The sequence below is a fragment of the Haloplanus sp. GCM10025708 genome (assembly GCF_042663985.1).
GTDB classification, from domain to species: Archaea; Halobacteriota; Halobacteria; order Halobacteriales; family Haloferacaceae; genus Salinirarus; species Salinirarus marinus.
In genome coordinates this window covers 1,619,023-1,841,787 of record NZ_JBHSZA010000011.1, presented here as the reverse complement: position 1 = coordinate 1,841,787, position 222,765 = coordinate 1,619,023, and the positions used below count along the sequence as shown (strand labels likewise).

The 222,765-nt window shown below is 67.5% G+C and carries 191 protein-coding genes, 4 tRNA genes and 74 pseudogenes (2 of these 269 cut by a window edge); 159 read left to right on the top strand and 110 right to left on the bottom strand.

Annotated features, from left to right (window positions below):
* The 4 genes and pseudogenes from ACFQJD_RS13435 to ACFQJD_RS13420 all read right to left on the bottom strand — a co-directional run.
* Window positions 1-615: pseudogene (locus tag ACFQJD_RS13435) on the bottom strand (dihydrodipicolinate synthase family protein) (it extends 281 nt beyond the left edge of the window).
* Between the two features lie 162 nt (window positions 616-777).
* On the bottom strand, window positions 778-3,015 hold the full coding sequence (locus ACFQJD_RS13430) for an efflux RND transporter permease subunit (RefSeq protein ID WP_379800520.1): 2,238 nt from the start codon (window positions 3,013-3,015) through the stop codon (window positions 778-780).
* A gap of 26 nt (window positions 3,016-3,041) precedes the next feature.
* Complete coding sequence (locus ACFQJD_RS13425) at window positions 3,042-4,616, bottom strand: CARDB domain-containing protein (RefSeq protein ID WP_379798878.1); 1,575 nt, start codon at window positions 4,614-4,616, stop codon at window positions 3,042-3,044.
* Between the two features lie 252 nt (window positions 4,617-4,868).
* A complete protein-coding gene (locus ACFQJD_RS13420; RefSeq protein ID WP_379798874.1) occupies window positions 4,869-5,387 on the bottom strand; it encodes a hypothetical protein in 519 nt (172 codons plus the stop codon).
* 188 nt (window positions 5,388-5,575) lie between these two features.
* Between ACFQJD_RS13420 and ACFQJD_RS13415 the strand changes: the two genes are divergently transcribed.
* Window positions 5,576-5,815, top strand: coding sequence for a hypothetical protein (locus tag ACFQJD_RS13415; RefSeq protein WP_379798872.1), 240 nt, complete (start codon window positions 5,576-5,578; stop codon window positions 5,813-5,815).
* A gap of 155 nt (window positions 5,816-5,970) precedes the next feature.
* On the opposite strand, the gene ACFQJD_RS13410 is transcribed toward ACFQJD_RS13415, so the two are convergent.
* From ACFQJD_RS13410 to ACFQJD_RS13400, 3 genes are all read right to left on the bottom strand, one after another.
* On the bottom strand, window positions 5,971-7,161 hold the full coding sequence (locus tag ACFQJD_RS13410; RefSeq protein WP_379798870.1) for a hypothetical protein: 1,191 nt from the start codon (window positions 7,159-7,161) through the stop codon (window positions 5,971-5,973).
* On the bottom strand, window positions 7,052-7,588 hold the full coding sequence (locus ACFQJD_RS13405) for a hypothetical protein (protein ID WP_379798868.1): 537 nt from the start codon (window positions 7,586-7,588) through the stop codon (window positions 7,052-7,054). The genes ACFQJD_RS13410 and ACFQJD_RS13405 overlap by 110 nt, the downstream gene beginning before the upstream one ends.
* A gap of 178 nt (window positions 7,589-7,766) precedes the next feature.
* Window positions 7,767-8,321 carry a hypothetical protein gene (locus ACFQJD_RS13400; protein ID WP_379798866.1) on the bottom strand — a complete coding sequence of 185 codons (555 nt, stop codon included), beginning with the start codon at window positions 8,319-8,321 and terminating at the stop codon, window positions 7,767-7,769.
* 78 nt (window positions 8,322-8,399) lie between these two features.
* Here ACFQJD_RS13400 and ACFQJD_RS13395 point away from each other — a divergent pair, with 78 nt between their 5' ends.
* Window positions 8,400-9,071 carry an HAD family hydrolase gene (locus tag ACFQJD_RS13395; protein WP_379798864.1) on the top strand — a complete coding sequence of 224 codons (672 nt, stop codon included), beginning with the start codon at window positions 8,400-8,402 and terminating at the stop codon, window positions 9,069-9,071.
* Between the two features lie 40 nt (window positions 9,072-9,111).
* Window positions 9,112-9,519 (top strand): peptide-methionine (R)-S-oxide reductase MsrB, encoded by a 408-nt coding sequence (msrB, locus tag ACFQJD_RS13390; protein ID WP_379798862.1) that lies wholly within the window; start codon window positions 9,112-9,114, stop codon window positions 9,517-9,519.
* A 6-nt stretch (window positions 9,520-9,525) separates the two neighbouring features.
* On the opposite strand, the pseudogene ACFQJD_RS13385 reads toward msrB, so the two are convergent.
* The 8 genes and pseudogenes from ACFQJD_RS13385 to ACFQJD_RS13350 form a co-directional block, all read right to left on the bottom strand.
* Window positions 9,526-9,950 (bottom strand): annotated as a pseudogene (locus ACFQJD_RS13385) (universal stress protein); the annotation flags it as partial.
* Window positions 9,951-10,109: 159 nt separating this feature from the next.
* Window positions 10,110-10,644 (bottom strand): annotated as a pseudogene (locus ACFQJD_RS13380) (fumarylacetoacetate hydrolase family protein).
* Window positions 10,645-10,848: 204 nt separating this feature from the next.
* Complete coding sequence (locus ACFQJD_RS13375; protein ID WP_379798860.1) at window positions 10,849-11,037, bottom strand: hypothetical protein; 189 nt, start codon at window positions 11,035-11,037, stop codon at window positions 10,849-10,851.
* A gap of 127 nt (window positions 11,038-11,164) precedes the next feature.
* A pseudogene (locus tag ACFQJD_RS13370) lies at window positions 11,165-11,961 on the bottom strand (beta-ketoacyl-ACP reductase).
* Between the two features lie 6 nt (window positions 11,962-11,967).
* Window positions 11,968-12,480 (bottom strand): HTH domain-containing protein, encoded by a 513-nt coding sequence (locus ACFQJD_RS13365; protein WP_379798858.1) that lies wholly within the window; start codon window positions 12,478-12,480, stop codon window positions 11,968-11,970.
* A 112-nt stretch (window positions 12,481-12,592) separates the two neighbouring features.
* On the bottom strand, window positions 12,593-12,838 hold the full coding sequence (locus ACFQJD_RS13360; protein ID WP_379798856.1) for a DUF7385 family protein: 246 nt from the start codon (window positions 12,836-12,838) through the stop codon (window positions 12,593-12,595).
* A gap of 39 nt (window positions 12,839-12,877) precedes the next feature.
* On the bottom strand, window positions 12,878-13,486 hold the full coding sequence (locus ACFQJD_RS13355) for a translation initiation factor IF-2 subunit beta (protein WP_379798854.1): 609 nt from the start codon (window positions 13,484-13,486) through the stop codon (window positions 12,878-12,880).
* A gap of 89 nt (window positions 13,487-13,575) precedes the next feature.
* On the bottom strand, window positions 13,576-13,770 hold the full coding sequence (locus ACFQJD_RS13350; protein ID WP_379798852.1) for a DUF2196 domain-containing protein: 195 nt from the start codon (window positions 13,768-13,770) through the stop codon (window positions 13,576-13,578).
* Between the two features lie 702 nt (window positions 13,771-14,472).
* Between ACFQJD_RS13350 and ACFQJD_RS13345 the strand changes: the two genes are divergently transcribed.
* Complete coding sequence (locus tag ACFQJD_RS13345; protein ID WP_379798850.1) at window positions 14,473-15,066, top strand: flavin reductase family protein; 594 nt, start codon at window positions 14,473-14,475, stop codon at window positions 15,064-15,066.
* Between the two features lie 120 nt (window positions 15,067-15,186).
* On the opposite strand, the gene ACFQJD_RS13340 is transcribed toward ACFQJD_RS13345, so the two are convergent.
* Window positions 15,187-16,377, bottom strand: coding sequence for a CaiB/BaiF CoA transferase family protein (locus ACFQJD_RS13340; protein ID WP_379798848.1), 1,191 nt, complete (start codon window positions 16,375-16,377; stop codon window positions 15,187-15,189).
* A gap of 90 nt (window positions 16,378-16,467) precedes the next feature.
* Between ACFQJD_RS13340 and rdfA the strand changes: the two genes are divergently transcribed.
* The 9 genes and pseudogenes from rdfA (at window position 16,468) to ACFQJD_RS13295 (ending at window position 26,260) form a co-directional block, all read left to right on the top strand.
* Window positions 16,468-17,127 (top strand): rod-determining factor RdfA, encoded by a 660-nt coding sequence (gene rdfA, locus ACFQJD_RS13335; protein WP_379798846.1) that lies wholly within the window; start codon window positions 16,468-16,470, stop codon window positions 17,125-17,127.
* 64 nt (window positions 17,128-17,191) lie between these two features.
* A pseudogene (locus tag ACFQJD_RS13330) lies at window positions 17,192-19,151 on the top strand (archaea-specific SMC-related protein).
* Between the two features lie 525 nt (window positions 19,152-19,676).
* Window positions 19,677-20,600 carry a DNA methyltransferase gene (locus tag ACFQJD_RS13325; protein WP_379798845.1) on the top strand — a complete coding sequence of 308 codons (924 nt, stop codon included), beginning with the start codon at window positions 19,677-19,679 and terminating at the stop codon, window positions 20,598-20,600.
* A 51-nt stretch (window positions 20,601-20,651) separates the two neighbouring features.
* On the top strand, window positions 20,652-21,758 hold the full coding sequence (locus ACFQJD_RS13320; protein ID WP_379798843.1) for a hypothetical protein: 1,107 nt from the start codon (window positions 20,652-20,654) through the stop codon (window positions 21,756-21,758).
* Window positions 21,661-22,815, top strand: coding sequence for a hypothetical protein (locus ACFQJD_RS13315; RefSeq protein WP_379798842.1), 1,155 nt, complete (start codon window positions 21,661-21,663; stop codon window positions 22,813-22,815). The genes ACFQJD_RS13320 and ACFQJD_RS13315 overlap by 98 nt, the downstream gene beginning before the upstream one ends.
* 85 nt (window positions 22,816-22,900) lie before the next feature.
* Entirely contained in the window at window positions 22,901-23,695 is a 795-nt protein-coding gene (locus tag ACFQJD_RS13310; RefSeq protein ID WP_379798840.1) for an MOSC domain-containing protein, read from the top strand.
* Window positions 23,696-23,763: 68 nt separating this feature from the next.
* On the top strand, window positions 23,764-24,555 hold the full coding sequence (locus ACFQJD_RS13305) for a cytochrome P450 (protein ID WP_379798838.1): 792 nt from the start codon (window positions 23,764-23,766) through the stop codon (window positions 24,553-24,555).
* Window positions 24,477-25,085: a cytochrome P450 gene (locus ACFQJD_RS13300; RefSeq protein WP_379798836.1), complete on the top strand. Its 609-nt coding sequence runs from the start codon at window positions 24,477-24,479 to the stop codon at window positions 25,083-25,085. Before ACFQJD_RS13305 ends, ACFQJD_RS13300 begins: the two co-directional genes overlap by 79 nt.
* Window positions 25,086-25,252: 167 nt before the next feature.
* Window positions 25,253-26,260 (top strand): hypothetical protein, encoded by a 1,008-nt coding sequence (locus ACFQJD_RS13295; RefSeq protein ID WP_379798834.1) that lies wholly within the window; start codon window positions 25,253-25,255, stop codon window positions 26,258-26,260.
* Between the two features lie 100 nt (window positions 26,261-26,360).
* On the opposite strand, the gene ACFQJD_RS13290 is transcribed toward ACFQJD_RS13295, so the two are convergent.
* Window positions 26,361-26,555, bottom strand: a complete 195-nt coding sequence (locus ACFQJD_RS13290) for a cold-shock protein (protein ID WP_379798832.1) — start codon at window positions 26,553-26,555, stop codon at window positions 26,361-26,363.
* A 261-nt stretch (window positions 26,556-26,816) separates the two neighbouring features.
* On the opposite strand from ACFQJD_RS13290, the pseudogene ACFQJD_RS13285 reads away from it, so the two are divergent.
* Both ACFQJD_RS13285 and ACFQJD_RS13280 read left to right on the top strand, forming a co-directional pair.
* Window positions 26,817-27,430, top strand: a pseudogene (locus ACFQJD_RS13285) (class I SAM-dependent methyltransferase).
* Between the two features lie 306 nt (window positions 27,431-27,736).
* Window positions 27,737-29,008, top strand: coding sequence for an MFS transporter (locus ACFQJD_RS13280; protein ID WP_379798830.1), 1,272 nt, complete (start codon window positions 27,737-27,739; stop codon window positions 29,006-29,008).
* A 4-nt stretch (window positions 29,009-29,012) separates the two neighbouring features.
* On the opposite strand, the gene ACFQJD_RS13275 is transcribed toward ACFQJD_RS13280, so the two are convergent.
* Window positions 29,013-29,459, bottom strand: coding sequence for a universal stress protein (locus tag ACFQJD_RS13275; protein ID WP_379798828.1), 447 nt, complete (start codon window positions 29,457-29,459; stop codon window positions 29,013-29,015).
* Between the two features lie 273 nt (window positions 29,460-29,732).
* Window positions 29,733-30,291 (bottom strand): annotated as a pseudogene (locus tag ACFQJD_RS13270) (helix-turn-helix domain-containing protein).
* Between the two features lie 343 nt (window positions 30,292-30,634).
* On the opposite strand from ACFQJD_RS13270, the gene ACFQJD_RS13265 reads away from it, so the two are divergent.
* Both ACFQJD_RS13265 and ACFQJD_RS13260 read left to right on the top strand, forming a co-directional pair.
* On the top strand, window positions 30,635-30,784 hold the full coding sequence (locus ACFQJD_RS13265; protein ID WP_379798826.1) for a hypothetical protein: 150 nt from the start codon (window positions 30,635-30,637) through the stop codon (window positions 30,782-30,784).
* Between the two features lie 157 nt (window positions 30,785-30,941).
* The gene (locus ACFQJD_RS13260) at window positions 30,942-31,283 is read left to right on the top strand and encodes a response regulator transcription factor (protein ID WP_379800518.1); all 342 of its coding nucleotides are present in this window, start codon (window positions 30,942-30,944) and stop codon (window positions 31,281-31,283) included.
* 413 nt (window positions 31,284-31,696) lie between these two features.
* On the opposite strand, the pseudogene ACFQJD_RS13255 reads toward ACFQJD_RS13260, so the two are convergent.
* The 5 genes and pseudogenes from ACFQJD_RS13255 to ACFQJD_RS13235 form a co-directional block, all read right to left on the bottom strand.
* Window positions 31,697-32,688, bottom strand: a pseudogene (locus ACFQJD_RS13255) (deoxyhypusine synthase).
* 60 nt (window positions 32,689-32,748) lie between these two features.
* Entirely contained in the window at window positions 32,749-33,516 is a 768-nt protein-coding gene (locus ACFQJD_RS13250; protein ID WP_379798824.1) for a Nif3-like dinuclear metal center hexameric protein, read from the bottom strand.
* Window positions 33,517-33,567: 51 nt separating this feature from the next.
* Window positions 33,568-34,373 (bottom strand): annotated as a pseudogene (gene speB, locus ACFQJD_RS13245) (agmatinase).
* Window positions 34,374-34,754, bottom strand: coding sequence for a translation initiation factor IF-5A (locus ACFQJD_RS13240; RefSeq protein WP_379798822.1), 381 nt, complete (start codon window positions 34,752-34,754; stop codon window positions 34,374-34,376).
* Between the two features lie 9 nt (window positions 34,755-34,763).
* Complete coding sequence (locus ACFQJD_RS13235) at window positions 34,764-35,018, bottom strand: hypothetical protein (RefSeq protein ID WP_379798820.1); 255 nt, start codon at window positions 35,016-35,018, stop codon at window positions 34,764-34,766.
* 49 nt (window positions 35,019-35,067) lie between these two features.
* Between ACFQJD_RS13235 and ACFQJD_RS13230 the strand changes: the two genes are divergently transcribed.
* Window positions 35,068-35,868 carry a DUF502 domain-containing protein gene (locus tag ACFQJD_RS13230; RefSeq protein ID WP_379798818.1) on the top strand — a complete coding sequence of 267 codons (801 nt, stop codon included), beginning with the start codon at window positions 35,068-35,070 and terminating at the stop codon, window positions 35,866-35,868.
* A gap of 63 nt (window positions 35,869-35,931) precedes the next feature.
* Here the strand turns inward: ACFQJD_RS13230 and ACFQJD_RS13225 are convergent, their stop codons facing one another.
* Together ACFQJD_RS13225 and ACFQJD_RS13220 are read right to left on the bottom strand one after the other, a co-directional pair.
* The gene (locus ACFQJD_RS13225; RefSeq protein WP_379798817.1) at window positions 35,932-37,635 is read right to left on the bottom strand and encodes an ABC1 kinase family protein; all 1,704 of its coding nucleotides are present in this window, start codon (window positions 37,633-37,635) and stop codon (window positions 35,932-35,934) included.
* Window positions 37,636-37,641: 6 nt separating this feature from the next.
* Window positions 37,642-37,996: pseudogene (locus tag ACFQJD_RS13220) on the bottom strand (Hsp20/alpha crystallin family protein).
* Between the two features lie 174 nt (window positions 37,997-38,170).
* Between ACFQJD_RS13220 and glp the strand changes: the two are divergent.
* The 3 genes from glp (at window position 38,171) to ACFQJD_RS13205 (ending at window position 42,130) form a co-directional block, all read left to right on the top strand.
* Window positions 38,171-39,391: a gephyrin-like molybdotransferase Glp gene (gene glp / locus ACFQJD_RS13215; protein ID WP_379798816.1), complete on the top strand. Its 1,221-nt coding sequence runs from the start codon at window positions 38,171-38,173 to the stop codon at window positions 39,389-39,391.
* Window positions 39,392-39,470: 79 nt separating this feature from the next.
* Entirely contained in the window at window positions 39,471-41,396 is a 1,926-nt protein-coding gene (locus ACFQJD_RS13210) for a molybdopterin biosynthesis protein (protein WP_379798815.1), read from the top strand.
* Between the two features lie 29 nt (window positions 41,397-41,425).
* Entirely contained in the window at window positions 41,426-42,130 is a 705-nt protein-coding gene (locus ACFQJD_RS13205) for a HalOD1 output domain-containing protein (protein WP_379798813.1), read from the top strand.
* Here the strand turns inward: ACFQJD_RS13205 and ACFQJD_RS13200 are convergent.
* From ACFQJD_RS13200 to ACFQJD_RS13190, 3 genes are all read right to left on the bottom strand, one after another.
* On the bottom strand, window positions 42,087-42,749 hold the full coding sequence (locus ACFQJD_RS13200) for an HAD family hydrolase (protein ID WP_379798812.1): 663 nt from the start codon (window positions 42,747-42,749) through the stop codon (window positions 42,087-42,089). The genes ACFQJD_RS13205 and ACFQJD_RS13200 overlap by 44 nt on opposite strands.
* A 96-nt stretch (window positions 42,750-42,845) precedes the next feature.
* Complete coding sequence (gene lwrS, locus ACFQJD_RS13195; RefSeq protein ID WP_379798810.1) at window positions 42,846-43,208, bottom strand: LWR-salt protein; 363 nt, start codon at window positions 43,206-43,208, stop codon at window positions 42,846-42,848.
* Window positions 43,208-43,483, bottom strand: coding sequence for a 4a-hydroxytetrahydrobiopterin dehydratase (locus ACFQJD_RS13190; RefSeq protein ID WP_379798808.1), 276 nt, complete (start codon window positions 43,481-43,483; stop codon window positions 43,208-43,210). The genes lwrS and ACFQJD_RS13190 overlap by 1 nt, the downstream gene beginning before the upstream one ends.
* A gap of 117 nt (window positions 43,484-43,600) precedes the next feature.
* Here ACFQJD_RS13190 and ACFQJD_RS13185 point away from each other — a divergent pair, with 117 nt between their 5' ends.
* Together ACFQJD_RS13185 and ACFQJD_RS13180 are read left to right on the top strand one after the other, a co-directional pair.
* Entirely contained in the window at window positions 43,601-44,179 is a 579-nt protein-coding gene (locus tag ACFQJD_RS13185) for an NUDIX hydrolase (protein ID WP_379798806.1), read from the top strand.
* On the top strand, window positions 44,166-44,582 hold the full coding sequence (locus ACFQJD_RS13180) for a desampylase (RefSeq protein WP_379798804.1): 417 nt from the start codon (window positions 44,166-44,168) through the stop codon (window positions 44,580-44,582). Before ACFQJD_RS13185 ends, ACFQJD_RS13180 begins: the two co-directional genes overlap by 14 nt.
* A gap of 4 nt (window positions 44,583-44,586) precedes the next feature.
* Here the strand turns inward: ACFQJD_RS13180 and ACFQJD_RS13175 are convergent.
* From ACFQJD_RS13175 to ACFQJD_RS13160, 4 genes and pseudogenes are all read right to left on the bottom strand, one after another.
* A pseudogene (locus tag ACFQJD_RS13175) lies at window positions 44,587-45,604 on the bottom strand (AIR synthase family protein).
* A gap of 43 nt (window positions 45,605-45,647) precedes the next feature.
* The gene (locus ACFQJD_RS13170; RefSeq protein ID WP_379800516.1) at window positions 45,648-46,838 is read right to left on the bottom strand and encodes an MFS transporter; all 1,191 of its coding nucleotides are present in this window, start codon (window positions 46,836-46,838) and stop codon (window positions 45,648-45,650) included.
* Window positions 46,839-46,938: 100 nt separating this feature from the next.
* Window positions 46,939-47,828 (bottom strand): annotated as a pseudogene (locus ACFQJD_RS13165) (alpha/beta fold hydrolase).
* Window positions 47,829-47,837: 9 nt separating this feature from the next.
* Complete coding sequence (locus ACFQJD_RS13160) at window positions 47,838-48,224, bottom strand: hypothetical protein (protein ID WP_379798802.1); 387 nt, start codon at window positions 48,222-48,224, stop codon at window positions 47,838-47,840.
* A 103-nt stretch (window positions 48,225-48,327) separates the two neighbouring features.
* Between ACFQJD_RS13160 and ACFQJD_RS13155 the strand changes: the two genes are divergently transcribed.
* The 7 genes and pseudogenes from ACFQJD_RS13155 to ACFQJD_RS13125 all read left to right on the top strand — a co-directional run bounded on the left by ACFQJD_RS13155 (window position 48,328) and on the right by ACFQJD_RS13125 (window position 52,655).
* A complete protein-coding gene (locus ACFQJD_RS13155; RefSeq protein WP_379798800.1) occupies window positions 48,328-48,963 on the top strand; it encodes an adenylate kinase in 636 nt (211 codons plus the stop codon).
* Window positions 48,964-48,999: 36 nt separating this feature from the next.
* Window positions 49,000-49,914, top strand: coding sequence for a DUF106 domain-containing protein (locus tag ACFQJD_RS13150; RefSeq protein ID WP_379798798.1), 915 nt, complete (start codon window positions 49,000-49,002; stop codon window positions 49,912-49,914).
* Between the two features lie 68 nt (window positions 49,915-49,982).
* Window positions 49,983-50,561: a (d)CMP kinase gene (cmk, locus tag ACFQJD_RS13145; protein WP_379798795.1), complete on the top strand. Its 579-nt coding sequence runs from the start codon at window positions 49,983-49,985 to the stop codon at window positions 50,559-50,561.
* A gap of 2 nt (window positions 50,562-50,563) precedes the next feature.
* Window positions 50,564-51,432: pseudogene (locus ACFQJD_RS13140) on the top strand (RNA-guided pseudouridylation complex pseudouridine synthase subunit Cbf5).
* Between the two features lie 55 nt (window positions 51,433-51,487).
* Window positions 51,488-51,558, top strand: a tRNA-Pro gene (locus tag ACFQJD_RS13135).
* A gap of 263 nt (window positions 51,559-51,821) precedes the next feature.
* Window positions 51,822-51,971, top strand: a pseudogene (locus ACFQJD_RS13130) (IS6 family transposase); the annotation flags it as partial.
* 168 nt (window positions 51,972-52,139) lie between these two features.
* Window positions 52,140-52,655, top strand: a complete 516-nt coding sequence (locus tag ACFQJD_RS13125; protein ID WP_379798793.1) for a hypothetical protein — start codon at window positions 52,140-52,142, stop codon at window positions 52,653-52,655.
* Window positions 52,656-52,704: 49 nt separating this feature from the next.
* Here ACFQJD_RS13125 and ACFQJD_RS13120 read toward each other — a convergent pair whose 3' ends face one another.
* Together ACFQJD_RS13120 and ACFQJD_RS13115 are read right to left on the bottom strand one after the other, a co-directional pair.
* Window positions 52,705-53,196, bottom strand: coding sequence for a hypothetical protein (locus ACFQJD_RS13120; RefSeq protein WP_379798790.1), 492 nt, complete (start codon window positions 53,194-53,196; stop codon window positions 52,705-52,707).
* A 24-nt stretch (window positions 53,197-53,220) separates the two neighbouring features.
* Complete coding sequence (locus ACFQJD_RS13115; protein WP_379798788.1) at window positions 53,221-54,345, bottom strand: glycosyltransferase; 1,125 nt, start codon at window positions 54,343-54,345, stop codon at window positions 53,221-53,223.
* 175 nt (window positions 54,346-54,520) lie between these two features.
* Between ACFQJD_RS13115 and ACFQJD_RS13110 the strand changes: the two are divergent.
* The 8 genes and pseudogenes from ACFQJD_RS13110 to ACFQJD_RS13075 all read left to right on the top strand — a co-directional run.
* Window positions 54,521-55,216, top strand: a pseudogene (locus ACFQJD_RS13110) (Gfo/Idh/MocA family protein); the annotation flags it as partial.
* A 139-nt stretch (window positions 55,217-55,355) separates the two neighbouring features.
* A pseudogene (locus tag ACFQJD_RS13105) lies at window positions 55,356-56,218 on the top strand (aldo/keto reductase).
* 130 nt (window positions 56,219-56,348) lie between these two features.
* Entirely contained in the window at window positions 56,349-56,495 is a 147-nt protein-coding gene (locus ACFQJD_RS13100) for a hypothetical protein (RefSeq protein ID WP_379798786.1), read from the top strand.
* Between the two features lie 339 nt (window positions 56,496-56,834).
* A complete protein-coding gene (locus tag ACFQJD_RS13095) occupies window positions 56,835-57,257 on the top strand; it encodes a CDP-alcohol phosphatidyltransferase family protein (protein ID WP_379798784.1) in 423 nt (140 codons plus the stop codon).
* A 26-nt stretch (window positions 57,258-57,283) separates the two neighbouring features.
* Complete coding sequence (locus tag ACFQJD_RS13090; RefSeq protein ID WP_379798782.1) at window positions 57,284-57,421, top strand: hypothetical protein; 138 nt, start codon at window positions 57,284-57,286, stop codon at window positions 57,419-57,421.
* Complete coding sequence (locus ACFQJD_RS13085; protein WP_379798780.1) at window positions 57,421-58,434, top strand: hypothetical protein; 1,014 nt, start codon at window positions 57,421-57,423, stop codon at window positions 58,432-58,434. Before ACFQJD_RS13090 ends, ACFQJD_RS13085 begins: the two co-directional genes overlap by 1 nt.
* 30 nt (window positions 58,435-58,464) lie before the next feature.
* Complete coding sequence (locus ACFQJD_RS13080; RefSeq protein WP_379798778.1) at window positions 58,465-58,842, top strand: 6-pyruvoyl trahydropterin synthase family protein; 378 nt, start codon at window positions 58,465-58,467, stop codon at window positions 58,840-58,842.
* An 84-nt stretch (window positions 58,843-58,926) separates the two neighbouring features.
* Window positions 58,927-59,709 carry a class I SAM-dependent methyltransferase gene (locus tag ACFQJD_RS13075; RefSeq protein WP_379798776.1) on the top strand — a complete coding sequence of 261 codons (783 nt, stop codon included), beginning with the start codon at window positions 58,927-58,929 and terminating at the stop codon, window positions 59,707-59,709.
* Window positions 59,710-60,253: 544 nt separating this feature from the next.
* On the opposite strand, the gene ACFQJD_RS13070 is transcribed toward ACFQJD_RS13075, so the two are convergent.
* A complete protein-coding gene (locus ACFQJD_RS13070) occupies window positions 60,254-60,613 on the bottom strand; it encodes a winged helix-turn-helix transcriptional regulator (RefSeq protein ID WP_379798774.1) in 360 nt (119 codons plus the stop codon).
* Window positions 60,614-60,749: 136 nt separating this feature from the next.
* Between ACFQJD_RS13070 and ACFQJD_RS13065 the strand changes: the two genes are divergently transcribed.
* The 3 genes and pseudogenes from ACFQJD_RS13065 to ACFQJD_RS13055 all read left to right on the top strand — a co-directional run bounded on the left by ACFQJD_RS13065 (window position 60,750) and on the right by ACFQJD_RS13055 (window position 62,387).
* On the top strand, window positions 60,750-61,157 hold the full coding sequence (locus ACFQJD_RS13065) for a DoxX family protein (RefSeq protein ID WP_379798772.1): 408 nt from the start codon (window positions 60,750-60,752) through the stop codon (window positions 61,155-61,157).
* 76 nt (window positions 61,158-61,233) lie between these two features.
* Window positions 61,234-61,926 (top strand): annotated as a pseudogene (locus tag ACFQJD_RS13060) (UbiA family prenyltransferase); the annotation flags it as partial.
* A gap of 129 nt (window positions 61,927-62,055) precedes the next feature.
* Window positions 62,056-62,387: pseudogene (locus ACFQJD_RS13055) on the top strand (lycopene cyclase domain-containing protein).
* On the opposite strand, the pseudogene ilvD reads toward ACFQJD_RS13055, so the two are convergent.
* Both ilvD and ACFQJD_RS13045 read right to left on the bottom strand, forming a co-directional pair.
* Window positions 62,384-64,121: pseudogene (ilvD, locus tag ACFQJD_RS13050) on the bottom strand (dihydroxy-acid dehydratase). The pseudogenes ACFQJD_RS13055 and ilvD sit on opposite strands and share 4 nt — an antisense overlap.
* Window positions 64,122-64,182: 61 nt before the next feature.
* On the bottom strand, window positions 64,183-64,767 hold the full coding sequence (locus ACFQJD_RS13045; protein WP_379798770.1) for a MogA/MoaB family molybdenum cofactor biosynthesis protein: 585 nt from the start codon (window positions 64,765-64,767) through the stop codon (window positions 64,183-64,185).
* Window positions 64,768-64,881: 114 nt separating this feature from the next.
* On the opposite strand from ACFQJD_RS13045, the gene ACFQJD_RS13040 reads away from it, so the two are divergent.
* From ACFQJD_RS13040 to ACFQJD_RS12990, 11 genes and pseudogenes are all read left to right on the top strand, one after another.
* Window positions 64,882-65,235 (top strand): hypothetical protein, encoded by a 354-nt coding sequence (locus ACFQJD_RS13040; protein ID WP_379798768.1) that lies wholly within the window; start codon window positions 64,882-64,884, stop codon window positions 65,233-65,235.
* Window positions 65,236-65,334: 99 nt separating this feature from the next.
* The gene (locus ACFQJD_RS13035; protein WP_379798766.1) at window positions 65,335-66,375 is read left to right on the top strand and encodes a zinc-binding dehydrogenase; all 1,041 of its coding nucleotides are present in this window, start codon (window positions 65,335-65,337) and stop codon (window positions 66,373-66,375) included.
* The gene (locus tag ACFQJD_RS13030) at window positions 66,365-66,676 is read left to right on the top strand and encodes a hypothetical protein (protein ID WP_379798763.1); all 312 of its coding nucleotides are present in this window, start codon (window positions 66,365-66,367) and stop codon (window positions 66,674-66,676) included. The genes ACFQJD_RS13035 and ACFQJD_RS13030 overlap by 11 nt, the downstream gene beginning before the upstream one ends.
* A gap of 54 nt (window positions 66,677-66,730) precedes the next feature.
* On the top strand, window positions 66,731-67,051 hold the full coding sequence (locus ACFQJD_RS13025) for a hypothetical protein (protein WP_379798761.1): 321 nt from the start codon (window positions 66,731-66,733) through the stop codon (window positions 67,049-67,051).
* Window positions 67,052-67,139: 88 nt separating this feature from the next.
* Window positions 67,140-67,502, top strand: coding sequence for a DUF5802 family protein (locus ACFQJD_RS13020; RefSeq protein ID WP_379800514.1), 363 nt, complete (start codon window positions 67,140-67,142; stop codon window positions 67,500-67,502).
* 73 nt (window positions 67,503-67,575) lie between these two features.
* Window positions 67,576-68,460 (top strand): Vms1/Ankzf1 family peptidyl-tRNA hydrolase, encoded by an 885-nt coding sequence (locus tag ACFQJD_RS13015; RefSeq protein ID WP_379798759.1) that lies wholly within the window; start codon window positions 67,576-67,578, stop codon window positions 68,458-68,460.
* Window positions 68,461-68,574: 114 nt separating this feature from the next.
* Window positions 68,575-69,615, top strand: a complete 1,041-nt coding sequence (locus tag ACFQJD_RS13010) for a DUF1611 domain-containing protein (protein ID WP_379798757.1) — start codon at window positions 68,575-68,577, stop codon at window positions 69,613-69,615.
* Window positions 69,612-70,641, top strand: a pseudogene (locus tag ACFQJD_RS13005) (dipeptide epimerase). The gene ACFQJD_RS13010 and the pseudogene ACFQJD_RS13005 overlap by 4 nt, the downstream one beginning before the upstream one ends.
* A 43-nt stretch (window positions 70,642-70,684) precedes the next feature.
* A complete protein-coding gene (locus tag ACFQJD_RS13000; protein ID WP_379798755.1) occupies window positions 70,685-71,452 on the top strand; it encodes a hypothetical protein in 768 nt (255 codons plus the stop codon).
* A pseudogene (locus tag ACFQJD_RS12995) lies at window positions 71,449-71,628 on the top strand (hypothetical protein); the annotation flags it as partial. The gene ACFQJD_RS13000 and the pseudogene ACFQJD_RS12995, both read left to right, overlap by 4 nt.
* A gap of 116 nt (window positions 71,629-71,744) precedes the next feature.
* A complete protein-coding gene (locus tag ACFQJD_RS12990; RefSeq protein ID WP_379798753.1) occupies window positions 71,745-72,254 on the top strand; it encodes a hypothetical protein in 510 nt (169 codons plus the stop codon).
* Between the two features lie 6 nt (window positions 72,255-72,260).
* Here ACFQJD_RS12990 and ACFQJD_RS12985 read toward each other — a convergent pair.
* A pseudogene (locus ACFQJD_RS12985) lies at window positions 72,261-73,079 on the bottom strand (PspA/IM30 family protein).
* 83 nt (window positions 73,080-73,162) lie between these two features.
* Between ACFQJD_RS12985 and ACFQJD_RS12980 the strand changes: the two are divergent.
* Window positions 73,163-73,752: pseudogene (locus tag ACFQJD_RS12980) on the top strand (dienelactone hydrolase family protein).
* Here ACFQJD_RS12980 and ACFQJD_RS12975 read toward each other — a convergent pair.
* From ACFQJD_RS12975 to ACFQJD_RS12940, 8 genes and pseudogenes are all read right to left on the bottom strand, one after another.
* Window positions 73,753-73,920, bottom strand: a complete 168-nt coding sequence (locus tag ACFQJD_RS12975; protein ID WP_379798751.1) for a hypothetical protein — start codon at window positions 73,918-73,920, stop codon at window positions 73,753-73,755. It lies immediately after the preceding pseudogene.
* 55 nt (window positions 73,921-73,975) lie between these two features.
* On the bottom strand, window positions 73,976-74,380 hold the full coding sequence (locus ACFQJD_RS12970) for a hypothetical protein (RefSeq protein ID WP_379798749.1): 405 nt from the start codon (window positions 74,378-74,380) through the stop codon (window positions 73,976-73,978).
* Between the two features lie 42 nt (window positions 74,381-74,422).
* Window positions 74,423-74,751 (bottom strand): annotated as a pseudogene (locus ACFQJD_RS12965) (transcription factor S).
* A complete protein-coding gene (locus tag ACFQJD_RS12960; RefSeq protein WP_379798747.1) occupies window positions 74,738-75,247 on the bottom strand; it encodes a hypothetical protein in 510 nt (169 codons plus the stop codon). Before ACFQJD_RS12960 ends, ACFQJD_RS12965 begins: the two are co-directional and overlap by 14 nt.
* Window positions 75,240-76,037 (bottom strand): CopG family transcriptional regulator, encoded by a 798-nt coding sequence (locus ACFQJD_RS12955; protein WP_379798745.1) that lies wholly within the window; start codon window positions 76,035-76,037, stop codon window positions 75,240-75,242. Before ACFQJD_RS12955 ends, ACFQJD_RS12960 begins: the two co-directional genes overlap by 8 nt.
* A 71-nt stretch (window positions 76,038-76,108) precedes the next feature.
* Window positions 76,109-76,945 carry an RAD55 family ATPase gene (locus ACFQJD_RS12950; RefSeq protein ID WP_379798743.1) on the bottom strand — a complete coding sequence of 279 codons (837 nt, stop codon included), beginning with the start codon at window positions 76,943-76,945 and terminating at the stop codon, window positions 76,109-76,111.
* 24 nt (window positions 76,946-76,969) lie between these two features.
* Window positions 76,970-77,953: a beta-ribofuranosylaminobenzene 5'-phosphate synthase family protein gene (locus ACFQJD_RS12945; RefSeq protein ID WP_379798741.1), complete on the bottom strand. Its 984-nt coding sequence runs from the start codon at window positions 77,951-77,953 to the stop codon at window positions 76,970-76,972.
* A gap of 64 nt (window positions 77,954-78,017) precedes the next feature.
* On the bottom strand, window positions 78,018-78,338 hold the full coding sequence (locus ACFQJD_RS12940) for a cupin domain-containing protein (RefSeq protein WP_379798739.1): 321 nt from the start codon (window positions 78,336-78,338) through the stop codon (window positions 78,018-78,020).
* Window positions 78,339-78,450: 112 nt separating this feature from the next.
* Here ACFQJD_RS12940 and ACFQJD_RS12935 point away from each other — a divergent pair, with 112 nt between their 5' ends.
* The 6 genes and pseudogenes from ACFQJD_RS12935 (at window position 78,451) to ACFQJD_RS12910 (ending at window position 84,393) form a co-directional block, all read left to right on the top strand.
* Window positions 78,451-79,254 carry a DUF63 family protein gene (locus ACFQJD_RS12935; protein ID WP_379798738.1) on the top strand — a complete coding sequence of 268 codons (804 nt, stop codon included), beginning with the start codon at window positions 78,451-78,453 and terminating at the stop codon, window positions 79,252-79,254.
* A 50-nt stretch (window positions 79,255-79,304) separates the two neighbouring features.
* Window positions 79,305-80,173 (top strand): annotated as a pseudogene (locus tag ACFQJD_RS12930) (carbohydrate kinase family protein).
* Between the two features lie 333 nt (window positions 80,174-80,506).
* Window positions 80,507-80,944, top strand: a complete 438-nt coding sequence (locus ACFQJD_RS12925; RefSeq protein ID WP_379798737.1) for a hypothetical protein — start codon at window positions 80,507-80,509, stop codon at window positions 80,942-80,944.
* 44 nt (window positions 80,945-80,988) lie between these two features.
* The gene (locus ACFQJD_RS12920) at window positions 80,989-81,714 is read left to right on the top strand and encodes a nucleoside phosphorylase (protein WP_379798736.1); all 726 of its coding nucleotides are present in this window, start codon (window positions 80,989-80,991) and stop codon (window positions 81,712-81,714) included.
* 2 nt (window positions 81,715-81,716) lie between these two features.
* Window positions 81,717-83,111, top strand: coding sequence for a universal stress protein (locus tag ACFQJD_RS12915; RefSeq protein ID WP_379798734.1), 1,395 nt, complete (start codon window positions 81,717-81,719; stop codon window positions 83,109-83,111).
* 78 nt (window positions 83,112-83,189) lie between these two features.
* A pseudogene (locus ACFQJD_RS12910) lies at window positions 83,190-84,393 on the top strand (potassium channel family protein).
* A gap of 5 nt (window positions 84,394-84,398) precedes the next feature.
* On the opposite strand, the gene ACFQJD_RS12905 reads toward ACFQJD_RS12910, so the two are convergent.
* Complete coding sequence (locus tag ACFQJD_RS12905; RefSeq protein WP_379798732.1) at window positions 84,399-85,478, bottom strand: hypothetical protein; 1,080 nt, start codon at window positions 85,476-85,478, stop codon at window positions 84,399-84,401.
* A gap of 48 nt (window positions 85,479-85,526) precedes the next feature.
* Window positions 85,527-86,806: pseudogene (locus tag ACFQJD_RS12900) on the bottom strand (sodium:calcium antiporter).
* 125 nt (window positions 86,807-86,931) lie between these two features.
* Between ACFQJD_RS12900 and ACFQJD_RS12895 the strand changes: the two are divergent.
* Entirely contained in the window at window positions 86,932-87,207 is a 276-nt protein-coding gene (locus ACFQJD_RS12895; protein ID WP_379798730.1) for a ubiquitin-like small modifier protein 1, read from the top strand.
* A 36-nt stretch (window positions 87,208-87,243) separates the two neighbouring features.
* Here the strand turns inward: ACFQJD_RS12895 and ACFQJD_RS12890 are convergent, their stop codons facing one another.
* Entirely contained in the window at window positions 87,244-88,080 is an 837-nt protein-coding gene (locus tag ACFQJD_RS12890; protein ID WP_379798728.1) for a ubiquinol-cytochrome c reductase iron-sulfur subunit, read from the bottom strand.
* Window positions 88,081-88,180: 100 nt separating this feature from the next.
* Window positions 88,181-88,973, bottom strand: a pseudogene (locus ACFQJD_RS12885) (aldo/keto reductase).
* Between the two features lie 140 nt (window positions 88,974-89,113).
* Between ACFQJD_RS12885 and pyrG the strand changes: the two are divergent.
* From pyrG to ACFQJD_RS12855, 6 genes and pseudogenes are all read left to right on the top strand, one after another.
* A pseudogene (gene pyrG / locus ACFQJD_RS12880) lies at window positions 89,114-90,723 on the top strand (glutamine hydrolyzing CTP synthase); the annotation flags it as partial.
* 34 nt (window positions 90,724-90,757) lie between these two features.
* Window positions 90,758-91,675: a glutamine-hydrolyzing GMP synthase gene (gene guaA / locus ACFQJD_RS12875; protein WP_379798726.1), complete on the top strand. Its 918-nt coding sequence runs from the start codon at window positions 90,758-90,760 to the stop codon at window positions 91,673-91,675.
* Window positions 91,672-91,990 (top strand): annotated as a pseudogene (locus ACFQJD_RS12870) (CTP synthetase). Before guaA ends, ACFQJD_RS12870 begins: the two are co-directional and overlap by 4 nt.
* A 119-nt stretch (window positions 91,991-92,109) precedes the next feature.
* The gene (locus ACFQJD_RS12865) at window positions 92,110-92,763 is read left to right on the top strand and encodes a hypothetical protein (protein ID WP_379798724.1); all 654 of its coding nucleotides are present in this window, start codon (window positions 92,110-92,112) and stop codon (window positions 92,761-92,763) included.
* A gap of 357 nt (window positions 92,764-93,120) precedes the next feature.
* Window positions 93,121-93,755, top strand: a pseudogene (gene deoC, locus ACFQJD_RS12860) (deoxyribose-phosphate aldolase).
* Window positions 93,756-93,875: 120 nt separating this feature from the next.
* Window positions 93,876-95,126: a tRNA (N(6)-L-threonylcarbamoyladenosine(37)-C(2))-methylthiotransferase gene (locus ACFQJD_RS12855; protein ID WP_379798722.1), complete on the top strand. Its 1,251-nt coding sequence runs from the start codon at window positions 93,876-93,878 to the stop codon at window positions 95,124-95,126.
* 602 nt (window positions 95,127-95,728) lie between these two features.
* On the opposite strand, the gene ACFQJD_RS12850 is transcribed toward ACFQJD_RS12855, so the two are convergent.
* A complete protein-coding gene (locus ACFQJD_RS12850; protein ID WP_379798720.1) occupies window positions 95,729-96,685 on the bottom strand; it encodes a cation diffusion facilitator family transporter in 957 nt (318 codons plus the stop codon).
* A gap of 89 nt (window positions 96,686-96,774) precedes the next feature.
* Here ACFQJD_RS12850 and ACFQJD_RS12845 point away from each other — a divergent pair.
* Window positions 96,775-97,871 (top strand): annotated as a pseudogene (locus ACFQJD_RS12845) (AI-2E family transporter).
* Here ACFQJD_RS12845 and ACFQJD_RS12840 read toward each other — a convergent pair.
* Both ACFQJD_RS12840 and map read right to left on the bottom strand, forming a co-directional pair.
* A complete protein-coding gene (locus tag ACFQJD_RS12840; protein WP_379798718.1) occupies window positions 97,868-98,404 on the bottom strand; it encodes an HIT family protein in 537 nt (178 codons plus the stop codon). The pseudogene ACFQJD_RS12845 and the gene ACFQJD_RS12840 sit on opposite strands and share 4 nt — an antisense overlap.
* Before the next feature lie 340 nt (window positions 98,405-98,744).
* Complete coding sequence (gene map, locus ACFQJD_RS12835; protein ID WP_379798716.1) at window positions 98,745-99,650, bottom strand: type II methionyl aminopeptidase; 906 nt, start codon at window positions 99,648-99,650, stop codon at window positions 98,745-98,747.
* A 192-nt stretch (window positions 99,651-99,842) separates the two neighbouring features.
* Here map and icd point away from each other — a divergent pair.
* Together icd and ACFQJD_RS12825 are read left to right on the top strand one after the other, a co-directional pair.
* Window positions 99,843-101,097 (top strand): annotated as a pseudogene (gene icd / locus ACFQJD_RS12830) (isocitrate dehydrogenase (NADP(+))).
* A gap of 91 nt (window positions 101,098-101,188) precedes the next feature.
* Entirely contained in the window at window positions 101,189-101,542 is a 354-nt protein-coding gene (locus ACFQJD_RS12825) for an Appr-1-p processing protein (protein WP_379798714.1), read from the top strand.
* On the opposite strand, the gene ACFQJD_RS12820 is transcribed toward ACFQJD_RS12825, so the two are convergent.
* On the bottom strand, window positions 101,539-101,880 hold the full coding sequence (locus ACFQJD_RS12820) for a cupin domain-containing protein (protein WP_379798712.1): 342 nt from the start codon (window positions 101,878-101,880) through the stop codon (window positions 101,539-101,541). The genes ACFQJD_RS12825 and ACFQJD_RS12820 overlap by 4 nt on opposite strands.
* 117 nt (window positions 101,881-101,997) lie before the next feature.
* Between ACFQJD_RS12820 and ACFQJD_RS12815 the strand changes: the two genes are divergently transcribed.
* Both ACFQJD_RS12815 and ACFQJD_RS12810 read left to right on the top strand, forming a co-directional pair.
* Complete coding sequence (locus ACFQJD_RS12815) at window positions 101,998-102,738, top strand: response regulator (protein ID WP_379798710.1); 741 nt, start codon at window positions 101,998-102,000, stop codon at window positions 102,736-102,738.
* 50 nt (window positions 102,739-102,788) lie between these two features.
* On the top strand, window positions 102,789-103,310 hold the full coding sequence (locus tag ACFQJD_RS12810) for a DUF5817 domain-containing protein (RefSeq protein WP_379800512.1): 522 nt from the start codon (window positions 102,789-102,791) through the stop codon (window positions 103,308-103,310).
* 222 nt (window positions 103,311-103,532) lie between these two features.
* On the opposite strand, the pseudogene hmgA reads toward ACFQJD_RS12810, so the two are convergent.
* Window positions 103,533-104,743 (bottom strand): annotated as a pseudogene (hmgA, locus tag ACFQJD_RS12805) (hydroxymethylglutaryl-CoA reductase (NADPH)).
* Between the two features lie 81 nt (window positions 104,744-104,824).
* On the opposite strand from hmgA, the pseudogene ACFQJD_RS12800 reads away from it, so the two are divergent.
* Window positions 104,825-106,350 (top strand): annotated as a pseudogene (locus ACFQJD_RS12800) (amidohydrolase).
* A gap of 74 nt (window positions 106,351-106,424) precedes the next feature.
* Window positions 106,425-107,248, top strand: a pseudogene (gene pyrF / locus ACFQJD_RS12795) (orotidine-5'-phosphate decarboxylase).
* A gap of 11 nt (window positions 107,249-107,259) precedes the next feature.
* On the opposite strand, the gene ACFQJD_RS12790 reads toward pyrF, so the two are convergent.
* Window positions 107,260-107,397, bottom strand: a complete 138-nt coding sequence (locus ACFQJD_RS12790) for a zinc finger HIT domain-containing protein (protein ID WP_379798708.1) — start codon at window positions 107,395-107,397, stop codon at window positions 107,260-107,262.
* Window positions 107,398-107,511: 114 nt separating this feature from the next.
* Between ACFQJD_RS12790 and ACFQJD_RS12785 the strand changes: the two genes are divergently transcribed.
* The 3 genes and pseudogenes from ACFQJD_RS12785 (at window position 107,512) to ACFQJD_RS12775 (ending at window position 110,754) form a co-directional block, all read left to right on the top strand.
* Window positions 107,512-107,994: a J domain-containing protein gene (locus ACFQJD_RS12785; protein WP_379798706.1), complete on the top strand. Its 483-nt coding sequence runs from the start codon at window positions 107,512-107,514 to the stop codon at window positions 107,992-107,994.
* A gap of 101 nt (window positions 107,995-108,095) precedes the next feature.
* Window positions 108,096-109,720 (top strand): annotated as a pseudogene (locus ACFQJD_RS12780) (GTPBP1 family GTP-binding protein).
* Window positions 109,721-109,803: 83 nt separating this feature from the next.
* Window positions 109,804-110,754: a M48 family metallopeptidase gene (locus ACFQJD_RS12775; protein ID WP_379798704.1), complete on the top strand. Its 951-nt coding sequence runs from the start codon at window positions 109,804-109,806 to the stop codon at window positions 110,752-110,754.
* Window positions 110,755-110,757: 3 nt separating this feature from the next.
* Here ACFQJD_RS12775 and ACFQJD_RS12770 read toward each other — a convergent pair.
* The 3 genes and pseudogenes from ACFQJD_RS12770 to ACFQJD_RS12760 all read right to left on the bottom strand — a co-directional run bounded on the left by ACFQJD_RS12770 (window position 110,758) and on the right by ACFQJD_RS12760 (window position 112,523).
* A pseudogene (locus ACFQJD_RS12770) lies at window positions 110,758-111,245 on the bottom strand (hypothetical protein).
* A pseudogene (gene mch, locus ACFQJD_RS12765) lies at window positions 111,242-112,172 on the bottom strand (methenyltetrahydromethanopterin cyclohydrolase). Before mch ends, ACFQJD_RS12770 begins: the two co-directional pseudogenes overlap by 4 nt.
* A gap of 42 nt (window positions 112,173-112,214) precedes the next feature.
* A complete protein-coding gene (locus ACFQJD_RS12760; protein WP_379798702.1) occupies window positions 112,215-112,523 on the bottom strand; it encodes an MTH1187 family thiamine-binding protein in 309 nt (102 codons plus the stop codon).
* A gap of 56 nt (window positions 112,524-112,579) precedes the next feature.
* Between ACFQJD_RS12760 and ACFQJD_RS12755 the strand changes: the two genes are divergently transcribed.
* A complete protein-coding gene (locus ACFQJD_RS12755) occupies window positions 112,580-113,236 on the top strand; it encodes an MBL fold metallo-hydrolase (RefSeq protein WP_379798700.1) in 657 nt (218 codons plus the stop codon).
* A 1-nt stretch (window position 113,237) separates the two neighbouring features.
* On the opposite strand, the gene ACFQJD_RS12750 is transcribed toward ACFQJD_RS12755, so the two are convergent.
* A complete protein-coding gene (locus ACFQJD_RS12750; protein WP_379798698.1) occupies window positions 113,238-114,137 on the bottom strand; it encodes a winged helix-turn-helix domain-containing protein in 900 nt (299 codons plus the stop codon).
* A gap of 123 nt (window positions 114,138-114,260) precedes the next feature.
* Between ACFQJD_RS12750 and ACFQJD_RS12745 the strand changes: the two genes are divergently transcribed.
* Together ACFQJD_RS12745 and ACFQJD_RS12740 are read left to right on the top strand one after the other, a co-directional pair.
* On the top strand, window positions 114,261-115,043 hold the full coding sequence (locus ACFQJD_RS12745) for a helix-turn-helix transcriptional regulator (protein ID WP_379798696.1): 783 nt from the start codon (window positions 114,261-114,263) through the stop codon (window positions 115,041-115,043).
* 131 nt (window positions 115,044-115,174) lie between these two features.
* Window positions 115,175-115,318 (top strand): DUF1289 domain-containing protein, encoded by a 144-nt coding sequence (locus tag ACFQJD_RS12740; protein ID WP_379798694.1) that lies wholly within the window; start codon window positions 115,175-115,177, stop codon window positions 115,316-115,318.
* Window positions 115,319-115,503: 185 nt separating this feature from the next.
* On the opposite strand, the gene ACFQJD_RS12735 is transcribed toward ACFQJD_RS12740, so the two are convergent.
* Complete coding sequence (locus tag ACFQJD_RS12735) at window positions 115,504-115,758, bottom strand: hypothetical protein (protein WP_379798692.1); 255 nt, start codon at window positions 115,756-115,758, stop codon at window positions 115,504-115,506.
* 254 nt (window positions 115,759-116,012) lie between these two features.
* Here ACFQJD_RS12735 and ACFQJD_RS12730 point away from each other — a divergent pair, with 254 nt between their 5' ends.
* A complete protein-coding gene (locus tag ACFQJD_RS12730; RefSeq protein ID WP_379798690.1) occupies window positions 116,013-116,174 on the top strand; it encodes a hypothetical protein in 162 nt (53 codons plus the stop codon).
* On the opposite strand, the gene ACFQJD_RS12725 is transcribed toward ACFQJD_RS12730, so the two are convergent.
* A tRNA-Gly gene (locus tag ACFQJD_RS12725) sits at window positions 116,143-116,213 on the bottom strand. The two genes, ACFQJD_RS12730 and ACFQJD_RS12725, sit on opposite strands and share 32 nt — an antisense overlap.
* A 224-nt stretch (window positions 116,214-116,437) precedes the next feature.
* On the opposite strand from ACFQJD_RS12725, the pseudogene ACFQJD_RS12720 reads away from it, so the two are divergent.
* The 27 genes and pseudogenes from ACFQJD_RS12720 to ACFQJD_RS12590 all read left to right on the top strand — a co-directional run.
* Window positions 116,438-117,288, top strand: a pseudogene (locus ACFQJD_RS12720) (putative RNA uridine N3 methyltransferase).
* 4 nt (window positions 117,289-117,292) lie between these two features.
* Window positions 117,293-118,308, top strand: a pseudogene (locus tag ACFQJD_RS12715) (50S ribosomal protein L3).
* 3 nt (window positions 118,309-118,311) lie between these two features.
* Window positions 118,312-119,054 (top strand): annotated as a pseudogene (rpl4p, locus tag ACFQJD_RS12710) (50S ribosomal protein L4).
* Window positions 119,051-119,305, top strand: coding sequence for a 50S ribosomal protein L23 (locus tag ACFQJD_RS12705; RefSeq protein ID WP_379798688.1), 255 nt, complete (start codon window positions 119,051-119,053; stop codon window positions 119,303-119,305). Before rpl4p ends, ACFQJD_RS12705 begins: the two are co-directional and overlap by 4 nt.
* Before the next feature lie 3 nt (window positions 119,306-119,308).
* Window positions 119,309-120,031 (top strand): 50S ribosomal protein L2, encoded by a 723-nt coding sequence (locus tag ACFQJD_RS12700; RefSeq protein ID WP_379798686.1) that lies wholly within the window; start codon window positions 119,309-119,311, stop codon window positions 120,029-120,031.
* Window positions 120,028-120,450 (top strand): 30S ribosomal protein S19, encoded by a 423-nt coding sequence (locus ACFQJD_RS12695; RefSeq protein WP_379798684.1) that lies wholly within the window; start codon window positions 120,028-120,030, stop codon window positions 120,448-120,450. The genes ACFQJD_RS12700 and ACFQJD_RS12695 overlap by 4 nt, the downstream gene beginning before the upstream one ends.
* Before the next feature lie 3 nt (window positions 120,451-120,453).
* Window positions 120,454-120,915 (top strand): 50S ribosomal protein L22, encoded by a 462-nt coding sequence (locus ACFQJD_RS12690; RefSeq protein ID WP_379798682.1) that lies wholly within the window; start codon window positions 120,454-120,456, stop codon window positions 120,913-120,915.
* Window positions 120,915-121,904 carry a 30S ribosomal protein S3 gene (locus ACFQJD_RS12685; RefSeq protein WP_379798680.1) on the top strand — a complete coding sequence of 330 codons (990 nt, stop codon included), beginning with the start codon at window positions 120,915-120,917 and terminating at the stop codon, window positions 121,902-121,904. Before ACFQJD_RS12690 ends, ACFQJD_RS12685 begins: the two co-directional genes overlap by 1 nt.
* A 3-nt stretch (window positions 121,905-121,907) precedes the next feature.
* Entirely contained in the window at window positions 121,908-122,114 is a 207-nt protein-coding gene (gene rpmC / locus ACFQJD_RS12680; protein WP_379798678.1) for a 50S ribosomal protein L29, read from the top strand.
* Window positions 122,114-122,506 carry a ribonuclease P protein component 1 gene (locus ACFQJD_RS12675; RefSeq protein WP_379798676.1) on the top strand — a complete coding sequence of 131 codons (393 nt, stop codon included), beginning with the start codon at window positions 122,114-122,116 and terminating at the stop codon, window positions 122,504-122,506. Before rpmC ends, ACFQJD_RS12675 begins: the two co-directional genes overlap by 1 nt.
* The gene (locus ACFQJD_RS12670; RefSeq protein ID WP_379798674.1) at window positions 122,497-122,823 is read left to right on the top strand and encodes a 30S ribosomal protein S17; all 327 of its coding nucleotides are present in this window, start codon (window positions 122,497-122,499) and stop codon (window positions 122,821-122,823) included. The genes ACFQJD_RS12675 and ACFQJD_RS12670 overlap by 10 nt, the downstream gene beginning before the upstream one ends.
* Entirely contained in the window at window positions 122,823-123,221 is a 399-nt protein-coding gene (locus ACFQJD_RS12665; protein WP_379798672.1) for a 50S ribosomal protein L14, read from the top strand. Before ACFQJD_RS12670 ends, ACFQJD_RS12665 begins: the two co-directional genes overlap by 1 nt.
* Complete coding sequence (gene rplX / locus ACFQJD_RS12660) at window positions 123,218-123,574, top strand: 50S ribosomal protein L24 (protein ID WP_379798670.1); 357 nt, start codon at window positions 123,218-123,220, stop codon at window positions 123,572-123,574. The genes ACFQJD_RS12665 and rplX overlap by 4 nt, the downstream gene beginning before the upstream one ends.
* Window positions 123,571-124,322, top strand: a pseudogene (locus tag ACFQJD_RS12655) (30S ribosomal protein S4e). The gene rplX and the pseudogene ACFQJD_RS12655 overlap by 4 nt, the downstream one beginning before the upstream one ends.
* On the top strand, window positions 124,319-124,849 hold the full coding sequence (locus ACFQJD_RS12650) for a 50S ribosomal protein L5 (RefSeq protein WP_379798668.1): 531 nt from the start codon (window positions 124,319-124,321) through the stop codon (window positions 124,847-124,849). Before ACFQJD_RS12655 ends, ACFQJD_RS12650 begins: the two are co-directional and overlap by 4 nt.
* On the top strand, window positions 124,846-125,040 hold the full coding sequence (locus tag ACFQJD_RS12645) for a 30S ribosomal protein S14 (protein WP_379798666.1): 195 nt from the start codon (window positions 124,846-124,848) through the stop codon (window positions 125,038-125,040). The genes ACFQJD_RS12650 and ACFQJD_RS12645 overlap by 4 nt, the downstream gene beginning before the upstream one ends.
* Before the next feature lie 2 nt (window positions 125,041-125,042).
* Window positions 125,043-125,435: a 30S ribosomal protein S8 gene (locus tag ACFQJD_RS12640; protein ID WP_379798664.1), complete on the top strand. Its 393-nt coding sequence runs from the start codon at window positions 125,043-125,045 to the stop codon at window positions 125,433-125,435.
* Between the two features lie 2 nt (window positions 125,436-125,437).
* The gene (locus ACFQJD_RS12635; RefSeq protein ID WP_379798663.1) at window positions 125,438-125,974 is read left to right on the top strand and encodes a 50S ribosomal protein L6; all 537 of its coding nucleotides are present in this window, start codon (window positions 125,438-125,440) and stop codon (window positions 125,972-125,974) included.
* Window positions 125,975-126,679 (top strand): 50S ribosomal protein L32e, encoded by a 705-nt coding sequence (locus ACFQJD_RS12630; RefSeq protein WP_379798661.1) that lies wholly within the window; start codon window positions 125,975-125,977, stop codon window positions 126,677-126,679.
* 65 nt (window positions 126,680-126,744) lie between these two features.
* Window positions 126,745-127,133 (top strand): annotated as a pseudogene (locus ACFQJD_RS12625) (50S ribosomal protein L19e).
* Window positions 127,133-127,687 carry a 50S ribosomal protein L18 gene (locus ACFQJD_RS12620; RefSeq protein ID WP_379798659.1) on the top strand — a complete coding sequence of 185 codons (555 nt, stop codon included), beginning with the start codon at window positions 127,133-127,135 and terminating at the stop codon, window positions 127,685-127,687. Before ACFQJD_RS12625 ends, ACFQJD_RS12620 begins: the two are co-directional and overlap by 1 nt.
* Window positions 127,684-128,340, top strand: a complete 657-nt coding sequence (locus ACFQJD_RS12615; RefSeq protein ID WP_379798656.1) for a 30S ribosomal protein S5 — start codon at window positions 127,684-127,686, stop codon at window positions 128,338-128,340. Before ACFQJD_RS12620 ends, ACFQJD_RS12615 begins: the two co-directional genes overlap by 4 nt.
* Window positions 128,340-128,801: pseudogene (gene rpmD, locus ACFQJD_RS12610) on the top strand (50S ribosomal protein L30). The gene ACFQJD_RS12615 and the pseudogene rpmD overlap by 1 nt, the downstream one beginning before the upstream one ends.
* Window positions 128,798-129,280, top strand: a complete 483-nt coding sequence (locus tag ACFQJD_RS12605) for an uL15m family ribosomal protein (RefSeq protein WP_379798654.1) — start codon at window positions 128,798-128,800, stop codon at window positions 129,278-129,280. The pseudogene rpmD and the gene ACFQJD_RS12605 overlap by 4 nt, the downstream one beginning before the upstream one ends.
* A gap of 112 nt (window positions 129,281-129,392) precedes the next feature.
* A pseudogene (gene secY / locus ACFQJD_RS12600) lies at window positions 129,393-130,749 on the top strand (preprotein translocase subunit SecY).
* Window positions 130,750-130,915: 166 nt separating this feature from the next.
* Window positions 130,916-132,307 (top strand): sodium:solute symporter family transporter, encoded by a 1,392-nt coding sequence (locus tag ACFQJD_RS12595; RefSeq protein ID WP_379798652.1) that lies wholly within the window; start codon window positions 130,916-130,918, stop codon window positions 132,305-132,307.
* 216 nt (window positions 132,308-132,523) lie between these two features.
* Window positions 132,524-133,102, top strand: a pseudogene (locus ACFQJD_RS12590) (5-formyltetrahydrofolate cyclo-ligase); the annotation flags it as partial.
* A gap of 44 nt (window positions 133,103-133,146) precedes the next feature.
* Here the strand turns inward: ACFQJD_RS12590 and ACFQJD_RS12585 are convergent.
* The gene (locus ACFQJD_RS12585) at window positions 133,147-134,775 is read right to left on the bottom strand and encodes a sodium-dependent transporter (RefSeq protein ID WP_379798650.1); all 1,629 of its coding nucleotides are present in this window, start codon (window positions 134,773-134,775) and stop codon (window positions 133,147-133,149) included.
* Between the two features lie 88 nt (window positions 134,776-134,863).
* Between ACFQJD_RS12585 and ACFQJD_RS12580 the strand changes: the two genes are divergently transcribed.
* Window positions 134,864-135,160: a hypothetical protein gene (locus ACFQJD_RS12580; protein WP_379798648.1), complete on the top strand. Its 297-nt coding sequence runs from the start codon at window positions 134,864-134,866 to the stop codon at window positions 135,158-135,160.
* On the opposite strand, the gene ACFQJD_RS12575 is transcribed toward ACFQJD_RS12580, so the two are convergent.
* Window positions 135,139-137,418, bottom strand: a complete 2,280-nt coding sequence (locus tag ACFQJD_RS12575; RefSeq protein WP_379798645.1) for a helix-hairpin-helix domain-containing protein — start codon at window positions 137,416-137,418, stop codon at window positions 135,139-135,141. The two genes, ACFQJD_RS12580 and ACFQJD_RS12575, sit on opposite strands and share 22 nt — an antisense overlap.
* Window positions 137,419-137,642: 224 nt before the next feature.
* Between ACFQJD_RS12575 and ACFQJD_RS12570 the strand changes: the two genes are divergently transcribed.
* The 4 genes and pseudogenes from ACFQJD_RS12570 (at window position 137,643) to ACFQJD_RS12555 (ending at window position 140,721) form a co-directional block, all read left to right on the top strand.
* A complete protein-coding gene (locus ACFQJD_RS12570) occupies window positions 137,643-137,981 on the top strand; it encodes a hypothetical protein (RefSeq protein WP_379798643.1) in 339 nt (112 codons plus the stop codon).
* Window positions 137,978-138,900 (top strand): annotated as a pseudogene (locus ACFQJD_RS12565) (alpha/beta hydrolase). Before ACFQJD_RS12570 ends, ACFQJD_RS12565 begins: the two are co-directional and overlap by 4 nt.
* A 43-nt stretch (window positions 138,901-138,943) precedes the next feature.
* On the top strand, window positions 138,944-139,450 hold the full coding sequence (locus ACFQJD_RS12560; protein ID WP_379798641.1) for a hypothetical protein: 507 nt from the start codon (window positions 138,944-138,946) through the stop codon (window positions 139,448-139,450).
* 46 nt (window positions 139,451-139,496) lie between these two features.
* Window positions 139,497-140,721, top strand: a pseudogene (locus ACFQJD_RS12555) (TIGR00300 family protein).
* Between the two features lie 7 nt (window positions 140,722-140,728).
* Here the strand turns inward: ACFQJD_RS12555 and ACFQJD_RS12550 are convergent.
* Complete coding sequence (locus tag ACFQJD_RS12550) at window positions 140,729-141,127, bottom strand: universal stress protein (RefSeq protein ID WP_379798640.1); 399 nt, start codon at window positions 141,125-141,127, stop codon at window positions 140,729-140,731.
* A 74-nt stretch (window positions 141,128-141,201) separates the two neighbouring features.
* Here ACFQJD_RS12550 and ACFQJD_RS12545 point away from each other — a divergent pair.
* Together ACFQJD_RS12545 and ACFQJD_RS12540 are read left to right on the top strand one after the other, a co-directional pair.
* Window positions 141,202-142,209: pseudogene (locus ACFQJD_RS12545) on the top strand (PGF-CTERM sorting domain-containing protein).
* Entirely contained in the window at window positions 142,206-142,535 is a 330-nt protein-coding gene (locus ACFQJD_RS12540; protein ID WP_379798638.1) for a hypothetical protein, read from the top strand. Before ACFQJD_RS12545 ends, ACFQJD_RS12540 begins: the two are co-directional and overlap by 4 nt.
* Here the strand turns inward: ACFQJD_RS12540 and ACFQJD_RS12535 are convergent.
* A complete protein-coding gene (locus ACFQJD_RS12535; protein WP_379800510.1) occupies window positions 142,488-143,213 on the bottom strand; it encodes a ZIP family metal transporter in 726 nt (241 codons plus the stop codon). The genes ACFQJD_RS12540 and ACFQJD_RS12535 overlap by 48 nt on opposite strands.
* On the opposite strand from ACFQJD_RS12535, the gene ACFQJD_RS12530 reads away from it, so the two are divergent.
* The gene (locus ACFQJD_RS12530; RefSeq protein WP_379800508.1) at window positions 143,101-143,394 is read left to right on the top strand and encodes a DUF2275 domain-containing protein; all 294 of its coding nucleotides are present in this window, start codon (window positions 143,101-143,103) and stop codon (window positions 143,392-143,394) included. The genes ACFQJD_RS12535 and ACFQJD_RS12530 overlap by 113 nt on opposite strands.
* Here the strand turns inward: ACFQJD_RS12530 and ACFQJD_RS12525 are convergent.
* The 4 genes and pseudogenes from ACFQJD_RS12525 to ACFQJD_RS12510 form a co-directional block, all read right to left on the bottom strand.
* Window positions 143,367-143,483: an HVO_2523 family zinc finger protein gene (locus tag ACFQJD_RS12525; protein ID WP_379798636.1), complete on the bottom strand. Its 117-nt coding sequence runs from the start codon at window positions 143,481-143,483 to the stop codon at window positions 143,367-143,369. The genes ACFQJD_RS12530 and ACFQJD_RS12525 overlap by 28 nt on opposite strands.
* 722 nt (window positions 143,484-144,205) lie before the next feature.
* Window positions 144,206-147,065: pseudogene (locus ACFQJD_RS12520) on the bottom strand (LAGLIDADG family homing endonuclease); the annotation flags it as partial.
* A 27-nt stretch (window positions 147,066-147,092) separates the two neighbouring features.
* A pseudogene (locus ACFQJD_RS12515) lies at window positions 147,093-147,431 on the bottom strand (hypothetical protein); the annotation flags it as partial.
* Between the two features lie 488 nt (window positions 147,432-147,919).
* Window positions 147,920-148,936: pseudogene (locus ACFQJD_RS12510) on the bottom strand (ribonucleotide reductase N-terminal alpha domain-containing protein); the annotation flags it as partial.
* 514 nt (window positions 148,937-149,450) lie between these two features.
* On the opposite strand from ACFQJD_RS12510, the gene ACFQJD_RS12505 reads away from it, so the two are divergent.
* A complete protein-coding gene (locus tag ACFQJD_RS12505) occupies window positions 149,451-149,663 on the top strand; it encodes a hypothetical protein (protein WP_379798634.1) in 213 nt (70 codons plus the stop codon).
* Here the strand turns inward: ACFQJD_RS12505 and trpG are convergent.
* The 4 genes and pseudogenes from trpG to trpD form a co-directional block, all read right to left on the bottom strand.
* Window positions 149,614-150,270 carry an anthranilate synthase component II gene (gene trpG, locus ACFQJD_RS12500; protein ID WP_379798632.1) on the bottom strand — a complete coding sequence of 219 codons (657 nt, stop codon included), beginning with the start codon at window positions 150,268-150,270 and terminating at the stop codon, window positions 149,614-149,616. The two genes, ACFQJD_RS12505 and trpG, sit on opposite strands and share 50 nt — an antisense overlap.
* On the bottom strand, window positions 150,267-151,901 hold the full coding sequence (gene trpE / locus ACFQJD_RS12495; RefSeq protein ID WP_379798630.1) for an anthranilate synthase component I: 1,635 nt from the start codon (window positions 151,899-151,901) through the stop codon (window positions 150,267-150,269). The genes trpG and trpE overlap by 4 nt, the downstream gene beginning before the upstream one ends.
* Window positions 151,898-152,539: pseudogene (locus ACFQJD_RS12490) on the bottom strand (phosphoribosylanthranilate isomerase). Before ACFQJD_RS12490 ends, trpE begins: the two are co-directional and overlap by 4 nt.
* Window positions 152,539-153,531, bottom strand: coding sequence for an anthranilate phosphoribosyltransferase (gene trpD / locus ACFQJD_RS12485; protein ID WP_379798628.1), 993 nt, complete (start codon window positions 153,529-153,531; stop codon window positions 152,539-152,541). Before trpD ends, ACFQJD_RS12490 begins: the two are co-directional and overlap by 1 nt.
* Before the next feature lie 207 nt (window positions 153,532-153,738).
* Here trpD and ACFQJD_RS12480 point away from each other — a divergent pair.
* Together ACFQJD_RS12480 and ACFQJD_RS12475 are read left to right on the top strand one after the other, a co-directional pair.
* A tRNA-Val gene (locus tag ACFQJD_RS12480) sits at window positions 153,739-153,813 on the top strand.
* 500 nt (window positions 153,814-154,313) lie between these two features.
* On the top strand, window positions 154,314-154,649 hold the full coding sequence (locus tag ACFQJD_RS12475) for a hypothetical protein (protein ID WP_379798626.1): 336 nt from the start codon (window positions 154,314-154,316) through the stop codon (window positions 154,647-154,649).
* 45 nt (window positions 154,650-154,694) lie between these two features.
* Here ACFQJD_RS12475 and ACFQJD_RS12470 read toward each other — a convergent pair whose 3' ends face one another.
* Both ACFQJD_RS12470 and ACFQJD_RS12465 read right to left on the bottom strand, forming a co-directional pair.
* Window positions 154,695-154,865, bottom strand: a complete 171-nt coding sequence (locus ACFQJD_RS12470) for a hypothetical protein (protein ID WP_379798624.1) — start codon at window positions 154,863-154,865, stop codon at window positions 154,695-154,697.
* Between the two features lie 121 nt (window positions 154,866-154,986).
* Complete coding sequence (locus ACFQJD_RS12465; protein ID WP_379798622.1) at window positions 154,987-156,402, bottom strand: response regulator; 1,416 nt, start codon at window positions 156,400-156,402, stop codon at window positions 154,987-154,989.
* Between the two features lie 131 nt (window positions 156,403-156,533).
* On the opposite strand from ACFQJD_RS12465, the gene hemH reads away from it, so the two are divergent.
* The 3 genes and pseudogenes from hemH to ACFQJD_RS12450 all read left to right on the top strand — a co-directional run.
* Complete coding sequence (gene hemH / locus ACFQJD_RS12460; protein WP_379798620.1) at window positions 156,534-157,583, top strand: ferrochelatase; 1,050 nt, start codon at window positions 156,534-156,536, stop codon at window positions 157,581-157,583.
* Window positions 157,556-158,128 carry a protoporphyrinogen oxidase gene (hemG, locus tag ACFQJD_RS12455; RefSeq protein ID WP_379798618.1) on the top strand — a complete coding sequence of 191 codons (573 nt, stop codon included), beginning with the start codon at window positions 157,556-157,558 and terminating at the stop codon, window positions 158,126-158,128. Before hemH ends, hemG begins: the two co-directional genes overlap by 28 nt.
* Before the next feature lie 109 nt (window positions 158,129-158,237).
* Window positions 158,238-158,723: pseudogene (locus ACFQJD_RS12450) on the top strand (FAD-dependent oxidoreductase); the annotation flags it as partial.
* Between the two features lie 126 nt (window positions 158,724-158,849).
* On the opposite strand, the pseudogene hemE reads toward ACFQJD_RS12450, so the two are convergent.
* Together hemE and ACFQJD_RS12440 are read right to left on the bottom strand one after the other, a co-directional pair.
* A pseudogene (gene hemE / locus ACFQJD_RS12445) lies at window positions 158,850-159,856 on the bottom strand (uroporphyrinogen decarboxylase).
* A gap of 49 nt (window positions 159,857-159,905) precedes the next feature.
* Window positions 159,906-160,499 carry a winged helix-turn-helix transcriptional regulator gene (locus ACFQJD_RS12440; protein WP_379798616.1) on the bottom strand — a complete coding sequence of 198 codons (594 nt, stop codon included), beginning with the start codon at window positions 160,497-160,499 and terminating at the stop codon, window positions 159,906-159,908.
* Between the two features lie 321 nt (window positions 160,500-160,820).
* On the opposite strand from ACFQJD_RS12440, the gene ACFQJD_RS12435 reads away from it, so the two are divergent.
* From ACFQJD_RS12435 to ACFQJD_RS12385, 11 genes and pseudogenes are all read left to right on the top strand, one after another.
* On the top strand, window positions 160,821-161,246 hold the full coding sequence (locus ACFQJD_RS12435; protein ID WP_379798614.1) for a type IV pilin: 426 nt from the start codon (window positions 160,821-160,823) through the stop codon (window positions 161,244-161,246).
* Window position 161,247: 1 nt separating this feature from the next.
* Window positions 161,248-161,727, top strand: coding sequence for a type IV pilin (locus ACFQJD_RS12430; protein WP_379798612.1), 480 nt, complete (start codon window positions 161,248-161,250; stop codon window positions 161,725-161,727).
* 180 nt (window positions 161,728-161,907) lie between these two features.
* On the top strand, window positions 161,908-162,354 hold the full coding sequence (locus ACFQJD_RS12425; protein ID WP_379798610.1) for a type IV pilin: 447 nt from the start codon (window positions 161,908-161,910) through the stop codon (window positions 162,352-162,354).
* A gap of 114 nt (window positions 162,355-162,468) precedes the next feature.
* Complete coding sequence (locus tag ACFQJD_RS12420) at window positions 162,469-162,645, top strand: hypothetical protein (protein ID WP_379798608.1); 177 nt, start codon at window positions 162,469-162,471, stop codon at window positions 162,643-162,645.
* A gap of 30 nt (window positions 162,646-162,675) precedes the next feature.
* Window positions 162,676-162,927, top strand: a complete 252-nt coding sequence (locus ACFQJD_RS12415; RefSeq protein ID WP_379798606.1) for a hypothetical protein — start codon at window positions 162,676-162,678, stop codon at window positions 162,925-162,927.
* Between the two features lie 50 nt (window positions 162,928-162,977).
* Window positions 162,978-163,511 carry a DUF5815 family protein gene (locus ACFQJD_RS12410; protein ID WP_379798604.1) on the top strand — a complete coding sequence of 178 codons (534 nt, stop codon included), beginning with the start codon at window positions 162,978-162,980 and terminating at the stop codon, window positions 163,509-163,511.
* 58 nt (window positions 163,512-163,569) lie between these two features.
* Window positions 163,570-163,781, top strand: a pseudogene (locus tag ACFQJD_RS12405) (hypothetical protein).
* Between the two features lie 192 nt (window positions 163,782-163,973).
* Window positions 163,974-167,166, top strand: a pseudogene (gene carB / locus ACFQJD_RS12400) (carbamoyl-phosphate synthase large subunit).
* 206 nt (window positions 167,167-167,372) lie between these two features.
* The gene (gene gatD / locus ACFQJD_RS12395) at window positions 167,373-168,617 is read left to right on the top strand and encodes a Glu-tRNA(Gln) amidotransferase subunit GatD (protein WP_379798602.1); all 1,245 of its coding nucleotides are present in this window, start codon (window positions 167,373-167,375) and stop codon (window positions 168,615-168,617) included.
* A complete protein-coding gene (locus ACFQJD_RS12390; protein WP_379798600.1) occupies window positions 168,608-169,513 on the top strand; it encodes a GNAT family N-acetyltransferase in 906 nt (301 codons plus the stop codon). The genes gatD and ACFQJD_RS12390 overlap by 10 nt, the downstream gene beginning before the upstream one ends.
* Window positions 169,514-169,587: 74 nt before the next feature.
* Window positions 169,588-170,901 (top strand): NAD(P)/FAD-dependent oxidoreductase, encoded by a 1,314-nt coding sequence (locus ACFQJD_RS12385; RefSeq protein ID WP_379798598.1) that lies wholly within the window; start codon window positions 169,588-169,590, stop codon window positions 170,899-170,901.
* A gap of 42 nt (window positions 170,902-170,943) precedes the next feature.
* Here ACFQJD_RS12385 and ACFQJD_RS12380 read toward each other — a convergent pair whose 3' ends face one another.
* The 4 genes from ACFQJD_RS12380 to ACFQJD_RS12365 form a co-directional block, all read right to left on the bottom strand.
* Complete coding sequence (locus tag ACFQJD_RS12380) at window positions 170,944-171,741, bottom strand: sensor histidine kinase (RefSeq protein ID WP_379798596.1); 798 nt, start codon at window positions 171,739-171,741, stop codon at window positions 170,944-170,946.
* Window positions 171,738-172,199 carry a hypothetical protein gene (locus tag ACFQJD_RS12375; RefSeq protein WP_379798595.1) on the bottom strand — a complete coding sequence of 154 codons (462 nt, stop codon included), beginning with the start codon at window positions 172,197-172,199 and terminating at the stop codon, window positions 171,738-171,740. The genes ACFQJD_RS12380 and ACFQJD_RS12375 overlap by 4 nt, the downstream gene beginning before the upstream one ends.
* Window positions 172,175-172,393 (bottom strand): hypothetical protein, encoded by a 219-nt coding sequence (locus tag ACFQJD_RS12370; protein ID WP_379798593.1) that lies wholly within the window; start codon window positions 172,391-172,393, stop codon window positions 172,175-172,177. Before ACFQJD_RS12370 ends, ACFQJD_RS12375 begins: the two co-directional genes overlap by 25 nt.
* A gap of 115 nt (window positions 172,394-172,508) precedes the next feature.
* Complete coding sequence (locus ACFQJD_RS12365; RefSeq protein ID WP_379798591.1) at window positions 172,509-173,102, bottom strand: DUF6149 family protein; 594 nt, start codon at window positions 173,100-173,102, stop codon at window positions 172,509-172,511.
* 106 nt (window positions 173,103-173,208) lie between these two features.
* On the opposite strand from ACFQJD_RS12365, the gene ACFQJD_RS12360 reads away from it, so the two are divergent.
* The 5 genes and pseudogenes from ACFQJD_RS12360 to mptA form a co-directional block, all read left to right on the top strand.
* Window positions 173,209-174,447, top strand: coding sequence for an NAD(P)/FAD-dependent oxidoreductase (locus ACFQJD_RS12360; RefSeq protein ID WP_379798589.1), 1,239 nt, complete (start codon window positions 173,209-173,211; stop codon window positions 174,445-174,447).
* A 126-nt stretch (window positions 174,448-174,573) separates the two neighbouring features.
* A pseudogene (locus ACFQJD_RS12355) lies at window positions 174,574-176,863 on the top strand (nitric-oxide reductase large subunit).
* 190 nt (window positions 176,864-177,053) lie between these two features.
* Entirely contained in the window at window positions 177,054-177,254 is a 201-nt protein-coding gene (locus ACFQJD_RS12350) for a hypothetical protein (RefSeq protein WP_379798587.1), read from the top strand.
* Window positions 177,255-177,376: 122 nt separating this feature from the next.
* Window positions 177,377-177,784: pseudogene (locus ACFQJD_RS12345) on the top strand (hypothetical protein); the annotation flags it as partial.
* 46 nt (window positions 177,785-177,830) lie between these two features.
* A pseudogene (mptA, locus tag ACFQJD_RS12340) lies at window positions 177,831-178,748 on the top strand (GTP cyclohydrolase MptA); the annotation flags it as partial.
* 4 nt (window positions 178,749-178,752) lie between these two features.
* On the opposite strand, the pseudogene ACFQJD_RS12335 reads toward mptA, so the two are convergent.
* Both ACFQJD_RS12335 and ACFQJD_RS12330 read right to left on the bottom strand, forming a co-directional pair.
* A pseudogene (locus tag ACFQJD_RS12335) lies at window positions 178,753-179,550 on the bottom strand (TrmB family transcriptional regulator); the annotation flags it as partial.
* Window positions 179,551-179,590: 40 nt separating this feature from the next.
* A complete protein-coding gene (locus tag ACFQJD_RS12330; RefSeq protein WP_379798586.1) occupies window positions 179,591-181,216 on the bottom strand; it encodes a DUF255 domain-containing protein in 1,626 nt (541 codons plus the stop codon).
* A 90-nt stretch (window positions 181,217-181,306) separates the two neighbouring features.
* Between ACFQJD_RS12330 and ACFQJD_RS12325 the strand changes: the two genes are divergently transcribed.
* From ACFQJD_RS12325 to ACFQJD_RS12315, 3 genes are all read left to right on the top strand, one after another.
* Window positions 181,307-181,798, top strand: a complete 492-nt coding sequence (locus tag ACFQJD_RS12325; RefSeq protein ID WP_379798585.1) for an FxsA family protein — start codon at window positions 181,307-181,309, stop codon at window positions 181,796-181,798.
* 73 nt (window positions 181,799-181,871) lie between these two features.
* Window positions 181,872-181,945 (top strand) — tRNA-Ile (locus ACFQJD_RS12320).
* A 432-nt stretch (window positions 181,946-182,377) separates the two neighbouring features.
* Entirely contained in the window at window positions 182,378-183,007 is a 630-nt protein-coding gene (locus tag ACFQJD_RS12315; RefSeq protein ID WP_379798583.1) for a hypothetical protein, read from the top strand.
* A gap of 279 nt (window positions 183,008-183,286) precedes the next feature.
* Here ACFQJD_RS12315 and ACFQJD_RS12310 read toward each other — a convergent pair whose 3' ends face one another.
* Window positions 183,287-183,538: a type II toxin-antitoxin system HicA family toxin gene (locus tag ACFQJD_RS12310; protein ID WP_379798581.1), complete on the bottom strand. Its 252-nt coding sequence runs from the start codon at window positions 183,536-183,538 to the stop codon at window positions 183,287-183,289.
* Window positions 183,535-183,738, bottom strand: coding sequence for a type II toxin-antitoxin system HicB family antitoxin (locus ACFQJD_RS12305; protein WP_379798579.1), 204 nt, complete (start codon window positions 183,736-183,738; stop codon window positions 183,535-183,537). Before ACFQJD_RS12305 ends, ACFQJD_RS12310 begins: the two co-directional genes overlap by 4 nt.
* A gap of 66 nt (window positions 183,739-183,804) precedes the next feature.
* Between ACFQJD_RS12305 and ACFQJD_RS12300 the strand changes: the two genes are divergently transcribed.
* Window positions 183,805-184,113, top strand: coding sequence for a GNAT family N-acetyltransferase (locus ACFQJD_RS12300; protein WP_379798577.1), 309 nt, complete (start codon window positions 183,805-183,807; stop codon window positions 184,111-184,113).
* A 104-nt stretch (window positions 184,114-184,217) separates the two neighbouring features.
* Here ACFQJD_RS12300 and ACFQJD_RS12295 read toward each other — a convergent pair whose 3' ends face one another.
* The 3 genes and pseudogenes from ACFQJD_RS12295 to ilvB all read right to left on the bottom strand — a co-directional run bounded on the left by ACFQJD_RS12295 (window position 184,218) and on the right by ilvB (window position 188,093).
* On the bottom strand, window positions 184,218-184,667 hold the full coding sequence (locus tag ACFQJD_RS12295) for a GNAT family N-acetyltransferase (protein WP_379798574.1): 450 nt from the start codon (window positions 184,665-184,667) through the stop codon (window positions 184,218-184,220).
* Between the two features lie 419 nt (window positions 184,668-185,086).
* Window positions 185,087-185,653, bottom strand: a complete 567-nt coding sequence (locus ACFQJD_RS12290) for a peroxiredoxin (RefSeq protein ID WP_379798573.1) — start codon at window positions 185,651-185,653, stop codon at window positions 185,087-185,089.
* Between the two features lie 701 nt (window positions 185,654-186,354).
* Window positions 186,355-188,093, bottom strand: a pseudogene (gene ilvB / locus ACFQJD_RS12285) (biosynthetic-type acetolactate synthase large subunit).
* Between the two features lie 477 nt (window positions 188,094-188,570).
* Here ilvB and ACFQJD_RS12280 point away from each other — a divergent pair.
* The 3 genes from ACFQJD_RS12280 (at window position 188,571) to csa3 (ending at window position 189,897) form a co-directional block, all read left to right on the top strand.
* Window positions 188,571-188,711, top strand: coding sequence for a hypothetical protein (locus tag ACFQJD_RS12280; RefSeq protein ID WP_379798571.1), 141 nt, complete (start codon window positions 188,571-188,573; stop codon window positions 188,709-188,711).
* Window positions 188,712-188,785: 74 nt separating this feature from the next.
* Window positions 188,786-189,133, top strand: coding sequence for a nuclear transport factor 2 family protein (locus ACFQJD_RS12275; protein WP_379798569.1), 348 nt, complete (start codon window positions 188,786-188,788; stop codon window positions 189,131-189,133).
* Window positions 189,134-189,246: 113 nt separating this feature from the next.
* Window positions 189,247-189,897, top strand: coding sequence for a CRISPR-associated CARF protein Csa3 (gene csa3, locus ACFQJD_RS12270; RefSeq protein ID WP_379798567.1), 651 nt, complete (start codon window positions 189,247-189,249; stop codon window positions 189,895-189,897).
* Between the two features lie 287 nt (window positions 189,898-190,184).
* On the opposite strand, the gene ACFQJD_RS12265 is transcribed toward csa3, so the two are convergent.
* From ACFQJD_RS12265 to ACFQJD_RS12255, 3 genes are all read right to left on the bottom strand, one after another.
* The gene (locus ACFQJD_RS12265; protein WP_379798565.1) at window positions 190,185-190,547 is read right to left on the bottom strand and encodes a hypothetical protein; all 363 of its coding nucleotides are present in this window, start codon (window positions 190,545-190,547) and stop codon (window positions 190,185-190,187) included.
* Window positions 190,548-190,654: 107 nt separating this feature from the next.
* Complete coding sequence (locus ACFQJD_RS12260; RefSeq protein ID WP_379798563.1) at window positions 190,655-191,923, bottom strand: alkaline phosphatase family protein; 1,269 nt, start codon at window positions 191,921-191,923, stop codon at window positions 190,655-190,657.
* Window positions 191,924-192,113: 190 nt separating this feature from the next.
* Window positions 192,114-192,497 (bottom strand): PaaI family thioesterase, encoded by a 384-nt coding sequence (locus ACFQJD_RS12255; protein WP_379798561.1) that lies wholly within the window; start codon window positions 192,495-192,497, stop codon window positions 192,114-192,116.
* A gap of 53 nt (window positions 192,498-192,550) precedes the next feature.
* Between ACFQJD_RS12255 and ACFQJD_RS12250 the strand changes: the two genes are divergently transcribed.
* Window positions 192,551-193,477, top strand: coding sequence for a DUF1152 domain-containing protein (locus tag ACFQJD_RS12250; RefSeq protein WP_379798559.1), 927 nt, complete (start codon window positions 192,551-192,553; stop codon window positions 193,475-193,477).
* A gap of 122 nt (window positions 193,478-193,599) precedes the next feature.
* Window positions 193,600-194,740, top strand: a pseudogene (locus ACFQJD_RS12245) (CBS domain-containing protein).
* Between the two features lie 9 nt (window positions 194,741-194,749).
* Here ACFQJD_RS12245 and radB read toward each other — a convergent pair.
* A complete protein-coding gene (gene radB / locus ACFQJD_RS12240) occupies window positions 194,750-195,439 on the bottom strand; it encodes a DNA repair and recombination protein RadB (protein ID WP_379798557.1) in 690 nt (229 codons plus the stop codon).
* Between the two features lie 82 nt (window positions 195,440-195,521).
* Between radB and ACFQJD_RS12235 the strand changes: the two genes are divergently transcribed.
* Window positions 195,522-196,247 (top strand): hypothetical protein, encoded by a 726-nt coding sequence (locus ACFQJD_RS12235; protein ID WP_379798555.1) that lies wholly within the window; start codon window positions 195,522-195,524, stop codon window positions 196,245-196,247.
* Between the two features lie 216 nt (window positions 196,248-196,463).
* Here the strand turns inward: ACFQJD_RS12235 and larC are convergent.
* A pseudogene (gene larC, locus ACFQJD_RS12230) lies at window positions 196,464-197,880 on the bottom strand (nickel pincer cofactor biosynthesis protein LarC).
* 235 nt (window positions 197,881-198,115) lie between these two features.
* On the opposite strand from larC, the pseudogene ACFQJD_RS12225 reads away from it, so the two are divergent.
* A pseudogene (locus ACFQJD_RS12225) lies at window positions 198,116-200,343 on the top strand (CDC48 family AAA ATPase).
* Window positions 200,344-201,043: 700 nt separating this feature from the next.
* On the opposite strand, the pseudogene phoU reads toward ACFQJD_RS12225, so the two are convergent.
* The 5 genes and pseudogenes from phoU to ACFQJD_RS12200 all read right to left on the bottom strand — a co-directional run bounded on the left by phoU (window position 201,044) and on the right by ACFQJD_RS12200 (window position 206,362).
* Window positions 201,044-201,717, bottom strand: a pseudogene (phoU, locus tag ACFQJD_RS12220) (phosphate signaling complex protein PhoU).
* A 113-nt stretch (window positions 201,718-201,830) separates the two neighbouring features.
* Entirely contained in the window at window positions 201,831-202,715 is an 885-nt protein-coding gene (gene pstB / locus ACFQJD_RS12215) for a phosphate ABC transporter ATP-binding protein PstB (protein WP_379798553.1), read from the bottom strand.
* A 2-nt stretch (window positions 202,716-202,717) separates the two neighbouring features.
* Window positions 202,718-204,317, bottom strand: a pseudogene (pstA, locus tag ACFQJD_RS12210) (phosphate ABC transporter permease PstA).
* Window positions 204,317-205,284, bottom strand: a pseudogene (gene pstC / locus ACFQJD_RS12205) (phosphate ABC transporter permease subunit PstC). The pseudogenes pstA and pstC overlap by 1 nt, the downstream one beginning before the upstream one ends.
* 61 nt (window positions 205,285-205,345) lie before the next feature.
* Window positions 205,346-206,362, bottom strand: coding sequence for a substrate-binding domain-containing protein (locus ACFQJD_RS12200; RefSeq protein ID WP_379798551.1), 1,017 nt, complete (start codon window positions 206,360-206,362; stop codon window positions 205,346-205,348).
* A 250-nt stretch (window positions 206,363-206,612) separates the two neighbouring features.
* Between ACFQJD_RS12200 and ACFQJD_RS12195 the strand changes: the two are divergent.
* Window positions 206,613-207,613 (top strand): annotated as a pseudogene (locus ACFQJD_RS12195) (PhoU domain-containing protein).
* A 2-nt stretch (window positions 207,614-207,615) separates the two neighbouring features.
* Here the strand turns inward: ACFQJD_RS12195 and ACFQJD_RS12190 are convergent.
* Complete coding sequence (locus ACFQJD_RS12190; RefSeq protein ID WP_379798549.1) at window positions 207,616-207,987, bottom strand: 30S ribosomal protein S8e; 372 nt, start codon at window positions 207,985-207,987, stop codon at window positions 207,616-207,618.
* Between the two features lie 101 nt (window positions 207,988-208,088).
* Here ACFQJD_RS12190 and ACFQJD_RS12185 point away from each other — a divergent pair, with 101 nt between their 5' ends.
* Both ACFQJD_RS12185 and ACFQJD_RS12180 read left to right on the top strand, forming a co-directional pair.
* On the top strand, window positions 208,089-208,538 hold the full coding sequence (locus ACFQJD_RS12185; RefSeq protein WP_379798547.1) for a DUF2240 family protein: 450 nt from the start codon (window positions 208,089-208,091) through the stop codon (window positions 208,536-208,538).
* A 22-nt stretch (window positions 208,539-208,560) separates the two neighbouring features.
* Window positions 208,561-208,923, top strand: a complete 363-nt coding sequence (locus tag ACFQJD_RS12180; RefSeq protein ID WP_379798545.1) for a hypothetical protein — start codon at window positions 208,561-208,563, stop codon at window positions 208,921-208,923.
* A gap of 23 nt (window positions 208,924-208,946) precedes the next feature.
* Here ACFQJD_RS12180 and ACFQJD_RS12175 read toward each other — a convergent pair whose 3' ends face one another.
* Entirely contained in the window at window positions 208,947-209,606 is a 660-nt protein-coding gene (locus ACFQJD_RS12175) for an HAD family hydrolase (protein WP_379798543.1), read from the bottom strand.
* Between the two features lie 90 nt (window positions 209,607-209,696).
* Here ACFQJD_RS12175 and ACFQJD_RS12170 point away from each other — a divergent pair.
* Window positions 209,697-210,937, top strand: a pseudogene (locus ACFQJD_RS12170) (DNA double-strand break repair nuclease NurA).
* On the opposite strand, the gene ACFQJD_RS12165 reads toward ACFQJD_RS12170, so the two are convergent.
* Genes ACFQJD_RS12165 through ACFQJD_RS12155 form a run of 3 tightly spaced genes read right to left on the bottom strand, consistent with a single transcriptional unit; the run spans window position 210,934 to window position 212,413 of the window.
* Window positions 210,934-211,275, bottom strand: coding sequence for a DUF7113 family protein (locus ACFQJD_RS12165; protein WP_379798541.1), 342 nt, complete (start codon window positions 211,273-211,275; stop codon window positions 210,934-210,936). The pseudogene ACFQJD_RS12170 and the gene ACFQJD_RS12165 overlap by 4 nt on opposite strands.
* On the bottom strand, window positions 211,236-211,880 hold the full coding sequence (locus tag ACFQJD_RS12160) for a hypothetical protein (protein ID WP_379798539.1): 645 nt from the start codon (window positions 211,878-211,880) through the stop codon (window positions 211,236-211,238). Before ACFQJD_RS12160 ends, ACFQJD_RS12165 begins: the two co-directional genes overlap by 40 nt.
* Entirely contained in the window at window positions 211,880-212,413 is a 534-nt protein-coding gene (locus ACFQJD_RS12155; RefSeq protein ID WP_379798537.1) for a DUF7344 domain-containing protein, read from the bottom strand. Before ACFQJD_RS12155 ends, ACFQJD_RS12160 begins: the two co-directional genes overlap by 1 nt.
* Before the next feature lie 228 nt (window positions 212,414-212,641).
* On the opposite strand from ACFQJD_RS12155, the gene ACFQJD_RS12150 reads away from it, so the two are divergent.
* From ACFQJD_RS12150 to ACFQJD_RS12135, 4 genes and pseudogenes are all read left to right on the top strand, one after another.
* Window positions 212,642-213,382: a hypothetical protein gene (locus tag ACFQJD_RS12150; RefSeq protein WP_379798535.1), complete on the top strand. Its 741-nt coding sequence runs from the start codon at window positions 212,642-212,644 to the stop codon at window positions 213,380-213,382.
* 181 nt (window positions 213,383-213,563) lie between these two features.
* Window positions 213,564-215,356: pseudogene (locus ACFQJD_RS12145) on the top strand (ATP-binding protein).
* A 42-nt stretch (window positions 215,357-215,398) separates the two neighbouring features.
* Entirely contained in the window at window positions 215,399-215,815 is a 417-nt protein-coding gene (locus tag ACFQJD_RS12140; RefSeq protein ID WP_379798533.1) for a universal stress protein, read from the top strand.
* A gap of 71 nt (window positions 215,816-215,886) precedes the next feature.
* The gene (locus ACFQJD_RS12135; protein ID WP_379798531.1) at window positions 215,887-216,555 is read left to right on the top strand and encodes a nitroreductase family protein; all 669 of its coding nucleotides are present in this window, start codon (window positions 215,887-215,889) and stop codon (window positions 216,553-216,555) included.
* Here the strand turns inward: ACFQJD_RS12135 and ACFQJD_RS12130 are convergent.
* On the bottom strand, window positions 216,552-217,712 hold the full coding sequence (locus ACFQJD_RS12130) for a KaiC domain-containing protein (protein ID WP_379798529.1): 1,161 nt from the start codon (window positions 217,710-217,712) through the stop codon (window positions 216,552-216,554). The genes ACFQJD_RS12135 and ACFQJD_RS12130 overlap by 4 nt on opposite strands.
* A gap of 138 nt (window positions 217,713-217,850) precedes the next feature.
* On the opposite strand from ACFQJD_RS12130, the pseudogene ACFQJD_RS12125 reads away from it, so the two are divergent.
* A pseudogene (locus tag ACFQJD_RS12125) lies at window positions 217,851-218,671 on the top strand (NAD(+)/NADH kinase).
* Window positions 218,672-218,685: 14 nt separating this feature from the next.
* Here ACFQJD_RS12125 and ACFQJD_RS12120 read toward each other — a convergent pair.
* Window positions 218,686-219,234 carry an HD domain-containing protein gene (locus ACFQJD_RS12120; protein WP_379798527.1) on the bottom strand — a complete coding sequence of 183 codons (549 nt, stop codon included), beginning with the start codon at window positions 219,232-219,234 and terminating at the stop codon, window positions 218,686-218,688.
* A gap of 77 nt (window positions 219,235-219,311) precedes the next feature.
* Between ACFQJD_RS12120 and ACFQJD_RS12115 the strand changes: the two genes are divergently transcribed.
* A complete protein-coding gene (locus ACFQJD_RS12115; protein WP_379798525.1) occupies window positions 219,312-219,719 on the top strand; it encodes a hypothetical protein in 408 nt (135 codons plus the stop codon).
* Here ACFQJD_RS12115 and ACFQJD_RS12110 read toward each other — a convergent pair.
* Together ACFQJD_RS12110 and ACFQJD_RS12105 are read right to left on the bottom strand one after the other, a co-directional pair.
* Entirely contained in the window at window positions 219,712-220,365 is a 654-nt protein-coding gene (locus tag ACFQJD_RS12110) for an ArsR/SmtB family transcription factor (protein ID WP_379798523.1), read from the bottom strand. The genes ACFQJD_RS12115 and ACFQJD_RS12110 overlap by 8 nt on opposite strands.
* Window positions 220,366-220,398: 33 nt before the next feature.
* A complete protein-coding gene (locus ACFQJD_RS12105) occupies window positions 220,399-221,064 on the bottom strand; it encodes a DUF1405 domain-containing protein (protein ID WP_379798521.1) in 666 nt (221 codons plus the stop codon).
* 80 nt (window positions 221,065-221,144) lie between these two features.
* On the opposite strand from ACFQJD_RS12105, the pseudogene gpmI reads away from it, so the two are divergent.
* A pseudogene (gpmI, locus tag ACFQJD_RS12100) lies at window positions 221,145-222,657 on the top strand (2,3-bisphosphoglycerate-independent phosphoglycerate mutase).
* Here the strand turns inward: gpmI and ACFQJD_RS12095 are convergent.
* Window positions 222,646-222,765 carry the end of a TVP38/TMEM64 family protein gene (locus ACFQJD_RS12095; RefSeq protein ID WP_379798519.1) on the bottom strand. It continues 516 nt past the right edge of the window, so 120 of the gene's 636 nt are visible here — the last part of the coding sequence; its start codon lies beyond the right edge, outside the window; the stop codon is at window positions 222,646-222,648. The pseudogene gpmI and the gene ACFQJD_RS12095 sit on opposite strands and share 12 nt — an antisense overlap.

Here is a 222,765-nt window from a genome sequence, read left to right as displayed (position 1 = left end):
TACCGCCCGTCGCGCCCATGCCGACGCCGGGGACGAGTTGGCTGTCGAAGCCCTGATACAGCGCGAAGTCGTCGGGCGTCCGGCGTAGGCACTCGACGAAGTACGTCATGTCGCCGCTGGAGTCTTTCATGCCGACGGCGTCGGGGTGGTCGGCGACGGCTTCGAGCGTCGAGGGGTCGATCTCCTGTCCGACGCAGGCGGGGATGTTGTAGAGGACGACCGGGAGCGACGCGGCGTCGAGCACCTCGCGGAGGAACTGCTCGTTGCCCGCCGGGTCGTTGGCGGCGTGGAAGTACGGGAGGACGACGAGGGCGGCGTCGGCCCCGCAGGCCGCGGCCGCCTCGATGCGGGAGACGGTGCCGGCGACGCTCGGATTCGCCGTGCCGGCGAGGACCGGGGCGTCGCCCGCTGCCTCGACCGTCGTCTCGACGACCGTGGCGTACTCCTCGTCGTCGAGGCAGCGAACTCGCCTGTCGTCCCGCAAGGGACGAACCCCTCGACGCCCGCCTCCCGCTGGAAGGCGACGAGGTCCGCGAGCGCTTCCGCGTCGACGTCGCCGTCCGCGAACGGCGTCACGACGGGTGCAAGAACAGTTCCGAAGTCATCTGTGGACATATGACGTCACTCAGCGGTGCCTGGTTAGTGGTTTCGTCGGCGATCCTCCGCGTCGGCGTCGCGGTGATCCCGAACACCCGCGTTCGCTCCGGGTTGCCCACGTCCCCGAGGCCCGCGAATGGCACGGACGCGAGCGTTCGAAGGGCGGAAACGGACCCCGAGTCAGGCGTCAGCGACGCCGCGTCGCGCGTTCAGGAACGCCGAAATCCGCTCGTCCAGCGTGTCGAGAACGACCAGCGTCGGCGGGAGCGTCGCCAGCGCGGCGACGAGCGTCAGGAAGATGACGCCGACGGTCAGATAGCCGAAGTCGCCGAGGATGGGGAACGGCGAGAGCGTCAGCGCGGAGAAGCCGAAGACGGTGGTCATCCCGGAGATGGAGATGGCCTTGCCGACGCGGGTCGCCGCCGTCTCGACGGCGGCGAGGCGACTCACGCCGCCGCGTTGCTTCTCCTCGTAGTAGCGCTCCATCACGATGATGGTGTACTCGGCACCGATGCCGACGCTCATCGCGCCGAGACTCGCTCCGAGCGGCGAGACGGGGATGTCGAGCGCGACCATGTAGAGGTTCTGCCACCCGAGGACGAACCCCATCGGCACCAGCGGGGCGATAGCCTTCACGAGATCGCGGTAGTAGATGAACAGCGCCCCGAAGACGAAGCCCACGCCAAGCAGGGTCGTCGTGTTGCGCGACTCGATCTGCGAGACGATGCTGGGCGGCGAGACGGCCGACGTCCCGGTGAGTTTCGGTTCGACGCCCGGCGGCGGATTGCTGAACTCGATGGCCTCGCGAGCGTTGTTGATGAACGAGATCGTCTGTGCGGTGGTCATGTCCTGTGGCGCGACGACGGTGATGTGGGCGTAGCCGTCGGCGTAATACTGCGCGCGCTGTTGTGCGGGAATCCGATCGAGGACCCGATCGACGCCCGCTCTGGTCTGTGGAATCTCGCCGCCGTTGTACTGCTGGACGAGCGACGCCGGCGTGTCGACGGCCTCGATGAGCGGTGTGCCGACGGCGACGTCCTCGAAGCGTTCCATCCAGCGTAACACGCTCGGATGCTTGAGGTGATCGCCCGTCACGAGCACGTCGTGCTGGACGCTCGTCCCGCCGCCGGTGACCGACCGGAACTGCTGTAAGTCGACGTACGCCGGGAGGTCCTGCGGGATGAACTCCTCGGTGTCTGCCATCGTTTCGAGCGACGACGACGCCTGGAAGCCGGCTCCAGCGATGACGAGGGCGATCGTGAGCACGAGCAAGGGGTGACTGGCGAGGAATCGCGACGACTGTCCGAGGACGCGGCCGAGGAGGCCGATCTCGCCGGCTTCGACCGCCGCGTCGGCCGCCCGGTCCGACGACCCGTCACCCCGCCACCGAGCGTAGAGCGTGAGAACGGGCAGGAGGACGAGGATGCCCGCGAGGAACGTCAGGATGACGCCGAAGATAGACGTCTGAGCGAACCAGACGAACGCCGGCGTCCCGGCGGTCGAGATCCACGTCGCGCCGAACCCGAGCGCTGCCGAGAGCATCGCGACGAAGACGGGCGGGCCGATGCCGCTCATCGCGCGTGGCAGTGCCTCCCTCGGCGGATGTGACTCGAGTTCCTCCTCGTAGCGTTCGTGGAACTGCACGGAGTAGTCGATGCCGAGGCCGATGAGGATGGGGAAGACGGCGCTGGTCAGCGTCGAATTCGGTACGCCGGCGTAGCCGATCGCGCCGAAGGTGTAGATGACGCCGATGAAGACGGCAACGATGGGGAGCAAGCGGAGTCTGACGCCCCGGAAGAGGAAAAAGAGGGCGACGATCATCAAGCCGACTGCGAGGCCGAGTAGCTGCTGGGTGCTCTGCTGGATGAGCACCGAGAGCTGGGCGGAGAAGGCCGCGCTCCCGGTGATGGTTACGGTGACGGCGGCGGGGAAACGCGCCCACTCGCTCGCCGTCTCGGCCTGCGAGAAGATGGGCCGCTCCTCCGTCTGTGTGAGCCCGGGGGTGAAGATTACCTGAACGATGGTGTAGTCGGGCGACCCGACGACGGACGCGATTTTCGCCTGCGAGTCGGGGATGCGGCCGTACCGCTGGCGCACCCGGTCGGCGGGGCTGACGACGGTGGCGACGTTCTCGACTTCCGACATCCGTCGGTCGAACCGGTCGATTGCTCGGATCGTCGCCGGTTCCGTGACGTCGCCGCGGACGAGGACGGCGATGCTCCCGCGGTCGAACGTCTCCGAGAACGTCTCCAGCGTCGGGTTCTCGCCGACGAACGCCCTGTCGCCGGTGACGCTCGTAATCTGGGTGGCACCGCCGAAGGCCGCGAATATCAACACCAGGGCGACGATGAGCGTCGCGACGGGATGGCGCTGGATTCCGTCGCCGACGGCACCGAAGACGTCTCTCATCCCGGCCATCTCACCACGCTCCGCGAGGGTGGGGGTCATCGGCGGCGATAGAGGTACGCCCCGGCACCGAGGACGACGAGGCCGACGACGACGGCGATGGGGAGGACGGGCGGTCCGCTCTCGGATTCGCTCACCGGAACGCCGAGCGAGAGGCCGTCGGTGAACTTGGTGTCGCCGTCGGGTTCGTCGTACCGCACCTCGACCGAGGCGGCGTACGATTTGACGAGCGCCCCGGAGGCGGCGCTGACGCGGAAGGTGGCCGTCGTCGTCTCGTTCGGTTCGACTGTCCCGAGATACGCCCCGTCGTCGGACGAGGAGAGCGGGTCGCTCACGAACAGTTTCGCGTTCGTCGCCGAGACGGGGTCGTCACCGAGGTACTGCAACCGCACGCGCAGGTCGGCCGTCCCGCCCGGCGTCACCGACGTGTTCACGCCGACGACGCGGAAGGGGTCGCGCTCTTCCCCGATGCTGATCGACTTGCGAACCGGATTTCCGGCCGTCCGCACGTCGCCCTCGGCGTTCTCGTACTCGACGGTGAAGGCGAAGGAGTTGGTTCCCGGCTGGGCGTCCTCGGAGATGGCGGTGGTGAAGGACACCCGCTTCGACTCGCCGGGTTCGAGGTCGCCGACCGCGCTTTCGCCGTTCGTCGGCGTCATGGGGCCGTTCGTCCGGAGGCGGACGACGACGTTCCGTGCGACCCCCTCACCGGCGTTGACGACGTCGCCCGTTATCCGCGCCTCGCTCTCGCCGACCCGGAAGTTCTGCGTCCGGAGGTCGTCGATGGCGAACGTGCGTTCCGGGCGGACGGTCACGCCGGTCGTCAGCGCGTCCGACCGTTCCGTGACGTCGTTCTGGTTCTGGTAGGCGACGACCGTCTCGATGGGGTACTCGCCGGGCGAGACGTCGCCCGTCGCGCCCACCTGTACCGAGAGATTCGTCGTCTCGCCGGGCGCGAGCGACGGGACGTAGAGGCTGGTCGTCCGCTGCTGGTTCGAGGGATTACCGAAGAAGACCTCGGGCGCTTTCGAGGAGAGTCGCACCGACGCCGCCCGCGCCTCCCTCGTCCCCGTGTTTTTCAGCGAGAACGAGAGCGTGCCGGTGTCGCCCGCGAACAGGGAGTTGCTCCCCTCGGAGACGACCTCGAACTGCGGGCGGTCCTCGACGCGGATCGTCACGTACTTTCGCTCGTCGTTTTCGAGCCAGACGTACTCCGGTTGCTCCGTGTCGCTGTAGGTGACCGCGCGGACGTGCTTGTACGACACCTCCACCGGGATGCGGTAGGTCCCGGGCTGGACCTGGCCCAGTTCGAGGGCGAACTCGAACGGAGCCGTACTCGCCTCGGGGATCGACCCGATCGCCACCGTCCCCGTCTTCACGTCGATGGGGGCGTCGATGCGATCCTCCAGGATCTTCATCTGGACGTTACGAGCCGTCTGCACCTGCTGTTCGTACTTCGCCGGACCGCCCTGATAGATCTGCCCGTCGTTCGTGACGTCGATGGAGAGCGTCGCCGTCTCGCTCGCCCTGAACGTGTCGTCGGCCACGGACAGCGAGAGGTCCGGTTCGCCGTAGACCGAATCGTCGGCCAGCACCGGCACGGCCGGCGTCACAGTAACAGCCCGACTACGAGTAGTATCGTCACCCGTCGCATGTGCGTTCGCTACTGTGAGAGACGCGGGTTAACGATGACGGTTTACTAAAAGAAACGGAAATAAAGTTTAATTCTCTGTGTGAGAAATATCGGTTAGCTCCCGCCGAGCGCCGATTCAGGCCGACGTCGACACGCGGAGTCAGAAAGAACGCGGAGGAGTTGAAACCTGTCGAGGTAGCGCCGGACCGCCACTCGGCAGTGCGGTCGGAGATCAGTACGATACGGTGACGTTCCGAACGTTGTCGCCGTCGCGGAGGACGATCGTGGCGTGGTCGTTGTCGAGAAGCGGCGCGTTCGCACCGAGGTAGCGGTCGGGCGGCGTGTCCCGGCCGCTCCCCGTGTGGACCCGCATCGCCTGCCCCGGGAGGAGTTCCCGGGGGCCGAAAAACTGGTATCGGCGGTCGTCGACTACGAGATACCAGTTGCCCGGATGGACGGTCTCCGTACCGACGTTCTCGACGACGAAGTACTCGCCGTTGAGATTCTCGGCGTCGTCACCGTCTGGATTCGGGTGGACTTTCGTGATCGCGAGGCCGTCGTCGTCGGTCGGCGGCACGGAGACGACGCCACACGACCAGAGGCCGATGTCGCCGGACCGGGCGCGGGCCTCGAGTCGCGCGTAGCCGCCGTCGGCCCGTGCGTAGCCCCGCGCGACGAGGCGGCGATTGAGCGACGTCCCGTCGACCGAGACGTGCGCTCGCTTCCGGGGGCCGTCGGAGACGACCGACATCTCGACCGGCCGGTCGAGGTAGTTCGTCCGCAGGAAGACGGTGGCGCGTCGGCCGAACTCGGCGAGACACGCCGCGCCGCGCGAGCCGGTGAGGACGCCTCCGAACGCCCGCGGATCGTTCCCCCGTCTCGGGGGCGTCGACGCCGGCCAGCGCGTACGTCTCCAGTCGGCCGTCGGCGCGCCGAACGGTGAGCGTGTCGCCGTCGGCGACGTGGACGATCGTCGGCGACGCGTCGGTGGACGCCTCGGCGGTCGGCGTCGACCGCTGGAGCGTCGTCGCTGCCTCGGCGGTCGGCGTCGACTGCTGGAGCGTCGACGCCCCGTCGGGCGGGGTCGCGGGCGACGGTCCGCCGACTCCCAGTGCGACGCCACCGACGGCCGCGAGAACGCAGATGCCGACGAGGGCGACGGCGGATGTCGAGCGGTAGCGGCCGGACGGATCCGAGCGGGTGCGGGAGATGACGGAGTGGACGAACAGCACGAGCGCGCCCGCGAGAACGAGCGAGAGCAGCCACATCATTCGCTCACCCGCAAAGCCCACGGCATACCCGACACTGTGACGGCGATCGACTTAAAATGGGGGTCAGGCGCGCGCCCAGCTGAAGACGGTCGTGTCGGCCGCCCCGGCCGCGGAGTCGTTCCGGACGACGCCGTCGTACGGCCCGCCGACGACCTCGTCGCCGTCCTCGACGGTGAGTTCGAACGACTGCTCGTCGCTGTAGTTGGGGACCGTCATGCTCGCCTCGACGGACCGGCCGGCGTCGACGGTACTCACCGTCCGCAGGAGGAAGCCGTTGCTGCCGCCGCTCGATAGCCGGACGACGACGGTGCTCTCGGGCGCGAGCGTCGTCGTCGCCTCGAAGGTCACGTTACCGGGGGAGACGACGATCGGGTCCGTCTCCGTGGGGGAGACAAGCGTCACGCGCCGATCCGTGATCGTGAACGCCGCGCCGAGCGTGCCCGTGCCGTCGTCCGATTCGACGACGGGGTTGCTCGCCGACCGGGAGAGCGTCATCTCGAACTCGCGCGAATCGCCGTCGTAGAGGGCGGCGGTGTCGACGAGGGCGTACAGCGTGTCCGACTCGGGCGCGAAGCGGTAGTCGACCGGAAGCGGTGCCACGACGTCGTCGCCGTCGGTGGCGGTGAGACGGAGGTCGAGCCCGTAGCCGAGCGTCCCCTGCCCGGCGGGGCCGTAGACGATCTGACCGCTCTCCCGGTAGGCGTCATCGAGCGAGACCGCGACCGAATCCGTCCCGGTCCGGTCGGGGTTGGTCACGGCGTACTGGACCAGCAGCGTCTCGCCGGCAGCCACCTCGACCGCGTCCGAGAACGTGAGCGCGATCTGGCCGGCGGTGTTGCTCCGGAACTCGGAGACCGACGAGGTGAGGTCGGTCTCGACGACGCCGTCACCGTCGCGGTCGACGCCGACGTGGGCGATGTTCTCCGAACCGAACTGCGAGAGCCCCGACGGCGGACCGCCGTCGATGCCGGCGTAGTTCACGGTCACCGTCTCGAACGAAACGGGCCGATCGGGGGCGACCTGTACCGTGTGGGTCGTGTCCGCGCCGGGCGAACTGTTGTGGGGGTAGACGAGATTTCGACCCGGAGCCACCCCCGCGAGTTGGCCCCCGACGCCGCTGGCGTCGAACGCCACGACGGCGTAATCACCCTCGGCGACGGCGTCCGCCTCGAACGCCTTCGCGGCCGTGACGTTCCCGACGGCACCCGACGGCAGTCGTTCGTCCGCGACGGCGTTCGCGGTGGCGGCGTCCATCGACCCCGGCGTCAGTTCGAGAACGGCGGACGTACTCGACCCCGGCGTGGAGGCGACGAGGTTGTACCGCCCGGTGGCGACGGGGGTCGACCGTCGCGGCGACGTCCGCTCGACCGACGTTATCCAGCCCCTCGCCGGCCGCCGAGAAGGCGGCCCGCTCGCCGCTACGCCATCCCGCGCGGAACGTGTTGAACCGAACCGTGACGTTGCCGTCGCCGTCGCCGTCGCGGACCCCGACGCGCGACCGGTACGCGCCGTCGGCGGCCCGGATGCTCAGCGTCGCTTCCGACACGCCGTGTAGCCGAAGCGGCACGGCGACGACGTCGCCGCGCTGGTCGGTCGTCACCGCCTCGCCGAAGCCGACGCTGGGCGACCCCGAATCGGCGTTCGAGGAGGCCGCGGCGACGGGCGCGACGGCGACCGACAACAGAAGGAGGCCGGAGAGCAGGAGCGCGCCGAGGCTCCCCGTCCCCCCTCCCTCGCAGCTGAATTCCGAAGCATCTGAAACACTACTCGTGATCACCCTACTCTATCTGTGTGCTGGGTAAGTACTTTGTGGGGTAGCGTCGCCGCCGCGGGGGAGCGACGCTCCCGAACGGGGCGCGTCACCTGAAATCGACTTCGCGAAACGCGAACTCGAGAGCGAAGTCGTCTTCGTCGGTCGAGCGCTCGGCCCGGCCGTCGCGGACGAACTTCGCCGTCCCGGTGAGCCGGGCCGTTTCCCCCGCTTCGAGCCCCTCCGGGAAGCGCCGCGAGAAGTAGTCGGTGGCGACGGTTCGAGACAGTTCCGGGGCGTCGTACCGGACGTCGACCCGGTACTCGACGAACTCGAGGACCCGCCGGCTGACGTTCTCGATTCGCACCTCGAAGTCGACGTAGACGGCAGACTCGAACCGATCGAGACGGAGGAGAAGGCGGACCGACGGATTTCGAGCCGGTTGCTCGGGAGCGCCGCCGTCGGCGTCGGCGCTGGCGTCGGCGTGTCGGCGGGCGTGGGTGCCGGCGTCTGCGTCGGCGCTGGCGTCGGTCCCCGCTCGTCGGGCGTCGGCGTCGGCTCTTCGATGAAGACGTTCCCACAGCCCGGCAGCACCGAGAGCAGGGCGACCGCCCCTGAAGTACCCGTCGTCGTCCGATGGGCTCGTCGGCCATCGGTCCGTCAATCGGCACCGCGCGAATTAAAGGGCGGGGCAGCGCCGCCGCGCTGAAACGCTTTTATCCGTCGTCCGCCTGCTGCTCCCGTGACCTACGACGCCGTACTCTTCGACAACGACGGCGTGCTCGTCGAACTCGTCGAGCTCGACGTCCTCCACGCCGCGGCACGCCGGGCGTTCGACGCCGTCGGTGTGAGCGACCCCGACCCCGACGACGTCGCGGAGGTGGCCATCCACGTCACGCCCGACGCCGTCGCGAGCGTCGCCGGCCGGTACGACGTCGACCCGGACGCCTTCTGGCGCGCCCGAGAGCGACACGCGTCGCTGGCCCAGCAGACCGAACTCCGGGAGCGCCGCGTCGGCCTCTACGACGACTTCGACGCCGTCCGGTCGCTGGCGACGCCGCGGGGCATCGTCAGTTCGAACCAGCAGGAGACGGTCGATTTCCACCACGACTTCCTCGGGACGCACGACCTGTTCGAGACGGCCTACGGCCGGGAGCCGACCGTGGAGAGCCTCGACCTGAAAAAGCCCGACCCGCACTACCTCGAACGGGCGCTGTCGGACCTCGGCGCGGAGTCGGCGCTGTTCGTCGGCGACAGCGACGCGGACCTGCTGGCCGCCGCGAACGCCGGCCTCGACTCCGCGTTCGTCCGCCGCCCGCATCGCCGCGACCACACGCCGGCCGTCGAACCCACACACGAACTCGGCGGGCTGGATGACCTCCTCGAACTGGACCGCGTTCCGGTCGCGGAGTGAGAGGCGACAGTATATCCGTCTCGCTCGCGTAGCAGCACCCATGAGCGAACCCGAATCGGACGACCTGCCGACGACCGAGGAGGAGTGGCGGGAACGACTCACCGACGAGGAGTATCACGTCCTGCGGGAGCGCGGGACCGAACCGAAGTTCAGCGGCGAGTACCTCGACCAGAAGGCGGACGGCACCTACGTCTGCGGGGCCTGTGGCGCGGCCCTGTTCGACGCCGAGACGAAGTTCGACTCGGGGTGCGGGTGGCCGAGCTTCTACGACGCCGTCGAGGGGAACGTCGAGCGGGAGGTCGACACCCGCCACGGCATGCGCCGCATCGAGGTGACGTGTGCCAACTGCGGGGGTCACCTCGGCCACGTCTTCGAGGACGGCCCGGAGCCGACGGGGGAGCGCTACTGCATCAACTCGGCCGCGCTGGACTTCGACACCGAGGAGTGACGCCTGGTCGGCGATGTTGACGGTCAGAACGGGGATGGACGACACCGTGACCACTTTCTGCGAGACGCTGCCGAGCATGTTCCGTTCGTACTCCGTACCGTGGGTCCCCATGGTGACGAGGTCGACGTCCGCCTCCTGGGTGTAGTCGAGGATCACGTCGGCGGGGTCGCCCTTCCGGAGTTCGGTGCGGACGTCGACGCCGGCCTCGCGGAGGCGGTCGGCCATCGTCGCCGTCGCCGCCTCCCCTCCGCCTCGAGTTCCTTGAGGACGTCCGTCTTCACCTCGTCCTGGAGCGTCAGAAATGCCCGGTCGTCGACGACGTACAACACGTGGACCGTCGCGTCGCGCCGGGTAGCGATGTCGATCGTATGCTCGACGACGGCGTCCATCGACTCGCTACCGTCCGTCGGGAGGAGGATGTCCTCGTACATTGTCTGTTCGTAGGTCGCCCGGGACGGATACACCCTTTTCGGTTCGCTGACGGCCCGCGTCGAACGCCGCGGGGACGGCGAATCGGCGCGGGTGTCGCGGCGCACAGCCCGAAGCGGACGACCCCCGCGGCAACGCGCTCGTCCGAAACGCCGCGACACTCACCGGACGGTGTTTCGGAGGGTGCCGACGCCCTCGTAGCGGATTTCGATCTCGTCACCCGGTTCGAGGACGCCCGGATTCGGCGGACTGCCGAACGAGACGACGTCGCCGGCTTTCAGCGTGCATCGCTCCGAGAGGAAGGCGACGATCTCCGTCGGCGAGAAGAGCATCCGCTCGGTGTTGGCCTCCTGTCGCCGTTCGCCGTTGACGTCGGTGTACATGTCGATCGCCGTCGGGTCGACGTCCGTCTCGATCCACGGCCCGAGGGGGCGGATCCGTCGAACGCCTTGCGCGCCGTCCGGCGGTCCTGGTCGAGGAGTCCAGGTCGTTGAGGACGGTGTACCCCCGGATGGCGTCCTCGGCCTCCGCCGGGGTGAGGTCTGAACACGCTTCGTCGACGACGGCCGCGAGTTCGCCCGCGTAGGTGAATTCGGAACACCACTCGGGGTAGTCGATGGGCGTCTCGGGGTGGTGGAGCGAGACGGGCGGCTTGACGAAGAAGTCCGGTCGGTCGGGGTGGTCGGACTCGCCCATCTGGTCGATTTTGCCGCCGAAATTCCGCCCGGCGCAGTAGAAGACCGACGGTTCGCAGGGCGCGAGCAGGTCGGCGTCCTCGCCGACGACGTACGTTCCGTCCTCGGCGCGGACGGTGCCGTCGTCGTATTCGCCGGTCGTGACTCCATCGGGCGTGCGGATACGTGCGAGTCGCATCGGTCGTCGAACGGACGCCAGACTGGATTATCGTTTCGTCTCGACGACGGCCCGATTCTCGCGGTCGAACAGGTTGGGCAGGCGCGCCGTCGAGGCGGCGTCGAACAGGCGCGGCGCGCCCGCGGCCGCGCGGTCAGCAGGGTCGGTAGCAGGCCGGTCGGTCGGTGTTCGGTCGGTCGAATCGGCGTCGGTGGCGTCGGTGGTGCGTGTACTCATTTCGATGGTCGGCGGCGGGCGGTCGGCGGGCGACGCTCCGTCGGGGGAGAATCAGCGTACGGATACGACCATCATCGATGTACGCCCCTGGACGACGGACGATAATAAACGTTCCTGAAAGATTCCGCTACGCGTACATCCCGCCGTTGACGTTGACGACTTCGCCGGTGAGGTAATCGGCGGCGTCGCTGGCGAGGAACCGAACAACGGGAGCGATCTCCTCGGCGTCGGCGAACCGCCGGAGCGGGATCCTCTCGCGGATGCGCTCCTGGATGTCCTCGCGCACGTCGTCGACCATGTCGGTCCGGGTGTACCCCGGTGCGACGGCGTTGGCGGTCGCGCCGTGGGGGGCGAGCTCGTGTGCGAGCGCCCGGGTGAACCCGACCAGCCCGCTCTTGGCGGCGGCGTAGTTCGACTGGCCGTAGTTGCCGGTGAAGCCGACGACGCTGGCGACGTTGACGAGGCGGCCGTGGTCGGCTTCCTGATGTCGTCGTAGAAGGCCTTGGTCGCGTTGAACGCGCCGCCGAGGTTGGTGTCGACGACGCGGTCCCACTCCTCGCGGGACATCTCGTCGAAGCGCCGGTCGGCGGTGATGCCGGCGTTGTTCACGAGGACGTCCACCGACCCGAACGACTCGCGGACGCGGGCGGCCAGGTCGTCGACGTCCGAGCGGTCGGTGACGTCGGCCTGTGCGACGACGGCTTCGCCGGCTCCCGCGTCGATCCGGTCCACCACCTCGTGGGCGGCGTCGGCCGACGAAAGGTAGTTGACGGCGACGGACGCGCCGTGCCGGCCGAGTTCGAGGGCGATTTCGCGGCCGATACCGCGCGACGACCCGGTCACGACGCACGTCTTACCGTCGAGTGGGTTCGCTCGCTGCTGTGCCTCGGTCGTTGCCGCGTGTTGGACGATTTTCGAGTTCATGGTCGTTCACCTCGCGAACGGTCGCCGGTCAGCGGCCGGCCAGGAGCGAGGACCCCTCGGGGAGGCCCGTCGCGTCCGCGTCGTGGATTCGAGCGTCGAGAGGGCGTCGTCGACGGTGTGGACGGTGTCACCGTCGACGCAGGGGAACACGCCGACGAGTTCGAAGCCGTCGTAGACGGCGAGACACGCCGTCGGCGTCCGCAACACGGCGTACTCGTCGCCGACGAGGGTCCGCGTCCCCGTCCGCACGACGAACGGCGGGTTGATGGAGACGCCGCGTTCGGACGCCCACGACTGGAAGTGTTCGTAGGCGTCGACGACGTCGACGCCGGGGCGATCCGGCGAGAGCGTCGCTCGTTCGGGCCACGTCGAGACATCGAAGCCGTCGATGCGGCCGTCCGCGTCGAGTTCGCGTAACGTCTCGACGACGTCCGAGTGGTGACCCGGGGCGGGGTCGTCCGCTCGAACGTGGAGTTCGATACGCCTGTCTGCCGTTTCTGTGAGTTCGTTGAGTATCATCTGTACACCTTACCGCGGACACGCCGTATCAGGTATCCTCGCTCTACCCTAATGTAGCTTTACCAACATTCTCGAAATCCGAGAGAGACACTGGCGGCGGTCTCCCGCCCGGTCAGTGGGTCAACAACAGGAGGCGGTCCGGCGTGCGGACGAGACAGAACGGGGCGTCGGGTGGGTTCGCGAAGGTAACCTCCCGCGCCGACGAGACGAACAGCCTGTCGAACGGCCGTTCGCAGGCGGGACAGGCGAAGTCCGCACGGTTGACGAGATACATCGACTCGCCGTCCTGCCTGTGGAGTTTGAGTCCGTGTCGATACTCGTGGACGTCGAAGCCGTCGGATACGTCCAGCGTCTCCATAGCGGCGTCACGAGGGCGGCGCGTATGTAGCTTGAGCCGTTACACTCGCCGAGCGAACGCGAGGGTGCCGCTGATGTTCTCGATGTAGACGTCGGCGACGTCGCCTTCGCGCGCTCCCGGAACGAAAATCGTGTACTTGCCGCGTTCGGCGACGCCGTCGCCTTTCCGGCCCGTACCGGTGATCTCGACGCGGTAGGTCTGTCCCTCCGCGAGCGTGGACGCCTGCGTCGTCGAAGCCGACGACTGCTTCTCGACGGGGCGGAACGCACCGCAGGCCTCACACCGGAGCATGTCGACGCCGTCCTCGCGGACGAGATTGGTGTCGGGCAGGCCACACTCCGAACAGGTGACGTATTCGGCGACGTACTCGGCGACGGCCGCCTCGAAGTCGGCGACGGTGAACGACCCGTTGTAGCGGGCGCGGCCGTCGTCGAGCTGGCCGGCCGTTCCGAGTTCGCGCTGGATGGAGCGGTGGACGTGTTCGGCGTCCCGCGACAGCGCCGTCGCGATGGCGTTCAGGTTCGTCAGACGGGTGAACGCGCCGTCCGTCTCCCCGGCGGGATCTGGAACCGACAGGCGCGTCCCGGCCTCCCGTGGCTGATCCGGGAGGGCGTCGAACGCCCGGTCGAGCGCAACAGTGTAATCCATACCGACCCGAAGCGCCTCCGGTGTAAAGGTGTTCCGTGGGTCGACGTGACAGCCGGTCGGGGCCGTAGCGCCCTCACGCGGCGGGGCGTTCACTCGTCGCCGACCACGCGCTTGACGCGCCCCTGGGCCCCGGATTTGAGTTTGACGAGGATGCCCTCCGGATGGGTCCGTTCGTCGGTCTTGATGACGCCGACGTCACCGAGGATGCGGTCGCCGTCGGGCTGCTCGATCTCGACTGTCATCCCCTGCCGGAGTTCGCGTCTGGTCGGGAGGTCTGCGGACATGAACGAGGATGTGGAGACGAACGCCGGTAAGCGTTGGCCCAAATCCGACCTCGTTCGCCGACGGTGCGACGGCGAATCCGCGCGGCTACGGGCGGTACGAGGCAATTATATTCTCATTCTGTCTATTATCTATATCTGATGTATCTTGAGACCGAATATCAAGGAGGCGAAAGCGCTCCGCGTCGTGTGTTCGACCGACGATCTCTCGGTAGCGACGTCGTAGCAGCGTATATCTCTTCTACCGAGATTTTATCGCCTCTCGTTCTCGTATCACGTCTCAGAAGGATCGGATGCGATCTGACGTCGATGGTCGGCGTGTATACGCGATAGAGACCGTATCTACGCTGTTTATCCGGGACCCGCTTCGCTTACTCGACGATCGACGTAGATCAGGTGACTCCACGAGGAAGGCCGCTCACGACATATATTAAATCTGCCTTTAAGATAGAAAAGATAGAATAGTTATTATTTACGACGGCTGCCAATACGGCCTCGTCGACGCCGGGCGACCGAGTCGCCGGTAGCCCGCTGCCGGACTAATGCTAGCCGCCATCTGGAAACGCCACCCGTCATCTCGTGTCTCGGTCGGCGCGGCGGCGCATCTGTCGTCCCGGTGTATGAACCCGATCCCGACGCGCCGAAAAGGGGTAAGCGCCGGCACCAGCACAACAGATTTGGTCGTCGGGGGAGCACCGGCGATCGATGGTAGAACACGAGCGCGCGGCGCTGACCGAGCGGGAGCGTGCCCGCATCGTCAAATCCGCAGTCAGCCCCCGGCCGATCGCGTGGATCAGCACGAGGAGCGTGGACGGGGTCGACAACCTCGCTCCCTACAGTTCGTACAACTACGTGTCGTCGAGCGAGCCGGTGGTGTTGTTCAACTCGCCGAACGAGGACCACGGCGGACTCAAAGACACCGCCCGGAACGCGGTAGAGACCGGCGAGTTCGCCGTGAACGTCGTGACTGAGGAGTTGCTCGAACGGATGGACCGCACCTCCGCGAGCGCGCCGCCCGGGGAGAGCGAGTTCGACCTCGCGGACGTGGACCGGGCCGAGTGCGAGCGGATCGACGCGCCGCGCGTGGCCGCGGCCGTCGTCACGATGGAGTGTTCGTTCTTCGACTCCATGAGGATCCACGACCGACTCGTCGTCTTCGGCGAGGTCGAACACTTCCACGTCTCGGACGACGTGTTGACGGAGGGGAAAATCGACATGCGGAAGATGCCGACCGTGGGGCGGCTGGGCGGGCCGTATTACACCGTCTCCGACCCCGTCGAATTCGAACGGCAGCACTGACTGTCGGCGGTCGTCGACGCCGTCGGAAACCGCCGTCACTGAACGGAGCGTGCACGTCCCCGACCGCGTCGAGGAGGGGGACCACGCCCGCACGAGCGGCTATCCGATAGCGGGACGGGGCTATTCGGCCGACGGCGGCTCGATGGCCGCGACGACGGCCTCGATGCGTTCCTCGTCGACGCCCGCCGCTCGGAGCGCCTCTCGCGTCTGTTCACCGAGGTCCGGGACGCCGCCCGTGATCTCTCCGTCGGCGTCGCCGACCGACACCGGATACCGGATGGCCGGCAGTTCGGTCCCGTCGGCCTCGACGCTGGTCCGCAGGTCGCGCGCCCGGACGTGTTCGTCGCGCCACACTTCCTGCGTGTCGAGGACCGGTGCTGCCGGCACGCGGTGCTCCCGGAATCGGTCGAACCATTTGTCGGCCGGCGCGCGGGCCAACGCCGACTCCAGCAGGTCGTCGACCGCCTCGCGGTTCTCGATGCGAGCCGGCGCGGTGGCGAACCGCTCGTCGTCGGCGAGATCCTCGCGGTCGATCGCGGTACAGAGCTTCTCCCAGTGGTGGTCGGCGACGACGACCACCGCGAGATAGCCGTCGGCCGTCTCGTAGATGCCGTACGGGACGAACTCCTCGAGCGAATTCCCCATCCGCGGGTACGGTTCGCCGGTCCCCCACGAGTAGCCCGCCCGAACCGTGAGCCACTGTATCAGGCAGTCGAGCATCGACACGTCGAGGTAGTCGCCCTCGCCGGTGCGTTCGCTCTCGTACAGCGCGAGTACGATGCTCTGGACGGCGTACATCGACGCCGCGATGTCGCCGATGGGGACGCCCGCGCGATGCGGTTTTCCGTCCGCCGGCCCGGTCATGCTCATCACGCCGCTCATCGCCTGCGCGACGATGTCCAGCGCCGGGAGTTCGCGGTACGGCCCCGTCTGCCCGAAGCCGGTGATCGAGCAGTAGACGATCCCCGGGTTCCGCTCGCTGACGGCGTCGTAGCCGACGCCGAATCGCTCCAGTCGGCCAGGGGGATGGTTCTCGACCACGACGTCGGCCTTCTCGGCGAGCGAGAGGAACGCCTCGCGACCGCGGTCCGACTGGAGGTCGAGCGCGACCGAGCCCTTGTTGCGATTGACGGCGGCGAAGTAGGCGCTCTGCCCGTCGACGAACGGCGGATTCGACCGGCCGAGTTCGCCCCCGTCCGGTCGTTCGACCTTGTAGACGTCCGCACCGAGGTCCGCGAGCTGCATCGACGCGAACGGGCCGGCGACCATCTGCGTCACGTCGAGAACGGTCACGTCGCTGAGTGGTGGCATACCACGGGCGACGCCCGGAACCGTTATTAAACCTCTTTTTCGGCGGACCGGAACGCGTCGCGGGGGACGCCACCACGAGAACAAGTATTAATGCGGTCGCTCGGCAATGGACGCCATGGCTTCCCCGAAAACCGATCCGAACGGACGTCGGGACGGCGTCCGAAGGTCGCTCGGCTCCTCGACGAGTACGGGCTCGACGCGCTCGGAACGGAGTTAGAGCGGCTCTGGACGACCGACACCGACGAGCGCCGGAGCCTCCGTGATCTGGCGGACTACTTCAATCAGCAGTTGCTCGCGACGGCGATGGACGAGGCCGGAATACAGACCCTCGACGGGGAGTCGGAGAACGTCTACCGACTCCTGACCGCGACCGACGTGAGCGACGCCGACCGCCAGCGAACCCGCCGACAGCTGGAACGCGAGGGCGTCGACGTCGACGCCCTTCTCGAGGACTTCGTGACGTACCAGGCGATTCGGACGTATCTCCGGGAGTATCGCGGTGCCGAGTACTCACAGAGTACAGGTGATCGAACGGCGATCGAGAAGCAGAACGTCCAGCAGCTCCGGGGACGCATCGCGGCGGTGACCGAAGGCAAGTTCGAGCAGCTGCGAGACGGCGAACACGTCGACCTCGGCGACTTCCGCGTCCTCGTCGACGTCGCCGTCGTCTGCGAGGACTGCGGTGTGCAGTACGAGGCGTCGGAACTCCTCGATCGCGGCGCGTGCGACTGTCGATCCGCGTCAGGATAACGAACGTACTGTCGTTATCCTCGTCGGCAGCGTCGCCGGGTCTCGGCCGCGGGAACAGCGGGTAATGCTTATTACACTGTCCGAACAACGTCGCCCCGTGAAACTGGACGACTATTCTACCGCGGACGCGACCGTCCACGTCGAGAACGTCGGGGGCATCAACGAGACGGCCGCCGAGTTCTCGCCCGGCGTCACGGTCCTCGTGGGGCGAAACGCGACGAACCGAACGTCGCTCCTGCGTGCGCTCATGGCCGCCCTCGGTAGCGACGACGTCAGTCTCAAGGGCGACACCGACGAGGGCCGCGTCGAGTTGACGCTCGGCGACGAGACCTACACGCGGCGGTTGAGTCGGCGGTCGGACACCGTCGTCACCGACGGGGAGCCGTATCTCGACGACGCGGAACTCGCCGACCTGTTCGCGTTCCTGCTCGAATCGAACGAGGCGCGTCGGGCCGTGGCACGCGGCGACGACCTCCGGAAACTCATCATGCGCCCCGTCGATACCGAGGCGATTCAGGCCCGCATCGAGAGCCTCGTCGACGAGCGGGAGCAACTCGAACGGGAACTGGAGGAAATCGAGGAGCTGAAACGCGACCTGCCGGGGCAGAGGAGAAACGGAGCCGGATCAGAAACCGAATCGAGGAGAAAAAGACGAGCTGACGGCCAAAGAGGAACAACTCGAGTCGGCCGACGTAGACGTCGAGGAGAAAGCCGAACTGGAGGAGCGACTCGACGAACTCCGGTCGAAGCGCTCGGAACTCGACGACGTCCGTTACGACCTCGAAACCGAACGCAAGAGCCTCGAAGCGCTGAAACGGGAGCGGCGCGAACTCGAAGCCGACCGAGAGGAACGATCGGAGACGGTCGCCGACGACCTCGACGAACTCGAATCGGAGCTCAGCCGCCTCCGCGACCGCAAGCAGACGCTCGAAACCGAGGCGAACGAGCTACAGAGCGTCATCCGGTTCAACGAGGAGATGCTCGCGGATTCGGACTCCGACGTGTTCACCGCGCTCACCGACGAAGACGACGAAGCCGTCACCGATCGACTGCTCGACGATACGGTGACGTGCTGGACCTGTGGAAGCGACGTCGACCGCGAGCAGATCGAGTCAACGCTCGACCGACTGCGCGAGTTCAGCCAGCGGAAGATCGGCGAGATCGACGACCTCGACGAGCGGATCGACGACTTGACCGAGGAGCGCCGCTCCCTCGAACGCGCGCGGAACGAACGGAACCGCATCGAACGCCGACTCCGTGAGACCGAGGCCGAAATCGAGGAGAGCGAGGACGCCATCGACCGCCTCCAGGAGCGCCGCGAGCGCCTGACCGATCAGATCGAGGACGTCGAGGCGGCCGTCGACGAACTGGAAAACGAGGATTACAGCACCGTCCTCGAACTCCACAAGGAGGCGAACGAGATCGAATACGAACTCGGCCGCCTCGAGACGGATCTCGAACAGGTCGAAGACGAGATCGACACGGTCGAGACGCGCATCGAACGGCGCGACGACGTCGACACGGAGCTGTCGGCCGTCACGGACGAACTCACGGAGCTCCGGACGCGCATCGACCGCATCGAGGAGGACGCCGTCGAGACGTTCAACGAGCACATGGACACGGTGCTGGAACGGCTGGCCTACGCGAACCTCGAACGGATCTGGATCGAGCGTCGCGAACGCGAAGTCCGCGACGGACGCCGGACGGTCGAGGAGAAAGTCTTCCGGCTACACGTTGTCCGGATGACCGAGTCCGGGACGGCCTACGAGGACACGGTCGACCACCTCTCCGAGTCAGAACGGGAAGTGACCGGCCTCGTGTTCGCGCTCGCGGGGTATCTCGCCCACGAGGTCTACGAGGACCTCCCGTTCATGCTGCTCGACTCCCTGGAGGCCATCGACTCGGATCGCATCGCAGGACTGGTCGAGTATCTCCAGGAGTACACCGGTTATCTGGTGGTCGCGCTCCTCCCCGAAGACGCCGGCGCTCTCGACGACGAGTACCAGCGGATAACGGACGTCTGAGAACCCCCGATGGACCGAATCCCGTTCGTGGTCGGACGTGCTCCGTGACTGGCCGACGCCCTCGGCGCTGGCAACACGACCGACCGGATACGCTCCCGTCCGCTACACTAATTTGATGCTACCTATAATATATAATTACATAACTGAATGTAATCATATTCTAAGAGGTATACCGCCGGCCGAACAATCGTCGACGTCGGATGTAACTCGATTTTAGGCGGTGATACGGCCGAAAACGGCGATTGACCACGAACCGATACTCGTCTGTCCGATCGTCTCATCTCTTCACGCGAATTCTGTGAAAAGCACCGAGAAGGGCAATAAAACCGATCTATACAACGATATGGACAGTATGAACTACTGAACGATCGCAGCCCGTCAAAATAGAATTAAATCTTATACTTCTACGGAGAATAATATTTTCTTATATTTTGACGACCGGTTCGATTCGGGCTGGACCGTGGACACCGCGGATCGGACGGCCACGACAAAGCGTATTGGCGTCGGTCGTATACGTCCGGACAGATGGACGACGACCCACCCGAAGAGACGCTCGCGCGGTTCGGCGTCGATCCGGAGGAGGCGACGTCGGAGAGCGCGGCCGCCCAGCGCGAACGCTCGTTCAACGGGCTGACGGCCGCGGAGTGGACCGAGCGGAGTCGGAGCGTCTGGCGGGGGCTGAGTTCCGCTCGTCAGGAGTACCACAAGGAACACGGCGCGACGTTTCCCGAGGCGCTGGCGCGTCGCCTCGTCGAAATCTACTCCGGAGAGGGCGACCTCGTCTTCGATCCGTTCGTCGGCACCGGAACGACGGTCATCGCTGCGATGAAAGCGGATCGGCGGGGACTCGGCATCGAACTCGTCGAGGAGTTCGCCGAAATCGGCCGTGAGCAACTCGCCCAGTCGTCGCTGTCGCGATTCACCGACGGCGAGGAGTACGACCAGCGAATCGTCCGGGACGACTGCCGCAACCTCGATCAGTACCTCGACCCCGAGAGCGTGCAGGCGACGGTGACCTCGCCCCCGTACGCGAATCTCATCCACCTCGCGCGCGAGGATCGCGACGACCGGTCGTACTCGATCATCGACGCGGAGAACAACTCCACCTCGTCGGCCTACAGCGACGCCGAGAACGACCTCGGGAACCTGGAGTACGACGAGTATCTCGACAGCGTGGGCGAGATCATGGACGAGATCTACGCGGCGACGACGCCCGGCGGCTACAACGTCTGGGTCGTCAAGGACTTCCGCGACGTCGACGGCGACCGGCCGTACGTCCCCCTCCACAGCGACGTCGCCGAGGCGGGACAGGCCGCCGGCTTCGACTACCACGACCTCGTCGTCTGGGATCAGAATCAACACCGCCGTCTCGTGTTGAACGGCTACCCGTCGGTCTTCTACACCAACCTCAACTCCTCGTTCATCGTCGTCCTGCGCAAACCGGAGTGACGGAGCGTTTTGGCCGACCGATTTTGTGGGTCGGCGTCTCACACCAAACCGATGCCAGCGTATCACGTCCCGAAGGGAGTCAGCCTCGATACCCTCAAGGAGATACTCGTCGGCTGGTCAGCAGTCGGCGCTGCGGCCGAACCGCGGTACACCTCGGCGGTCGAAGACGAGACTGGGGTGTCCGACGCCGTCGGCCGGCAAAACCGGTTTCTCGAACAGGTCGACATCCTCGAATCCGAGGGCCAGAAACACCGACTGACCGGCATCGGGCAGGCGCTCGCCGGTGCCCTCGCGGCAGGCGACGAGGAGCGAGCGAAGGCCCGCGCTCGCGAGCTACTCGAAGACTGGCCGCCGACGGAGGAGATACGCGGACTCGTCCGAGAGAACCCGACCGCGGAGGAGACGCTCGTCCCTCTCGTGGCCGCGGTCACGGGACAGGACGTAGACGCCAGTCGCATCCGGAGCGGGATCACCACCCTGCTCGACCTCTACGAGTGGGCGGGGCTTCTCGAACGCGACGAGCGGGAGCGCTACGTCCTTCCGAGCGGCGAGGCCGAGGAACCTCCCGAAGCGGAGACGGGTGAAGAGCCCGACAAAACGCCCACGGAAGAGACGGAAACGGTCGAAGAAGTGGGGATGGGCGTCGAGGAAGTCCCGGAGAAAGCCGCAGAGATGGTGGAAACGGAGGAACCGGTCGAAGCCGTGACGGCGGTCGAGGAGCTGGGGGACGGAAGGGAAGCCGACGAGGCCGCCGGAGAACCCGAGGAGGCGGCCGAAACGACGGCCGAAGAGACGACTGCAGAAGCAACCGCAGACGGTGCGGAGGCACCCGAGCGGGCGGCCGAAACAGCGGCGGAAGCGGCTGCCCCCTGCCGTTGCGACCGAGGCAATCGACGGAGCGGCCGAAGCGACGGGAACCGTCGCAGATGTCGAGCGAGCGGCCGCAACCCGTCCCGAAAGGGCCGCGACCCCCGCCGTCGAAGAGTTCGTCGAAGACGTCGAATCCGCCGCCGAGCAAGCGAAGTCGGCCGCCGAAGAAGCGAGCGAGGCAGCTCGTGCGGTGGAGGCTGTCGCCGAGAACGCGGGCGTAGCCGAATCCGCCGAAGAGGTCACCGAGGTCGCCCAGGAAGCCACCGAAGAAGCGAGCGAATCCGCTGAGGAAGTCACTGAGACCGCCCAGAAAGCCGCCGAAGAAGCGAGCAAATCCGCTGAGGAAGTCACCGAGACCGCCCAAGAAGCTACCAAAGAAGCGAGCGAATCCGCTGAGGAAGTCACCGAGACCGCCCAAGAAGCTACCAAAGAAGCGAGCGAATCCGCTGAGGAAGTCACCGAGACCGCCCAAGAAGCTACCAAAGAAGCGAGCGAATCTACCGAAGGCCTACCCGAGGAGGCGACAGCGGCCGTGGCCGCCGTCGCGTCCGTCGCGGAGGAGGCCAAAACGGCCGCCGAAGAGGCGAGCGAGGCAGCCACCGAGGCGAAAACGGCTACCGAGAACGTCCGTGACGCGGTCGAAGCCATCGACGCCGCCGACGGAGCCGTCGGCGAGACCACTGAAACGGCCGAAGAAGTCACCGAAGAAGTCACTGAGGAAGCCACTGAAACGGCCGAAGAAGTCACCGAAGAAGTCACTGAGGAAGCCACTGAAACGGCCGAAGAAGTCACCGAAGAAGTCACTGAGGAAGCCACTGAAACGGCCGAAGAAGTCACCGAAGAGACCACTGAAACGGCCGAAGAAGTCACCGAAGAAGTCACCGACGAACTCGAACAGGTCGTAGAGGAACTCGTCGGCGACGTCGAATCCGTCACCGAGGAGGCCAAGACGGCCGCCGAAGAAGCGAGCGAGGCGGCCACCGAGGCCAAGTCGGCCGCCGAGGACGTCCGTGAAACCGTCGAAGCGTCGGAGGAACTCGCCGTCGACGGCGACGCGACTGCGGAAGTCGAAGAAGCCGGCGGCGAAACTGAAGAAGCCGACGGTGGAGCGGAAGAAGCCGACGGTGGAGCGGAAGAAGCCGACGGTGGAGCGGAAGAAGCCGACGGTGGTGCAGAAGAAGCCGGCGGCGGTGCAGAAGGGGCCGGCGAAGCGGACGAAACCGAAGAAACCGGCGAACCCGACAGCGAGGGCGGGGGACGGCCTCCGGGGACCGGAACGGGCACCACGCACTCACGCTCAACGTCGACGTCGACGCCGACGCCGAGGAACTCGAAGCCCTCGTGACGGGACTCCGAAGCGGCCTCCTCGAAGCGGAGTGAGCGTGGGCGTCTCCTCAAAAGTTATTAGCGGACCTCCTGTAGACGTCGGCGTGGCACACATCGAGCGAATTCGACGCTATCCAGTGAAGGGGTTCGACGCCGAAGAGGTCGAGACGGTCCAGGTCACCGACGCCGGCACCGTCGCCGGCGACAGGGAGTACGCCATGACCGACCCCGAGGCGACGGCCGAGGACGGAACGCTGCGCGAGTTCGCCTACAACGGCAAGCAGACGGCGCGCATCCACGAACTCCGGACGTCGGTCGACCTCGACACCGAGACGCTGACGTTCCGCACGCCCGACGGCGAGCACCGGCGGTTCGATCTGGCAATCGATCGCGAGGCGGTCGGCGAGTGGCTGAGTTCGTATCTCGACGTCGAGGTGGCCTTCCACCGGAACGAACCGCCGGCGTTCGTCGACCGACCGACGATGGGTCCGTCCGTCATCAGCACCGCTACGCTCCGGGAGGTGGCGTCGTGGTTCGACGAGCTGACCGTCGAGAGCGCCCGGCGACGCCTCCGCGCCAACGTCGAAGTCGGCGGCGTCCCCGCCTTCTGGGAGGACCGCTTCGTCGGCGCGGACGCCCCCGCGTTCGTCGCCGGCGACGTTCGATTCGAGGGCGCAGAGCCGTGTGCCCGGTGTGTCGTCCCCGGTCGTGACCCGGACACGGGCGATCCGCTTCCGGAGTTCCGTCAGCGGTTCGTCGAGAAACGCGAGGAGACGTTTCCGGAGTGGGCCGATCCCGACGCCTTCGACCACCACTACACGCTGATGCTCATCTCCCGGATTCCGGAGGCCGACCGCGGAAAGACGCTCTCCGTCGGCGACGACGTGGAGATAATCTGACCGCCCGGCGGGAGAGACGCCACGCCGCGGGCGATTGCTATAAGTTGCCGACGCGGGACGGGGCACCCATGGCAGGCGACGGCCGTCGCGGCGACGCCGAGAACGCACCGCCGCTCCCGCCGTATCCCTCGACCGTGGGACACCCGTTGACACACTCGTTCCGGACGATGCGGGACGTCTTCGGCTTTCGCGATCGGGCGCTGGCGAACCACGACGTGGTCCGCGTTCGGCTCTTCGGCCCGGGCGACGTCTACCACTTCGCCCACCCGGACCATTTCGACCGCGTCCTCGTGAGCGACCGGGAGCAGTTCCGCAAATCCGAGGACTTCCGTATCGCGTTCGGTCGGGGACTGGTCGCCGCCGAAGGCGGAGAGTGGCGACGACAGCGCGAGGTTCTCCAGCCGCTGTTTCGCCGGGAGCGACTCCGCAGCCACGCCGATACCATCGTCGAACAGGTCCGGCGGCGGCGGCGACGCTGGGACGACGGCGAGCGAATCGACCTCCCGGCCGAGACGAGTCAGTTGAGTCTGGACGTCCTGTTCGCGACGCTGTTCGGCCGGGAACTCGCCCTCGACGGCGACGAGGACGTCCGCGAGGCGGCGGGGCGACTCAGCGACTGGTTCACGCCCACGTCGTATCCGCTCCCGAACTGGGTACCGACGCCCGCACGCCGCCGATTCGAGGCCGGGCGACGACGACTGCGGGCGGTCGCCGACCGCCTCCTGGCGGAGAAAGCGGCAAACCCCCGTCGACGCCCGCCGACGCCGACGACCTCCTCTCGTTGCTCGTCGCCCTCCGGGAGTCGGGTGCGGGAGAGCGCGACGCCCTCGGCGACGACCGCCTCCGCGACCAGGTCGTGACGATGATCTTCGCCGGCCACGACACCACGGCGACGGCGATCGCGTTCGCGTTCTACGCGCTGGCGACGAACTCCGACGTCCGCCGGCGCTTCCACGCGGAGGTCGACCGCCTCGACGGGCCGCCGACGGTCGAAGACCTCGATTCGCTCGACGTGACCGACCGCATCGTCACCGAGACGCTCCGCCTCTACCCGCCGGTCTACACGATTCCGCGCGAGGCGGCGGCCGACGTGACCGTCGGCGGCTATCGCGTCCCGGCCGGGTCGCGAATCTTTCTCGCCGTCGAACAGGTCCAGCGCGACCCGCGATTTTTCGACGACCCCGAGACGTTCCGACCCGGCCGCTGGACCGACGGCCTGCGGCGGGACCTCCCGGATTTCGCCTACGCCCCGTTCGGCGGCGGGCCGCGACGCTGTATCGGTCGGGAACTCGCCCGCATCGAGGCGAAGCAGCGCTCGCGACCGTCGGCCGCGAATACGAACTCCGCCGGGAGTCGACCGACGCCGATCCGCCGCTGGCCCCCGAGATGACCCTCGGAATGGAATCCGGGACGACGTTCCGCGTCGTGGAGCGGTGAGTCGGACGACCGGAACGTATCGACGAGCCGGTGTGTCGACCCCAAAACCAATTATCCGCTGTCGAGACACGGGAGTCAACGGTGCGATATAATTCGACGTCGATCTGGGTTAGCCGTATCGTGTCGTGGGGACAGCAGTACGTCGGCCATCCGTTTCTCGCCGCGATGCTGACGCTGGGTTGGATTCCGGTGGCGTGTTCGATCGTCGCCGTCGATCCCGCGGAGGCCACGACGCTCTTTCTCGTCGGGCAGGCGCTCGCCTGCCTGATGGTCGTCGTCGCCCCGTTCGACGTCTGGTACTACGACGAGCGTCTCCTGCCGGGTTTTTTCGCGGACATCGACGACACGGTCACCGAAGCGGAGGACGAAACCTTGCGACGCCTCGCCGAGCGGTTCGATACCATCTACTCGCGGTACTGGTGGGTGACCACGCTTCCGTGGGTCGCTCTCGTCTTGCTCGTGTTCGTGCTGGGGCAGGGCTACTTCGCAAGCCAGGGCATCACGTCGCAGGTCGAACGGACGGCGTATCTCGGCTTTTTCGTCTACTGGCTCGTGTTCGTCGGTCTCCGGACCCACGGCGGACTGGTCACCGTCCTCACCATCCGGGCGTTCGCCCGGGACGTCGACCTCGAAATCGACCCGCTCCACCCGGACGGGCTGGGCGGTCTCAGTACGATCGGCCGCTTCGCCATCCGGATGACGCTCGTCATCTCTCTCGGTTCGCTCGCGCTCCCCCTGTCGTTTCAGATCGCGTCGCACATCAGATACGAGAACGTCGTCTACGTCGGCGTCGCCCTGTTCGTCCTGCTCGTCGCGCTCAACTTCCTCTATCCGACGTACAAGGTGAACCGGCGCGCTCAGGACCTGCGCGAGAACATGCTCGAATCGCGGCGACGGCGGATCCGCTCGCTCGAAGCGCGCCTCTCCGAGAGTCGAGGGGACGGTGGGGACGACACGGCCGACGACCTGCTCCAGCTAGAGATCCAGCGCGCCCGCCGGGAGTACGACGAGTACCAGAACGTACAGCTCTACCCGCTCTCGATCGGCATCATCACCCGACTGGCCAGTTCGATACTCCTCCCGATCTTCTTCATCCTGTTCGAGTTCTTCGTCTCGGGGTTCCTGTGAGTCCGGGCGCGACGAGCGCCGCCGGCGCGGCCGCTCGGGCGTTAGATGCCGAAAAAGCGCAGTTTCGCCGGGTCGTCTCTCGACGACGGGTGCGACCTGCTTAAACGCGGACGACGTTCGTCGCGCGCGGGCCCTTGGGGGCCTGTTCGATGTCGAATTCGATCTCGGTCCCTTCCGTCAGGTCCTCGCCGCCAACGTCCTCCATGTGGAAGAACACGTCGTCGTCAGAGTCCTCGGTGGAAATGAAACCGTAACCGCCAGTGTCGTTGAAGAAGTCAACCTTACCGTTTGCCATTGCGATTGAATTGAGGCAGGAGATACGGATAAGGGTTTCGTATTCGTCATCGAAACAACGACAGCAGTCTACAAATGTCCCATAAATACAATCTTTAGCAGATAGTTGGTTGGATACGGGGGAGTTCGGTGATTATTCGTCGGAACCGTCACAACGAACGGAAAATTCCGCGGAATCCACAGCCCGGAGCTCCCCGATCGCCGAATCCGATCCGAGAGGATCGGCCGACGGGACTTTAGGTGTGGGCCGGCGTGTACAGACGTGGATTCTAACGAGGTTCGCCGTCAGTGGGCGGAACGCTCCGGGGAGTACTCGCCCGAGTATTACGCCTACTACGGCCCGGACGAGCGGAGCGAGACGATTCTCCACCACCTCGACCGGTTCGTCGATCGGGACGCGCGGGTGCTGGAACTCGGCTGCAGTTCGGGCCGGCACCTCGCGCATCTCTTCGACAACGGATTCGAGAACCTGTCCGGCGTCGAGGTCAACGCCGACGCGTTCGACGTGATGGCCGAGACGTACCCCGACCTCTTCGACAGCGGGACGTTCTATCACGACGCGATAGAGAACGTCGCCGAGGACTTCGAAGACGACGCGTTCGACGCCGTCTACTCGGTGGAGACGCTCCAGCACCTCCATCCCGACGTCGAGTGGGTCTTCGAGGACCTGGCTCGGATCACGGCCGACCTGCTCGTCACGGTCGAGAACGAAGGCGAGGAGATTCGCAGTCGTCCGGTCCCGCGGTGAACTACGTCCGGGAGGACGTCCCCCTTTACTACCGCGGCTGGAACCGCATCTTCACCGAACTCGGACTCGTCGAGGTCGACGCCGAATCCGACGGCCGGGACACGACGCGCGTCTTCCGAGCGACGTAGCGTCGCCGCCGAGCGCCCGGACGACGCGGAACTCGCCACCGGGCGGCGACGGCCGCGACGACGGACGACTCACCGGATCGACGGCCGGTCGGCCGTCGGACCCGCTGTCGCGACCGAGTTCGACGACTCGTCGGCTCCAGTCCACGTCGGGATCGAACGCGATGGTAATACAGCGGCTCGGATCCGGATCGTAATTAATTTCGCATACTTCATACGGCAGGAAACGCCACTGCCAAGGTGATGAGCGGTCAGAGCCGATCGGCGGACGGGCACGGAGTCGTCGGGACCCCGCGGCGAGGGCTGTTGATGGCCACTCTCGGCTTTTTCGGCGGTCTCACTACGATCGTCTTTTACGGCGCTGCAGGCCCGGTTTTCGAGGAACACCTGGCGCTCACGGGCGTGTTCCACGGGCTGTTGTTGGGTTCGCCACACCTGAGCAAGGCAGTTCTCAGAATCCCGTTCGGTGCCTGGGTCGACGAGGCGGGCGGGAAGAAGCCGATGCTCATCCTGCTCGCGACGACGACGGTCGGAATCGCGGGCCTCGTCGTCACGCTGTTTCTGACCTATCCCGACGATTTCGGGATGCATCTCTACCCGCTGTTGGTGCTGTTCGGACTACTGGCGGGAGCGGGCGGGGCGACGTTCTCCGTCGGCATCAGCCAGACCTCCTACTGGTATCCGAGCGACAGACAGGGGTTCGCGATGGGCGCGTTCGCCGGTGCTGGGAACATCGGACCGGGGTTGGTCGTTTTCGTTCTTCCGGTCTTGATCGGTCTCTGGGGGCTGACGGCGGCGTACTCGGCCTGGTTCGCGTTCGTGGTCGCCGTCACGATCGTGTACGCGGTGTACGCCGTCGACCCGTACTACTTCCAACTCCTCCGACGGGGGCAAGACGAAGACGAGGCCGAACGGGTCGCGGACGAACTCGGACAGGACATCTTCCCGTCCGGTAATACGTGGGAGTCACTGAGAGAGTCCGCCTCGATCCGCCGCACGTGGGTACTCGTCTTCCTCTATACGGTCTCGTTCGGTGGCGGATTCACCTCGCTGTCGGCCTGGTTTCCCACCTACTGGGATCTGTTCCACGGCTTCGACCTCTCGACTGCGGGCCTGCTGGCGGGCGTTTTCATCGTCTACGGATCGCTCATCAGGATCCCTGGCGGCAGCATCAGCGACCGATTCGGCGGTGAAAACGTCGCCGTCGCGAGTTTCAGCGTCATGGCGATCGGTGCGGCGGTCATGACCTTCGCGGTCGGGTTCTGGCCCGCGTTCGTCGGCATGATGGTCCTCGGGACCGGCATGGGCGTCGCCAACGCGGCGGTGTTCGAGTTGGTTCCGAAGTTCGTCCCGGAAGCCGTCGGCGGTGCCTCCGGGTGGATCAGCGGCATCGGCGGCGGCGGGACGCTCCTCATCCTCCCGGCGCTCGGGTACTATACGGACGTTTACGGCCGGATCGGCTACGCGCGAGGGTTCTCCCTGTTCGTCGTACTGAGCGCGATCTGTGCCGCGGTCGCGTTAGCCCTGAAGAGATACGGCCCCGAAGCCGAGGACGCCGCCGACGAAGCCCCCGTTCACTGAGTAGCTACTCCGCCGAACCTCGGCGCACGGTCAGGACCGGGATCTCGGAACGCCGAACGACGGCCTCGGTGACGCTTCCCAGCAGGGCCCGTTTGACGCCCGTTCTCCCGTGGGTCCCCATGACGATCACGTCGACGTCGTGCTTTTCCGCATACGTGAGAATGTCGTCGTAGGGGTTGCCTCGCCGGACCGCAGTCGTCGCTTCGAGACCCCGGTCGTGCGCACGGGATTCGACGTCGCCGGTAGCTTCCCGCCCCTCCCGTTCCAGCGCGTCCAGCAGATTGTCCAACCCGGGGACGCCCTCGCCAGTCCCGGAGACGGAGGTCGGCTGATCGACGATGTACAGACCGTGGAGCGTCGCCTCGTGAACTTCCGCGAGGTCCATCGCGGTCTCTACGGCCGGCTCGACCGCTTCACTACCGTCCGTCGGAACGAGTACTCGATCGAACATGCGCTGTCACGTATGATACTCACGGGGAGCGGATAAAAACGGACGCCTCTCGCTGGTCGAGAACGTCGACGTCCTCGACCAGTTCCTCTCCACAGAGTACCAGACGCTCTCCGAGATTCCTACATGCACGATTTGAATTAATAGAAGAACCGGGAAGGTGACCTCATAGGCGCGTCGGTCTTTTTGACGGCTGAAGAGGTCAAAGAAGCTTGTGAAGAGAGATTTATAGAATCAGCGAAACAAGCGCCGGCAGAAGAACAATAGTAACCCAGATTAGTCTTCCTTCTCATCGACCGACAGCGTGTTCAGTACTAGGGTAGAGATGCCTCGTCGGAGGCGTTCGGTTATGGCTTGGTCGGAAATGTCGAACGTGTCCGCGAGTTCCTGGGTAGATATTTGACGTGGCAGCGAATAGTATCCGTTCTCCACGGCGTGCATGAGCGTTTCGCGCTGCCGGGCCGTCAACCCGTACCAGGGTCCGGCGTCCGGTTTCGTGGGATTGTATATACGCTCAATCGACACTTGGAGTTCTTTTTCGATACAGTGCTCTTGAAACTCCGAGAGCGATTCGTGAGTAGGGAATCGTAGTTCGAGTCCCCACGTGTCGGCGGTTCCAGTTGCGCCCAACAGTACCGCGTCCAGATCGAGCATCGTCTGCAACAGTGAGGATTCGGACGGCTCCCAATCCAGCGCGTACAACGTTTCGTCCTCGTGTGTATTGACGAGGGTGATCTCGTTGACCGACGGGTGCTCGCGGACGGAGCGTTCGAACGTCTCTCGTGCGTCGTTATGAATCCGAACGAACGGTGTGGGTTTCCCCCAGCGGCACCATCGTTTCGAGCGTGATCTGGGTCGGTCCTTCGACCTGGAGGATCCGTCCTAACTCGAACTCCTCAGATGGGATGGTCAACTCAGTGATGACGCTCATTCGATACACGCTCGTTCTCTCGCAACTGCGTTAAAGACTCGGTAGAGATGGTCCCTCGGTAGAATAGAATACATGGTGTGCCATGTCTTCCGATAGTGTTATCCCATGTGAAGGCGTATCAGGCGATGTAGAGACGTACGACTGCGGCCCCTACTGTTTGTGTGGCAGTGAGTTCCACACTGCGGCAACGTCGTATCAGTCGAGCGTGTTCCCCACTATGACAACCGACTTCACTTCCGACGACGAGATGTCGAGTACAGAGGACTTCGAGGCTGCTCTCGGCCGGGTGATTCTTACTGCCCTCCAAAACAACGTCGATCCGCGTGGAACGTGGGAATACCGCACCGACGGGACGAGCTCAGACATGGAAGTCATGGTCGTCGAGCTGGCGGATTGACGCTCGGATGCCAACAACAGCGGGTACTGGTTTGAATCCCATGATAAGCCATCCCGAAAGGATTCTCGAACGGGGACAGATATCCTCGTATGACCGACGCTCTCGATTCCCCCGCTCCCCGAGCGAGTCCGACACAGCGAGGCAAGAGTTGCAGCAGGTGACGGTCGTGCTAGCTGATGACGATGAAGACTTCCGCGAGACACTCTGCCTCTGGTTGATGAACGAGGACATCTATGAGACGAACGATGTCCGGAACGGGGAGAAAGCGATAGAGAAACTCGATGAGACGATCGATATTCTGGTGCTTGATCGCCAGATGCCGAAACTCTCCGGTTCAGAAGTCGTCGAGCGACTCGACAAAACCTCCTTCGACGGAGCGGTCATCGTGATTAGCGCCAATAAGCCCGATTCGAACCTGTGTGAAAACGACGTTACAGACTACCTCACCAAGCCGATCGATCGAGCAACGTTTACCGACACAATGCGCCAGAGTATCTGAGAAGTGCGCGGATCTACCTACCGGGTGTTTCTCTCTAGTGCCTGACCAATAGGATTTCAACAGATCCAATAACGCCGAACTCGGGGATGCCGCCCTCCTTAGATGTAGCTTGGAGTGGTATGTAGTGTTGTGGGACGTTGTTTTTGATATCGTCCACAGCGAGATTGGTGACGGGGAAATCAGTTCAACATTGGAAATCTATCGGTTATATCCGCCTCTCTGATGGTCGCTTGTTCAATAACGGAAGCATCTCCCTACATAGGAGAAGAGGCCTCGGCACTCATAGGGCTCGTCGCCGTCGGGAGCCACCCCGACTCGGAGCGGTGCGCTCGTCATCGGCCGTCAGGGCGTACGCCGCGCGGAGGGAAAGAGGCTTCCGACCGCGAGAGCGGATCGACGGCCATCGAGCGGCCTCAGTCGGCCCGTTCGCGGGCGGCGGCGACGAGCAACGGCAGCGTGACGGTGGCGTCGCCGAGGACGGTGGCGTTGCGCGCCGACTTCTCCAGTTGCCCCACGAGCGCGCTTCCTCCAGGGTCGCACCGGAGAGGCCGCCGGTCGCCTCGGGATCCATCGTCAACTGGACGGCGTAGTCGTAGGCGTCGGGGATGGTGAGCATCGTCTGGAGGACGAAGTTCTTGGGGACGCCGCCGCCGACGAGGACGGCACCCGCGGAGTCGGCCGCGAACGCCAGGTCGCTGACGTGGGACATGTCGGCGAGGGCGTCGAGCGAGAACTCGGAGGTCTGGGAGTACATCCACGCCTGGATGCCGAGGACGGAGTCCTGAATCGCCGGCACGTAGATCGGGACGTCGGCCTCGTAGGCGGCGGCGGCGACGCCGGTACCCTCGGCGACGTCGTCCGCGCGGTTGCGTTCCAGGTTGGCTCGCCCGAGTTCGCGGACGAACTCCCGGATACTCACCGTCTCCTCGATCTCGGGGAAGACGTTGTCGCGCAGGTGGTCCTCGAACAGGGCGAAATGCTCCTGCGGGAGGTAGACGTTGTAGATCCGATCCACGCCCTCGTCGCGGAGTCGTTCGTCGTGTTCGCGGGCGGTTCCGTCCTCGGGAGTACGGCCGTGATGGTGTTTGCCGCCGATCGCTTCGATGGCGTCGTGGGTGAGGTTCGCGCCGGTGGTGACGAGCGCGTCGACGTGCCCGTCTCGAATCAGGTCCGCGACGACGTTCCGCATCCCGCCGGGGACCATCGCGCCCGCGAGGCCGAAGAAGACGGACACGTCGTCGTCGAGCATCTCGGTGTAGATGTCGGCGGCGTGGTGGAGGTCCGCCGCACCGATGCCGGCCTTACCGTACTCCGCGACGAGGTCGCCGACGCTCATGCCCGCCCACACGTCGGTGTGGCCGATCGGGTCGGGGCTGAACTCCTCGCGTGGCGTCTCGTCTGTCATGGCTTCGACTCCGGCGCGGAACGCTTTCAACGCCGCGGTTCTCGGCCGGCGGACGCTCGCTCACAACCCGGTCGGGTGGTCGATGTACGTCGTCTCGAGCCCCCACTCCGTCGCGAGCGTCGCGAGCGACCGCACCCCGAACGTCTCCGTCGCGTAGTGGCCCGCGAGGAAGACGTTGATCCCCGCCTCCCGCGCCTCGTGGTACACCTTGCCTTTCCCCTCGCCCGTCACCAGGGCGTCGGCCCCGGCGTCGGCCGCCTCCTCCACCCAGTCGACGCCGCTGCCGGTGACGACGGCGACGTCTCGAATCTCGTCGGGGCCGAAATCGAGCACCTGCGTCTCCCGACCGCCGGTGTCGAGTTCGCGGTCCAACAGGTCCGCGAGGCCGGCGGTCGAATACGGGTCGGCGGCGACGCCCCGCGTGCCGACGTCCTCCGGGCCGAGCGTTCCGAACGGCTCTCGGTCGTCCAGTCCCAGTAGCTCCGCGAGGCCGGCAGCGTTGCCGAGCGTCTGGTGGCCGTCGAGCGGGAGATGCGAGACGTAAAGCGCCAGGTCGTTCGCCAGCAGCGGTTCGACGCGGCGGTACTGCTGACCGGTGAGGCGGTCCATCCCGCCCCAGACGAGGCCGTGGTGGGTGACGAGGGCGTCGGCTCCCGCTCGGGCGGCCGATTCGGCGGTGGCGACGGCGGCGTCGACGGCGAAGGCGACGTGTTCGACCTCGCCCTCGTCGGGGCCGACCTGCAGGCCGTTGGCGCTGGCGTCCAGGTCGGCGTACGCGTCGGTTCGGAGTCGATCGTCCAGTCGGGAAACGAACTCGGAGAGGCGCATGTCGGCATCTCGTCGGCCGACGGCTTGTATCCCCCGTCTCCGCGCGACCGCTCACGCGTCGGCGTGCGAGAAGACGAACTCCCGGAGCAGTTTCGCGCCGAGGGCGGCCGCCTGGCCGTCGTCCCGGTCGTTCACTTCGACGACGTCGAAGCCGTCGGCGTGGGGGCGACCGCTCGGACGACGTCGCGGAGCTCCCGGGGCGTGAGGCCGAACGGTTCTACCGTCCCCGTTCCCGGCGCGAATCCGGGGTCGGCGGCGTCGACGTCGACGCTGAGGTAGACTGACCCGTCGAACGCCGGCGGGTCGGCGAGCCACTCGCGCACCCGCTCGGGCGGGACGACGGTCACGTCGTCGTCGTCGGCGCGGGCCCACTCGGCCTCGCTCCCGGTGCGCGCGCCGACGACGACGGCGCGATCGGCGGCGTCGAGCGCGCGCCGGGTGACGGTGGCGTGACTCCACTCGTTGCCGTCGAACTCGCGGCGCAAGTCGAGGTGGGCGTCGAGGCAGACGAACAGGTCGGGGGAGACGGCGTCGACGCCGGCGACGGTGACGGTGTGTTCGCCGCCGAGGAGGAGCGGGACGGCGTCGTCGCGGACGACGTCGCCGAGGGCGCCCGAGAGGTAGTCGACGTAGTCGGGAGCGTCGTCCCAGGCGCGGACGTCGCCGGCGTCGTGGACGGCCAACGTGGAGAACCGCGCGTCCGTGCGGCGATCGTAGTCCTCGTACGAGCGCGCGTATCTCCGAACTCGGTCGGGGCCGAACCGAGTCCCGGGCTGAAAGGTCGTAGAAACGTCGAGCGGGGCTCCGACGACGACGTAGTCCGCGGCGGACCGGTCGGCGGACGCCCCGGGGAACATCTACGTGCTGACGATCTTCCGCTGGCCCTCGTATTCGAGATACTCGATCTCGTCGTCGGGCGAAAGCGAGACGTCCTCGGGCATCCGCATTGTGAACGTCTCGTAGGTGTCGAGGTCCATGACCTGCGCGTCGTCGCCCGAGACGGAGACGACCTGCCCCTGCTTTCGCTGGATGATGGGGACCCAGACCTTCGCGTCGACCGGCTGGGAGAGGCTGCGCTTCTTGTCGTCGAAGACGCCCTTCCCCTCGATGCGCGCCTTGGCGCTGCCGTGTTTGCCAGGCTTGGCCGTGCTGTAGGCGTTGATTTTGCAGGGGGAACCGTCCATCATGACGTAACTCCCCTCCTGAAGATCGCGGACCTGCTTCTGCTCTTTCGCCATACCGTGGAGTTACCGAGGGCGGAGTATAAACGGTTTGGAAACGCGGCGTCGGCTCGCGTCAGGCGCGTTGCCGGTCGATGACGCGGCCGACCCGGCGGAGCCCTCGTCCAGCTCCGCGTTCGGGAGACCGACTCCGATGCGGAAGTCGCCGGGGAAGCCGAAGAGTCCGCCCGGCGCGAGGACGCCGCTCTCGGCGAGCGTGACGTCCGCCCCGCGTTCGTACTCCGCGAGCTGGCGCTCCAGTCCGAACGGTTCGACGTCCACGCGTCAGCGCCGTCCCAACGGTGCAAAGCCGCCCCGAGGCGTTCACGCGTTGGCCCAACCACTATCCGTCCCCCTGACTCAGCAGGAGTATGTCGATTCCGCGCCCCCGCGCCGGCACGCCCGCACCGCGCGCCGTGCCGGTCGATCGCTGTACCGCGTCGCCCTCGACGTCGTGCTGACCGGCATCGCCGTCATCGTCCCACTCGTCGTGACGCTGTACGTTCTCGACATCGCCTTCGAGTTCCTCGCCGGGGCGCTGGAACCGGCCATCAAAGTGATGCAGTGGGCGGGCCTCATCTCGGGCGTCCGCGAGATCGGCGTCGTCGCGTTCCTGCTCGAAACCGACGTCGTCGCCAGCGAGGTCCAGTTCGTCACCGAACTCATCGCCGTGTTGTTGCTGGCCACCGGCATCGTCGGCGTCGGCGTCGTCGCGCGCGTCAGCTACGGGGAGCGACTCCTCGACTACTTCGACGCCGTGGTCGCGCGCATCCCGGGATTCGGGTCCATCTACCGGGGCTTCCGGCGGATGAGCGACGTGATGATCGAAAGCGATGTGGAGAACTTCCGCGAGGTGAAACTGGTCGAGTTCCCGCGCGACGGTGCCTACACCGTCGGCTTCGAGACGGCCGAATCGCCGGCGGCCGTCGAACTCGCCGCCGACTGCGAGGAGATGGTGACGCTCTTTCTCCCGCTCGCACCCAACCCCGTGATGGGCGGCTTCCTCGCGCACGTCCCGAAAGAGCGCGTCATGGACGTCGACATGACCGTCTCCGAGGGCGTCGAGAGCATCGTCACCAGCGGCATCGCCTCCGACGGCCGACGCGAGGAGTTCGTCGCGGACGACGACTGACTGACACGTCGCCGCGTTCGCTGGCGACTGACTGACACGTCGCCGCGTTCGCTGGCGACTGCCTTACTCGTCGCCGCGTTCGCTGGCGACCGACCGATCCTCCCGTCGTTCCCTGAGCTTCTGCCGAGTGAACTGCGGTTTCGCCCGGATCCCTCGTCGCTTGCGAAAGGAGAGATAGAGCAAGACCGCGACCGGGATCGTCAAGGCACCCGCGACGCCGGCGACCACCGGCGAGTCGCTGAACGAGTAGAGGATGGTCGTCGAGAGGACGCCGACCGCGACGAGGAGGCCGTAGACGATGCGCTTGGCGAGGCGTTCGAGGACGTCGTTGCGGTCCTCCAGGCGGACGTTCACCGCGAGGTTCTCCCGCCGCGTCCGGTCGAGCACCTCGTCGAGTTTCGGCGGCACCGTCACCAGCGACTCCCCCGTCCGCCGGAACTGCTCGGAGACGTCTTCGACCACCTTCCGCGCCCCTTCCTCGCGGTAGCCGCGTTCGGTGAGGAAGTCGGTGGCGACGCGGATGAAGTCGAAGTCGGGGTCGAGCGTAACACACACCCCTTCGACCACCGTCGCCACGCGCAGGATGAGCGCGAAGTTCCGCGGGAGGCGCAGCGGGAACTCGTAGATGGTGTCCTCGACCTGCTGGATGACCTGCTGGACACGATACTGTTCGAGTTCCTCGCCGCGAACGTCCGCGATGGCCAGTTCCATCACGTTGCCCATCACCTCCCGGTCCACCTCCGGCGAGAGCGTCCCCATCTCGATCATCGCGTCGAGGATGCCGTCGATGTCCTGGTTGGCGACGGCGATGTAGAAGTCGATGATCTTCTCGCGGTAGAATGCGTCGACCCGGCCGCTCATGCCGAAGTCGTAGAGGACGATAGCGCCGTCGTCGGCGATGGCGAGGTTCCCCGGGTGCGGATCGGCGTGGAAGACGCCGTCTTCGAGGATCATCTGCATGTAGATGCGCTGGAGGACCTCCGCGAGGCGACTCCGGTCCAGTCCCGTCGCGTCGAGGACGTCGACGTCGGAGATCTTCGTCCCGCCGACGTACTCCATCGTGAGCACGCGCGCCCCCGAGAGCCCGTCGACCGGGGCGGGGATGCGAACGCGGTCGTCGTCCGCGAAGTTCGACCGAATCTCGGTGAGAAGCTCCAGTTCGCGGTCGTAGTCCATCTCCTGGCGGATGGTCCGGGCGAACTCGTCGGCGAGGTTCTCGAGCGAGAACGCCCGCGCCTGCCCGGTGAAGCGGACGACGACCGGGAGGGTCCACCGGATGACCCGCAGGTCGGTGTCGACCAGGTCCTCGATGCCGGGGCGTCTGACCTTCACGGCGACGTCCTCGCCTTCGTAGGTGGCGCGGTACACCTGCCCGAGGCTCGCGCCGCTGATCGCATCGCGGTCGAAGTCGTCGAACACCTCGTCGACGGGGCCGAGTTCGTCCTCGACGACGGCGCGCGCGTCCGCCCACGGCGCGGGCGGCACCTCGTCCTGCAACCGGGTGAGCACGTCGATGTAGGCGGGTGGGAGGACGTCCGGACGGGTCGAGAGCAGCTGGCCGAGTTTGATGAACGTCGGCCCGAGGGTCAACAGCGAGTCGAGCAGCAGGTCGGCGCGTTCGAGTTGCGTCGCCCGGTCGACGTTCCGCGAGCGGCCGAAGAGGACGAACCGCCGGCGGTCCCGCGCGTAGGCGACGATGAGCGGGGAGAACTGGTAGACGACGACGAAAAAGCGCCAGTAGGCGCGGAGATTGACCAGGGTAACCACCTCGGCTTACGCCGACTCGATCGGGATGGTCCGTTCGGGCGCGGCCTCTCGCTTCGGGAGGTGGAGTTCGAGAACGCCGCGGTGGACCGCTCCTCGGCACCCGCCCCGGTGGCGTCCGGCGGCAGGGGAATATCCACGTCCAGAAAGAGCGATCGGTCCTCGCGGACGTACCGGAACTCGGGGGAGCGTCCTTCTCGCGCCGCGCTTCGAGCAGCAGACGGCCGCGCTCGACGGCCGCCTCGACGGAGTCGGCGGTGACGCCGGGCAGATCGAGGACGAGGAGGTACTCACTGTCGCTCTCGAGGAGGTCGGCGAACACCGGGTCCGGCAACTCGCGGAGCGCGCTACGCAGCGCTGACATGACCGTCGGTAGGGTGGGAGGGTCGAAAAAGCCCGCGGATTCCGGCCAGCGGGGACGGGGGCGAGCGAACGCTCCCCGCGGCCACGGAAGCGCCCGTCGTCCCGGGCGACTGCAGTTGACCCGTCCCCGACTCGCGGGGGAGACACTTTTTCCCGTGGCGACGTAGGGACGTGTATGAGCCACGACGACCTCAGACACGCCGGGTTCAAAGACCGGACCCGCGTCGCCGACGCCCGGGAGGCCATCCTCTCGGCGGTGACGCCACACGAACGGACGCGGCACGTCCCGCTCTCGCGCGCCGACGGACGGGTGGTGGCGACGACGCTCACAGCCCCGAACCCCGTCCCCGGATACGACCGGGCGGCGATGGACGGCTACGCCGTCCGCGCCGAGGACACCTTCAGCGCGAGCGACCGGTCGCCGACCGTCCTCCGCGAGAGCGAGGCGTCGGTCGACCCCGGCGACGCCGTCCGCGTCCACACCGGGAGCGACCTGCCGCCGGGGGCCGACGCCGTCGTGATGATCGAACACACCGACGCCGTCGGCGACGAGGTGGAGGTGTTCGACGCCGTCGCCGAGGGCGAGAACGTCGGCGACGTCGGCGAGGACGTCGCCGAGGGACAGGAACTCTACGAACCCGGCCACCGACTCCGGCCGTCCGACCTCGGCCTGCTGAAGTCGGTCGGCATCGACCGGATCGAGGCGTACGACGCCCCGACGGCGGGCGTGATTCCGACGGGCGAGGAACTCGTCCAGAGCGATCCGGACCCGGGCGAGGTCATCGAGACCAACGGCCTGACCGTCTCGCAACTGGTCGATCGGTGGGGCGGACAGCCCACCTACCGCGACGTCGTCACCGACGATCCGAGCGCGCTCCGGGCGGCGATTCAGCGGGACCTCGACAAGGACGTCGTCGTCACGACCGGCGGGTCCTCGGTCGGCGAACGCGACTACGTCGTCGACGTCGTCGACGACATCGGCGACGTACTGGTCCACGGCGTCGCCCTCAAACCCGGCCACCCCGTCGCGCTCGGCGTCGTCGAGGAGACGCCCGTGATCATGCTCCCGGGCTACCCCGTGGCGTGTATCATCAACGCCGTCCAGTTTCTCCGCCCCGTGCTCAAGCGGGCGGGACGGCTCCCCGTCGACCCCCATCCGACCGTCGAGGCGCGACTCACGCGGAAGATTTCGAGCGAGCCCGGGACGCGGACGTTCGCGCGCGTCCGCCTGCACGAAGCCGACGGAGAACGGGTGGCGACGCCGACGCGGGCGTCCGGTTCGGGCGTCCTGTCCAGCGTCGCCCTCGCCGACGGGTGGGTCGTCGTCCCCGAGGAGCGCGAGGGGCTGACCGAGGGGTCGGCCGTCGACGTCGAGAACTGGGAGTGGTCGGCATGAGCGGATTCCGGAAGACGATTCCGCTCGCGTTCGCTCGCGGACTGCGACTTCCGACGTCCGTAATCGGGGGTGTCCGCCGATGACGGACCGACGGGAGTTCCGCGACCTCGCCGCGCCGGAGACGGCGCGCGAGGCGATCGAGCGCCTGGATCTGGACCCCGGAACCGAGACGGTCGACCTGGCCGAGGCCCGGGGGCGCGTCCTCGCCGAACGCGTCGACGCCCAGCTCGACGTGCCGGGGTTCGACCGGGCGAGCATGGACGGCTACGCCGTCCGTGCGCGGGACACCTTCGGCGCGGACGAGGCCGACCCGGCGGAACTCGACCTCGTCGGCGAGGTTCACGCGGGCACCGAACCCGACGTGACCGTCGACCCGGGGACGTGCGTCGAGATTTCGACAGGCGCGGTGACGCCGCCGGGCGCGGACGCGGTGGTGATGGTGGAACGGACCGACCTGACGGACGCCGGCGACGTCGCCGTCCGGACCGCCGTCGCCCCCGGCGACAACGTGATGATCGCGGGCGCGGACGTGGCGGCGGGCGCTCGCGCGCTCGGGCCGGGAACGCGTCTGACGCCGCGAGAGATCGGCCTGCTGTCCGCGCTCGGCGTCGACTCGGTGCCCGTTCGTGGGAAACCCGTCGTCGGCATCGTCTCGACCGGCGACGAACTCGTCCGCCCGGGAAGCCCGCTCGACTCCGACGCCGGCGAGATCTACGACGTCAACAGCTACACCATCGCCGCGGGCGTCGAGGAAGCGGGCGGCGAGGCGCGTCTCTACCCCCACGTCGGCGACGACTACGACGAGATGGAGCGCGTTCTCCTGGAGGCCGCCGAGGAGTGTGACTTCGTGCTCTCGTCGGGGTCGACCAGCGCCAGCGCCGTCGACGTCATCTACCGCGTCGTCGAGTCGCGGGGCGAACTCCTGCTTCACGGCGTCGCAGTCAAACCGGGGAAACCGATGCTGATCGGCCGCCTCGACGGCGGCGAGGGGCCGGGCGAGTCGGCGTACGTCGGCCTGCCCGGCTACCCCGTCTCCGCGCTGACCATCTTCCGGACGTTCGTCGCGCCGAAACTCCGGCAGGCGGCGGGGCTGCCCGAACCGGAGACGGCGACGGTGCGCGGCGAGATGGCCGTCCGCGAACGCTACAGCGAGGGGCGGCTGCGCCTGATGCCCGCCGGCCTGGTCGAGGACGGAGCGGGGAACACGCTCGTCTACCCGGTCGACAAGGGCAGCGGCGCGACGACGAGCCTCGTCGAAGCCGACGGCGTCGTCGAGGTGCCGCCCGACACCGAGTATCTCGCCGAGGGCGAAACGGTCGCCGTCCGACTGTTCTCGCCGGACGTCCGCCCGCCGGCGCTGCTCGGCGTCGGCGAGGACGACCCCGCGCTCTCGCGCCTCCTCGATCGGGTCGACGCCCCGCGCTATCTCCCCGTCGGCAGTCGGGAGGGCCTGCGCCGCCTGCGCGACGGCCTGCCGGACGTCGCCGTCGTCGCCGGCCCGAGTTCCCGCGAGGTGGAGACGGTCGACCTCGGCGGCTGGACGCGCGAGTGGGGGCTCGTCGTCCCCGGCGGCAACCCCGCCGACGTCTCCGGCCTCGCTGACCTCGTGGACCGCGACCTCCGTTTCGTCAATCGCGGGCGCGATTCGGGCCTGCGCGCGAGCCTCGACGCCGCCCTCGCGGACGTCGCCGAGGACAGAGACGCCGATCGGCGCGACCTGACCGACGCGATCGACGGCTACGACCTGACGGTGAAAGCCCACGAGAGCCCCGCCCGGAAAGTGGCCGCGGGCGACGCCGACGCCGGCCTCGGCCTCCGGGCGACGGCGGCGAAACTCGGTCTTGGCTTCGTCCCCCTCGGCGAGGAGGCGGTCAGCGTGCGGGCGAACCCCGACCGGGTGGAGAAACGCGGCGTGGCCGACCTGCGCGACGCGCTCGACGGCCTGGCGTCGATCGTCGACTCCCTCGCGGGATACGACGCCGAGCGACCGGGAACGGCCAGGTAGCCTATATCGCACGAATCCCTACGGCCGGTATGTCCGCTCCGACGGTTCTCCACGTCGACGACGACGGCGGTATCCGACGGCTCTCGAAACGGCGATTCGAACAGCAGGCGTCCGACGTGACGCTCCTCACGGCGGCGGACGCCGAGGAAGGACTGCAGCTGCTGGAGACGGAAACGGTCGACTGCCTCGTCAGCGACTCGCTGACGCTCGCCGACGGGACGCCGTTCGTCCTCGCGGCGAGCGACCGCGATCCGGACCTCGACGTCGTGTTGTTCACCGCGAGCGAGTGGGAGGACGTCGAGTCGCTGGTCCACGAAGCGGGCGTCGCCGAATACGTCCGCAAGGGCGACGGTGATCGACTCGACGCGGTCGTCGACTACGTCCTCGATCTGCTCGCCGCGTCGGATGCAAAGCGGATGGCCGAGCGCACGAAATTCGACGCGGCGACGAACGACTGGGAGTTCGTCACGCGACACGAGTGGGAGAGTCCCGACGACCTCGGGACCGCCATCGTGCGGGCGGTGGAGTCGTACGCCGGTGTCGACGCCGACGCGCTCCCGCCGCTCTACGAGAGCGTCGACGCGGAAGCGCTCGAAGAACTGCTCGAACCGCGCGCGTCGAGTCCCGGCGGCAACGTCGGCGTCCGCTTCGACTACGAGGCGTACGAACTCGTCGTGACCAGCGACGGCCTCATTCTCGCCCGCGGACGCGGTGACTACGACCCGGACGCGTGAGTTCGTCGAACGACTGCACCCGGTAGTCGCCGAGGACGCACTGCCCCCGCCGGTCGTGACCGTGGCGTTCGACGTGGATGCCGTCGAGGCCGGCGTTCCACGCCGCGCCGACGTCGTTCGGGCCGTCGCCCGCGAGGACGCCAGTCCCGCCGTCGACGCCCATCTCGTCTATCGTCCGCGTCACCGGCGCGGGGTCGGGCTTCCAGCCGAGTTCCTCGTCACAGCAGACGACGGCGTCGAACCAGTCGCGGATGTCGAGTCGCTCGAGGACCGGGTCGGTGAGAAACTCCTGACAGTGCGTGGCTAGCCCGACCGGCGCGTCGACGGTCGCGATGAACGCGGCGTCGTCGTGGAGGTACGTCGCCTCCGCTCGCGCCCGGGGGTCCTCGACGTCGTGGAAGGCGGGCCAGAACGTCCCGGGGTCGACGCCCCACGTCCGTAACTGTGCGTCGCGTGCGCCGTCGAGGCCGTACCAGAGGCGTTCGGCCTCGTGATCCGAGAACTCCCGACCCAGTCGCTCGCCGACCCGGTCGAACGTCTCCCGGACGTACGGCCACTCGACGTCGACGAGGGTGCCGTCGAGGTCGAACAGCCAGAAGTCGTAGGCGTCGGCGACCATGAGGGACGGGGATAGGGGAGGCGCGAATAAGTGTGTTCCGTCGACGCGGGTCGACGGCGGGACGTCCCGGGGAGCGGGGCGGCGCGGCCGCGTTCGTCACTCCACGCGGACCGAACTGCCGAGATACTTGTGGCGGACCTCGCGGACGCTGTCGGCGTTGAAGGCGTCGAGGTCGGCCTCGATCGCGGCGTCGAGGGCGTCGAGATACGCCTCGTCCGTCTCGAGTTCGCTGAACGCCACGCCCGTGACGGTGACGCCGAGGACGTCCTCGAACCGGTCGCGGAGGTGGGCCTCGTCGGCCACCTCGCCGCGCCAGAGGGCGTCGCGGAAGAACCTCCAGCCTTCCGAACCGGGTTCCGGCGCGGGCTTTCGCAACACCGTCTCGAACTCAGCGGGGTCCAAGCGGACCCCGCGCGGGTCGAGGCGGAACCGGACGCGGAAGACGTACGCGGCGTCCATTATCGCTCGTCGTCGAACAGGTCCGCCAGCCGGAGGTCCTTCTCGGTGATACCGCCCTCCTCGTGGCTCGTCAGGCGCACCTCGACTTCCTCGTATCCGATGCGTATCTCCGGGTGGTGGAACTCCTCCTCCGCCACTTCGGCCACCTTCGTCGCGAAGGTGACTCCCTTGAGGTAGTCGTCGAACTCGTAGGTGCGCACGATTTCGTCGCCCTCGCGCTCCCACTCCTCCGGCAGACGGCGGGCTATCTCGTCGTCGTCGAGCAGTTGCGCCATGGTCGAACGGTCGGTCGGCCGACGAATAATCGTTACGGGGCGCTCGCATCCGACGACCGGTCCGGCTCCCGCATCCGCATCGAAGCCATCTTTACACCCCTCTCCGTTAGTTCTCCCATGAATGCGAACGAGGGCCACGACGCCGACGCCGGCACGGAGGCCCATCCGAACGCTCGACAGGACGTCATCGTCGTCGACGCCGACGACAACGAACAGGGAACGGCCAACCGTCTCGACGCGCACACGGGCGACGGCACCCTCCACCGGGCGTTCACGTCGCTCGTCTTCGACGGCGAGGGGCGCATCCTCCTCGCACAGCGCAGTCCCGAGAAGCGCCTGTGGGACACCTACTGGGACGGCACCGTCGCCTCCCACCCCCGCGTCGGCCAGACGCAGACGGAAGCGACGCGGATCAGACTCGAAGAGGAACTCGGCGTCACGCCCGACCAGTACAGCGACCTGCGCGTGACGGACAAGTTCGAATACAAGCGCTACTACTTGGACGCGGGCCTGGAGTGGGAGGTCTGTTCGGTGTTGAAACTCACCCTCGACGAGGTCGACCTCGACCCGAACGAGGAGGAGATCGCCGGCATGCTCTGGGTGGACTACGAACACCTCCACGACCACCCGAAGTGGTACCGGCAACTGCGCCTCTGTCCGTGGTTCGAAATCGCCATGCGTCGTGACTTCGACTGAACTCGTTCTCGCGCCCGGCGTCCGCCGGCGACTCCTCGCACACGCCTGGGAGGGCGCGGCCGGCGACCCGCCGCGAGAGGTGTGCGGCGTCCTCGTCGGCGACGACGGCCGGGTGACTGACCTTCGGCGCGTCCCGAACGTGGCCGACGATCCGCACGCGCGGTACGAACTCGACCCCGAAGCGACGATAGACGTCGTCGACGCCGCCGAGGCGGCGGGCGAGTCGGTGATCGGGTTCTATCACTCCCATCCCGAGAGCGCGGCCGCCCCGAGCGACACGGATCGGGAACGGGCGACGTGGGTCGGATACGTCTACGCCATCGTCTCGCCCCGCGACGACGAGGTTCGGGCGTGGCGGTGGACCGGTGAGGCGTTCGAGTCGCTCGACGTGCGGGTCGAATAGGCCGCTACTCCTCGCGCGCCCGTCGCGCCAGCCGCTCGTAGGCCTCCCACGACGGGTCGACTCGCGGGTGTTCGATCCGTTCGCCGTCGACGTAGACGCCGTCGCCCCCGCGGACCGTCCCGACGCGGGCGACGGGCGTCCCCGCGCTTCGAGTGCGGACAGGACGGCGTCGCTGCCGGCGGCGTCGACGGCCAGCACCAGCGACCCCGACGTGGTGGCGGCCCACGGGTCGATGTCGAGGGCGTCGCACGTCGCCATCACGCCCGGGCGGAGCGGGATCGACGATCGGTCGACGTCGAAGCGGACGCCCGCGCTCTCGGCCATCTCGACGAGCGCGCCGTGGAGGCCCCCTCGGTGGCGTCGTGCATCGCGGTGACGGGGCCGGCGGCTGCCGCCGTCGTCGCGTCGCGGACGCAACTCGCCTCGTCGAGGCGGGACCGGGCTTCGTCGAGCAGCGCCGGGGACAGGTCGATCTGGTCGGGAAAGAGCGTGGTCAACAGACCCGTCGCCTCGACGGCCGGTCCCTTCGTCACCAGCAGGTCGTCGCCGGGGCGGGCCCCATCGGGGCGGATCAGATCAGCGGGGTCGCCCACCGCGAACGCCGTCGCGCCGCCGATCCACGGGTACGAACACCCGGCGTAGCGGGCGGTGTGACCGGTGACGATGCTCACGCCCAAATCCGACGCTTCGGCGTCGATAGCGCGCCAGGCCGCCTCGAACTCCTGGTCTTCCATCTCCGGCGGGAGGGTGAAGGAGATCGCGAGATGCGACGGCGGGAGGCCGCTCACCGCCACGTCCGCGAGGACGACGTCGAGGGCGAACCGGCCGGCGCGGTCGAAGCCGAGATCCGGGAGGACGGAGACGGGGTCGGTGGCGACGGCGACGGCGGCGTCGCCCACGTCGACGACGCCGAAGTCGACGCCGTGGGTCGGCCCGAGGCGGACGTCGGACCGATCGGCTCCCAGATACGGGCGGATGCGCTCGTCGAAGAAGTCGGGCGGGACTTTCCCGAGGTCGGACATACTGGGCGTCGCGTCGCGGGCGACAAAGCCGTGACGCTCGGAGTCAGACCGCCGCTTCCTGCGGGCCGTTCGTGTCGACGACGAACGCACAGACGCCGCCGGCGAGTATCGCGACGGCGGCGACGCCGACGAGCGTGTATCGGACGGCGTCGACGAAGCCGAGCGTCGGCCGGGAGAGCGCGACCAGCGCACCGACGACCAGCGGTGCCGTCGTGCTCCCGATGCGCCCGATGGACTCGGCGACGCTGACCAGCGACCCCCTGAGCGCCTCGGGGGCGAGCGCCGTGGCCAGGCTCCGGTAGAGCGACAGGACGACCCCGAAGCCAGCGCCGATACAGACGGATCCGACGCCCGCGACCGGGAGCGACGGCGCGGTACCGAGCAGTGCGAGGCCGACCGCACAGGCGAGGGTGCCGCCGAGGAGGGGGTTTCTGCGCGTCTCGAACGCGGCGGTCAGTCGCCCCACCTGCGTCGCGCCGAGGGAACTGGCGACGCTGGCGATGGCGACCAGCATCCCGGCCTGCCCCGACGTCCCGTCGAGCAGCCGAACGACGACGATGGAGTTGTACGTCAGAAAGCAAAACCAGAGGAAAGAGGGGATCGTCCGCCCGACGACGGCAGCGGCTACCGCCGGCGTCCGAACCAGTGCCGCCAGGTCCCGGAACGTTCCGCCACCGTCGCCCCCGTCTGCCTCCGTTCGGGCGCTCCGTCGCGTCGGCTCCTCGAAGAGGAGGGCGACGGCGACGGTGGCGGGGAGGCCGAGCGCGAACAGGTAGAAGGGATACTGCCACGCGAGGCCGACGACGATGCCCGCGATGAGCGGAAACACGGTCAGCGAGACGCCGACGGCGGTAAAGCGCAGGCCCTGTGCGGTCGCTTCGCGGCCGCCGGCGTAGAGGTCGCCGACGGCGGCGATGAGGACGGGGACGATGCCGGTGTAGCCGATGCCCTGCAGGAGACGGAGCGCGAGGACGACCCGGAAGTCGGTCGTTCCGACGAGGGCGACGCCCGCCGCGCCGAACAGCGCGAGTCCGGCCAGCAACAGCGGTTTGCGCCCGTAACGGTCCGAGAGGACGCCGACGAGAGGGATCAGGACGATCGAGGGTGCGGTGAAGACGGCCATCATCAGTCCGATTCGCGCCTCGCCCACGCCGTAGACGCCCGTCAGCGTATCCAGGAGCGGCGAGACGACCGACGCGCCGAGCGGCGAGACCACGCTCCCCAGCAGCAGCACCTGGAAGCTCCGGTCGTAGATCAGGTCGGCGTCCTCGCCAAAGAACGTCTCTAATCGTCCCACGTCTCCCGACTCTCCGCGTCCCGTGTTGAGCCTTCCGCTACCGGTCGAAATGGTCGCGAAGTAACGCGACGACCCGGTCGGGGCGTTCGTGCTGGACCCAGTGGGTCGCCTCCGACAGCAGTTCGAGGCGGCCGTCGCGACAGAAGTCGACGCTTTCGCTCGCCAGCTCCCGGTCGAGGAACTCGTCGTTTGCCCCCAGACGACGAGCGTCGGCGGATCGACGCGGTCGGTCCGTGGCTCGCTCCGCTCGCGGCCCACGGCCCGATACCAGTGCAGCATCGACCGTATCGCTCCCGGGCGGCCCCACGCCGTCCGGTAGTAGTCGAACGCCGTCTCCGAGAACGTCCCCGGGCGGCTGCTTCGGCGCATCGTCCGGACGAACAACCACCAGTCGCCCGCACGGACCGTCAGCTCCGGGAGCTTCGGGAGCTGGAAAAAGAGCACGTACCAGCTCTTTCGCCGCTGGCTCCACGTCTCGCGGAGGCGACGACGCATCGCGGTCGGATGGGGGACGTTCGCGGCGGTACACGTCCGCACCCGGTCGGGGTGGTGGAGCGCGGTCCACCACGCGACCGCCGCACCCAGGTCGTGGCCGACGACGTGGGCCGCGTCGTAGCCCAGGGCGTCCGCGAGCGCGACGACGTCGCCGGCGAGTTCGTCCAGGCGGTAGGACGCCACGCCGTGGGGTTTCTCGCTCCGGTTGTAGCCGCGCTGGTCGGGGACGACGACCCGGAAGCCGGCCTCGGCCAGCGGTTCGATGGCTTCGCGCCACCCGTACCAGAACTCGGGGAAGCCGTGCAGGAGGACGACGAGCGGCCCGCCGTCGGGGCCGGCCTTGACCGTGTGCAGGCGAATCCCGTTCGCGTGGACGAACACCGACTCGGCGTCGCCGGGACGCGGTGGCTCGGCGAGCGGGCTGTCGGGCATCGTCCCCCGTCAGATCCGGACGACCCAGGCGCGATAGTCGTCGTCGCGCCCGTAGACGTCCTGAAACGCCCGATCGACGAACGCCGCGAGCCGGTTCGCGTCCGACCGGGCGGTGATGCGGACGTTCGTTCCCTCCGCCTCCTCCGGGCGTTCGAGCCGGTCGATGCGGAACTCGGGGAACTCGTCGAGCAACGCCTTCACCCGGTCTAACTCGGCGTCGGTGCAGTCGAGGTTGAACGTCTCGACGGCCAACTGGATCCACGGCGCGACGGCTTCGTTGTCGGTCGGGTCGGCCTCGACAGTGAGGAAGTCGCTGTCTCGCTCGCGGTGGGCGGTGACCGCGTCGGCGAACAGCTTCCGCCGTTCGGTCGGATCGGCAGCGTCGAAACGGGTCATACGTTCTCTGTGTGGGGGCGGTGCAAAAACCCGGTCGGTCTGGGCGGCCGGAGCCGCTCGCGCATTTCTTCAACTCTTTATGCGAGGGCCGGGTGGGTGGGGTATGGGTGAGAAACATATCCTCCTGCTCGGTGCGCCGGGTGCCGGGAAGGGGACACAGTCGAAGCGTCTCGCCGACGAGTACGACCTCGAACACGTCACCACCGGCGACGCGCTCCGGGCGAACAAGGACATGGAGACGGAGTACGGAGCGCCCCGCGAGTATATGGAGCGTGGCGAACTCGTCCCCGACGAGGTGGTGAACGCCATCGTCGCCGAGGCGCTCGATTCGGCCGACGGCTACGTTCTCGACGGCTACCCGCGGAACCTCTCGCAGGCGGAGGAACTCGCCGACATGACCGACCTCGACGCCGTCGTCTTCCTCGACGTGAGCGAGGAAGAACTCGTCGACCGACTCACGGGCCGGCGTGTCTGCGACGACTGTGGCGCGAACTACCACGTCGAGTTCAACCCGCCGGAAGAGGAGGGCGTCTGCGACGAGTGCGGTGGCGAACTCGTCCAGCGAGACGACGACACCGAGGAGACGGTCCGCGAACGCCTCCGCGTCTACGAGGAGAACACCGAACCCGTCGTCGAGTACTACCGCGACGAGGGCGTCCTCGAAACCGTCGACGGCGAGGGCACCCCCGACGAGGTGTTCGAACGCATCACGGACGTCGTCGAGGCGGCGACAGAGTAAAAGGTTCTTAACCGCCGACAGCGAACCCGGAGTGTAATGGCACGGATCGAGCAGAAGGTGCGAAACCTCGTCTCCGAGGATCCCGAGATGCGTGGGGCGGTCGAGACGGTCCTCGACAGCGCCGAGGACGGCGAGGTCAAGTGGGTCGACGTCCGCGACGACATCACCAGCGGACAGTGGGGGCGACTCATCGAGAAGGGCGTCCTCGTCGACGGCGACGCCGGCTTCGAAGTGGCCGACGTCGACGCCGCTCACGCGGGACTGTCGGCCGAGGACGAAAAACCGGGCGAGGTGGCGTCCGGATCGGACGGCGAGGCCGAGAGTTCCTCGTGGTCCGTCTGGGACAAAGGTGCCGCCCTCGTCACGGTCGGTCTCTTCGCGGGCTACTCGTGGGCCCCGATGCGGAACCTCATCGGCGGCGTCATGAACGTCGTTCTCGGCCCCATCGAGCAGATGCTCCCGTTCTACGCTGTCGTGATGGTGCTGGCGCTGGTGACCGGCCTCTACTCGACGATCCTGCAGGCGAACCTGATGAACACCGAGGTCGTCGGCGAGTATCAAGAGCGCATGCAGGAGATACAGGAGAAACGAAAGAAGGCCAAGGAGGCGGGCGACGAGGAAGCCCTCGACCGCGTCCAGGAAGAACAGATGGAGGCGATGGGCGACCAGATGGGGATGTTCAAAGAGCAGTTCCGTCCGATGGTGTGGATCATGTTCCTCACCATCCCCGTCTTCCTGTGGATGTACTGGGGCGTCGGCATCGGCGGGGGTACGGCGCCGATGTTCGACCTCGAACCGCTGGTGCTCCCGCTCGTCGGCCGGAAGTCGTGGACCGACCCGGTGCTCGGCCCGATCCAGGCGTGGATCGTCTGGTACTTCCTCTGCTCGATGGGGTTCACCCAGATCATCCGCAAGAGCCTCAACATCAACATCAGTCCGACGTCGTCCTGATCGGACGACGGCCGCGGTTCCGAGCGAGCAAAGACAATCTCTTTCAATCCGCCGCTCGGAGGGTGTGTATGTTGCTGACCGTCTCCGGCCCGGCAGGCAGTGGCAAGAGCACCACCGCCGCCGCCCTCGCCGAAGCGTTCGATCTCGAACACGTGAGTGGCGGAGACATCTTCCGCGAACTCGCCGCCGAACGCGGATTCACTCCCGTCGAATTCAACGAACTCGCCGAGGAGGACGAGGGGATTGACCGCGACCTCGACCGCCGTCTCTACGACATCGCTCGCGACCGGGACGACGTCGTGCTGGAGTCGCGTCTCGCCGGCTGGCTCGCGGGCGACGTCGCCGACTTCCGGTTCTGGCTCGACGCACCGATCGACGTCCGCGCGGCCCGCATCGCCGACCGAGAGGACAAATCCGTCGATCTGGCCCGCGAGGAGACGCTCCGGCGCGAGTTCTCGGAGAAGACCCGCTACTCGACGTACTACGACATCCCCATCGACGACCTCTCGATCTACGACTTGGTGTTGAACACGGCCCGGTGGGGGCCGGAGGACGTGATCGCCATCCTCGAACTGGCCGTCGAACGGTATCGCCCCGCCGTCGACGAAGGCAAACACCCCATCGAGGGCGTCGACTACGACTTCTGACGATGGCGCTTCGTGACCCGCCGTCGGACCGATCGCTCGACGAACTGCTCTCGTTCGGCGTCGTCAACCTCGACAAGCCGCCCGGTCCGTCGGCCCATCAGGTGGCCGGCTGGGTGCGTGATCTGGCCGACGTCGACCGCGCTGCACACGCCGGCACGCTCGACCCGAAGGTGACCGGCTGTCTCCCCGTCCTGCTCGGCGACGCCACCCGCCTCGCGCAGGTCTTCCTCGAGGGCTCGAAGGAGTACGTCGCCGTCCTCGAACTCCACGGCCCGCCCCCGACGACCTCGAAGCCACCGTCGCGGAGTTCGAGACCGAAATCTACCAGAAACCGCCGCGCAAGAGCGCCGTCTCCCGCCGCCTGCGCACCCGCGAAATCTACGACCTCGACGTCCTCGAACGGCGGGACCGGCAGGTCCTCCTCCGGATTCGGTGCGAGAGCGGCACCTACGTCCGCAAACTCTGTCACGACCTGGGGCTGGCGCTCGGCACCGGCGGGCACATGGGCCACCTCCGCCGGACGGCGACGGACCCCTTCGACGACACCGATCTCGTCACCCTCCACGACTTCGTGGACGCCCTCGCGTTCGCCGAGGAGGGCGACGAGGAGCCGCTCCGTGAGGTGGTCGCCCCCGCCGAACGGGCGCTCACGCATCTCCCGCGCGTCGTCGTCGCCGAGAGCGCCGCCGAACAGATCGCTCACGGCGCGCCGGTGTACGCCCCGGGCGTCCTCGACGTCGACGACGCCGACGAGGGGGCCCTCGTCGCCTGCTTCACCCCCGACGACGCGGCGGTCTGTCTCGGCCGTCTCGTCGGCGACCCCGACGCCGACGCTGGCGAAGTCGTCTCGCTGGAACGCGTCCTCGTCTGACGAACCGGGAGCGAAACGAAGCGCTTAACCGCGATACTCACGTGGATTCGAGTACGGGACCGTGGGGTAGTGGTATCCTCTGCGGATGGGGTCCGTAGGACCTGAGTTCGACTCTCAGCGGTCCCATACAGTTTCTGACAGTAATCATGACTTAGAGCGGAAGTGCCGCCCGACGGCGTCGGGGTAGGAACCGGATGGTACGCCAACATCCGTGTTCTTCGAACATCTTCGTGAGATAGATGACCATTTCATCGTCATTCTCGACGGGTCGGCGTTTCGACGACTCGCACGACAGAACCCCAACTCGATCACGTCGAATTTCTCGTCGGTGACGCCGATTACTTGGTAGACGTCCTCGACGAAGACGGATATCGACCCGGAGGATTTCACGTGGAAATCGGAACGCCATCGAACGTGTCTTTTGAGAAATAGCGAGACGAACCTCCTCGTTTGCAAATAGTTTTCGCCATGGTGAGCCGCCGACAGCAGAATCGTGGCTCCAAGCCCTCGCCATTCGTCACAACTCACGCCGAAGTTAACGCGACTAGATTCTGATCAGCGTCTTGATTTCCACGGAATATCTGGACATTCGTATTCCGAGATTCGAGCGCTCCGAGCGTCTCTGGCTGTTGGACCGCACGCCGGACGGATAAACGACGATTGAACGTTGCTGAAGATATTTTGGCTCCCGGTGGGACGGGGTAGATATGAATCGACGCTGCTTTCTCGGGGTCTGTGGCACGCTCCCCGCCCTGCTGGCCGGGTGTCTCGGCGACGACGGAGAGAGAGAGTCCGAGACGCCAACGCCCGACGATGCGTTACCGGAGGCGTGTCCACGTTCCCTCGACGTCGAGGGCGTACCGGAGAGGCCGGACGAACTCACGCGAGACTCGGTCACCGAGTTTCTCACGGAGTACGAGTATACGCTCGCTCCCGCTCGGAATCCCGACTACACCGGCCTCAATTATCTCGAACATCTCGAAACGGAACGGGTCGACGAGGGGTTTCGCGTCCACTTTTTCGCCGAACCAATCGTCGCACAAACGCCGACGGATTCGACGTCGTCATCCACGACACCGGTGACGGAGGGAACGTACAACGTCGCCTATCTCCTCACCGAGCGTCGCATCGTTCGAACGACGCGTGTGGGCCCGACACCATATACCGGCCTCCGGCCCCGGAAAGACGGCACACTCGTCGCGTGCAGCCGCACCGGCAAATAACTCGGAACCGACCGACCTATCCTCCGTTCGCACGAAAACGACGGACTGGCTACTCCTCCCTGCGATAGAGAACGACGAGGACGACCAGCAGGAGCGTCTCCGCGAGTTTCGACAGCCTGGCGACCGGATACGTCCGCAGATGATCGACGACGGCCTGCAGCGGAGTGAGACCGTGGTAGAGCGGCTCTCGCCCGGGGAGAAAGCCGCCGTGGCCGGAGAGGTGCCACGCGAAATAGCCGAGTATATAGGTACACATCAGGGCGATGCCGCCGGCGTAGAGCGGTCTCCGGGGGAACCCTCGGGCGACGAGCAGCGTCCCCCCGACGAGGGCGACTCCCGAAATCACGAACAGGAGCGGCCGCGGGTCGCCGAGAAGCAGAGCCACGTTGTCCGTGGCTACGAGCAACACCAGCCGCGGGAAGCCCCGTTCGGGATGAAACAGATGGATGCTCGCGACGAGATAGACGAGACCGGCCCCGACGTATCGAAGGTGTCTGTCCGCCGGCCTGTACTCCGAGAGCGGAGACCGTCTGTCGACCATCGGTCAGTATCTCGGGAGAAGGCTCTAATACGTACCGGAGCCCTGCATAGCTACTCCCCGACCGAAGCACCGGTGGGTCACGCCATTCCGAAGGGGCCATCGCACCACGTCCGGCCGCAACCGTCGATTCCGTGCAGTCATCGACACGCCACCCGACCCACGCGGCGGCGAATCGCCCGGTGGAACCGGTCGCTCGCGTACCGGTCCCGTGGGAGCGTCGGGGTGTCGCCGGCGGCTATCGCCGCCGTGAGCAACCCGACGGCGTCGTCGTCGCTGTCGTAGAGTCGGTCGGGGTCGTCGTCGAGGACGCCGCGCTGCCCCCGAGTTCGGCGCGAACGCGAGCATCCCCGCGGCGACGTACTCCGCGACGGCCATGCCGAAATGTTCGTCCGGTTTCGCGTTCAGCCCGTATTTGTGGGTCGCGAGCAGGCGTTCGACCCGCGCCCGACTCGCGTCCCGTTCGACGTGGACGTGGGGTCGGTCCGCCGCCGCCGCTTCGAGACGACGGACGTAGCCCCGATACGCGCGGGGCGCGGAGCCGACGACGTGGAGGTGGACGTCGTGGCCGCGGTCCCGGACGCCGTCGACGATCCGAATCGCTCGCAGGGGGCGTTTGTCGGGTGCGAGTCGCCCGACGAAGACGACGCCGTCCTCCCGTTCGTCCCACGAGCGCGCGCTCGGGATGGGATCGACGGGTGGAAAGAGGACTGCCGGCCGTCGGCCGTAGATGGCCTCGACGACGCCCGCCGTCCACGCGGAGTTCGACAGGAGCGTCGCGTCCGGCGGGAGCGTCCGGTCGCCGACGCCGGCGAGTCGGCTCCAGACCCCGTTTACCCGCCCGGCGTCGGGCGACGGCGCGTGTCGCCGATTGAACTGCGGAAAGTGGACGTACTGGACGGACGGGAGGGGAAGCGCGAACTCGTTGGCGGTGCTGACGGCGACGTCGAACCGGTCCACGCGCCGGCGAAACGCCCGGTCGAGCAGGACGCTCCGGGCGGCGAGTTGCGGGCCGGCGCGATCCGCCAGCCCGTCGAGGAGCCGACTGACGGAACGGCCGCCGAACGGTCGGTCGACGGCCACGTCGGCGTCGGTGCCGAAGAGGGTGTTGAGTTCGTCGAGCGAGGCCCGCGAGAGCGTGACCAGCGTCACGTCGTGGCGGTCCTGGAGCGCCTCGCAGACGTGGAGACAGACGGCGTCCGCTCCCCGCGGAGGTCCAGCGTGTTGTGGAGCACCGCCACGCGCGCCATGCCGACTGTCGGGGCGGCAACGGTATGAAAGAGTCGGGCCGCGGGGGATTTTTGTCCTCCCGTCCCCCCGACCGAACATGGAGTGTGCGTTCGTCGGCTGTGGGGCCGCCGCGGGGCTGTACGCCGCGGGGCTGGATGCCTCGACGCTGTCGCTCGCGGCCGTCTGCGACGTCGAACGCGCCCGCGCCGAGGAACTGGTCGCCCCACGCGACGCGACTGCCTACGCCGACATCGACGCGATGCTCGACGCCGAGGCCGCGCCGCTCGTGGTGAATCTCACGGGCCACGAAGCGCACGCGCCGGTGACGCGCCGATGCCTGCGTGCGGGCAGACACGTCTTCAGCGAGAAACCGCTCGCGCTGTCGGGCGCGGAGGCGTCGGACCTCCTCGCCCTCGCCGAACGACGGGGAGTCGCGCTCGGATGCGCGCCGCTCAACCACCGATCCGAGACCCAACGACAGGCTCGCCACGTCCTCGCCGACGGCCGTCTCGGCACGGTTCGCCTCGCGTACGCCCACGCCCACGTCGGCCGAGTGACCGAGTGGCACGACGACCCGGCGTCGTTTCTCCGCGTCGGACCGCTCTACGACGGAGCCGTCTATCCGCTGAACCTGCTCGTGGAGTGGTTCGGCCCCGTGACGCGGGTCCGGAGCGCGGACGCCGTCGACCTCTGGCCGGACGGGGAGTCCCACGAACCGGAGCGCCCGACGCACGTCGAGGCGACGCTCTCGACGGCCGGCGGGCCGGTGGTCCGACTCACGGCGAGCTTCTACGCGCCACACCGGAGCCGGGAGTTCACGAGCCTCGAGCTCCACGGCGACGACGGCTCGCTCTACGTCGAGGACGCGGGCGACATGGGGGTAGCGACCGGCCCCTCGTCTCGTTCGGGGGCGGGGACGACCCTACACGGCGATGCCGCTGCAGGAGCCTGCCCGGGAAACGCCGTATCTCGCGGGGCCGGAACGCCTGGCCGAGAGCGTGCGACGCGGGGCTCCCGACCGCCGCTCCGCGTCCCGGGCGGCCCATCTCGTCGCCGTCTGCGAGGCGATCGAGGACGCCGCCGAACCGGGGAGCCCCGTCGACGTCGAATCATCGGTCGCCGATTCGTCGGCTGTCGCCGCAGAGTCCCCACCCCCAGTCTGGACGCCCGAGGAGAGCGCCGGGAACGACGGGAGCGCCGCCGTTCGCCTTCCGCCGGTCGGATTCGGCTGTTCGCGCTACCGCGACGGCGACTACGTCGACCGGCGCGAATCCATCGAAATGGCGCTGGACGCGGGCTATCGGTTCTTCGACTCCGCCGAACTCTACGGCAACGAGCACCGGCTCGGGGAGGCGCTGTCGGCCCCGGGAGCCCGGACCGCGAGACGGTCTTTCTCGCGAGCAAGGTCTGGAACACGAATCACGGCCACGCGACGGAGGCTTGCGAGTCGACGCTCCGCGAACTCGGGACGGCGTACGTCGACTGCTACATGGTCCACTGGCCCGAGGCGTGGGCGTACACCGGACCCCTCCGGCGACTCGCGGAACGACCGGTCGAAACACAGGAGGCGATGGCCTTCCCGCGGAACGAAACCGGAGAGATACGGACGGCGGACGTGAGTCTCGAAGCCGTCTGGCGGGACCTGGAGTCGCTCCACGACCGGGGGCTCGCGCGGACGCTCGGCCTCTGCAACGTCGACCGGGAGACGCTGCTCGACGTCCTCGATTTCGCGCGCATCCCCCGAAACTCGTACAGGTCGAGCGCCACCCTTACCGGCCACGAACCGATCTCGTGACGGCGTGCCATCGACGCGGCATCAGGGTCGTCGCCCACTCGCCGCTGTCCGCGCCCGGACTGCTTCGGGAGCCGGCCGTCGAGGAGATCGCTCGCGAGCGGGGCATCTCGCCGGCGCAGGTCGTCCTCGCGTGGAACGTGACGCGGGGGTCGTCCCCATTCCCTCGACGACCGACCGGGATCACGTCGTGGAGAACCTCGCCGCGTCGGGGACGCGCCTCTCAGCGGATCGGATGGTCCGCTTGGACGACCTCGCGGACCCCGATTTCGAGCGATGAGCCGCTCGGTACGGGGGCGTCTCCGGCTCGCGTGGGTGCGCGTCACTCTCCTGTTGGTGGGCGCGGCCGTCGCGGGGCGCGTCGCGCTCTCCGGCGTCGTCTCCGTGACTGTCGCCGACCGCTGGCTTCTCGTGGCGGGCGTCGTCGTCGCCTACGAAGTCGGCTTTCTCTGGTACAACCTCGGCGCGAATCGCCCGGCGAACGGGCCGCCGTCTCCCGCCCTCGGGGCGGCTAATCACCTCACGCTCGTCCGCGGGGGCTCTTCGCCGCCGTCGCCGGCTTCCTGCTCGTTCCCCCGCGACGCCGGCGGTCGCGTGGCTGCCGGGACTCTGTTACGGCGTGGGCGTCGCACTCGACGCCGTCGACGGGGCCACGGCCCGGACGGCCGGACGGCGGACGGAACTGGGCGAGAGACTCGACCTCGCGTTCGACACGCTCGGTTTCCTCGTCGCCCCGCTGGTCGGCGTCGCCTGGGGGCGACTGCCGGTCTGGTATCTCTCCATCTCGGCCGCGCGCTACCTCTATCGGGGCGGACTCGCGTGGCGCGAGCGTCGCGGTCGGCCGGTCTTCGACCTCTCGCCGAGTCGCGTTCGCCGACCGCTGGCTGCCCTCCAGATGGCGTTCATCACGGCGGCGTTGCTTCCGCTTCTCCCCGTTCGCGTGGTCCATCCCGCCGCCGCGGTAGTGGCGGTTCCGTCGCTCGCCGTGTTCGCCCGCGACTATCTGACCGTCACCGGCCGCCTTCACCGAGACGAGGACTAATAATCCCGCCTTCCTCATTGTCGTGTGTGACCACTACCCATCCCGTCGTTCACGCTCGCGTCCATCCGGCCGACGCCGAGTTGGGGACGACCGTCCCGGACGCGCGGCGCGGGGCGAGCGAACGCACCGACGAACGAGCGCGGCGCGTGCGTCGGGGAAACTGATGCGCGCGACCGCGCTCTACTTCACCGGCCCACGACAGGTCGGCGTCGAGGAGGTAGCCGTCCCCGACCCGGCGCGCGACGAGGTGCTGGTCGAGACGAGCGTCTCGGCGGTGAGCGGCGGCACCGAACTCCTCGTCTACCGGGGTGAGGCCCCCGAGGAGACCGACGTCGACGCGACCATCGACGCGCTCGCGGGCGAGTTCTCCTACCCCTTCCAGTACGGCTACTCCGCCGTGGGCGACGTCGTGGCCCTCGGTGCCGACATCGACGACCGCTGGCGCGGGCGGACGGTGTTCGCGTTCAACCCTCACGAGAGCCATTTCACGGCGACGCCGGAGCAACTGTTTCCCGTCCCTGCCGACGTGTCGCCGGAGACCGCCTCGCTCCTGCCGACGGCGGAGACGGCCGTGACGCTCGTCATGGACGGCCGGCCGATGGTCGGCGAGCGCGTCGTCGTCTTCGGTGCCGGCGTCGTCGGGCTGTTCACGGCAAAGCTCCTCGCTTCGTTCCCGCTCGAACGGCTGACGGTCGTCGAACCCGTCGCCTCGCGGCGGCGACTGGCCGACCGGATGGGCGCGGACGAGACGTTCCACCCCGACCGGATGGACGACGTCGGCGAGCGAGGCGACCCCCGGGGTCGACCTGGTCTACGAACTGACGGGCTGTCCGGCCGTGCTGAACGACGCTATCGACGCCGTCGGATACGACGGCCGGGTCGTCGTCGGGTCCTGGTACGGGCGCAAGCGGGCCGACGTCGCCCTCGGCGAGTTCTTCCATCGGGGGCGGGTCGACGTCGTGTCGAGTCAGGTGAGCACGCTCGCGCCCGACCACCGGGGACGGTGGACGAAATCCCGCCGCATCCAGACGGCGTGGGAGTATCTCCGTCGGATCGAAACCGACCGGGTCGTCACTCACCGACTCCCCTTCGAGCGTGCGCCCGACGCGTACCGGGAACTCGACGAATCCCCCGACAACGCCCTGCAGGTGATTCTCCAGTTCGAGTAGCCCCCTGAAGTTATGCTGACCGGCGCAGTACTGCGCCCATGTACGAACTCGGCGTCAGCCGGGACTTCGTCGCACAGCATTACCTCACCGTGCCGAATCCCGGTCCCGAGGGCGACGTCCACAGCCACCACTTCGAGGCGGAACTCCGGTTCGCCGGCCCCGAACTGACCGAATACGGCTACCTCGTCGACATCGACGCCGTGAACGAGGCGCTCGACCGGATCGAGCGGCGATACCGGGACGCGTTGCTGAACGACCTGCCGGAGTTCGACGGGTTGAATCCGAGCGTCGAGCATTTCGCCCGACTGTTCGGTGACCGCGTCGTCGACGCGCTGGAGACGGGGACCTCGACGCGACTCGCGGTCCGGATGTGGGAGGACGAAACCGCGTGGGCGTGCCACCGCCGGGACCTCTGAGGCGATGGACCACGCCGACGCCGACTACCTCGACGCCAAACGGACCGTCGACGACCGGGCGCTCTCCCCCGGGTCCGGGATCGGTTGCTCGACGAACTCCCGCCCGAACCGCGGATTCTCGAAGCCGGGGTCGGGACGGGAGCCATGGTCGCGCGCCTCGTCGAGTGGGGCGTAGCGGGGACCTACCGCGGCGTCGACCGGTCTCGCGAGGTGCTGGCCCGCGCCCGCGACGGGCGAGCGGCCGAACTCGACGCCGATCCCGTCGAGGGCGGCTTCGACCTGGACGCGCTCGACGTCAGGTTCGAACGGGGAGACGCCCTCTCGGCGTTCGACGGCGAACGGGCCGACCTCCTCGTCGCGAGTTCCTTCCTCGATCTGGTTCCCATCACGGACGCGCTCGACGCCTTCGAGGCGGCGCTTCGCCCCGGCGGGCTCGTCTACGCGCCGTTCACCTTCGACGGCGCGACCGTCTTTCAGCCCGACCACCCGGCGGACGCGGCCGTCGAGGCGGCCTACCACGACCATATCGACGGGCAACCGGGGCGCGACGCCCGCGCGGGCCGGCACCTGCTCGACCACCTGCGCGAACGCGGCGGCGACCTGCTTTCGATCGCGTCCTCGGACTGGGTGGTCCGGCCTCGCGACGGCTCCTACCCCGCTCGGGAGGCGGCGTTTCTCGCGGCGATCCTGGAGTTCGTCGCCGACGCCGTCGAACGCGGTTCGACGGGCAACGCATCGAAATCCGGTGACCTCGACCGTCCGGATGCGGACGACTGGCTCCGGAAGCGACGCCGACAGCTCGAAACCGGGGAACTGAGCTACGTCGCCCACCAGTACGACTTCCTCTATCGGACTCCGGAGCCGTGACGGGACTCGCCGACACGATCCGGTAACTCGGTCGACGCGGGTTACCCCCGCGCCGGTAGAGGACGACGAGGACGACTATCAAGAGGACCTGCGCCGCCTTGTCTATCCCCTCGACGGGGGAGACGGCGGGGTCGGAGCGCTGGTTGACGAGCAGGTAGAGAACGATCTGGAGAGCGGTGTAGCCGACGCCGGCGAGATAGAGCTGTCGCCGACGGTAGTTCCGGAGGAACAACACGACCGCGCCGAAGTAGCCGGCCCCGGCGAGGAGGAACGCTACCGGTAGCCCGCCGGGGAAGAACATGACGCCGAGAACGAGGTGGATTACGCCGGTGACGACTGCCAGTACGACCGCGGCCCAGTGGAGCGGGGTGAGTGATCCCGTCTCCAGTCGTGATTGGCTCATTGGCACTGTCAATAATTGTCAAACAACTAAATAAAGAGTGCGGGCCGGGGACGGGCGGTGCGGACGTGTCCCCGACGGATACGGGCCGGTCACGACGTCCGATCGTTCCGGCGGTCGCTCCGTGACGCCGGTCCGGACGGTTCAGTCCGCGTCGGCGGGCGCGATCTGTAGCCAGTCGTCGGCCCAGCGTTCGAGTTCGTCGAAAACGGGACAGAGGCGCTCCCCGGGTTCGCTGAGGCTGTAATACGTCGCGATCGGTCGGTCTTCGACGCGGCGGTCGATCAGGTCGGCCTCCTCGAGGTCGTCGAGCACCCGCGAGAGCGTCCGGGAGTTCGCCCCCGTCGAGCGCTGGAGGTCGTTGAATCGCTTCTCGCCCTCCTGGAGGTCGTGCAGCACGATGAGCCGCCACTGCGACCCGATTCGGTCGAGCGCCTCGACGACCGAGCAGGCGTCCGGATTCTTCTCTACCGTCTCGTCAGATTCTGAATGCATCGATGACATCGCCGTTACCTACTGTCATTCGTGTCGCCAAGGAGATAAATAGGTTCTGGAACCAAGTAGGTAACGTAATGAAAGCAGACGTTCAGCTACGTTCGAAGCGTTTCCCGAACACGACTCTGACGGAGGGACGCCGATAATGGCGCTCGAAACCGTCAGTCCCGTCGCGTTCCTCCTCGGGCGCGTCCTGTTCGGCGGCGTCCTCGCGTTCACCGGCCTGAACCACTTCCAGCAGTCCGACGCGATGACCGGGTACGCGGAGTCGAAGGGCCTTCCCTTCCCCCGACTGGCCGTCCTCGGGTCCGGCGCGTTGCTCATCGCGGGCGGTATCGCCCTCGTCCTCGGCGTCCTCCCCATCCTCGCGGCGGGTGCGCTGGTCGCCTTCTTCCTCGTGGCGACGCCGACGATGCACGACTTCTGGAACGTCGAGGACCCACAACAGCGCCAGTCGGAGAGGAACGACTTCCTGAAAAACGCCGCGCTGGCCGGCGGCGCGCTCGTTCTGCTCGCCATCGGCGGTGCGAACTGGCCGCTGGCACCGTTCTAACGCGACCGGGACACTGTTCCCGACTCCTCCGGCGCGCCGGCCTGCTATTACTGTCAGCAGTTCCTCTCCCCTGTAGATGTCGCTCTCCCGACACGGCCGCGGCATCCGGAAGGCGGCCGGAGCGTTCGCCTCGCAGGTCCACCCCGTCTTCATGCTCCCGCCGCTCGCGGCGTCGGCGTTCGGCGGCGTCCTCGCGCCGTCGCTCGCGCCGTCGCTCGCCGCCCTCCACGCCGCCGGCGTCTTCTGTGCCGTCTACACAGCCCACGTCAAGGACGGCTACGTCGACTTCTACGTCCGCGGCGAGGACGACGAGCATCCGTTGACCCGCACCGGGTGTCGGCTCGGCCTCGTCGGCGCGACCGCGGGGTTCGGTCTCGCGACGACGGCGCTCGGACTGCTCGTCGGGTGGGGTGCCGCCCTGGTGACGGTTCCCTGCTGGCTCCTCGGCTACTTCCACGCGCCGCAGCTCGACACCCACCCGCTGACGGCGACGGCGGGCTACCCCGTCGGTGTCGGCGTGTCGCTGCTCGGCGGTTACTACGCCCAGGTGACAGCGCTCTCGCCCGCGGCCGTCTCGCTCGCCGCCGTCTTCGTCGTCGTCCTCTCGGGCATCAAAATCGTCGACGACGAGACGGACTACGCGTACGACCGCTCCATCGACAAGCGCACCGTCGCCGTCGTCTTGGGGCGTCGGCGAGCACGCCGCCTCGCGTACGCCCTGATGGCCGCCGGCATGGTCGCCGTCGTCGCCCTCTCGGCGGCGTCGGTGCTCCCGTCGAGTGCGGCGATCGCGGTCGTCCCGTTCGCCGTCGTCGCCGTCGTCGCTCGACGTGCCGGTGCCGGACTCGCCACGATGTTGCTCGTGCGGGCGACCTACCTCTTTTTCGCCGTCCTCGTCGTGGCCGTCCGGTTTCGACCGCTCTCCCCACTCCCCGACATCAGCGTCCTCGGTCCGTACACCTACCTCGCTACCGAAGTCACCTTCGGGGTCGTCGCCGTCGCGCTCCTGGCGTACGCCCGCGCGTTCCGCGCCGCCGCCCGCACCGTCGTCGTTCTCTATCCCGTCGCCTACGTCTGGGACTGGTACACGCTCCGCGTCGGCGTCTTCGCCATCCCCTCCGGACGGGCGTCGAACTGCTCGGCATCCCGATAGAGGAGCACCTGTTCATGGTCGTCGTCCCCGCGCTCGTCGTCGGCGTTCACGAGGCGCTGGCGACGCTCGACGACTAGTCCTCCTTGACGCCGGGGTTCGTCACCGCGCCGTTTGCGGCAGAGCCGAACTGCCGGCCGTATTTCGCGAGGACGCCCGTCTCGTACTTCGGCGGGTGGGGCTCCCACTCCTCGCGGCGGCGTTCGAGTTCCTCGTCGCTCACGTCCATCTCCAGGGTCCGGTTCGGGATGTCCACCGTCACCTCGTCGCCGTCTTCGAGGAGGGCGATCGGACCGCCGGCGGACGCCTCGGGCGCGACGTGGCCGATCATCGGGCCGCGGGTCGCCCCCGAGAACCGGCCGTCGGTGAGAAGCGCCACGTCGTCTTCGTGGCCCTGGCCGACGACGGCGGCGGTGACGCCGAGCATCTCGCGCATCCCCGGCCCGCCCTGCGGACCCTCGTTGCGGATGGCGATGACGTCCCCCGACTCGATTTCCCCTCCTGGACGTACTCCATGGCGTCCTCCTCGTTCTCGAAGATGCGGGCCGGGCCTTCGTGGTAGAAGCCCTCCTCTCCCGTCACTTTGAGGACGGCGCCGTCGGGCGCGAGGTTCCCCTTCAGGATCTTGATGGCTCCCTCCTCGTGGAACGGGTCGTCGACGGGGCGAAGGAGATCGGAGTCGATTTCGTCGTCCGCCGGCAGGTCGAGTCGCTCCAGCTCTTCGGCTATCGTTCGTCCGGTGACGGTCATCGCGTCGCCGTGGACGAGGTCGGCCTCCAGCAGACGCCGGAGGACGACCGGCACGCCGCCCTCCTCGTGGAGGTCGGCCATGACCATCGTGCCGCCGGGCTGGAGGTTCGAGATCTTCGGCGTGCGTCGGGCAATGTCGTCGAACTCGTCGATGGAGAGATCGACGCCCGCCTCCGCCGCCAGCGCGAGCAGGTGGAGGACGGCGTTGGTCGACCCGCCGACGGCCACCTGCAGGGCGATGGCGTTCTCGAAGGACTTCTTCGAGATGACGTCGGAGGGGCGGCGGTCGTTCTCGACGGCGTCGAGGACGGCGTCGCCCGCGCGTCGGGCGATGTCGTAGCGCTCCTCGAACTCCGCGGGGGCGGAGGCCGACCCGAGCGGTGCGAGGCCGAGGGCTTCGCTGATGGAGGCCATCGTGTTCGCCGTGTACATCCCGGCACAGGAGCCCGCGCCCGGACAGGCCTCGCGTTCGAGGTGGTCGAGTTCCTCCTCGCTCATCTTGCCGTCGGCGACGGCCCCGACGCCCTCGAAGACGTCCTGAATCGTCACGTCGCGGCCCTCGTGGTGGCCGGGGAGGATGGTGCCGCCGTAGAGGAAGACGGAGGGAAGGTCCGTCCGGATGGCCGCCATCATCATCCCGGGGAGGTTCTTGTCACAGCCGGCGACGGTGACGAGGGCGTCCATGCGTTCGCCGAACGCGACGAGTTCGACGGAGTCGGCGATGACCTCCCGGGAGATGAGCGAGGATTTCATCCCCTCGGTCCCCATCGAGATGGCGTCGGAGATGGTGATGGTGCCGAATTCGATGGGCATCCCGCCCGCCTCGTCGACGCCTTCGATGGCCGCGGCGGCGACGTCGTCGAGATGGACGTTACAGGGCGTGATGTCGGCGGCGGGGTTGGCGACGCCCACCATCGGCGACTCCAGATCCTCGTCGTCGAACCCCATCGCGCGGAACATCGACCGGTGAGGCGCGCGGTCGCGCCCTCCGTGACTTCGCGGCTTCGAAGCCGCGGGTCTTTCTCGTGTTCGAGCGGGCTCTCCGTGCGTTCCTGCTTGCTCATATTCGACTCTTCTCCTCGGTCGGCTTAAAGGGCAAGGGAGCGACAGTCCGTCTGTCGGCGGTCAGTCGCGCGTGGCGAGCCCGGCGAGGTGACCCGCTTCGGGGAGGATCAGCTCCTCGACGCCGAGGCGGGCCGCGCTCTCGCTCCCCGGGAGGCAGAAGACGGGCGTCCCGTCGACGACGCCCGCGACGGCGCGCGTTCCGATGACTTTCGTCCCGATATCGTCGTACGAGAGGCGGCGGAACAGTTCGCCAAAGCCCGGCAGTTCCTTCCCGAACAGCGGCGTTACCGCCTCGACGGTCACGTCGTCGGGGGTGACGCCCGTACCGCCCGTCGTCACCACGACGTCCACGTCTCCCCGTCGCGAGAGCGCGTCGACGGTCTGTTGTACGCCGTCGTAGTCGTCGTCGATGAGTTCGCGCGTAGCCACCTCGTGGCCCGCCCCCGTCGCCGCCTCGACGATGGCGTCGCCCGAAGGGTCGTCGTCGAGACTCCGGGACGTCGAGACTGTCACGACGGCGACGCCCAGCGTCGAGACGTCGTGTGCGTGGTGGTCGTGGTCGCCGTGCGTGTGGTGGTCGCCGTGTGCGTGGTCGTCACTGTGATCTCCCCGTCCGCGGTCGTCGCTGGCGCGGTCATCGCTCATACCCGGCCGTTCGTCGGCCCGTCACTAATACTGTGGCACGTCGACGCGGGGCCGACGGCCGCCGGACTCCGCCCGACGATATGTTTTTATGCTGACAACTCCATACGGTAGGGCATGTCACTCCGATGGCTGCCGGAGGACGACGACCACCCCGTCCGTCCGGATCTGCCGGTGTTTCGCCACCTGACGTTCACCGAGGTACACTCCCTCGAACTCGGCGCGTACGTCGGCCTGCTCGTCTTTTTCGCCGTCCAGGCGGGGGCGGAAGGGCAGGCGGTGACGCTGCTGATAGCCATCGCCCGGTTCACGATCAGCGACGGCAGAGCCAAGGCCGGTGCGACGAAGGCGAGACACCGCCTCGGCTTCCACGACGTGCGCCAGGAACCGCCGTACTTCGGCGCGGGCGTCCTGTTGGCGTACGGGCTTATCGCCGTCGGTACGCACGGGTGGGCGCTCCTCGGCGCGTAGTCGCCCACTCGCCGCGCCGGCGTTTCGTCGAACGACGAAACAGAGGCAGACGACGAGCGTAACCATAGGGTTTTACCCTTCGCTACGGAGGACCCTGACATGAAGGCCGTTCAGTTCTCGGAACACGGCGACCGCGACGTCATCGAGTACGGCGACTTCCCGGACCCGGAGATCGACCGCGACGAGGTGTTGGTGGACATCAAGGCGGGTGCGTTGAACCACCTGGACGTGTGGACGCGCCGCGGGATGCCCGGCATCGACCTCGACATGCCCCACATCCCCGGCAGCGACGGCGCGGGCGTCGTCGAGGAGGTCGGCGAGGGCGTCACTCGCTTCGAACCCGGCGATCGGGTGGCCGTTACGGCGGGCCTCTACTGCGGCGACTGCGAGTTCTGCCGCCACGGCGAGGAGTCGATGTGCGTGCGCTTCCAGATCAAGGGCGAACACACCCGCGGGGTCCACTCGGAGAAGGCGGCCGTCCCCGAGGACAACCTCGTTCCCGTCCCGGAGGGCGTCGACTGGGAGGTCGCGGGGTCCGCGTCGCTGGTCTTCCAGACGGCGTGGCGGATGCTCCTCGACCGGGGCGAACTGAAGCCCAGCGAGAAGATTCTGGTCCTCGGCGCGTCGGGCGGCGTCGGTCACGCCGCCGTCCAGATTGCCGACTACGTCGGAGCCGAAGTGTACGCCACCGCCAGCACCGACGAGAAACTCGGATACGCCGAGGACTGCGGTGCCGACCACGTCATCAACTACGAAGACGAGGACTTCGCGGCCCAGATTCGGGACCTGACGGGTCGCCGCGGCGTCGACATGGTCGTCGACCACATCGGCGCGGCGACGTGGAGCGACTCGCTCAAGAGCCTCGCCAAGGGCGGCCGTATCGTCACCTGCGGCGCGACGACCGGCGGACAGCCCGAGACGAACATCAACCGCATCTTCTGGAACCAACTGGAGGTCATCGGATCGACGATGGCCACGCCCGGCCAGGTCGACGACGCCCTCGAACTCGTCTGGGACGGCACCTTCGAACCGCGCATCCGCGAGACGCTGCCGATGAGCGAGGCGGCCCGCGCCCACGAACTCCTCGAAAACCGTGAGGGCTTTGGGAAAGTGGTGGTAATCCCCGATAGTGAACTCTGACGCCGGGAGCGAGGCGACGGACGCCGGAGACGACCTGACCGACGGCGGATACGTCCACCGCTCGGACGGGAGCGTCGCCGCCGACCAGTCGTCCGAATCGTCGGGGTTCGGCCGCAAGGGGTGGCTCCTCGTCGCTGCCGTCGTCTTCTCGACGCTTCTCGTCCCCGGTCTCATCTACCTCCGGCCCGCCGGCCCGGCACACCTCGGATTCGGCTTCAGAGCCGCGATGCTCGTCCTCCCGCTGCTGCCCGCCGTCCTCCTCGGCTTCGTCGCCGTCTGGTCGATGACCGCGGCGGAGTGAGGGACCGCTGTCCCTCGTCGGTGGTTCTTTGACCGTCTGGACGGGAGTCCCGGTATGGTCTCCCCGCTGTTCGAACGGGTCACCCTCCTCCTCTCGGCGATGCTGGCGCTGATGGGTCCCCTCGCCATCGCCTTCGGCCGCCGAATCTACACCGAGGAACAGCGCTCCCGCGCGGACGTCCTCTATCACGCCTACCTGCTCGGCACGGCGTGTGTGTCTATCGTCGGCACGGCGAGTCTGGTCTGGACGCTCCTCGCGGGCCTTCCCACCATCTGGGCCGTCGCCGTCCTCCCGGCCGTCCCGTTTCCCGTCTACCTCCTCCAGTGGAAGTTCCACCGCGCAGTCGGATACACGGGCTGGCTCGGAACGGCGTGACGGCGCCGCTACCTGGCAGTTTGTCGTTCTACAAATAACCTTCCGACAAGGCTTATGCCGCCCCACGGGTGACATTCACATGCACAGCATGTTCGAACAGTTCTCGAGCGGCTACTACCTCGGTCGTCTGTACGTCGAACCGCACGACGGCAACCGGGCGGTCATTCAGCAGGCGGACCACGAACGGGTGAATCAGAAACTGTACGCTACCGGCGACGGCGTCGAGCGCGTCGACCTACCGCTGGTGATGAAACTCGACGGGACGCATTTCCCCGTCCTCGGCGACGAGAACGTCCCGACCGGGACGCTGGCGCTCCCGTCGGACCTCGCGGAGTCGGGCCTCCCCGACCGATGCGAGGTGTTTCTGGCGAAGGCGGACCGGGCGGACGAACTGCTCCGGTACGCCGGCTACGATCCGGGCGACGTGGTTCGCGGCGACGTGGCGGAGTAGACGTGGTGTGGCGGCCGCTCCGAGGCGACGCCACGCCGCAGGGTAGAAGTGTCCGGACCACGCGCGGTGTGCTATGCTGGACGAACTCCTCGGACGGGCGGAGTTGAAAGCGCGCATCGAGGAACTCGAAGAGGAGAAACACCATCTGGAGCGCCAGCTCGACGCCGAGTCGGAGCGTCGCTCGGAAGCCGTCACCGAGAGACAGGAGGCCGAGGAACGAATCAACCGCCTCGAAGACCGAATCGAGCAGTTGGAGGACGAACTCGACCAGCAGGCGGCGGAGACGACGCTCGACTTCCGTCGGCGCGAGTCGCTCCGCGGCGACCGGCTCGCGGCCGTCCTCGACCGCCTGCGGAGCGTCGACGCGGGTCCCGAGGGCGCGCTGACGGCGATGGTCGACGACGCCGTTCCGGACCCCGTTCGCGACCTCCTCGGCGACGACGCCGCCCTCGTCGAGCGCGCCGCGCCCTGTCTCGCGTGTGTTGACGACGCCCGCCTCGTGAGCGTCGCCCTGACGCCGCCGCTGGCACCCGACACCTTCGTCGAGTGGGGCGAGCGATTCCGCCTCGACGAGTCGTGGTTCCGACCGGTCGGCCGCCTCGCGTTCGCTCTCGTTCGCTCCGACCAGTTCGCGTTCGGCGTCTACGAGGACGGCGAGCGACGCGACCTCGAAACCGTCGAGAGCGACGTGAAGGGGAGCCACTCCAAGGGCGGCTTCTCCCAGTCCCGGTTCGAACGCCGCCGCGAGGAACAGATCGCCGCCCACCTCGACGAATGCCGAGAAGTGCTCGACCGGCGCGACCCGGATCGCCTCGTCCTCGTCGGCGACCGGGAGATGGTGGCGGAACTCGACGGCGACGCCGACTACACGGCGGCCGTCGACGCCAGCGGCGACCCCGAGGCGGCACTGGACGACGCCTTCCGTTCGTTTTTCACGACCCGCCTCGCGGTGGTGTGAGGCGGTCGTCACGACCGCCGCTGGCCCGAGCGGCGACACCTCTCACCGACTCGCGATCACCTCCGGACGCGTTCGACGGCAACGATTTTACCGACCGGCGGTTTGGAGTCTTGTATGCCACTCGATCCGGATTCGACCGTCGCCATCCTCGCACACGAGAAGTTCCCCGATCGGGCCAAGACCGCCGTCGGCGTCCTCCGCTACGCCGACTACGACGTCGCGGCCGTCCTCGACCGGGACCGGCCGGGGACCCGCACCGCCGACCACGTGCCGGACGTGCAGGACGCGCCCGTCGTCGCCGACATGGACGCCGCACTCGAACTGGGTGACCTCGACGCCCTCCTCATCGGCATCGCGCCGATCGGTGGCGGCTTCGACGAGTCGTGGCGCGCCGACGTCCGGACGGCGCTCGAACACGGCTGTGACGTCGTCGCCGGCCTCCACTACTTCCTCCGCGAGGACGAGGAGTTCGCCGATCTCGCGGCGATGCACGGCGCGGAACTCCACGACGTGCGCGAACCCCACCCCGACGTCGGCGTGAGCGAGGGCGTCGCCGACGAGGTCGACGCCGACGTCGTCCTCACCGTCGGCACCGACTGCTCGACGGGCAAGATGACCGCGACGCTCGAACTCGTCCAGGCGGCCCGCGAGGCCGGCATCGACGCCGGCTTCGTTCCCACCGGCCAGACCGGTATCATGATCGCCGGCTGGGGCAATCCGATCGACCGCGTCGTCTCCGATTTCACCGCTGGTGCCGTCGAGGAGATGATCCTGGAGAAAGGCGACGAACACGAGATGCTCTTCGTCGAGGGACAGGGGAGCATCGTCCACCCCGCCTACTCGGCGGTTACGTGTGGCATCCTCCACGGGGCCATGGCCGACGCCCTCGTCCTGTGTCACGTCGAGGGCAAGGAGGTCATCCACGGCTACGAGGAGTTCGAACTCCCATCCGTCGAGACGTACGTCGACCTCTACGAGGACCTCGCGGCCCCCGTCAGCGAGGCGGCGGTCGTCGCGGGGATGTTGAACACGTCGAGCGTCGAGGGCGACGCGGCGGCCCGCGAGGTGCTCGACGCCTACGCCGAGAAACTCGACGCGCCGGCGACCGACCCGATTCGATTCGACGCCGCCGAGGTGCTCGACGCCCTCCGATGACGCTCGAAACCGAGTTCGAACGGGTGACGCTCCCCTCGAACACGACTTCACCATCGCCCGCGGCACCATGTCCACCGCCGAGAACGTCGTCGTCCGCGTCTCCGACGGCGCTGGCATGACCGGCGTCGGCGGGGCCGCACCCTCACCACACTACGGCGAGACGGCCGACACCGTCGAAGCCGTCCTCCCCGACCTCCTCGCGGTCGTCGAACGGGTGGGCGACCCGCACGCCCTCGACCGCATCGAGCGCCGGATGCGAGAGACGGTCAACGACAACCCCGCCGCCCGGTCGGCCGTCAGCGTCGCGCTCCACGACCTGGCGGCGAAACGCCTCGGCGTCCCCCTCTATCGTCTCTGGGGTCTCGACCCCACGGAGACGCCGAAAACCTCCTTCACCATCGGCATCGACGACCCCGAGACGATGCGCGAGAAGACCGAAGCGGCCGTCGACGCCGGCTATCCCGTGTTGAAGGTGAAACTCGGCACCGACCGCGACCGGGAACTCGTCGAGACGATTCGGGACGCCGCCCCCGACGCGACCGTCCGCGTCGACGCGAACGAGGGGTGGACGCCCCGCGAAGCGGTCCGGAAATGCGAGTGGCTCGCCGACTACGGCGTCGAGTTCGTCGAGCAACCCGTCCCCGCCGAGAACCGCGAGGGCCTGCAGTTCGTCTACGAGCGGAGCCCCTCCCCATCGCCGGCGACGAGTCCTGCGTGACGCTCAAAGACGTCCCCCAGATCGCCGACCGCGTCGACATCGCCAACCTGAAACTGATGAAGTGTGGCGGCCTCCGGGAGGCCAGGCGGATGATCCACACCGCCCGCGCACACGGCCTTGAGGTGATGCTCGGCTGTATGATCGAGTCGAACGCCTCCATCGCCGCCGCCTGCCACCTCGCGCCGCTCCTCGACTACGCCGACCTCGACGGGTCGCTGTTGCTCGCCGACGACGCGTACGAGGGCGTCGATCTGACCGGCGGCGATATCCGACTGGCCGACTCGCCGGCGGGCACCGGCGCTCGATAACCCCGCCCGAGTCTTTATCTGGTTCGACGCCCGTCAGTTCCGCATGGTCCTCGGCCTCGCGGTACAGGTCGTCGTCCTCGTCGCCACCCTCGTCACCCTCTTCAGGAAGGACTACATCCTCTCGTGGCTCACGTTCAACTTCTGGGACGACGACCTCCTCGTCGCCGTCGTCGAGTTCGACGATCGGCACGTCAACGTAGACGACCAGGACCTCGACGACTGGGAGGGGATCACGCTCCACGAACTCCGGACGGTCGACGCGGACTCGGACGACGCCGGCGAGACGCAAGCCGACGGCGGAACGGCCGACGAACTGCCGGTGCTCGACCTCTGCAGTGGCCAGTACGAGCTGCTCTTTCTCCTCCTGCGGTACGACGGATACGTCATGTTCAAACCGCTGGTGTGGTGGGTCCACTTCTGGCCCCCGGAGAACGTCCGTATCGTCCCCGACGACGCCGAGGACGACCTCCCCGGTGTCGAGGTGACGAGCTACGCCAACGACGCCGCGTTGCTGGACACGGGCGACGACGGACCGCCGTCGACGGACTACGACAACCTCGCGTACCGCCCGACGGCGGACAAGCGGATCCACCCTATCCGTCGGAGCAGCGCCCGTCTGCAACTCGACCACTACACGTCGAACCACAACGTCTTCATGCCGATCTGGGTCTACGTCCCCGACGAGTTCGCCTACGTCGACTGGATGGAGGACCGCACCCCGCGGCTGACGGTCGTCGTCGACCCGCCGAACCTCCCCGTCACGATCGAGAAGCGAATCGACATCGAATCCACGGACTGTGAGCACGGATGACGGACGAGCCCGAGGTGTTGGACGTCCGCGGCGGCGACGAGCCACAGCTAGCCGTCGTGGGCTGTGTCCACGGCGACGAACCCTGCGGCGAACTGGCGATGCGGCGCTTTCTCGACGAGGGTCGCGACCTCCGGACGCCGACCGCGTTCGTCGTCGCTAACCCCCGGGCGTGCCGGCGAGGGGTCGGACACGTCGACGAGAACCTGAACCGGGCGTTCCCGGGCGACCCGGGGGCGAGAGCTACGAGGGGAGACTCGCGGCATCTCTCCTCCGGGCCGTCGGGGACTGCCGGGTGCTTGATCTCCACTCCACGCACTCGTACCCCGACCCGTTCGTGCTCGTCCCGCGCGTCGACGGCCGGACGCTCCGCCTCGCCGCCGCGACAGGCATCTCGAAGGTCGTCGACATCGGCCACGTCTCCGGTGGGCTCATCGACCACGTCGACGGCGTCGCCGTCGAGTGCGGCCTGACGGGGACGGTCCGGGCGGCCGAGAACGCCTACGAGATCCTGACCGAGTTCCTCGCTTCTCTCGGCGCACTGGACGAACCGGCGTCGGGACTCGAGACGCCGCCCGAGATCTACCACGTCTTCGACGCCGTCGAGGGCTCCGGCTACGAGGTCGACGCGACGAACTTCGAACGCGTCGAGGCGGGCGAGGCGTTCGCTCGCCGGGGCGGCGACGTGCTCACGGCGGACGAACCGTTCTTCCCCGTCCTCATGTCCGAGGAGGGGTACGAAGGCCTCGTCGGCTTCAAGGCCCTGCGCGTAAAGCGAGTGGCCGACATGGACCCGGAGGCGTAGAACGCGTCAGGACTCCTCGGTCTCGTCTTTCAGCTCCTCCAGTTCGGCCTCGACTTCCTCGTCCGCCGCGTCTTCGACGGCCGGCGGTTCGCTTTCCGACTCCGCCTCCGTCTCCGCTTCCGCTCCCGCTTCCGCTCCCAACTCCGATTTGAGCGTCTCCAGCTCGGCGTCCACCTCGCTCGACGTGCGCCCGGTCTCTAGCTGGCGGTCGATTTCGTCCTTGTCGGAGATCGCGTCCTCGAACGCGCCGGTCTCTTGGAGTTCGTCCATGGCTTCGGAGCGGGCTTCCATCTCGTCGGTCCGCTCCTCGGCGCGTTCGATGGCGCGCCCCACGTCCTCCATCTCGTCGCCGACGCCGCTCATCGCCTCCGAGACGCGCGTCGACGCCTCCGCGGCCTCGTAGCGCGCCTTCATCGTCTCCTTTTTCGTGCGGAACTCCTCGATGCGGCTCTGGAGGTCGTTTTCTTCTCGACCAGGTCGTCCTGCGTCGACTGGAGGTCGGCGATCTGGCCCTCGAGGTCCTCTATCTGGGACATCTTCTGTTTTCTTCTCCAGGGCCTCCCTCGCGAGGTCGTCGCGGTCCTGTCGAACGGCCTCCCTCGCCTGTTCGTTGTGTTTCTCGACGTTCTCTTCGAGGCGTCGCTTCTGGATTTCGAGCCGTTTTTTCTGCGTCGTCAGGTCCGCGATGCCCTGTTTCACCTGCTGGAGTTCGTCGCGCATCTGTTCGTAGGAGTAATCGAGCGTCTCCGTCGGATCCTCGGCGCGGTTGAGGAGGGCGTTGAGCTTCGACCGGACGACGTACGAAGCCCGCGAGAGTATTCCCATACCCTCTCTTTGGCCCTCGTGGGTTAAAACGTCCCCCACCGAGAGGCGTAACTCATTTCGCCCCGTTCGCCGTAGCCGACGGCGTGACGGTCCTCGTCCCCGGCGGCCGCGACGTTCGCGCGACGCTCGATTCGGCCGGCGGCGACGCCGTCGTCGTCGCCTGTCCGCCACACCCCCGACACGGGGGTCGCGCCGCGACGGCCGCCTCCGCGCCGTCGGCGATACGCTCGGCGAGCGGGGCGTCGACTGCCTCCGCTTCGACTACGGCCCGTGGGACGAGGGCCGCGGCGAACGCGCCGACGCCCGCAACGCCCTCCGGTGGGCGACGTCGCGCTACGACCGGATCGGCCTCTTCGGCTACAGTTTCGGCGGCGGCGTCGCCCTCCTGACCGCGTCGGATCCCGGCGACGTCCGCCTCGACGCAGTGAGCGCCCTCGCGCCCGTCAGCCACCTCGACGGGGGCGCCAGCGTCGCCGCCGCTGTCGACGCGATCTCGGTGCCGGTCCAGGTGTGTTACGGCACCCGCGACGACACCGCCGACTGGCAGGCCGTCGTCGAGGCGGCGAGGGAGACGGGAGCGACCGTCGACGCCGTCGAGGGCGACCACTTCTTCGCCGGACAGGAACGGAAGGTAGCGACGAGGGTCGCGGACTTTCTGGCGTCGGCGCTGTGATCACGCCGACTCGGCTTCGAGCCACTCCTCGAACTCCCAGAAACAGTCCGAACAGAGACACCCCTCCGTCACGTCCGAGGGGTCGGCCGCGCTCTCCATCCGGTATCGCTGGTGGCGCGCCTGCGATTCGCCGAGTTCCGTCCCGCACTTGTCGCAGTGTTCGACCATGGGAAAGGTTGTGACTGCTCAGGGGTAAATGTGGGCTTCGCCGACCCGCGTCGATTCAGGCGGGCGCGTCGCGATAGCCGACGGCGAACCAGGCGGCGACGGCGACGACGCCGGCGACGACGACGAACGTCCAGAACCCGGCCCACGCCGCGAGGGCGAGGTCGCTCGCGACGAGGAGCGCCGCGGCGGCGGCGAGGCCGGCGACGGCGAACGGGAGGACGAACGGCAGGTCGGTCCACCGTCCGCCCGCGTTGTAATACTCGACGGCGTACGCCCAGACGTTTCCGACGGTGAACTGGAAGAGGACGAGGCCGAACAGCCCCCGGAGGACCGCCCCGAAGACGAGCGCGGGGCCGAGCGGTTCGCCGGCCCGCCAGAGCGAGACGGCGGTGCCAGCGAGAAACACCGCGACCATCAGGGCGTGCCACGGCCGGAGGCGCGAACGGAGGGCGGAAACCATACGGACCGTTCTCGCCGTCCCGTCAAGAACCCGTCGGGTCGGTCAGTTGTACTCGCGCCAGCGGTAGCCACACTCCTTGCACTTGAAGAATCGCGTCGGCGGCTCGTCGGCGGAGGCCGTCTGCTTGATGGTGTACCACGCCTCGCCGTGGCCGCACTCGTCGCAGGTGACGTCCGTCGCCGTCGGTTTCCCCTCGAACTCCGCCCCTCCTCCGTCTCGATGACGTCGTCCTCGCTCTGGGCCTGGGTGGAGACGAACTGCGCGGCGCGTTCCTCGTCGCGTTCGCTCGTCTTGCCGCAGTCGTCGTTCGTACAGACCATCTCCCCGTCGCGAGAGACCATCATCGAACCGCAGTCGTCACAGAACTGCATCGTTGTTGCTCCTGGGCGTCCGGACTGAAAGGTCACTCGAACTTCGGGGTTCCCGACCGGTCGTGATCATCGGACAGTTCCGGACCCGGAACGTGTCGTTGTCGACGACTTCGACGATCTCGGTCCCCTCGTGGGTGCAGGCGACCTCCGGCGGCTCCGTGAAGTGAGGGCACCGCTGGCAGTACTCCCGCTTCGAGACCAGCGTCTCCGTCCCCTCGTCGGTCTCCGCCGCGACCCGCTCCGGTTCCCGGCCGACGCCGACGCGTTCGACGTCCGCACGCTCCCCGCCCTCGACGACGGCCTCCCAGACCGCCTCGCTGTCGACGTCGCCGACGTCGACCCGCTCGAAGGGGTCGTCTTCGGTTTCCGCCTCCTCCTCGCGTTCGAGTCGCTCGCGGCGTTCGCGCACCTCGCGTGCCAGCTCGGAGAGCGGGGCGTCGTCGCGCTCCGCCGCGGCGCGCTCTCTGTCGTCCTCGTCGACCGCGTCGTCACTCATCGTCTCCCTCCCCGAAGAGGTCGGCGGGCGTCTCGGGCGGTTCCGACGTGTCGCCTTCGAGCGCGGGTCGGTCGCCGGTCACCAGCGTCGCGGCGGCGAAAAACCCCCGCCCGGGTTCGAGTTCGACGAACTTCGCCTCGCAGTACGGACACGTCGGACGCGAGAGCAGTCCGAGACGGACCGTCCGTCCGCAGTCCTCGCAGTTCGCCGTCGTCTCGCCGTGGCGGTGTGCTTCCTGCGCGAGTTCGGCGACCGCGGCGCGGTTCCGCCGCTCCGCTTCGAGCGTCGCCGTCGCGTTTTGCACGTCGACGACCGCCCTCGCCAGGGCGTCCAGTTTCTCGTCCAGTTCGTCCGTCGTCTCGGTGAGATAGTCGAGAATCTCCTCGTAGTTGTCGAAGCCACGGTCGAGGCGGTCCTCGACGTCCTCGATCGCGGCGGCGGCGTCGTCGGCCGTCTCGACGGCGCGGGCGACCCGTTCGCGGAGTTCGGGGTGGCCGTGGTCCTCGGGCGCTTTCGCGTCCGCCTCGCGTTTGACCTGAACCACGCGGTCGCGGACGTCCTGGAGTTTCTCGTCGAACTCGTCTTCGAGTCGCGCGAGTCGCTCGTCGACGTCCGTCAGACGCTCGTCGACGTCGGCCGCCGCCTCGACGTCGCCCTCCTCGTCGAGAAGCCGGTAGACGAGGGCGGCCCGGGCGAGTACCTCCTCCGGCGTCGCGTCGAGCGCGTCCGCCTTCTCCTCGACCCACTCGCGCAGTTCGTCGGGGAAGGCTTCCGACTGCTCGCCTGCCATCTTTTCGGGTGAAACGGGCCCCGCTCTTAAGTATTGGTCGCCAGGATGGTTCCGGTCGCCGGCGTCCGCGCTCATCGGATCTTTCGGACGCCGCTGATGTCGAAGCCGCCCTCGTGGATCTCCGTCTCGAAGCGGATGATGTTCTCCGCTTCCAGCCGCGAGAGGACGCCCCGGAACTCCTTGACGACCAGCGTCCGGGCGCGTTTGGACCCTCCCGTCTCCCAGTGGAACTGGAACGTGCCGCCGGCGGCGTCCATCAGGTGACCGAGCTCCGTCGGCTCCAGCGACTCCTCGTTCACGAGCAGGAGGACGAGTCCGTCCCACTCGCGGACCGCCTTCTGGATGCCTTTCATCACGAGCGTGATGTCGCTCCAGGCCATGTCGTCGCTGATGGCCGCCACGAGATCGGTCACGGAGTCGATGACGACGAGGTTGTCCGCCGCGTGTTCGTTGAGGTAGTCGCTAAGCGCCGTGAGGACCCCCTCGTGTCCGGCCTCCCTTCCCAGGTCGTCGATGGTCTGCGCTTCGCCCAGATACCACTCGCGGGGGATCGGGCTCAACTGGAAGTACTCCGGCGAGAGGTTTCGGAACTCCAGGTGATCGATCGCCGACGCGGCGACGTCGTCCGACAGCGTGTACGCGATCTCCTCTTTCAGGTGTTCCTCGTCCGCCGTGAACGAGACGTAGTGGACCTCCGGCGGCGGTTCGGCGTCCTCGTGGAGGTCGCCGTAATGCAGGTCGAACAGGTCCGGATCCGTGTGGACGACGCTGTTCATCGCGGCGCTCGTGTAGAGAAACTCGCGGGCCCCGGCCCCCGCCTCGCCCGTCAACAGGACGACGTTGCCGGACGGTGCGCCGCCGCCGATCATCGAGTCGAGGCGCGCGATCCCGAACGGGATGGTGGCCATGCGTAGACCTTCCCGTCCCCGGAGTTAGGCGTTGTGGCGTTCGGCGTGGCTCCGGGTCGCGCCCCGATTCCGACCGCTGACGACGCGCACCTGTCCGTCGAGGCCGGCCGCGTCGAGGGCGTTCCGGCCGGCGTTCGCCGCCGCCTCGGTGCGGTCGGCGTCGGTGACGCCGTAGACGGCGGGCCCCCACGAGGACTGGCCCGCGCCGTCGACGGCGGCCGACGACGACAGCGACGCCACGAGTTCGCCCACCGGCGGTCGGTAGACGCCGCCCTGTTCGTCGGCGTACCACGCGCCGTTGAGGCGGCCGATTTCGGCGACGGCCGAGCCGAACCGCTCGACGTCGCCCTCCGCGACCGCGGGGAGCAGTCGGCGCGTGAGAATCCCCGCGATGCGGTCGCTCGGGGCCGGATCGGCACCCTCGACGACGGCGCGCATGCTCGACTCCTCGCGCGTCCCGCTTCGTCCGGCGTCGACGTCGGGCACGACGAGCAGGAACCGCCAGTCGTCGGGGAGTTCGTGGCGGGCGGCCACCGCCGGAACCGTCCAGTCGCCGTCGGCCGGCGGTGCCGTCGTGAATCGCGCGGTCGGGTGTCCCGCGTCGAGGACGAAGCCGCCGTCTTCGAAGGCGGCGACGCCGACGCCCGACCGCCCGCCGCGGCCGAGGGCGGGCGCTCGCGAGCGAACCGCTGGCGTCCGGTCGTAGGCGTCCGCGATCGCTCCGAGCGTCGCGAGGGCGAACTGCGTGCCGCTGCCGAGGCCGACGTGCCGGGGGAACGACTCCTCGATCCGGACGCGGGCTCCCGGCACCTCCAGCAGGTCGACGGCGCGACGGGCGTACTCCCGGGCGGTCGGGTCCGCACAGTCGACGCCCGACGCCCGGGCGGCGGTCACCGCCACCCGGGGCTGATCGAGGGCGACGCCGAGGCCGCCGTAGAGGCGTTCGTTGGCGAGGCTCAGGTTCAGAAAGCCGAAGTGGACGCGAGCGCTCGCCGTGACGCGGGCCATGGCCTCGTTTGGCCGCCGTCGCCTATGGGGGTTGCGACGGTGGCAACGAAATCCGGTGTGGCGGTCAGGGCAGCGGACAGAGACTCGCCGTGAAGACGGCGACCTCGTCCGTCTCGTTTCGCGCGCCGTGGTCGACGCCGCGTTCGTGCATCGCGACGCCCGGCGCGTCGACCGCCTCCGTCTCGTCGCCCTGGATCACCGTGACGGTGCCCGAGAGGACGTGGAAGACGTTCGTGCTGTCGGCGTGTTCGTGCGCGGGGAGTTCCGCCCCCGGTCCCAGCGCGAACGCCTTCACGAGGACGTCGTCGGTCACGGCGAGTTCCGTGCTGACGACTTCCTCCGGATCGGGGTCCAGTTCCGCCGCCGCGAGTCGGTCGAGGGTCATGCCCGTCCCCTCGCGGGCCGGCGTCTTAATCGTGGCGTCGGGCCGGACTCGACCGCCGCGTCGGGCCGGACTCGAACGCAAGGCTTTCCACGGGGCCGGACGCCGTCTCCGTATGGTCCTGCCGGAGGGGTTCGCGCTCCCGCCGCTTCCGTATCTCCTCGCCTTGCTCGTCGGCCTCGGCGGCGTCGTCGTCGCCCTCGCCCGCGAGCGGCCGGCCGTCACCGACCGGGTCGTCGTCGCGTTCGCGCCCTGGATGGTCGCCGGGTCGGCCGTCCACGTCCTCTACGTGCTGGGCGTCCTCCCCGCCTCCCTCCGACCGCTGGCGGGGACGCCCTCGGTGTACGCCTCCGTCGCCGTCGTCGCCGGCGCGGTGTGGGTCGGCGCGAACGCGACGCGCCACGACGCCGCGACGGCAATCGCCGCCGCGGGCGTCGTCGCCGCCCTCCCGCCCCTCGCCGCCGCCCTCTCGATCGGCCTGCACCGGGGGACGCTCCGCCTGTTCTGGCCGGGCGTCGGCCTCGTCGTCGCCCTCTCGATCGCCGGCGCGACGTGGACGGCCCTGACGCGGCTTCGCCCCGCCGTTCGGGTGACAGACGGCGTCGGCGTCCTCGCCGTCGTCGCTCACGCCCTCGACGGCGTCTCGACGGCCGTCGGCGTCGACGTCCTCGGCTTCGGCGAGCGAACGCCGCTCTCGCGTGTCATCATCGAGTTCGCGGCCGGACTCCCCACCGCCGACGTCGTCGGGTCGACGTGGCTGTTCGTCCTCGTGAAACTCGCCCTCGCCTCGCTGCTCGTCGTCTGGCTCGCCGACTACGTCCGCGAGGACCCGACCGAGGGCCGGTTGCTCCTGGGCTTCGTCGCTGCGGTCGGTCTCGGCCCCGGGGCTCACAATCTGATTCTGTTCTCCGTCGCCTGAGCGACCGCTCACCGGCGGGATTTTTGGCGATCTCCCCCGACTCCCTTCCCATGAGTCGCGTCATCTGCGCCGGCCACGTCAACTGGGACGTCACGCTCCGCGTGGACCGCCTCCCGGTCACCGACGGGGAGGCGCGCATCGAGGCGCAGACGACCGGCGGCGGCGGGAGCGCGGCCAACGTCGCGGCGACCCTCTCCGGACTCGACGTGTCGGCGTCGCTCCTCGGGAGCGTCGGCACCGACGACCGCGGCCGCGCAGCACGAGACGACCTGACCGACGCCGGCGTCGACTGCACGCACGTCGTCGAGGTGGCCGACGCCCCGACGACGGTGAAGTATCTCGTCGTCGACCGGGCGGGCGAGGTGATGGTGTTCGGGAGCGACGGTGCGAACGAGCGGTTCGAGGCGTCGGCGCTCCCCGATCGGACCTCGCGGCCGCCGACCACCTCCACCTGACGAGCCAGGCCCCGGAGACGGCGGCCGAACTCGCCCGCCGCGCGAACGACGCGGGCGTCGGCGTGAGTTTCGACCCCGGGCGACGCATCCGCGACCGCGACTACGCGGCGACGTTGCGCGCGGCGGACTTCCTCTTGCTCAACCGCCAGGAAGCCAGCGTCGCGCTGGAGACGGTCCCGAGCGTTTCCGAGGGCGTCCTCGTGGTCAAACGCGGGGCCGACGGCGCGGAGGTCCGGACGCCCGAACGGACGTACACGCACCCCGGCTTCGACGTCGACGTAGCGGACACGACGGGCGCGGGCGACGCCTTCGCCGCCGGGTTCGTCGCCGCCCGCGTCGACGGCAGGGAGTATGACCGGGCGCTCGCGGTGGCGAACGCCTGCGGTGCGCTCGCGACGACGCGAGTGGGCGCGCGCGTCTCGATCGACCGGGACGCCGTCGAGGCGTTGCTGTCGAGCGACTGATCGGGCGGGAGTCCGGTTCGCGCGATGCCAACTAATATAACAGTTCGCTGGCAACACCGGATCGATGCGCCCTGACGCGTCCTCCCTCCACACGGCAGTCGCAACGGCCGTCTCCTCCTCACGACCGCCCTCGCGCGGACCGCCTCCCTACTCGGGACGGCGGCGCGCTGGCTCCGACGAGCGCTCCGACTGACGTGGCGTCGGGGTCGCTCGCTCGCGGCGACGAGCGGGTCGCGAACGCGCCGCCTGCTCGGTGGTCCCGTCAAACGGGTCGTCACCGGCCCCGTCCGAACCGGGCTTCTCGGCAGGCGGCCGGATCTGTCGCTCCTCGCGGTGCTCGTAGCCCCGCTGCTTGCCCTCGGGACCGCCTGGTGGGTCGGGACGAGCGTCGGCTACGCCGCGCTCGAAGGGTGGGTTCGCGGGACCTGGAACGGGACGAACCCCTCTCTCGTCGTCTTCCTCGCCGTCGCCCTCCTCGTCGGACTGGGGGCCGTGAGCGCCGCGCGCAACTCGGGGCTTCTCCCCACCACGCTCCTCGTTTCGGCACCCGTCTTCGGTGCGGCCGTCACGCGCTACGGCACCGAAGTCACCTACTCGTGGGGGACGGCCGTCGTCTCGCTGCCCGACGCCGTCGGCGTCGCGACGGCCGTCGCGTTCGGTTTCGGCGTCCCGATCGCGGTCTGTAGCTTCCTCGTCGGGATCGCGATCCGGCGCGTCCTCGCCGTCTTCGACTACCGATCCGGGCCGCCGTCGGACCCCGACCGCGTCTGAGTCGGACGACACAATTTATACTCGCGGCCGGGCGACGTGGACGTATGTCGAAGCAGCCTCACCTCCTCCTGGCGGACGGCGACCCCAACGACGTGGCACTGCTGCCGGGCGACCCCGGTCGAGTCGACCGAATCGCCGGCCACTGTGACGACGTCGTCGAGCTCTCGCACAACCGCGAGTACAAGGTGGTCAACGCCACCTACGAGGGGACCGACCTCACGCTCTGTTCGACGGGCATCGGCTGTCCGTCGGCCGCCATCGCCGTGGAGGAACTCGCGAACGTGGGCGTCGAGACGTTCCTCCGCGTCGGGACGACGGGCGCGCTCCAGCGCGAGATCGACGTCGGCGACATGGTCGTCGCCACCGGCGCGGCCAAAGAGGAGGGGACGACCGAGCGCTACGAGCGCCAGACGTATCCGGCCGTCCCCGACTTCGCGGCGCTGCGAGCGCTCGTCGACGCCGCAGAGGACAACGGCGAGGACGTCCACGTCGGCCCCGTCGTCACCGACGACGCCTTCTACGCCGAGGACGACTACGTCGACGACTGGGAGGAAGCCGGGCTGCTGGCCATCGAGATGGAAGCCGCGTCGCTGTTCTCGCTCGCTCGCCGCCGCGGGCTCCGTGCGGGCGCGATCTGTACCGTCGACGGCAACCTCGTGAAAGGGACCCAGAAGGGGGCCGACGGCGACGAGGAGTTACCGGCGAAGGCGCGAAACAACGTCGAGCGGATGATCCGGATCGGGCTCGACGCCGTGACGGCCCTCGCCTGAGGATGCTCGACCGGGTGGTCGCCCGCCTCGTCGGAATCCTGCGTCGCCTGCGTCGCGTCGAGCGGCGTGAATTCGCGGCGTTCAGCCGCTGGATCGAGAACACGAACAACCTCCTCCACCTGACCGTCGTGGTGGCCGTCCCCCTCCTCATCGCCTTCGTCACGTTCGTCGCCAACACCCTGGAGGAACTCTCCTTTCTCCTCTTCCCGCCGCTGGCGTCCGGAACGTACACGCTCTTTTCCGATCCCGAGGGGCAGTACGCCTCGCCGGTGAAGTTCGTCGTCGGTCTCACCGTCGGGGCGGTGTGCGGGTGGATCGCGCTCGCCGTGACCACGATGGTCTACGGGCCGCCCTCGATGATCCACCCCGAGAGCGCCGCGCTCTCGATTTTCCTCGCCGGCGTGGCGACGTGGGCGCTGGACGTCGAGGAGCCGTCGGCGTTCTCCTCCGCGCTGCTCGTCCTCGTCATCGGCCCGGGTCGGGGTGCGACCCTCTTCGGGGCGTCCGTCTCGGGAGCCACCGTCTACGTCCTCAGCGTCGCCCTCTCGACGGCGCTCGTCGCCGCCGTCTTCACCGTCTGGCGGGAGACGTTCTACGAGCGGCGGGCGCAGTACCTCTACGACACCGCCCGCGGCGACGACCACGTCCTCGTCCCGATGCGGGGCGAGACGGCCGAGGTGACGGCCGTCTTCGCCGCGCGTCTCGCCGCCGCCCACGAGGCCGGGAAGGTGGTCCTCCTCGACGTCGCGCCGGAGTCGAACGCGGACGCCGACGCCGGGGAGGCCGCCACCCGCCTCGAAGCCACCGCCCGAACGATCCGCACGCAGGTCGGCGTCCCCTGCGAGGTGGTCGTCGCCCGCGGCGATCCCGTCCCGACCACCATCGAGACGGTCCGCAACGCCAACTGCGACCTCGTGATCACGCCGTACGAGGAGGACCGGGGCCTGCTCTCGCAGTACGTCCGCGGCGTCTTCGAGAGCCCCGTCGACGCCGTCGCCTTCCGGTCGACCACGGGGCGGCGACGCTGGAAGCGCGTCCTCGTGACGGTGGCCCGCCCCGGCGACACCGCCCACGCGATGCTCGACTTCGCCGCCCGCCTCGTCGGCCGGTCCGGAACCGTGAGCGTCTGTACGTGCATCGACCGGGAGGTCGAGCGCCGCCCGGCCGAGAAACGCCTCGCCGACCTCGCGGAGACGGTCGACGTCGACGTCGAGACGCGGGTCGCTCGGTCGGAGGTGACGGAGTTCATCGACGCGAACGCCGGCGGCTACGACCTGCTCGTCGTCGGGTCGAGCCGAGAGCGGTCGAGGGCGTCGCGGTTCGTCTCGCCGCCCACGTTCGAACGCCTGCACGACGTCGCCTGCGACGTGGCCGTCGTCGATCGCGGCCGACCGTAGGGGCCTCGCTCGCCGACGGAGCGGCGACGTGGCGGACTCCCCGACAGCGGTTTATCGGTCGCCCGAGATGACTCGGGTATGGCGTCTCTGCCAATCGAAATCGTCTACGGCCTCTACCTTGGCGTTCTCACGGGCATCATCCCCGCGCTCGTCTCGTGGACGTTCGGCTTCGTGTTCAAGTACGTCACCGGCGTGACGGTGCCGGCGCTCGCCGTCGTCGTCCTCGCCGTCGCCCTCGCCGGCGTCAACGGCGGCTTGCTGGCGCTGAACGATCCGACGTTCACCGGGTCCGAGGACCGCGTCCGACTGAGCGTGGCGCTCATCGTCGTCCTCATGGGGTCACTGTACGCACACAGCGCCGGCGACAGGATGGGCGCGTCGCTGCCGCGACGCCTCTCGCTCAAGCGGTTCACCGAACGGACGCTCTCGACGGACGTGGTCGAACTCGTCGGCGGGCGCGGACAGGTCCGCGTGACTGTCACGGGCGACGTCGGCGACATCGAGGGGTATCCGCCGATTCCCGCGGACCTGCGCGAGGAACTCAAATCGGGGTCGTGGACCTTTCCGGCCGACGTCCCCCTGGCGGAGCTGGAGACGCGGGTGGCCGACCGCCTCCGGACCGAGTACGACCTCGCGGACGTCTCGGTCACCCTCGACGAACGCGCGCGGGCGACGGTGGCCGCCGCGCCCCCGTCGGCGGCCTCTCGAAGCGCGTCCCGCCCGGCAAGCGCGGCGTCTCGGTGTCGGCGCTCGTCCCGACAGGGCTCGACCGCGGCGAGAAGGTGACGGTATCGACCGCCGATCGCGTGGTCTCAGGGGAGGTCCTTGGCGTGAAAATCGCCGACAGCGACGGCGAGGCCGGGGTCGAAACGCCTTCGGCTGCGGACGTCGAGTCGCCCCCGCGCGCGACGTCGTCGGTGGCGAGGGGCGAGTGACCGTCGCCGTCGCCGCCGCGGACGCGGAGGCGCTCCTCGGGGCCACCCAGTCCCGGTTGGTCGTCCGGTCGCGCGGGACGCGCCGGGAGTACGAACTCATCTCCCTGCTCCGACGGGCGGGCAACCGCGTCCGGAAGTACACGCTCCGCGAGGGCGGGGCGCTCGACGGGACGACCCTCGGCGACGCGAGCGTCCGCGACACGTACGGAGTGGTGATACTCGCCGTCCGACACGGCGACCGCTGGCAGTTCGCCCCGCGCGGGTCGCAGGAACTGGCGGGCGGCGACGAACTGTTCGCCGTCGGAACGCGCGAGGATCTCACGGCGTTCGCGGAGGCGGCCGCATGACCCCGCTACAACTCCCCGTCGACGCGGCGCTGATCCGGCCCGTGCTCCGGATTATCGGCTTCGCCGCCGGGTCGTTTCTGACCGCGGCGCTCGCGGCGTTGGCGTATCGCTGGTACGTCCGGATGCGGATCCCGGTCACGCTCTCGGTGCTGTTCGGCGTCAGCGCGGCGGCGGCGTATCTCAACACGATGGGGATGTTCGGCGCGCTCCTCGGCGGCGAGACGGGCATCTTCGCGCCGGAACGGACGCTGTTCAACGTCCTCGCACTCGGGGTCGCGACGCTGGCCGCTCCCGCCGGGCAGTCGGTCGGCGACCGAATCGCGACCAGCGTCTTCGCCGTCGCCGGCGCTCGCGAACTCGACGTCGAGGTGAGCCGACTCGTCCGATCGGTCGGCCGCATCACCGCCGTTACGCTTCCGGACGACGTCGAAGACATCGAGGGGTACGACCCGGTCGACGAGGAGACCAAGGAGGCGCTGCGCGGCAAGACGCTCATCTTCCCGCGGCGACAGACCGTCGCCGAACTCCGGACCCGTCTCACCACCCGGCTGAAAGACGACTACGACGTCGGTCACGTCGACGTGGAGGTGGACGCGGACGGGACGGTGACGTATCTCGCCGTGGGGAGCCGAGCGACGGGAATCGGACAGACGCTCGCCCCCGGCGCGGTGGCCGTCGCGGTCCGCGCCGACCCGTCGGGTTCGGCGAGTCCGGGCGACCTCGTGCAGGTGTGGCGGACCGACCCCACGCCGACGCGGGTGGTCACGGCGGAACTCCGGGCGACGACCGACGACGTGTCGACGCTCGTCGTCGACGAAGTCGAGGCGACGAAACTCGATCCGGAGACCCGGTATCGGCTGGTGACGCTGCCCGCGGAACCACAGGCCGACCGCGAGTTCGCCTCGTTGCTCCGGACGGCCGACGAGACGATGGGCGTCGTCCGGATCCGCGAAGGGAGCGCGCTCGACGGCGCGGCCGTCGGATCGCTCGATACGACGGTGGCGGCGATCCGCCCCGAGGGCGGGTCCGTCGAGCCGCCCCTCTCGGTCGCGGGCGCTCACGCCCGGCGACGAGCTGTACGTCATCGCACGCCCCGAGACGCTCCGGGAACTCGACTCCGGGAGGTCGGAGCGTTAATCCGCCGGCGGCGATTCCGCACCGGAGAGCTGATCGCGCACCTGATCGACGACGCGCGGGAGATGGCGGCGTCGCGCGACGAGGAGAGCGACGCCGAGAACGACGTAGAGGCCGCTGTAGAGGAGCAGCCCTTCGTACTGCTGGAACGCCGGGTAGAACTGCGCCAGGAAGAGGCCGAGGAGCGCGACCGCCTCACGGATGCTGATGGAGAAATCGAGCAGGAGCGTGACGGCGAAGAAGCTCTGGGCGGCCGTGAGCCAGATTTCGCCCGCCTGTTTCTGGCTGAACGAGAGGACGTCGTAGGAACCCAGCGAGATGCTGTAGACGACGACGAGGGTTCCGATGAGGAGCGTCCACTGGTTGAGCTTCGACGAGATGAGCGCGTTGAACGACGCCGTCGTCCGGGCCTTGCGAACGAGGTAGGCGGTGGCGATGAACTCCGGGCTCTCGCTGGCCATCGGTGCCACCCACTGGACCATGAAAAACGACGAGACGCCGAGTTGGGGGCCAAGCGTCTCGAGCCCTTTCGCGAACGGCTTGACCGCGAAGAGAATCACGAACGTCGCGTACGCGAACATGGCGAGGATCGCGGTGACGCGACGCGAGCGCGTGAACTCCTGGATGTAGCCGGGGACGCCGAGGTGGAGTTCCTCGCCCGCTTCGCCGCGGAAGATGACGTAGATGTACGCGCCGTAGAGGCCGACGAGGAACGCGGCGTCGACGGCGTCGATGCCGCCGTTCAGGGGGATGAGAAACGCGTACGCCGTGGCGACGCCCAGAAACAGGATCTCGATGCCGATCCGGGGTTCGAGTTCGACCGCGTCGGCGAGGATTCCTCGCGCTCGACGACGGCTTCGTCTTTCACCCGCGTCGCCCGGTAGATGGCGTAGAGGGCGATCCCCGACCAGCCGAGGCCGACGAGGATGCGGTTGGCACCGGTCATGTTGGCGACGGCCAGATCGGCGGCCATCCGCGAGGCCGCCGACCCGGGGTCGGCTCCGGCTTCCCACGCGTAGAGGGCGTCGACGGCGTACTCCGGTGCGACGGCGATGACCGCGAGGACGGCGAGCGCGAACGACCGGGGCACGTCTTTCTCGGCCGTTTCGGCCGCCCACGTGAGGACGAACGCGGCCCCGAGTACGGCGACTCCGCTGGTCGCGATGACGGCCGGCGTCGACAGGGCGGTCGTCCTGCCGGTCAGTCGGACGATCACCCACGGGAGTGTGAGCACGACGACGAGACCCAACGCAGTGAGCGGATGGCGAAACAGCCTCATAACTTCCCGTTCGGCCCGTCGGTTGTAAGGTGTTTGGCCGATCCGACGCCGCGCCGTCGCTCGCGGGACGGTCGATTTCCGCCGGAGTCACAACCCTCTTTGGAACCGCCACGCGAGTCACACACATGGACTGGAAGCTGTTTGCCGACCTCGCCGAAACCGCCGGCGGTCGCGAGGTGAGCGTCGACGTCGAACCGGACGCAACGGTGGGCGACGCGCTCGACGCCCTCCTTTCGGCCTACCCGGAACTCGAAGACCGCGTCCTCGACGAGTCGGGGTCGCTCCGCGACCACATCAACGTCCTCAGAAACGGTGAGAACGTTCACAACGCGGCCGGCCTGGAGACGACGCTCGAAGCCGGCGACGAGCTCGCGCTGTTCCCGCCGGTCAGCGGCGGGTGACGCGGCGTACGGCGGTCCGCGCGGGAACGAAGGAGATCAGTCGGGGCGCGGACGCGCCGTGAACAGCGTCTGGACGACCGAGTACGGGTCGTAGGTCGACTGGTGACACTGGCAGTAGACCTCGTTCGAGGCGTCGAACTTCGCGGCCGATTCGGTCTGCTTGTAGCCCGGGACACAGCAGAAGTGGGTGCATTTGTTCAGCCACGCGATGAAGCCCTCCTGCGTGCTGGCCTGGAGCCACTCGTCGTCCTGCGCTGCCTCCTCGACCTGCGTGCTGCGGACGACCTGGATCGGGATGACGTCCGAGGCGTCCTGCGACCGCCACGTTCCGGTCGCGGGCTTCCCGAGGCCGGCCTGCCCGATGCCGTTGCCCCACTCCTCGTAGTTCGAGAAGTCGTCGACGTGGAACCGGTCGCCCTGGCTCTTGGCGTTCTGCTGCCAAGTGTAGGCCGGACTCGACCCCGACCGGAAGTAGTTGTCACTCTCGTAGCTGGGCTGGATCCCCTGGTACCCCTCGACGCCGCAGTACTGGAACCACTCCGAGGAGTAGGTCGACCCGCCGAGGTCCATCTCGGCGACCTGAATCTGTCGTCCCCCTTGGGTGACCGTCTCCACCGAGGGCCAGATGCCCCTGATGTACCCCTCGCTGTCGATTTCGAGCGGTATCTGGGGCATCCCCCGCGGTGCCGGGCCGCCGGTGTTCTCGATCGCCCACGCCTGCGTCGCGCCGCCGCCTTTCCCGGGCGAGGTGGTGGCGCTGTTGACAACGACGGACCCGGTGGCACCGACGCCGGCGAGTGCCGCCCCTCCGACGACCCCCTTGACGAACCGTCGACGGCCGCTCTCTTCGGGGTACTTGTCGTCCTCGCTCATACTGGCCAGTTCGAGTGCGTGGCCAAAAGCGTGACGAAGTGCACGGCCCGTCCGGGGATCGGCCCCGTCCGACCCGCCGCGCTACGGCCCCCGACCCCGGTCACGCCCACGGCGCGCCGGAGAAATCGACGACGCGTTCCTCGCGGTCGACGTCGTCGATGCGGTCGACGTCCTCGGCGTCGAGTTCGAGGTCGAGCGCGCCGTAGTTCTCGCGGATGTGAGCGGGCGTCCCCGACCGCGGGATGGCGGCGACGTTCTCCTTCGACAGCAGCCACGCGAGCGACACTTGTGCGGGCGTCGCGTCGTGTTTCTCCGCGACGGCCCGTATCTCGGGGACGTCCGACACTTCGGTGCGGGCGAGGGGGCGTAGGCCACTGCCAGTAGTCCTCCGCCTGCGCGCGGGCGACCAGTTCCTCCTGCTGGAGCAGCGGATGCATCTCGACCTGGTGGGCGAACAGCGGCGCGTCGAGGCGGGAGACGGCGTCTTCGAGGAGCGTCGGGGTGAAGTTACTCAGGCCGACGTGTTCGGTGAGTCCCTCGTCGACGGCGGCGGCGAGGGCCGCGAGGGTCTCCTCGGGGTCGTAGGTGTCGAGCGGCCAGTGGACGTAGAGCAGGTCGACCGAGTCGACGCCGAGTTCGTCGACCCGTTCCCGCGCGCTCTCAAGGAAGTCGTCGTACGAGAGTCGGTCACGCCACACCTTCGTCGCCAAGAAGACGTCCTCGCGGGGGACGTCGCTCTCGGCGATGGCGCGCCCGACGTGCGCCTCGTTCTCGTACAGTTCGGCGGTGTCGACGTGGCGATACCCCACGTCGAGGGCCGTCTTCACTGCTCGCTCGCACGCTTCGGGGTCGGTCAGCCGGTACGTTCCGAAGCCGAGTCGATGAAACGACATACGCGACACCAGGCCCGCCAGTACGTCAACACCTGTGGTTTCGGCGAAGTTCGCTCCCCGTCGGCGATTCCCGTGTGACGTTGGCACTCACGGCGACGGACGCCCGAAACGGTTTTGAAGCCGTGCGGCGCACAGTCGGTATGCCGACAGAACCCGACACGGGGTACGACCCCGAACTGGGGCGAAAGTTCATTTTCGTAACGGGGGTGTGATGTCCGGGCTCGGCAAAGGGATAACCGCTGCCAGCACCGGACGACTCCTCTCTAACGCCGGGTTCGACGTGACCGCGGTGAAGATCGACCCGTATCTGAACGTCGACGCCGGAACGATGAACCCCTACCAGCACGGCGAGGTGTACGTGTTGAAAGACGGGGGCGAGGTGGACCTGGATCTGGGGAACTACGAACGGTTCCTCGGGACCGACATGACCTCGGACCACAACGTCACCACCGGAAAGACGTACAAACACGTCATCGAGAAGGAACGCGCCGGGGACTACCTGGGCAAGACGGTCCAGATCATCCCCCACATCACCGACGACATCAAGCGGCGCATCCGCGAGGCCGCCGACGGGACCGACGTCTGCATCGTCGAAGTCGGCGGCACCGTCGGCGACATCGAGGGGATGCCCTATCTCGAAGCCCTCCGGCAGTTCGCCCACGAGGAAGAGGAGGGGGACGTCCTCTTTACGCACGTGACGCTGGTGCCGTACTCGAAAAACGGCGAGCAGAAGACCAAACCCACCCAGCACAGCGTGAAGGAACTCCGGAGCATCGGCCTCCAACCCGACGTTCTCGTCGGCCGGTGTCCCGACCCGCTCGAACCGCACACCAAGGAGAAAATCGCGCTGTTCTGTGACGTCCCCACGGACGCCGTCTTCTCGAACCCCGACGTCGAGGACATCTACCACGTCCCCCTCGTCGTCGAGGAGGAGGGTCTCGACGAATACGTGATGGAGCGCCTGAACCTCGCTTCGGAGGCGCTCCCGACGGCCGAACGCGACAGCCGCTGGCGCGAACTCGTCACGCGCGACCGCCACGGGAGCGTCGACATCGCGCTCGTCGGGAAATACGACCTCGAAGACGCCTACATGTCCGTCCACGAGGCGCTGAAACACGCCGGAATCGAGCGACAGGTCGACGTGAACGTCAGGTGGGTCAACTCCGATCAGATGCAGGACGAACACGCGAGTCGCCTGCGCGACGCCGACGGCGTCGTCGTGCCCGGCGGCTTCGGCTCTCGGGGCACGAAAGGCAAAATCGAGGCCATCCGCTACGCCCGCGAGAACGACGTACCGTTTCTCGGCCTCTGTCTCGGCTTCCAGATGGCGGTCGTCGAATACGCGCGGCACGTCCTCGGACTGGAGGGGGCCCACTCGGCCGAAATCGACGAGGAGACGCCCCATCCCGTCATCGACCTCCTCCCCGAACAGTACGATCTCGACGACCTCGGCGGGACGATGCGCCTCGGCGCGCACACGACCGAAATCCTGTCCGACACGCTCGCCCACGACGTCTACGACGCCGGCACCTGTACGGAGCGCCACCGCCACCGCTACGAGGTGAACCCCGAGTACATCGACGACCTCGAAGCCGGCGACCTCACCTTCTCCGGGCGCGCGGGCAACCGGATGGAGATCGTCGAGATGGAGTCGCATCCGTACTTCCTCGGGACGCAGTTCCACCCCGAGTTCCGGTCGCGTCCCGACCGCGCGAGTCCGCCGTTCGTGGGGCTGATCGACGCCATCCTCGAACGGGCCGAAGTCGAACGGGGGTGGAGGCGTAATGGTCGACGTCGAGGAGTTCATCGAGGACGCCACCGCGGAAATCGAGGCGGAGATCGGCGACGCAAACGCCATCATCGCCCTCTCTGGCGGCGTCGACTCGTCGGTCGCAGCGGCGCTCGCGTACCGCGCTATCGGCGATCAGCTCACCCCCGTCTACGTCGACACGGGCCTGATGCGCAAGGGCGAGACGGCACAGATCCGCGAGACGTTCGCCTACATGGAGAGCCTGCGCGTCGTCGAGGCACAGGAGCGCTTCCTCGACGCCCTCTCGGGCGTCACCGACCCCGAGGAGAAGCGCCACGTCATCGGCGAGCAGTTCATCCGCGAGTTCGAACGCGAGGCCCGCGAGGCCGACGCCGACTACCTCGTCCAGGGGACCATCTACCCCGACCGCATCGAGTCCGAGGGGAACATCAAATCCCACCACAACGTCGGCGGCCTGCCGGAGGTCATCGACTTCGAGGGCATCGTCGAACCCGTGCGCGACCTCTACAAGGACGAGGTGCGCGCGGTGGCCCGCGAACTCGGCCTGGAGGAGGTCGTCTCCGAGCGGATGCCCTTCCCCGGTCCCGGCCTGGCCGTCCGGGTCATCGGCGAAGTCACCGAGGAGAAACTCGACGTCGCCCGCGAGGCGTGTTACGTCGTCGAGGAGGAAGTCGAGGAACACGACCCGTGGCAGGCGTTCGCGGCGGTCATCGGGAAGGCGACGGGCGTGAAAGGCGACAACCGGGTCCACGGCTGGGTCGTCGCCGTGCGGTCGGTCGAGTCCCGCGACGGCATGACCGCCCGCGCACAGAACCTCCCGTGGGAGACGCTCCAGCGCATCCAGAGTCGCATCACCGGCGAGAACGAAACCGTCGCGCGGGTGGTCTACGACGTGACGCACAAACCGCCCGCGACCATCGAATACGAATGACGACGGCTATCGTCGCCGGCCCGGACGTGGACGGTCTCGTCTCCGAACTCGAACTGGCCGGCGTGCAGGTCACGCGCATCGAGGGCGTGGTGACGGCGGAAGTCCTCCGCGACGCCGGCATCGACGACGCCGACCTGTACGTGCTGACCGACCTCGACGAGGCGACGTCGATCCCCGTCGCCAAGGAGCTACACCCCGACGTCCGGTGGTCGTCTACAGCCGCGACTCCTCCCGGAGTTCGTCCGCGGATCGGCCGACATCGCCATGGACCCCGATCTGTTCGCGCCGGACGTGGTCGCCGAGGAACTCGCCTGACCCGACGCGCCGATCACGGTTAACTCCGTTTAATCGGGTTTTCACCCGACTCAAACCGACGAAACCCGCCTTCAAGGATTTCCCCGTTGAAGTGGCGTCGCTCCCGATGGACGAACGCGATGAACGCGACGAACCTACTCGCGGTCACGTTCGCGGTGCTCCTCGTGGGCTCCGGCGCGGCGGTCGCGGCCGGCAGCAGTTACGAGACGGGAACGGAGTCGTACGCGATGGACGCGACGCTCGACGACGGCACGGTCACGGTGGCCGTCGACCGGGGCGGATCCGGCGTCCCCGACGCCACCGTGTACGCCGACGGCGAACGCGTCGGCACCACCGGCGAGAACGGGACCGTCTCGTTCGAGACGACCGCCGCGGACGAACTCGAACTGGCCGTCGAGGGCGACGGCTTCGAAATGAACGGCGAGTTCGACGTCGAGAACGGGTCGCTCGTCCTGGAGAAAAGCGAGTTCGAACGGGACGACGCGGAGGATGAGGACGCCGACGACGAGGCCGACGACGCTGAAGACGACGAGGGCGACCACGCACGCGAGCAGAACCGGACCGAACGCGCCGACGCCGGTCCGAACGGCGACGCGTCGGCGTCCGCGAGCGCGTCGGCCGAGCGCCGCGGGCCATCGTCGGAACTCCCCGACCGGGCCTCCGACCGCGCGTCGTCCGTCCGCGACGTCGTCCGGGGCTTCCTGTCGGGCGACGTGACGAACCTCGGCGGAGTGCTGCGCGACCTCCTCGGCGGCGGCGCGGCTACCGCGTAGCGTCGCGACCCCCGACGAACCGACACCCGACTGCTGACCCCCCACCGCCGACCTGAACCCGACTGCTGACGGGCTTCCCTCCCCCACCGGGTAGATGCGACATCGAGGCACCCCTTACCCCGACGGGGAGGGACGACACGCTGTCCGCTTCCCCGGACGGCGTCCATTCTCTGTCCGCTTCCCCGGACGGCGTCCATTCTCTGTCCACTTCCCCGGACGGCGTCCGTTCCCGTCCGCTCCGCCCGGACAGGGACGAATCGGGCTCTCCCCCGTTTCGCGACGGTGGCGATTTGTCACCGGATCGCTACCGCGGTTCTCGACCCGTCAATATAACCATCCGGCCGCTAACGACCCCGTATGGATCGCGCCGACTTCGCCGCCCGCATCGACCACACCGTCCTCGGCCCGGAGACGACGGTCGGGGACGTGGAACGCCTGCTCGACGAGGCAGCGGAGTACGGGACGAACGCCTGCGTCCCGCCGTGTTACGTCGCCGAGGCGGCCGACTACGCTCCCGACGTGACGCTCGTCGCCGTCGTCGGCTTCCCCACGGACAGCACACGACGGAGACCAAACGAACCGAGGCCGTCGGTGCCTGGCGGGCCGGAGCCGACGAACTCGACGTCGTCATCAACGTCGGCCGCCTCCGCGCCGGCGAGGACGAACGAATGCGCGAGGAGCTCGCGGACGTCGTCGCCGCCGTCCCCCTGCCGGTGAAAGCCGTCGTCGAGGCGTCCCTCCTCTCGGAGTCGGAACTGCGCCGCGCCGCGGAGGCGGCCGTCGACGCCGACGCCGACTTCCTCAAAACCTCGACCGGGTTCGCCGACGGCGGCGCGACGGTCGAGGACGTCTCGGTGCTCGCCGAATATCTCCCCGTGAAAGCGAGCGGCGGGATCGGCACGTACGAGGACGCACAGGCGATGCTCTCCGCCGGCGCGGAGCGAATCGGCACGTCCAGCGGCGTCGCGGTCGTCGAGGGATTCCCCGAGTGACGTCGACGGCAGGTCTCTCGATTCGTCTCAGCGGGGCCGTCGAACGCCGGACGCCCGCTCTCGTCGCCCCGGACCGTCGCCCTTTTGCTCGCCCGCGCGCAACGTTTCCCCGACCAGCGAATGGCCCGGTACCACATCGAGACGTACGGCTGTACGTCAAACAGAGGTGAGAGCCGACAGATCGAGCGGGCGCTCCGCGACGGCGGTCACCGCCCGGCCGACGGCCCCGCCGACGCCGACGTGGCCATTCTCAACACCTGCACCGTCGTCGAGAAGACCGAACGGAACATGCTCCGCCGGGCCGAGGAGCTACAGGAGGAGACCGCGGACCTCATCGTGACGGGCTGTATGGCGCTCGCGCAGGGCGAGGAGTTCGCCGAGGCGGGCGTCGACGCGCAGGTACTCCACTGGGACGACGTGCCCGCCGCCGCGATGAACGGCGAATGCCCGACGACGACGACCGGCACCGACCCCGTGCTCGACGGCGTCGTCGGCATCCTCCCGATCGCCCGCGGCTGTATGAGCGACTGCTCGTACTGCATCACGAAGCGGGCGACCGGCAAGATCGACTCGCCTCCGATCGAGGAGAACGTCGAGAAGGCTCGGGCCCTCGTCCACGCCGGCGCGAAGGAACTCCGCATCACCGGCCAGGACACCGGCGTCTACGGCTGGGACGAGGGCGAGCGGAAACTCCACGAACTCCTCTCGCGCATCTGCGACATCGAGGGCGACTTCCGGGTGCGCGTCGGTATGGCGAACCCGAAGGGCGTCCACGGCATCCGCGAGGAACTCGCCACCGTATTCGCCGAAAACGAAAAACTCTACAACTTCATCCACATCCCGGTCCAATCGGGGTCGAACGACGTCCTCGGCGACATGCGCCGCCAGCATCAGGTGAGCGAGTTCCGCGAGGTGGTCGAGACGTTCGACGCCCGCCTCGACTACTGGACGCTCTCGACGGACTTCATCGTCGGCTTCCCCACCGAGACGGACGCCGACCACGAACTGAGCATGGACCTCCTGCGCGAGACGCGCCCGGAGAAGATCAACGTCACCCGCTTCTCGAAGCGCCCCGGCACCGACGCCGCCGAGATGAAGGGGCTCGGCGGCACGAAGAAAAAGGAGCGGTCGAAGGCGATGTCCGAACTGAAGATGGACGTCGTGGGCCAGGCGTACGGGGAGATGGTGGGCGACGTCCACGAAGTCCTCGTCGTCGAACCCGGCACCGGCGACTCCGTGAAGTGTTACGACGAGGCGTACCGGCAGGTGATCGTCCGGAACGCCGCCGAGCACGGCGTCGCCCCCGGCGACCTGCTCGACGTGGAGATCACCGGCCACAGCACCGTCTACGCCTTCGGCCGGCCGGTCTGACGTGTCCCGTTCGTTCGAGCGCCGCGTCGGCGACGCCGACTGGTGGCCGTTCGTCCGCGACGCCGGCAAGACGCTCCTCTCGGGGGTCCTGCTCCTCTGTGTTCTCTTTGCCATCACGGGCGTCTGGCCGCCCCTCGTCGCCGTCGAAAGCGGGAGTATGGCACCCAACGTTCGCACCGGCGACATGCTCGTCGTCGGCGACAGGTTCGCGTCGCCCGGGGCCGACGAGGCGGGCGTCCTCACCGCGCGTCGCGCCGCCGCGCTCGGCGCGACGCAGTTCGGGGCCCACGGCGACGTCATAGTCTTCTCGACGCCGAACCGGACTGGGCCGCCGGTCGTCCACCGGGCCGTTTTCCACGTCGCCGCGGGCGAGAACTGGTACGCGCGGGCCGACCCCGCCGCTCTCCCGGCGGGCGTCGAGAACTGTGCGGACCTGCCGAACTGCCCCGCACCGAACGCGGGGTACGTCACGAGAGGCGACGCGGCCCCGACGTACGACCAGGCGACGGGCGCGATCCCGCCGGCGGCGCGTCAGTGGGTCCGCGCCCGCGCGCTCGTTCGGATTCCGTATCTCGGCTGGATCCGACTGCTGCTCGCGGGGGTTAGTCCCGCGACGGCGGATCCGGCGGGTAGCGCGTGTGTTCGGCCGCGTGTTCGAGCAGGTGTTCCGTCTCGTCGTCCTCCTTCCACTCGTCGAGTTCCTTCGGGTCGACGTGGACGAACACGTCGTCGACGGCGTCGACGTCGCGGATGGTTCGGATGACCTCGGTCTCGATGTCGTGGGCCTCTCGCAGCGTCATGTCGCCTTCCACCTCGACGTGGAGGCTCACGTCGATCTCGGGGCCGACGTAGTGGGCGACGACGTCGTGGACGCCGCGGACCGCGTCGTGGTCGAGCGCCCGCGAGACGATCTCGGCCCGCAGGTCGTCCGGGGGCGCGCGGCCGACGAGGTAGTTGACGTTGTCGCGGACGATGTCGACACCGGTGTAGAGGATGCCGAGCGCGACGACGCCGCCGGCGATCGGATCGAGAATCGGGTAGCCGGCGGACGCGCCGACGACGCCGACCAGCGCCGCGCCCGCGGTCAGGATGTCGTTTCGGTTGTCGAGTGCGGCCGCCACTACCGCCGGCGAGCGGTGTCGGTCGCCCACGTCGAGACAGTAGCGATAGAGGAGGTACTTCGTCACCGCGGACGCGACGAGGACGGCGACGGCGGGGAGGCCGGTGGCGATGCCGTACGTGCCGGCCAGCACGGACTGGACCGCCTGCCAGAGGACGACGACGCCGGCGGCGAAGATGCCGAGCGCGACCACCAGCGAGACGAACGGCTCGATGCGCTCGTGGCCGTGCGGATGTTCGAAATCGGGCGGGCGCGTCGTCAGATAGAGGCCGGCGAGGACGACGACGCTGTAGACGGTGTCGGCGAGGCTGTTGACGGCTTCCGACCCGACGGCGAGGCTCCCGGTCTCGAGCCAGACGCCGCCCTTAGCGAGGACGAGCGCGAGATTGGCCGCGACGACGACGAGGCCGACGCGCCGGAGTGCCGCTTGCCTGTTCACGACCCCCGTTTCGGGACGGGGAGCAAAATCGCTTCGGACGGAGCCGGAAAAGTAGGAGACTTTATGGACGATCTGAAACATATCGGACTGTGAACGAGAACCGCCTCGTCGTCGCCCTGTTCGGCGTCATCGTCACTGCCCTCCTCGGATCGATCGCGTACCGGTTTATCGCCCCGCTCACCATCTCCGTCTTCCTTTACTACTCGACGCGTCGGTACTACAAGGCGCTTCGAAAGCTCCGCTTGCCCGCGCGGATCCGCGCCGTCATCGTACTGGCGTCGCTCGCCGTGCCGCTGATCCTCCTCATCAGCTACACCGTCGTCCTCCTCGTCATCGAGGCGCGGCGGTTCATCACCCGCTACTCCCTCATCGACCTCGCCGCCACACACGTCGACTGGATCGGCCGCGTCGGCACCATCCCCGAGTTCACCCTCGAAGGCATCTATCAGGCGTATCAGGCGGGTCGACTCGACGTGTTCCTCACGTTCGCCACCGAGAACGCCGCCTTCATCTCCAGTCTCGTCTCGAACTTTTTCCTCAACCTCTTCATCGTCGTCATCGTCACCTACTACCTCCTCGTCGACGGCTCGCGCATCCGCGAGTGGCTCCTCCGGTTCGACGAGGGGGCCATCATCCGGAAGTATCTCGAAGCCGTCGACGACGAACTCGAAGCCGTCCTGTTCGGGAACCTCCTGAACGTCATCGCCATCTCGCTCATCGCCGTCGGCGCATTCCGGGGTACAACGCTCTCGTCCCGACGCCCGCCCACGTGCCCTATCCGACGCTCGCGGGCGTCCTCACGGGCATCGCCAGCCTCGTCCCCGTCGTCGGGATGAAGATCGTCTACCTCCCGCTGACGGGCATCGCCGCGCTCCCGATCCTCCTCGGCGGCGACCAGTCGCTCCTCGTCTACGTCGTCGGCTTCCTCCTCGTGGCCGTCGTCGTCGTCGACACCATCCCCGACCTGCTCCTCCGGCCGCTGCTCAGCGGGGAGACGACGCACGTGGGCCTCCTGATGCTCGCGTACACGCTGGGGCCGGTCGTGCTGGGTTTCTACGGCCTCTTTTTCGCGCCGATACTGCTGGTGGTCGTGTTGACGTTCGCCCAGACGGCGCTCCCGCGGCTCCTCGGAGCCGAACCCGACGAGGGACTCCCGCGGAGCCAACTGCGCCTCGACGACTTCTAGTCGAACCGGACGGCGTCCGTCTCGGCCGTCACCGTGGCTCCCTCCAGGCCGGCGAAGGCGGCGTGGAGGTCGTCGTACGTGTCTTCGAGGGCCTCGACGATGACTTTCGTCTCGGAGACGACGGGCATGAAGTTCGTATCGCCCGACCACCGCGGCACGACGTGCGTGTGGACGTGATCGTCGATGGACCCGCCGGACGCCTCCCCGCCCAGGTTGAGGCCGGCGTTGAACGCGTCGGGGGAGAGCGAGGCCCGGAGGGCCGCGAACGTCCGCTGTTTCATCCGGGCGTGGTCGAGCAGTCGTTCGTCGTCGAGGGCGACGTACTCGCCCGTGTGATCGTACGGGATGACCATCACGTGGCCGGGGTTGTACGGGTAGTTGTTCAACAGGACGAACGTGTGTTCGCTGCGCGCGACGATGCGGTGGTCCCGGTCGGCCCCTCGCTCGGGGAGTTCACAGAACGGACAGCCGTCGACCTCGTCGCCGTCTTTCGTCACCCACTCGATCCGCCAGGGCGCGAACAGTTGGTCCATGCCCCTCCGGGGCGTCCGCACCGGCTTAGGTCTGTTCGTCGGACGCCCGTCTTGCGCGGGCGCACGGACCGCGCTCTCGCGTCTGCGTACCCGAATTAACCCGATTAAATCCGGGTTAAGCGTCGGCGGCGTTTATCGTTCGGGCGTCCGAACGCGCCGCTAATGAAAGCCGAGCATCCCGACTCCGATGCGCACCTGGAACGATGTGAACGTTGTGGCCGACAGACCCCACACACGGTTCACATCGAGATCAGGACGGAGAACCCGACGACGACCAACGCCGCGTTCTCGCGCGAGCCCTACCGGGTGTCGGTCTGTGGAATCTGCGACGACGAAACCGTCACGAGAATGAACGACGCCAGGTCGTCACTTCGCATCCGTCCTCGGTGACGATGACGGTGTGTTCCGCCTGGCTGACGAGACGGCCCTCCTCCTCTTTCAACACGGGGTAGCCGTGGACGACGTCCTGTTGTTTCAATCTGCGCAGCGCCATCTTCGCGCGCGGCACGTCGAGCCACCGCGCGGCGAAGGGGAGCGTCCGATACTCCTCGGTGATCTGTTCGAGTGCCTGTCTGGCCTGTCGGTTCCGCACCGACTGCTCGCGTTCGAGGCCGTAGATCTCCTCGGTCGAGCCCTCGCTGACTTTCCCCCGGCCGTCGGTGGCGAACGGTTCGACGGCGACGACGTCGCCGACCTGGAGTTCCGCCCCGCGGTCGACGCCCCGGTTCGGGATGCTCGGCCCCGTGTGGGCGTCGTACTGTGCGACGCCGTGGCCCGAGAGATTGAGCACCGGCGTGTATCCGTAGCCCCGGATGACGTCCTCGATCTCGGCACCGACGGTGCCCGTGTCGACGCCGGGGCCGATGGCGTCGACGGCGACGTCGAGTGCCTCCTCGGCCGCCTCGACGAGGTCGGGGGTCCCCGTGAAGTCGATCGTCCGGGCGGCGTCAGCGATGTAGCCGTCGACGTGGACGCCGACGTCGAGACAGACCATGTCCTCGCCGAACTCCGTCTCGTCGTCCCGTGCTGGCGTCGCGTGCGACGCCTCCTCGTCGACGCTGATGTTGACCGGGAACGCACAGCCGTCCGCGAGTTCCTCGATCCTCGATTCCGCGTATTCGGCGACTTCCAGGTGTTTCACGCCGGGTTCGACCATCTCGGCGGCCTCGTCGAGGACCGTCTGCAACACCTCGCCCGCCTCTCGATACTTCTCGACCGTCTCGTCGTCGAGGGGTCCGATGCTCATGGCGTTCGATTGGCTCGGTCGGGGGAAAGAGGTTGCGCCATCGCCGACGGGGGCCGCCCGCGATCCGCCGTCGCGGCCGTCACCCCGGGACTCACGACCGGGGAGCCGGCCACCGCGCTCCTGTGCCGAAATCTCGCTTCCTGGTGCGATAACGGCAGGTCTTTTACCTGGGTGGGAAAACCGCGCTATGATATGAGCTACGACCAGATCGAAATCCCCGAGGCGGGAACGAAGATCACCGCCGACGAGGACGGAACGCTGCAGGTACCCGACGACCCCATCGTTCCGATACTCCACGGCGACGGGATCGGCAAGGACGTCGGTCCGGCGGCACAGGGAGTCCTCGACGCCGCGGCGGCGGCGACCGGCCGGTCCATCAACTGGATGCGCGTCTACGCCGGCGAGTCCGCCCGCGAGCGATACGACGAGAACCTCCCTCAGGAGACGGTCGACGCCATCCGCGACTACCGCGTCGCCATCAAGGGGCCGCTCACGACGCCCGTCGGCGCGGGCTTCCGGTCGCTCAACGTCGCGCTCCGGAAGAAACTCGACCTCTACGCGAACATGCGGCCGACCTACCACCTCGACGGCGTCCCGTCGCCGGTCAAAACCCCCGAGAAGATGGACATGGTCAACTTCCGGGAGAACACCGAGGACGTCTACGCCGGCATCGAGTGGGAGGCCGGCACCGACGAGGTCGAGACGGTCCGCGAGTTCGTCGAGGAGGAGATGGGCTTCGACGCGACCATCCACGACGGCCCGGTCGGCATCGGCGTCAAGCCGATCTCGGAGTTCGGCACCAAGCGCCTCGTCCGGCAGGCGATCGAGTACGCCCTCGAGAACGACCGCGACTCGGTGACGCTCGTCCACAAGGGCAACATCATGAAGTTCACCGAGGGCGCGTTCCGCGACTGGGGGTACGAACTCGCCGCCGAGGAGTTCCCCGAGACGACCATCACCGAGGACGAACTCTGGGAGGAGTACGACGGCGAGAAGCCCGAGGACGTGGTCGTCGTCAAAGACCGCATCGCCGACAACATGCTCCAGCAACTGCTCACCCGGACCGACCAGTACGACGTGCTGGCGATGCCGAACCTCAACGGCGACTACCTCTCGGACGCCGCCGGCGCACAGATCGGCGGGCTCGGCATCGCGCCGGGGGAACTTCGGCGACGGTCGCTGCCTCGCCGAACCCGTCCACGGATCGGCCCCCAAGTACGCCGGGCAGGACAAGGTCAACCCGACCGCGATGATCCTCTCCGGCCGCATCATGCTCGAATACCTCGGCTGGGACGACGCCGCGGACCTCGTGCGCGACGCCGTCGAACAGACCATCTCCTCGAAGCAGGTCACCTACGACCTCCACCGGCAGATCGAAGGCGGCACGAAACTCGCCACCAGCGAGTTCGCCGACGCGGTCGTCGAGAACATCGAGAAGCTCTCCTGACCGCCGCCGGTTCGCACTCAGTTCCCCCGTCTCGTGAACGACCGCGCCGATTCGGCCAAGAGCTAACACGCGGCCGACCGAACGCCCACACGTGGATTTCGAGGTAGTGCGGAGTGACGTCGCCGAACAGGCGGCGGACGCGGTGGTGAACGCCGCCAACACGAGTCTCCGGGTGGAGTCCGGCGTCGCGGGCGCGCTCGGCGAGGCGGGCGGCGAGGCGCTCGACGACGCCGACTACGTCGTCCACGCGGCGACGATGCCCGCCGGTGGCCGGGCGTCGGCCCAGAGCATCCACGAGGCGACTCGGAGCGCGCTGGAGGGGGCCGACATCATCGGCGAGGAGATCACGGCGTTCGACCCCGAGTCGCTCGCAGACGTGCGATTCATCGCCTACGGCACCGAGGAGTACGAGGTCGTGAAGCGAGCGACCGCGGAGTATCGCTAGTCCCTCGCCCAGTCGGGGTTCGTCCGCGGTGGGCTGAAGATGTCGACGCCGCGGACGGGCACGTCGCCGTGATTCTCGGCCGCGTGCGGCTCGCCGCCGGGGACGACGTAGGAGTCGCCCGCGCTGACCGTGCGCTCCTCGCCGTCGACGAGGAAGGTGAGCGTGCCGTCGGTGAGAAAGCCCGTCTGTTCGTGGGGGTGACTGTGTTCCGGCACGGCCGCTCCCGGTTCGAAGAAGAAATGCTGGACGCTCATCCGATCGCCCGCCGCTAACTGCGTCAGATGCACGCCCTCGACCGCTTCGACTGCGTCTTCCGCGTCGTGGGGAACGATGTCCATAGTCGGTGTGGCGACGCCCGTTAGCATAAAGTTCCGGGCCGGGGTCGCTCGCCGCCGAGCGCCCGGTGCCCGACGCGCACGCCAAATATTTTATCGAATTAACACGAACGTCGAACGATGGACAGAGTCCTCGTCGTCGACGACGAAGCCGACGTCGCCGAGACGACGGCGATGATGCTGGCGGACCGCGGCCTGGAGCCGGTCTGGGTAGCCGGCCCGCGGGCCGCACTCGACGAACTCGCCGGCTCGGGGCGTTCGATCGGCTGTGTCGTCAGCGACTACAAGATGCCCGAAATGGACGGCCTGGAGCTACTGGAGCGGGTCCGAGAGCGCCGCCCCGGCCTCCCGTATCTGCTCTTTACCGGACGCGGCTCCGAGGAGGTGGCAAGTCGAGCGATCACGGCCGGAGCGGACGGCTACCTCCAGAAGGGCACCTCGGAGCAGTACGACCGCCTCGCGAATCGCGTGGAGGCGCTGCTCGACCAGGTCCACACGCGCCGGGAACTCGACAAGCGCGACCAGCAGTTCAGGGCCATCTTCGAGAACGCCTACGACGGGATATTCATCCTCGACCTCGAGGACGCGGTCATCGTCGACGCGAACCCGCGCGCCTGCGAACTCCTCGAGTATCCGTACGACGAGCTCGTCGGCACGTCGATCGGGGAGATCCACCCCGACGACTACGAGGAGTATCTCGAAGTCGGGAAGTCCATCCTCGAAACCCGGACGGCCAAACGGGTGGAGTCCGTCTGTTACACCCGCGACGGGGACACGATCCGGTCGGACATCACCGCCGCGCCGATGGCGTACGGCGGCCAGACCTACCTGTTGACGATCATGCGGCCCCGGAAGCAGTGAGGCGTCGGCGTCTCCGAGGATTCATGTTCGAACCCGCCCAACGCCGGGACATGTACGCGGTGGTGGGCTGTAGCGACTGTGGCGCGCTGTGGATACTGGCCGATCCGACGGAGGCGAAGACGGCGCAGTGTCCCCGGTGTCGGACGCGCCACGAGACGCGGAGGCTCGAGCGCTTCTACCGCACCGAGGACCGGGACGCTGCCCGCGAGGCCCGCGCCGCGATGGTGGCCGAGAAGTCGGGCGACAGCGAAGCGTTCGACGCCCTCCCGTCGGTGCGCGAGATGGAACGGCGACTCGACGACGCCGGCGTCGACGACGACGAGTATCTGACCGCGGCGGGTCTCGACGCCGACGCCGTCGCCGACGCGGGCGACGTCGGCGGCTCACCGAGCCAGAGCCGCCCCGAACTCGTGCGGGCGGCCCTCAGCGAGGGCGGCGCGCGGACGGAGTCCGAGATAGTCGCGTACGCGACGGAGCGAGGGGTGCCGGCCGAGGCGGCGCGCGACGTCCTCGAACGTCTCACCCGCCGGGGAGAACTGACCGAGAGCGGCGGCGAATACCGACTCCTATAGCTACAACAGGCCGAGCAGTCGGAGGGCGGTCAGCGCCGAGACGACGATTCCGAGCAGGAGTTTCACGAGGCGGAGCCGTCGGTACGGGGGCGGGTGGTCGTCGGACATGGGTGGACGCGCCCGCCGGTGCTCGCCGCCGGGCGCGTTCGACGATGTGGGGACGGACGGGCCTAAACGTGAGCCACGTCCGCGGTGAAAGTGAACGTTCTTCCGGAAGTGAACTCAGCGCCCGAGGCTCTCGTGGGCGCTGGAGAGGTGGCGCGATCCGAGCGCGGCGAGCAGGGAGAGCTCGCTGGCGAGCGCGCCGACGGCGACGCATTCGGCGAGGGCGTCGGCGTTCGCCCCCGGTGGGTCGCCGCCGCCGCGGACGCCGAGCACGTCGAGCCCTCGGCCTGCGTCGGCAGGCGCGTCCCGCCGCCGACGGTGCCGACTTCCAGGCTCGCCAGCGAGACGCTCGCGTACAGGTCGCCCGAACGAACCTCGGCCGTGGTGATGGCGTTCGACCCCTCGACCACCTGCGCGGCGTCCTGGCCCGTGGCGAGGAACATGGCGGCGACGACGTTGGCGACCTGGGCGTTGAAGCCGAGACTCCCCGCCTTGGCGCTCCCGACGTGGTTCTTCCGGGTGTTGATCTCCGCGATGGCTTCGGGCGTCGTGTGGAGCCTGTCCTCGACGACGTCCCGGGGGAGGGTCACGTCGGCGGTGACGCTCCGCCCTCGGCCTTCGACGGCGTTGACGGCGGCCGGCTTCTTGTCCGTACAGAGGTTGCCCGAGAGCGCCACCAGCTCGGCCGTCGTCTCGCGTTCGAGCACCTCGGCCGCCTCGCGGGTGGCGATGGTGGCCATGTTCATCCCCATGGCGTCTTTGGTGTCGTAGCGAAACCGCAGGAAGACGGAGTTGCCGACGACGTAGGGCGTCACGTCGAGCAGTTCGCCGTGGCTCGTCGTCGACTCCGCCGCCTCGGCGAGGCGGGCTTCGTGCTCGCGGACCCACTCCACCGTCGCCTCGGCCTCGGCGACGTCGGCGACGCGGAAGACGGGCGCGCGGGTCATCCCGGATTTGGTCACGCGGGCCGTCGCGCCGCCCGCCCGGTCGATGACCGAACAGCCGCGGTTGACGCTGGCCAGCAGTGCGCCCTCGGTCGTGGCGAACGGGAGGTAGAACTCGCCGTCCGCGGCGGCCCCGTCGATCGTGACGGGGCCGGCGACGCCCATCGGTATCTGGGCGGCCCCGACCATGTTCTCGACGTTGGCCTCGGCCTCGGTCGCGGGAAAGCCGTAGTCGCCGACGGCGTCGAGCGACGCGCCCGACTGCTCCTCGACGAGGCGACGTCGCGCTGCCGCCGCGGCGTCGGCGTCCGCGTGGTCTTCGAGTTCGTGGAATCCGAGTTCGCCGTCGCGGACGCGGTCCGCAAGGGATGCTGGATCGGTCATACCGGGTGGTGGAGCGGGTTCTTCCTAACAGTTGCTACTTTCGACCCGAACTGTTTTCGCCCTCGCCGCCGCGCATCCGATATGACCGAGGCCGCCGACCTCCTGTTGACGAACGCGGAGGTCCACACGCTCGCCCGCCCGGACGAGACCCACGAGGCCGTCGCCGTCCGCGACGGCGAGATCGTCCGCGTCGGTAGCGCGTACGAACTCGACTTTCTGGCGGGCGTCGAGACGCGAACCGTCGACCTGGACGGACGGGTCCTCCTCCCAGGGTTCGTCGACGCCCACACCCACCTCTCGATGGTCGGACGAGCGCTCGTCCACGCCGACCTCTCGGGCGCGTCGGGACCGGCGGAGTGCGCCTCCCGCCTCCAGGCCCGCGCCGACGAGGTGGCCGCCGGCGAGTTCGTCCTCGGCTTTCGCTACGACGAAAGCGAGTGGGACGAGTCGAGATATCTCACTCGGGACGATTTGGACGACGTCGACGCCGCCGGCCCCGTCGTCGCCTTCCGCGAGGACCTCCACGTTGCCGCCCTCGACTCGACGGCGCTCGACCGACTGCTTCCCGAGTCGCCCGACCGCGGCGTCCGCCGCGAGAACGGGGAGCCGACGGGCGTCGTCGTTGGAGGGGCGCTCGACTCCGTCTACGCCGCCATCGAACCCGACGCGGCCGAGATGCACGAGTTGCTGACGGTGGCCCAGGCCGAGGCCAACGCCCGCGGCGTCACCGGCGTCCACGACGTGGTTCGCGGCTCCCGCGCGCCCGAGGTCTACCGCGACCTGGACCGCGAGGGCGAACTGACGCTGCGCGTCCGCCTCAACTACTGGTCGGACCACCTCGACGCACTGGTGGAGGCGGGCCTCCACACCGGCCACGGCACCGACATGGTCGAGGTGGGGGCGATAAAGACCTACACCGACGGGACCATCGGCGGCCGGACGGCGAAACTGAGCGAGCCCTACGACGACGCCGAGGGCGCGGGCGAGTGGGTCGTCCCGCCCGCCGAGTTCCGCGACATCCTCGCGGCCGCCGAGGACGCCGGCTTCCAGGTCGCCGCTCACGCCATCGGCGACGTGGCCGTCGACGCCGTCCTCAACGCGTACGCGTCGTCGGGCCGCGGAGCCCGCCACCGCGTCGAACACCTCGAACTCGCCAGCGACGACGCCGTCGCCCGAATCGCGGACCTCGACGTCGTGGCGTCGGTCCAGCCGAACTTCCTGAAGTGGGGCGGCGACGACGGACTGTACGCCGCGCGCCTCGGCGACCGATGGACCGACGCCAACCGTTTTCGCGCCCTCGCCGACGCCGGTGCGACGCTCGCGTTCGGCAGCGACTGCATGCCGCTTGCCCCCTCTACGGCGTCCACCAGACGGTGAACGCGCCGGTCGAGAGCCAGCGACTCGGCGTGACCGAGGCGCTCCGCGCGTACACGCTCGGGGCGGCCTACGCCGGCTTCGACGAGGGCCGACTCGGGACGATCGAGGCGGGCAAGCGAGCCGATCTCGTGGCCCTCGACCGCTCGCCCTGGGCCCAGCCGGACGCCATCGCCGACCTCGACGTCGCCGTGACCGTCGTCGACGGGCGGCTCGTCTACGACGATCGCTGACGCCGACTTGGCGATACTCGTCACCGTCGGCTGAGGGTCGGAAGCTTGTAGTTCTCGCCGGGCCGACTCCCGGTATGACCTTCTTCGACCGCCTCGGCGACCGCATCGACCGGGTCGACAGCGTCGTCTCCGTCGGTCTCGACCCCGATCCGTCCCGGATCCCCGACTTCCTCGCGGACCGCGATCTGCCGCGGTGGGCGTTCAACCGCCGCGTCATCGACGCTACCCACGAACACGCGGCCGCCTACAAGCCCAACGCCGCCTTCTACGAGGACAGTACGGGGTGGCGCGCGCTGCGAGAGACCATCGCCTACGCCCACGGGAAGGACGTGCCCGTCCTCCTGGATGCCAAGCGAGCCGACATCGGCAACACGAGTCGGCAGTACGCCTCGCTGCTCGACTCGGCCGACGCCATCACCGTCAACCCCTACATGGGTCGCGATTCGCTCGACCCGTTTCTCTCCCGCGAGGACGCGGGCGTGTTCGTCCTCTGTCGCACCTCGAACCCCGGCGGCGCGGACCTCCAGGACCTCGAACTCGCCACCGGCGAACCGGTGTATCGGCGAGTCGCCGCGCTGGCGGACCTCTGGAACGAACACGACAACGTGGGGTTGGTCGTCGGCGCGACGGCCCCCGAGGAACTCGAAACGCTCCGCACCGAGGTGCCGGACCTCCCCTTCCTCGTCCCGGGCGTCGGCGCGCAGGGGGCGACGCCGAGGCGGCCGTCGAGTACGGCCTCGCCGACGGCGTCGGCCTCGTGAACTCCTCGCGGGGCATCATCTTCGCTGGCGAGCAGCGCTCACGGTCGCAGTCCGGGGCCGCGGGCGAGGACGCCTACTTCGGCGCGGCGGGCGCGGCGGCAAAGCGTCTGAAACATCGACTCAATCAGTATCGGTAGGCTCTCGACGTTTACATCTGCGTCGCACAGTCGACACAGAGGCCGACCCTCGCCTCGTAATGTTGCTCACAGACGGCCGCGCCACACCGGTCACAGGTGTATCGCGCCTCGGCGGACTCGCAGATCTGACAGACGCCGGCGAAGCTCATGGGTCGTCGTTCGGTTGCCGACTCCTTTAGCACTCGGCCTGTTCTCGGGCGGGGGCGACCGGACGGGTGCGACCGGGCGAGACGCTTACAAGCCCCGCTTCCGTATCTCCCGCCGTGGACAGGGACGGTCTCGTGCTCGGACTCGCGTCGACGTTCGCCGGCATCACCGTCGTACTGCTGGTGCTGGCGTTCGTGGAGCAGTTGTTCCTGCTGTTCGTCGCGCTCCCGTTCGGCGTGACGACCTACTTCATGTGGCAACACGCGACCGGGCGACTCGAGGAACGGATGTGGTCACGGTCGCGGAAACGGGCGAGCGTGGCCGGCGAACGCGCGACCGGGAACGCGTCGCGCGGTCCGCGTGGCTTCCAGGCCGGGCCGCGCGGAGCGAACGCGCGGGCGGGGCGGCGTACCACGGAGACGTCTCGAACGACCCGGACCGAGGCGTATCGGACGCTCGGACTCGACTCCGGCGCGACGGAGGCGGAGATTCGCCGCGCCTACCGGGCGAAGGTGAAGGAGGTCCACCCCGACGCCGAGTCCGGGGACGAAGAGGCGTTCAAGCGGGTCAACCGCGCCTACGAGACGCTCACCGACTGACGCGCCGGACGACGCTCGCGGACCAGCGCGCCGGACGACGCCGTGTTACCGATACCCACGCGACGGAAAGGATTTTAGCGGGTCATGGCTTATCAAGCCCCATGAGCGCGGACCGGGCTCTCCTCGAAGAGGCCCAGAGCGCGGCGAACGAGAGGGCGGGCGCGTCGAGTTCAAGGAACGACTCTCCCGCGACGTCCACCTCGCGGACGGCCGGATGGAGAGTCTGGCGGCGCAGTTACGCCATCGCGTCCTCTCGGGGGACGGCGAGGCGACGTACGTCGTCGGCGTCACCGACGACGGCCACCTCGCCGGCATCCCAATCGACGACTTCTCCGAATCCATGGACGTGCTCTCGTTGCTCGCCGAGGAGGCCGGTGCGCACATCGAAGACGTCGAGACGTGGAGCGTCGACGGCGTCGCCGGCGACGACTCGTCCGGCGGCGGCATCGTCGGCGTCGCCACCGTCCGCGAGGGCGCGATGCTGGAGACCGACGACTCGCACATCGTCGTCGGCACCGCCGGCCACGTCGACCACGGCAAGAGCACGCTCGTCGGGACGCTCGTCACCGGACAGGCCGACGACGGCGAGGGCAGCACGCGGGGCTTTCTCGACGTCCAACCCCACGAAGTCGAACGCGGCCTGTCGGCCGACCTCTCGTACGCCGTCTACGGCTTCGACGACGGGCCCATCCACGTGGACAACCCCCACCGGAAGGCCGATCGGGCCCGCGTCGTCGAGGAGTCGAATCGCCTCGTCTCCTTCGTCGACACGGTGGGCCACGAACCCTGGCTCCGCACCACTATCCGGGGTCTCGTCGGACAGAAACTCGACTACGGCCTCCTGACCGTCGCGGCCGACGACGGCCCGACGAAGACCACGCGCGAACATCTCGGCATCCTGCTGGCCACGGAACTGCCGACGCTCGTCGCCATCACCAAGGTGGACGCCGTCACCGAGGAGCGCGTCGACGAGGTCGAGCGCGAGGTCGAACGGCTGTTGCGCGACGTGGACAAGACGCCGCTGCTCGTCGAACGCCACGGCGTCGACGCCGCCGTCGAGGAGATCGGTGACGCGGTCGTCCCCGTCCTGCGGACGAGCGCCGTCACGATGCAGGGGCTCGACGACCTCGACGCCCTCTTCGAGCAGCTCCCGAAGACGAACGACCGAGGCGGCGACTTCCGGATGTACATCGACCGCACCTACTCGGTGACGGGCGTCGGTGCCGTCGCCTCGGGCACGGTCAACTCCGGCACCGTCGAAGCGGGCGACGAGTTGCTCCTGGGCCCGATGCCCGACGGCGCGTTCCGCGAGGTCGAGGTCCGCTCCATCGAGATGCATTACCACCGCGTCGACCGGGCGAAAGCCGGTCGCATCGTCGGTATCGCCCTCAAGGGGGTCCGCGAATCGGAGGTCGAACGCGGGATGGTCCTCCTGCCGGGCGACGCCGACCCGACTCCCGTCCGGGAGTTCGAGGCGGAAGTGATGGTGTTGAACCACCCCACGCGAATCGGCACGGGCTACGAACCCGTCGTCCACCTCGAAACCATCAGCGAGGCGGCCGTCTTCCGCCCCGACGGCGACCAGCTCCTCCCGGGCGACAACGGCTCCACCAGCGTCGAGTTCAAATTCCGGCCCTACCTCGTCGAGGAAGGGCAGCGGTTCGTCTTCCGCGAGGGCCGGAGCAAGGGCGTCGGCACCGTCACCGACGTGACGCCGGCGGACTGACGCCGGCGGACTGACGCCGGCGGTCGGAGAACGCCCGCTCTCCCGTCGACAGGCGTTTGTCGCCGCTGGCCCAATGCCCGACGATGCGACGCCTCGTCACCCGTTCGCTGATGGCCGTGACGGGGGCGGCGATGCTCTTCGTCTACGCCGTCGCCGCCCTCGCGGTCTATCGACTGGTGTTGTTCCTCTGGCGACAGCGCCCCGACCCCGTGACGACGGCGGTCGTCGTCGTCGGCCTCTCGCTCACCTTCGGCTACGTGAGCTACCGCCTCGGGACGGCGCGCATCCTCTCGGCGCTGGACGCGACGGAGCTCTCGCGCACCCGTGCCGCCGGTTTCTACGACCGGATCGACGCCCTCACCGACGAGATGGACGTCGACGCGCCGCGAGTGCTCGTCGCGCGGATGCAGTCGCCGAACGCGCTGTCGCTCGGCGGCCCGAGCGAGGGCGACGTCGTCCTCGACGACTCGCTGTTCCGGCTGCTCGACGCGGACGAACTCGAAGCCATCGTCGCTCACGAACTCGCGCACCTCGAACGCCGCGACAGCCTCGTCAAGACGCTCGGCTACTCGCTTTCCCAGACCGTCGTCGGCCTGTTCGTCCTCCTGCTGTTGCCCGTGACGGTCATCCTGACGGGCTTCGCCCGGGGGTTGACGTATCTCCGCGGCGGCGACCCGGCGGACCTCCGGCGCATCACGGCGCGCGTCCAGACGGCCGTCGCCGGCGTGGTCGTCCTCCTCCTGTTCGTCTTCACGTTCGCCCTGCAGGCGTACTCGCGACGGCGGGAGTACGCGGCCGACCGGCGCGCCGCCGACGTGACGGGCGACCCGCTCGCGCTGGCGCGGGCGCTGGCGAAGATTCGGCGCGCGTCCACGCCGGGCGGCCTGCTCTCGATGCTCTACATCCACGGCGAGGAGGAGGGGACGCTCACCAGACTGCTCGCCTCGCATCCCCCGATGGAGGAGCGCATCGAGCGACTCGCCGACCGGGCCGAGGAGCGTCGCGGGCAACCGGTCCGAATCGCCGTGGAGTGACGATCAGGCCCGCCGGTACCGGCCGTCGGCCGTCCGCTCTACCGCTCCAAGCAGCGTCAACCAGTCGAGCACGCGCTCCACCCGTTCGCGCCAGACGTCCTCCCACTCCGTCGGATTCTTGTAATGTTCCCACGTCGGCACTCGCTCCTTGAACCGCTCGAACGCCTCGTCGGCGCTGAGCGCGCCGTCCGCTTCCAGCGCGTCAGCACCTCGCTCGCGCCGAAGACGCGGTCGACGAACGCCTCGCGGACGGCCTCGCGCGTCGGATCGACGTCCGTTCGCCTGAACCCCGACTCCGTCTCCTCTGCGAGACGAAGCGCCCGGAGGAAGGTGAGCCACGTCCGGGCGATGTCGCGCGAGGGGAAGTCGAGTCGGCGCATCAGGCGGGCACAGCAGTCGTCCTCGGTGTCGGGGATGAGCGGGACGGCGCGCTGTGCGTCCGCGACGAACTCGAGCGAGTCGGGCGGTTTGGGGACGAGTTTGAACCTCACAGCCCGAACGAGGTTTCGAGGACGGCGTCGTTCGTCTCGCCGAGGACGTGCGTCGGGCCGTCGACGACATCCACCGTCACCTGCGCGGGCGCGAAGACGGTCTCCGGGATCTCGTAGAAATCCCAGTCGGCGTCGGCGAAGATCTCCTCGAACGGCGTGCCGTACTCGGCGGTGGCGGCGGACGGAAGTTCCTCGAAGTGGTCGAACTCCTCGCGCACCTGCAGGTAGACCTGCCCGCCGTAGGCGACGGCGTCGTTCGTCCGGCCCATCGCCACGCTCTCGTCGTAGCTGACGGGCGCGAGGGCGCGCTCCCGTTCACCGAGAGGACGTCGCGCGGATCGTAGCCGAGTTCGAACAGGCGGAAGACGGCGAGTTCGGCCGCCCGCGCCGCCGCCGTGACGCTCCCGGCGGTCGACCCCGTGGCGTACGTCGGCAGGAAGACGCCGCTCGGGGCGACGTCCGCCTTCTCGGCGACGTGTTCGGCCACCTCGTCGCCCGGGAGTTCGATCGACTCGACGGCGAGGACGGTCAGGTCGAACTCGTCGTAGTAGCCGACGGCTTCGAACTCCGCCTCCTCGCCGACCAGCGCGCGCGCCGGGCCGCTCCCGAGGCCGTCGAACGTCTCGAAGGCGAGTTCCCACCCCGCCTTCTGCGAACAGAGGAGCGCGAGCGCCGGGTGGTCCGTCGACAGCTCGACGTGCGGGAGGGCGCGCCCGCCACCTCGTCCATCCGCGTCTGTACCGTCGCCAGCCCGGCCGTCTGAATCTCGACGAGCAACAGGCCCGCCTCGACGCCGCCGTCGGCCTCGACGCCGAAGTCGAGCACCGTCGCCTCGGAGTCGAGTTCGTAGGCACCGACGTTGAGTTCGTCAGCGAAGTCGAGGGCCTCGTCCACCAACTCGACGGCCATCCGGTTGATGCTGTCCATGCCGACGCCTTGGGCGGGTTCGGATAAAGGGTTTGGCAGTCGTTACTCGCGCCGCGCCTCCCGCCCCAGCTCCCGCTCAACGGCTTCGACTTTCTCCCGTGCTCGCTCGTCGACGGTGCGCTTGTCGTCGATCTTGAGGAACGTGCTCACTCTATCCGCGTCCACCGACTCGTGTGCGGCGGCGACGGCGTCCAGCAGAGTGTCGACGTCGTCCGCTTCGATCACGGTGCCCATCGGATTGGTCTCGTACGAGACGTCGAAATCGTCGAGCGCAGCGACGGCGTCCGCCACGTCCGCGGCCATGCTCCCTTCGACGACGGGCGCGACGCTGAGGAGTGCGACGACTGTCATGTCGGACCGATGTGCTCGGAGGAAGGTATAACCGCCGGCCCGCCGACGCTCCCTGCATGTCGTGGCGACTGCTCAAGAAGCCGTACGAAGTCGTTCCGAACGTGTACGATATCACGACGCGCCGGGAGTGGGGGCGGCGCTACCGCTGTTATCTCGTCGACGGCGACGCGCCGACGCTCGTCGACACCTGTCACGACGAGGACGGGCCGAAGGCGACGCTCTTCGAGGGTCTCGACGAACTGGGCGTCGAACCCGAACGGCTGTTCGTCACGCACGGCGACGGTGACCACGTCGGCGGGTTCGACGCCGTCGTCGACCGCTACGGCGTCGAGACGTGGATGCCGGCGGAAACCGAGGCGGAGACGGCACGCGAACCGGACCACCGCTACGGTGACGGCGACCGGTTCGGTGGCTTCGAGGCCGTCCACGTCCCCGGCCACGAAGCCGACAGTTACGCCCTCGTGAACGAGGACGACGGCTTCGCCGTCCTCGGGGATACCGTCGTCGGCGCGGACGTTCGCGGCCTGCCGGCGGGCTACTTCTCCGTCCACGGCGAGACGTACACCGACGACCCCCGAGCGGCCGAACGGAACCTCTCGAAACTCACGGCCTACGACTTCGAGGCCGGCCTCGTCTTCCACGGCTCGTCCGTACTGGAGGCTGCGAGCGGGAAAATCGAGGCCTACGTCGACGGGCCGAAGCGGGACCGGTAGGTCACTCCTCGACGCGAACCACGGACGGGGCGTCGTCCAGAACGAGTCGGAGTTCGTCCCCCTCACACTCGACGGTGACCGAGGCCCGCCACGGATCCTCCGAGACGACGGTCGTCCGCTCGTCCGTCGAGGCGAACGCCATCGTCCAGAGCAACTTCTCGGAGACGTCGACGCCGTGGTCGTAGAAAAACGACACGACGGCCGGGTGCGAGACGACGAGGCCGCCCAGTCGCGTGTAGACCGAGCCGTCACACGTTTCACACGAGTGCAACACGCGATGCTGGATTGCAGGATTGTCTCGGAGCGGCATCTCGGCGTCCGGCGGGAGGACCCGCGAGGTGAGACGAGCACAACACCACGGACAGACGCCCTTGGCCATCGCGCCGATCTCGCGCTGGATGCGGTCGTTCGCCGCGTGGAGGAGTTCGGTCTTCGATCGGTCGATGACCGTGCTCGGCGGGACGAAATACTTGTAACATTGTGCGTCACAGTCGGGACAGCGGACGTGGAACATGCTGTCGCGGTAGGCCGCCGCCTGTCGCGTCCCGCACACGTGACAGGACGACGATAGCTCGAACCGCTCGACCTGGACGCGTTCGGTGAACGTCCCGGTCTTGATCGACTGATAGACGCGCTTGCCGGCGTAGCGCAGCCGGTAGCCGTCGTCGGTATCTTCGACGAAGTGTCCGAGCAGCTGCTGGAGGTGGTAGTTGAACCGGCCGCTACCCGAGACGTCCGCTCGCTGCCGGAGCTCCGAGAACGTCAGCGTCTCGGGTACGCCGGGCTCGGAGGCGTCGCCGAGAGCGCGCAGGATTTTGATGCGCGTCCGGTCTGCCAGCAGCGTGAAGGCATCGTCGGGGGAGAGCGATTCGCCTCGCCCCGAATCCACGTCGTCGGTCATCGCCGGGCTCGTTAACCGTGCATCCGTCTCCCACATAGCTCTTTGCGTTCTCTCTGTCCGCCGAACGAAGCATGGTGAATCACGGCAGGGGTTTATCCGACAGTGCGTAAGTAACCGAAAAGGATGTCGGACACTGCCATCAGGTACCTCGTGGGGTCGGACAACCGGCGTCGAGTGCTCGCCGCCCTTCGCGCGGACGGACCGCTCACTCGGCGCGACCTCGAAGATCGGATCGCGGCGTCGAGACGCACCGTCAAACGGACGCTCGGCGAGCTGGAGGACCGCGGCTGGATCAGACCGGTGGGCGAGGGGTACGACGCGACGGCGCTCGGCGTCTCCGTGCTCGACGCACTCGATGGCGCACTCGACAGAGTCGACCTCGCGACCCGGTTCGCGCCGCTTCTCAGCCACGTCCCGGGCGACGCCGTCGACCTGGACGTCGGGGGCCTCGCGGACGCGACGCTCGTTAGCCCGACCGAGGGGAACCCGTACGCGGCCATGCACCGGCTTCACGAACTCCGCACTGGCGCTGCGTACGTCCGGGAACTCGCGCCGACGCCCTGTCTCGACGGCGTCGAGCAACTCACCGAACGGATCGGCTCGGCGGACGATCCGCCGGACGTCGAAGCCGTCGTCGAAGCGGCCGCCCTCGACGCTGTCGACTCCTCCTCGGACGTCCGGGCGGAACTGGAGGCGCTCGCGACCGCCGAGACGGCCGACGTCCGCACCTGCGATCAGGCGATCCCGGTCGTTCTCGGCGTGTACGACGAGACGGCCGTCATCGGCGCGCTGGACGACGACGGGATCTTGGTCGCCCTGGCCGAAACGACCGACCCCGCCGTCCGCGACTGGGTCGTCGACGAGTATCGATCCTACCGCCAGCAGTCGACGCCCTTCGACGCCTGACGTTGCGGTCGAGTGCACTTTCGCCCCGCGTTCGCTATCCTGATGCAACCGTCTGGTGACGTTCGACGTGACTCCCGACGTCGCGTCGACGTGTCACAGCAGTTAAGCTGATCCGGGACGACAGCCAGTTCATGGTGAGCTCGCCGTGCGTCGATGTCTGTGAGGTCGAGGACGGGGTCTGTGTCGCCTGTAACCGCACGCTGGCGGACATCGCGACGTGGGCGAGCATGACCGAGGCGGAGCGGCGCGAGCGGATGCGCGAACTCGACGGATGACTGCGTACCCGTTGTGTGTCGTGGCCGACGCCGCGCTCGGACTCCTCGCGGATGAGCGCCCGCCGGGAAAGGACCCTCGGGTAATCGGTGGCATCGGACCGGTAAGTGATTCGCGACGTGCTGACTGACCGACTCCAGACCCCACGTGCTGATTAACCGACTCCAACCCATCTTCTCGAGGCGATCTAACACTGCTGCATCGGCTTCGCCCAGTAATCGACACTCCCGTTGTTGAGCAGTGAGAACCGTACACCGACGCAGTTCTCGTCCCCGTCGACGACGTCCGTTGTATCCACCTGACGGGATTCTCCACTCATATCTGCACGGACGACGTATCGCCCGGTTCCGTCGACGGGATTGTCCACGTGGATATTCGCCGTGTCGGGTTCCGTCCCTAACTCGTACGATTCGGAGAAGACTATCTCACCGTCGTCCTCCACGACCACGTCGACCTCGTACGGTTCGTCCCGGTCGTTCAGCAGCCAAATCCACGCGAGCCTCGGGTTCTTCGATTGCGGGGAACTAAACCCGAGACAGCCCGCACTGGCGACCACAGTACAAACCGAGAGGAGGGCTTGGCGACGCTTCACACCTCACCCCCACGGTGCTGTCGGTAAGTATCTTGTCTGTACCTGTTTTCCTATGTAGCCAGACTGATTTTCGCCCTCCGGTGACTCGTCTCTCAATAGATGACTTGTCGTTCGAGTTCGTCGGAGATCTCCTCCTGTCGCTCCCGCACGGCTTCGAGAAGGCGCAGTACCGCATCGAGGTCGGCGTCGTCCTCAGCGTCGATCGCCTCGCTCGTCGGTTTGCGTCGGCAGAACTGCGCTGGCCGGGATTTGAACCCGGGTTGTGACCATGGCAAGGTCACGTGATACCACTACACTACCAGCGCCCTGTTGCAGTTCACTGTAACCGCCGATTCATCCTTAAGAGTTCCGACTTCACCATGAAACCGCCCGCCAGCGTGGTACCGTCACCCACGAGAACCGCCGGCACGACCCCGCCGTCCGACGGTGTGTCAGGCTCTCGCAGTCGCTCGGATGATTCGCTACCCTTTTTACCGAGGGTTCGGTAGCATTGGCACAGTCTAGTGACGAGACGAGGAAGGGCCCCGGCATGACACTCAGCGTACTCGTGCCGTCTTCGCTCGTCCGGGAAGCCGAGGACAAACGCGAGGCGACTCGCAAACTCGGTTACGTCGCCCGCGCGGCGGCGGTGTTCCGGGCGGACAGGCTCGTCGTCTTCCGCGACGTGGAAGGCGAACGGCGCTGGGGAGGCGGGTTCGTCGAAACCGTGCTTCGGTACGCCGCGACGCCGCCCTACCTCCGAAAGGAGGTGTGGGGGACGCGGGACGAACTGGAGTACGTCGGTGTCCTGCCGCCCCTCCGCGTCTCGACACAGACCGGCTCCGGATCGAACGGTCCGGGGTCGTTAAGACAGGGAATCGTGACCGAGGTCGGACCTGACGGCCGCGTTCGGGTCAATTGCGGACTGCAACACCCGATCTCCCTCCTCCCCCTGACGGGGTGGAGCCAACCGAGGGAGAGCGCGTCGCCATCAGGATCTCTTCGCGAGAACCGGTCCGTGCGCGACTCGTCGACGAGCCCCTCCCGGGGTTCGCCGTCGACCGCGCGGACCTGCCGGAAGCGCTGTCCCGCCCCGACGCGGGCGTTCGCATCGCAACCTCCCGTTTCGGGGCGGCGCTCTCGGTCGGTCGATTGACCGATCTGGCGGGGCGTACCGTCGGCGACGTGACCGTCGCCTTCGGCGCGCCCGAACGTGGCCTTCCGGCCATCCTCGACGTGGCTGTCGAGGACGTCCCCGACGACTGGGACGAGACAGTCGAACCCTCGAACGATCCGGGGTTCGACCTCTGGCTGAATACGATTCCGCGACAGGGCAGCGAGGTGGTGCGAACCGAAGAAGCGATGTTCGCCTCCCTCGCGACCCTGACACTCACGGAGTAAATCCATGCCACAACCAAGCAGACCACGAAAAGGCTCGATGGGCTTCAGCCCGCGTAAGCGCGCGGAGAAGGAAGTCCCGCGCATCAAGTCGTGGCCCGACGACGACGGCGCACCCGCGCTACAGGGTTTTGCCGGCTACAAGGCCGGAATGACCCACGTCGTCATGGTCAACGACGAGTCGAACTCCCCCGCGAGGGGATGGAGGAGTCGGTTCCGGTGACCGTCGTCGAGACGCCACCGATGCGGGCCGTCGCGCTCCGAGCCTACGAACAGACGCCGTACGGCCAGAAGCCGCGCACAGAAGTCTGGACCGGCGAGTTCCACGAGGAACTCGACCGCGTGCTGGACCTGCCGGCGGAAGACACCTTCGAGGACGACGCCGCTGACCTGCGCGCCGCCGTCGAGGCGGGCGAGGTCGACGACCTGCGCGTCATCACGCACACGGTCCCGAGCGAACTGGCCAACGTCCCGAAGAAGAAACCCGACGTGATGGAGACCCGGGTCGGCGGCGGCTCCCTGCTGGAGCGCGCCGACTTCGCGCTCGAACTCGTCGGCGACGGTGGCGAGCACTCGATGTCCGACGTCTTCCGCGCGGGCGAGTATCTCGACGCCGCCGGCGTCACGAAAGGGAAAGGGACGCAGGGTCCCGTCAAGCGCTGGGGCGTCCAGAAACGCAAGGGCAAACACGCCCGGCAGGGCTGGCGTCGCCGCATCGGCAACCTCGGCCCGTGGAACCCCAGCCGCGTCCGCTCGACGGTCCCCCAGCAGGGCCAGACCGGCTACCACCAGCGGACCGAACTCAACAAACGACTCATCGACATCGGCGACGGCGACGACGCCACAGTCGAGGGCGGCTTCGTCAACTACGGCGAGGTCGATGGGCCGTACGCGCTGGTCAAGGGCTCGTTGCCGGGTCCCAACAAGCGCGTCCTGCGGTTCCGACCGGCCATCCGGCCGAAAGACCAACCGCGCCTCGATCCCGAGGTGCGTTTCGTCTCGACTGCATCGAATCAGGGCTAACTCATGCAAGCAACAGTACGAGACCTGAACGGCGAGGACGCGGGCACCGTAGACCTGCCCGAGGTCTTCGAGACGCCCTATCGGCCGGACCTCATCCGGCGGGCCGTCCTCGCCGCCCAGGCAAACCGAAAGCAGGCGTACGGTGCCGACCCCAACGCCGGGCTGCGAACCCCGGCCGAATCCTTCGGTAGCGGCCGCGGCATGGCCCACGTCCCCCGCGAGAACGGACGTGCCCGCCGCGTTCCGCAGGCCGTCAAAGGCCGTCGGGCTCACCCCCGAAAGCCGAGAAGGACCAGGGGAAGGGAATCAACGACAAGGAGCGCAAACTCGCCACGCGGTCGGCCATCGCGGCCACCGCCGACGCGGAGATCGTCGCCGAACGCGGTCACCGCTTCGACGACGACCTCGAACTCCCGCTGGTCGTCGCCGACGACTTCGAGGACCTCGTGAAGACACAGGACGTCGTCGACGTCCTCGAAGCGGTCGGCGTCGACGCCGACGTCGAACGCGCGGACGAGCGCACGGTCAGGGCCGGCCAGGGTAAGACCCGCGGTCGCAAGTACAAGCGCCCCAAGTCGATCCTCTTCGTGACGAGCGAGGAACCGTCGACGGCGGCCCGCAACCTCGCGGGTGCCGACGTCGCCACGGCCTCGGAAGTGAACGCCGAGGACCTCGCGCCCGGCACGCACGCGGGTCGACTCACGCTGTGGACCGAGAGCGCGCTCGCGGAGGTGGCCGAGCGATGAGTTCGGTCATCGAACATCCGCTCGTGACCGAGAAGGCGATGAACCAGATGGACTTCGACAACAAACTCCAGTTCGTCGTCTCGCTCGACGCGGAAAAGCCCGACGTCGCCGACGAGGTGTCCGAGCGCTACGACGTCACCGTCGAGGACGTCCACACGATGGTCACGGCGAAGGGGAAAAAGAAGGCCATCGTCACGCTCAGCGAAGCCGACGACGCACAGGAAGTCGCTTCCCGAATCGGGGTGTTCTAATCAATGGGACGTAGAATTCAGGGCCAACGTCGCGGTCGCGGATCGCCCACGTTCAGGGCACCGAGCCACCGCTACAAGGCCGAACTATCGCACAAGAAAGACGAGGAGAAAGACACGGTCTCGGGTACGGTCGTCGACATCGAACACGACCCCGCCCGGTCCGCACCGATCGCGGCCGTGCAGTTCGAGGACGGCGACCAGCGTCTCGTCCTCGCGCCCGAAGGCATCAGCGTCGGTGAGAACATCCAGGTCGGCGTCTCGGCGGAGATCAAGCCGGGGAACACGCTCCCCCTGGCCGAGATTCCGGAGGGGGTCCCGGTCTGTAACGTCGAACGCCAGCCGGGCGACGGCGGGAAGTTCGCCCGCGCGTCCGGGACGAGCGCGCAGTTGCTCACCCACGACCGCAAGGTCGCGGTCGTGAAACTGCCCAGCGGCGAAGTCAAGCGGCTCAGCCCGGACTGTCGGGCCACCATCGGCGTCGTCGCTGGCGGCGGTCGGACCGAGAAGCCGTTCGTCAAGGCCGGCAAGAAACACCACAAGATGAAGGCTCGCGGTATCAAGTGGCCCCGAGTACGGGGTGTGGCGATGAACGCGGTCGACCACCCGTTCGGCGGTGGCGGCCGTCAACACCCCGGCCAACCGAAGTCCGTCTCGCGGGACGCCCCGCCGGGACGCAAGGTCGGTGACATCGCCTCCAAGCGCACCGGACGAGGTGGCAACAAATGAGTTCAGAGTACCGAACCGGCCGCGAAGGTGAGTTCACCTACCGCGGTCACACGCTCGACGAGCTGCAGGAGATGGAGCTCGACGAAGTCGCGGAACTGCTTCCCGCGCGGATGCGGCGAACTATCGACCGGGGCCTGTCGGTCGAGCACCAGAAACTGCTCGACGACGCCCGCGAATCGACGGCCGAGGAGACGGCGAACGAGCCGCTTCGGACCCACCTCCGGGACATGCCAATCATCCCCGAGTTCGTGGGGCTGACCTTCGCCGTCTACAACGGTCAGGAGTTCGAACGCGTCGAGGTCGAACCCGAGATGATCGGCCACTACCTCGGCGAGTTCCAGTTGACCCGGACGTCGGTCGAGCACGGGCAGGCCGGCATCGGCGCGACCCGGTCTTCGAAGTTCGTGCCACTCAAATAACCCATGGGAATCAACTACAGCGTCGAGGCCGACCCGGAGACCACCGCCAAGGCGATGCTCCGCGACCGGCCCATCAGCATCAAGCACAGCAAGGCCATCGCCCGCCAGCTCAAAGGCATGACCGTCGACGACGCAGAGGAGTACCTCCAGGCAGTGATCGACGGCGAGCGGTCGGTGCCGTTCAAACAGCACAACTCCGGCGTCGGTCACCGGAGCGACATCGACGGCTGGGATGCCGGTCGCTACCCGGAGAAGGCCAGCGAGGACTTCCTCAAACTGCTGGAGAACGCCAAACACAACGCCGACGAGCAGGGCTTCGACGGCGAGTCGATGGAGATTCTTCACGTCGCCGCCCACAAGGTCGGCGAACGACAGGGGCGCAAGCCCCGCGCGTTCGGCAGTGCCGACCCGTGGAACACCACGCTCTGTGACGTCGAACTCGTCATCGAGGAGGTCGAGGCGTAATGGCTGACGAACACGAGTTCATCGAGAACGGCCTCCAGCGCTCGCAGATCGACGAGTTCTTCGCGGACGAACTCGGCCGCGCGGGCTACGGCGGCATGGACGTCGCCAAGACCCCGATGGGGACCCAGATCGTCCTCAAAGCCGAGAAGCCCGGGATGGTCATCGGCAAGGGCGGGAAGAACATCCGCAAGGTCACCCGGGAACTCGAGGAGCGATTCGACCTGGACGACCCGCAGATCGACGTTCAGGAGGTCGACGAACCCGACCTGAACGCTCGCATCGTCGCGGACCGCCTCGCCAACGCCCTCGAACGTGGCTGGTACTTCCGCAAGGCCGGCCACACGACCATCGACCGCATCATGGAATCCGGCGCGCTCGGTGCCGAGATCGTCCTCAGCGGGAAGGTCACGGGCGCACGCTCGCGCATCGAGAAGTTCAACCGCGGCTACATCAAGCACAACGGCGAACCCGCCGAGGAGATCGTCGACGAGGGACAGGCGACGGCCGTGATGAAACTCGGCACCATCGGCGTGACGGTGAAGATCATCCCGCCGGGAGCCGAACTCCCCGACGACTTCACGGTCGCCGAGGACGCGGACGTCGAGGCCGTCGAACAGGCCGAAACCGGCGGTGGCGTCGAGGAACTCCTCGAGGAAGAGCCCGAGGAGATTCCGGACGTCGGCGAAGGCGAGGAAGTCGAAGTCCCGACCGAGGGCCCCGAAGACGTCATCGACGAGGAGATCGACGAAGAAGTCGTCGAGGAAGTCGTCGAAGAGACGAGCGCCCAGGTCGACACGACCGACGACGAGAGCGGTCCGACCGACGTGTCCCCCGAGGAACCGGTCGCGACGGCGACGCCCGAGGAGGGCATCGAGGACGTCGAGGAACTCGACGAGGACATTGAGGAAGAAGCCGCGGACCTCGTCGAGGAGATGGAAGAGGAAGCCGAACCCGGAATCGACGTCGACGAAGAGGAGACGGAGGAGTAACCGATGGCGATACTCTACCCCGCGGAGATCCGTGACATGACGCCCGCCGAACGCGAGGCCGAACTCGAGGAACTCGAAACGGAGTTGCTCAACGCGAAGGCCGTACAGGCGGCGGGTGGCGCGCCGGAGAACCCCGGCCGCGTCAGCGAACTCAAGCGCACGATCGCACGCGTCAAGACGATCCAGCGCGAAGAAGGCGACATCGAATAATGCCCCTGACACCCGAGACCCTCACGCGACACGAACTCGTCGGCCTGCACGCGCGGGTCGCCGACGCGACCAACCCCGACCTCATCGGGGTGAGCGGCCGCGTCGTCAGCGAGACGGAGCGGACGCTGTCGCTCGACGACGGCTCTCGGGTGCGACAGGTGCCGAAACGAGGGGCAACCCTCGAATTCCGACTCGACGCGCCCACAGATGAAGCCGCCGGAGCCGGGAAGGCTCCGGGGACTCCGTCCGAACTCCCGTCGGAAACTCCCGGCGTTCGCGCCGGGCAGTCTGGCGGTTGCGAGGGCGAAGCCTACGTTACGGTGGATGGCGCACGACTGCTCTCACGACCCGCCTTGCGAACCGAGAAGGCAGGTGACTCTACATGGCGATAGGACTGAACGTAACGGAACCGGAGGAAGCCTGTTCCGACCAGAACTGTCCGTTCCACGGAAGTCTCTCCGTGCGCGGCCAGCTGCTGGAAGGCACAGTAGCCTCCACAGATATGGCGAAAACGGTCGTCGTCGAGCGCGAGTACGACGTACGCGTGCCCAAGTACGACCGTTTCATGAAACGACGAAGCCGGATTTCGGCCCACGCACCCCCGTGCCTGGGTCTGGAGGAAGGAGACACGGTCCGCGTCGCGGAGACGCGGCCGCTGTCGAAGACCAAATCGCACGTGGTAGTCGAGATCGTCGGAGGTGACGAGTGATGGAGGCGCTGAAGGCCGACGTCACGCGTGGCCTCGCGAAAGGCTCGCTCGTCACGTGCGCGGACAACACCGGGGCCCGGGAGCTGAAAATCATCAGCGTCTCGGGCTACTCGGGGACGAAGAACCGACACCCCAAAGCGGGAATCGGCGACAAAGTGACCGTCTCGGTCACGAAAGGCACACCGGAGATGCGCCGCCAGGTACTGGAGGCCGTCGTCGTCCGGCAGCGCAAGCCGATTCGTCGGCCCGGCGGAACGCGCGTCAAGTTCGAGGACAACGCAGCCGTCATCATCGACGACCTGCAGGAGCCTCGCGGGACCGAGATCAAGGGTCCCGTCGCGCGTGAAGTCGCCGAACGCTTCGGGAGCATCGCGAGCACGGCTACGATGATCGTATGACTCGACAGCCACGCAAACAGCGAAATCAGCGGGACAACGCGCCCCTGCACGAACGGCAAAAGTTCGTTCGCGCCACGTTCGCGGACGATCTCCGCGAGGAGTACGACCAGCGAAACGTCCGCGTCAACGCGGGCGACACGGTCGAAGTGCTGCGCGGCGACTTCGCCGGCACGGAAGGCGAAGTGCTCGAAGTGGACCTCAAAGACGAGGTGCTCCACGTCGAGGACGTCACCGTCGAGAAGGCAGACGGCGAGGAGGTGCCGCGTCCACTCGACGCGAGCAACGTCCGCGTCGTCGAACTCGACCTCGAAGACGACCGCCGGCAGGAGAGATTGGAGGCGGATAACGAATGACGCGACATCAGAAACGACTCTCAGTACCGAAATCCTGGCCGGTCGAGCGCAAGACCGCCACGTTCACGGTCAAGGCCGGTGCCGGCCCGCACGGCGAGGCGGGGTTCCCCTGCTCGTCGTCCTGCGGGACGTCCTCGGCCACGTGGACTCGAAGAAGGAGGCGCGCTACGCCCTCAATCAGGGCACCGTCCTGATCAACGGCGACGCCGCCAGCGACGAACGCCGGCCCATCGGGATGTTCGACATCCTCGCCTTCACCGAACGCGAGGAGTACTACCGCGTCTTCCCGGACGAGGGCGGTCGGCTCGCTCTGACGCCCATCGACGCGGCGGCGGCGGACAGCCGCCTCGGCAAGGTCGTCGGCAAACAGCAGGTCTCGGGCGACGCGTTCCAGTTGACGCTCCACGACGGCGCGACCCTTCGCGTCGGCGCGGACGCCGACTACACGCCCGGCGACTCGCTCGTCGTCGACAACGAGACCAAGGAGATCGTCGCGCACTTCCCCTACGAGGAAGGCGCGCTGGTGACGGCCGTCGCCGGCACGCACGCCGGCGAGATCGGGACGATCGAGGAGATCACCGTCACGCCGGGTAGCGGCGACAACGCCGTGACCGTCTCCCAGGACGAGGGCGACGGCTTCGAGACCATCGAAGAGTACGTCGTCGTCATCGACGAGAACTTCACGGGAGGTGCCGACGACGAGTCGGCAGCACGTCGGACCGAGTCCGACGGAGGTGACGAGGCATGAGCGAGAGCGAAGCCGACTCCGACTTCCACGAGATGCGCGAACCGAGCATCGACAAAGTCGTCGTCCACATGGGCGTCGGCGAGGGCGGGCGCGAACTCGCGGACGCCGAGGACATCCTCGAAAGCGTCACGGGCCAGCAGAGCGTCCGCACGTCGGCGAAACGAACCATCGCGGAGTTCGGCATCCGCCAGGGCGACCCCATCGGTGCGAAAGTCACCTTGCGCGGCGACGACGCCCGCGAGTTCCTCGAGACGGCGCTGACGATCGTGGACCTCTCCCGATCGCAGTTCGACGACACCGGGAACTTCAGTTTCGGCGTCACCGAACACACGGAGTTCCCGAGTCAGGAGTACGATCCGAACGTCGGTATCTACGGACTGGACGTGACGGTGAATCTCGTCCGGCCCGGATACCGAGTGACCAAGCGCGAGAAGGCTTCCAGGGCAATTCCGGCCCGTCACCGGTTGTCCGTCGACGACGCCGTCCGATTCCTCGAGGCCAACTTCGACGTGGAGGTGAACGAATGAGCGAAAGCGAGAGCGAAAGTGAAAGCGAGAGCGACGTGACGGGAGAGCACGCCACGCGCCGGACCGACGAGCGCCATCAGTGCCGCCGGTGTGGTCGCGAACAGGGGCTCGTCGGCAAGTACGACATCTTCCTCTGTCGGCAGTGCTTCCGCGAAGTCGCCCGCGAGATGGGATTCAAGAAGTATCGATAACTATGGCAGGCAACGATCCACTGGTGGACGCGCTCTCCGGGTTGAACAACTCAGAGAGCGTCGGCCACCTGTCGCATACGGTACAGCCCGCCTCGAACATCATCGGCTCCGTCCTCGAAGTCTTCTACGACCGCGGATACGTCGACGGCTTCGAGTTCGTCGAAGACGGCAAGGCCGGAAAGTTCGAGGTCGAACTGAAAGGCGCGATCAACGAGTGTGGCGCGGTCAAGCCCCGCTACTCGGCGGGCGCAGACGAGTTCGAGAAATGGGAGAAGCGGATGCTCCCCGCCCGCGACTACGGGGCGCTCATCGTCACGACCAGCCACGGCGTCATGAGCCACTACGAGGCCCGCGAACAGGGCATCGGTGGCCAGGTCATCGCGTACGTCTACTAACAATGAACCGAGTAGAAATCGACATACCGGACGACGTCACAGCCGAGGTCGACCACCTCGAACTCACCGTATCCGGGCCGAACGGGAGCGTCACGCGACGCCTCTGGTACCCGGACGTCGCGGTGAGCGTGGAGGACGACAGCGTGGTCATCGAGGCCGACGCCGAGGACGCGAAGACGAACGCGACCGTCGGCACCTTCGAGAGCCACGTCGAGAACATGATCTACGGCGTCACCGAGGGCTGGGAGTACAAGATGGAAGTCTTCTACGCCCACTTCCCGATGCAGGTCGACGTGCAGGGTGACGAAGTGGTCATCGAGAACTTCCTCGGCGAGAAAGCGCCGCGACGCGCGGACGTTCGCGGCGACACCGAAGTACAGGTCGACGGCGAGGAACTGACCCTCTCGGGCCCCGACAAGGAGGCCGTCGGTCAGACCGCCGCCGACATCGAACAACTGACGCGCGTCAAGGACAAGGACACCCGCGTCTTCCAGGACGGCGTCTACATCACCGAGAAACCGCAAGCAGGTGGTGCCTAAATGAGCGACGAAGAACCGCAAGAACTCGAAGACATCGGCGGCGTCGGTCCCTCGAAGGCCGAAGCGCTCCGCGATGCGGGCTACGAGACGGTCGAGGACCTCCAGGCGTCGAGCCAGTCCGAACTGGCAGACGTCGAGGGAATCGGCAACGCGCTCGCGGCCCGGATCAAAGCGGAGGTCGGCGGCCTCGAAGTCACCGAGGAGACCGAAGCCGAAATCGAAGAAGAAGAGCCGGAAGAAGCGGCGGAGGAAGCGGAAGTGGAGACGGAACTCCGCCCCCGCGGCCACGCCGACAAGACGCCGGAGCTGGACGAGGAGACCGCCCGCGCGCTGGCGCAGAAACACCGCGAGGGCAAACCCCAGTTCAACCGGCAGGACTACCACAAGAAAAAGCGGACGCCCACCTCGTGGCGCAAGCCACGGGGCAACCTCTCGAAGCAGCGCCGCGGCATCAAGGGGAAAGGCGACACGGTCGAGGCGGGCTTTCGCTCGCCGACGGCCGCCCGTGGCCTGCACCCGAGCGGCTTCGAGGAAGTCCGCGTCCACAACGTCGACGACCTCGACGGCGTCGACGGCGACCGGCAGGCCGTTCGCATCGCCAGCAAGGTCGGCGCTCGCAAACGCGAGCGTATCGAAGAGGTCGCCGAGGAACGCGAGATTCGCGTCCTCAACCCGACCTACGTCGAAGTGGAGGTCGAACAATGACTGACCTCGGAGCACAGAAACGACTCGCCGCCGACGTCCTCGACGTCGGCGAAGACCGCGTCTGGATGGACCCGGACGCACAGGCAGAGATCGCCGAGGCGATCACCCGCGAGGACATCCGCGACCTCGTCCAATCCGGACAGATCCGGGCCGAGGACGCCAAGGGGAACTCGCGTGGCCGTGCCCGCGAACGCGACGCGAAGCGTTCGTACGGCCACCAGAAGGAGCCGGCACCCGCCGCGGGAAGGCCGGCGCTCGGCAGAACGAAAAAGACGACTGGGCGAGCCGAATCCGCGCCCAGCGGCGTCGTCTGCGCGAACTCCGCGACGACGGCCCGCTCGACCGCTCGCAGTACCGCGAGCTTTACAACAAAGCCAGCGGTGGCGAGTTCGACAGCGTGGCTCGGCTCGAAGCGTTCATCGAAAACCAATACGGAATCGAGGTGACTGATTAATGGCAACTGGACCACGGTACAAGGTCCCGATGCGTCGACGCCGCGAAGTCCGGACTGACTACCATCAGCGGTTGCGCCTGTTGAAATCCGACAAACCACGCCTCGTTGCTCGCACGAGCAACAAACACGTCAGGGCGCAGCTGGTGACCCCCGGACCGGAAGGCGACGAGACCCACGCGGCGGCGTCCAGCGAGGACCTGTCGGCGTACGGCTGGGAGGCCCCGACGGGCAATCTCCCGAGTGCGTACCTGACGGGCTATCTCGCTGGCGTCCGCGCGGTGGAGGCTGGCCTCGAAGAGGCCGTCCTCGACGTCGGTCTCAACACGGCGACGCCCGGGAACAAGGTATTCGCAGTACAGGAAGGTGCAATCGACGCAGGGCTCGAAATCCCCCACAGCGAGAGCGTGCTCGCGGACTGGTCGCGCAACCGCGGCGAACACATCGCCGACTACGCCGAGCAGCTCGACGAACCGCTCTACAGCGGGGCGTTCGACGCCACGGATCTGCCCGAGCACTTCGACGACGTGCTCGCGCGACTTCAGGAGGACGCATGAGCAGCAACGACTACAACGACGGCTGGGAACCGCGAACGCGGCTCGGCCGCAAGGTACAGGACGGCGACGTGACGTCGATGCGGCAGGCCCTCGATTCGGGCCTCCCGCTGAAGGAGGCCGAAATCGTCGACCAGCTCCTCCCCGGACTGGACGACGAAGTGCTCGACATCAACATGGTCCAGCGGATGACCGACTCCGGCCGCCGGGTGAAGTTCCGGTGTGTCGTGGCCGTCGGCAACCGCGACGGCTACCTCGGCTACGCCGAGGGCCGCGACGACCAGGTCGGCGGGGCCATCCAGAAGGCGATCGACGTGGCGAAACTGAACATCATCGAGGTCGACCGCGGCTCCGGTTCCTGGGAGGACCGCGCCGGCGGCGTCAACTCCCTCTCCCGCAAGGCCGAGGGGAAAGCCGGCAGCGTCACCGTGGAGATCATCCCGGCACCGCAGGGCCTCGGCCTCGCGGCCGCCGAGACGGTGCGCAACATCCTCGAACTCGCGGGCGTCCAGGACGCCTGGACGAAGAGCAACGGTAACACCCGGACGACGGTGAACCTCGCGAAGGCGACGTACAACGCGCTGAAAAACGCCTCGCAGTCGCGGACGCCGCGACGCGCGCGCGAGAAGCAGCGCGAAGGCGAGGTGTCCGACTGATGCAGGCTATCGTCCAGGTCCGCGGCGAGGTGAACATGAGCGGCGACGTGCGCGACACGCTGGAGATGCTCAATCTCCACTCCGTCAACCACTGCGCGTTCGTCCCCGAGACGGACACCTACCGCGGCATGATCACGAAGGTGAACGACTACGTCGCCCACGGCGAGCCGTCGACGGACGTCGTGGAGACGCTCGTCCGTCGCCGCGCCGAACCCTCGAGGGCGAGGCCGACGTCGACGACGAGTGGGTCGCCGAGCACACCGACTACGACGACGTCGAGTCGCTCGTGGCGGCGCTGGCCGACGAGGAGACGACGCTCCGCGAGCAGGGCATTTCCCCTGCCGTCCGGCTGCATCCCCCGTGGCGGTCACGACGGACTCAAACAGCCGGCCAAGGAGTCCGGTCAACTCGGCAAGCACTCGACCGACCAGATCGACGCGCTGCTGGAGGCAATGCGATGACGAGCAAGAAACGACGACAGCGCGGTTCCCGCACGCACGGCGGCGGCACGCACAAGAACCGGCGCGGTGCCGGACACCGTGGCGGCCGTGGTCGCGCGGGCCGCGACAAACACGAGTTCCACAACTACGAACCGCTCGGCAAGAAGGGATTCAAGCGCCCCGAGTCCGCCCAGGACGAGGTGCTGGAAGTGACCGTCCAGACGCTCGACGAGGACGCCGCGCTGCTCGCGGCCGACGGCCTCGCCGAACGGACGGACGGCGCGTACCAGATCGACGCCCGCGACGTCGTCGAGGACGGCTACGACGTCGACGTGGTGAAGGTGCTCGGCGACGGACAGGTCCGTCAGGAACTGCACGTCGTCGCCGACGCGTTCTCCGACACCGCGATCGAGAAACTCGAAACCGCCGGCGGTAGCGCCGACCTCTCGGATCGCGCCGTCGAGACGGACGAAACCGAACCGGACGACGCCGAGGAGTAACCCATGGGATGGAAGGAGGCCGCCGAACCGGTGCTGACGCGGATGCCCACGGTCGCTCAACCGGAGGGCACGTCCCCTTCAAGCGAAAGCTGGGTGGACCGCCGGCATCCTCGTGTTGTATTTCTTCCTGACGAACGTGCAGCTGTTCGGTCTCGACACCGCGGCCGCGAACGACCTGTTCGGTCGGTTCCGGTCGATTCTCGCCGGGTCGCAGGGTTCGATCCTCCAGCTGGGGATCGGGCCCATCGTCACGGCGAGCATCGTGCTGCAGTTGCTCGGCGGAGCCGATCTGCTCGGCCTCGATACGGACGACCCCCGGGATCAGGTGCTCTATCAGGGCCTCCAGAAACTGCTGGTGGTCGTGATGATCTGTCTGACCGGGCTTCCGATGGTGTTCGCCGGCAACTTCCTGCCCGTGGACCCCGCCGTCGGGCAGGCGCTCGGCGTCGGTGACTTCGGCGTGAAGTCACTCCTCTTCGCGCAGATCGCCGTCGGTGGCATCCTCATCCTGTTCATGGACGAGATCGTGAGCAAGTGGGGCGTCGGCTCCGGCGTCGGGCTGTTCATCATCGCCGGCGTGAGCCAGCAGCTCGTCGGCGGGCTGTTTAGCTGGCAAGGCCTCGGCGGCGCGGCCGGGTTCTTCCCGACGTGGTTCGCCATCCTCACCGGCCAGCAGTCCATCTCCTCGCCGCTGACGGCGGAGGGTCTCCAGGCGCTGTTCATCGGACAGGGCCAGTTGCTCCCGCTGTTGACGACGGTGTTCATCTTCGGCATCGTCGTCTACGCCGAGAGCGTGCGCGTCGAGATTCCCCTCACACGCTCGCGTGAAGGGCGCTCGCGGACGCTTCCCCGTGAAGCTCATCTACGCCAGCGTCCTGCCCATGATCCTCGTGCGCGCGCTCCAGGCGAACATCCAGTTCGCCGGGCGCATCCTCCAGAGCACGTGGTCCGAGATGCCCGCGTGGCTCGGCCAGTACAGCGACGGCCAACCCATCGGGGGGCTGTTCTACTACATGGCCCCGATCCAGAGCCCACAGCAGTGGATGTGGTGGACTGCCGGGACGGCTGCCGAACCGTGGCAGGTCCTCATCCGCATCGCCATCGACCTGACGTTCATGATCATCGGCGGTGCGATCTTCGCCATCTTCTGGGTCGAGACGACGGGGATGGGCCCCGAGTCGACGGCCCAGCAGATCCAGAACTCCGGAATGCAGATTCCGGGGTTCCGCCGCAATCCGCAGGTCATCGAGAAGGTCATGGAGCGATACATCCCGCAAGTGACCGTCATCGGCGGCGCGCTGGTCGGCCTGCTGGCCGTCCTCGCTAACATGCTCGGTACCATCGGCGGCGTCTCCGGTACCGGCCTGCTCCTCACTGTGAGCATCACCTACAAGCTCTACGAGGAGATCGCCGAGGAACAGATGATGGAGATGCATCCGATGATGCGCCAGATGTTCGGCTCGGACTGACGTCGTCGGCCCCGAGTCGCGTACCCGGTTCTCCAACTCCCGACGGACGGTCGAACGCCTCTCGATCGACGTAGTTTCGTGCAGTTTTTGCTCCGACACTGACGTTCATACCCGACGGACCGAATTCACCGACTGAATGGCTACACTCACGCTTACGGTCGGTGTAATGGTTCTCACTCTCGGCGCGTTTCTCGTCGTCGGCGTCTACTACGGGCGGCGGAACCTCGGTGGGGTCGAAGACTTCCTCGCGGCGCGGGGGTCGACCGGCGTCTCGCTGGGGCTCGCGACGTTCATCGCGTACGCCGCGGGGTCCGGATTGCTGTTCAGCCCGCCCGAATCCGGCGCGCGACTCGGGATCGCGGCGGTCATCGGCTACGGCGTCGCCATCGCGACGCCGTTCGCCCTGTATCTGACCGTCGCGCCGAAGATCCGCGAACGAATGCCCCAGGGACACACCGTCGTCGAATACGCCCGGGCGCGCTACGGCAAGCCGATGTACCTGCTCACGCTGTTCGTCGCCCTCTTCTACATGTTCATCCTGATGACGGCGAATCTCACCGGCGTGGCGGTGGCGATTCGGGCCATCGCGGGCGTCCCGCTGGTCGTGACGCTCGCCCTCGTCGGCGGCGTGGTGATGATCTACACGATCCAGGGCGGATTGCTATCCAGCATCTTCACCGACCTCGTGCAGACGATTTTGCTCGTTCCCCTGCTCGTCGGGACGGCGCTCGTCGCCGTGTTTCGGCTGGGTGGCCCCGCGGAACTTTTCACCCGGATGCAGGCGACGAACCCGGTGAGCGTCAGTCTCACCAACCCCGCCGGCGTCCGGTTCGCGGTCTACATCGTCATCGCGCTCGTCGGCGCGGAGATGCTCAATCAGTCGCTCTGGCAGCGCGCACACGCCGCTCGCGACACGCGGTCGTTGCGCCTCTCGCTGGTCGGGGCTGCCGTCGCCGTGGTGCCGATGACGATCCTCGCCGGCCTGTACGGCGTCATCGCCAGCGGCCTCGGCATGGAGTTCGCCTCCCCGTCGGCGGCGTTGCCGACGGTCGTCCAGGCGACGTTCGGAACCGGACTGCAGCTGGCGTTCGTCGTCCTCATCCTGCTGGTCATCGCGAGCACGCTCGACAACGCCCTGTCCGCAATCGTGAGCATCCTCGCGGTGGACGTCGTCCCGCTGTTCGACGCAGACCAGAGCGGGTCGGAACTCCTTCGCACCTCCCGGATCCTCACGTTCGTCATCGCCGTCGTCGGCGTCGCCATCGCGTCGACCGGACCGAGCGTGCTGTTCCTGTTGCTGCGGGCCGACCTCCTCGCGTCCGCGACGGTCGGTCCGATTCTCATCGGGTTGTACACCCGTCGCCTCGGCGGGACGGCCGCGTTCAGCGCGGCCGTCCTCGGCATCGCTGCGGGCGTCCCGTGGTTCCTCGCGGGGAACTACCTGTACTCGTTCGCCGGCGCGCTGCTCGTGAGCAACGCCGTCGCCGTCGGCTGGCTGCTCGCCCGCCCCGCCGACTTCTCGTTCGACGAACTGCGCGAACTGGAGAGCCTCGAATGACGCCGACCCACGAAGCCGGAACCCACCACACCATGACCCGCACGCGCTCGACGCGACGAACGGCTACCGATCGACGACCGACTTCCGACGCCACGGAGGGCCGTCGATGAACGCGCTCGCGTTCACGATGCTGTTCGCGGGCTGTGTCGTCGTTTCGACGCTCGCCTGGCTGTATCTCGTGGGAGTTACGGTCCGCGAGTTCGGAACGTATCTCACATGACGGAAGACACGCCGTCGGTCAGAGACGACGTCCGCGAGCGAGTCTGGTCGCAACTCCGCGACGTCGCGCGCCCGGATTCGCGGTTCGCCTGGGACTTCGGCGAGTTCATCGCCGACTACGAGGGGAGCGACGAGGGTGCCGAGCGACTCGTCGAACTCGCCGAGGAACGCGGCTGTGAGACGTGGCTCGTCACGCCCGACAACAACCTCGACCCGCTCCGGGAACGGCTCGTCGAGCGGTCGACGCCGTTTCTCATGCCGACCTACGGCATTCGTCGCGGCTTCCTCTCGCTGGACCCCGCGGACGTCCCCGCGGGAGCGGCGGCCTTCGCCGCCGTCCTCGACGGCATGAACCGGTTCGCCGACCGCGTGCCGATCGAGGCACTCGAAGCCGACCACCCGACGCTCGACGTCATGGTCACCGGCGCGAGTTTCGTCACGCCGGACGGCCTGCGCATGGGCAAAGGCCACGGCTACTTCGACTTGGAGTGGGCGATGCTGCGACAGATCGGCCTCGTGAGCGAGGAGACCGTCGTCGTCGCCGCCGTCCACGACGTTCAACTGCTCTCCGAGGAACGGGTGTCGGACGGGATGGTCGCCGACCACGACACCGTCGTCGACTACGTGGTCACGCCGACCCGGACGGTTCGCGTCGACGGGGACCGACAGAAGCCGTCGGGCATCCACTGGAATCTCCTCACGGAGGCGGAGATTCGCTCTATCCCGCCGCTGGAGACGATCTGGCAACGGGCCGGCGAGCCGCCGACGAAGGACGCCTGATCGGCCGCGCCTCGGCGACCGATCGAACGAACGGGGAGCGCCGACGAACGGTCACCGTCGCCGACGCCGCGGCGGGTCGGGGAGTCGGTCACGGACGGCCCACCCGAGCGCCGCGAACCCGAGCAGGACGACGGCGGCCACGAGCACTCCGGTCGGGCCGCTTCCCGCGCGATCGACGACGAGTCGCCAGGCGGGGCGGGCGACGCCGCCCGCCTTGGCGGCGGTGACGACGCCCAGCACGGCGGGGGTGAGATAGCGGACGAGCGGATAGAGCGCCCCGAGTTCCTCGCGGACGGCGTCGACGTCGGCGACCCACACGAAGGCGACCACCAGGAGGAGCGCGGAGATCGGGAGCGCGAACGTCCCGACGGATTCGTCGACGACGTCGAGAACGGGGCGGCCGGCGACGGCGAGGTGGAGGGGCTGTAGCTGAGCGCCGACGGCACGCCGGCGACGAACACGCCGACCGTCAGTGCGAGCGTCGCGCGGGGACGCGAGAGGCGTGTCGTGTTCGTCGCCGCGGCGACGCCGACTTCGAGCAGCGACACCGCAGAGGAGAGGGCGGCGAAAAATAGCAGGCCGAAGAAGGCGACGGCGACGACGCGGCCGAACGGCATCGTCGCGAACGCGGTCGGGAGGGTAGTGAAGGCGAGTTCCGTCCCGAGGGTCGGCTGGAGGCCGAAGCTGAAGACGATGGGGAAGATGACGAGGCCGGCGACGACGGCCGCACCGACGTCGGCGACGGTGATCAGCAGCGACGACGCGAGCAGGTCCGTCTCCTCGTCGACGTAACTCCCGTAGGTGAGCATGATGCCCTGGCCGACCGAGAGCGAGAAGAAGACCTGTCCGAAGGCGGCGCTCCAGAGACCGAGGTCGCCGAGGACGGCGAACCGCGGCGTGAACAGGAAGGCGACTGCGCGGTCCCAGGCCGGCAGCGTCATCGCGTAGACGGCGAGGGCGACGAGGACGACGAACACCGTCGGCATCACGACGTTCGCCATGCGCTCGATGCCGTCCCGGACGCCGAGGGAGACGACGCCGGCCGTCAGCGCCGTCGCGACGACGAAGTAGCCGACGGGGAGCCAGCCCGCCGTGAACGCCGCGAACGTCGTCGCCGATCCGGCGAGCCACGAGATCAGGAACCCGAGTACCCACCCCGTGAGGACGAGGTAGTAGCTCAACACGAGGAGGACGCCCCCGGCGACGAGCCAGCCGAACGCGGTGTAGGCGGGGTCGACCGATCGGAACGCGGAGACGACGTCGGTTCGGAACCGACGGCCGATCGCGAGTTCGAGGACGAGCAGCGGGACGGCACAGACGGCCGCCGCCAGGAGGTAGGGGACGAGATACGCCCCGCCGCCGTTCGTCCCGACGACGGCCGAGAACCGCCAGATGTTGCCGAGACCGACGGCGGCACCCACCGTCGCGAGCAGGAATCCGAGCCGTGACGACCACCGTTCCGTAGCCATGCGCGTCCCTGCGTCCGTACGGGGCTTAAATGGATCTCCCGCGCACTTACCCCCGGTCGTTTTGACGCTCGCCGATCCAGGCGCGCACATGGCGAACCTCAGCGAAGTCGCGGTCGTCATCGCGAAACGCGGACCCGACGAGTGGGTACTCCGCCTGGAGGACGACGAGACGCTCCAGTTGCGCATCGACGAGGTAGACCGGGAGGCCCTCGAGACCCGGGGCTTCTACGCTCACGGGCGCGACGAGGAGGCCGGCCTCGAGTACGAACTCTCGACGGGCCAACAACCCGGCGGCCCGGTCACGCTGTATCGCCGCGCGTTCGGCGAGGAGGAGTGGGAAGAGGTGGGCGAGGTTGTCGACGCTCACGACGCGTCTTCGGGGTGACGGCTACCTGTCGACGATGCTGATGCCGCGACTGGTGTGTGACCAGACGTCGATGGCGTCGAACCGCCAGTTCGACCCCGGGCCGGCACCGCCGCCGGGAGTGAACGCTCGGCTGTTGGCCCGCAGGGCGACGCGGTAGGCCCCTCGGGGGACGACGCCGGCACTTCGAAGACGACGGTTCGGGAGTGGCTGTCGTCGCTCGTCGACTGGTGCCAGTAGGTGTACTCGTTGGCCCTCGCCGTTCCGGCGGGGCGCGCCGGGTCGACTCGCGTCGGATCGTCCTCGCACCCGTACATCGCGAGGCTGACGTCGCGGAAATGAGACGCCGACGCAGTGAACGAGACGGCGATACGGACGGGCGTGTCGGCCGCCCGGCGGATGACGGGACAGGCGCTGGAGATGTCGGTCCAGTTGCTCCGTGGCGTCGAGGCCGGTCCCCACCGGATGCTCGATATCGACGTCGCGGGGCGACTGTTGTCGACGACGAGGGAGACGGGCCCTGTCTCGTCGAGGACGTTCCGGTCGTCGTCGCCGAGCTGCAGGGAGACGGCGTACTCGCCGTCGGGGTAGCGGCGGGTGTTCCAGTTCAGCATCCAGTAGGGGAACAGTAGCGGGTTGTCCGACAGCGCCTCCCCGTAGTAGCTTTCGAGGTACGCCTCGTCGAGGACGGGATACCAGCCCTGGGGATCGGCCGGTTGGACGTGGACGGATTCCCGACCGATGGCGGGCGCGTACCACTCGTTGCCGGTGAACGCCTGCTGGTCGTTCCCCTCGTACTCGTAGACGAGGCGGTAGTGGCTGGCCTCCTCGAAGCGGTGACAGCCGTGCAACTGGAGCGTGCCGGCGTACGGCGTCTCCGCGACGGGTCGGTCGCCGTCGGGCTCTTTCGGCCTGTTGATCCGTCTGGCGTAGCCCGACGACCGGTCGTGGTGTGGCGACCGGGCGGGCATCGTCCCCACCGTCTCGATGGAGGGGGTCTCACACTCCAGATTCTCCGGCGTCAGCCCGTGGCACGTCGGCGTCGAGATGGCGTCGCCCGACGCTTCGAGGACGACGTCGTCGGGCGTCTCGTCCCAGCGCACCTCGAAGTAGCCCTCCGAGTAGATGGTCTCCTCGGTGCCGTCGCCGTCGACGTCCTGTGTCACGCGGAAGGTGATGTCGGGCACGTCGACGAGCGTCGTCCACTCGGGGACGACCACGTCGCGGCATCGAAGGACGGGACCGACGAACCGGTCGAAGTCGACGGCCTCCAGCACGTCGGGATCGACGGGGAGGCGGCCGTTGAGCGCTTCGACGCGCTTTTCGGGCGACGGCTCGGGGAGGTCGTCCGGGAGCGGCGGGCGGATCGGTTCGGGGAACGCCGGTCGGTCGAGGAACGCGCGCAGCGCGCGTCTGGACTCGCCGAAGGTCGCCTGACCCTCCGAGCGGTCGAGACGCAGGGCCGTCTCGCGGCCGACGAGTTCGCTCACCCGGTCGAACGCGCCGGGGGAGTCGAGTCGGAGGGGGCCCGGATCCGGGCCGGGCCGTGGCGGCCGCACCGGGTCGGGCAGGACGCGCGGGTCTTCGAGGACGTCCCGGAGGCGCGGCACGACGAGTTCGGGCAGGCAGACGCGCTCGCGGCGGTGGCTCACGACCCGGTCGATGTCCCACCGGGGGACGGAGACGCAGAACTTCCCGCACTCGTCGGTGGTCACCGTCGCGATCTCCTCACGCTGCGGGCCGAACGGGAAGAGCCAGCCGTAGATCGTATCCTCGGGGAAGTAGCCGAGAAACGAGGCGTCGGTGTCCTCGACGTGAACCGTCGCGTGGGGGACCGGATGCCACTTCTCCGACTCCGGGTCGTCCTCGCCGGCCTCCGGGTTGCGCTTGACGACGCGCCCGCAGATTCGCCGGGAAAAGAGGAGTTCGGGGTCCAGCAGCTCTTCGAGGCGGCCGCGCACGTCGCCCGCCGCCCGCCCGATCAGATCCGCGGAGTCGGTTCGCGTCAGTTTCGACAGGTGCTCGGCCTGTCGCTCCGTCACCGACCACTCGCTCGCCGTGACGTCCGGTCGCTTGCCGGTCCGCTCTGTGGCTTCCGACGTCGCCTCGCCGACCTGCGATTTGATGCGCTCGGCCAGCGCATCCCCGATCCCGTCGGCGCGCATCAACTCCTCGACGCTGGCCCGTCGGAGGTCGTCGACGGTGCGAAACCCCTTCTCTCTGAGGCGTTTCGCCTTCGTGTCGCCGATGCCGTCGAGATCTTCGATGCGTTCTATCACGTCGTCGCTCCACCGCCGCCGAGTCGGCGACGATCGCTGTCGATGTCTGTCGAATACATTTTCTGTCACGCTCGGTGTGGCCGGACAATTCGGCGACTGCGGCTATCGATCGCCGCCCCGGATTGGTTAGATATCTATTGTATAGTTAATTAAGTTATTGGCTAGCTAACCATATCTGGCCGTCCGAGACAAGGGTTTACTCCGTGGCGTCTGTAGCTACTTCCATGACCGAGGACAGCGCCGACCGACTGGAGGAGGAACTCCGCGGACACAACGTCGACGTCCAGTCGCTGGATCCGGGCGACCCCCTCGAACTGACGTATCTGACCGCCTTCCCCGCGACCGAAGTCAACCACACCGAGATGGGACAGGCGCTCACGGCGCTCGTCGAACTCGCAGAGGCGGGCGAGTGGGAGCCGAGCCGCGTCGAAGCGACGGTCCTCCGGACCGACGACGACGTGCAGGCGACGTGGCACGCCGAAGCCGAGTGGTTCCGCGAACTCGTGACCTACGGCATCTCGGAAACCGAGTTCTCGACGCGGGTGCTGGAGACGGTAGAATGAGCGCCTGGCGGTCGCGCGCGCCGACGTCCGTTGCGGACCGCCCCTCGCGGTTCGACTTCTCGAAGGTGGACGCCGACTTCGAGAGCGACGGCCGGCGGTGTGCGGGGTGGCTCTACCGTCCGTCGGGCGTCTCGACCCCGCGCGTCGTGGTGATGGCTCCCGGCTTCGCGGCCGAACGGACGTTCGGCCTCCCGGCGATCGCGGAGCGCCTCGCGGAAGCGGGATACGCCGCGTTCCTCTTCGATTACCGCCACTTCGGCGACAGCGAGGGGACGCCGCGGCAACTCGTCTCCGTCGACCGACAGCAGCCGACTGGCGGGCCGCCCTCGCCCACGTCCGCCGACTCGACGGCGTCGACGGCCGGCGTCCCGTCCTCTGGGGCGCGTCGCTCGCCGGGGGCCACGTCCTCCGGCTCGCCGCCGAGGAACGACCGGCCGCCGTCGTCGCCGTCACGCCCATGGTCGACGGCCACGCTCTCGCCCGAACCCGGTCGCTGCGGACCCTCCTCCGGGGCGGCGTCGCCGCCGTTCGCGACCGACTCGGGGGCCTCGTCGGCCGTCCGTACACCGTGCCCGTGGCGGGCGATCCGGGCGAATTCGCCGCCCTCGTCGGTCCGGGAGTCGAATCCGCCGTTCTCGCTATGGTCCCCGACGAGTCGGACTGGCGAAACGAGGTTCCGGCCCGGTCGCTGCTCTCGGTCCTCCGGTACCGGCCGGTTCGTCACCTCGACGATGTCTCGTGTCCGACGCTGGTCCTCGCGGCCGGCGACGACGAGGTGGTGCCGCCGCCGTCCGTCGAACGCGCCGCGGACGCCCTCCCGGAGGCGACGTACGTGCGCCTGCCGGTCGGCCACTTCGGCGTCTACGAGGGGCGGGCGGCCCTCGACTACCAGCGCGCCTTCCTCGACGCAACGCTTTGAAACTTGACGAACGTTTATCGCCCCGGCCGGTCTATCGTGACCGATGACTCACACGAACCGAGCGCTCGTCGTCGTCGTCGCCGCGTTCTTGGTCACCGCGTCGGCCCCCGTCGGGGCGCAGGCGCAGTCCCAACCGCCGTGGGCCGACCAGTTGCGAGCCGACATGAACTCGATGGTCGACCGGTACAACGCGAACGCGTCGTCGCTCGACCTCGGGTTGGGCGACGCGATACTCGAAGACGAACGCGTCACCGTCAGAGTCGTCGACGACCAGGGACGCGTCGCGTACTACAACTTCGACACGAACGCCCGCAAGGAGATTACGGGTGAGGTGCAGTCGGGCCAACACGACGAGGCGACGCTGCTCATCGAGACCGACAAGGCGACGATGGACGAGGTTTCGTCGGCGAGCGACCCCGTGGCCGCGCTGAAGCGGAACATCGACGAGAACGACGTGACGTTCGAGGGGAAGACGCCGACCAACTGGGCGCTGGCGACCGGCTTTTCGGTGGCCAAAACCCTCTCGGACACCCTCTCGAAGTTCCTGTGAACTCGGACCCACAACTCTCATAGCGCTCTCTACCGTTTTCCCCGCCATGACAGCGACGCGAACCGTCGAACTCGAAGGGCACATCATCGACTCCGGGATGATGCAGCGCTGTTTCGGCATCGTCATGGACATGGGCGGAGCCTTCGAAGTCGAGGAGTTCACCGTCGGCCGGCACAAAGACGAGGAGTCGTACGCGCGGATGCGGGTGATCGCGGACGACGAGGAGGACCTGCGGTCGATCCTCCACGAACTCCACCAGAACGGGGCGAACCTCTCGAACCCCGTGGACGCGACGCTCAATCCCGCGCCCGCGGACAAGGTGGTGCCGCTCGGCTTCTACTCGACGACGAACCACCCGACGCAGGTGCGCTACGAGGGCGAGTGGCTCCAGGTCGAAGACGTCGAGATGGACTGTGCCATCGTCGTCGACCCCGACGAGCGCCACGCCTACACGAAGGTCCTCAACGCCATCCGCGAGGACGATCTGGTGGTGACAGGCGAGGCGGGCATTCGCGTCCAGCCGCCCGAACGCCCGCGCGACGGGTCCGGCCCGTTCGGCTTCATGCAGGGGGCGTCTCCGCCGAACGCCCCTCCGAGTCGCTCATCTCTCAGATCGCGGACGCCCTGGTCGAGACCAAGGAGAACGGCGGGAACGTCCTCGCCGTGGTCGGCCCGGCGCTCATCCACGCGGGCGGGGGCGACGAACTCGCGCGCCTCGTCAGCGAGGGCTACGTCGACGCTATCAGCGCGGGCAACGGCTTCGCCGTCCACGACATCGAACGCGGGCTCTACGGCACGTCGCTCGGGATGGACATCGAGACGCTCGAACACCCCCGAAAAGGCCACAAACACCACATCTACACCATCAGCGAGGTCATCCGCGCCGGCGGCATCGAGGCCGCCGTCGACGACGGACTCATCCAGTCGGGCGTGATGTACGAGTGCGTCGAGAACGACGTTCCCTACGTCCTCGCGGGGTCGATTCGCGACGACGGCCCCCTGCCCGACACCATCACCGACACCGTGGCAGCACAGAACGCCATCCGCGAACAGGCCCACGACGCCGACATGGTGTTGATGCTGGCGACGCTGCTCCACTCGGTGGCCGTCGGTAACTGCCTCCCCTCGACGACGCGCGTCGTCTGCGTGGACATCAACCCCGCGACGGTGACGCAACTGCTCGATCGGGGAGTTCACAGGCGATCGGGATGGTGACGGACATCGGGACGTTCGTCCCCATGCTCGCGGAGAAAATCCTCGAAGAATCGTAAGCGGCGCTCAGACGGCGACCAACGGCACGACGGCGACCGGTACGTTGGCGTTCAAAAGCAGCTCCTGTGCGGTGCTGCCGAAGACGACTTTGGCCGTCGGACTGCGCTTGCGGACGCCGATGACGAACTCGTCGGCGTCGTGTTCGTCGGCGAACGCGAGCAGGTCGTCCGCGGGGGCGTTGCCGCGGACGATCTGGTGGGTCTCGACGGTCGTTTCCGTCCCGAGGCGGGAGTCGATGGCGTCGAGGGCCTCCTCGCCGTCGCAGACGTCGTCCGAACTGGTGTCGTTGCCGCCGCGGAGGGAGTTGACAGCGTAGACGGTGTCTTCGGCGGTGACGCGATCCTCGAGGTAGTCACAGAGTTCTGCGCTCGCGTGCACGGAATCCGTGCCGACTACGTACTTCACACCGGGACGGCGTCCGCGCGAGACATAAATCCCCTTCCACAAAACCTATACGCTCGCTTCGAATTGTCAGTCCCATGAAGCGCGAGTCGGCACTGGCGGTCGGTGCTGCTGGCGTGACGGTGCTCGCCCTGATGGTCGCCGTGTTGGTCCCCGGTGCCGTCGCGGACCCGACAGAGCGCGACCCGGTCCGTCCCGGACCGGTCGACATCTCCGAAGTCGCCATCTCCCCCGGTGACGTCTCGGGGGAGCGTCGTCCTGACGGTCGAGACGCGCCTGTCACACCGCGGCAATCCGGCCAGAAACGTCTCGGTTCGCGTCCGCGCGGTGGACGCGGAGTCGGGGCTGGTCGAGACGACGGAAACCGTCGCCGTCGGCGATCTCACCGAGGAGCGGGAGGTCCCGGTCACGGCGAACCTCTCCGTGGCCCGCGAGGGCGGCTACCGCATCGAGACGGTGGTCTATCGCGACGGCGAGCGAGTCGCGTCGGGTAGCAAGACGATCCGGGGGCTGGAGGCGCTGAAACCCCCTACGCCCGGAGTTCGGTCCGATTCTCCGACTCCGAGGCGCTGCCGCCGGTCTCGTTCTCGGTCGAACGGGCGGGCGAAGACCGGACGACGCTCGCCCTCGCGGCGACGCTGACCAACGAGGGCGGCGACGTCACCGACGACCTGCGGGTGACGTTCGTCCTCCGGCAGGCCGATTCGAACATCGTCGCCAACCGGACGGCGGCACAGGTCGGCAGCATCCAACCCGGACGGACGGCGACGGCCGAAGCGAGGGTGACGGTGCCGGCGGGCTACAACTACTACGTCGACGCCGTCCTCTGGAAGGGCGACGTCGTCGTCGACACGGCCCGCACGGCGGCCAATCTCGACCCCACGGAACGCATCAGCGTCAACGAGACGGAACGGGAAGTCGAACTACAGGTGAGCGATTTCGAACGCGGCGACGGTGCCGACGGCCGGCCCGTTCCGACGGAGATGGGCGGCGTGAGCGGCGGCGGCGCGCCCGGCTTCGGCGTCGGCGTCGCCCTCGTCGCCGTCCTCGCGGCAGCACTCATCGCACGGCGGTGGTCCTCATGAGCGACGCAGAACAGACGGGAGACGACGACGCATCGAACGCCAACGACGCGACGGATTCGGGATCCGGCGTCCGCAGATACGCCAACTACGGTCTCCTCGCCGTACTGGGGTTACTGGCCTTCATCGCCCTCATTCAGTTCTACCTCAGCACTTCCCGCGTCATCAGCACGTGGGTCACGCCGGAGTACCGGCCGCTCTTCCAGGCGCTGTTCAACCTCATCGTCCTGCTGCTGGCTGGGCTGGGAATCTCCTATCAGATCCGGCGGCTGTACGGTGGCTCAGACGACGACGAACCACGCGAGAAAGACGGCGACGCTGCCGAGTAGCGTACTGGCGACGGCGTGCGTCCGGAGGCGATCCAGCACTGCGTGAGCGTCGCCGGACACCGACAGCAGGCCGTGAATCTCGCTTCCGATCTCACACCGCGGGAGAAAGTCCATGGCGACGTGGAGGAACATCCCCGACGCGAAGCCAAAGACGACGCCGCGAAGCGGCCCCGACGCGGGCAACTGGACGAGGCTGGTGAGGACGGCGGCGATGCCGAGACCCGCCGCCGGCAAGAGCAACAGCATCGGATTGCGGTCCTCGCTCGCGAGTCTGCTCGCGGCGGCGTAGCCCGCCGGTCCCTTGTGCGAGGCGATGGCCAGTCCGAGGACGGGGCCGAGATTCGGCATGTTGCCGTAGACGATGCCGATGACGGCCCCGGCCGAGAGGGAGTGGGCGGTGAGTTCGGCCACCGTCCGCGGAATCGGGAGTTCGAGGTGCGAGAGGCGGTGTTCGGCGGTGTGCGAGGCGAACCCCACGAGGAGGCCGATCGCGATGCCAAAGCCCCCGAACGAGGCGTCGTGGGCGATGGCCTGCGGGACGAGAAACACCGCCGCGCTCGTCACCATCGCGCCGCTCGCGAGGCCGTACCCCCAGACGAGTCGCCACGCGTCGGCGTCCCGACTCCGTGCACCCAGCGGGATGGCCAGCGCCATCGCCCCGAACGCCGCCCACGCGATGCCGAGCAACTTCCACGCGCCCGCCGCGGCTGCCACCGCCGAAAGCGCGAGCAATCCGGCGAACGCGCCGGCGCTGATTCGCGATATCTCCGCCATGTTAACAACAACTAGACGTGGATTAATAATGAATCCGGTTTTCTACGGGAGAACGGCTCACCAGAACGTGTCGCTGCAGTCGTAGACGACGCCGTGTTGCGGGCAGACGTACTTGCAGTGTCGCCGGTGCATAGACTCTCCACAGCGGGGACAGGGTCGGCCGGCGGAGTCCATATCCGAACGTCGGCGCTTTCGCGTATGACTGTTTCGCCGAGGGCGGCGGTCAGTCGAAAAACGCGGTCGCCGACGTCAGCACTCCGACCAGCCACAGGACTCGCAGGTCTTGCAGCCTTCGGAGTAGTAGAGACTCATCGATCCGCACTCGGGACACTCGGGGCTCTCGCCCGCCGCGAGGAGGTCGTTGGTCGCGTCGGATTCGACGTCGGGACCGTCGCCGGTCTCGGTCGGGTCGACGGCGGTTCCGCCGTCGGATTCGGTCGTCTCGGCGCGCTCTTCGAGTTCGGTGAGGTTCTGCTGTTTCGGATACGGTTTGTCGATCTCGCCGTCGAGGTAGCGCCGCATCGCCGTCCCGATGGCATCGGGGATGGAGTTGATCTGCTCTCCTTTGTCCCACGCCACCTTCGGGCTCCGGATGCCCTGGAGTTCGGAGGCGATCTCCGCGGGATCGACGCCCGAACGGAGCGCCGTCGAGATGGTCTTCGCGAGCGCTTCGGTGAACGAGGCGGTGAAGCCGCCCGAGTTGCCGATGTTGGCGAACAGCTCGAAGGGGTGGCCCGCCTCGTCCTCGTTGATGTTGACGTAGAGTTTCCCGTAGCCGGTGTCGATGCGCTGGGTGACGCCGTGGAGGACGTCCGGGCGCGGGCGCTTCTTGCCCAGTTCGCGTTCGCCGTCGGCCGCCGACAGGAGGCCCTCGACCTGGGTGTCGAGAGCCGCCTGGACCTCCTCGTTGTCGAGGAAGCCGTCGAGGCCGCCGAAGACGTCCTGAATCTGCTCGACGAGGGCCGCCGCCGCCTCGCTCTCGTCGGCGAACTCGGCGTTGTGCGCCCGCGTCGTCAACACCTGCTTCGAGCGCGTCCCGTCGCGGTAGACGGTGACACCCTTGCCGCCGTGGTCGTAGATGTAGCGATACACCTCGTCCATGTCTTCGACCGTGGCGTCGTTCGGGAAGTTACAGGTCTTCGAGATGGCGGAGTCGACCCCCTCCTGACAGGCACACTGGACGGCGGCGTGTTGCTTCCCGGAGAGGTCCGAGGTGACGACGAACAGTTCCGAGATGCTGTCGGGCACCGTCGAGAGCGACGAGACGCCGTCGAAGGCGTTGTTCGACATCTGCTCCTGTGCCTCGCGTTTGACCTCCTCGACGCCGATGTCGTTGGCCTCTAACACGCGGAGGAAGTAGTCGTCGAACTCCACCAGCATCTCGTCGCCCTGTACGTCGTCGGAGACGTTCTTGTAGTAGGCGACGTTGTAGATGGGCTCACACCCGCCGGTGGTGTTGCCGACCATCGACGTCGTGCCCGTCGGTGCGATGGTGGTCGTGTTGTGGTTGCGGACGGGGAAGCCGTCCGCCCACTCGTCGGCGTCGAGCCCCGTGTGGTGTTCGAACCACTCGCGGTACTCGGTGGGGTTCGCGTATTTCGAGTCGTCCCACTCGGCAAACTCGCCTCGTTCCTGGGCGAGTTCGTGGGAGGCCCACTTCGACTCGTGGTTGATGTGGGTCATGAGCGAACTGGCGACCTCGTTGCCGACGTCGCTCCCGTAGCGGATGCCCAACTGGACGTACAACTGGGCGAGCCCCATGACGCCGAGGCCGATTTTCCGCATCTCGCGGACTTTCTTCTCGATCTCGTCGACCGGGAAGTCCGACATCGTGACGACGTTCTCGAGGAACCGGGTGCCGTACTCGATGCGGTAGTCGAACTCGTCCCAGTCGATGGCCTCCGCGAGGAAGGCGTCGACGGCGTCCTCCGTGGAGTCGTACTCGTCGGCGTGGCGGGCAGACCAGACGCGCCAGTCCGGCGCGTCGCCGGCCGCGAGCGTCGAGAGGTTGATGTGTCCGAGGTTGCAGGCCTCGTACTCCTCGAGCGGCTGTTCGCCGCAGTTGTGGACGACGAGGCCGTTCGCGACGAACGAACTCGTGTCGGGTTCGGTCAGGTCGTAGACGGTTTCGTGACTGTCGTACTCGACCGATTCGACGGTCGCTTCGAATCGTTCGCTGTACGGCCCGCGGTCGTAGGCGTCGAGACGGCCGTCGAGCGCCTCGTTTTTGTAATCCAGCAGGAACCCGATTTCGTCGCGGAAGCGTTCGAGGTTGTCCTTGACGACGACGAGTTCGTGCTGTGCCTCCGTCTCGTACTCCTTCGTGTTACCCCGACCGTCGGGGAGTTCGCTCGTTCCGGCATCTTCGCGGTTTTCGTACACCTTGCTGGCGATGCCGAAGTTCAGGAGGAGGCGCTGCACGTCGCCCAGCAGGTCGGTATCGGAACTCCAGAGCCGAACCGAGACGCCTTTTTCGGCGCTTCCCTGAACGCTCCCGTCGGCAGTGAACAACGCCTGCAGGAAGCCACGCGCCATCTCCTCGCTCCCGCGCATGACCGCGTCGGGGACGCTGAGTTTGTCCTCGACGAGACCCGCTTTCTCGGCGTACTCGTAGAGACGTGCCGAACGAATCCGCTGTTCGACCGCCTGTACGCCGCGGTAGTCGCCGCTCCGGCTGATTTCACTGACGCCGATTTCGTAGTTCGCGTTGCCGGCCGGTTCACGGACCACGTCGTTGACGTCGTCGGCGAACTGCCCGGAGATTGCGGCGTCGTCGTCGTAGAAGTTGAGGACTGCGCGCTCCTCGCCGTCCTTGAGGTGACCGTCGCCGACGAGCCAGCCGAGGACGCGGCCCTCCGCTGTGCTCCCGTGCTGGCCGAACGTACCCTTCCGGTTCTGGATGTGAACCGTATCGCCCGCGTCGAGGTCGCTCGCTTCGACCCAGCCGTCGTCGGTCATGACGCGGTGGTCCGCGGTGAGGCGGAGTTCGTAGCCTTCCTCGGTCGTGAGCTTGTAGACGTCTTTCTCGCCGGTCTGGTAGACGCTGCTCGCCTCCTTGACCCGGTCTTCGCTCAGACGCCCGTCGACGACGACATCCGTCGCGGTTCCCTGTTCGTACAGTTTTTCGGCCGGAACGAGGCCGCTTTCGGTGCTGATGAGTGTGTCGCCCGTCACACACGGGTTGGTCGCCAGAATCCGGTGGTCCGGATGTTCATCGACGTCGAACGAGTGCTGTTTGTTCACCCGTTCGAGGTAGATGACGCCCGGTTCGCCGTTCTCGTGAGCGCCTTCGACGATGTCCTCCCAGACGACCTCCGCGGGCATCGAGAGTTCCTCGCCGACCTCGACGTAGTCGCCGAGGCCGAACATCTCGTAGAGTTCCTTCGTCTCGGGCGTCGCGACGTGGGCCTCGCCGGTACGGGGGTTCGTGAACGTGAACTCCTCGCCCTCGTAGAGCGCCTCCATGAAGTCGTCGGTGACGCCGACGGAGATGTTGAAATTCGAGAGGTGGCCCTCCACGGCGTTTCGCAGGTGTTTGGGGACGCGCCCCTCGTCGTCGATGAGTTCGCGGGCCTCCTCCAGTGCGTCCTTGAACGACGTGTGCGTGTAGTCGTCGGGGTCGTTGAGTTTCAGCGTGTGCGCCAGCGAGACGTCCTTGTTCTTGGCGTGGATGAACTGGATGACGTCGGGGTGGCTGACGCGCATGACGCCCATCTGCGCCCCACGGCGCGCCCCGCCCTGGGCGATCGTCTCGCAGTTGTGGACGACGACGTCCTCCGCGACGTACGTGTGGGTTCCGTCGACTTCGGCGTTGTACACCGGTCCCTCGTAGTGGACGGTGTCGACGGAGTCGACGGCGACGATGTCGCGACCGTGGACTTGCTTCGTCCGGTCGGTCGCCCGGAAGTCGTCGGGAACGTCGTCGAAGAGACGTTCGAGGGGCGTTCCGAGAGCCGTACTGACGCTCGCGCTGACCCAGTGGGTCGGTTTCCGGTCGGTTGGCGTTCGACTGTGTCTGGAGAACTGCACACCACACCGGAGCCCGGCCTGGAAGACGAAGTCGACGACCTCCTCACAGGTCAACTGGAGTTTCACGCGCTGGCTCTCGCCGCGGGTCTCCATCGTCCCGTCGCCATCGAACAGCGATTCAAGCACCCGCGCCTGCGTTTCGGGCGGCGCGTTCCAGAGGACGTCCGGGACGCGCTTTTCCGATGCGCCGGTTCCGAACAGTCCATCGACGAGCTGGGCGAAACTCGAACTCTCGGCGTGGACATGGAGCGTGTTCCTCTCCTCGACCGTCTCGACTCGACTCGACACGTCGAACGCGTCGAGCGCGTTCTGGATTTCCTCGGCCTCGTCGCGTTCGTCGGCGTGGAGGGTGAACGTGACCTCGTTCGGTATCCCGCGGCGGTAGACGACACAGCCCTCGGCGAGATACCAGCCAGCGACTGTCGCGAAGTCGCTGACCGGGACCTCGGTTCGTATTTTCGCGGGCCGCGGGCCCTTGTCTGTGCCGTAGAACTCCCGATTCACGGCCGCTCCGCCGTCGGTGAACACCAGTGGGCCCGAGGCGAATTCGGAGAGGTCGACCGTTCCGTCAGCGTGAGTCCGTTGTCGTCCGTCGCATGACCGAGGACGAGGTGGTCGCCCTCTCGAAGATCGCTGGCGTCGACCCATTCGAACCCGTCGTCGCGCGCGACTTTGAACGGATGTTCGCCCGTCGCGCGAATCGGCTCGTTGAGCCGCTCTGGCACGATTTCGACGACGTCTTCGTCGACGTGTCGCTCCATCGTCTCGACGACCTGTTGCCGGTCACCGTTCTCGTCGACGACGACGTCACCCGCCCCGAGCGTCTCGATAGCACGTTGTCCGCTCGGAGTGAGTACGTTCGTCCCCGGCGGGAAGCACATCTGGTCGTACGTGCGCATGAAGGTGATGGGCCCAGAGGCGATGCCGCCGGTGGAGCCGACGGCGTCGCCGTAGGGGCGGAGTCGCCAGAAGGCGTAGCCCATGCCGCCGCCGGACTGGAACACCTGGGCCGCTTCCTTGGCCGTCTGGTGGATGTCGTCGATGTCGTCCTCGGGCGAGTCGACGAAACACGCCGAGAGCTGCTGGAGTTCGTCGCCGGCGTTCATCAGCGTCGGCGAGTTCGGCATAAAGGAGAGCCGCTCCATCATCTCCTGGAACTCGTCGCGCGTCTCCTCGACGACGTCGCGAACCTCGCCGGGGAGTTCCGGGACGACGGTCTCGTAAGAGAACTTGTTGACGTTGTACTGCGAGAGCGTCGTCTCGGCGTCCGCGTCGGCAGTGACTCCCTTCCCGAACACCTCTTCGGCGAGTTCGTCGCGGCGCGGGTGGTCCGGTTTCAACTGCGCGGGCGTCACGGAGATCTCGACGCCCCGGCGCTCGGCCTCGTACACCGCCTCCGTGAGGGCGACGTTCCGTGCGACGCGGGCGAAGAGGTCCTCCTGTGTTTCGATCAGTTCCCCGTCGGCGTCCTTGCGGAGGTAGCGCGCCGGGAGGATGTTGTGGTAGGCGTTGTCGGTGAGGCGTTCCGCCAGCGTCTCTCCCTTCGTCCGCTTGATGGGCAGCTCCAGCTCGTCGGCGTCGAGGTCGTGACTGCTCACGCGTCGGCCCCCGAGCGTGTGTCGTCGCGGTCATTCGCACTGTACCCCCGTCTGGACGGCCCGACGTCGGACCGCCACCCGTGGCGTGGCTTGCGTAGTTCTGCTCATTTATGACGGTAACTCGTGTGGAATCTCGGCTGGTAAAGGCGTTGGTTTGTGTTTCGAAGCCGCCGAACCTATCCGATTTCTGTCTATTTTCCGGTTCCGACCGCGGGTCTCCCCACGTGTACGGTCTGGACATGCGGCCGGTGAATACATAATGGTAGTCAGACCGGAGCGGAAGTGAAATTTCGAACGATAGATCGGGGGACAGGAGTGGGAAATGCAGTGGAACGAATGGGGGTTCGTGAGCGAAATCCCGCGCGCTCGTCACCGATTGAACGCCACGCGCGTCCCCACCGTAAGCAGCGATTACTCCCCCGACCGCTCGTTTTCTACTCCGAATGATGATACGAAATCTCCGAGCGGGCAATTCGCCCACAGACTTATCCGCTTGCTGTGAGTTCCTCCGGACATGAGTGCGCTCTCCGTCGCCGGCGTCGTCCTGCAGATGGGTGGACTCCTCGCCGGGCCGCTCGGTCGGTTGTTCTCGATCGTCGTCGTCGTCGGACTGGTCGTGCTGGTGGGACGCGTCGTCCTCCGGATCGCGTGGCGGTTGGTCACCATCGCGGCGACCGTCATCGGCCTCCTGCTGTTGATGATGTTCTTCCTGCCGCGGCTGCTCTGACGCCGACGCAGTGGACGAGGAAGTTGCGGACGACGTCGTGGCCTACCGCCGTCAGCACCGACTCGGGATGGAACTGGACGCACTCGATGGGGTAGTTCTGATGGCGGACGCCCATCGCGAGTTCGTGCTCCTCGCCGTCGGCGGGGTGGACCGTCGTCGCCGACACGTCGAAGCAGTCCGGAATTTCCGTCGCGGCGAGCGAGTGGTAGCGTCCGGCGCGAAAGCCCTGATCGAGCCCCGTGAAGACGCCCTCGCCGTCGTGGTCGATGGGGAACGCCTTCCCGTGGATCGGTTCCGGCGCGTGACCGACGGTCCCGCCGTAGGCGTAGACGGCCGCCTCCAGGCCGAGACAGACGCCGAGCGTCGGCACCTCCGTGCTGACCTCCCGGAGGACGTCCATCGTCACGCCCACGTCGCGGTCGTTCGCGGGGTGGCCGGGACCGGGGCTGATGACGACGGCGTCGGGGTCGACGGCGCGCACCTCCGACAGCGAGGCGGTGTTTTTCACCACCTCGATCGCGATCTCCTCGTCCAGACGTTGGTCGGAGAAGTACTCGACGAGGTTGTACGTAAAGGAGTCGAAGTTATCGATCACCAGTAGCTTCATCGGGACACCTCCGACGGCGTCCGCTCGATCCGTTCGACGGCGGCGAGGACGCCGTCCATCTTCTGTTCGGTCTCCTCGTACTCGGCGGCCGGGTCGCTGTCGGCGACGATGCCCGCGCCGGCCTGGACAGTGATGCGGTCGGGCGCGCCCTCGCCGTCCCCGTGTTCCACCGTCGCCGTCCGGATGACGATGGCGAAGTCGGCGTCGCCGCCCCACGAGTAGTAGCCGACGCCGCCGCCGTAGACGCCGCGCGCCTCGCGTTCCAGCGCGTCGATTAGCTCCATCGCCCGCACTTTCGGCGCGCCCGTCAGCGTCCCCGCGGGGAACGTCGCCCGCGTCGCGTCGAACGCGTCGAAGGGCGGAGCCCTTCGGCCCGTCGAGGTTTCCCCGGCGTCTGCGTCGCCTGCGAGCGTCCCCGTCACCGTCGACTCGATGTGCTGGACGTGCGAGTATTTCAGGACGTTCATGAACTCCTCGACGCGGACGCTCCCGGGTTCGGCGACCCGGCGCACGTCGTTGCGTGCGAGGTCGACGAGCATCGTGTGTTCGGCCCGTTCCTTTCCGTCCGCGAGCATCTCGCCCGCGAGGCGGCGGTCCTCGACGGGGCTGGTCCCGCGCGGGCACGTCCCCGCGATCGGGTTCGAGACGATGCGTTCGCCCTGCACCGAAACGAGCGTCTCCGGGCTCGCGCCCACGATGGACCGGTCGTCGTGGCGGAGGAGATACATGTACGGCGAGGGATTGACCTCCCGAAGCGCCTCGTACAGTCCGAGCGCGTCGACATCGCCTTCCAGTTCGCGCTTGCGCGAGACGACGCCCTGGTAGATGTCGCCGTCGAGGACGTGTTCTTTGGCCGTCCGGACCGCGTCCTCGTACTCCTCGCGGGGGCCGGTCGTCTCGCCCGTCCGGACGAAGCCGTCCGTCTCGGGGCCGTCGGCCGCCGCCAGCGTCTCCGCCACGGCGGTCGCCTCAGCGCGGAGGCTCTCGTGGACGGCCGCCGGGTCGTCGTCGGAGGTGACGACCGGCGTGAAGACGAGCGAGACGCTCCCGTCGGCGTGGTCGAACGAGAGCGTCCGCGTCGTCAGGACGAACTCGGCGTCGGGGACGACGGGGTCCGGGCGGTCGACGCCGACTTCCGAGAGCCAGAGGTCGTAGACGGCGTCGTAGGCCAGGAAGCCGACGAGGCCGCCGTCGAGCTGTTGGCGGTCGGCGTCCGGGAAGCCGACGCGTTCGAGCGCGGGGAGCGCGGCCCGGAGCGAGTCGAGTACGTCGCCGGTGTCGTCGACGCCGACGAACTCCGCGGCGGGGCCGCCGAGCGACGTCACCTCGGTCCCGTCGGGGTACACCGAGACGACCGCCTCGGGGTCGTAGCCGACGAAGGAGAAGCGGGCGTGGCGGTCCGTCGTCGCCCCGTCGGGCGCGAACGCGCCCTCGGGGTCGCTGGAGGGCGTCTTCTCGGCGCTCTCTAACAGGAAGCCGTAGTCGCTCCGGTCGTCGAGAGCGGCGTACGCCGCCAGCGGCGTCGTCTCCACGTCGAGGTGGGCGACGACGCGCGCGACGACCGGCCCGTCGTGATCGCTCACGAGGTCGCAAAACGCCGCTCGCGACCGGTCGAACGTCGGGGCGGTCACGCCGTCACCTCCCGGTGGCGGACGTTGCGGACGAACGCCGCGACCGCCTCGGGGTCCTTGCGGCCGCCCGTCGACTCGACGCCGCTCGCGACGTCCACCGCGTAGGGAGCGACCGTCTCGACGGCGTCGGCGACGTTCGCCGGCGTGAGCCCCCGCCAGGACGACGGGCGTCGACAGGCCGGTAACGAGGTCGCGGGTGGCCGCCCAGCCGTGCGTCTCGCCGGTCCCGCCCGCGCCGTCGGCGCTCGTCGAGTCGACGACGACGGCGTCGGCGACGTCGTCGTACGCGTGGGCGCGGTCCGGGTCGTCGGCGTCGACGACGGGCGTCACTTTCGCTCCCGATTCGGCGCGGACGAACCGGAGTTCGTCGGCGTCGAAGTCGGCGTGGAGCTGGACGACGTCCGGGCGGACGACGTCCGCGAGTTCGACCGCGTGTTCGGGCGAGTCGGGCATGAGGACGAGCACCGTCGTCAGGAACGGCGTGGCGTCCGCGACGAGTTCGGCGGCGTGGTCGGGGGCCACTTCGCGGGGGTGTCCACGGGGACGTCCGTAATGACGCCGACGGCGTCCGCGCCGGCGTCGGTGACGGCCCGCAGGTCCTCGCGTCGGGTGACGCCACAGACTTTGACGCGCGTCATCACGCGCCCCGCATGTCGTCGAGTTTCGCGGCCGCTGCGCCGGAGTCGATGGCCTCCCGCGCCCGGTCGACGCCCCCGCGAAGGTCGTCCGCGAGGCCGGCGACGTAGATCGCCGCGCCCGCGTTGGCGAGGACGATGTCGCGCTTCGCGCCGCCGACGCTCCTCGACGATGCCGCGGAGGTCCGCTGCGTTCTCCTCGGGGTCCCGCCGGCGACGGCCTCGACCGGAGCTGGTTCGACGCCGAGGTCCTCGGGCGTGAGCGTGTATTCGGTGACGTCGTCGCCGTCGACTTCGGCGACCGTCGTCGCGTCGTGGAGCGCGATCTCGTCCATGCCGGAGCCGTTGACGACGAGCGCTCGGTCCACGGGCATCTGTGCGAGCGAGCGCGCGAGCACGGGCACGAGGTCGGCGTCGTAGACGCCGACGATCTGTGCGTCGGCCCCTGCCGGGTTCGTCAGCGGCCCGAGGACGTTGAAGATCGTCCGCATCCCGAGTTCCTTGCGCGGGCCGATGACGGCCTTCATCGCGGGGTGGAACACCGGCGCGAGCATGAAGCCGATGCCGTCGCGTTCGATGGCCTCCTCGACCGCCGGCGGTTCGGCCTCGACGTCGACGCCCGCGACGTCGAGGACGTCCGCGCTCCCGGACGACGACGAGACCGAGTAGTTCCCGTGTTTGGCGACGGCCGCGCCCGCTCCGGCGGCGACGATGGCGCTGGTCGTCGAGACGTTGATGGTGTTGTAGTCGTCGCCGCCGGTCCCGCAGGTGTCGACGAGGGGGCTTCGGTCGGGGTCGATGGTCCGCGCCGCGTCGCGCATCCCCCGTGCGAAGCCGGCGATCTCCGTCTCCGTCTCGCCTTTCGCCCTGAGCGCCGCCAGTAGCGCCCCGATCTGTACCTCCGTCGCTACTTCGAAGACGGCCCGCGCCGCGTCCCGGGCCGCTTCGAGCGTCAGGTCCTCCCCGTCGGCCACCCGCTCGATGTATCCTTGCATCATCAGTGTACTTCTTCGAGTTACAATGAACATATCCGTACATCATATTAAGCCTGTCGCCCCGAGAGACGGATCTGTCCCGCTCGGGACGCCGGGCGGAGATTCGCCCACATAACGCTCCCGAAATCGCCTCGCAGTTCCGCGTTCCGAAAGGTTCAATTACCGTCCCGGGATACGTAAGAATGCGTTCGAAAGCAGCCCCAGACAGGGTTGGTGGTCTAGTCTGGTTATGACACCTCCTTGACATGGAGGAGGCCGGCAGTTCAAATCTGCCCCAACCCATCTTCTGAAATACCCAAATCACCACCCGTTGGTGGGGCCCTTATTACAGTCGAAGGTGAGCGACGGTGAGTCGCTCGCCTCCGGTACCTGACACTGGGCGAGGGACGTGATTCGACGTACTCGCCCCCGTGAGCGCGACATTCCGGTGGTCACCTTGCGGTGTCGAGTCACCTGGCTACGACGAAACGCATACGGGTACGAATTCAACCTAAATTCATGTGGGCCGAACGTCCATCCCCGTCGACTCGTCCACTAAAGAGCGATTGAAACGCGATGACGAGACGTGAGACGAGTTCTCACAGCGGGTCACGTCTTCCGAGGAGCCGACGCACGGTCTTTACGAACCCTCGAATCTACCTGATCCACTTACTTATAGATCTGACACCGGATTCGACGGCGAGTGACCGCCGAGCCCTGCCCGCGACGCCTCGACGTCGGTGATCGTATCACTATCCAGAGAGGCGTGACGACTATCTCTCCGCGGTGCCAACCTTCCGGGCATGATCCGCCGTCTCGCCAGTCGCTCGTCGGCGCTCGACGTGAGCCTCCTCGGCGTCATCGTCGCCGTCGTCTCGTTTTACTCCGCGAGGCTCTCGCCGACGGACGGGACGTCCCCGAACCTCATCCGGTTTTTCGACACAGCGCCGAGTCGGGAGTATCCGGCGGTACTCCCCCAGGACAAGGCGTTGCTCCTGTTGCTCGACCCGGGGACTGGGCCCACGACCGCGGCGTCGACGGGGCCGGCGACGGGCGGGGTCTGGCCGCTGTTGTTCCTGGTCGGTCTGCTCATGGTCGTCGCCGGGCCGATTCTCGCCTGGCTGCGTCGCGGCGCGTGAGGCGGTCGATCCGAGCGGTGGCCGGCGCGAACGAGGACGCCCCCGTCACGCGCCGGGATGGTAGATCAGGCCGACGGCCATGAACGCGCCCGCGAGCAACGACCCGCCGCTGGCGGCGAACGCGAGCGGCGCGCTCGAGGCGACGCCGTAGCCGAGTCCCGAGAGGAGCGCGAAGCCCATCGCCGCCAACAGGTAGTCGAATCGCGTCCATCTCATGCTTTCTAATTACATGTAATTACCACGCCCGAATACCTTTCGGCTCCGGGTGGCCACTCCCAGCGGGGTAGCGCGTAGCGAGCGGACGCACCCCCGCGGACCACGGTCGGCCCCCGCGCGACTACTCCCGGAATTCGAATCGCGCACCGCCGGCGTCGCTCTCGGTGACCGACACCTCCCACGCGTGGGCCTCGGCGATCTCCTTGACGATGCTCAGTCCGAACCCCGTTCCGTCGTCGCCGGTCGTGTAGCCGATGTCGAACACCCGCGCCCGGTCGGTCTCGGGGACGCCGTCCCCGTCGTCTTCGACGTAGAATCCGCCGTTCGTCGTCCCGACGGTCACCGTCGCAGTCGGGCCGGCGTGGTCGCCGACGTTCTTGAGGAGGTTCTCGAACATCTCCTGTAGTCGCTGCTCGTCGCCTTCGACGGTCGGCAACTCGTCGGCGACCATCACGTTCAGGTCGTAGTTCACCGTCCGTTCCGCGTTCGCGACGACTTCGCCGAGGTCGACCGACTCCGCTTCGCTCACGATCCGGCCTTTCCGGGCGAACAGCATCAGCCGATCGAGGAGGTGTTCGATCCGGTCGAGAGCGTCTTTCGCCACCTCGAAATGTTCCGGATCGTCCCGCTCTCGCCCGATGTCCAGTCGCGCCTTCGCGGTGTTCAGCGGCGTCCGCAGGTCGTGGTTCAGGATCGACATGACCCGTTCCAGACGGCGGTTCTTGCGTTCTATCCGCCGTTCGTACTCCCGCCGGTCGGTCATGTCCCGGGTGACCTTCGAGAAGCCGAGGAGGTTCCCCTCTCGGTCGTGTGTCGCCGTGATTGTCACGTTCGCCCAGAACTTCGAGCCGTCTTTGCGGACCCGCCAGCCTTCGTCCTGTATCGATCCCGACTCCCGCGCCCTCGCGAGGAGGTAGTCGACCCGGTCTTCGGACTCTTCCGGATAGAACAGGGAGAGATGCTCGCCGAGGACTTCCGCTTCGGTGTAGCCTTTGACGCGTTTCGCGCCCTCGTTCCACGTCACGATGTGGCCCGTCTCGTCCAGCAGGAAGATGGCGTACTCCTTGACCTCCTCGACGAGGCGCTGGAACCGCTCTTTCTCCGCGCGCAGTTCCCGCTGGGACTCGACCCGGCCGATGGCGTTCTCGATGCGGTTCGACAGCAGCGCGAACTGTTCGTCGTCCCCCTTCCGGAGGTAGTCGGTGACGCCCGCGGAGATGGCCTCGCTGGCGATCTCTTCGTTACCGTGTCGGGTAAAGAGGATGAACGGGAGGTCCGGATCGACCGACCGGACCGCTTCGAGCAGTTCGAGACCGTTCATCCCGGGCATCTTGTAGTCGCTGACGATGCAGTCGACGTCTCCGCGTTCGACGGCCGAGAGCGCTTCGTTCGGATCGGTGACGGCAGTCACGTCGACGTCGTTCGCGTCCTCGACGTAGTGTTTTACCGTCTCGACGAACTGGGCGTCGTCGTCGACGAGAAGGACGTCCCTCGACGTCACCGCTCCGTCCGTCTCTCGATTCGCGTGTTCTCTCATTCCCAGGGGTCTTCACTCGAAATTTGTCTGGAATCAGTTAACTCTGGTTGATTCGCACACGCCAGCCCCCGTCGCCGCCGTTCGGGCGGAAAAACAACAGGTATAGGGAACTGCTGTCCCTGGGTTTCGATATGGACGCAGGCATCGTCCTCCTCAATTTCGGCGAACCGGCGGAGCCGTCGCGGGAGGCGGTCGTCGACTACCTCACGCGCATCTTCTTCAACAACGCCGCCCTCGAAGGGGCGACCACCGAGGAGGAGGCCATGGAGCGTTCGCGCGAACTCGCGGAACGCCGCGTGGCGGGGCTCGTCGAGGAGTACGAGGCCATCGGCGGGTCGCCGCTGAACGCCCAGGCGGCGGCCCAAGCCGACGGTCTGGCGGACGAGCTACGGGACCGCGGGCACGACGTCGCCACCTACACGGGGATGCAGTTCACCGAGCCGTTCGTCGAGGACGCGGTGGCCGCGGCCCGGGCGGACGGCGTCGACTACCTCGTCGGCCTACCGGTCTACCCCCTCTGTGGTCCCTCGACGACGGTCGCGGCCCTCGAAGAACTCGGCGACGCCGTCGACGACGCCGACTGGGACGTCGAGTACGACGAACTCACGGGCTGGCACCGCCATCCCCTCTACAACCGACTCCGCGCGGACGCCATCGCCGACTTCGCCGCCGAGAACGGCGTCGATCTGCACGATCCGGACACGGCACTCGTCTTTTCGGCCCACGGGACGCCCAAGCACTATCTGAACGAGGGGAGTCGCTACGACCGCTACGTGAACGAGTTCTGTTCGACTCTCGCCTCGCTTCTCGGCGTCGACGACTACGTCGTCGGCTATCAGAACCACGAGAACCGCGACATTCCGTGGACCGAACCCGAAGTCGAGGACGCCGTCGAAAATCTCGACGCCGAACGCGTCGTCGTCGATCCCGTGAGCTTCATGCACGAACAGAGCGAGACGCTGTCCGAACTCGACGTCGAACTCCGCGAGGAAGCAGAAGAAGTCGGCCTCGACTTCTACCGCGTTCCCATCCCCCACGACGACGACCGGTTCGTGTCGGTGCTGGCCGACCTCGTCGAACCGTTCGTCGCCGGCTTCGACCCCGAATACTACCAGTTCCGGCAGTGCCGGTGCAAGGAGACGCCGGGAACGATGTGTCTGAACGCGCCCCGACCGGAATGACCGTCGGCGTCGTCGGCGCGGGCATCACGGGCCTCTCGCTCACCCACTATCTCCGGCAGGCGGGCGTCGAGAGCCACACGTTCGAGTCCGCGTCCCGACCCGGCGGCGTCATCCGGACCGTCCACGAGGACGGGCGGGTCCTCGAACTGGGTCCCCAGCGGACGCGCCACACGTCGCTCGTCGCCGACCTCGTCGACGACGTGGGCCTCCGCGACGAACTCGTCGTCGCCGACAAGGACCTGCCGCTGTTCGTCTACGCCGACGGCCGGCTGCGGCGCGCTCCGCTCTCGATCCGGGAGTTTCTCACGACCGACCTGCTCTCGTGGCGGGGGAAGCTCCGTCTGCTGGCCGAACCGCTGACCGCCGCCGGCGACCCGGAGGAGTCCGCCGCCGAACTGTTCACCCGGAAGTTCGGCGCGGAGGCGTACCACAACCTGATCGCTCCGCTCTACGGCGGCATCTTCGGCTCCGACCCCGCCGAGATGCCCGCGAAGTACGCGCTCACCGGCCTGCTCCGCCTCGAACGGGAGGAGGAAGCCTCCTGAAGGTCTTTCTGAAACACACGATCGCCGGCGGCGATCGCCCGCCCGCCGTCTCGTTCGCCGACGGCATGGCGCAACTCCCCGCGCGCTCTACGAGGCGAACGACGACCGAATCAGCCTCGAGACGCCCGTCGAGACGGTCGGACGCGACGGCGACGGCTACGTCCTCCAAACGCCGGACGACGCCGTCGCCGTCGACGAGGTGGTCCTCACGACGCCCGCCGACGCGACGGCGTCGATGCTCGACGACATCGACCCCGACGCGGGTCGTCGCCTCCGAGAACTCCACTACAACCCGCTCGTCTACGTCCACCTCGAAGCCGACTGCCCGCGGGCGGGCCTCGGCTATCAGGTCCGCCGGGACGAGGAGTTGAAAACGCTCGGCGTCTCGTGGAACTGCAGCGCGTTCGGTCGCGACGGCGTCTACACCTGCTTTCTCGGTGGGATGAACCGTCCCGCCCTCGTCGACGAGGACGAGGCGACGCTGGCGGCCATCGCCCGCGAGGAGTTCGCGGACGTGATGGGCCTCGACGCGCGCGTCCTGCGCGTCACGAAACTCCCCGCGGCTTCCCCGCCTACGACACCACCTGGACCGCGCTGGACGGCCTCGACCTGCCCGACGGCCTCCACCTCGCCACCAACTACACCGCACGCATGGGCGTCCCGAGCCGCATCCGCGAGGCCAAGCAACTGGCCGCGGAGTTCGCGGACGTCGACCGGTGATCTACCGCTCGATCCCTTTGGCCGTCCGAACGAACGCTTCGACGCTCTCGACGGGCGTATCCTTGTCGATTCCGTGGCCGAGGTTCAGGATGTGACCCCGTGGTCCGGCCTTCTCGACGATTTCACGGGTGCGTTCGCGAACGAACGCCGCGTCGCCGTAGAGATGAGCCGGGTCGAGGTTTCCTGTACCGGCCGCTCCCCGAGTTCGTCCCGCGCGTCGCCCATGTCGACGGTCCAGTCGAGGCCGACGACGTCGGCACCGCTCTCGGCGAGGGCGTCGAGGTGGCCGCCCATGTCGCGCGCGAAGACGATGGTCGGCACGTCCACCGCGTCGAGGATGCGCTGATGTCGCGGGAGGACGAACTCCCGATAGTCGGCGGGCGAGAGGACGCCCGCGTAGGTGTCGAACAACTGGACGACGTCCGCGCCCATCTCGACCTGATAGCGGAGGTAGTCCTCGACGACGGCCGAGAACGAATCGAGGAGCGTCCGGAACGCGTCGGGGTGGTGCGCACGGAACCGCCGGAGCTCCATGTGCGACCGCGAGGGCCCGCCGGCGACGACGTACGACGAGAGGGTGAAGGGGCCACCGGCGAAGCCGATGAGGGCGGCCTCGTCGCCGAGAGTGTCACCGAGGCGGTCGAGCAGTTCGCCAACGTAGTCGAGTTCCTCCGCGACCGGGCCGTGCGTCCGGTCCACGTCGTCCGGTCCCGAGACGGGGTTCTCGACGACCGGACCGACGCCGGATTCGACGTGATAGTCGAAGCCGAGCGGTTCGAGGACGGTCAGGATGTCCGAATACATCACGACGCCGTCCGGGCGGAATCGCTCCCACGGCTGGAGGCTGATTCGCTCCGCGATCTCGGGGGTCTTGATGGCTTCGAGGAACGTGTAGTCCGAACGCACCTCCCGATATTCGGGGAGGTAGCGCCCCGCCTGCCGCATCAGCCAGACGGGCGGCCGTTCCGTGTAGTTCCCGCGGGCGGCGTCGAGGAAGAGGTCACGCATAGGCGGGGTTTCGACACCCCGTCAAATATACTGTGCGTTCGGCGACCGCTCACTCCGCGTCCCGTTCGAGTCGCTCGTACTGCTCGCGGTACTGACTCTCACACGTCGGACAGCAGAACGTCTTCAGGTCCCCGCCGACGCGTTCGGTGATGCCGCCGTCGGTCATCGTCTTCCCGCACTCGACGCAGGTCATCGCGAACTCCACGTCGGCCACCTCGGGCGACCAGTCGACGTTCGAGAGCAGTTCGACGTCGTACTCTCGCACCGCCTCCTCGTCGACGACGTCGAACAGCCACGCACGGACGTCGGGGTCGGGTGCGTCGGCCTGGACGACGAGCCGACCGCTCGCCGTCGTGAACACGTGGTCGACGGCCCGGGCGTCGGCCAGTCGCTCTCGGACGGTCCCGACCGCGTCGGGGCGAACCCGTACGTCGACGAGAATCGGATATCCATCGCGGAGTTTCGACCGGTCGACGTCGACGGTGAACTGCCGAATGATCCCCTGTTCTTCGAGCCGCGACACCCGATCCGAGACGGCGGGGGCCGACAGGTCGACGGCGTCCGCGATGTCGCTGTACGGCCGCCGGCCGTCGCTCGTCAGCAACCGGAGAATCTCGCGATCCGTTTCGTCGAGGTTGCGCATAGCGGCGAGTAGCGGGGGATCAGCTAAAACCTGTCCCCGTCACGGCCGAAGCGAGCCCACGATACACTCGGTATTCATACATATGGATGATTTCCAGTGTTGCCCGGATCGGTGTGGGAAAGAGGCGTATCCTGGGGATAGAGGCCTTTTAATGGCTGATTAAGGGATTTCAACGAGTGGTTATATCATATTCCGTACATTGGGACATAACAGCAGATTTATATTTCGCGGGGTAATCTACTCTCGACAGACACGGGGACGCGTACGAGAAGGGGGCGGACAGCACCTCTCGTTCGCTGCGTCCGGCGTGTGCATCCAACCATGAAACTCAAGCAATTCCTCACGGACGACCGCGCAGTTAGCCCGGTGATCGGAGTGATTCTGATGGTCGCGATCACGGTGATTCTCGCGGCCGTCATCGGGACGTTCGTGCTCGGACTCGGACAGCAGGTACAACAGACGACGCCACAGGCGAGCTTCACGTTCGACTACAACTCGACCAACAGCAGCGTGCTCGTCACTCACGAGGGCGGGGCGACGTTCAAAACGGAGAACACGGCGGAGTTGAATGTCTCTGCGAATGGGAGCACCGCTACTTGGGGGCTACCCGTTAGTGCCGGGGACCAGATTCTCGTTGCATCCGGTGGCGACGTCGCCACCGCCGTTTCGTCTGGCGACACCATCCGCGTCATCTGGCAGGGCTCCGGCGATCAGACGTCGACCGTCGGGAAGTACACTGTCCCCTAACATGAGATTCAGACGACTTTTCACCGACGATCGCGCCGTCAGCCCGGTGATCGGGGTGATTCTGATGGTCGCGATCACGGTGATCCTCGCGGCCGTCATCGGGACGTTCGTGCTCGGACTCGGACAGCAGGTACAACAGACGACGCCACAGGCGAGCTTCACGTTCGACTACGACTCGAGTTCCAACGGCACTGTTGACGTCACACACGAAGGCGGAGCAACGTTCGAATCGGAGAATACAGCGACCCTCACTGTTCAAGTGAACGGAAGCGTCGACCGTCAGCGGGGCTGGTCTCTCGACGTTTCAGCCGGTGACCAGTTCACTGTCGGCGACATCGGGGGCGACGGCTCTGCCACCACCTACACTGATGCCGGTACGGAACTCGACACGGTTGGGCTGAATTCTGGCGACACCGTCCGCGTCATCTGGCAGGGATCCGGCGATCAGACGTCGACCGTCGGGAAGTACACCGTCCCGTAGCGGACCGTCGCCGTTTTTCGACGACTCGCCCCGTCGACTTCCGCGTCGCTCTGCTCACACGGGGTAGACTGTCGATATAGCCGTCGTACCCTATCAATATCTCTACCTTTTGGCCGCGCTTTCATTGTCACCCGCCGTCGAACGCGACACGTAGGCGTTCGCAGCGCACGACTGTAATCCATGCAACTCAAGCAATTCATCACGGACGACCGCGCAGTCAGCCCGGTGATCGGGGTGATTCTGATGGTCGCGATCACGGTGATTCTCGCGGCCGTTATCGGGACGTTCGTGCTCGGGCTCGGGCAACAGGTGCAACAGACGACACCGCAGGCGAGTTTCACGTTCGACTACAACACGTCGGCGGATCAGGTGACGATCGTCCACGAGGGCGGTGCGACGTTCAGTTCGGAGAACACGGCGAACCTCTCGGTTCAGGCACCCGGTAACTCCACGTCGTGGTCGCTCCCGGTGTCGGCCGGTGATTCGTTCGTCGTGGACGACGACGATTCACCCGACACGGCCGACCTCCACCCAAGTAGTGCCCTGTCCAGCGGCGACACCATCCGCGTCATCTGGCAGGGCTCGGGCGATCAGACGTCGACTGTCGGGGAGTACACGGTCCCGTAGCGGACCCGCTTCCCCGCTTCGAATCGGGCCATTGACGGTGTTCGAGCGCCATCCTCGGCTATGGCGTCTCGAACGCTCCGCACCCGGAACACTCTTTTATTAGCCGTCGTCCTCGTGAGCGGCGTCGTACTCCCGGGACTCGCCCGGTGGTGGCTCGGAACGCTCGGTCTCGACACCCTCGGGAGCGCCGTCTTCACCGTCGGCTACGCGACGGCGGCGTTCGTCGTCTGGTACGGCTGGATTCGACCGATCGACTTCACCGGTTCGGCCGAGCGCAGAGCGGAACTTTAATGCACGATTCCGGGCGACCTACAGGTAAGAATGCTCCCGTTACAGGTCATCGACAGTTTCCTGCTCAACTACAACGTGGGGCAGGCGCTGTTGCTGGTGTTCATCCTCGCGACGGTCGGGACGCTCCCGCTGAAATCCCGGAAAATAGTGGCCATCAACACCGTCCTCTTCGGCGTCATCTTCATCATGACGCCGTCGGCACTGGCCCCGGTCCACTACATGTTCCTCGGCATCGTCCTGCTCGTCGTCGGGCCGATGCTGTACGTGACCGCCAGCCAGTGACGCCGTCGCGGGAGCGCGGCGTTTAACCGTTCGAACGCGCAACCGGGTGTATGGCAGAACCGCGCGTGCCCGGTGGCGACGAGGACGACGTCGAACTCCCCTGTGGCCGGACGCTCCCCGTCTCCACGTTCGACATGGGGATGCGGGAGTTCGACTGTCCGTGTGGCGACACCCACGCCGTCGTGATGGACGTCCACCCGCCGGACCGGTTTCTCCCCGAGTTTCTGGTGGCGATCCTGCGCGAGAGCGTCGAGACGACCAGCGAGGAGATGCCGGAGTTCGGCACGCCCCACCTCATGGGCATCGTCTTGGAGGAGTTCCCGGGCGACGTCGCCAGCATCGACGTGAGCGACCGGGGCGACGTCGGCTACGCCCTCCTGTGGGTGACCGACTTCGACTCGCGGCGGCTCCACGAGATCGTCGTCGAACTCGTGGTGGAACTGATGGAACACGCGGTCAGCCACGCCGACGACGACGCGGTCGTCCAGAATTTCGAGTCGGAGATGCTGGAGTTCGACGTCGCGGAGTTCGTCACCCAGTACCGCGAAGAGCGGGATTTCGACGCGGAGAACGCGCACGTCTGACTACTGTCCGACGTTCGTCTCACTGAACACTAAGACGATAGCGGCCCATGTGTGACGTATGCACACCCGCTGGCGGAAGTACGACGAACTACGGGGTGTGCTCGTCGAGGCGGAGGAGCCGTTGACCGCGCGCGAGATACTGTCGTCACTCGAAGAGCACGACGAGTTCGAGAGCGCCCACCACGTCGCGACCATCCTCGGCCGCGCCGCCGAGGAGGGGAAGTCGAGGTACTCGACGGCAGTCCGTATCGCTATCGGCTCAACGTCTGATCGCGGCGTTCTGAGCGGCCGAGAGACGCCACAATGCCGCTGTCGCGCGCGTCCGACGGTCGGGAGTTTGCTACGGGCCGCCGTCCGACTGGCCGCTCGCATATACCGCGACCGTTACGAAATCCGTAATTCAGTTTCGCATCTCGTATTCTTTCGTCGGGCTTATTACGATGTACGGACTTCGATGGGACGATGACTGACGACGAGGAGCGCACGATACTGCTCATCGGTAGCGGCCCGATTCAGATCGGGCAGGCAGCGGAGTTCGATTACTCTGGCGCGCAGGCCTGCCGTGCCCTGCAGGAGGAGGGCACGAGTCGTCCTCGTCAACTCGAACCCCGCGACGATCATGACGGACCCGGAGATGGCCGACCGGGTCTACATCGAACCGATCACGACGGAAGCGATCGCGGAGATTATCCGCAAGGAGAACCCGGACGGCGTCATCGCCGGCCTCGGCGGCCAGACCGGTCTGAACGTCACGGCCGCGCTCGCCGAGGAGGGCGTTCTCGACGAACACGACGTCGACGTCATGGGGACGCCGCTGGACACCATCTACGCCACCGAGGACCGCGACCTGTTCCGCGAACGGATGGAGTCGATCGGCCAACCCGTTCCGGCCTCGACGACCATCTCCCTCGACGAGGGCGAGGCAGTCACCGACCTGACCCAGGAGGGACTTCGTGACCGGGTCGACGCCGCCGTCGACGAGGTGGGCGGTCTCCCCGTCATCGCGCGGACGACGTACACGCTCGGCGGCTCCGGGTCGGGTGTCGTCCACGAGATGGACGAACTCGTCGAGCGCGTCCGCAAGGGGCTTCGCCTCTCGCGGAACAACGAGGTGCTCGTCACCGAGTCCATCTCGGGCTGGGTCGAACTCGAATACGAGGTGATGCGCGACGCCGACGACTCGTGTATCATCATCTGTAACATGGAGAACCTCGACCCGATGGGCATCCACACCGGCGAGTCCGTCGTCGTGACGCCCTCGCAGGTGATCCCTGACGAGGGCCACCAGGAGATGCGCGACGCCGCCCTCGAAGTGATCCGGGAGTTGGGTATCCAGGGTGGCTGTAACATCCAGTTCGCCTGGCGCGACGACGGCACGCCCGGCGGCGAGTACCGCGTCGTCGAGGTGAACCCCCGCGTCTCTCGCTCCTCGGCGCTCGCCTCGAAGGCGACGGGCTACCCCATCGCCCGCGTCACCGCCAAGGTGGCGCTCGGCAAGCGCCTCCACGAGATCGAAAACGAGATCACGGGCGAGACGACGGCGGCGTTCGAACCCGCCATCGACTACGTCGTCACCAAAGTCCCCCGGTGGCCCAAAGACAAGTTCGACGACGTCGACTTCGAACTCGGGACGGCGATGAAGTCCACGGGCGAGGCGATGGCCATCGGCCGCACCTTCGAGGAGTCGCTGTTGAAGGCGCTTCGCTCCTCCGAGTACGACCCGGCCGTCGGCTGGGCGGACGTGGGCGACGCGGAACTCGAAGCCGACTACCTGGAGACGCCGACGCCGGACCGTCCCTACGCCATGTTCGAGGCGTTCGACCGCGGCTACACCGTCGACGAGGTGGCCGACCTCACCGACATCGAGCGGTGGTACGTCGAGCGCTACGGACGCGTCGCCGAGGCGACGCAGGCGGCCGCCGAGGGCGACTTCACCGAGGCGGCCATCAAGGGCCGCACCAACGCCGAAATCGCCACCGCCGCCGGCACGACGGTCAGCAACGTCGAGACCGACGTCCCCGGCCGCACCTACAAACAGGTCGACACCTGTGCCGGCGAGTTCGCCGCCGAGACGCCGTACTACTACTCCGCGCGCAAGCCTGAGTTCCTCCGTGGCCCCCTCGTGGGCGACGCCGCGGCGGGCGAACTCGAAGTCGACCGGGACGTCGAGAGCGTCGTCGTCGTCGGCGGTGGCCCCATCCGCATCGGACAGGGCGTCGAGTTCGACTACTGTTCGGTCCACGCCATCCGCGCCCTGCGCGAGGCGGGCATCGACGCCCACGTCGTCAACAACAACCCCGAGACGGTGTCGACCGATTACGACACCTCCGACGGCCTCTTCTTCGAACCGATCACCGCCGAGGAGGTGGCGGACGTGATCGAAGCGGCCGACGCCGACGGCGTGATGGTCCAGTTCGGCGGCCAGACCTCCGTCAACATCGGCCACCCGCTCGAGGAAGAACTCGACCGCCGCGGGCTGGACTGTGAGATCATGGGCACCAGCATCGACGCGATGGACCTCGCGGAGGACCGCGACCGGTTCAATCGCCTGATGGACGAACTCGGCATTGCCCAGCCCATCGGCGGCTCCGCCACCAGCGAGGCCGAAGCGCTCGAGCTCGCCAGCGACGTCGGCTATCCGGTACTCGTCCGTCCCTCGTACGTCCTCGGCGGCCGCGCGATGGACGTCGTCCACGACGACGAGGAACTGAAGGAGTACATCGAGGAGGCCGTCCGCGTCAGCCCCGACAAACCCATCCTCATCGACGAGTTCCTCGCCGACGCCGTCGAACTCGACGTCGACGCCGTCTCCGACGGCGATCACGTCCTCGTCGGCGGCGTGATGGAACACGTCGAGAGCGCGGGCGTCCACTCGGGCGACTCCGCCTGTATGATCCCGCCGCGCTCGCTCGACGCGGAGATGCTCGGCCGCGTTCGCGAGGTGACCGAGGACATCGCACAGGCCCTCGACACCGTCGGCCTCCTGAACATCCAGTTGGCCGTCAAGGACGACGAGGTGTACGTCATCGAGGCCAATCCGCGCTCGTCCCGTACCGTTCCGTTCGTCTCGAAGGCCACCGGCGTTCCCATCGCCAAACTCGCGGCGAAGGTGATGGCCGGCGCGACGCTCGACGAACTCGACGTCGACGAGCAGATCCCCGAACAGGTGAGCGTCAAGGAGGTCGTCCTGCCGTTCGACCGCCTGCCGGGGAGCGACCCGCGTCTCGGCCCGGAGATGAAATCGACGGGCGAGGTCATGGGGACGGCTGACACCTTCGGCAAGGCCTACGAGAAAGCCCAGTCCGCCACGAGCAAACCCATCCCCACCTCGGGGACGGCGGTACTGGACCTCACCGCCGACGAGTTCCCCGATCCGGACTCCGAGGCGGCGGCGGACCTCGTCGACGGCTACGCCGAGTTCTTCGACGTGCGCGAGTTCGACGACCTGCACGAGGCGATCCGCCACGGCGAGGTCGACCTCGTCGTCTCGCGGGACCGCGACGCCCTCGAAGTCGCCGTCGAGGAGGACGTGACCTACTTCTCGACGTACGCCAGCGCCCGGGCGGCGCTCGAAGGCGTCCGCGCCCACGACGAACCCATCGACGTCCAGGCCATCTCCGACCGCCCCAAACTCCGGACCGGCTGGGGCCGGTAACGCGACCGACCGGGCCGCCCGGTCCGTTCTCGCGGCGGCTCCGGACGTCCCACGCTCGACTGGCCGCGTCGCTCGCAGGAGCCACGGCGGACGTCCGTCGTCGCCGCTGTTTCCGCACGGGCCGAGAGACCGGCGGGGCACGTCGCGGCCGCGTCCGTCGACGGGGAAAGAGTGGTTTCAAGTCCGCCGACGCGGTACCACGGCGTATGAACGTAGGGGATCGCGTCCGCGTCGAACGCGCGGGCGTCACGAACGAGGGCGTCCTGTTGCCCTCCTCGACGGCGGACCACCTCGTCGTCAAACTCCCGGGCGGGTACAACGTCGGCGTCGACCGGGAGGACGCCGACGTCGAGGTGCTCGAATCCGACGTCTACGACGTCGAGAGCGCACAGGCGACCGGCGAGACGTCCGAGATCGAGTTCGACGACGATCTGCCGACGGTGTCGCTCATCTCCACCGGCGGCACCATCGCCTCCACTGTGGACTACCGGACCGGGGCCGTGACGGCGCAGTTCGACGCCGAGGACGTCCTCCGGGCGGTGCCGGATCTGGCGGGGCGGGCGAACTACCGCGGGCGCGTCGTCGCCAACATCCTCTCGGAGAACATGACGCCCGACGTCTGGCAGGAGTTGGCCCACGCCGTCCACGAAGAGATCGAGGCCGGCGCGGACGGCGTCGTCGTCATGCACGGCACCGACACGATGCAGTTCACGGCGTCGGCGCTCGCTCTCATGCTCGACACGCCCGTCCCGATCGTCTTCACGGGGAGTCAGCGCTCGGCCGACCGACCCTCCTCGGACAACGTGATGAACGCCGTCTGCGCCGTCGAGGCCGCCAAGGCGGACTGCGCGGAGGTGCTCGTCTGCATGCACGAGTCCGAGAGCGACGACGCCTGTGCGCTCCACCGCGGGACGCGCGTCCGCAAGAACCACACTTCCCGGCGCGACGCCTTCGAGACGGTCGGGGCGAAACCGCTCGGGAGGGTGGCGTACGAATCCGAGGACGTCACTTTCCGCCGCGACTACGACACCCGCGGCGACACCCGTCTCGACATCTCGCCCGGCCTCGAAACCGAGGTCGAACTCGTGAAGTTCGTCCCCGGCATGGACCCCGCGGCCCTGGACTACCTCTCGGGGAAGGCGGGCGTCGTCATCGAGGGGACGGGACTGGGCCACGTCGACACCGACCTCATCCCGCGTCTCGAAGAACTCGTCGACGCCGGGACGACCGTCGCCATGACCAGCCAGTGTCTCGAAGGCCGGGTCTGTGACCGGGTGTACGACACCGGCCGCGACCTGCTGGAGGCGGGCGTCGTCGAGGCGGGCGACACCCTCCCAGGGACGGCGACGGTGAAGCTCATGTGGGCGCTCGCGAACGCCGACGATCCGGAGGAGGCCATGGGCGAGTCGCTGGCCGGCGAGTTGCAGACCCGGTCGGTCCCATGGACCTGAGGCCCGCACGCGAAGACGACTTCGACGCCGTCGCGGCGTTCACCCGCGAGACGTGGCCGGACCGCGCCGTCGACGACTACCTCCCGGACGTGTTCGACGCGTGGGTCCGCGAGGACGATGAGCGCCAGCGGACGTTCGTCCTCGACGCCGGCGACGACATCGCCGGCGTGATCCAGGGCGTGTTGCTCTCGCCGTACGAGGGGTGGGCACAGGGCCTGCGCGTCAACCCCGACTACCGCGGCGAGGGCCGGGGACGGGAACTGACCGAAGCCGTCTTCGGCTGGGCGCGGGAGCGGGGAGCGACGGTCGTCCGCAACCTCGTCTTCTCGTGGAACGCGCCGAGCCTCGGCCTCTCGCGCCGACTCGGCTTCGCGCCGTGTACCGAGATGCGGTGGGCCCACCCCGATCCGGACCCGTCGGCATCCGCGCCCCTTCGCGTCGTCAGCGACGGCGCGAATCCCGACGCGGCGTGGCGTTTCTGGACCGAGAGCGACGCCCGAACGCACCTCCGCGGGCTGGCCGTCGCCCCCGACTACTCGTGGGCGCTCGCGGACCTCACGCGCGAACGGGTCCACGCGGCGGCCGACGACGGCCGACTGCTCGTCGTTCGGGACGGCGGGACGCGCGGGTTCGCCGTCCGCAACCGGACGGTGACGCGCGACTGGGACGGCAACGAACGCTGTGCCGAATACGCCGTCGCGGCGTGGGCCGACCCCGAGGCGGCGTCGGCGCTTTTCGCTGCCGTCGCCCACGACGCCGCGTCCGTCGACGCCGACCGGACGCGCGTGCCGATTCCCGAAACCGTCGGCGCGGTGACCGACGCCGCCGCCGCGCGCGGCCACCCCGCCGAGAATCCCGAGTTCGTCCTCTCGGCCGACCTGACGGGATCGGACTGACTGCCGCCGGCGTCGCTGGTCGCCCCGACCGCGCCATCACAAGCCACTTACTCCCCGCCGCCTCACCCACTGACATGATTCACGTCGTCGGCGGCGGCGTCGCCGGTCTGGCGTCCGCCTATCGACTCCAGAAGCGGGGACGCGAGGTGCGAGTGCTGGAGGCGACGGCGGACGTCGGCGGACTGGCCGCGACGTACGAGACGGCCGGCGACGACGTCGAGACGTTCTACCACCACCTCTCGAAGTCCGAGGAGACCATCGTCGAGGTGGCCGAAGAACTCGGCCTCGGCGATCGGCTGGAGTGGCGGATCGGCGAGAACGCCTACTACGTCGACGGCGTCGTCCACCCGCTCGACACGCTGCCACAGATCGCCGCCTACCCGCACATGAGCCTCTACGACAAGTTCCGCCTCGGCATGTTGACGCTCGAGATCGACGTGCGCGGCGGCGTCCCGAAGTTCGACACCTACGACGACCTGACGGACTTCGAGGACGTCCCCATCAAGCAGTTCCTCCTCGACCACACCACCCGCGGCGTCTACGAGAACTTCTTCGAACCCCTGCTCGACGCCAAGTTCGGCGACCGGAAGGAGGACGTCAGCGCGGCGTGGTTGCTCGGGCGAATCAAATTCCGCGGCGAGCGCGACCTCCTCCGGGGCGAGATCCTCGGGTACTTCGAGGGCGGGTTCGCCCCGTTCGTGGACCGGCTGGTCGAGGCGGTGGGTCGCGAGCACGTCACGACGGGAGCGCGCGCAACCGACGTGACAGTCGCGGACGGCGCGGTGTCGACGATAACGTACGAGACGGCCGGCGGCGAACGCACGGAGGAGACGGACGCCGTCGTCGTCGCCGCGATGCCGAACGTCCTCGAAGATCTGACAGGCTACGTCTGCGAGGTGGACTTCCAGGGGGCGGTCTGTGCCGTCGTGACCATGGAGGAGGCACTGACCGACACCTACTGGCTGAACGTCGCCCACGACGCGCCCTTCGGCGCGCTCATCGAGCACACGAACTTCGTGCCGCCCGAACGGTACGGCGGCCAGCACCTCCTCTACGTCGCCAGCTACGTCCAGGACGCCGAGGAGGACCTCTGGCGGATGAGCGACGGGGAAATCGAGGAGGCGTGGCTCTCGCACGTCGGCGAGATGTTCCCCGCGTTCGACCGGTCGTCGGTGATCGAGTTCCGCCTCGCGCGCAACCCTCGGGCCGCCCCCGTCTACGAACGCGGCTATCTCGACCTGGTCGTTCCGTACGACCTGAGCGAGGCGGTGGCGAACGGCGTCTACTACGCGGGCATGGCGAGCGAGGCGCAGTACCCCGAACGGAGCCTCAACGGGGGGATCGTCGCGGGGTTCGAGTGCGCGGACCGCATCGCGGATCGGGCGTAGGGGGTTCGCGCCGGCGACGACGGCTGTTCGCGGGCGGTCGTGTCAGTTACTGGCGACGGGCAGCGTCACCCGCATGACCGTCCCTTCCGGGTCGTTGTCCCGTATCTCCAGGGTGCCGCCGTAGGCGTCGACGGCTTCCGTGACCAGGTGGAGGCCGAACCCGTTCCCGGGTCCCTCAGTCACCTGTGTGCCCCGGTCGCGGATGGCCTCTTTGTGTTCGTCGGGGATGCCCGGTCCGTTGTCGGCGATCTCGACGGTCACGTCCGTCTCCCTGCCCTCGCCGCGGATCCGGACCTCCGGCGTCTCCTTGTCGTTGTGTTCGACCGCGTTCCGCAGCAGGTTCTCGAACACGGGACCGAGGAGCGTGTCGGCCGTCACCTCGACCTCCGGGACGTGGTCGAGCAACAGGCGCGCGTCGTCGTGGGCGTTCTGTACGGCCGCGACCTTCTGCTCCAGCGTCGGCCGGAGGCTGACCGGTTCGAGGTCGTGGTCGTCGCGTTCGACGAGTCGCATGTACTCCTGCATCCGCTGGACGAACCGCTGCATCTCCTCGGTGCGTTCCGTGACGACGGGCCAGTGGTCCTCCGGGAGGTCGGCCTGGCCTTCGATCAACTGCAGTCGGGCCTCGACGACGTTGAGGCTGTTGCCCAGTTCGTGGCCGAGCGTCCGGTTTATCAGGGCGAACTTGGTCCGCTCCCGGTCGAGGGCGCGTTCGCGCTCGATGCGGTCCAGCGCGCGGTCGAGATGCGTCCCCAGCAGTCGCAGCGTGTTCTCCTCGTACACCTCGAAGTCGCCGTCTTCCAGTTCGATTCGCCCGCGAGCACCGATCGCCGCGGTCACCGTCGCCCGTTCGTCGCCCGATGCGGACCGGACGATCGGCCGCTCAGGACGACTTCGCCGTCGACGACGATGCGGGCGACGCCGGCCGACAGCAGCGTCTCGACGCCGTCGAGCGTGGTTTCGTAGGCTTCCGTCCGCGTTTCGGACCGCTGGAGCGCCGTCGCGATCTCGGGGAGCGATTCGACGGTGTCCCGCGCTTCCCGCTCCCACTGCAGTTCCGAGCGCTGGATGTCGGTCCGGGCACTGAGGAGCCCGAGTGCGAACGTCACCGTCGTCCCGATGAGGACGCCGTCCATCGCGATGACGTACGGCTTCAGTTGCTGCATGACCTGCAGTTGGATGTAGAGGACCCACCCGAACAGCAGCGTCGCGGCGACCCACCCGCCCACGGTCCACTTGGCGACCTTGGTGACGTGGCGCGTGTTCCAGTCGCTCAGCACGAGCCAGACGCCGCCCACCGCGACGCCCCCGCCAGCAGGAGAAACGTCGTGTTCTCGAAGACCGTGACGAGGAGCGACCAGTCGAGGTCGACGATGTCGTCCCAGATGTCGTAGAGGGGGATCCCGAGCAGGAGGATACCGACGGTCGTGATGGCTCCGCCCGAGACGGCCCGTCGGCTCATCGGGAAGCGGACCGCGGGGATCGCCCTCATGTCTGAACGTATCACCGCGTAGGGACAAAAACGTGGGGTACGCCCCGCCGTTGCGGCCGTCCCGTCGACTTCCCTACCCAGTACGTGACTCGACGCCCGCGAGCGACGGCCCGGCCTACGCCTCGTCTTCGTCGCCCTCGTCGACGCCGGGTGCGGCGCTCACGTCGACGTCCTCGGGGTCGTCCCGGCCGCCGACGCGGAGGCCACCGTCCGGTCCCTCGACGTAGACGTCGTCGGCGAAGCCGCCTTCGGCGTGGGGGTGTTCGGGGTCGTCGAGTTTCGCCGGCGTCGAGGGGGCCGCCGGGACGTCGCCCGTGTCGTACTCGCCGAGCGGGTCGTCGATGGTGATGTCGTGGCGTTCGAAGAAGTCCCGGTAGCGGTCGTAGTGGGCCCGGAGTTCGTCGGCGGGAAACTCCATCATCTCGGTCCACCCGTGGTTGTAGAAGTCGAAGTTGGCCTGGATGTGGGTGATCTCGCGCGCTTCGGCCTCCGAGAACTCCTCGTCCAGGGCGTCGACGTAGGTGTCGAACGTGCGGTCGAAGAAGGCCGCCATTCGGGGCTCGCGCTCCTCGCGACGGCCCGGATCGGCCTTCGCGCCGAACACGTCGACGTGCAGGTCGACGAGCTTCTCCCGTGCCACGTCGCCGACGACGGGCATCGTCAGCGCCTTCTTCGCGGCGAAGTGACGGATGTTCTGCCGGATCTTCATCGGAGTTAGTTAGGTCTCTCGCGGCTTGAAACCACCGGATACGGACGAATCGCAAGAATGCAGCAGATAGCAACCCACATTAACCCCGACGACGAAACTCCGGCATATGACCCAGTCGTATGTGATTATCGGCGACGGGATCGCGGGGAGTTCGGCGGCCGAAACCCTCCGCGAAGAGGCCCCGGACGCCGACATCACCGTCATTACAGACGAGGGCGAAGCCCTGTACAATCGGATCCTCATCAAGGAGTTCGCCAAGGGAAAACTCCCGGAGGCCCCCATCTCCATCCACGACGAATCGTGGTACGACGAACGGGACGTCGACCTCCGACTCAACACCCACGTCACGAACATCGACACGGACGGGCACGTCGTGCGCACCCACGAGGACGAAGACCTCGAATACGACAAACTCCTCGTGGCCACGGGCGGGACGCCGACGCAGCTCCCCGTCGAGAACAGCGACGCCGAGGGCGTCCACCACTTCTGGACGTTCCAGGACGCCCGGAAGATCAAAGCGGACGCCGAAACGGCCGACGCGGGCATCATCGTCGGCGCGGGCCTGCTGGGCATCGACCTCGCGGCCATCTGTGGCGCACAGGACGTCGAGGCGCACTACCTCATGCGCGGCGACTGCTGGTGGCGCTACGCGCTCTCGGAGGCGGGTGCCGAAATCATGCACGACGCGATGCGCGAACGCGGCGTCACGCCCGTCTTCGACAGCGGCGTCGACCGCTTCGAAGTGGGCGACGACGGCCAGATCAGGGGTGCCGTCGACCCCAACGGCGACTACTACGAGGGCGACTTCGCGGGCGTCGCCATCGGCCTCGATTTCAACACGGAACTGCTGCAGGGGACGGGCGTCGAGCAGGACGGGGGCGTCGTCGTCGACGAATACATGCAGACGAGCGTCGACGACGTCTACGCAGCCGGCGATCTGACCCGGTTCTACGACACCGTCCTCGGCGAACACGCCCAGAACGGCTCGTGGGGGAGCGCCAAGGAACAGGGCGCGATCGCCGCCCGGAACATGATCGACGCGGAGTCCGAGCCGTTCCGGTGGGTCTCCTCGTACTCCATCACGCACTTCGATTTCCCCTTCCTCTCGTTTGGCCACCCGACCATCGGCGACGACCATGCCGAGCGGAAATACTCCGACACCGAGTGGCGGCGGCTCGCGTTCAAAGACGGCAAAATCGTCGGTGGCGTCCTCATCGGCGACCTCTCGCCCCAGAGCGGTTACAAGCGCCTGATGCGCGATGAGCGCGTCGTCGCCGACCAGAAGGACGTGTTGATGCAAAAGCAGTTCGACGCCGACGAACTCGCGCCCGCACAGGAGCAGTAACGCCCCGTCTCCCGTCGCCTCTCCTTCGAGACGCCGTCTCGCGTTGGGCGTCGTCGCGCGGCTACTCCCTCCGGTCCGGGTCGACGCTCCACCACGGTTATGTGTCAGGACCGAAGAACGTAACACATGAAGGTCCGGAGGAAGACCTTGGCGAAGGCGCTCGTCGCGGCGTTCGTTTTCAATCTGGTTGTCATGGGTGCGGGGGCGTATCTCGCGTATCAGCAGTCGCCGGACCGCCCCGAACGCATCGTCGGCCCCGAGGGGAACGTGCTCGCGACGAACGACGAAATCGTCGCGGGGAAGGCGGCCTTCCAGCAGAACGGTCTGATGAATCACGGATCGATTCTCGGGAACGGCGCGTACTTCGGTTCCGATTACACGGCGAACGCACAGGAACTGCTGGCGTCGAATATGCGTTCGTACGTCGCCCAGGAGCGCTACGGGACGGCGTACGCGGACCTCCCCGAACCGGAGCAAGCGGCGGTGAATTCCGTCGTCGAACGCCAGCTCCAGGAGGGCGCTCTCGGGGAGACCATCCGGCTCACCGCCGCGGAGGCGTACGCCTACGAACAGGTCCGTGAGGCGTACGTCGAGCGGTACTACGGCGGCGCGGCAGAACACGGCATCCCGTCGCAGTTCGTCGAAACGCGCGAGGACGCGCGGCGGTTCGCGGACTTCGCGCTCTGGACCGCGCTGTTTTCCTCTATCGACCGGCCCAACAGCGACGTCTCGTGGACGAACGAGTGGCCGTACAACCCCGGCGCGGGGAACGAGCCGCCCGTCTCCGCGATGACGTGGAGCGTCGTCGCGATGGTGCTTCTGGTCGGCGGCGGCGGCGCGGGGATCTGGCTCTACGACTCCGTCGAACTCCCGGAACCGGACACTGAGGGCGTCGACGTCCCCCACCCGAGCGAAATCGACCTCTTCCCGAGCCAGTTCGCGGCCGTCCGCTTCGTCCCGGTCGCGGCCGTCCTCTTTCTCGTCCAGACGCTCCTCGGGGGTTGATGGCGCACTACTACATCGAACGCGAGGGCTTCTACGGCATCGCCGAGGCGCTCGGGGTCGACGCGATGGCGACGCTCCCCTTCGCCATCACGAAGGCGTGGCACATCGACCTCGCCGTCCTCTGGATCGCGACCCTCTGGCTCGGCATCGGGCTCTTTCTCCCGCCGCTGCTCACGGGTCAGGAACCCGACAACCAAAAGCGGTACGTCCACGTGCTGCTGGGCGCGCTGGTGGTCGTTGTCGTCGGCGGGCTAACGGGAATCTGGCTCGGCGCGCAGGGCTACATCGACGGCGCGCTCTGGTGGATCCTCGGCAACGAGGGCCTCGAATACCTCGAAGTGGGCCGCCTCTGGCAGGTCGGCCTGCTCGTCGGGTTCGTCCTCTGGACGGCGCTCGTCGCCCGCGGCTTCAGACCCCTGCTCGCCCGCGAGGAGCGCTACGGACTCGCACACCTGATTCTCTACGCGGGTGGGTCCATCGGCTTGCTCTTCTCGGCGAGCATGCTGTACACGCCGCAGACGACGATGCCCGTGACCGAATTCTGGCGGTGGTGGGTCGTCCACATGTGGGTGGAGGGTGCCTTCGAGTTCTTCGTCGTCGCGATCATCAGCATCTCGCTCGTGTCGATGAACCTCCTCTCGCGCCGCAGCGCGGAGAAAGCCGTGATGTTCGAGGCGCTGTTCGTGATGGGCGCGGGCGTCATCGGCGTCTCCCACCACTACTGGTGGATCGGCCTCCCCGAGTACTGGGTGCCCGTCGGGAGCGTCTTCTCCACGCTGGAGTTCATCCCGCTCATCTTCATCCTCTACGAGGCACTCGGCGAATACCGCGCGATGATGGGCGCGGGCGAGGACTTCCTTACCGACTCCCGTTCATGTTCATCATCGCCTCCGGCTTCTGGAACTTCGTCGGCGGCGGCGTCCTCGGGTTCTTCATCAACCTCCCGCTGGTGAACTACTACGAGCACGGCACCTTCCTGACGGTCGGACACGCCCACGGCGCGATGTTCGGCGCGTTCGGCTTCCTCGCGATGGGGATGGCCATCTACGCGCTCCGGTTCACCACGAAGCCCGGGGCGTGGGACCCGACGAATCTCAAGCGCGCGTTCTGGCTGTTGAACGCCGGCCTCGCGTGGATGGTCTTCGTCGGCGACATCCCCGTCGGCTTCCTGCAGCTGGAGGCCGTGTTCACGCAGGGATACGACGCGGCGCGCTCGCTCGCGTTCTACAACCGCGACCTCGTCCAACTCCTCTTCTGGGCCCGCCTGCCCGGCGACGTGCTCGTCATCCTCGGGGCGGCCGTGTTCAGCTACGACGTCCTGAAAAAGCGCTTTGTCCGCCGCAAGGTGCCCGAGACGCCCGTCGACGGGACCGTCATCTCCCGGCGCATCTTCGCCGAGGACGACGACTAACAGGCGGCTCTCGCACGTCGGGCTCGCGGCCGAACGCGGCCCCGGACGAAACACGCGGTAGCTGCACCGGCGCGGATCGATCCACTCGGGCGCTCGGATCGGCCGACCGTCTACGCGTCGCGACCGGTGACGCGTCGACCCCGGCCACGGCGGAGATACCTTTATCATCTTTCGTGTTGCATGTGAACACATGGCACAGTCCAGGGAACTACGAGTGAGTCGAACCACCGCCGTCCCGGCCGACGCACGGGTTCGTCACTTCGACGAACTCGACGACGACAGCCAGCAGTATCTCGCGGCGGTGGAGAGCGGGGAGACGCCGGCGGCGATGCCGACGGGCCTCGCGTCGGGGGACGTCGTCGTCTACACGGACTACTTTCGGATCCACTGAGCCGGGCTGTTTGCCGGTCGTCGCCGACTCCGGAGTCGACGACAGCCGGACACGACTCCCAACAGCCCGGACGACTCCTCGCGGACCGAAGCCGTTTTCCACGCCCCAGCGATAGACGAGGTATGGAAAGCGGCGGCCAGATGACGCTGGCGTTCGACCTCGACGCGTTGAAAGGACTCGCCGACCCGAACGCGGTGTTCAACGACGCCCGACAGTGGACGCAGTACGTCGGCGTCGTCAGCGACAAACCGACCTACGTCGTCACGAACTTCACGCGAAAGGAACGCATCCGCCAGGACTTCTTCTCCGGGCCGCGCGGCGTCGAGGAGAGCCTCGACAACGTCAAGCGGCAGTTCGACACCGACCGGCACGTCTTCGTCGGCACGAGCGGCGAGGATCGGGCGCTGGCCGAGGCGGCGGGCTGGGAGTATCTCCCGGTCGATGAGGCCGCCGAGGCGGCGGGCTGGAGCCTCGGCTCCGAGGAAGACGACGCCGACCCCTTCGAGGCGGACGTTCGCGACGACTGGCCCAGCGGTATCGAAAGCCCTAATCGCCGAGCGTCCCACTCAGTAGTCGATGAGCCACCAGTTGCCTGACGTTCAGGCGGGCCAACCCGACGTCACGGTCGGGCTCAGTCAGGTCGGCGTCACGGGCGTCGAGAAACTCGTCAAACTCGAACGCGACGGCCGGCGTCCCATCGTCTTGATGGCCGAGTTCGAGGTGTTCGTCGACCTGCCCAGCGGACGGAAGGGCGTCGACATGAGCCGGAACATGCAGGTCATCGACGAGACGCTCGAAGCCGCCGTGAGCGAACCGACGTATCGCGTCGAGGACGTCTGTGGCGACGCCGCCGAACGCCTCCTCGACAAACACGAGTACACCTCGACCGCCGAGGTCCGCATGGAAGCGGAGTACGTCGTCCGCGAGGAGACGCCGGCGAGCGGCCTCGGCACGCAGAGCACGGCGACCATCCTCGCCGGCGCCGTCGCGACGGACGAGGGCACTCGCGAGGAGATCGGTGCCGAAGTGACCGGGATGACGGTCTGTCCCTGTTCGCAGGGGATGTCCGCCTCCCGCGCCCGCGAAGAACTCCTCGCGCTCGGCGTCGAGGACGACGTCGTCGAGGAGTTCCTCGACGCCGTACCGCAACCGGGCCACTCACAGCGGGGACACGCGACGCTCACCGTGACGAGCGAGGGCTCGCCCGACGTCGACCTCCACGACGTCATCGACGTCGCACGCGACTCGATGAGTGCGCGGATCTACAACCTCGCGAAGCGCCCGGACGAGGACCACATGACCTACGAGGCCCACGCCGACGCCAAGTTCGTCGAGGACTGCGTCCGGTCGATGGCCGACGACGTCGTCGAGCAGTTCGACCACCTGCCCGACGACGCCGTCGTCCACATGAAGCAGTCGAACGACGAGTCCATCCACCAGCACAACGCCCACGCCGAGCGAGAGGTGACGATGGACCGACTCCGTTCGGAGATCCGCAGAGCGTCAGCGGCGTCGCCCGCTCCCACCGCTCGTCGAACGTCTCGCGGACGTCCGAAGCGAAGGCGGCGTCCTTGAAGTCGATGAGCGCGAACGCCTCCGCGGGATCGAGCGGGTTCGGCACCTCGATACACACCTCGGCGCTGTCGATGAGGTTGAACGGCCCGTCGATCCGGTCGTGCGTTCTGACCGCGAACGAGGAGTGTTCCGCGAGCCTCGCCGTCCGGTCTCTGACCCCCGGCGGGAGCGTCTCCGCCAGCTCCGGCGTCAGGAGCGACGTCACCGTCACTCCCCGGTCGAGGGCGTCCTCTAAGACGGTCACGACCCGCTCGCTCACCTCCCCGATGTCCAACTGGGGCGACGGCATCCCCGCGGCCATCCGGATGCGGTCGTCGGCCGCCGCGAGTCGTTCGGCGTGGAGGTCGACCGACTCCTCGGGGCCGATGGCGACGGTCCAGAACCGGTCGCTGACCGGTTCGGTCGCGTCGAGTTCCTCCTGCAGTTCGGTGACCGTCTCCTCGTACTGTTCGGCCTGCTTGTTCAGTTCACGCTTTCGCTCCGCCAGCAACCGATCCAGCGCCGTATCGGGTTCGACCGCGACGTACTTCTTCGGGCGACTTGCCGCCTGACACCGCACGAGGTCGTGGCTCTCCAGGCTGTCGAGGACGTCGTAGACGCGTCCCATCGGGACGTCGCTCACGCTCGACAACTCTTTGGCCGTTGTCGACCCGCTCCGTAGGAGCGTCCGATAGGCACGAGATTCGTACTCAGACAGCCCGAGGTCCCGTAGATTCGCCATGTTTGCGGACGGCTCTCCACGAATAAAAACCGTGCGCTAGTTACTCGGTCGGCGTCGACAGGTCGGCCACCGCCGACAGCAGGCCGTCGGGCGTCGTCACCGACCGCGACCGATCGCCGACGGCGACGACGGCCGTGCCCGCCGCCACGTCGGCGTCCGGATGGACGACCTTCTCGTGGTCCGCGACGCGGAGGGCGGCCCGGTGGAGGTCGGATCCGGGACCGGTGCCGACGTCGACGGCGAGCGTCGGCCGGCAGAGACGGCCGGCGACGGAGCCATAGCCCGCTACCTGGACACCGATGCGGTCCCACGCGCCCGCGAACGCGGCGACGGCGTCGTGAGCCACGTCGCGATAGCGGTCCTCGCCCGTGAGCGCGGCCAGATCGAGGAGCGCGTCCGCCATCTCCACGTTGCCGTCGAGCGGCCGGAGCGGGCGGTCCAGCAACCCCACGCCCTCGGTCGGGCCGTCGCGGAACGACCCGTCGTCGAACAGGGCGTCGATCGTCCGATCGGCGACGTCCGTCGCCGCGTCGAGATACGCCGGGCCGACGACCTGCGCCGCGCGAGTGAGCGCGCCGAGGACGCGCGACTGGTCGTCGAGCAGCAACGCCTCGTCGCCGCCCTCGACGTGGACGACGGCACCGTCGTCGACGAACGAATCCAGGAGCGACGACAGCGCCCGGGTCGCGTACGCCCGCGGCTGGTCGGCGTCCGTGTAGGCGTGGAGGGTGAGCAGGGCGTCCACGGCGACGCCGTTGCTCCCGGCGTAGGCGGTCAGGTCGGTTCGCGGCCCCGTCTCCTCGGCGCGTTCCTCGGCGTCGAGGAGGAAGTACTCGCGGCCGCTCGCGGGACCCTGGCTGTTGCCGAACGCCGCGCCGTTCCAGAGGGAATCGACCAGACACTCGACCGTCCGTTCGGCGGGGCGGCGATACGCCTCCTCGCCCGTGTAGAGGTAGGCGTTGGCGAACGCGCGGACCAGCGCCGCGTTCGTGTCGAGGAGTTTCGCGTGGTGGGGCGACCGCCAGTTGTGGGCTCGCGCGTAGCGATAGAAGCCGCCCGCCTCGTCGTCGTAGAGGTTGTTCAGGACGGCTTCGAGCGTCCGCACCGCGCGGTTCCGGTCCCGCTTGAGGGCGAACTCGATCGTCCGCGGGAGGGGGAACTTCGCGCCGTCGCCCCAGCCGGCGTGTTCCTCGTCGAACTGCGCTTCGAGCTGTCCCGCGAGGTGTTCCTCGATGGCGGTGGTCACCTCGCCCGCGGGCGTCGGGTCGCCGGCGAGCGCACGGGGGACGCGTCCCGCGTCCGTCCCCTTCGCGTCCCACAGTTCCCGGACGCTGTCGATGACCTGCCGCATCCCGTCGGGGCCGAGATAGCCCGTGCCTGTGAGGAGTTCGCCGTCCGGCGTCAGAAACACCGTCGAGGGGAACCCGCCCATGTTGTAGCGCTCGCGGACGCGCGGTCGGCGGTCCACGTCGACTCGGATCGGGACGAACCCGTCGTTGAGGTTCGCGGCGATGCGCGGTTCGCCGTACGTCTCGACGTCCATCTCGTGGCAGTCGGCACACCAGGTCGCCGTCAGCGCGAGCAACACCGGCTTCCCCTCTTCGCGGGCCTCGGCGAAGGCCGAGTCGCTCCAGTCGCGCCACTCGACGCGCGTCCCATCGCTCATGGATTCCCTCGGTGACGCCGTGGGGTAAGGGCTTCGAGTGTCGACGACGGCGACACAAGGGCTATGAACGCCGGTCCAGTACGTCCACGTATGCGACTGCGCTGGCTGTTCGTGCTCCTGTTGCTGATCCCCCTCTCCGACGCGCTGTTGCTCGTCCTCGTCGCCGACGCCGTCGGCTGGCAGGTGACCGTCGCGCTGGTGGTGCTCACCGGCCTCCTCGGGATGTTGCTCGTCCGCGCCGAGGGCCGATACACCCTCCAGCGCTTACAGGAGAAACTGGCCCGCGGCGACGTACCGACCACCGAACTCATGGACGGCGGCATGCTCATCGCCGCCGGTGCGTTCCTCCTCACGCCCGGCCTCGTCACCGACACGCTCGGCTTCCTGCTCGCGGTGCCGATCACCCGCGCCCCCATCCGGGCCGTCCTCCGGCGGTTCGTCGTCCAGCCCTATCTGGACCGCCGCTCCGGCGGCTTCGTCACCGGTCGGGTCTGGACGGCGGGCTTTCCCGACGACGACTACGGGGACGACGTCTACGATGTCGACGGCGGATCGTACTCCGTCGACGACGACGCGAAGTGACACTGCGCCACAGACGGACGCCGAAAGGAAACCCTTAAACGACGAACTGCGCAACGATATGATGCGTTCACCTGGGCCAATAGCTCAGTCAGGTTGAGCGCTCGGCTGATAACCGGGAGGTCCACGGTTCAAATCCGTGTTGGCCCACTCGGCTTCCACTCGGACGCTATCCGGGACGGAATCCACGCGCAACCCTCCCCAGCCACCTCATTTCGGCACTTTCACACTCGCGAGGGAGGAGTCTATCTCGGTAAGTTCACTCGGTTTGCGAGCGCCCCCCGCGCAGTCATGCGATTGGAATAGCCGAAAGGAGGGGTGCGTGATGCCGGTTCGCCTCGACCCGGCGGACAATCGATCAACGTGCCGCTTCTGCGAGACCCACGTATCCAACGACTTCCGGCGGACGCTGGGCGACGAGAACAACGTCGCGCATCGGTGCCTTGCGTGCGATTCGCGCCCGCGTATACAGGCCGGCAGCGCCGCCGGGAAGGATGTCGAGTATCCTGACCCCTTGGAGCAGCCGAACCGGAATCGCGGACGGAAGGCCCCTGAAACGCTGTCTGACGGAGGTGTCGACCGATGAACCTCCAGGACTTCGGCGTCGAACGGTTCGACCGTCCGCGACTGAAGGTCAAAAACGAAAACGGCCGCGTCGCCCGTCCCGTCACCGCGAATCCGATAGAATACACGGAGGGTGAGATTGAACTGGGCGTCTCGGCGCTCGCTGACGCCACGCTGAAAGGCGCGCTGTCGAACGCGGGCGTCTCCTCCGTTCGGTCGTACGGGTACGACTCCCCGCACGCCGAGGTCGTCGTCCTCGAGACGTGCCGAGGCCCTGAGGCCGCCGGCTGGAGTGACGAGTTCGTGGGTGTCGAGGTCAGTTTCTCCGACCACCCGCGCTACGTCCCCGTCCGTCGTGACGACCTCGCGCCCGTGGATCGACACGTCGACGTCCTCCAGGCTGACGGCGTCGAGGAGATCGACGCGGAGGCCGGCGTCGAGGACGACGCCCAGCTGGGCGACGACGAACAGCGGACCCGCGTCGGCCACTGTCAGCACGACGAGACGGACGTGTATATCGGCCGCCACGGAGAGGTAATCGCCCGCATCGTCGACGACGTGATTCAAAAGGTCGAGACTGACAGCGGAGTCGTCGCCTACGACTGTCCCGAGTGCGGCGAGATCACCGAATGCAACGTCGTCGGTTGATGATGGCGAGACAAGTCGTGCGAATCGAAGACCGGTTGGATCGCTGCGGTACACCTGCCCGCGCGGACACCGCTCGTGGGAGCCGACGAATCACCACTTCTGGTGTCAGCGCTGTGCGCGCCTTGACGGCGTCGACGGCGTCTTCCACGAACTCCGTGACCGCAAGAGCGGCGAGTGTTACGAACGCGAGCAAGTGCGCCTGCTCGTCGCGCGCGGGCCGTACGACCGCGACCTCGACGAGCGGGAGAAAGCATGAGCGACGCTCTCCGGGAGGCCAGATCAGCGATGCTCGTCGATCCAGCGGCACCACGCGTCGAAGTCGTTCGCGCCGCACTGCTCGGCGATGGACTGGAGCGTTCCGGTTCTCACCCGGTCGTGCAGCGGGACCGTCACCGTTCGAACGTCGTCGGTATCGGGGTTCGTGTACTTCAGAATCGTGTGGCTCCCGCGCTGGCGGTCCTTGCGGTAGCCGAACGAGGTGAGGACGCTGACTATCTCTCGGCCGGAGAAATCACGCGGCGGACCGCTCATCCCTCGAACCACGGGGCGTCGGGTTCCGGCGCGTCGGTGTCCGCTTCGCGGGCTTCTTTCGTTAGCTCGACGGCCTCGTCGAGGTTGGTAAGCGCCTCCTCCCGCGTCTCGCCTTGGCTGGCGACGTTCAGCTCCTCCTCGATTGCCGACCAGCCGCCGTCGTCCTCCTCGATAAGGCGGATTTCACGGCCCGTGCTCATGGCTGGTAGTAGTAGTAGTGCGCCGATAAGCGTTCGGGGAGGTGTCGCCGTCGTGTTGAGACTGGCTTGACGCGGCTTACACCGAGTCAACAACGCACAAAGGCAAATACCGAGGCTAAATATCTTATGCTGTCTCACGCCTTCGAAGAATGGGATTGTGTACGTGTAGAACTGAAGACTGATTCGCGAAATCAACCGTCAATAGACGCTATTCGGCGAATTGGCGCAGCCAAGGAAGGGACGCTTCGAAAACACATGCAATCGCATCAGGGGGTCCGTGATACTGTCTATTTCAGTATTGTTGATGATGAGTGGGGTGACGTCAAACGCGATCTCGAATCGAACTTTCGCAGACGGAGCGCAATTGAGAGATAGACTAAGCGGATAGTCTTCCAGCATCTACATTATGACAACACGAATACACTCCTGACCAGTGTGCAGTGTCGCAAACGCCCGCCGGGTGTGCTGAAAGCGCCCAATTAGTAGGGGGATTCAGCACTGAGGCCCTTCTGGAAGGTGTAACAATACTTCTCCATGTCGAGATCTTCGTAAAAGCGGTGAGCATCTTCACGCCAGAGACCAGAAGCCAGCTCGACGCAGGTACAGTCTCGTCCCTCCGCCCAGTCGAATACCCAGGAGAGTAGTTTCGATCCGTATCCGTTCCCGCGGGCGGGTTCGTCGACGACGAGGTCATGCACCCAGACGTGGGATCCGCTGTAGAGGTTTGTTTGCTTTACAAAACCTGTGACAGCTACCAGGGACCCGTTTTCATCACGGAGACCATATAATTGGTACCCGCTTTCATCACGCATTTCAGCGACTAATTCGAGGAATTTCTTTTCTCCGACGGGCCGCAACTGGTCGACGATTGGGTATGCTTCACGAAGTTCGCTCTCAGAAGCTAATTCGTCGATACTCTCGTTTTCCATGTCTGTATCGCCTCAAACGTAGGACAATAAATCTTGCACACCACATGTTGTCAGACACTACAACTCGTCCTCGTGACGAGTTTTCTGTTGCACCAACAACCCGATTTACCGACGCTCCAGTTTCGATTATATCTCTGCCGGATACACCCACTGTAGTGAGCGAATTGAGGGAGCGAAGAACAGGAATACGAACCGTTGTATGACACCCTTCCTCCCGGTAAGGACACCGTCAGTCGCGCATTCGAGTGTAGAGAGGTAACCGCTGTAGGTGGCGCTCGAAAGGGACGAGAGCGGCTTCGGTGACGACGCCGGTCCACCTACGCAGCACACCGAGGCGCTGCCGAAATACTCAGACCGCGATAAAACAGGTCTGTCGGAAGTACACGAACGGTTGTTCCTTTTCCAGTCGTACTGGGTGTTCAACGGGGATTGTTCGTTACCCACTCGAGGACTTCGCTCGCGTGTTCGTCCGGTGGGAAGATCGGATAGAAGACGTGTTCGATACGTCCCTCGGAGACTACCAGCGTCAATCGCTTCAGATAATCCTCTCCCTCGATGGTGAACGTCGGTAAGTCGAGTTCGTTCGCCAGCTCCCACTCGGCGTCGCTGAGCAGCTCGAAGGGGAGGTGTAGTCGGTCACGTGCCTCGCGTTGGTACTCGCTCGACTGCGTGGACAGTCCGAACACCTCCCCGACTCCGTTATCTCGGAGTTCGTCGTAGTGACTGCGAAAACCGCGTGACTCGGGGGTACAGCCGCGGGCACCCGGGACATCTTCCCACCCCTCTGGGATCACGTCCTTGTCTGGCCGCCCCGTCAACGGATAGACGTAGATCACCGTGCGAGGAGGTAGTTCTCGAAGGTCGACCGCCGTCCCCTCGGTCGATTGGAGTGACACGTCAGGCAGCTCCATCCCTTGGAGATGGTCGGCCGCTCCGTCGTCTTCCGGTACTGGCAGGTCGTCCGGTAGTGGGAAATCCTTGGACATCGAGCTATGTATCGACACACAGCATAGATAAGTGTTCATAATAGCCGGAAATTCTGGATGCAATTCAAGTATTTGGGGCTCTCTCTCGTATAGAACTGCTCAGCGACTCCGGATAGACGAACAACTGAGTTGTCCATCTACTGAACGGGAGCATCGTGACTGCTCACCGTGATGAATCTCCTCTGAACTACGAGTGCGTCCGGGTGATAATTCCCCGATCGAGCTACGCCCGCGATGACATCAGTTAGCGCTGAATCAGCCGTAGATAGGCGTAGGAGGGGTGAGAGTCGCGCGTTCAAATACGCGTTGGCCCACCTACAGCGCTCGTGGCCTTCGGCCGTGGCGCGTTCGGGGCCGGGAACTCCCCAGCCGCCTAACTTCGTTCCCCCGAGAGAACACTCTCTCGGACCGTTCTCGACCGACGTAGCGCGCACTGCTCAGTAATATCCGACGGGTGTTTCCCGGACACCGCACAGCGGTCGCTCGCGGTCGTTCAAGAGACGGGGTAGGTCGGTCAGCGATGACCGCACGTGGAAACCACGCGGGCTGAAAGGTGGCCGACCGACCGTGCCATCTACCCTGGCCTTTCTTTCGCCGCTATAAAACACCTCCGACGTCGTTCTCCGACTCGACTGCCGTCGCTTTAGCGCGTCGTCGAGTTCGGCTACGATCGGCGTCGGCCGCGTTCGGCGGCCGGGCGACTACAGCCGGTCGAGTTGCTCCTGATTCATGGCGAACTCGCCGTTGTCGCCGCCCGAGGGGACCATCGGATAGACGTCGGCGTCGGGGTCGACGTGGGCGTCGACGACGGACGGGCCGTCGTACGCGACGGCTGCCTCCAGGGTTTCTTCGACCTCTGCGTGGTCGTCGATGCGGAAGCCGCGCGCGCCGAACGCCTCGGCCAGCTTGTCGAACTCGGGGACCCACGAGTAGTCCGACGCGGCGTGGCGGCCCTCGAAGAACGCGTCCTGCCACTGGCGCACCATCCCCACGTACTCGTTGTTCAGGACGACGACGGTGACGTCGAGCTGTTCCCGGACGGGGGCGAGTTCCTGGACCGTCATCAAAAAGGAGCCGTCGCCGTCGAAACAGACGACCGGCTGGTCGTCGTCGGCGGCGTAGCGCGCGCCGATGGCCGCGGGCAGCCCGTAGCCCATCGTCCCCAGACCGTGCGACGACACCCACGTCCGCGGTTCGGTGAACGTCCAGTACTGCATGGCCCACATCTGGTGTTGGCCGACGCCCGTCGTGACGACGGTGTCGGCAGGCAGCAGAGCGTCGAGGGCCTCGACCACGAACTGCGGGGCGAGGGCGTCCTCGGGCAGGTCGTACTCCATCGAATACGCGGTCTTCCACGTCCGGCACTGCTCGCGCCACGCGTCGGCGTCGGGGGCGGCGGGGAGGGCGTCGGACAACTGCGCCAGCACCGTCGCGGCGTCGCCGACGAGGGATGGTCGGCGTGGACGTTCTTCGAGATCTCGGTGGGGTCGATGTCGACGTGGATCACGGTCGCGTCGGGCGCGAACGAGTCGATACCGCCGGTCAGTCGGTCGTCGAACCGGGTGCCGACGGCGAGCATCACGTCGCACTGCTGGAGGGCCAGATTTGCGTAGCCCGTCCCGTGCATCCCGGCGACTTCCATCGCCAGGTCGTGGTCTTCGGGGAACGACCCGATGCCCGGCATCGTCGTGACGACGGGCACCTCGTACTCCGTCGCGAACCGCCGGAGTTCCGGACTCGCCGCGCCCTTGACGACGCCGCCGCCGGAGAGGACGACCGGCCGATCCGCCGCGGCGAGGGCGTCGGCGGCGACCTGCACCGCTTCGGCGTCGGCGCTGTCCGGCGCGGTCGAGGTGGACGGGGCGTCGGGAGCGCGGTCCGTCTCGCCGAGGGTGGCGTCTTTCGGCAGGTCGACCAGCGTCGGCCCCGGTCGCCCGTCGCCCGCCAGCGACACCGCCTCGCGGACGGCGTCGCCGACCCGGTTCGGCGTCGACGCGAAGTAGTTCGCCTTCGTCACGGGGCGGGTGATACCGACGGTGTCGGCCTCTTGGAACGCGTCCTTGCCCATGAGATTCGTCGGCACCTGGCCCGTGAGGGCGACGAGAGGGTCGGAGTCCAGATCGGCGTCGGCGAGTCCGGTCACGAGGTTCGTCGCGCCGGGACCGGACGTGGCGAGACAGACCCCGGGGCGACCCGAGACGACGCCGTAGGCGTCGGCGGCGTGGACCGCGCCCTGTTCGTGGGCCATCGTCACGTGGGTCACGTCGGCGTCGTAGAGGGCGTCGTAGACGGGCATGATCGCCCCGCCTTGCACGCCGAACAGGCGTTCGACGCCGGCCGCCTCGAGTGCGGCGACGGCGGCTTCCGCGCCGTTCGTGACCGGGGTGTCGTTCGATTGCTGGCTCGATTCCGTCTCCGATACTGGGGATTGCTGGGACATTTGGGTGTGGGGCTGCACGTCGCCGTCGGCGACGATACTGACGTTCGGTGAACGATTCGAACAGTGGGGTGGAGGTGGAGGTGGGGTTAGGCGTGAACCCCAATAATGGCGACGATAGCGACGACGGCCGCACCGCTCGACACGGACGAACGGCGTGGCGAAAGCCACGCGGAACTGTCCGGGACGAGAGGCCGTGACATCTGTCTCCCTGTTCTCGGGTGCCGTATTTATACCTTTCTCTCCTCCGACCGGGACGGCCCGTGAAGCGGATAGCCGCCCGCCAGCGGGGTCGACCGGCCTCTCGCTCACCCGTCGACCGGGAACGGCCGTCGCGTTCGCCGGCCGTGACACTCCGTCCCGTGATTCGACGTATCGGTTATCAAACGTCTGCGTACATCGAATATATTGAAGAATAGTTAACGAAACGACCGATAAAGTTTAAATTCCCCGTAACAAACCCGCATAGTGAGTCCGTCCATGTCCGCGCTAGATTCGCTCGAACTGACCCGTACCGACGCCCTACGTCTCCTCTCGCCCGTCGGCTGTCTCGCCGAAGCGCTCTCGGCCGGCCTCCTCTTTACCGCCATCGCCGGCTGTTTCGTCGCGGCGGCCGTCTGATCGGGGAAACCCTCTTATCTCTCGGCTGGGATATGCTACCCCCTGTCAGGACACGCCCGACGGGAGAGACCACTATGACGACCGAAGACGTACTGGACCACCACCTCGACGCGTTCGTTGCACAGGATTTAGACGGCATCATGGAAGACTACGCGGACGACTCGTTCGTCGTGACGCCGATGGGGACGTTCCGCGGCCTCGACGAGATCGAGGAGTTGTTCGCGGGCCTCTTCGAGGAGTTCGCCCGGCCGGGAACCGACATCACGCTCGACCAGCAGACCGTCGAGGGCGACTGGGCCTACATCGTCTGGCACGCGGAGACGCAGGAGAACGTCTACGAATACTGCACCGACACCTTCGAGATCCGCGGCGGCGAGATCCGCAAGCAGACCTTCGCCGGAAAGATCACGCCGAAGGAGTGACGCGGTCGTGGGCCGACCCGCTCACGACGCGGTTGCAGTGTCGCGGCCGCCGCCGCCTCAGTTTCACCGACGTACGACGGTGGAATTATTGTGAGTACCCTCCACTCGCCAGTATGCAGACGTTCATCTCGCCGCTCGGATACGACAGCACGCGAGTGACGCGACCGGTCCTCCGCCACGGCCTCGAATCGGGTGATCAGGTCGTGATGTTACGCCCGACTTCGGAGGAAGAGAACGACCAGAACCGGGCCGCGGAGGCGGTGACGGACGTGAAACAGATGCTCTCGCAGGTCGACCCCTCCGTCACCGTCACCGTCGAGTCGATAACCCACGACGACTTCGAGCGCGGGGTGCGAGAGTGCCTGGACGTTCTGGAGGCGGTCCGGGGCGACGTCGTCGTCACCTTCGGCGGCGGGCCGCGCGAACTCTTTCTCTGTTTCACGCTCGCGACGCTGACCGCCACCAACCGGATTTCGACAGCCTATCAGTTCTGCGATATGAACGGCGCGGTGCGCGAACTGACGATTCCGCCCCTCCTCACGCCGATTCCGGAGCCGGCGTGGGCGACGCTCGCCCTCGTCGCCGACGCCGACGACGGGACGACGATCCCCGCCGTGACCGAACTGAGCCAGCGCTCGAAGAGCACCGTGACGCGCCACGTCAACCAGTTGTCCGAGCGGGGACTCGTCGAGACGCGGATGGAAGGGAAGGTAAAGCGCGTACGACTGACGCTCGCCGGCGAACTCCGCCTCCGCGCGAACTGAACGGGCGCAATCGACGCCCTCGAATTCGAACGTGCTGCAACGATTTCGAGAGATGTACAGATATATGACGGCGGCGGAGCCACCTTCCCGGCGGGGTGAGACCGGGTGCCTCCTCCCGACCCCTGGCGCGCCCGTTCCCGCGACTGCCGATTCGGGAGCGACGCGACTCGCCGGTGAATAAAACGGGTTCGTACTCCGGCGACGACGTCGTCGAGTACCCCTACCCGCGTCGTCTGCCGGGGGACGATTCGTTCGTTGAGGCGTCTTCCAGTGCCATATACGTTGCGTCAGACGTTTGGCGGACGCGACCGCCTCGATCCTCTCGGCCGTCGGTCGCCGGCGTCGAGTTTCAGGTCGAACAGGTCGTTCGCGTGGCGCGTACACAGCAGCGGCGTCTCGTCGGTGAGGGCGTGGCCATCCTCGACGCCCTCCTGTCCGTCGACGAGATTGATCTCCAGTTTGTACGCCGGGAGGGCGATCGGGCCGGTCTCCGAACAGAACAGACACCGCTCCGTGGTCTCCCACACCCCTTCCTCCAGACAGATTCCGAACGTCTCCCGCTCACAGCGGTGACACAGGCCGCCGAGTGCCGTCCCCGTCTCCGAGTCGACGACTGCCCGGTCGTCCTCGGCGTCTCGCCCACACTGCACACACGACAACGATGTAGTTGGTGTCACCGGCTATCAGTGATAATAATCCAAGGGGCGCTATTTAGCTATTTCGGGACAAAATCCGCTAACACGCCGGGATTATCGCCTCAAACGATCACGCCTTCCGTTCTCAGTAGCGAAAATCTCAGCCCCGGCTTCGTTCCGAGCGGGCCGATCGTCGAATCGCGGTTTCGCACGTCGGCGGTCCGTCCCCGCGCCGTTCCGCCCGTGCCCCGGAGGTTCGTCGGCGACTGCCGGGAGCGACGCGCCGCTGAGGTCGGCGACCCGGGCCGCCGCGAAGGGGACCAGCATCTCGTCGGGATGGAGGCCCCCGTGCATCCCCACGTGTTCCAGCAGTCGCGGGTCGCGACCGTGCCAGACGCCCCGATCGCGCGGGACGACCACGAGGTCACCGCACCGGCGTTCGAGGGCGGGTGCCGGGTCGCCCGGCCCGAACAGCGACTCCGCGAGCGCCTCCGCACGGGTGAACGTCCGCGCGTCGAGTTCGCGGGCCAGCGACCGCCGAACCTCGGCTCCTCCTCACAGAACAGGTGGACGTTCCGCGCGCTGCCGGCGACGACGGGGCTTTCGCTCCCGGCGACGCCCTCGGCGTCCGTCTCACCCCCGCCGTGGCGACGCAAGCGAGACGCCACGCCGTCGAGTTCGAGGAGGTCCACGTTCGTCGTCGGGTCGGTGTTCACCTGACCGTGGTCCGCGGTGACGACGAGGAGCGTCCGCCGAGCGTCCGCGGCGTCGAGGCGGCGGACGAACCGACCGAGCGTCGCCGCCACCGACGACAGCCGGTCGCGGTAGGTCGCCGACTCGGTGCCGGTCTCGTGGCCCGCCGCGTCGACCTGCGGGAAGTAGGCCAGGACGTACGTCCGATCGCCGGCCGACTCGACGATCCGACGCAGCGACGCTTCGGCGTCCGAAACGTCGGCGTAGCCCGGAGTCGCCGCGCCGGCACTGGCCACCGACGAGTACGCCGACCCGGCGAGGCTCTCTGGCGAGAGGACGTGTGAGGTGACGCCCGCCTCGCCGAGCCGTTCGTATATCGGTCGTCCCGCGAACAGGTCCGCCGGCGTCACCGACGCGTCCACCGATCGCGGATCCTCGCCGGCGAGCGTCCGGAAGGGGAGCGATCGGATCGTCAGGTCGTCCGCCTCGACGTAGAGGTTCCAGCCGAGGAGGCCGTGTTCGGCGGGCGTCCGGCCGGTGTGGAGCGTCGTCATCGCCGCCGCCGTCTCCGAGGGGTAGACCGAGGTGAGCGGCGTGACGCCCGCGCGACGGGTGAGTCGGTCGAGAAAGGGGACGGCTTCGTAGTCGCGTCGCCACTGCGTGTAGCCGTAGCCGTCGACGAGGGCGACGACGACCACCTCGACGTCCGTCTCGACGTCGGCCAGCGCGTCCGCCGGGAGCGGCGGTCCGACGTCGGCGTCGAGGACGCGCCCCGCCGTCGCGGGGACGCGAGCGACACAGAAGTCGTCGTAGGCGGGGCGGAGGTATCCCCCGTCTCGCGGGCGTCGCGGATGGCGCGTTCGACGTCGACGGCGAACATCCGGTCGGCTACTCCAGGACGTGTCGGTCGGGGACGACGCAGTCGAACGACCCCGCCATGACCGTCGTCTCGCCGGCCGTGACGGCGCAGTCGACGTCGACGCGGCGATCCTCCCGTTGGGCGATCTCCGCCCGGGCGCGGAGTTCGTCGCCCGTCTCCGCCGGCGCGGGGAACTCGACGTCGGCCCCCGCGAGGACGACGGTCGATTCGTTCACCGCGAGCATCGCGGCGTAGTCCGCCGCGCCGAAGACGAACCCGCCGTGGACCAGTCCCGTCTCGTCGGCCCGCATCTCCGCCGTCGTCGCGAGGGAGACGACGGCGAGGCCGTCCTCAACCCGTTCGGGCGTTCCGACGTAGCGCTCCGAGATCTCCGAGTGCGTCTGCACGTCCATGCGCCCGGCGACGGACGCCGGGCGTATAATACTCCGGCGGTCGAAGCCCGACCATGGAGACACTCGAATCCGCGTTCGATGCGACCCGCGCGCTCGTCTTCGGCGGCGGTGGCGGCGGCGACGTGGTCGGTGCCGTGCCGACGGCCCGATTCCTGGAACGACACGGTGTCGACGTACTCCTCGGCGGCGTTCCCTGGGAACGGTTCGTCGTCGACCCGACGGTCGGGCCGCGGTCGTTCGACGAACTGACGAGCGTCGACCGGATCAACGACGCCGTCGCCGTCGCCGACGGCGAGACGCGGACCCACGACGGCGTCGAGTTCGCCGAGACCCGGGTCGCCCGCCACTACGACGAGGACGTCGCGCTGGTGAACGTGAGCGGCGGTGCGGCGGGCCTCGCCGCGGGCCTCGACGACGCCTGCCGACGCCTCGACGTCGATCTGGTCGTGGGCACCGACTCCGGCGGCGATGTCCTCGCGGCCGGGGACGAAGACGGCCTCCGGAGCCCGCTTATCGACGCCGTCGTCCTCGCGGCGTTGACCCGCCTCGACGTGGACGCCTGCCTCGGCGTCTTCGGCCACGGGAGCGACGGCGAACTGACCCCCGCCGAGGTCGACGACGGCATCGCCCGCGCGGCCCGACGCGACGGCTTCCTCGGCGCGTGGGGGTTGACGCCGAGCGTCGTCGCCGAACTCGACGACCTGTTGGCCGACGTGACCACGGAGGCGAGTCGCCTCCCCGTCGAGGCGGCCCGGGGCGCGCTCGGCGAGACGGAGATTCGCGACGGCGACCGGACGGTGTCGCTCTCGCCGTCGAGCGCGGTCACCTTCTATCTCGACCCGTCGGCCGTCGCCGCGACGTCCGGCCTGGCCAGTCACGTCCGGGGAACGGAGAGCCTCGACGCGGCACACGAGGCGCTGGGTCGCGCCGGCTACGAGACCGAGCTCGACTACGAGCGGCGTCGCCTCCGCGAGTCGTGAGCCGACCTCGCCGTCGCGGTCCGACACCCCGCCGTCGACGGCGGCCCGAGCGCGCGACGGCGGTCTACGCCCCGGCGACGAGAAGAACTAACTTCCGCGCTCGCCGAGAATGACGTATCGATATGAATATCGCAGATATTGCGACGTCTGAATACACCGAAATCGACGCACAGGAACGCCTCGGAAAGGTCAAGTCCATCTTCGAACGCGAGAATCCGAAGGGGATCGTCGTCACCCGGGACGGGGAGTACGCCGGCGTCATCAGCGAACGCGATCTCGTGCGCTCCCGGGTCGCCGACGACGCCAAAGCGGAGGTGCTCGTCCGGTCGGCCCCCGCGTCGACCGCACGGAGGACGTCCGCGAGGTCGCGCGCGTCCTCGTCGAGGGCGGGACGCAGATCGCGCCCGTCTACGAGGGCGAGAAGCGCTGGGGCATCGTCAGCGTCGACGGCATCCTCGACGCCGTCCTCGACAACCTCGACGCCCTCGACGTCTCCCAGATCCAGACCGACGACGTCGTCACCATCGGCGAGAAAGAACACGTCGGCAAGGTCATCAACCGACTGCGCGAAAACGGCATTTCGCGCCTCCCCGTCGTCGACGACGACGGCCGACTCGTCGGCGTCGTCACGACTCACGACATCGTCGAGTTCGCGGTCCGCGACACGGAACGGCAGGGCCGGGGCGACCGCCGGGGCGACCTCGAACGGATGCTCGATCTGCCCGTCTACGATCTGATGACGAGTCCGGTTCTCACGACGACGCCCGGCGAATCCGTCCGCGACGCCGTCGCCCGGATGCTCGACAACGACGTCGCCGGCCTCGTCGTCACGCCCGAAGCCGACGACGGGGAGATCGCCGGCGTCCTCACCAAGACGGACGTGTTGCGCGCGCTCACCTACACCGAAAAACAGCAGATGGACGTCCAGATCACCAACGTCGCCCTCCTGGACGACATCAGTCGCGGGGCGGTCGTCGAGAGCGTCACCGAGGTGGCCGACAAGTATCGGGACATGCAGGTCCACCACGCCCACGTCCGCTTTCACGAACACAAAGAGCGCCTCCGCGGGACCCCCTTATCCGGTGTCAGATCCGTCTCCGGACGAACCGCGGGCAGGTCGCCGGCTCCGGCGAGGGGTACGGCGCGGAACACGGCTTCCACGTCGCCCTCGACAAACTCGAACGCAACGTCCTCGAACTGAAAGGCATCATCGCAGACGAGGAGTACGAGGCCCAGCTCCTCTCGAAACTCGGCGAACTCTGAGGCCGGGGCCTACGGTTCGGCTCCCGACAACCCCGTCTCGGTGATGCGGAACGTCGCCGACTCCCCCGCCGGCTTCGACCGGTGTTTCTCCAGCGTCGCGCGGCGGTTCCCGCCCCGAAAGCGGTCGAGTCGGACGACCGCGCCGGTCCAGTGTTCGAGCGTGTGGCCGCCCAGCGGGCGCGCCCGATCGCTCTCGGGATCGGTGTACACCTGGTTCGTGACGACGACGGCCAGGTCGTGTTTGCGCGCCAGCGAGAGCAGGTGAGTGACCTGGCGAGCCACCTTCCGGAGCGACTCGCCGTCGTCGCCGTCGCCGACCCGCTCGAGGCGGTAGAAGCCGGTCGCGCTGTCGAGCACCACGAGATCGGCGCGCTCGGCGAACTCGCCGGCGTCGCGGACCGCCTCCGCCTGTTCCGTGAAGTCGTGGGCGTCGCTGATGATCAACCGCGAGGTGACGTCCTCGACGTCGTCCGTCGCTTTCGCCTCGGCGAGCTGGCGGAAGCGGTCGATCGACAGCCCCTCGGTGTCGATGTAGACGGCGACGCCACCGGCCGCGGCGACGCCGACGGCCGCCGAGAGCGCGAGGTTCGTCTTGCCGGCGGCCGGCGGGCCGTACACCTGCGTGACGGTGCCACGCTCGAATCCGCCCCCGAGCAACTCGTCGAGGGGGTCACAGCCGGTGGAAACGTGCTCTGCCACGCCCGTCTTTGCGTCGGTATGCGCAAAAAACCCCGATGTGGCTCTCGATACGTTTTACCCGCTACACACCCAACTCCCGGCAGTGATCGTCGTCGCCACCGCGGACTTCGAACTGTACCACGAGGTGGTGGGCCGACTCCGGGATCGGGGCGTCGAGTTCACGACGGTCGAACCCGGCGAGGGCCTGCCCGACCACGCCACCGTCGTCATCACGGTCCCGGAGGACGACGTGGACACCGGCGAGGTCCCCCACGTCGTCGCGTCCGCTGACGAGGCCCGGCGCGCGGTGGACGAAGCCCTCGCCGTCCTCAGAGGCGGGAGCGGCCGCACCGTCGTCGGCGTCGACCCCGGCGTCCGTCCGGGCATCGCCGTCCTCTCCGGCGAGATGGTCGTCGCCGCCTTCCACGTCCCCTTCGCCGACGCCGTCGAGACGATCCGGCGGGAGGTCGCCGACGCCGTCGACCCGGTGGTCCGCGTCGGCGACGGCGCGCGCCTGCAGGGCTCGCAACTCGTCAACGAACTCGACGACGTGCCGGTCGAACTCGTCGACGAGACGGGGACGACGCCCTACCTCGGCACCGGCGCGCGGGGCATGGGCGACGTCCTCGCGGCGGTCAACATCGCCCGCCTCGACGGCGAACGCGTCGAATCCCGTGAGGTCGAACCCACCGCGGGCGAACTACAGGTCATCAAAGACCGCTCGCGCCAGCAGTCCAGCGAGAACCGCGCCATCGACGAACGACTGGCCCGCCGCGTCGCCAGCGGCGAACTGAGCATCGAGGAAGCGCTGGACGAACACCGGAACTGACGGCCGCCCGCTCGGGCCCCGGGTCGTCCGTTTCCGCCGCTCGAGAGACGCGAAGCGGTTTCGATCGCGCCCCGGCGGCGGACGGCGAAAAATGCGTACTCGGCGTGTCGACGACGCCGACGCACGGCGGGCGTTCCCATTCCCCGGCGCGCCCGGCGACGGCACAGGCCGTCGTGCCGGACGGTCCATAAATCCGACACCAAACCGCCCGAGGCGCTACCGGACTGCCGACTCGGCCCGTCGCCTCACCTCGCGAACGGGGAGTCCCGTCTCGCGCGCGACGGCGAGGGCGTCGTCGTACTCCGCGCTGACGTCGTACACCTCGCCGGCGTCGTCACAGCCGACTTTCACCGCCACCTCGTAGCTGTCTCCCTCCACGTCGAGTTCGACCGTCTCGAACCGCCGGTCGGCGATCCAGCGGTGGCCCGCGCCGTGTTCGCGGACGCCGAGCGTGCCCGTCTCCTCGGCGAGGCGACGGGCCACGCGTTCGGCGTCCGCCGGGCGGACGATCACCTTGACGAGGTGGCCCGGCCGGGATTTCTTCATCGTCGCCGGCAACACCGTCACGTCGCGCGCGCCGGCGTCGGTGAGCGTCTCCTGCAGGCCGCCGAGAATCTCCGGCGTGGCGTCGTCGAGGTTCGTCTCCAGGACGGTGATCTCGTCGCGGCGGAGCCCCCTCCCCGTCGCCGACGAGGGCGCGGAGGACGTTCGGGCGGTCGGGGAAGTCCATGTCGCCCGCGCCGTAGCCCGACGCGTCGAGAGTCAGCGACGGGAGGCGGTCGACGCCCTCGGCGACGTGCGCGAGCAACGCCGCCCCGGTCGGCGTGAGCAGTTCGGCGTCGACCGGGCCGCCACGAATCGCCCAGTCCGCGCGCTCGGCGATTTCGACGACGGCCGGCGTCGGCACCGGATACGTCCCGTGGCTCATCGCCGCGTCGCCGCCGCCGGTCGAGACGGGTGCCGTCACCACCCGTTCGACGTCGAGGTCGGCGAGGAGCAGACAGACGCCGACCACGTCCGCGATGGCGTCGTCGGCCCCCACCTCGTGGAAGTGCGTCTCCGAGAGGTCGGTGCCGTGGACCGCCGCCTCCGCCTCGCCGAGCAGTTCGAACGTCGCCAGCGCGTCGCGTTCGACGGCCGACGGCAGCCCCATCGACTCGACGAGGTCGACGACGTCCGGGTACGTTCGATGCGGGCCCGAGCCTTCGGCGCGGTCGTCGTGTGGGTGGTCGTGAGAGTGGTCGTCGTGTGGGTGGTCGTGAGAGTGGTCGTCGTGTGGGTGGTCGTGAGAGTGGTCGTCGTGTGGGTGGTCGTGAGAGTGGTCGTCGTGTGGGTGGTCGTGAGAGTGGTCGTCGTGTGGGTGGTCGTGAGAGTGGTCGTCGTGTGGGTGGTCGTGAGAGTGGTCGTCGTGAGAGTGGTCCACGGCGTGTGACGTCGAGTCGCTCCCGTCGAGACGAACGTCGACCGTCGTCGCGCGGACGCCGTTGTCGACCGTCTCACCCACGTCGTACCTGACGTCGATGGCGTCCTCGACGGGCGTGAGGACGGCGGGGTCGGCACCGACGGCGACCAGTGCGCCGAGGAGCATGTCGCCGCTGGCACCCATTCGGCCGTCGAACGCGAGCGTTCGCATACGCCGACTCACGCTCCCGACGCAAGTTAGACTGTCGGAAACAGTCGGCCGACCGTGCGCCGACGGCCGGCTCTGGCTGCCTACTGAGACACCGACTCGCCGGTAGGGATTTATGTCCTCCCGGCCTGTGCTAGCATATGACACTGACTCCGACGGCGGCGCGGGAATCTACCCCCAGTAGCAAAGAACTTATCCCGAGGCGTCGCCGACATTTCAGTATCCCTGCGGGGAGATTATGAACGAAGTGCAACTGGAAGTCGCCAAGGCGTACCCGAACGACTCGGGTCGCGGTATCGCCCGATTGGACCCCGACACGTTGCTCCACCTGAAGCTATCGCCGGGTGACATCATCGAGATCGAGGGCGGCGACACCACCGCGGCCAAGGTGTGGCGTGCCGACCGGCAGGACTGGAACACGGACACCGTCCGCATCGACGGGTTCACGCGCCAGAACGCGGACGTCGGCATCGGCGAACGCGTCACCATCCGGAAGGCGGAGGCGACGAAAGCCGACAAGCTCGTCCTCGCGCCGCCGGAGGAGGCGAGCGTCCAGTTCGGCTCCGACGCCGCCGGCATGGTCAAGCGCCAGATCCTGAAGCGGCCGGTCGTCGAACGCGACATCGTGCCGGTGATGTCGAGTACCAACCATCCGTTCATGCGCTCGCCCGGCCAGGCGATCCCGCTCATCGCCGTCGAGACGGAGCCCGACGGCGTCTGTCTCGTCACCGAAGACACCGAGGTCGAACTCCGCGAGGAGCCGATTTCGGGCTTCGAGAAGACGGGCGGCGGCATCACCTACGAGGACATCGGCGGCCTGCAAGGCGAGATTCAACGCGTCCGGGAGATGGTCGAACTCCCGATGAAACATCCCCAGATCTTCAAGAAACTGGGCATCGAACCGCCACAGGGCGTCCTGCTTCACGGCCCGCCAGGGACGGGCAAGACCCTGCTGGCGAAGGCCGTCGCCAACGAGACGTCGGCGAGTTTCTTCTCCATCGCCGGTCCCGAGATCATCTCGAAATACTACGGCGAGTCCGAACAGCAGTTACGCGAGATATTCGAGGACGCCAAAGAGGAGTCGCCCTCCATCATCTTCATCGACGAACTCGACTCCATCGCGCCCAAACGCGAGGACGTCACCGGCGAGGTCGAACGCCGCGTCGTCGCCCAGTTGCTGACGATGATGGACGGCCTCGAAACGAGGGGGCAGGTCATCGTCATCGCCGCGACGAACCGCGTCGACTCGGTGGACCCGGCGCTTCGCCGCCCCGGCCGGTTCGACCGCGAAATCGAGATCGGCGTCCCCGACGAGGCGGGACGGAAGGAGATCCTCCAGATACACACGCGGGGGATGCCCCTTTCCGACGACGTGAGCCTCGACCACCTCGCCGACGAGACCCACGGCTTCGTGGGTGCCGACATCGAGAGCCTCACCAAGGAGGCCGCGATGAAGGCGCTCAGACGCTACCTCCCCGAAATCGACTTAGACGAGGAGGACATCCCGCCGAGCCTCATCGACCGGATGATCGTCAAACGCGACGACTTCGGCGGCGCGCTCGGCGAAGTCGAACCCAGCGCGATGCGCGAGGTGCTGGTCGAACTCCCGAAGATTACGTGGGACGACGTCGGGGGACTGGAGGACCCCAAACAGAACGTCAAAGAGGCCGTCGAGTGGCCGCTCTCCTCCCCCAGAAGTTCGATCGCATGGGCATCGAACCGCCGAAGGGAGTCCTCCTCTACGGCCCGCCGGGGACGGGCAAGACGCTGATGGCGAAGGCCGTCGCCAACGAGACGAACGCCAACTTCATCTCGGTGCGTGGCCCCCAACTCCTCTCGAAGTGGGTCGGGGAAAGCGAGAAGGCCATCCGACAGACGTTCCGGAAGGCCAGACAGGTGGCCCCGACCGTCATCTTCTTCGACGAACTCGACTCGCTGGCTCCCTCCCGGGGCAACGAGGTGGGTAACAACGTCTCCGAACGGGTCGTCAACCAACTGCTGACCGAACTCGACGGGCTGGAGGAGATGGGCGACGTGATGGTCATCGGAGCGACCAACCGCCCCGACATGATCGACCCCGCGCTCATCCGCTCGGGCCGGTTCGACCGTCTGGTGTTCATCGGCGAACCGGAACAGGAGGGTCGCGAACAGATCCTGAAAATCCACACCCAGGACAGCCCGCTCGCCCCCGACGTGAGCCTGCGAGAGATCGCCGAAATCACCGACGGCTACGTCGGCTCTGACCTCGAGAGCATCGCGCGCGAGGCGGCGATGGTCGCGTTGCGAGAGGACGACGACGCGGAGGAAATCGAGATGCGGCATTTCCGTCAGGCGATGGAACACGTCCGCCCCACCATCACCGACGAGATTCTGGACTACTACGAACGCATCGAGGAGCAGTTCAAGGGTGGTCGCGGCGAGAGCTTCGCCGAGCGCGGCAGCGGCGGCCGCATCGGGTTCCAGTAACGACCTTTTGCGCTGCGGGCGCGGCTCCGCCGCGCCCTCGGTAAAAGCTCGACCAAAAGCACTCGGTGCTCACTTCACTTCGTTCCGTTCGCACCTCGGCCCGCTCGCTCCCGCCGGTCGCTCGCGGTACAGTGACTAGTTTTCATCGGCGGGTCAGCGTTGACGCCAAGAAGTCGTAATCAGTCGCTCCAGCGGATTCAGGTGTCGGAATTGAATCGGGATAAAATACACTTCCCCCAGATCACGGAACCAGCACTCGCCGCCAAGATAGCGGTTCCGAGGAGAGCTAACTCGATGGAGGTATTCGGTAACATACGCTCGCTATCTCGTTCCCGATTGTAGGTCTGGTGGTCGAACGCGACGTCGGTAGGTTCACTCCTCAGATATCAACGAAATCCGAGCCGAACGGTCGAACTGCAACGGGGTTCGCATTCGATATCCAACTCACATCGACGAGACGATCTCTGAGATGCGATTTCCGTCACTTCTCGACGAGCGCACTCATCGCGAACGAGAGAAGCGAGTGAGCGGGCCAAGGAACCCTCGAAGCGCGGCGAAGCCGCGCTGAGGTGTGACGTAGCGCGTTTGGTCGAGCTTTTGCCAGAGAGGTTCCTTCGCAACCTCTTGCAATCGGACGGCGTCGCCACTTGGCGACATCGAGGCCGCCGAAGGCGGCCGCCCGCAACACAAACGGTCGCGGTTAGTACAAGAGTTCGTCGTCGTTCTCGACCATGTAGAGCGTCCGGGCGGCGATGTTGACGGCGTGGTCGCCGACGCGTTCGAGGTCACGAATCGTCAAGAGGAGGCGGGAGACGTCCTGCATCGTCGATTCGACCTCGCCCTCTTCGTCGAGACGGTCGCTCTGGATGAGATCGCGCATGACGAGTTCGCTCGCCGCCTCGCACATCGCGTCGAGTTCGTCGTCGCGGTCGGCCACGTCGAAACAGTTGTCGGCGTCCTCGTTCGCGTACGTCTCCATCGCGTCGTCGAGCATCTCCAGGGTCACGTCACCCAGGCGCTGAACGTCGACGTCCGGAAAGAGGTCCTGCTCGGCGTCGAGGGTGTACTCCCCGAGGTTCACGGCCAGATCACCGATGCGTTCGAGGTCGGTGATGATCTTGAACGACGCGGCGATGAATCGGAGATCGCTCGCGACCGGTTGCTGGAGGGCGATCAGGTCGATGCAGTCCTGTTCGAGATCGAGATACATCTCGTTGATCTCGTCGTCGCCTTCGATGACTTCGCGCGCGAGGTCGTCGTCTTTCCGGTCGAGGGTGTCGAGCCCCATCCGGAGGCGTTCCGCGACCACCTCGCTCATGTAGAGGACGTCCCCCGGAGCTCCGAGAGCGACGTCTGATAATCCGTACGTGCCATGTTTCCGAGTTGTCCGTCCGGTCACCTAAGGGTTATCCCTGTCTAACTATTGCTATTGAGCGCTCTATACTGCTATCGAGGCCGAACTATTGACGCCACCGGGGCGGACGCGATCACCCGAACTTGCCGGTGATGTAGTCCTCGACGCGCTGGCTGTCGGGGTTCTCGAAGATTTTCTGCGTGTCGCCGAACTCGACGAGTTCGCCGCCGGTGAGGAAGACGGCCGTCTTGTCGCTGATGCGGGCGGCCTGTTGCATGTTGTGCGTGACGATGACCACCGTGTACTCCTCCGCGAGTTCGCTGATGAGGTCCTCGATCTTCGAGGTGGCGACGGGGTCGAGCGCGGAGGCGGGTTCGTCCATCAGCAGAACCTCGGGGTCGGGGGCGATGGCGCGAGCGATGCAGAGTCGCTGCTGTTGGCCGCCGGAGAGTTCCAGCCCCGATTCGTCGAGTTGGTCCTCGACCTCGTCCCAGAGGGCGGCCCGCTTGAGCGACCGTTCGACGATCTCGTCGTAGTCGCCCTCCTTGTCCTGGATTTCCAGGCCGTAGGCGACGTTGTCGTAGATGCTCTTCGGAAACGGGTTCGGTTTCTGGAACACCATCCCGACGCGCCGGCGGAGCGCCACCGGGTCGACGTCGTCGTCGTAGACGTTCTTATTCCGGAGAAACAGGTCACCCTCGACGCGCGCGGCGTCGATGAGGTCGTTCATCCGGTTGATACACCGGAGGAACGTCGACTTCCCACACCCCGAAGGGCCGATCATCGCGGTGACCCGATTCTCGGGAATCTCCAGGCTGATGTCGTTGAGCGCCTGGTCGTCGTCGTACCAGACGTTGACGTTGCGTGCTTCGACGAGGGTTCGACTGCCGCCCGCCGTCCCGGAGTCGGACTCCGAGACCCCGGCCGTCGGGCTCGTCTCTACGAGCATCTCGTCCGTCGTCGGGTCTCCGCCGTCGGCCGGCGAACTGGCCTCGTCGGTCATGTTCTCTCGTGTCATTGTTATTGTTCGCGCTGATACTTGTTTCGCAGTACGATCGCGATGGAGTTCATCGCCAGCATGGCCACGAGGAGAGTTACCACGCCGGCCGCGAGGGCGGTGGTGTAGAACTCGGGGCTGGCGAACGTCGTCGCCCAGACGTACAACTGCAGGGCATCGCGCCCACGCGGGCGTCGAGCGCCGTCGGCAGATCGAAGATCTGTGGCGCGCCGATCATCAGCAGGGGTGCCGTCTCGCCGATGGCGCGTCCGAGAGCGAGGATCGTCCCCGTGAGGATGCCCGGGAACGACCGCGGGAGGACGACGTTCTTGACCGTCTGCCACCGCGTCGCCCCCATCCCGTACGACGCCTGCCGCATCGAGTCGGGCACCGATCGGATGGCCTCCCGCGCCGAGATGATGATGATGGGCAGGATGAGCAAAGCGAGGGTCATGCCGCCGACGACGACCGTCCCGGGGGTCATGCCGCCGTATCGGACGAACACGCCGAGGCCGAGCAATCCGTAGACGACGCTGGGGACGCCGGCGAGGTTCGAGATGTTCACGTCCACGACGCGCGTGAACGTGTTGTCGGGAGCGTACTCCTCGAGGTACACCGCCGCGCCGACGCCGACGGGGAACGACGCCAGCGCCACGACGACCATCAACAGGATGGTGCCGACGATGGCGGGGTAGATGCCGGCCTCCGCGGGCGTGTTGCTGTGGTCGCTGGTGAGAAACTGCCAGTCGATCCACGCCTGCGGCCCGGCGAAGCCGAGCGCGTCGACGACGGCACCGCCGACGAGCGCACCGGCGACGACGACGAGCGGGAGGAGGAGGCCGACGCGCCGCTCCGGCTGATTCACGACGACGGTGCCGACGTAGACGGCAGTCGGCACGCCCGCGAGCGCCATCAACACTGTCGCGGGGAGGGGGTCGAGGCCGATCGTCGGCCCGGCGAAGGGCGCGGCGACGGTAGCGACGAGGGCCGCGACGGCGACCGACACGGCCGCTCGTCGTCCCCAGCGACGATCGGCGTACGTCCCCGCTACCCCGGCCACGGGGACGCCGAGCGTCGCGGCGACGACGAGCCACGCCTGCGGGACGAACGGGAGCGACTGGATCGCCCCCGGCACGACGCCGAGCGACGCGACGGTAACGGCCGCGAGCGTGGCGACGCGGGCGAGGAAGGGGATGCGGTGGGAGTAGCGAGTCGTCGCGAGGAGGACGACGAGCGGGATCGCGACGGCGACGACGTAGGCGAACCAGATCAGCGGCGGGACGACGTCGACGAAGAGCATCGCGGCCGCGCTGGCGAACAGGAGGAGACGGCCGGGACGCCGAGCGCGTTCAGGCCGGTGAACAGCGCGGACTTGTCGCGCCGGTAGAGGTAGCCGCCGACGAGCAGCGACGGCAACGCGAACGCGAGGACGAAGGTGAGATGCCACCCGGGGTCGGCCGTGAGCGGGCGGATGGCGTCGTTGGCGACGTAGACGAGGAGGACGCCGAGGGTGACGATACCCACGAGCGTCGAGACGAGGAGCAGATACCGAAAGACGGTGCCGACGGTTCGGCTCACGTGGCCGAAGCCGTCTTCGACCGCGTCGCGCGCGTCAGTCGACATTATTCGTACTCCTCCCGGTAGCGCGCGGCGACGAGGTCACTGACGATGTTCATGGCGAGCGTGATGACGAAAAGCGTGAGGCCGATGGCGAACAGCGAGCGATAGGCGAGGCCGCCGCCGGTGATGTCGCCGTGGAGCAACTGGACCATCGCGGCGGTCATCGGCATCCCGGATTCGAAGTAGCCGAGCGGGTTCAGGGGTTGAGCATGTTGGCCTGCGATCCGGCGGCGATGGTGACGGCCATCGTCTCGCCGATGGCACGAGAGAGCGCGAGGATGAAGGAGGCGACGACCCCCGAGGTGGCCGCCGGGAGAACGACGCCGACGGAGACGTCGAACTTCGTCGCCCCCATCCCGTAGCCGGCCTGCCGGAGGTCGTCGGGGACGGCGCTCATCGCGTCCTCGCTGATGGACGCGACCATCGGGATGATCATGATGCCGACGACGATACTCGCCGAGAGGAGATTGAAGAAGCTGATGTCGGGGAAGATAGTCGAGAGTGCGGGCGTGATGTACATCAGCGCGAAGAAGCCGTAGATGACCGTCGGCACGCCGGCCAGAATTTCGAGTGCGGGTTTCAAAAACGACCGCGCCCGTTCGCTCGCGTATTCGCTGAGGTAGATGGCGGTGGCGACGCCGAGCGGGAGGGCGATGAGCGCCGACCCGAACGTGATCATCAGCGTCGCGGAGACGAGCGGGAGGACGCCGAACTCGTGGGGCGTGAAGTTCGGCCGCCACTCGGTTCCGGTGAGGAATTCGGCGATCGTCGCCGTCTCCCCCTCGACGCCGACCAGCGGCGCGGTGATGCTGAAGAACTTCGCCGCCTCGGTGACGAGGAGGACGGCGATGCTGATCGTCGTCACGATGGACAGGAACGCACACCCGAAGAAGAACGCCCGGGCGAGCAGCTCGCGCGAGGAGTTCTCGGTTCGCTGCGTGAGATCCTGTGTCAACGAGTCCGTGCTCATGTCGTGTGGTCCATTGAGGGAAGTACCGAAAAAGCGCTTCGTTGCGCGTTCGTCGGAAGCGTCAGCCCTGAGCTTCTTCGATGGCCGCTTCGAGGCGATCCATCATCTCCGCTTTCTCGTCTTCGGTGTTGGGAACGTAGCCGACGTTCTGGGCGACGAGTTCCTGGCTCGTGCTGTTCTCGATCCAGAAGCGAGCGAACTCGGCGACGTGTTCCTCCGCGAGCGACGACTTCGCGGCGTAGGTGAACAGCGGTCGGGAGAGCGGGGTGTACTCGCCGGACTTCGCCGTCTCTGCGACGGGGCGATACAGCCGTCGCCGGCGTCGACTTTCAGGGCCTTCACGCTGTCCGAGTTCTCGGTGTAGTAGGCGAATCCGAGATAGCCCATCGCGTACTCGTTTTTCGAGACGCCCTGGATGATGACGCTGTCGTTCTCGGTCGCTTTGTAGTCCGTGCGGGACTTCCTCTTCGCCGACGATGACCTCGGTGAAGTAATCGAACGTCCCGGAGGCCTGTGAGGGGCCGAACAGGTTGAACGTCTCGTCGGGCCAGTCGGCGTTGACGTCGCTCCACCGCTGGGGCGGATTCTCGGGCGACCAGATCTGCGCGAGTTCGTCGACCGTGATGCAGTCGACCCAGCCGGCCTCGTTGTTGACGACGACGGTAAGGGCGTCCGTCGCCACCTTCAGTTCGACGGGTTCGACGCCGTTCTTCGAACAGAGCTCTCTCTCGGCGTCCGTGATGGGACGGGAGGCGTTGTTGAAGTCGGTGTTGCCCGGACAGAAGTTGTTCTGGAAGCCGCCGCCCGTCCCCGTCGACTGGACGTTCACCTTGACGTCGGGGTACTCCCGCTGGAACGCAGACTTCATCTGCGTCGCCAGCGGGAACACCGTCGAACTGCCCGCGATGTTGATGGTACCGGAAAGCGATGCACTGTCGCCGGTGGTCGTACCCTGGTCACCGCCATCGGAGGGGTTCTCCGTACAGCCGGCGAGCCCCGCGACGCCGACGGCACCGGACGCGACGAGGAAGTTGCGACGAGAGAGCAGCTCACGGCCCGCACCGGAATTCCCTGTCATCGTTTTCGGCAAGACGATTTCCGAATAAATACGCTACTATGACCACTATATAGTATTGGGTATGGCAACTTCTCACTCGCGGTTCGTTGGCGTGTTCGTGTGTCGTGAGCCGGAGGAGGTCGCCGATACGACGCGAATACGGCCGCAACACTGACGATGTATACCGAGATAGAACGACGTAGCAATATCTATGAGATGATGTATATAGCGAATGGTCAGATTTATCCCCCGGTGGGCGGTCACTGGTCGTATGGTCGAGACGCGCAAGGTGCAGGTGACCGGTGGATCGACGTACACCGTGTCGATTCCGAAAGAGTGGGCGACGGCCAACGGCGTCTCCGCGGGAAGCGTCGTGGAGTTCTATCCCGAGGACGATTCGCTGTTCATGACGCCCAAAACGGAGGACGACCGGACCGAGGGGACTCTCGACGTCACCGATCTGAACGGCGACGAACTGATGCGCGCGGTCATGACGATGTACGTTAGCGGCTTCGACATCATCGCACTGGAGGCCCCGCGCATCACGACCGCGCAGCGACGGACGATCCGGCAGGCCACCCAGAGCCTCGTCGGCCTGGAAGTGCTGAGGAGACCAGAGATCGGGTGGTCATCCGCGACCTGCTGGACTCCTCGGAACTGTCGATTCACAACGCCGTCACGCGGATGCGTCTCATCGCCCTGTCGATGCTCGAAGACGCCGTGACGGCGCTCATCGATCTCGACGAGGACATGGCCCGCGACGTCATCCAGCGAGACGACGACGTGGATCGGCTGTGGATGGTCGTCTCGCGCATCTTCCGGGCCACGCTCCGCAGTCCCCGGGCCGCCGAGGAACTCGGCTTGCCCCGCGAGGTGTGTTTCGACTACCAGTCCGCGGCCCGCCAACTCGAACGCATCGCCGACCACGCGAGCAAGATCGCCCACCTGTCGCTCAACTTCGAGGATCCCGTGCCCGAGGACGTCGTCGACGCGCTGGAGGAACTCCACGCCGACGCCGCCACCGTCGTCGACACCGCGATGGATGCGCTGTTCATGGACGACAGCAACGAGGCGACCCAGCAGGCAAACGAGGCCCGCGAATCGGTGCAGGACATCGACGCTCACGCCCGTTCGATCGACGAACTCCTCCGCGACCTCGATCCGGCGCGGGCGCAGCTGCTCGGGCTCATCGTCGACTCGCTCTCGCGGAGCGCCGACTACGGCGGCAACGTCGCCGAGACGGCGCTCCAGAAGGCGGCACCGACGCCGTAGAATCAGTCGACGAGGACGGCGTTGACCTGACCGATCTGGCCGGGACGGGAGGTGACGCGCGCGGTTCCTGCGCTCGTCTCGATGATCGCGCTTTTGGTGATGATGTTTCGACGGGCGTAGTTCGTGTTCGCCGGGTTCTCGACGACGTTCTCGATCTCCGCCTCGACGACCTCGTCGCCGTCGGCGACCTGTGCGACGTTCGTCGCGAGCGCGCGGGTCTTGGTGTCGTTGCCCCGGGAGTCGACGACCTGAAATCGGGGTTCGCCGACCGTCGTCTCGGCCGGTTCGCGGCCCAGCTCGTAGCGTTTCTTGTTTCGCGATGGCTTGATCCGTCCACCGGTCCGCTTTCGCCGGGACGATCCCTGGTATTTCATACCGGAGGAAGGCCCAGCAACTACTTGAATCGCTCGACTCGTACGGCCGGCGGTCCCGACGGATAGCAAGGTTTAGTTCGCCGGTCGCACCTGCTGGTGGCATGAGCCTCGAGGTAGCCGTCGCCGCGCCGTTCCGTCAGCAGGGTACGACGCGCATGGGGGAAGGCGAGTTCGTCGTCGCGCTGTCGCTGGACCGCGACTGGTTCTCGCCCGACCAGGCCAAACGCCTCATCGACGTGGCGACGGGACGGGGGCTGCTCTCGCGGGACGACGGCGATCTGGTCGTCGAGTTCGACCCCGCCGAGATGTCGGTCCCCGAGGGCTTCACGCCCGACGAGTCGGTCCTCCGCGAACAGTCCACGTTCGAACGCGTCCTCGATTCGCTCGTCGCCGCCGACGTCGACAAACAGGAGGCCGTCGCCGCCATCAACGAACGCCAGCGCGCCCTCGGCGTGACCATCGAGGCCGCGGCCGTCGTCTACGCTCGCCAGCGGGGTCTCGACGTGGGCGACGTCGCCGACCGGGTGCGGCGGGAACTGAAAGACGGTTAACGCCGCCGGCCCAACGGCGGCCATGGTCGAAGACGCACTCGCGGACGGCAAACGCATCGCGCAGCTGATCGCTTCGGAGATCGAGGGCCACGAGGCGTCGCTCGCCGATCTGTCGGTGACCGACGCGGACCCCGACGTGGAGCCGACGCCCGACGGCGCGTTCGCCTACGCCGTCGTCCGCGGCGACGAACGCGTCGCCGAGGTCGTCGTCTACCCCGATCACGCCCGCGTCGCGTTCCTGACCGGGCGAGCAGCGGCCACCGAGGCGGCCGAATCCGAAGGCCTGCGCGTCGAGCCGGCGGCCGGCGACTCGGACCGGACGCTCGTGTACGTCGAGACGGGCGCACAGGCCAAACGCGTCGTGCGTGCGTTCGAGGCGCTCTGACGAAGCGCATCGTGCGCTCGGGCCTACAGCGTCTCGAGGATCGCCGGCAGTTCCGCCGCCATTCGCTCGCGGTCGACCTGCGCGGCGGCCTTCGGATCCGGGTCGGGGCCGTCCGGGAAGCGCACCTGTATCGCCCGGAGGCCGGCGTCGCTCGCGCCCGCCACGTCCGCGTCGGCGTCGTCGCCGACGAACGCCGTCTCTTCCGGTTTCGCCCCGAGTGCGTCGAGCAGCGCCTCGAACGCCGCCGCGTCGGGCTTCCCCGAGCGCAGATCGCCCGTGACGAGGGCGACGTCGAAGGCGTCCTCCCACCCGAGTTCGCGGAGCTTCGAGCGCTGGGCGACGACGGGGCCGTTCGTCAGGAGGCCCAGCCGATACCGCTCGCGCAGGTCCGCGAGCATCGACTCGACGCCCGGCACGGGTTCGAGGGCGTCGTTGACGCGTTCGCGGTAGGCGGCCGCGAGGGTCGCCGCCTCGACGTCCGCCTCGCGCCCGTCGAGCAGTCGCTCGAAGATGGGCGCGCGGGTCCGCCGGGTGAGGTTGTCCGCGTGGGCGTCGAGATAGTCCTCGCGCGAGAGCGGCGGCGCGCCGACGGCCGCCGTCGCCTCCGAGAGGAGCGTCGACCGCGACCGGGTCGGGACGGCGAGCGTGTAATCGAGGTCGAACGCGACCGCCGCGACTGTCATTGCCGACGTTTGGCCGCCGGCGCGTATTACTGTAGCGCTTGCGTATCGGCTTCCATCGGGACTTTTGTGCCTCGCCGGCCAGCCACCAGTATGACGCTCGACCCGGTCCACGTCGAGGGCATCGCCCAGCTCGCGGGCGCACTCGCGGAGAACGTGGACGACCGCGACCACACCGACCTCGCGCGGACCGTCTGGAACGAGTGGCTCGATCCGCTCCGCGACGACGGCGGGCGCGTGGTCGTCGACCCCGTCGGGGAGCGCCGTCTCCGGTCGGTCCCGATCGACGAGGTGGCTCTCGTCGACGACCCGTTCCCGACGACTCACGGCCTCGACGCCGGCACTATCAACCCCACTACGTTCAAAAACGGCCTGGTTCTCGACGTGGCGCAGGCGGCCGTGGCGGCCGTCCCCTCCGACCTCGACCTGCACCGCTCGCGGACGCTCGTCCTCACGGCCCACAGCAACGACCGGACGCTCTCGCTCGACAGCGAGTGGCGACAGTGGGACGACGGATACAGCAAGTACGTCACCGTCCAGTCCCCCGCGTCAGCCGGTACGCCGAGGGCGTCGTCCACGCCCTCTCGCTCTATCTCGCCGAGAGCACGCACGCCCTAGAACACGCCGACGAGGTGTCGGATCTCCTGTTGCTCGACGGTCCGCTCTACCCGAAGGAACTGCTGAACTGGCGCGACCGCGACGCCGAACTGCGGGACCTGATCACCGAGGCGAAACCGCAAAGCGTCGTCGAGAACTACGTCCGCCTCGTCGAACGGTTTCTCGACCGCGGCGTCGCCCTCGCGGGCTTCGTCAAAAATCCCGCGTCGAACCTGATCACCCAGACCGTCGACGCCCGCGGTGTCGACGCGCCGTGGACCGACGACACCGCCATGTTCGCGCGACTGCTCGAACGCCGCGAGGACGGCGATCGCCGGACGGACGTGCTGACGTTCACGGGCTGGTTTCGCTCCCGCGGGGGCGCGGACCGCACCCTCGCCGCCGACAGCGACGCCCTCGGCGTCGACCGCGTCCGCCCGCCCGAGGAGTACGAAGTGACGTTTTTCGTCGTCTACGACCCGCGCGAGGACCTCTGTTACCGGGTCGAAGCGCCCTACGGCGTCACCCGCGACGACGACGTGCGCGAGCGGTTGACGAAACAGATCCTGCGCGACGTGGCGACGACTCGCGGCCCGCCGGAAGCGGTCGAAAAGGCCGACTCGCTCGCCCGCGTCGGCCGGGAGGAGAAGGCGGCGTTACGCCGGAAGTTCGAGCGGCGATTCGACTCCGAGTTCGTCCGCACCTACGACGACGTCCGCTGGAGCGGCGATGACTAAACTTCTCTGGGTTCGGCCTTGACGACCTCGACGCTCACGTCGTTTTCGGGGACGCCGACGCGGGCGAACTGCGTCCGGACGTGCGCCTTCGCTGCCTCGACGGCCCGTTCGCGCGTGTCGAATCCGCGCGGCATCGGCGTCTCGAAGGCGACGTTGATCTCGCGGCCGTCGATGACCGTCGCCGACCCGCCGCTCTCGACTTCGTAGAACTCGTCGCAGATCCAGACGTACGCCGCGTCCTCGTCCGGCGCGCCCTTGAACGAGGGAGGATCCTCACCCCGTTCGTACACCGTCCCCGTCAGCGTCGTCCCGCCCCCGTTCCCGCGGACCAGTAACATGGCCGGCGGTACGGCGCGGATACGTAAAAGCCGTCCGCGCTATCGAACTCCGCGGATCGGCGTCGAGTTCCGCTGTCACCCGGTGCCGTCCCCCTGACGAGGTCCGCGCTCCGCTCGCTCAGGTCTCCCGGTGGGCCCGGAGTCCCCCGACCCCGTGCGCTCTCGCTCGGATCCGCCTTCGCACAGGCGACCGCATACGTCCGGCGCAACGAGACGCTGACTCCCTCGCCGTCGGCATCGATGGCCAGAGCGAGCAACTCGTCGCCCGCCGCTCCGTCGGTCGGGGTCAGATGTCCCTTCACGACTCCCGACTCCCCGCCGCCCAGCGACGCCGGAGCCTCGACGATCGCCGCCCGTAGTCCGCCGTCGGTGTCTACCACGCGGACGTCCACGTCGAGGGTCACGTTCTCGCCGAACCGGTTGTAGAGGGTGACGAACGCCAGCCTCCCACAGCGGTCGAACCCTTCCGGCACCACGCCGAGGTAGGCCTCGTCGTCGGGGACGACCGCCACGTCGACGCCGCGCGAGGCGGAGGTGTAGCTCCCGACGCCGACCGCGAGACTCACTGCGAGGACGAGCGCCAATCCGGCGAGGAGTCGTCGCATCACCCCACTTCGGGCGGCGAGCCGTCGCTCCCGAGCCGCATCCGGCGGGTGTGGACCGTGTGGACCAGCGACAGGACGCCGATGGCCGTGACGGCGAAGATGCCCAACTCCACGATCGACAGCGCCGAGAAGGGGGCGATGCCTGCGGCGTTGGCCCAGAACACCCCGCCGCTCGCGACGCCGACTCCGAGGTAGTAGAGGCTCCACGGGACGTCGTTGTCCCGAACCACCTCCAGATAGACGTCGACGCTCTCCGCGTCGTCCGTGAGTTCGACCTCGCCGGAGCGCTGGTCGAACTCGACCATCTCCAGGTCGTCCATCTTCGGCAGGTGGAACTGCTGGAGCGACGTGTAGACGTTCTTGCGGTGGCTGGACCCGACTTCGCTCACCGGCGTCTCCTTTTCCCACGCGGCGATGTGTTCCGAGAGCGTCCCCAACTCCGCTCGCTCCCCGTTCTGTCGGAGATAGTGGAGTGTGAAGCGCCGTCGACGACTGCGGAGGATCTCGAATACGTCGTCTCGTGTGAGGCTCATATCCCTTACTTTCCCCGCTGTCGGTCACTACCAGTAGGGGTTTAACTAATGACCGCAAAACGCGACCCCGCCGCGATTTATAAGGGATTAAGCTCGGCTTAATCGCCGGGAAACGACCGTTCGACTCGGATTCAGGCGCGCCCTGACGCTCGGTCTCTCGCTTCTGTCACTATCCGACGGCGATTCTGTCAGCGTACAACAATCGGAGTGTGGGGTATTGTGTCGGGCGTGCTCCGGACGGAGCGCGTGACAACAATGCAACGACGCAAATACCTCGCAGCAATCGGATCGCTCGCCGCCGGTGGGGCGGCGGCGATGGGTACCGGGGCGTTTACCAGTAGCGTCTCCGGGCGAGACGTGAGCGTTAACGTCGTGCAAGACCCAAACGCCTACGTGGGTATCAATCCCACCGACGAACGTTCGTCGCTTGATAACGGTCAGTTGTCTCTCGATTTCAGTGACTCCAGCAACGGTGCCAATGGTCTGAATCCGAATTCACGGACGTCGTTTCACGATCTATTCGAGATTCGGAATCAGGGCGATAACGACGTCGTCGCTGCTGTCGGCGTACGTAAGTCCCACGCCTACATCGGAACTGGTTTCGATTCTTCGGCAACGGAATTCTCGAATTCCGCGGTCACCAACGGTACAGGGCAGGATCTGCTTCAGGAATACCCCGGTATCGACGTCGTTTACACGTTCGCCGAGCGGCCAAGCGGCCTCGCGACCGGTATCGGTAATCCGCCTGCCATCAAAGTGGACGGTGGTAACCGTGCGTGGCTCACGGACGAAAACAATCAAGGTGAACTGCTCGGTCCTGGGGAGGCGGTCAGCGTCGACCTCGACATCCAAACGAACGCTACCTACAGCGATCCTGCGGAGACGCTCCAAATACTGGTACTCGCGGTCGAACCGGGGAGCGACCGCGATCTCCGTGATGGGAACTACGCCGCCCTCGATACATTCTGAAGGCGGTCTCTGAAATCTCCTCCCATGATCGTCTCGGTTCACGGGGAGCGGCTACGTTTCTGTCGGCCGCGTCGGATACGTGGATGATTCTCCGCTCCTCTCTTGCACTCTCCGGAGGCTAAGATACACGACACTCTCCCTCGGGCGAAAACGGTATCCCCCGCTCTCCGTGGACCAATCTATGTCCGACCTCGGCGACTTCACCGACTTCTCGTCCGACACCGGGGACGACGCCGACGACGCGTCAACCGCCGACTCGTCACCCGGATCCGACGCCGACGACTTCGAATCCTACGACGTCACCCCCGCGGGCGACGACCGCGGCCTCGGCACCCTCTCCGTCTCGCAGGGCCTCCGCGTCGCGGAGGACGGCGACGACACGCGCCTACGGGCGTTCGTCACGACCGGCAACCGCGATTCGGTCCGTCTCGGCAAATACCTCCTCGTTCCCTATCCGGACGACGAACTGCTGTTTTGCCGCATCACGGCGCTGGAGTACGCCCAGGAGTTCCAGGCCGACGACGCGACCGAAATCCACGCCCGGCGGGCGATGCGCCGCGACGAGTTCGAGGAGCGCGACTACAAGTTCATGACGACGCTCGACCCCGTGGCGGTGCTGTTCGAGGACGGCGGCGAGTTGAAACGCCGGATGACCGACCGGGTGCCGAAACCGGGCGCGCTCGTCACCGAGGCGGCCGACGCCGACCAGATAAAGACGGGGCTCTCCATCCCGGCCGACGGCGTCTTTCTCGGCCACCTCTCGGTCGGCGGCGAGAAGGTACGGACGGCGGCGGACCCGCCGACCATCGACTACCGCCTCGAGGACGACTACGCCGACGGCGACCCGCTCGTCTTCCGGCACGTCCTCGTCGCCGGCGGGACGGGGTCGGGCAAGACTCACGCCTCGAAGAACGTTCTCCGGCAGGTGCTCGACTCGACCTACGAGATGGACGACGACCGCGAGGTGCAGGCCGCAGTCGTCCAGTTCGACCCGCAAGACGAGTACGCCCAGATGCACGACGACGGGTCGCTGACCGACGCCGACTCCCGTCGCCTCGAACGCGAGGGCGTCGCCTACGGCGGCCACGACGACACTATCGCCCTCGTTCCGAAAGAAGACGGCGTGATCTACGGCGGCGAGAACCACCGCGCCGAGCAACTGGAGTTCACCATCCCCTTCTCGATGGCACGGGACCGCCCCTGGCTCGTCGCCGGCAGCAGCCTCAACGAGAACCAGTACCCCGCGCTGAAGGAACTCCTCCGGCGGTTCTTCCGGCAGTACGGGGATAGCGGTACCTACGAGGAGTTCCTGACGTTTCTCGACGATCCGGCGCTGAAAGAGGAGCTACACGAGGCCGGGCGGGTCCACGAAGCGACTTACGACGCGGTCAAACGCCGCGTTCGGGGGTTCCCCGCGGTATCTTCGACCAGTCGGCCCGGCCGATCACCGACCTCGACCACCAGCTCGTCCGCCCGGGAGGGCTCACCGTCGTGCCGACCTACCACCTCTCGACGAGTCGGGCGAAAGAGATGTTCGTCCTCGCGGTGTCGAGCATGCTCGTCGACGACAAACTGTCGAACTCGCCGTCCAGCGACCGCATCAAGGAGACGCCGGTGATACTGGGGATGGACGAAGCACACAACTTCCTCGCGGACGCCGACAACGTCCAGGCCCGGCAAGTCGTTTCGAAGTTCACGGAGGCGGCGAAACAGGGACGGAAAGAACGGCTCGGACTCTTTCTCATCACGCAGGACCCCCAGGACGTCGCCGATCCCGTGTTCAAGCAGGTGAACACGAAACTCGTCCTCAACCTCGGCGACGAGGACGCCATCAAGAGCGTCAACATCCCGTCGTCGCTGGAGGACAAGGTGCCGTACATGGAGCAAGGGCAGATGGTGGTCTACTCGCCGGACAACTCCGAACCGGTCGAACTCGTCGGCCTCTCGACCTGCGTCACCCGTCACGGGGAGTGAGTCGGTGGTAGAATTTTACGTCCGCGCCGTCTACAGTGTCGTATGCCTCCGCGCGTTCTCGTCCCGATCGACGACTCTCCCCAGGCCGAGAAGGCCCTCCAGTTCGCCGCCGATGAGTGGCCGGACGCCGAGTTCGTCCTCCTGCACGTCATCGACCCCGTCGAGGCCGGGTACAGTCCGAGCGTCCTGCCGAGTGGCTCCGAGGAGTGGTACGAGCAGGCGAAGTCGAACGCGGAGAAACTCTTCGCCCAGGCCCGCGAGGCCATGGGACGGGACGCCGAGACGCGCGTCGAAGTCGGCCGTCCGTCCCGGACGATCGTCGACGTGGCCGAAGCGGCGGACGTCGACCACGTCGTCATCGGGAGCCACGGCCGAACCGGCGTCTCGCGGGTCCTCCTCGGAAGCGTCGCCGAACACGCCGTCCGGCGCTCGCCCGTTCCGGTCACCGTCGTCCGCTAGTCCGTCGCCCACATCGGAACGGTCGTCCGAATCCGAGTCGTTCATCCGATTGGACGCCCGAGCGTAGTCGAATGCAGTTCGACGACGTCATCGAGACGCGACGGTCGGTCCACCAGTACGCGGACGACGACATCGACGACGACGTGCTCCGCGAGCTACTCGAACAGGCGACGTTCGCCCCCTCCTCCTACAACCTCCAGCCGTGGGAGTTTCTGGTCCTCCGCGACGAGGAATCCAAGCGCAGGCTCCGGGAAGTCGCTCACGGGCAGGAACACGTCACCGACGCGGCGGCGGTCGTCGTCGTTCTCGGGAACCTCGACCCGTCGGCACACGCCGAACGGATCGCCCGGGACAAATTCGAGAAGGGGTATCTTCCCGATGAGGACGCCGTCGAGTCCCAATTGGAGACCATCGAACGCCGGGCCGAGGGTCCCCGCGAGGCCCGCCGCCGCTGGACCCGACAGAGTTCGACGCTCGCGGCGATGACGCTGATGCACGCGGCGTGGAACCGCGAGATCGCCTCCTGTCCGATGGGTGGGTTCGACGCCGAGGACCTCCGCGAGGCGTTCGACGTGAGCGAGGAGTACGAGCCCGTGATGCTCGTCACGCTGGGCTACCCCGCCGAGGACGCCCCCGATCTGGAACGCCCGCGAAAGCTCCGTCGCCCGGTCGAGGAGGTCGTTCACTTCGAGTCGTTCGACCCCGCAGTCCGGCCCGACGCACCGCCGGCCGACGACTAGAAGATGTTCGCCTGTCGGTAGACGCTGATGCCCTCGTCCGTGATCTCGTAGGGCTTGGTCTCCCGGGAGTGGTTCGCGTCGCGTATCTTCTGTATTTCGACCGCGAGACGCGTCTCGCGGAAGTCGGAGGGACGGACGTACTGGAGGACGAACACCGCATCGGAGAGATATTCGATGATGCCGTACCGGGAGTTGTACGGTGTTTCCTGGCTGGCCTCGCTCGTCACCATGGTCGTGACGCCAGCCTCCTTCAGCGCCTGGGTGAACTCGAACACCTCGGTCCGGCGTTCCGACGCGCGGTCGTACATCATCTCCAGGAGCGACACCGAATCGAGGACGAGTCGGTCGGCGTCGAACTCCTTGACGAGTCGGGGCAGGTCGTTTCTGATGTTGGCGAGGCTGTTCGCCATCTCGATCGGATCGAGGTGAACGACCGCTAGCTGGCCCTGGTCGGTGAACTCGCGGAACTCCCAGCCTTTCTCCGTGGCGGTTTCGAGGATGGCCTCGCGGCTCTCCTCCAGCGTGAGGTAGACTGCGCGTTCCCCGTCCGTCAGCGCCTTGTGGAGGAACTGGAGTGCGAACGTCGTCTTCCCGGTCCCCGCGCTTCCGATGGCGACCAGCAGCGACCGCTCGGGAACGCCGCCGAGGATCATCTGGTCCAGTCCCTCGATGCCGAGTTTGATGCGGTCGATCTCCGACTCGAACTCGGCCTCCTCCTCGTCGAACGTCTGTTCGCTACCGGCTCCCGGGCCAGGTCCGAAGCCGAAGCCCTCTTCGCCGCCGAAGCCCCCTTCGCCGCCGAAGCCGAAGTCCTCGCCGCCGAAACCTCCTTCCTCCTCGCCGCCCTCGCCGCCGAAATCCGGGCCCGGGGCGCTCTCGAAGGCCGACGCGAAATCCTCTTCGAAGGGTGCCCTCTCGCTCTCCTCGGATTCTCTCGCCGCACCGCCTGCACCGGGCTCCGCTTCCTCCGGTTCGGCGGTCTCTTCTTCCGGTTCGACGGCCTCTTCTTCCGGTTCGGCTGACTCCGTTTCGGGTTCCGGCTCCGCTTCGGATTCGGCTGGCTCGGTCGCGGGCGCTTCGGGCTCTTCCGCCTCGTCCTCCATCTCCCGAAGCGCTCGCTCGAACCAGTCGTCCTCGTCTCCGTTTTCGTCGCTCATTCGTACCTGTCCGAGCTACGTCGGTCGCGCCCGCCCGATCGACACGTGCGATTCGCCACGCTCGAATCTCCGCCCTGTGCCGACATGAATGTTGTCCGTACAGTGGGCTTTTCGTTCCCCCGGGTGAAACGGGAGCGTATGAACGTAGGGCTCGTCGCGCAGAAGGGCAACAGCCGCGCGGCGTTTCTCGCGGCGACGCTGCGAACGCGACTCCGCGAAACGGGCGTGGACGTCACCGTCGACGCGGCGACCGCCGAAACCATCGACGTGGCGGGCACGCCTCTCGACGCGTTCGACGCCTGCGACCTCATCGTCAGCATCGGCGGCGACGGCACCTTCCTCTTTGCCGCCCGCGGGGCCAACGGCACCCCGATCCTCGGCGTCAACCTCGGCGAAGTCGGCTTTCTGAACGCCGTCGGTCCCGACGAGGCGGTGGCGGCCGTCCTCGACGCGGTGGCTGACTTTCGCGCCGGCGAACTCGACGCCCGCGAGGCCCCCGACTCGCCGCGAGCGGCGACGGCTGGACGAGCGAGCCCGCGACGAACGAAGTCGTCATCCAGGGCCCGTACCGCGGCCACGGCGGCGGCGTCGGCGTCGAGATCCGCGTCGACGGGTCGCTCTACTCGGGGAGCCACGCCGACGGCGTCCTCGTGGCGACGCCGACGGGCAGCACCGCCTACAACCTCAGCGAGAAGGGTCCGCTGATCACGCCCGACGTCGACGGCCTCGTCGTCACCGAGATGTGCGCGACCGGCGGTATGCCGCCGCTGGTCGTCGGCGAGGGGAGCGAGGTGTCGGTCACCCTCACCGACGCCGACAGCGCGGTGGTCGTCAGCGACGGCCGCCTCGTCAGGGAACTGTCGCCGCCGACCGAGGTTCGCGTCTCGACGGCCGACAGCCCGCTTCGCATCGCCGGCCCCTCTTCGGATTTCTTCGAAGCCCTCGGCAAACTCGACTAGCCGGTCGATCCGACTCAAACCTCCCGCGGATCGTCTCGCGCCTCGGCGCGGATGGCCGCGGCCGCAACCTGGTCCGCCCGCTTTACGATCACCGCCTCCAGCGTCGACGGTTCGACCGACGTCCGGTTCGAATGCGACAGCACGACGTTGAGCACCTCGGCCGGCAACTCCGCTCGCGCCGCCGGCACGACGCCGTAGTGCGGGTGGCCGAGGGCGTCGTGGACGGCCGTCTCCCCGTCCGTGTCGAACTCGTAGAGTTTGCTGACGTCGTGGACGAGCGCCCCCGCTCTGACGAGGTCGATCGAGACGTCGCTCCCGCGGGCGTCGCGGAGGCGCTCCGCGATCGCCACTGCCGACGCCACGACGTCGTTGACGTGTGGCACCAGCCGCTCGTCGGGCAGGTCGAGTTCGGTCTGTACCGGCGGGAACCACGGCACTTCGAACAGGTCGTGTCCCGTCTCGTCGAGCGACTCCGCCCACGCGCGCAGGACGCCCGAGCGCAGTTCGTCGTCCGTGATCTCCGCGATCGCCGGAAACGCCTCGCGGACGGTCGTCTCGGTCATCCCCCGTCGTTCGCCCACCCGGCAGATAAAGGCTGGTGTGACGCAAGCGACTTCCCCTCACGGGCCACAGTGCAGGTATGACACTTCGAAGGTCGACCGCGGACGAGTCGAGCGGGCGTCTCGGCGGGTGGTTCTCCGTCAGGGCGTTCCTCCTCGTCCTCGTGGCGTCGCTCGTCGCCCTCGTCGTCGGCGGGTCGATCCCGGTGGTCGGACTGGTCGGTCGGTTCGTCGGCCTGTTCGTCGTCGCGTTCGCCGCCGGACTGCTGGCCGACGGCCGCCGATACGTCGAGGCCGGCGTCGCCGGCGGTCTCGCCTCGGGGCTCGGCTTCGTTCTCAGCAGCCTGGCGACGCCGCTCTTCCCGGTCGTCGCGCAGTACGGCGTCGAGATCGCCGGCGTCGGGGCGACGACTGGCGCGCTGGTGTCGCTCGCCGGTCACTACTTCGGCCGCGATCTCAGAGACGGCCTGACGCGCGACCTCAGCTGACGACCCAGCCGTCGCCGTCGCGGGTCACGAGCCCCCGGTCGGCGAGATGTTGGAGGGCGGTCTGGACGGTGTCGACCGACGCGTCCACCTCGTCGGCGACGTCGGCGGTCGCCTTCGCGCCCGTCGCCACCGCGCCGAGGACTTCGGCGTGGAAGCGACTGTCGACGTCCGTCCCCATGTGTTCGTCGAGGCGGTCGAGCACCTCCATGATCCGGCCGTAGACCCACCGCTGGGCGAGCGAGAGTTCGTTTTCGAGGTCTTGCAGGCGGTCGAACGCCGCCGCGAGGTCGGAGACGTCGTCCGCGTTCGTCCGGAAGTCCTCGACGGTGAGATGCTGACAGTGGTGGGCCATATCGAGGTCCGGATTGGCGGGGTAGGCGCTCTTGGCCCCGAAGCCGTGCGGCGAGACGCTCACCTCTAGCCGGAGATTCCGCGCGATGTGGAAGTATTTGCGGCGCTGGTCGTCCGTGTGGCTCTCGACCAGCCCCGCCTCTTCGAGTTTCCGGAGGTGGTCGATGACCGCTTTCGGACTGACGCCCAGATACTCGCTGATCTCCGTGACGTAACACGGCTTGCGGGCCAGTAGCCTGAGGATGCGCCGGCGGTTTTCGTTTCCGAGGAGGTCGAGTAGTACCGCCGAGTCCATACACGTGAGGTAAACGCCCGAACCGCAAAAGGGCTACGTGTCCGACCCCTCCCGCGATCGAGCGTCGAGGCGGTCGAACGCGCGGGCGGCGAGCCCCACCGAGAGAGCCGAGATCGCGAGCGTCGCGACGACGAGGACGACGCCGGGCTCGTATCGGAGCGGCGGGTAGTAGCCCAGGCCGTAGTCGAAGGCGTCGTTGACGAGCGAGAGCGCGAGCGCGAAGACGAGCGCGCCGCGCGTCGTCCGGCCGTAGTGGGGGACGAGGGCCGCCTGCACGAGGAAGCCGAGGTGGGTGAGGACGATGCCCCAGTAGTTCCAGAGGGCGTCGACGGTGAAGCCGACGTAGAGTTCGGGGTGGAGGTTCAGCGCGAGAGGCGTCCAGAGGCCGTACTTCACCAGCCAGACGAACGTGAGCGTATGCAGATACGCCAGCGGACGGTTCTGTGGCGCGTCGCGGACGCGTCGGCCGAGGTTGGGGAGGAGCGTCGCGAGCGAGAGCGCCGCCAGCGCCAGCGCGGTCGGCGAGTCGCCGAACAGGGGGTAGAGAAACGTCGGGAGGTCGGCGAGCGAGGGGTCCGAGTGGACGTAGAAACTCACGCCCACGAGGAAGGCGGCCCCGTCGAGGACGAGAAAGGTGACGAGACTGGGGCCGTTGCCGAGGTAGTACTGGACGTACCGCTCGGGGATCGGTGACTCCATCGCTCGCACCGTCGGCGGGCCGGGGGTAAAAGCTGTCGAGAGTCGACAGGCAGTTAACGCCACGCGGCCTCGCGTCCGACATGGAAGCCGCGCTGGTCATCCTCGACGGGTGGGGGCTCGACGGCGGCGAGGGTCGCGACGCCGTCGACGCCGCGGAGACGCCGAACTTCGACCGCTTCACCCGGACGGGTGCCTCCGGAACGCTCGACGCGACGGGGCGGCGGGTCGGCCTCCCCGACGGACAGATGGGCAACAGCGAAGTCGGCCACCTCAACATCGGGGGCGGTCGCGTCGTCAAGCAGGCGTACACCCGAATCGACGACGCCATCGACGACGGCTCGTTCGCCGGCAACGACGCCATCGACCGCGCCCTCTCGCACGCCGAGGCGAGCGGCGGCCGCGTCCACCTGTTGGGCCTCGTCAGCGACGGCGGCGTCCACTCCCATCAGCGCCACCTCCACGCCCTGATCTCGCTCGCGGCGGACCGCGGCGTCGAGGCGGTGACTCACGCCTTCACCGACGGCCGCGACACCCCGCCGAAAGCCGGTGCGGATTACCTCGCCGACCTGGAGTCGGTCGTCGAAGCGGAAGGAACGGGCCACGTGGCGACGGTCACGGGGCGATATTACGCGATGGACCGCGACGAGAACTGGGCGCGGACGAAGCGGGCCTACGACGCCATCGTCGCCCGCGAGGCCCCGCACGCGACGGGATCTTCCGTCGCGGCCGTCGAGGAGTCCTACGACCGCGGCGACACCGACGAGTTCGTCGAACCGACGCTCGTGGCCGACCGGCCCGCCCTCGCCGACGGCGACGCCGTCGTCTTCTTCAACTTCCGGGCGGATCGGGCGCGCCAACTCGTGCGGATGCTCGCCGACGTCGACCCCGAGTGGCCGTTCGAGACGGCCCCCGGAGATCGAACTCGTCACGATGACCGAGTACGACAAGACGTTCGACCTGCCCGTGGCGTTCCCGCCGAATCAGCCGACGGAGACGCTGGGCGAGGTGTTGGCAGCGGCGGGCAAGACCCAACTCCGCCTCGCCGAGTCCGAGAAGTACGCCCACGTCACCTACTTCCTCAACGGCGGCCGCGAGGTCGAGTTCGCGGGCGAAATCCGGCGCATCGTCGAGAGTCCCGACGTGCCGACCTACGACCTGCGCCCCGAGATGAGCGCCCCCGAGGTGACCGACGCCGCCATCGACGTCATCGAATCCGACGACCCGGACGTGTTGGTGTTGAACTACGCCAACCCCGACATGGTCGGGCACACGGGCGACTTCGCGGCGGCCGTCGACGCCGTCGAGGCGGTCGACGCCCAACTCGGCCGCCTCGTCGACGCGATTCGAACGGCGGGCGGGCACGTCCTCCTCACCGCCGATCACGGCAACGCCGACGACATGGGGACGCCCGAGAACCCGCACACGGCCCACACGTACAACCCGGTGCCGTTCGTCTATCTCGCGCCCGACGGGGGCGACGGCGGCAAGCGCGTCCGCGAGGGCGGGTCGCTCTGTGACGTCGCGCCGACCCTGTTGGCGCTCGTCGGCATCGAGAAGCCGGCGGCGATGACGGGCGAGAACTTACTCGAATAGCGACGAGTTCGTCTGCCGATAGACGGGGGCGGCGAGGAGGACGACGGCGGCGATTCCGGCGACGGCGACGAGTCGCACGTCGATCGCGTCCCCGAGTGCGCCCGCGGT

What these genes read in the sequence shown, in the direction of transcription:
- ACFQJD_RS12620 (WP_379798659.1), top strand. Translation starts at nt 127,133, where the DNA reads ATGGCAACTGGACCACGGTACAAGGTCCCGATGCGTCGACGCCGCGAA.
- ACFQJD_RS12750 (WP_379798698.1), bottom strand. Translation starts at nt 114,137, where the DNA reads ATGACCGACGACGTGGATTCGGGGCGAGGCGAATCGCTCTCCCCCGAC.
- ACFQJD_RS13350 (WP_379798852.1), bottom strand. Translation starts at nt 13,770, where the DNA reads ATGTCCGCAGACCTCCCGACCAGACGCGAACTCCGGCAGGGGATGACA.
- ACFQJD_RS12605 (WP_379798654.1), top strand. Translation starts at nt 128,798, where the DNA reads ATGACGAGCAAGAAACGACGACAGCGCGGTTCCCGCACGCACGGCGGC.
- ACFQJD_RS13065 (WP_379798772.1), top strand. Translation starts at nt 60,750, where the DNA reads ATGGCGCTCGAAACCGTCAGTCCCGTCGCGTTCCTCCTCGGGCGCGTC.
- gatD (WP_379798602.1), top strand. Translation starts at nt 167,373, where the DNA reads ATGAACGTAGGGGATCGCGTCCGCGTCGAACGCGCGGGCGTCACGAAC.
- ACFQJD_RS12350 (WP_379798587.1), top strand. Translation starts at nt 177,054, where the DNA reads ATGGCACAGTCCAGGGAACTACGAGTGAGTCGAACCACCGCCGTCCCG.
- ACFQJD_RS12365 (WP_379798591.1), bottom strand. Translation starts at nt 173,102, where the DNA reads ATGAAGATCCGGCAGAACATCCGTCACTTCGCCGCGAAGAAGGCGCTG.
- ACFQJD_RS12700 (WP_379798686.1), top strand. Translation starts at nt 119,309, where the DNA reads ATGGGACGTAGAATTCAGGGCCAACGTCGCGGTCGCGGATCGCCCACG.
- ACFQJD_RS12775 (WP_379798704.1), top strand. Translation starts at nt 109,804, where the DNA reads ATGCGACGCCTCGTCACCCGTTCGCTGATGGCCGTGACGGGGGCGGCG.
- ACFQJD_RS13275 (WP_379798828.1), bottom strand. Translation starts at nt 29,459, where the DNA reads ATGTTCGATCGAGTACTCGTTCCGACGGACGGTAGTGAAGCGGTCGAG.
- ACFQJD_RS12905 (WP_379798732.1), bottom strand. Translation starts at nt 85,478, where the DNA reads ATGACGTACAGCTCGTCGCCGGGCGTGAGCGCCCGCGACCGAGAGGGG.
- ACFQJD_RS12740 (WP_379798694.1), top strand. Translation starts at nt 115,175, where the DNA reads ATGGTGAGCTCGCCGTGCGTCGATGTCTGTGAGGTCGAGGACGGGGTC.
- ACFQJD_RS13205 (WP_379798813.1), top strand. Translation starts at nt 41,426, where the DNA reads ATGTCCGCTCCGACGGTTCTCCACGTCGACGACGACGGCGGTATCCGA.
- ACFQJD_RS12525 (WP_379798636.1), bottom strand. Translation starts at nt 143,483, where the DNA reads ATGGACTCCGCCGGCCGACCCTGTCCCCGCTGTGGAGAGTCTATGCAC.
- ACFQJD_RS13375 (WP_379798860.1), bottom strand. Translation starts at nt 11,037, where the DNA reads ATGAGTACACGCACCACCGACGCCACCGACGCCGATTCGACCGACCGA.
- rdfA (WP_379798846.1), top strand. Translation starts at nt 16,468, where the DNA reads ATGCGGTCGCTCGGCAATGGACGCCATGGCTTCCCCGAAAACCGATCC.
- ACFQJD_RS12440 (WP_379798616.1), bottom strand. Translation starts at nt 160,499, where the DNA reads ATGCGCAACCTCGACGAAACGGATCGCGAGATTCTCCGGTTGCTGACG.
- ACFQJD_RS12430 (WP_379798612.1), top strand. Translation starts at nt 161,248, where the DNA reads ATGAGATTCAGACGACTTTTCACCGACGATCGCGCCGTCAGCCCGGTG.
- ACFQJD_RS13040 (WP_379798768.1), top strand. Translation starts at nt 64,882, where the DNA reads ATGTCACTCCGATGGCTGCCGGAGGACGACGACCACCCCGTCCGTCCG.
- cmk (WP_379798795.1), top strand. Translation starts at nt 49,983, where the DNA reads ATGTTGCTGACCGTCTCCGGCCCGGCAGGCAGTGGCAAGAGCACCACC.
- csa3 (WP_379798567.1), top strand. Translation starts at nt 189,247, where the DNA reads ATGCAGACGTTCATCTCGCCGCTCGGATACGACAGCACGCGAGTGACG.
- ACFQJD_RS12130 (WP_379798529.1), bottom strand. Translation starts at nt 217,712, where the DNA reads ATGAGCGACGAAAACGGAGACGAGGACGACTGGTTCGAGCGAGCGCTT.
- ACFQJD_RS12385 (WP_379798598.1), top strand. Translation starts at nt 169,588, where the DNA reads ATGATTCACGTCGTCGGCGGCGGCGTCGCCGGTCTGGCGTCCGCCTAT.
- ACFQJD_RS13085 (WP_379798780.1), top strand. Translation starts at nt 57,421, where the DNA reads ATGCGCGCGACCGCGCTCTACTTCACCGGCCCACGACAGGTCGGCGTC.
- ACFQJD_RS13150 (WP_379798798.1), top strand. Translation starts at nt 49,000, where the DNA reads ATGGCACGGATCGAGCAGAAGGTGCGAAACCTCGTCTCCGAGGATCCC.
- ACFQJD_RS12305 (WP_379798579.1), bottom strand. Translation starts at nt 183,738, where the DNA reads ATGAGCACGGGCCGTGAAATCCGCCTTATCGAGGAGGACGACGGCGGC.
- ACFQJD_RS12865 (WP_379798724.1), top strand. Translation starts at nt 92,110, where the DNA reads ATGAACGCGACGAACCTACTCGCGGTCACGTTCGCGGTGCTCCTCGTG.
- ACFQJD_RS13430 (WP_379800520.1), bottom strand. Translation starts at nt 3,015, where the DNA reads ATGGCCGGGATGAGAGACGTCTTCGGTGCCGTCGGCGACGGAATCCAG.
- ACFQJD_RS12120 (WP_379798527.1), bottom strand. Translation starts at nt 219,234, where the DNA reads ATGACCGAGACGACCGTCCGCGAGGCGTTTCCGGCGATCGCGGAGATC.
- ACFQJD_RS12810 (WP_379800512.1), top strand. Translation starts at nt 102,789, where the DNA reads ATGTACGCGGTGGTGGGCTGTAGCGACTGTGGCGCGCTGTGGATACTG.
- ACFQJD_RS12820 (WP_379798712.1), bottom strand. Translation starts at nt 101,880, where the DNA reads ATGGACATCGTTCCCCACGACGCGGAAGACGCAGTCGAAGCGGTCGAG.
- ACFQJD_RS13420 (WP_379798874.1), bottom strand. Translation starts at nt 5,387, where the DNA reads ATGTCGGTCGTCTCCGACGGCCCCCGGAAGCGAGCGCACGTCTCGGTC.
- ACFQJD_RS12370 (WP_379798593.1), bottom strand. Translation starts at nt 172,393, where the DNA reads ATGAGGGCGATCCCCGCGGTCCGCTTCCCGATGAGCCGACGGGCCGTC.
- ACFQJD_RS12325 (WP_379798585.1), top strand. Translation starts at nt 181,307, where the DNA reads ATGCGACTGCGCTGGCTGTTCGTGCTCCTGTTGCTGATCCCCCTCTCC.
- rpmC (WP_379798678.1), top strand. Translation starts at nt 121,908, where the DNA reads ATGGCGATACTCTACCCCGCGGAGATCCGTGACATGACGCCCGCCGAA.
- ACFQJD_RS12475 (WP_379798626.1), top strand. Translation starts at nt 154,314, where the DNA reads ATGATCCGCCGTCTCGCCAGTCGCTCGTCGGCGCTCGACGTGAGCCTC.
- ACFQJD_RS12135 (WP_379798531.1), top strand. Translation starts at nt 215,887, where the DNA reads ATGCAGTTCGACGACGTCATCGAGACGCGACGGTCGGTCCACCAGTAC.
- trpG (WP_379798632.1), bottom strand. Translation starts at nt 150,270, where the DNA reads ATGAAGCTACTGGTGATCGATAACTTCGACTCCTTTACGTACAACCTC.
- ACFQJD_RS12745 (WP_379798696.1), top strand. Translation starts at nt 114,261, where the DNA reads ATGTCGGACACTGCCATCAGGTACCTCGTGGGGTCGGACAACCGGCGT.
- ACFQJD_RS12815 (WP_379798710.1), top strand. Translation starts at nt 101,998, where the DNA reads ATGGACAGAGTCCTCGTCGTCGACGACGAAGCCGACGTCGCCGAGACG.
- ACFQJD_RS12890 (WP_379798728.1), bottom strand. Translation starts at nt 88,080, where the DNA reads ATGAGCGAGGACGACAAGTACCCCGAAGAGAGCGGCCGTCGACGGTTC.
- ACFQJD_RS12665 (WP_379798672.1), top strand. Translation starts at nt 122,823, where the DNA reads ATGGAGGCGCTGAAGGCCGACGTCACGCGTGGCCTCGCGAAAGGCTCG.
- pstB (WP_379798553.1), bottom strand. Translation starts at nt 202,715, where the DNA reads ATGACACGAGAGAACATGACCGACGAGGCCAGTTCGCCGGCCGACGGC.
- ACFQJD_RS12330 (WP_379798586.1), bottom strand. Translation starts at nt 181,216, where the DNA reads ATGAGCGATGGGACGCGCGTCGAGTGGCGCGACTGGAGCGACTCGGCC.
- ACFQJD_RS12685 (WP_379798680.1), top strand. Translation starts at nt 120,915, where the DNA reads ATGGCTGACGAACACGAGTTCATCGAGAACGGCCTCCAGCGCTCGCAG.
- ACFQJD_RS12250 (WP_379798559.1), top strand. Translation starts at nt 192,551, where the DNA reads ATGGAGACACTCGAATCCGCGTTCGATGCGACCCGCGCGCTCGTCTTC.
- ACFQJD_RS13070 (WP_379798774.1), bottom strand. Translation starts at nt 60,613, where the DNA reads ATGTCATCGATGCATTCAGAATCTGACGAGACGGTAGAGAAGAATCCG.
- msrB (WP_379798862.1), top strand. Translation starts at nt 9,112, where the DNA reads ATGAGCGAACCCGAATCGGACGACCTGCCGACGACCGAGGAGGAGTGG.
- ACFQJD_RS12760 (WP_379798702.1), bottom strand. Translation starts at nt 112,523, where the DNA reads ATGACAGTCGTCGCACTCCTCAGCGTCGCGCCCGTCGTCGAAGGGAGC.
- glp (WP_379798816.1), top strand. Translation starts at nt 38,171, where the DNA reads ATGAGCCACGACGACCTCAGACACGCCGGGTTCAAAGACCGGACCCGC.
- ACFQJD_RS12705 (WP_379798688.1), top strand. Translation starts at nt 119,051, where the DNA reads ATGAGTTCGGTCATCGAACATCCGCTCGTGACCGAGAAGGCGATGAAC.
- ACFQJD_RS12505 (WP_379798634.1), top strand. Translation starts at nt 149,451, where the DNA reads ATGAGTGCGCTCTCCGTCGCCGGCGTCGTCCTGCAGATGGGTGGACTC.
- ACFQJD_RS12425 (WP_379798610.1), top strand. Translation starts at nt 161,908, where the DNA reads ATGCAACTCAAGCAATTCATCACGGACGACCGCGCAGTCAGCCCGGTG.
- ACFQJD_RS12465 (WP_379798622.1), bottom strand. Translation starts at nt 156,402, where the DNA reads ATGAGAGAACACGCGAATCGAGAGACGGACGGAGCGGTGACGTCGAGG.
- ACFQJD_RS12960 (WP_379798747.1), bottom strand. Translation starts at nt 75,247, where the DNA reads ATGAGTGACGACGCGGTCGACGAGGACGACAGAGAGCGCGCCGCGGCG.
- ACFQJD_RS12570 (WP_379798643.1), top strand. Translation starts at nt 137,643, where the DNA reads ATGACCGAGGACAGCGCCGACCGACTGGAGGAGGAACTCCGCGGACAC.
- ACFQJD_RS13340 (WP_379798848.1), bottom strand. Translation starts at nt 16,377, where the DNA reads ATGCCACCACTCAGCGACGTGACCGTTCTCGACGTGACGCAGATGGTC.
- ACFQJD_RS13045 (WP_379798770.1), bottom strand. Translation starts at nt 64,767, where the DNA reads ATGAGCGATGACCGCGCCAGCGACGACCGCGGACGGGGAGATCACAGT.
- ACFQJD_RS12160 (WP_379798539.1), bottom strand. Translation starts at nt 211,880, where the DNA reads ATGCGACGACTCCTCGCCGGATTGGCGCTCGTCCTCGCAGTGAGTCTC.
- ACFQJD_RS12920 (WP_379798736.1), top strand. Translation starts at nt 80,989, where the DNA reads ATGTCGAAGCAGCCTCACCTCCTCCTGGCGGACGGCGACCCCAACGAC.
- ACFQJD_RS12390 (WP_379798600.1), top strand. Translation starts at nt 168,608, where the DNA reads ATGGACCTGAGGCCCGCACGCGAAGACGACTTCGACGCCGTCGCGGCG.
- guaA (WP_379798726.1), top strand. Translation starts at nt 90,758, where the DNA reads ATGGTCGACGTCGAGGAGTTCATCGAGGACGCCACCGCGGAAATCGAG.
- ACFQJD_RS12410 (WP_379798604.1), top strand. Translation starts at nt 162,978, where the DNA reads ATGGCAGAACCGCGCGTGCCCGGTGGCGACGAGGACGACGTCGAACTC.
- ACFQJD_RS13160 (WP_379798802.1), bottom strand. Translation starts at nt 48,224, where the DNA reads ATGACCCGTTTCGACGCTGCCGATCCGACCGAACGGCGGAAGCTGTTC.
- ACFQJD_RS12185 (WP_379798547.1), top strand. Translation starts at nt 208,089, where the DNA reads ATGAGCCTCGAGGTAGCCGTCGCCGCGCCGTTCCGTCAGCAGGGTACG.
- ACFQJD_RS13190 (WP_379798808.1), bottom strand. Translation starts at nt 43,483, where the DNA reads ATGGCGCAACTGCTCGACGACGACGAGATAGCCCGCCGTCTGCCGGAG.
- ACFQJD_RS12175 (WP_379798543.1), bottom strand. Translation starts at nt 209,606, where the DNA reads ATGACAGTCGCGGCGGTCGCGTTCGACCTCGATTACACGCTCGCCGTC.
- ACFQJD_RS12970 (WP_379798749.1), bottom strand. Translation starts at nt 74,380, where the DNA reads ATGGTTTCCGCCCTCCGTTCGCGCCTCCGGCCGTGGCACGCCCTGATG.
- ACFQJD_RS12675 (WP_379798676.1), top strand. Translation starts at nt 122,114, where the DNA reads ATGCCCCTGACACCCGAGACCCTCACGCGACACGAACTCGTCGGCCTG.
- ACFQJD_RS13000 (WP_379798755.1), top strand. Translation starts at nt 70,685, where the DNA reads ATGGTCCTCGGCCTCGCGGTACAGGTCGTCGTCCTCGTCGCCACCCTC.
- ACFQJD_RS13125 (WP_379798793.1), top strand. Translation starts at nt 52,140, where the DNA reads ATGAATCGACGCTGCTTTCTCGGGGTCTGTGGCACGCTCCCCGCCCTG.
- ACFQJD_RS13155 (WP_379798800.1), top strand. Translation starts at nt 48,328, where the DNA reads ATGGGTGAGAAACATATCCTCCTGCTCGGTGCGCCGGGTGCCGGGAAG.
- hemH (WP_379798620.1), top strand. Translation starts at nt 156,534, where the DNA reads ATGGACGCAGGCATCGTCCTCCTCAATTTCGGCGAACCGGCGGAGCCG.
- ACFQJD_RS12165 (WP_379798541.1), bottom strand. Translation starts at nt 211,275, where the DNA reads ATGTTACTGGTCCGCGGGAACGGGGGCGGGACGACGCTGACGGGGACG.
- ACFQJD_RS13200 (WP_379798812.1), bottom strand. Translation starts at nt 42,749, where the DNA reads ATGGTCGCCGACGCCTACGACTTCTGGCTGTTCGACCTCGACGGCACC.
- rplX (WP_379798670.1), top strand. Translation starts at nt 123,218, where the DNA reads ATGACTCGACAGCCACGCAAACAGCGAAATCAGCGGGACAACGCGCCC.
- ACFQJD_RS12290 (WP_379798573.1), bottom strand. Translation starts at nt 185,653, where the DNA reads ATGTCCAAGGATTTCCCACTACCGGACGACCTGCCAGTACCGGAAGAC.
- ACFQJD_RS13120 (WP_379798790.1), bottom strand. Translation starts at nt 53,196, where the DNA reads ATGGTCGACAGACGGTCTCCGCTCTCGGAGTACAGGCCGGCGGACAGA.
- ACFQJD_RS13280 (WP_379798830.1), top strand. Translation starts at nt 27,737, where the DNA reads ATGGCCACTCTCGGCTTTTTCGGCGGTCTCACTACGATCGTCTTTTAC.
- ACFQJD_RS13355 (WP_379798854.1), bottom strand. Translation starts at nt 13,486, where the DNA reads ATGGATTACACTGTTGCGCTCGACCGGGCGTTCGACGCCCTCCCGGAT.
- ACFQJD_RS12435 (WP_379798614.1), top strand. Translation starts at nt 160,821, where the DNA reads ATGAAACTCAAGCAATTCCTCACGGACGACCGCGCAGTTAGCCCGGTG.
- ACFQJD_RS13020 (WP_379800514.1), top strand. Translation starts at nt 67,140, where the DNA reads ATGTTCGAACAGTTCTCGAGCGGCTACTACCTCGGTCGTCTGTACGTC.
- ACFQJD_RS12585 (WP_379798650.1), bottom strand. Translation starts at nt 134,775, where the DNA reads ATGGCTACGGAACGGTGGTCGTCACGGCTCGGATTCCTGCTCGCGACG.
- ACFQJD_RS12105 (WP_379798521.1), bottom strand. Translation starts at nt 221,064, where the DNA reads ATGGAGTCACCGATCCCCGAGCGGTACGTCCAGTACTACCTCGGCAAC.
- ACFQJD_RS13320 (WP_379798843.1), top strand. Translation starts at nt 20,652, where the DNA reads ATGCCAGCGTATCACGTCCCGAAGGGAGTCAGCCTCGATACCCTCAAG.
- ACFQJD_RS12295 (WP_379798574.1), bottom strand. Translation starts at nt 184,667, where the DNA reads ATGGAAAACGAGAGTATCGACGAATTAGCTTCTGAGAGCGAACTTCGT.
- ACFQJD_RS12945 (WP_379798741.1), bottom strand. Translation starts at nt 77,953, where the DNA reads ATGGCCCGCGTCACGGCGAGCGCTCGCGTCCACTTCGGCTTTCTGAAC.
- ACFQJD_RS12540 (WP_379798638.1), top strand. Translation starts at nt 142,206, where the DNA reads ATGAGCGACGCAGAACAGACGGGAGACGACGACGCATCGAACGCCAAC.
- ACFQJD_RS12955 (WP_379798745.1), bottom strand. Translation starts at nt 76,037, where the DNA reads ATGGCAGGCGAGCAGTCGGAAGCCTTCCCCGACGAACTGCGCGAGTGG.
- ACFQJD_RS12200 (WP_379798551.1), bottom strand. Translation starts at nt 206,362, where the DNA reads ATGACAGGGAATTCCGGTGCGGGCCGTGAGCTGCTCTCTCGTCGCAAC.
- ACFQJD_RS13360 (WP_379798856.1), bottom strand. Translation starts at nt 12,838, where the DNA reads ATGGAGACGCTGGACGTATCCGACGGCTTCGACGTCCACGAGTATCGA.
- ACFQJD_RS12840 (WP_379798718.1), bottom strand. Translation starts at nt 98,404, where the DNA reads ATGGACCAACTGTTCGCGCCCTGGCGGATCGAGTGGGTGACGAAAGAC.
- ACFQJD_RS12855 (WP_379798722.1), top strand. Translation starts at nt 93,876, where the DNA reads ATGGCCCGGTACCACATCGAGACGTACGGCTGTACGTCAAACAGAGGT.
- trpD (WP_379798628.1), bottom strand. Translation starts at nt 153,531, where the DNA reads ATGCAAGGATACATCGAGCGGGTGGCCGACGGGGAGGACCTGACGCTC.
- ACFQJD_RS12255 (WP_379798561.1), bottom strand. Translation starts at nt 192,497, where the DNA reads ATGGACGTGCAGACGCACTCGGAGATCTCGGAGCGCTACGTCGGAACG.
- ACFQJD_RS12180 (WP_379798545.1), top strand. Translation starts at nt 208,561, where the DNA reads ATGGTCGAAGACGCACTCGCGGACGGCAAACGCATCGCGCAGCTGATC.
- ACFQJD_RS13345 (WP_379798850.1), top strand. Translation starts at nt 14,473, where the DNA reads ATGGTAGAACACGAGCGCGCGGCGCTGACCGAGCGGGAGCGTGCCCGC.
- ACFQJD_RS12940 (WP_379798739.1), bottom strand. Translation starts at nt 78,338, where the DNA reads ATGACCCTCGACCGACTCGCGGCGGCGGAACTGGACCCCGATCCGGAG.
- ACFQJD_RS13080 (WP_379798778.1), top strand. Translation starts at nt 58,465, where the DNA reads ATGTACGAACTCGGCGTCAGCCGGGACTTCGTCGCACAGCATTACCTC.
- ACFQJD_RS13025 (WP_379798761.1), top strand. Translation starts at nt 66,731, where the DNA reads ATGGTCTCCCCGCTGTTCGAACGGGTCACCCTCCTCCTCTCGGCGATG.
- ACFQJD_RS12110 (WP_379798523.1), bottom strand. Translation starts at nt 220,365, where the DNA reads ATGGACTCGGCGGTACTACTCGACCTCCTCGGAAACGAAAACCGCCGG.
- ACFQJD_RS12895 (WP_379798730.1), top strand. Translation starts at nt 86,932, where the DNA reads ATGGACTGGAAGCTGTTTGCCGACCTCGCCGAAACCGCCGGCGGTCGC.
- ACFQJD_RS12155 (WP_379798537.1), bottom strand. Translation starts at nt 212,413, where the DNA reads ATGAGCCTCACACGAGACGACGTATTCGAGATCCTCCGCAGTCGTCGA.
- ACFQJD_RS12310 (WP_379798581.1), bottom strand. Translation starts at nt 183,538, where the DNA reads ATGAGCGGTCCGCCGCGTGATTTCTCCGGCCGAGAGATAGTCAGCGTC.
- ACFQJD_RS13010 (WP_379798757.1), top strand. Translation starts at nt 68,575, where the DNA reads ATGCCACTCGATCCGGATTCGACCGTCGCCATCCTCGCACACGAGAAG.
- ACFQJD_RS12935 (WP_379798738.1), top strand. Translation starts at nt 78,451, where the DNA reads ATGGTCCTGCCGGAGGGGTTCGCGCTCCCGCCGCTTCCGTATCTCCTC.
- ACFQJD_RS12275 (WP_379798569.1), top strand. Translation starts at nt 188,786, where the DNA reads ATGACGACCGAAGACGTACTGGACCACCACCTCGACGCGTTCGTTGCA.
- ACFQJD_RS12190 (WP_379798549.1), bottom strand. Translation starts at nt 207,987, where the DNA reads ATGAAATACCAGGGATCGTCCCGGCGAAAGCGGACCGGTGGACGGATC.
- ACFQJD_RS12140 (WP_379798533.1), top strand. Translation starts at nt 215,399, where the DNA reads ATGCCTCCGCGCGTTCTCGTCCCGATCGACGACTCTCCCCAGGCCGAG.
- ACFQJD_RS13325 (WP_379798845.1), top strand. Translation starts at nt 19,677, where the DNA reads ATGGACGACGACCCACCCGAAGAGACGCTCGCGCGGTTCGGCGTCGAT.
- ACFQJD_RS13015 (WP_379798759.1), top strand. Translation starts at nt 67,576, where the DNA reads ATGCTGGACGAACTCCTCGGACGGGCGGAGTTGAAAGCGCGCATCGAG.
- map (WP_379798716.1), bottom strand. Translation starts at nt 99,650, where the DNA reads ATGAGCATCGGACCCCTCGACGACGAGACGGTCGAGAAGTATCGAGAG.
- ACFQJD_RS13240 (WP_379798822.1), bottom strand. Translation starts at nt 34,754, where the DNA reads ATGGCGAAAGAGCAGAAGCAGGTCCGCGATCTTCAGGAGGGGAGTTAC.
- ACFQJD_RS13210 (WP_379798815.1), top strand. Translation starts at nt 39,471, where the DNA reads ATGACGGACCGACGGGAGTTCCGCGACCTCGCCGCGCCGGAGACGGCG.
- ACFQJD_RS12635 (WP_379798663.1), top strand. Translation starts at nt 125,438, where the DNA reads ATGAACCGAGTAGAAATCGACATACCGGACGACGTCACAGCCGAGGTC.
- ACFQJD_RS12630 (WP_379798661.1), top strand. Translation starts at nt 125,975, where the DNA reads ATGAGCGACGAAGAACCGCAAGAACTCGAAGACATCGGCGGCGTCGGT.
- lwrS (WP_379798810.1), bottom strand. Translation starts at nt 43,208, where the DNA reads ATGGACGCCGCGTACGTCTTCCGCGTCCGGTTCCGCCTCGACCCGCGC.
- ACFQJD_RS12360 (WP_379798589.1), top strand. Translation starts at nt 173,209, where the DNA reads ATGACCCAGTCGTATGTGATTATCGGCGACGGGATCGCGGGGAGTTCG.
- ACFQJD_RS12280 (WP_379798571.1), top strand. Translation starts at nt 188,571, where the DNA reads ATGTCCGCGCTAGATTCGCTCGAACTGACCCGTACCGACGCCCTACGT.
- ACFQJD_RS13185 (WP_379798806.1), top strand. Translation starts at nt 43,601, where the DNA reads ATGAATGCGAACGAGGGCCACGACGCCGACGCCGGCACGGAGGCCCAT.
- ACFQJD_RS12115 (WP_379798525.1), top strand. Translation starts at nt 219,312, where the DNA reads ATGACACTTCGAAGGTCGACCGCGGACGAGTCGAGCGGGCGTCTCGGC.
- ACFQJD_RS12975 (WP_379798751.1), bottom strand. Translation starts at nt 73,920, where the DNA reads ATGGTCGAACACTGCGACAAGTGCGGGACGGAACTCGGCGAATCGCAG.
- ACFQJD_RS12690 (WP_379798682.1), top strand. Translation starts at nt 120,454, where the DNA reads ATGGGAATCAACTACAGCGTCGAGGCCGACCCGGAGACCACCGCCAAG.
- ACFQJD_RS12650 (WP_379798668.1), top strand. Translation starts at nt 124,319, where the DNA reads ATGAGCGAGAGCGAAGCCGACTCCGACTTCCACGAGATGCGCGAACCG.
- ACFQJD_RS13410 (WP_379798870.1), bottom strand. Translation starts at nt 7,161, where the DNA reads ATGGACGCCGCCACCGCGAACGCCGTCGCGGACGAACGACTGCCGTCG.
- ACFQJD_RS13305 (WP_379798838.1), top strand. Translation starts at nt 23,764, where the DNA reads ATGGCAGGCGACGGCCGTCGCGGCGACGCCGAGAACGCACCGCCGCTC.
- ACFQJD_RS12670 (WP_379798674.1), top strand. Translation starts at nt 122,497, where the DNA reads ATGGCGATAGGACTGAACGTAACGGAACCGGAGGAAGCCTGTTCCGAC.
- ACFQJD_RS13035 (WP_379798766.1), top strand. Translation starts at nt 65,335, where the DNA reads ATGAAGGCCGTTCAGTTCTCGGAACACGGCGACCGCGACGTCATCGAG.
- ACFQJD_RS12640 (WP_379798664.1), top strand. Translation starts at nt 125,043, where the DNA reads ATGGCAGGCAACGATCCACTGGTGGACGCGCTCTCCGGGTTGAACAAC.
- ACFQJD_RS12695 (WP_379798684.1), top strand. Translation starts at nt 120,028, where the DNA reads ATGAGTTCAGAGTACCGAACCGGCCGCGAAGGTGAGTTCACCTACCGC.
- ACFQJD_RS12615 (WP_379798656.1), top strand. Translation starts at nt 127,684, where the DNA reads ATGAGCAGCAACGACTACAACGACGGCTGGGAACCGCGAACGCGGCTC.
- ACFQJD_RS12755 (WP_379798700.1), top strand. Translation starts at nt 112,580, where the DNA reads ATGTCGTGGCGACTGCTCAAGAAGCCGTACGAAGTCGTTCCGAACGTG.
- ACFQJD_RS12560 (WP_379798641.1), top strand. Translation starts at nt 138,944, where the DNA reads ATGACTCACACGAACCGAGCGCTCGTCGTCGTCGTCGCCGCGTTCTTG.
- ACFQJD_RS12415 (WP_379798606.1), top strand. Translation starts at nt 162,676, where the DNA reads ATGCTCCCGTTACAGGTCATCGACAGTTTCCTGCTCAACTACAACGTG.
- ACFQJD_RS12580 (WP_379798648.1), top strand. Translation starts at nt 134,864, where the DNA reads ATGGCGAACCTCAGCGAAGTCGCGGTCGTCATCGCGAAACGCGGACCC.
- ACFQJD_RS13250 (WP_379798824.1), bottom strand. Translation starts at nt 33,516, where the DNA reads ATGCGCCTCTCCGAGTTCGTTTCCCGACTGGACGATCGACTCCGAACC.
- ACFQJD_RS13365 (WP_379798858.1), bottom strand. Translation starts at nt 12,480, where the DNA reads ATGATACTCAACGAACTCACAGAAACGGCAGACAGGCGTATCGAACTC.
- ACFQJD_RS13265 (WP_379798826.1), top strand. Translation starts at nt 30,635, where the DNA reads ATGTCGAGTACAGAGGACTTCGAGGCTGCTCTCGGCCGGGTGATTCTT.
- ACFQJD_RS12790 (WP_379798708.1), bottom strand. Translation starts at nt 107,397, where the DNA reads ATGAGCTTCGCCGGCGTCTGTCAGATCTGCGAGTCCGCCGAGGCGCGA.
- ACFQJD_RS12950 (WP_379798743.1), bottom strand. Translation starts at nt 76,945, where the DNA reads ATGGCCACCATCCCGTTCGGGATCGCGCGCCTCGACTCGATGATCGGC.
- ACFQJD_RS12470 (WP_379798624.1), bottom strand. Translation starts at nt 154,865, where the DNA reads ATGAGATGGACGCGATTCGACTACCTGTTGGCGGCGATGGGCTTCGCG.
- ACFQJD_RS12915 (WP_379798734.1), top strand. Translation starts at nt 81,717, where the DNA reads ATGCTCGACCGGGTGGTCGCCCGCCTCGTCGGAATCCTGCGTCGCCTG.
- ACFQJD_RS12645 (WP_379798666.1), top strand. Translation starts at nt 124,846, where the DNA reads ATGAGCGAAAGCGAGAGCGAAAGTGAAAGCGAGAGCGACGTGACGGGA.
- ACFQJD_RS12315 (WP_379798583.1), top strand. Translation starts at nt 182,378, where the DNA reads ATGAACCTCCAGGACTTCGGCGTCGAACGGTTCGACCGTCCGCGACTG.
- ACFQJD_RS13290 (WP_379798832.1), bottom strand. Translation starts at nt 26,555, where the DNA reads ATGGCAAACGGTAAGGTTGACTTCTTCAACGACACTGGCGGTTACGGT.
- ACFQJD_RS12595 (WP_379798652.1), top strand. Translation starts at nt 130,916, where the DNA reads ATGGTTCTCACTCTCGGCGCGTTTCTCGTCGTCGGCGTCTACTACGGG.